We start from the raw sequence: 218,013 nt of genomic DNA, 5'->3' as shown, positions 1-218,013 counted from the left end.
GTCGGACGGCAGCGTCGCGGTCGCCGCGCCGGACATGAGCTTTCCCAACGGCACGGTGATCACGCCCGACGGCAGGACGCTGATCATCGGCGAGACGCTGGGTGCGCGGTTGACGGCGTTCGATATCGGCGAGGGCGGGGCGCTTTCAGGGCGCCGCGTCTGGGCCGAGACCGGGCCGCGCGTGCCGGACGGGATTGCGCTCGATGCCGATGGGGCCGTGTGGATCGCCAACCCCATCGCGCCCGAATGCGTGCGGATTGCCGAGGGCGGCGAGGTGCTGGAGGTTGTCTCGACCGGCGCAATGCCTTGCTATGCCTGCATGCTGGGCGGGCCGGAGGGGCGGCACTTGTTCATGCTCTGCGCGCCGAGCAGCGATGCGGAAGTGGCGAGGAGCGCGGCGAAGGGCGTGGTGCTGGTGGCCGAGGTGGACGCCTGCCGGGCTGGGAGGCCCTGACCATGGATGACAACGGGACAGCGCAAGCCATAGGAGATCGCGAGCTTGCCATTGTGCGCCGGTTCGCTGCCGCCCCGGCCGCTGTCTTCCGCGCGTTTGCCGATGCTGCACTGTTTCGGCAGTGGTGGGCACCGGAAGGTTCGGGCGTGACCCTGCAGGACTGCGCAATCGACCTGCGCACCGGGGGGGCCTATCGGCTGGTCTATGCCTTCGACGAGGATGGCACCATGGCGTTTCACGGGATCTATCCTGAGGTCGTCCCCGATGCGCGGATCGTGTGGACCAACGCCGAGGACCCCGATGGGGCCGTCACGACAGTGACCTTTGCCGCAGCGGACGGTGGAACCCTGCTGACGTTTCATGAGCGCTATCCGGGGCCGGAAGCGCGGAACGAGGCGCTGGAGACTTCGGCTGCCGCCCTGCCGGGGCAATTGGCGCAACTGGCGGCGCTGCTCTAAGGCCGCATCAGTTCGCGCACGAAGCCGATCAGGCCCGTCTGGCGGGCGCGCTTCATGCGTTCGGCGTGGAGAATTTCGCGCACCTTGGCGAAGCATTCCTCGATATCGTCGTTGACCACGACGTAGTCGTAGCCGTCCCAGTGGCTGATTTCGGCGCGGGCACGTTCCATGCGGGCGGCGATGACCTCGGCGCTGTCCGTGCCGCGACCGGTCAGGCGGCGGCGCAGTTCGTCGATGCTGGGGGGCAGGAGGAAGACGCGGACCACGTCGGTCTCAAGCTTCTGGTAGAGCTGCTGCGTGCCCTGCCAGTCGATGTCGAAGAGGAAGTCCTGCCCCTCGCGCAGGCCGGCCTTAACTTGCGCCTTGGGGGTGCCGTAGCTGTGGCCGAAGACGTGCGCCCATTCGAGGAACTGCTCGTCCTCGATCATCTGGTCGAACTGCTCCTGCGTGACGAAGTGGTAGTCCTTCCCGTCGACTTCGCCGGGGCGCATCGGGCGCGTGGTGGCGGAAACGGAGAGGCGGATCGCGGGATCGCCTTCGAGCAGCATGCGCGAGATCGTCGTCTTGCCGGCGCCCGAGGGCGAGGACAGGATGAACATGAGGCCGCGGCGGTGGAGCGCGTCGGAGGACTGGGGAGTCGGCTGGACCATGCGCGCTGTTGGCGCATGCCTGCCCTCCGGGTCAAGGGCGCTTGGCCTTTGGGCGATTCTTGCGGTGCTCGTGGAGCGTCTTGGCGAGCAATGCGCCGCCGACGACAATGGCGCCGGGAACCGAGCGCGTGGCGATGCGCGTGGCGGCGGCGGTGATCAGGCGCGTGCCGATGCCGCGCTTGGGCCTGGGTACTTTGGCGGCCTTTTCCGCCGCTTTTGCGCCCGCAGCCTTGGCGGCCGACTTCAGCACTTCGGGCGCGGCGCCGAGAATGCCGCGGTCGACGCCTTGTTTCAGCAGCCGGGAGCCCGCGCGCATGGCGATGCCGGCAAGGATCGTGCGGGTGAGCGGGCCGACCGGATCAGGCGATTCGGCAGGGACTTCTGGTGCTTCCGGAGCCTGCTTGCCGGAGGCGGTCACTTCTTGCGGCCGAAATCCACGGTGACGACGTTGGAGCCGTCATCGGAGCCCGTCGGCTCGTTGCCCTCGGGCGAATCGTTCTCCGCGTCGTGCAGCGCTTCGTCTTCCTCGGCGTCGCCCGAGGTCTGGAACTGCAGGCCGAAATCGACCGCCGGATCGACGAACGCGGTGATCGCGCTGAACGGAACCACCAGCGTGGACGGGATCTGGTTGAACGAAAGGCCGACGCTGAAGCCTTCGGGCGTGACCTTCAAATCCCAGAACTTGTTCTGGAGCACGATCGTCATCTCGTCCGGAAAGCGCTCCTTGAGGCGCGGCGGGATGGCCACGCCGGGGGCGCCGGTCTTGAACGTGATGTAGAAATGGTGCGCGCCGGGAAGCATGCCGCCCGCGCTTTCGACCTGGCCGAGCACGCGGCCGACCACCGCGCGCAGGGCTTCCTGCACGATTTCGTCGTAGGGGATCAGGCTGTCAGGTCCGTCGCTCATCACCCCCAAGGTGGCTTGGTGCACCGCGCGGGTCAAGGGGGCGTAGCGTGCAGGCAATTGATTCTGGCCGGAAGTGGCCTATAGGCCGCCCTCATGCGCACCGGATCGATCGCCCGCACCACGCACGAAACCGACATCAAGGTCGCCGTGAACCTCGATGGCACCGGGACGTTCGATGTGAACACCGGGATCGGTTTTCTCGACCACATGATCGAGCAGTTCAGCCGCCATTCGCTGATCGACGTGACCTGCCACGTGAAGGGCGACCTCCACGTCGACCAGCACCACACGACCGAAGACAGCGCCATCGCGCTGGGGCAGGCGATCGCGCAGGCACTCGGCGACAAGAAGGGCATCACCCGCTACGGTACGGCCTATTCACCGATGGACGAGGCGCTGGCCCGCGTGGCGCTGGATATTTCCGGTCGTCCGGTGCTGGTGTGGAAGGCACAGTTCACGCAGCCGCGTCTTGGCGAGATGGATACCGAGCTGTTCGAGCACTGGTTCCAGTCGATCAGCCAGGCCGCCGGGATCACGCTCCACATCGAATGCCTCTACGGCTCGAACAACCACCATATCATCGAAGGCATCTACAAGGGCTTTGCCCGGGCGATGCGCAGCGCGGTCGAGATCGATCCGCGAAAAGGCGATGCCGTGCCGAGCACCAAGGGCATCCTCGGTGGCTGAGGTGCTGGCGTTGGTGGACTATGGCGCGGGAAACCTGCGCTCGGTCGCCAATGCGCTGAAGGCGGCGGGGGCCGAGGGTGTGTCCGTGACGGCGGACCCCAATGTGGTGCGTGCGGCGGACCGGATCGTGCTGCCGGGTGTCGGTGCGTTCAAGGCCTGCATCGAGGCGCTGCGAGGCGTGCCGGGGCTGGTCGAGGCGATGCGCGAGCGGGTGCTGGTGGGCGGGGCGCCCTTCTTGGGCATTTGCGTGGGCATGCAGCTGCTCGCAGACCGGGGCATCGAATTCGGCGTGACCGAGGGGCTGGGCTGGATCGGCGGCGAAGTGCGGGCGATCGAGCCGACGGACCCGGCGATCAAGGTGCCGCACATGGGCTGGAACGATGTCGCGCCGATGCACCACAACCCGCTGATCGTGCCGGGCGAGGCCTATTTCCTGCACTCCTACCACTTCGTTCCCGAGGAAGGCGCGAGCGTGGCGGCGATGACCGACCATGGCGGCGGGCTTGTCGCGGCGGTGGGGCAGGACAACGTGCTGGGCGTGCAGTTCCATCCCGAGAAGAGCCAGGATTACGGGCTGGCCTTGCTCGCAAGATTTTTGGAGTGGAAGCCTTGATCGTATTTCCGGCCATTGATTTGAAGTGCGGGCAGGTCGTGCGGCTGGCCGAAGGCGATATGGCGCGCGCGACGGTCTATGGCGATGATCCGGCGGCGCAGGCGATGCTGTTTGCGGACGCGGGTTCGCAGTATCTCCATGTCGTCGATCTCGACGGAGCCTTTGCGGGCGAGGCGGTGAACCGCGCGGCGGTCGAGGGCATTCTCAAGGTGTTTCCGGGCCACGTGCAGCTGGGCGGGGGCATCCGCACGCCCGTTGCGGTGGATGGCTGGTTCGATCTGGGCGTGAGCCGGGTGGTGATCGGCACGGCGGCGCTGAAGGACCCGCAGTTCGTGAAGGATATGGCCAAGGCCTATCCCGGCGGGATCGTGGTGGCGGTCGATGCGCGCGACGGGATGGTCGCGACCGAGGGCTGGGCCGAGGTTTCGGACGTTTCGATTGTCGATATGGCGAAGCGGTTCGAGGATGCGGGCGTGGCCTCGATCCTGTTCACCGATGTGGGGCGCGATGGGCTGCTCAAGGGCTGCAATATCGACGCGACACTCGATCTGGCGCGCGCGACGCGGCTGCCGGTGATCGCGAGCGGCGGGGTGAAGGGTATCGACGATATCCGGATGCTCAAGATCCATGAGGCCGACGGTATCGAGGGCGTGATCACGGGCCGCGCACTGTTTGAAGGGCGGCTGGATCTGGCGGCAGCGATTGCCATGGCGGAGGCGTGATGGTGATGGCGGGCAATTTCCTGACCCGAGGTTTGGTTGGGTCCTCCGTTGCCTTAGCGATTGCAGTTTGCCCGATTTCAATTTCTGCTCAGCAGTCGTCGGCTCGGCTGCCAAAATTTGCGGACTATCCCTCAAACCTCTTTCGCGGGAAAAAGCCTCCACTCAAGCTTGATCGCGAGGACTTGCTGTTCAAAACGCGCCTGCGTGCCCTCTACAACTCCAGCCCGAACTTTGGTGGGCATTACGCGATTTCTGTTGTTGGTTGCGGAGCGGATTGCGCTTTCCTCTTGGTTGTCGATTTGGAGGCAGGTCGCCCTGTCAGTTTCGACGTGCCATCTGGAGAGGAGCTGACCTACTGCGATGAAAATCGGTTCCGTGATTCAAGGGGCGAAGCAATCGACCACGACTTCGTTTTCCGACCGGAGAGTCGGCTATTTCTGGTGAGCGGAAAAATGGCCGGAAACGAATGCGGTGTTCGCTATTTTGTCGAGAAGGGTGGCAAAATGACCTTGCTCCGTGATGTTCACCTGAAGCCCGTACAATGACCGTCCGCGTCCGTGTCATTCCCTGCCTTGATGTGCGCAATGGGCGCGTGGTGAAGGGCGTGAACTTCGTCGATCTGCGCGATGCGGGCGATCCGGTCGAGCAGGCGCGGGCCTATGACAAGGCGGGCGCGGACGAGCTGTGTTTTCTCGATATTTCAGCGAGCCACGAAGGGCGCGGCACGCTGCTCGATGTCGTGGCGCGCACCGCAGAAGTCTGCTTCATGCCGCTGACTGTGGGCGGCGGGGTGAGGAGCGCCGAGGATGCGCGCGCGCTGCTGCTCGCGGGGGCGGACAAGGTGGCGGTCAATTCCGCGGCCGTCGCGCGGCCCGAACTGGTGCGCGACATTGCCGAGCGGTTCGGCGCGCAATGCGTGGTCGGCTCGGTCGATGCGCGGCGCACCGGTCCGGGCAAGTGGGAGATTTTTACCCATGGCGGGCGCAAGGCGACCGGGATCGACGCGCTGGCCCATGCCGAGCACCTCGCCACGCTTGGCGCGGGCGAACTGCTTGTCACTTCGATGGACGGGGATGGCACGCAGGCCGGCTACGACCTTGAACTGACGCGCACGATTGCCGATGCGGTGCCGGTGCCGGTAATCGCGAGCGGGGGTGTCGGCAATCTGGACCATCTCGTCGCGGGCGTGCGCGAGGGGCATGCGAGCGCAGTGCTGGCGGCCTCGATCTTTCACTTCGGCACGCACTCGATTGCCGAGGCCCATGCGGCCCTGCGCACGGCGGGGATTCCGGCGCGCGGATAGCCCTGCCGACTGTCGGAATTTCTGACAAATGCCGCCGGAACGCTGCGGACGTTAACTAGCGAAACCTGCTTATATCCTTGATTTTTCGGTTCTTGGCACAGGCATTGCATTAACTTTTCAGTCATCTTTGCTTCCCTAGGAACCTTCGCGTGTCGCGAATGCTCTCTGCCCTTGTCGTCCTTGTCCTCACCGCCGGCCCTGCCTTTGCGCAGGCGAGCGGGGGGACGGCGATTCCGGAACCCACCGATGGCGCGCTTTTCGCGATCGGGCTGGCCGGCCTGATCATTGGCCGCCGGGTGGCGAAGCGCAAAGAGGACTGAGCGCCCGGCGCCAGGTGTCTCGACTTCGCTCGACACGAACGGATGTACTTCGCCAGGCACGAACGGATGGCGGGTGCTGCTCCGCCAAACTTGACCTTCCCAATCCAGCACGCCATGCCCGCGCGCATGGACGAAACCACCCTCCTGTCCCGCCTCGAAGCCACCATCGCCGCGCGCCGCGCCGGTGATCCGGATGCCAGCTACGTCGCGCGCCTCAACGCCAAGGGGCGCGGCAAGATGGCGCAGAAGGTGGGCGAGGAAGCGACCGAAGTGGTGATCGCCGCGCTGACCGGAAGCCCCGAGGCGCTGGTCGGCGAAGCGGCGGACCTGCTGTTCCACCTGCTTGTGCTGATGGGCGATTGCGGCGTTTCGCTCGCCCAGGTGACGGCGGAGCTGGAGCGGCGCGAGGGAACGTCCGGGATTGCCGAGAAAGCCAGCAGGAGCTCTTGAACATGGCGGTCGATGCCACGCAAGCCTATGACGACCAGAACGTCTTCGCGAAGATCCTGCGCGGAGAGATCCCGTGCCGGAAAGTCTACGAGGACGCGTGGAGCCTCGCTTTCCACGACATCAACCCGCAATCGCCGACGCACATTCTGGTGATCCCCAAGGGCGCCTATGTGAGCTGGGACGACTTTTCGGCGAAGGCCTCTGATGCCGAGATCACCGGCTTCGTGCGCGCGGTTGGCCATGTCGCGCGCGAGGCGGGGCTGGTGGCGCCGGGGTATCGGCTGCTCGCCAACACCGGCACCAACAGCCACCAGGAAGTACCGCACCTGCATGTGCACGTGTTTGCGGGCCGGCAGCTGGGGCCGTTGCTGGCGCGGGTGGACTGAAGCCGGGGCTGGGCTTCACCGTAATGGGTTAACAAATCGCAGCCTTTGATCTTGCCTCGCGAGTCGCGGCAAGGCTAGGACAGGCCGCGCATGCCTCTCCCGCTCCCCCCCTCCGGCTGTTTCGACGGCGCGCGGCACCTTTATGCGGTACGCGTATACTTTGAGGACACCGATCTTTCCGGGGTGGTCTATCACGCGAATTACCTACGCTGGTTCGAACGCGCGCGCTCGGACATGCTGCGTCTGCTGGGTATCGACCAGCGGGGCGCGCAGGAAGCGGGCGAGGGCGCGTTTGCCGTCACCGATCTGGCGCTCAAATATGCCCGCCCGGCGCGGCTTGACGACGATGTGCTGATCGAGAGCACTGTCGCCGAAGTTTCACGCGTGACGTGCAGTCTGGTCCAGAAGGCGTGGCGCGGCGAGGAACTGCTGGCCGACGGTCAGGTGCGTGTCGCTTTCGTCTCGCCGCAAGGCCGCGCGCGGCGGTTGCCGGCGCATTTCCATACCGCATTCACGGCGCTCACGGCGCCATCGCCCGAAGGGTCCGTCCATCCATGATGCTTTCCGTTCTTGCCGCTGCCGCAACAGGCATAACTGCTGGCATGCCGACCCGGCTCAACCCGGTCGCGCTGTTTCTTCATGCCGATATCGTGGTGCAGGTGGTGATGGGCGCGCTGGTGCTCGCCTCGGTGTGGGTGTGGATGATCATCGTCTCGTTCTCGCTCCGCATGGGGAGCGTCCAGCGCAAGTGCGACAAGTACGAGACCGCCTTCTGGGAAGCGCGCGATGTCGACGCCTTCCACAAGGAAAACGGCAGCAAGGACGTGCCGAGCGCGCGGGTGGTGACGGCGGCGCTGGCGGAGTGGCGGCGCTCGACCTCGGGCAAGACGATTGACCGCGAAGGCACGCGCCAGCGCCTCAACAGCGCGATGGAAAGCGTGGTGACGTCGGAGACCGACCGGCTGGCGGGCCGGCTCAATTTCCTCGCGACAGTGGGTTCGGTCGCGCCCTTTGTCGGCCTGTTCGGCACGGTGTGGGGCATCATGGACAGCTTCTTCAATATCGGCGCGCAGCAGAATTCCTCGCTCGCGGTGGTGGCGCCGGGCATTTCGGAAGCGCTCTTCGCAACCGCCATCGGCCTCTTCGCGGCTATCCCGGCAGTGATTGCCTACAACCGCTTCTCGCACCGCGTGAACCGCTTCGAGACGCGGCTGTTCCGCTTTGCCGACCGGTTTCATGCCACCTTGAGCCGCGAGCTGGAGCAGTAGGCCGTGGCGATGAACATGGCCTCGGGGGGCAGTGGCGGCCGGCGCGGACGGCGCGGACGGCGCAGCGCGGCGATGAGCGAGATCAACGTCACGCCGCTGGTCGACGTGATGCTGGTGCTGCTGATCATCTTCATGGTGACCGCACCGATGCTGACCGCGGGCGTGCCGATCGATCTGCCGGACAGCCAGGCCGAGGCGCTCAAGACCGAGCAGAAGGCGATCACCGTCAGCATGGACGGCGAGGGGCGCATCTTCCTCGACGATCAGGAACTCGCGCCGGGTGAACTCTCGGACCGCCTGACGGGCCTTGCCGTGGCAGGGCCGGACGGCAAGCTGCCGCAAGTGACGCTGCGCGCTGATCGCGGGCTTGATTATGGCCGCGTGGTGGCGGTGATGGGCGCGCTCAATGCGGCGGGGTTCAAGTCGATCTCGCTGGTCACCAACGGTTCAGTAACGGCGCCGTAGGCGGACGGGAATGAGCGCCTCTTCCTCCTCATCGGGCCTCTCGCGCGAGGAAGCGCTGGCGCTGGTCATCGCGCTCGCGGCGCATGCCGGGCTGATCGCGGCGCTGACGCTGTCGCCGCCAGGCAAGTCGATCATGTCCCCGCCCGAGCGGCTGACAGTGACCTTCGCCGACGAGACGGCGGAGACTTCGACGTCGCCCAATCCGAACGAGGAAGCCGCGCCTGAAACCGCGCCGGTGCTGGGCGAGCCTGCGCCGGAACCCGCGCCGCCGCAGCCGGTCCCGCAGATCGCGCAGCCGCAGCCGAAGCCGGTTCCGCCCCCGCCTCCACCTCAGGCCAAGCCCGCACCGCAGCCCAAACCGGCGCCGCGCCCCACGCCCGTAGCGCAGCCGCGCGTGGCTCCGGCGCCCCCGCCCAAGCCCGCCGCCAAACCGGCTGCCGTATCGCCCGCGCCGGACAATCGCCAGCGCCGCCGGCCGGACGCGCCGAGCGGGGCGAGCCAGATCGGCACCGATTTCCTCTCCGGCATCCCCACCGGCACGCGCCCCGGCGCGAAAGGCAATCCGGCCGATGCGGTGAGCGCCGAGGCCAAGGCGGCGATCCGCGTGACGATCAACCGCAAGGTGGTTCCGCCGTGGAACAGCTGCCCGCTGAGTGGTGTCGAGATCGAGAAGCTGCGCGCCAAAGTGACCTTCCAGCTAGACCGCGCCGGGAACATCACCAGCATTGCATCGCCGGTGCTTTCCGGCCAGACTCCCGCCAACTCGCCGCAAGTGGGCCGCTTCACCGAATGCGCGGTGCGCGCGATCCGGACGGCCGCTCCGTTCAACCTTCCGCCGGAATCGTACGATTTCTGGAAGACCTACACGCTCAATTTCAGGAAAGAGTAGAGCCTTGCGTAGCACTCTTGTCGCCGGCCTTTGCGCGTTCCTTGCCGTCTCGCCTGCTCTGGCGCAGCCGGTGCCGTCTCCGCAGCCCAGCGCTTCAGCGGCGGCGGTATCTGCGGACACCTCGCCGGAAGAGGATGTCGTCGGCACGATCAACAACGATGCGGCGATCGCGATTCCCGTGTTCCCGACCAACGAGATGCTGCCGACGGCGGCCGAGGGCGGGAATACCGAGGCGCTGGGCCGCAATCTGGCGCGGGTGATCTACGGCGATCTCAAGAACAACGGCTTGTTTCGCCCGGTCGGCCCCGATGCGCTGCCGGGTATCGGCTATGGCGAAGTGACCGCACCGCAGTTCCCGAACTGGCGCGCGCGTTCGGCGGAAATGCTGGTGCAGGGCTTCGTGAAGGCGGGCGCTGACGGGCGGCTGACGGTGGGCTGCTACCTCTACGACGTCGCGCTGGGCAGCGAACTGGCGCGGCAGGGCTATGTGGTCAAGCCCGAGGAATGGCGGCGCGCGGCGCACAAGTGCGCGGACATGGTCTATTCGCGGCTTTCGGGCGAAAGTCCGTTCTTCGACAGCAAGATCGCCTACATCGCTGAGACCGGGCCGAAGGGGAACCGCCGCAAGCAGCTGGCGATCATGGATTCGGACGGGGCGAACCACCGCTTCATCACCAACGGGCAGGCCACCGCGCTGACTCCGCGCTATTCGCCCGATTACTCCAAGATCGCCTACCTCAGCTTCTTGAACGGCACCCCGCGCATCTATGTCTACGATATCGGCAGCGGGCAGCAGCGATTGGTGACCGAAGGCAAGGGGCCGACGTTCGCGCCGCGCTGGTCGCCCGATGGCAAGTATATCCTCTATTCGATGGCGATTGCCGGCAACACCGACATCTACCGCGTGCCCGCGACCGGCGGGGACTCGGTGAAGCTGACGGATTCGCCGGGGATCGACGTGGGCGGCAGCTATTCGCCCGATGGCAGCAAGATCGTGTTCGAAAGCGACCGGTCCGGCAGCCAGCAGGTCTACGTGATGAACGCGGATGGGACGAACCAGAAGCGCATCAGCTTCTTCGGCGGCCGGGCGGCGACGCCCGAATGGAGCCCGCGCGGGGACCAGATCGCCTTCACGCATATCGCGGGCAACTTGCGCATCGCGGTGATGAACCCGGGCGGAGGCGACATGCGCTACCTGACCGACAGCTGGCAGGACGAAGCGCCGACGTGGTCGCCCAACGGGCGCATCGTGCAGTTCTTCCGCACCGCCAAGACCACCGGCAAGACCTCCATCTGGCAGGTGGACCTGACCGGGCGCAACGAGCGCAAGCTCAACACGCCGGTCGATGCCTCGGACCCGGCATGGGGCCCGGTATTGCCATAAACCGGTGGCAAAACTGATTGCCGATTCGCCTTGTGCAATGCACTCTGGCGCTGAATGACCAAAGGAGACAGCCTCGTGAACCGCAAGATTCTGACTGCCCTGCTGCTCACCTCCGGCCTCGCGCTGGCGGGCTGTGCCACCAAGCCCAAGGAACTGCCGCCGCAGCCGAGCGGTGCAACGACGACCACGACGACCCCGCCGCCGCCGGTAACCACGCCTTCGGGGCCGGTGCCGGGCAGCCGCGCCGATTTCATGGCTTCGGTGCTGGGCGACACGATCCTGTTCGACACCGACCGCTACAACATCGACAGCGAGGATCAGGGCATCCTGCAGAGCCAGGCGCAGTGGCTGGCACGCTATCCGGGCAAGCGCGTGACCGTGGAAGGCCACGCCGACGAGCGCGGCACGCGGGACTACAACCTCGCGCTCGGCGAGCGCCGCGCCAATGCGGCGAAGAACTATCTCGTCAGCCTCGGGATCGACGCCTCGCGCATCACCACGGTGAGCTATGGCAAGGAACGCCCCGTCGCGCTGGGTTCGGATGAAGCGAGCTGGGCCAAGAACCGCCGCGCGGTGACCGTCACGGTCGAGTAAGCGAGGACGCGGGACCGCAGGGGTGGCACGGCAGGGCAGATCGGCAGACTGGGGTTTCCCCCGGTGGCGCGGCTATGAAAGCGCGCGCGAAGCTGCCCCCGTGCGCCTGTGCGACCGGGCCGGGTGCAGCGAGAAGGGTGAGTGTCCGGCACCCAAATCGCCGAACAGCCCGGAGCGCTGGTACTTCTGCGTGGCCCATGCCGCCGAGTACAATCAGGGCTGGAACTACTTCGAAGGGCTCGACAAGGAAGAAGCCGAACTGCGCGAGAAGGCCGAGCGCGGTGAGGCTTCGGGCTATGCGCAGTCGGCCTATCAGGCCTGGGCCGGTCCCGGCGACGGCAGCCGCAGCCGCGACGAGATGCGCGCGCTGGAAGCGCTGGGGCTTGAGGTCGACGCCGACTTCGAGGCGGTGCGCAAGGCGTGGCGCAGCAAGGCCAAGGAAGTCCACCCCGATGTGCGTCCCGGGGACAAGGAAGCGGCGGCGGAGTTCCTGAAGCTGCAGACCGCCTATGAAGTGCTGCGCGCTGCGGAAGAGCGGCGCGAGTGGAAGGGATCAGACGGGGCCTGAGGCTGCCGTGATTTCCGCATCGAGCAGCGCCATCACGCGCGCTTCATCGGGGAATTTTTCCTCGACCCACTGCGCTTCGACGGTGCGAAGGATACGGGCGACTTCGGGGCCGGCGGTGATGCCGCGCGCGACGATCATGCCGCCTTTGAGGGGGAACTGCGGGATATCCCAGTCAGCAAGCGGCGCGATGTTGCCGCCGGTGATCAGCAGGCGATCAAGCGCTGCTTCGCGGCCGACTTTGTAGGCGAGCGGGCGGGCGGCTTCCTCGGGAATGGCACGCGCGGCGACCGTGGCGAGGTGCTTGCGCTGGGCGATGCTCAGGCGGAGGCGGGCGCCGATCTGCTCCACTTGCGGCGGCTCGGCGGGAAGCAGCGCGGCTAGGCGGCGCAGGGGGTCGGGCGCAATGGCGTGGGCCTGCTCGGCTGCAATCAGCAGGGGCAGCGCGGTGGGGTCCGCCTCGGGCAGGATTACTGCGAGCACGCCCAGTTCAGCCATGCGCGACACTGTGGGGGCGGGATTGGGCAGGGCGAGGAGCAGCAAGAGCTCGCTGGCGATGCGTTCGCGCGAGAGGCCCTTGAGGCCGGGGGCGAGCGCGCTGCAGGCGGCTTCGGCGGTAGCGTCGGCGGGCAGCGAGCCGAAGCGGGCCTGAAAGCGGAAATAGCGCAGGATGCGCAGGTAATCCTCGCGGATGCGCTGTTCGGCATTGCCGATGAAGCGCAGGCGGCGTGCCTCGAGGTCGTCGAGGCCGCCGAAATAGTCGTGGACGGTGAGATCGCGCGGATCGGCATAGAGCGCGTTGATCGTAAAATCGCGGCGCGCGGCATCTTCCTGCCAGCTTTGCGAGAAGGCGACGGTGGCGTGTCGGCCATCGGTGGAAACGTCGCGGCGCAAGGTGGTGATCTCGACCGGGCCGCCTGCCAGCACAGCGGTGACGGTGCCGTGAGCGAGGCCAGTGGGCACGCTGCGGATGCCAGCTGCGGCGAGGTGCTCGATCACCGCAGGCGGCTCGAGCGGAGTCGCCATGTCGATGTCCTTCACCGCGATACCCAGCAGCGTATCGCGCACCGCACCGCCGACATAGCGGACAAGGCCTTTGCCGTGAGGATCGAGCGCGGCCACCAGTGCGGCGAGGTCCTCGCGCTGGGGCCAGTCGGCAGCGGGGAGGCGCGCGTCAGCCATGCCAGCGGATCCGCTGCGCCAGATTGGCGATGATTCCGGCGGTGACCCCCCAGATGCGGTGCTCCTGCCACAGGATCTCGATGTAGCTGCCGCGCCTGCCGGACCATTCCCCGGTGTGGCGGACATGGTTTTCGGCATCGAGCACGAAACCGAGCGGCGGTTCGAACCAGCCCGCGACTTCGGCGGGGTTGGGCTGGATCGGCAGGTCCGGCGGGACCATCGCGAGGACGGGGGTGATGTCGTATCCGGTCCCGGTGCGGTACTGATCGGTCGCGCCGATCACATCGACGAGAGCAGGGTCGATGCCGAGCTCCTCGTTCGCCTCGCGCAGGGCGGCCTCGATGGGTGTTTCGCCGGGATCGAGCTTGCCGCCGGGAAACGCCGCCTGCCCGGGATGCGCGCGCATATGCGATGGGCGGTGGATGAGAAGTACGCCGGGGCCTTCGGGATGATCGGGCCGGTCCGTGACGGCGATCAGCACGGCGGCGGGGCGCAGCGGTGTATCGGGGAGCGGGCGCCAATCCTCATAGGCCGGGGGCACCGGCGCCGCGTGGCCCACGTCGAACAGCTCGGCAAGGCGCGCGCGCAAGCTCATGCGGGGAGCAGGGCGAAGCGGGCGCCCCTGCTTTCGACGGCGAGAGCTTCGGGCCCGGAAAGCGTCAGCGCGTGGTCGATCAGCTGGCCGTAGGTGCTGCGGTTGAGCCGTGCCTCGGTGCCATGGCGCACGGCGAGGTAGTAGGCCGGGACGTCGGCGGTGCCGCGCACGATCAGCGGATGATCCGGGCCGGCGAGCACCACGTCGTCGGTGTTGAGGCGGAAGGCGATGACCGGGCGGCCTGCCTCGTCGTGGCGCACTTCCATGTCGGTGGCGATGAAGGCGGCGTCCTCGACCTCGATGGAGAGGCGCTCGTAAGGCGTCATCAGCCAGTGTTGGCCAGCATCGTCGCGGGTGAGCAGGCCGGAGAAGGCGCGGACCATGGCCGGGCGCGTGATCCGGCCACCTTCGTGGAACCATGTACCGTCCGCGGCAATGCGCATGTGGCTGTCGCCCTCGCGCACCGGAGTCCAGCTGGCAAGCGGCGGCAGGCGGCGCGCGGCCACAGCTTCGGCCAGTTCGGCGAGCGAGAGTTTGGCGAGATCGGCAGGCGGTTCGTAGGGCACGCTCCGCCGATGCCAGATCAGATCAGCCGCGCCAAGGGCCGAGCATGCCCTCTGCGGGCAGGACGGCAGGATTGGCGGTCCGGCAGAGCAGGCGCGCCGGGTCCCACGGGCCGGGGAGCTTCCACCCGCCGGTGTTCGCGGCGGAGAACCCGAAGAAGCGGCCGTAGTAATCGAGATCACCGATCATCACCTGCGGCAGCGGCGCGCGCGGATCGATCGCGGTGAGGCTGGCGGTGACGAGCGCCTTGCCATAGCCCTGCCCCTGCAGGCCGGGAAGCACGGCGACCGGGCCGACCATGATCATCGGGTGCGCGCGGCCGTTCGGGTCGGTCAGCGCAACCGGCCAGCACTGGATCGTGCCCGCGATATGCTCGCCTTCATCGAGCGCGGCGAAGGACAGGCCGGGGAGCCAGTCAGTCCCTTCGCGCACCTTGTAGGCCGTGCGCGCGAAACGGTCCGTCCCGAAGGCGGCGTCGAGCACGTCCTCGATCAGCGCAGGATCGATATCGGCAAGCGGAATCAGCGTGGCCAAGGCGGACGGCTTTCGGGCAGCGGCAAGGAAGCGCGCCGATAGCGGGCGAGGGGGCCGGGGACAAGCTGCGCGTTTAGAGGATGATTTCCACGGGCGCAGGGGCGGGCGTGCTGTGCAGCTCCCAGAAGCGCTGAGCGATGGTTTCGGGTGCGAGCGGCGTGCCGGGGAGGATCTGGCCGGTGACAGTGACCGTGCCGACGCGGATCGGGCTTCCCTCCATTTCCTTGTGCAGGCTTTGGGCGAGATTGCGGATGCCGGCCTTGCCCACGGCGAGAGAGGCGGCGGGCAGCCAGCCGGTGGGATCGAGTGCAAGGCCGCCGCCGGTGAGGAGGATCGAGCCTTTTCCGCGCGCCTGCATGGCGGGCAGCACGGCCTGCGCCGCCGCCAGCGCGCCGCCGACGTTGACGCGGAAATCGGCAACCAGGGCATCCAGCGGGATCTGCGAGGGGACTGCGAGGGTGGCGCTGTAGGCGTTGTAGACCAGCACCTCGACCGGGCCGAGCTGGTCCTCCACCGCACGCACCGCTGAAGCCAGCGCGGCGAAATCTCCGGCATCGACGGTGCGCAGATCGAGCTTATGGCCCTGCTCGGCCAGTTCGGCCGCGAGGGCGGCGGACTTCTCCGGACTGCGCGCGAAACCGGCGATGACATAGCCGCCGGCGGCAAAGCGTTGCGCCAGTGCTGCGGAAAGGCCGGGACCCATGCCGATGATGAGCGCGACGGGATTGGCGGAGGACATGGCTGCGGGTTCCTATTGTGGCCACGCCCCCGACCAGGAGGCGCTCAGTGGGTTCTACGCGCCAGCAGCCTGAGCCGCGAGTTGAATTCGCCGCGATCGACGTAGCAGCCGTGGAGATGGCGGAAGCCGGTCGAGGGATCGAACGCCTCGCGCCCGTGGAGCACGCGGCGGTTGTCGAACACGATCATCTCGCCCGCCTTGAGCTTGAAAGTGAGCTGGTACGCCGGGTCGCGCGTCATCGCCATGAAGGCGCGGTAGGCCCGGTAGTAGGCGGGCATGATGTCCGCCGGCATGTCGAACGTGGCGGCGATGTGCGCGTTCCAGCGGATTTCGCTGACCTTCCCGGCGCGATCGAGCGTGATCACCGGCGCATGGGTGCGGATATCGGCATCGCGGTCGTGGAAGCGGAACGGGATGGCGACTTCGCTGAGCAGGCGGAACGCCTCCGGGTCCTTGGCGCGCAAGTCCTCGGCGAGGGCATATCCGTCCGCAAAGAGCGAGCCGCCGCCTTCCGCTTCATTGGCGAGGCAGTGGAGGAACTGGAAACCCGGCGGCACTTCCTGGTTGGGGAGGTCCGTGTGCAGCGGCAGGGTGACGGCGGTGTAGGCAAGGTTGTTGGGATCGGGCTTGCTGACGACTTCGAAGGTCATGCCGAAATTGGTCTCGCGCAGGAAACCGATCTTGCAGGCGATCTCGACACCGGCGTCGACCCGGTTGTCGAGGCCGTCGACGATCGACAGGCCAACCGCGGCAGTATCCTGCATCCACGCCCGCAGTTCGCAGTCATTTTCCAGGATGCGGTTGGCGGCATGGCGCGGCAGGCCAGTCGGAGTGAGATCGGCGCGCCACAGGCGGGGAGCAATGGCGGCGGGATCGGCGGCGCGGCGGCCCGGGCGATGCGCGGCGAGCACGTGAACCGGCATATGGCTGACGTGCCCATCGCGATAGTGCAGGATCACGGTATCGCCGGTCTGTTCCGCGAGGACGAGGACCGGCTCATCGTCGAGCGAGAGCAGATCGAGCACGCGCTCTTCGGTCTGCGGATGGAAGGCGCTGGGGCAATTGTCGCGAAGCCAGAGCGCGGGATAAACGGCGTGGCCTTCCGTTGACCATGTGGCGAGGAGGGCGTCCGGCCGCACCTCGAGAGCAGAAATCTTCATGGGAACATCCCGTCGTGTCGCAAGAGTGATCGCGGTTCGGCAGATCAGTCCTTGCGTGGCGGCGGGCGCCAGTCCTGCACTTTGCCATAGCGGAACGACGCCGGGCGCTGGCCGTGGATCAGGTCTGGGCGGAAACACGTCATCAATCGATAGAATATGGCGTATCGATTGCTTGGACAACCGTAAAACAAGGCGTGCCCGCATTGCTACCTGCGGCCTGGCGTGCCACCTCTCTCGCCGATGAATACGACGCAAGGCAGCGCGCACAGCACCGCGAGAGGGACTTTCCCCTTCCTCCCCACCCTGATCGGCATCGGCGCGGCTACCGCCGCAGCACACATCGGCAACAATTTCACGACCTATCTCGTCGGCGGCCTGATGGACAAGTTCGGCTTCACGCCGTTCGCGATGGGCGCATGGAACATGGCCGAGACCTTGAGCTATGCGGCCGCGATGTTCCTCGTCGCGCCGCGTGCGCGGCATCTCGATGCGCGGGTGCTGGCGATGCTGGCGAGCGTGGTGGTGATCGCGGCACAGGCCGGCTCGGCGCTGACGGGGGCCTATGCGCTGCTGTTTGCAGGGCGCATCGGGACGGGGCTGGGCTTTGGCCTGATGAACAGCGCGCTCAATCTGGCGGCGGGGCGGACGGGCAATCCGGCGCGGTGGATCTCGCTGGGGATCACGGTGCAGACCCTGCTTTACACCGGCATTGCCATTCTGGTGCCGCTGATCGGGCGTCAATACGGAGCGCAGGGCATGTTCTTCGGTCTGACCGGGATATCCGTGCTGTTCGGCCTTTGCGCGCTGCTCCTTCCGGGCGGCAAGGCGGATGCCGAAAGCGCGCGAATGGCCTCGGCGCCGATCGGCGCGGATGGCTTGCTGGTGCTCATGGCGATGGCGCTGTTCTCCTTCGGCAGCCTTGCGATCTGGCCGTTCATCGAGCGTACCGCGCATGCCATCGGCATTCCGGCAACCGAGTTCGGACTGTACCAGAGCGCGGCAGTGCTCGCGAGCGCGGTTGGGAATGCCGGGCTCGCGCTGGTGATCGACCGCCTGCCGCGCGCGTGGCCGCTGGCGGCGGCGCTGGGCCTTTGCGCGCTGATGTGCGGCCTTCTGACCACCGTCGGCAGCGCGCCTGCGTTCGGCGCGGCGTTCGTGGTGTTCATGGTCAGCTGGTTCCTGACCTACCCGCTGCTGATCCGCCTCGCTTATGCGCAGCCCGGCGGCGAGCGGCTGGCGGTGATGACTTCGGGCACCTGGCTGCTGGCGCAAAGCCTCGGTTCGCTGGCAGCTGGCGCGATGGCGCAGGGCCTCGGCGCCTATACGCTGATCGGGCCAGTCGGCGGGGTGATCTGCGCACTGGCGATCGTTGCGGCGATGCCGGTGGCAGTGAGGCTGGACCGCGCCTACGCTTGAGATCTGGCGCTTGAGATCTGGCGCTTGAGATCTGGCGCTTGAAATCTGGTTGCTGCCGCATTCAGTGAACTCGTCAATTTCCGGTTACCGGCAGCGCATTAGCAAGGAACGGCGGCGAACCTGCCGCGCGTGGTGGAGAACGCGCGCGGTGTGATCTGAGGTATGATCCGATGCACCGACTCTGGGACTGCCGCCCGGGTCTGCGCCGTTCTGGCGCGGCCCTGCCCCTTGCCTGCTGCGCTCTCGCGCTGGCCCTGCCCATGGCGGGAACCGCTCATGCGCAGACGGCGACCACCACCCTGCCCACATATGCCGGCAAGACGCAGGTGATCACCCTGCCGACCAACGAAGTGACGCTGACGGGCCGCATCGATGGCGTGCGTGCCAGATGGGTGGTGATCGGGACGGCGGCGGGAGTCGCGCTCACGGATCCGGCGAGCGTCGTCACTTCCGCGCGGTTCGTGGCGCCGGGGACCTACATGTTCGAACTGCAGTCGCTCAACGCCAGCGGCGCGGTGATCAGCCGGTCGACCACGCGCGTGGTAGTCGGCGCGGCGCCAGCGGCCGGCGTGTTCCGCGAGCGGCTGCTGACGCCGGCGGGCGGGATCAATGCGGCGGAGTACCGCTTCCTTGCTGCGCATATCACCGATCCGGACGTGGTCGACTACCGGCTCGGGCCGAAATATGAGCATTTCGATCATACCGGTGAAGCACCCGCGCCGACCTTGTGGGGCCCGGACATGACCAGCGGGCAGGGCCTGTGGCCTTTTGGTATCCTGCCTGCGAACAATCCGGGCGAGCCTGAAAAGTGCCTGCCGCCCAGCCAGCAGCCGCGCAGCGACGAGGAGGAACTGGCACGCGGGCTCGACGGGGCGGGCTGGCTGGTTGGCGGTCAGCAGGCATTCCTGCCCGACAATCCGCTCGATCCCGATTTCCGCTTCGGCGTCGCGAACACGCGCGGCGCGGATGGAGCCGTGTTCAACGCGCGGCGCTTCCGCAACACCGAAGGGGGCCTGTGCATGCGCATGATCGCCTCGTGGTATCCGGACTGGTGGAACCGCAACGGGATCGCGCAGCCCTACAACAGCCAGGTGCGGCGTCTGGTCGAGACCACGCGGCCCGACTTGCCGCTGGTCCCGGTCGCCATCGCGCGCGGGCGCGCCAATGCCAGCCAGATCAGCTTCGCCGCGTTCAAGGACGGCACGATCGTGCCGATGATCGTCGGCAACTCGGCGCCTGAGCTGTTCGATGCGACGCCGCTGCAACTGCCCAAGGGCATGGTGCCGACCGCGATGGCGGTGACGCCGTACAACGAGTTTCTTGTCGTTTCGGTGTGGGATACCAACACCGTATCGGGCAGGCTCGCTTTCATCGCGCTGCGTCCGCGCGAGATGGCGGTGGGATCACCCGAGCAGACGCCCAACACGCGCTGGTACTGGGGTCTGCCGGGCGCATGGACCAATCGCGGGATGAAGCTGCTGGGCATGGTGAACCTGCCTTTCGCCGCGCCGACCAGTCTCGATGTGTCCAACAACCTCGTTCTGGGCAACCCGCGGGGGTATGGTGCGAACGATGACCCGGCGCGCGGCGATCTGGCGAGGGCATCGGCACGGGCGATCTGGAGCAAGATCAATCCGATCTATCCGCCCTTCGGGGCGGACGGCATCCCCGATCCGGACTGGAGCCAGACGGCGTCGGGCGGCTATGCAGTGGTCGCCTCGCGCGCCGAGAACAGGGTGGCGTTCGTCGATATGACGCCGCTCTACCAATATTACCGCTCGATGTATCTCACCTCTCAGCGCAACTACGACCGGACCGTCGATGCCAGCACCACGGACCCGGCGAAGTGGCCCTATACCTTTGCCGTCAAACCCAGCCAGCGTCCGCGTGTGGTCTCGACGATCACGGTATCGCAGCCGACGAGTGTCAACGCGGGGCTGCAGGCGCGGGGCGCGTTCTCGGATCGCAGCACCGATATCTTCGAGCGGCTGGGGCGGCGCAGCCCGCGCGAGGCCTGGTCGAACAGCGAGCCGGAGCGCTACCTTGCGCGCAGCCGTGCGTTCGTCGCCGCGATGGATGGCACAGTGCGCATCTTCAACGTGCAGGGGCTGATGTTCCCGAAGTCGCCCGTGGGGCCGACCGTTCCGGCCGAGCCGTTGGGGACGTTCAAGGCCGGGCGCAACCCGCGCTTCGCCTTCGTCAACGGTACGTCGACGGCGGCAGGGGACGATCTTTGGCTGGTGAGCCGGGGTGACCGCCGTGTGACCTTCGCCTGGCCGACCGGCGAGGTGCAGTACAGCTTCACCGACAGCCGGCTCAAGGACCCGGTCGGCGGCGCGGTCTCGTTCAACACCGCCGGATTCGGTGGGCGCGGGCCGGGGCTCGCGGTGACCGCACCGTTCATTTCGATCACCGATTTCGGCGGCAAGGCCATCGCGACCTATGCGGTCGAGCCGCGGCGCGGGGAACTGGGCGAACTCTACCCGTTCCGCTCGCCCGCTGGGCCGGTCGATGCGCTGTTCGGCTCGATCGCGGCGTTCCCCGGCAGGCCCTTCATGATCGACATGGAGGAGATCATCTGAGCCTCACACCGAGGCGAGGTAGGCATCGAGGCGGGCAAGCAGAAGGCGCTTGTCCGCCTCCGGCAACCAGGCCGCCTCGAAGCCGTTGCGGGCGATCTGCGCGAGTTCGGCGCGGCTGAGATTGCTGCGGGTGACCGCGCGCAGCAGAACGTCGTTGATGTATTCGCTCGCCATGTATGCTGGATCGTCGGACGAGATTGTCACCTTGAGGCCCGCATCGAGCATCGCACGCACGACATCGACCGGCTGGTCAAGGCCCTTGCGCAAGGTGCCGGAGAAGGTGGGGCAGACGGTGAAATACATGTTCCGCTGTTTCGCGATGGCGACCAGTTCCGGCGACTGGACGATATTGCCGCCATGGTCGATGCGGTCGACCTTGAGGTCCACCAGCGCGGTGCGGATGTTGGTGAGCGTGCCGGGCTGATCGATATCGCAGTGCGCTGTCACGTGGAGGCCGTTGGCGCGAGCCTTGGCGAAGTGGGCGGCGAACTTTTCGGGCGGGTGCCCGGCTTCATCGGAATCGAGCCCGACGCCGACGAGATATTGCTTGAACGGCAACGCCGCATCGAGCGCAGCCATGGCGCTTTCGGCCGAGGAATCGCGCACGAAGCAAAGGATGAGCTGCGAGCGGATGCCCAGCATGGTCTCCGCCTCCCGCCGCGCGCGGGTGATGCCCATGATCACCGCTTCCATCGGCACGCCGCGCTTGAGGTGCTCCTGCGGATCGAAGAACATCTCGGTATAGATGACGTTCTGCGCCGCGGCCCTGGCGAGGTAGGCATAGGCGAGGTCGCGGAAGTCCTGCTCTTTCAGCAGGACTTTCATGCCGTCGTAGTAGATCGCGAGGAAGCTCGCGAGGTCGTGATAGTTGTAGCTCGCCTTCATCGCGGCGACGTCGGCGAAGGGCAGGCCCAGCCCGTTGCGCCTGGCGAGCGCGAACTTCATTTCCGCCTCGAGCGTGCCTTCGAGGTGCACGTGGTATTCGCTCTTGGGCAGGCCCTTGATGAATTGCACCAGCGCGGGATCGACGCCGTCTGCAGGCGCGGCGGCATAAGCCCAGCGCGGAAGCGCGGCTGCGGCGGCGAGGCCTGCCATGAGAGTGCGGCGTGTGATCATGTGGCTTGCCCCCTGTTTTTCCCTTGCCCCAAGCTTCAAGGGGCGTGCGGGCCGCGTCAATCTGGTTTTGTGCAAGGGGGTGTGCAGGAAAAGAGAAGAACCCCTCCGACCTGCCTGACGGCAGGCCACCTCCCCATTTGCACTTCGTGAAAATGGGGAGGATCTTCCTTTCCTCTCCATTTTTCCCGCAGGGACAAATGGGGAGGTGGGCCGCCGAAGGCGGGTCGGAGGGGTACTTCAGCTCTCCGCGAACACGAATGGTTCGGGCGTCTTGCGGTAATCGTCGGGCAGGATCTCGCGGCCCAGCGGCGGTTCGGCGCGCGCGGTGCAGGTGGCGCGGTTGCAGAGGCGGCAGGTGACGCCGATGGGAGTGGCCGCCGGTTGTTCTCCGCGCGCGTAGATCAGCTTGGGCGCGTGTTCGGCGGTGCAGCCGAGCGCAATCGCGCGCAGCACGGCGGGCTTGCCATGCGCGCCGCCGCCCGAGGTGACACTGCGCGCGACGCTGAAGAAACGCTCGCCGTTTGGCAGTTCGAGCCACTGGGTGAGCACTTCGCCGGGACGCCGGAAGCAATCGTGGAGCGTCCACAGCGGGCAGCCGCCACCGTGCGCGGCAAAGGGGAAGCCCGCACCGTCGAGCCGCTTGGAGACGTTGCCCGCTGCATCGACGCGGATGAAGAAGAACGGCACGCGCTCCTGCCCGGGGCGATTGAGCGTGGTGAGGCGGTGCGCGACTTGCTCGAAGCTGGCGCCAAACTGGCCTGAAAGCGCTTCGATATCGTAGGCGCGCGCCTCCACCGCGCGGGCGAAGCGATCGTAGGGCATGATGAGCGCGGCGGCGCCATAGGCGGCGAGCGCGCGGCGGACGAGCTGCGCGGCGGTCTCGCTCGAGAAGCTGGCGCCGCGCACCATGGCGGCGATCTCGCTCCGGAGTGCGGTGTAGGCGATGTGGAGCGCCATCTGCCAGCGGCGCGCCTGCGGCCCCAGCGTCTCGTCGATCAGCAACTGCTCGGCGTGGCGATCATAGCGGCGCAGCGCGTCCATCATGATCTCGGCGGGCATCAGGCGCACGCGCAGGCCTTGGCTGCGCAGGTATTCGGCAAGGCCGCCTTCCTGCAGGCCGCCGAGCTTCTCGATCTCTTCGGCCAGCGCCTCGGCCTTGCTGTCGAGCGCGGGGAAGTAGTTGCGGCGCTGGGCGACGAAGCGGCGGGCTTCGGCGAGGGGATCGGCCTCGGTGCTGGCACCGCCGCGCAAGCCTGCGAGCGCCTGCTGTTCGCGCATATAGGCGGTGTGGAGGCGCAGCATGGCCTCGGTCACGCCGGGGTAGCTGGTGGCGACGTCGGCCACTTCCAGCGCAGGCAGGTCGATCTCGGCGAAGATTGGGTCCTTCAGCACGTCGGACAGGCGGCGGGCGTAGTCGTCGCGCTCGTCGGCGGCGAGTTCGCTGACATCAAGCTTGTAGGCCTTGGCGAGTCGCAGCAGCAGATCCGCCGTCAGCGGGCGCTGGTTGCGCTCGAGCAGTGCGATGTAGCTGGGCGAGATCGCAAGGTCTTCCGCCATCACGGCTTGGGTGAGGCCGAGTTCGCGGCGCAGGCGTTTGAGGCGGGGGCCGAGGTAGAGCGGGCGCGATTCCATGAGATATCCGTCGTCTGTGCAGGCTGCACAACTTTACAAGCATATTCTGTAAAGTTTGACAACATGACCGCGCTGCGGGTTTCGTGTGTGCTTTTGCGGGTCTAGCCGGGGCTCACAAGCCTACCCCCAACAGGAAGCGAGACCCATGACCTATTCGCAGACCATCAACGAAGCCGCCAAGGCGATCGCGCCCTATGGCAAGCCCTGGGATGGGATCGACGCCGCCTCGGTGGCGCGCATGCGTCTGCAGAACCGCTTCCAGACCGGGCTCGACATCGCGCGCTACACCGCCAAGATCATGCGCGCCGACATGGCCGCCTACGATGCGGACCCGGCGAAGTACACGCAGTCGCTCGGCTGCTGGCACGGCTTCATCGGCCAGCAGAAGATGATCTCCATCAAGAAGCACTTCGGCACGACCAAGGGCCGTTATCTTTACCTCTCGGGCTGGATGGTCGCCGCGCTGCGCAGCGAGTTCGGACCGCTGCCCGACCAGTCGATGCACGAGAAGACCAGCGTTCCGGCGCTGATCGAGGAACTCTACACCTTCCTGCGCCAGGCCGATGCGCGCGAACTGGGCATGCTGTTCCGCGAGCTCGATGCCGCGAAGGCTGCGGGCGACGCGGTCGGCGTCCACCGCCTGCTGCACAAGATCGACGAGTACGAAACCCACATCGTGCCGATCATCGCCGATATCGACGCCGGGTTCGGCAATGCCGAGGCGACCTACCTGCTCGCCAAGAAGTTCATCGAGGCGGGCGCCTGCTGCATCCAGATCGAAAACCAGGTCTCGGACGAAAAGCAGTGCGGCCACCAGGACGGCAAGGTCACCGTGCCGCACGAGGACTTCCTCGCGAAGATCCGCGCTGTCCGCTACGCGTTCATGGAACTCGGCGTCGAAGACGGCGTGATCGTGGCGCGCACCGACAGCCTCGGCGCGGGTCTCACCAAGCAGATCGCCTATGTGAAGGAGCCGGGCGACCTCGGTGATCAGTACAACGCGTTCCTCGATTGCGAGGAAGTCGATGCGGGCAATCTCGGCCACGGCGACGTGCTGATCAGCCGCGACGGGAAGCTGCTGCGCCCCAAGCGCCTGCCTTCGAACCTCTACCAGTTCCGCCCCGGCACCGGTGAGGACCGCTGCGTGCTCGATTGCATCACGAGCCTGCAGAACGGCGCCGACCTGCTCTGGATCGAGACCGAGAAGCCCCACATCGGCCAGATCGGCGGCATGGTGAACCGCATCCGCGAAGTGATCCCGAACGCCAAGCTGGTCTACAACAACTCGCCCAGCTTCAACTGGACGCTGAACTTCCGCCAGCAGGTGTTCGACGCCTGGACCGCTGAAGGCCGCGACATGAGCGCCTATGACCGCGCCAAGCTGATGAGCGTGGACTACGACGGCACCGAACTGGCCGACGAGGCCGACGAGCGCATCCGCACCTTCCAGCGCGATGCGGCGCGCGAGGCGGGCATCTTCCACCACCTCATCACGCTGCCGACTTACCACACCGCTGCGCTCAGCACCGACAATCTGGCCAAGGAATACTTCGGCGAGGCGGGCATGCTGGGCTACGTCAAGAACGTCCAGCGCGCGGAAATCCGCCAGGGCATCGCCTGCGTGAAGCACCAGAACATGGCCGGCTCGGACATCGGCGACGACCACAAGGAATACTTCGCCGGCGAAGCGGCCCTGAAGGCGGGCGGCGCGCACAACACCATGAACCAGTTCGCCGCTTAAGGTTAGAGAGAGGAGCAACGACAATGGCTGAACCGACGCGGGCCCGTGCGGTCCTTTCCACCGAAGACTTCAAGCTTATCCGCGAGGCAGTGCTGCACTACCTCAAGGTGATCGAGGACCAGCCGGAATCGGTGAAGTTCTCGCACCTCTACCACCGGCTCGGGAGCGCCATGGGCCGCTGAGGCCCTCTCTGCGCCCCACACGCAACTTTCCTGGGGAGGAAAGCTGGCCCGCCGTGCGACACGATCGCGCGGCGGGCCTTTTTGCTCGCGATGAAGTTCAGCTTTGGCGGCCCCAATCCCAAGTCTCTGTCTATTGTCTATCAATTCAGTAGATATAGTGCTCCGACTCAGGAGCCACTGCCGATGAAATCCGCCCTCATCATCCGCCATGTCCCGCGCGAAGGCGTCGCGGGCTTTCGCGCGCCGATCGAGGCGGCGGGCTATGTGATCGACCGCGTGGACGTGGATGATCAGGATTTCCATGCGCTTGATCTCGTCTCGCCCGATCTGGTGGTGATGATGGGCGGGCCTATGGGGGTCTACGAGCGCGAGGCGCATCCGTGGATTTCGTGCCAGCTGAAGCTGCTGGCGCGGCGGCTCGCGGCGGATCGGCCGACGCTCGGCGTGTGCTTCGGCGCGCAGATGATCGCGGCAGCGCTGGGGGCCGAGGTCTATGCCGGGCCGGTGAAGGAAATCGGCTTCGGTCCGGTCACGATCCACGACACGGCAGGGCCGCTGCGCCATCTCGCGGACGTGCCCGTGCTGCACTGGCATGGCGATACGTTCACCCTGCCCGAGGGCGCGGAGCTGTTGGCCTCAAGTTCGCTCTATCAGCATCAGGCGTTCCGAAAGGGCCGCAATGTGCTGGCGCTGCAGTTCCATGCCGAGATGGGCGAGGACGAGCGCTTCGAGGACTGGATCGTGCAGGACTTCGACTACCTGACTGCAGCGGGTCGCTGCGCCGGCGAATTGCGTGAAGCGCATGCCGCGCATGGACCGGGCGCGGTTGCGGCGGGCCGCGCGATGATCGCGGATTGGCTGGCTGGGCTGGAGAGCTAGAGGCTCTCGCGCCACCTGCTCAGCCGCGCGACGGCGTCCTCCAGCATCGCGGGCGGCTTGCAGTGGCAGAGGCGCAGGATGGTTGTCGGTCCGCCTTCTCCCTCCCACAGCGCCGAGAGCGGGATCGAGGCCACACCGGCCTCGCGCACAGCGCGTTCGCTGAAGGTGCGATCATCGAGCGCGATGCCGCTGGCAGGGAGGTCGACGCAGGCGAACCAGGTCGCCACGCTGTCGAGCACCTTGAATCCTGCAGCCGCAAGGCCATCCATCAGCACGCGGCGCGAGGCGGCCCATTCCGCATGGAGCGTCCGCGTGATCGCCGGATCGGCAAGGCCTTCGGCGGCAGCCCATTGCAGCATCGGCGGGGTGGTGAAGGTGAGGAACTGGTGCGCTTTGCCCAGCACCGTCGCGAGTGCTGCATCGGCGACCATCCAGCCGACTTTCCACCCCGTCGCGCCGAAGATCTTGCCTGCCGAGCCGATCTTGATCGTGCGCTTCGCCATGCCCGGCTGCGCCAGCAGCGAGCGTTGCGGCCGGCCATCAAAGCGGACGGCTTCCCACACCTCGTCGCAGATCGCGACAAGATCGTGCTCGCAGGCAATCCGGGCGAGGAGCGCGAGTTCCTCCGCGCTGGCGACCGATCCGGTCGGGTTGAGCGGATCGTTCAAGATCAGCGCGCGGGTACGTGGGGTGATCGCGGCACGGATCGCGGCGTCGTCATAACCCCACGCAGGCGGGGCGAGGGGCACGAACACCGGCACCCCGCCTGCGCGGCGCACCAGCGGCGCATAGGCATCATAGGCGGGGGAGAACAGCAGCACTTCATCGCCAGTGCCGACCACGGCGAGGATCGCGGCGGCGATGGCTTCGGTGGCGCCCGAGGTGACGACGACCTGCTCACGAGTGAGATCCAGCCCCTGCTCACGCCTATAGAAGGCGGCGACCGCATCTCGCAGTTCGGGCACGCCCATGCTTGGCGGGTATTGCTGCGAGCGCGTTTCCATTGCGCGCACGGCAGCGGCGGTCAGTGCCGCGGGCGGCGGCGTATCGGGAAAGCCCTGGCCCAGATTGATCGCGCCGAGGCTGCGGGCGAGGCCCGACATATGCTCGAACACGGTGACGGGCATCTCGGCGTAGATCGGATTGAGCTGCAGGTTGGTCATCACCTTGCCACGCTAGCTGATATAAGACAAGACAGGCTGGAGTGGCCGTAAGCCGGGATTTCTCGGGACATCTCGGCACTCCGTGGGATGAAACGCCCCAAAAATCGGCGTCTTCACGGTTTGAGGCCAAAATCGCGCCGGCAACGAGACTGTCTAGAGCGATTTCGATTTAGACGATAATCGAGGCCTCTACAACGGTTCTAAGAGGGCACTGAGAGGATCCTTAGATGGTGCTCAAAAGGCCCTGAAACCGGGCGCTTCAGCTGATCCGGCAAGTTCCGCGGCGCCGACGCCCCCAAAAACACATGTGGACGCGCGTGTCGCAGTTTAATGAACCGCAAAATGCCCGGAAATCGGAGACTTTGCGAGGTCGGGGCAATCTCAGGCCACTGCGAACTGCGACAAAATTCCTGCCCGCTCATGGCACCATATGCTGGCCGCTGCCGCAGTCGACAGACCCAAGGCTGGCGGCATGATGATCGCCGTCATGCATGAACCGGCGATAGTCGACAATGCGTACCCATGTCCCCTTCATTGGGAACTGGTGATCGCCGAGCAGATTGCAGATGTACTCAGCGTATCCGAAGCGAGGTGACCCGTCGTCCTTCACGCCGATCAGCCACTGCACTGGCTCGTTCGGCTGATAGACCAGGTCGATGACCTTCTTTTCCGCTCTAATTGCTGCCTCTGCGCCTTCGACATCTGGCGCCGGCACCGATGGAGACGGGGCAACACTTTCAGCAGAGGAGGTGTCTGTTGGGCCCGTCTCTGCTGGTGCCCGCGAAGATGACTGGCCGCAGGATGCCAGCCCCAACGCGAGGCCAGAAAGCCAGAAAGGCAGAAATCTGGATCGCATCAGAGCCTCCGAACAACGGCGACGACGCGCCCTATGATGTGGAGCTCGCCGTCAACGGCGACATCGGGCGGGACGGCCGCGTTGTCGCTCAATATCTCAACCGCGCCGCTGGCGCGAGGGCGCAGGCGCTTGACCTGGGCAATATCGCCGATGGTGACCGCCCAGATGGCATCGGCAGAGCGCAGCGACGTCTGAGAGCGATCGATCAAGATCACTTCCCCGCTCCGGATCGTCGGCTCCATCGAGTCGCCATCGCCCAGCGTCCAGAAAAGCTGCTCGGGCGCGGCCCGGGTGAAGTTGCGCAGCCAAGAGCGGGAGAACACCCTCTTCTCGCTCTCCACGGGGCCGTCGAGGTAGGTCGCTCCCATGCCGAAGCGTAGATCAACCTGATCGATCTCGACCAAGTCGGCATCTAGGTCAGCATCGCGATCTGTTAGAGGCCGATCTCGCTGAAGCGAGCCCGTGCCGACCTCGTCCGGCGGAAGAGACGAATTGGGGTCTCGCAAAGACGATCCGGGCATCAGCCCATACTGGTCGACAATATCACTAGGCAGGAAGTAGCGTCCGGTCCTGCTGCCTCTGCCAGTCAAAAGCCAGGAAATTTCAACACCCAACGCGTCGGCAATAAGGACCGCTTTGTCCGCGCCAGGCGTCTTCGCGCCTTTCCCGTAGTCGCTGAGCATACTGGTTGAGATGCCGGTTGCATCACTCAGCCACTGATACGTCCGCCCGCCAAGGGCGTCGCGCAAGCGATATCCGATGCCTTCCACTAAAGTGGCTTGCATCCTCTTTTGTGGCGATATATCCCCTATAGAGGATTCATCGAACGTCGAGCGCTTAACCATGGCAACAACACGGGTTCACAAAGAAGACGTCAAAGCGGCGCTCCGCAAAAAATACGGCTCTGTGGAAGCCGCGCAGGCCGCGATGGGGTTCGCTGGCACGCAGCTTCGCGACCTCTTGAGAGGAAGAACGAGCCGCAACGTTCATGCGGCTGTGGCCAAGGAGTTGGGCATCGATCCTGCTCACCTTGTGATCACTACCGGCGTTATCCACAAAAGTGGAGACAAAAACCGTCAATCCAGTTTGCGCTCCGATCGGAGCGTAGCGGCATGAGCGGGGCGAAAGATGGCGGCAGCCTCTTCGCTGCAATCGGCAAGCTTCGCTTCGTCGAGGATCATGGCTTTGCCGATCCCGAAGGGGCGCGGATCGTTGCACGACGGCGCAAGCTAGTCTGGGACCATGCCATCCGGCAGGCGGCTCCCAGCAAATTCTTCGATGTACATATCGAGAAAGATGGACGCCCGCGGGTGCTTGCGGGCGAGCAGGCGCCGACGCTCTCGCGCTATCACCACGGTATCATCGCCCAGTGTGCGATTGAGCGTATCGCCTGCGATGACGTGAGCCATCACGAACTGATGCAGGGCCTCAAGTCGATCCTTGAGTTCGTCGAACTGGTCCTGGCTGATTTCGGCCATGATGGCGTCTCCGCTGTTGATGCTGACGGCGATGGTACCTGCGAAGCGCAGGTCCCGCATCGTTTTGATGGGGGCGCGAAATGAACAGCGCCGCCGAACAGGGCGCAGTGCTGCGCCTGCCTACTGACCAGATCGACCCCGATGGCCTTGAGCGGATCGGGTTCTTCTATCCCGCCGAAGCGGAGGCGCTGGCGGATGTGATCGCCAGCGACGGGCAGCAGGAGCCGATCATGATCGCGCCGCCGGCGCCGCGCGCAAAGGACCGGCGCTATCGCCTGGTCTATGGCCGGCACCGGCTTGCGGCCTGCGCCGCGCTGGGCGTCGAAGTGCTGGCGCGCGTGGTTTCGGGCAGCAACGACGAACTGCTGCGCATGCAGACGGCGGAGCAGATCGACCGGCGCGATATGACCGTGCTGGAGCGCGCGGCGTTCGTTGGCCGGCGCGCTGAAATTGTGCGGGAGCGGGCACTCAAGGCGGCTGGCGTCGAGAGTGACAAGGCGCTGGGCACGCTTTGGACAAATTTGTCCAAAGCGTCGAAGGTCGAACTCACGCCCGCGCAGGAGGCACTCCTCGCCAAGGCTCCCAAGTCGGAGCAAGTTGCCCCTCCGACCAGCCCGCAGCCGCCGAAAGAGGAAGTCGCTGCCGATGTCTCGGCAGTTGGCGGGCACTACGGCTGGCGCGCCGAAGTCGCCGAGGAATTTGGCCTGCACTTCAAGAAGATGGACCGTCTCCTCACCATCTATCGCGCGCTGATCAAGCCGTTCCGCGCGGAGGTCGAGGCGATCGCGCATTGCCGCATCGCCTCCAACGCCGACGCCCTGCTGCAGCTCGCCGCCAAGAACGAGCCGGTGCGGCAGGCGGCGCTCAAGTGGCTGGCGCAGAACCCCGAGGCGAAGACGGCGGAGGAAGCGCTTGTCGCGCTCGGCTTCTCGACATCCAAGGGCCTGCGCGCGGCGGATCAGCTGGAAGGCGAGAGCAAGCTGCTCACCCGCGCCACCAGCAATCTGGAGCGGCTCACGCCCTCGACCTGGATCAGCTTCGCGCCTTCGCTGGCCGGGATGATCAAGCCTTCGGCGCTGTCAGCGGTCCGTGATGCGATCGACGCGCGGATCGCCGAGATCGAGGGGAAGCGGTGATGCGCGGTGCCCCCCGCGGCTGCGCGGCGCAATCGCGCGGCGCCGGCGAGTTCCACCGCGGCCTTACGCCGAATGAACTGGCGATCATGGATCGGTGGGATGCCGGCATGCCGATCGCCAGGATCGCGCGCGAGCTGGGCAAGCCGGTCGACCGGGTGCGCAACCTGATCATCTACTACGACGGCGCCGCCGATCAGCGCACAAGCGACCGGAAAACTGCCGCCGCCAGCGCGCAACTGCTCCGCGCCATCCAGCAGGAGCGTGCGGCATGATGGGGCTCACCGAACAGCAGGCAGCGCTGCTGCGCTTCATCGCCGGTTATCAGGCCGCTCACGGCGGCGTTTCGCCGACGATGCAGGAGTGCGCGCGCGGCATCGGTTGCCGATCCAAGTCGGCCATCGTCGCCCTGCTCGACCGCATGGAAGAGCGCGGCGCGATCAGCCGCCTGCGGTACCGCGACCGCGCGATCAAGCTGCTTACGCCTGTCACAGTTCCCTCGATCAACGGAACGCCACTCTACGCAGCGCCGATGGTCGGACAGCGGGCGATGCTCTTCAGTGGGGAGCGCGTCTGATGGTCGCACTGAGCTTCAAGGCGCAGTTCGCGCCGCCAATCGTGGCCGGGATCAAGCGCCAGACGGTGCGCGCGGGCCGGAAGCGTCCGCCGCGCGCTGGCGAGCGGCTGCAGCTCTACACCGGCATGCGCACCAAGCACTGCCGCAAGATCATCCCGGACCCGATCTGCACCGAGGTCTCGCTGATCGTGATCGAGGTCGATGCCAATCATCCCGATCGGATCGCCTCGATCAATGTAGGCGGAGATTACCTACTCAATGACCGCGCGATCGAGCGCTTCGCCATTGCCGACGGTTTCACCGGGCACGGCGAGATCAGCGCGCGCCGGGCGATGGGCAACTTCTGGATGCGTCACCACGGCCCGGGCCAGTTCATCGGGCACGTTATCCGCTGGGAGCCGAACTGATGGCCCAATCCCGTTCAACATCCCTTGCCGACAAACTCCGCCACCACCGCAAGGTTATGGAACTGGCGCTCGAGCTGCGCGTCACGCCGCGCGAGGCCGAGGCCGTGCTGCAGCAGCGCGCCGCGCGCGCCCGCTGGGAAGAGGCGAACCGCCGCCTGCAGGCGCGCATGAATGCTCCGGTCATTCCCGCTTCGTTGCTCGAAGAGGGCGAGCCGCTGGCGCTCTGGTACAAGCAGGGGAGCATGGCCTGATGCGCGAGGCTCGCGAAGCGCTGGCGCGCGCGATTGACGCGCTGACCTATGACCAGATCGAGCGGTACCCGCTGCATCTGATCCTTGAAGACGACGGCTCGCTGCGGCCGGCAGGTCCGGTCCAGTCGGGCAAGGAAATCCCGCTGCTGGATCGCAGCATCGCGCACGATCTGATCCGGATCGAGAAGTCGCTTGCGGCGCAGCAGCCTACCCTGCTCAGCGCAATCGCACACTCGATCGACGAGGCCTTGCTGGCGATCGCCGAAGCCCAGCGCGTGCTGGGGGAGGCGATGCGGTGAACCTGCGGCCCGCACCTTTCGCGCTTACGCCGCGCGCCGTCGCGGCGCTGATCGGCGATGCGCCGGGAACGGGCACCGTGCCCGTTCTGCCGGTGCGCCTGGTCGACCGTCCGCGCCGCTCCGAAGATCCGCGCCTCGCGCGGGCGAATGATGATGGGGGCGCGCGTGGCTGAGACGACCGCAATCGAGTGGACAGACGCGACCATCAATTTCTGGTGGGGCTGCTCCAAGGTCAGCCTCGGCTGCGAGCATTGCTACGCCGAGGCATGGGCAAAGCGGGTCGGCGAGCAGCTCTTCGGCGTCGGTGTGCCCCGCCGGAAGGTCAAGTCTGCATGGACTGCCCTTCGGAAGCTGCACCACAATGCGCCGGCGTTCGACCAGCAGCATGGCCGTCGGCGCCGCGTCTTCCTGCAGAGCATGTCGGACCTCTTTGACAAGGAGGTTCCGGAGGAGTGGTTTGACGAGGCTTGGGGCGGCGTCACTTTCGCGCATGGGGTTGATATCCAGATCGTCACCAAGCGCGTCTCCTATGTCGAGAAGCGGCTCGATGGCCGTGAGTGGCCAAAGCATGCCGGACTGATCATCAGCGTCGTCAATCAGGACGAGGCTGACCGCGATATCCCGCGTCTGATCGATCTCAAGGCCAGGCTCGGCATTCCGTGGATCGGGCTGAGCATGGAGCCGCTGCTCGGCGCGGTCGTGCTTAGGCCCGAATGGCTCGCCGCTCTCGACTGGGTCATTGTCGGCGGGGAAAGCGGTCCTCACGCTCGCCCGATGCACCCGGATTGGGTGATCAGCCTCCGTGACCAGTGCGAGGCGGCGGGAGTCCCGTTCTTTTTCAAGCAATGGGGCGAATGGCTTCCGGTTCACGTCGACAACGACGTCCGCTGGTCCGGCATTGAGTTCCGCAAGGTTGGCAAGAAGGCAGCCGGACGCCGCCTGCACGGCCAAGAGCACAACGGATTCCCGCTGTGACAGACCGCATCGAAGCCCTGCGCCAGGCGGCGCGCGCGGAGGCCGCACAGCACTCCGACCGGGTCGCAAAGGCCATGATGATCGGCGGCGATACCCGGCCCGTACCGCACGGGCGCGCCGCAGCTGCTTACGGCGAAACGGCCTGCCCGCGCTGCGGCACGCGCAGCGGAGTCGGCTGCGCGCATCGCCCTGCAGGCGATACCTCGACGAAGCTGACGTCGTTCATCCGCAGGAGCGGCCTCGCATGACGCCCGCCCTCAACTGGCAGCCGATCGACGACGGCGCCCGCGCGGGCCGCAGCGTGCTGCTGCGCGCCGGGCAGAAGATGGCGCTGGGCCGGTGGAACGGCAAAGCCTTCGTCTACCCGGCGACCGCCGGCATGCGCGTCGATTTCGAGCCGGTGGCCTACTACGACCCTTCGAGCCGCAGCGCGGGGGCATTCCATGCCTAAGGCGCGCGCTCACCCCGGCCAGTTGGCGTTTGACCTCGACGCGCCCGCCATGGCGACCGGCCCGGCCGCGCTGGCGGGGCTTGAGGCGCGCATCTGCGCCACGGTGGGCGTGATCCTGGCGAGCTGCGGTCGCCCACGCGAAGTGATCGCAGCCGAAATGACCGTGCTGCTGGGCGACGAAGTGACCAAGGCGATGCTGGACGCCTACGCCAGCCCGGCACGCACTGAGCACAAGGTGCCGATGAGCCGCTTTTTCGGGCTGATCGCGGTGACCGCGCGGCTCGACCTGATGGACCCGCTCGTGCGCGAGATCGGCGGCTCGCTGCTCATCGGGCCGGAAGTCCACACCGCGCGGCTGGGCCATCTGCGCCAGCAGCAGCGCGCAATCCAGAATGAAATCAAGGCGCTCGAACAGACAGCGCCGCTAATCCGCGGGAGCCGGAACGGGTGAGTGCAGCCAAGATCATCTACCCGGAGCAGTTTGGCCACCAGGATGCAGAGCCGACAGGCTGGTTCACGGTGGTGGAGCTGGCCGATCTGCGCCTGCCCGGGTTGCCTGCCGACAAGCGGTCGCTGCAGCGCCGCGCGGCGGATGAGCGCTGGATGGAGCGGCGGGCGCTCGACGGCGAGCTTCTTTCGCGCAAGCGCCCTGGGCGCGGCGGGCCGGTGGAGTTCCATGTCGCGCTGCTGCCGGTAGCCGCACGGCAGGAACTGGTCCGCCGGGGCTTCTGCAGCGACGCGATGGCGGCAGCGGAAGAGGCATCCGAAACCGAGCAGCTCTGGCAGTGGTTCGGCGCGCAGCCGGACAAGGTGAAAAACGAGGCCAAGAGCCGCCTTGAGGCAGTGAGCGCGGTGCTGCTGATGACCGAAACGCTGCAGGTGGGCAAGAATGCCGCCGTGCGCGCGGTCGCGGACAAGAACGGGATCAGCCCGGCCACGCTGTGGAGCTGGATCAAGGCCGTAGGCACTGCAGATCGGAAGGACTGGCTGCCGCTGCTGGCGCCCAAGCGCAAGGGTGGCGGCAAGGTTGCCGAGATCCCGGAGGAACTGTGGCAGCTATACAAGTCGGACTGGCTGCGGCTTTCCGCGCCGCCGGCTGCAGCGAGCTATGACGTGGTGCGGCGACGTGCCAAGACGCTCGGCATCGCAGTGCCGCATATCAAGGCATTCCAGCGCCGCGTGGCGCGCGAGATCGACCCCTATGTCGTGATCCTGATGCGGCAGGGCGCCACTGCGCTGGAGCGGCATGTGCCCTCGATCCGCCGCACGGTCGACGATATCGACGTGATGGAATGGGTGAACATCGACGGCCATGTCTTCGATGTGGAAGTGGAGCATCCGGATACGGGCAAACCGATCCGCCCGACACTGGTAGGCATCCAGGACATCCGCAGCTCGAAGATCCTCGCGTGGCGCGTGGGCGTCAGCGAGAGCGTCGCCACCGTGCGGCTCGTGTTCGCCGATCTGATCCGCGACTGGGGCATCCCCAAGGACATCATCCTCGACAATGGCCGGGGCTTTGCCGCCAAGTGGCTGACAGGTGGCGCGCTGACCCGGTACCGGTTCAAGATCAAGCCCGAGGACCCGCAGGGGCTGCTGGTTGCGCTGGGCGTCAACATCCACTGGGCGACGCCGTTCCATGGGCAGTCCAAGCCGATCGAGCGCGCATGGGGAGACCTGTGCAACTACATCGCCAAGAGCGCCGAACTGGACGGCGCCTATACGGGCAACTCCCCGGTCAACAAGCCCGAGAACCGGGGCACCCGCGCGATCGACTGGGATGAGTTCTGCGCGCTGGTCGACCGCGAGATCCGTGAGCACAACGCGCGCGAGGGCCGCACCGGGCGGGATTATGCCGGGCGCAGCTTTGACCAGGTATTTGCCGAAGGGCTGGCGCGGACGATCGTCACCAAGCCGAGCCGACAGCAGCTGCGCGATGCGCTGCTGGCTGTGGAGCGCAAGCGGGGCGACGCCCAGAGCGGCGAAATCCGGCTGCTGGGCAACCGCTACTGGTCGCTCGAATGCCGTGAGATCGCCGGCAAGTATGTGACGGTGCGGTTCGATCCCGACGATCTCCACACCGAAGTCCACGTCTACAACGATAGCGGCGCCTATCTGTTCACGGCGCCGGTGCTCGAGGACCACGGGTTCAAGGATCAGGCCGGGGCAACGGTTGTCTCCAAGCGCCGCAGCCATGTCCGCAAGATGGCGCGCCAGTATGCCGAAGCGGCTGACCTGGTTGATCCGGCCGAGATCGCGCGGATCAAGTCCGGCGTGCGCGCCGCGCCCGAGCCCGAACTGCCGGCGCCGGCCGCCGTGCGCATCCATCCATCGCGCCAGAGCGTGGCCGCTGTCGCCGCGCCGGAGCCCGCGCCGCCATCCGCGCGGGCGCGCAACCGCCTTTTCGCCGCACTCGGGAAGCCGAGGCTGGTGGAATGAAAAGGTGCGCGGGGTCTGCCTGGTAAACCGGCCCCGCGCACCCGTCCCTTGAGAAGAGACAGGAGCATCTAGCATGGAAGATCAGGGCGATAAGAGCCTCTATATCGAGGAGCAACGCGACTGGCTGATCCGGTGGCGCGAGCAGACCGGCACGGCCTGGGACAAGATTGCGAAGAAGACCGGGCTGCCCAAGGGCACGATCAGCGTCTTCGCCAGTGCATCGGGCTACAACGGCAAAAAGCAGAGCAGCGAGTATCCGATTGCGCAGAAGATCGAGCGTATGCGCCATTCGATGGCGCAGCAGGCGGCGATTTCCGACGAGGTTCCGGACGTGCCGGAGTTCTTCCGCACCGAAACGAGCGACGCGCTCGAGCGGATGCTGGGCTTTGCGCAGCACGGCATGAGCGTTGCGGCAGCGCTTGAGGCCGGATGCGGCAAATCGACCGCCGCGCAGCACTATCAGCAGGTGTTTCCGAACGTGTTCTACGTGGAGCTCTGCAAGTCGGCCTCGGGCATGAACAACATGATCCGGATGCTGCTCGAAGCCATGGGCATCAAGGATGCGCCGAGCGGCACCTTCGCGATGTCGAACATGGTGCGCGAGCAGCTGCGCAAGGTGGACAAGCCGCTGATCATCTTCGACGAAGCGCAGCACCTGGGCGAGGACAGCCTTGAGGAAATCCGCAGCTGGAATGACCGTGATCATGTCGGCATCGCGTTCTTCGGCAACGTGGGCATCCTGCAGAAGCTGGCGAAGTATCCGCAGCTGTGGAGCCGGCTGGAGCTGAAGATCCAGCGGCGGCTGCCGACGATCGGCGATATCGATGCGCTGGCCGATGCGTGGCACATCGTGGACCCGGCGATCCGCAAGGAACTCCACAGCATCTGCGGGCGGCTTGGCGGCCTGCGCAACGGGACCAAGGTGCTGCGCCTGGCGCGGATGATGGCTGCGGCCGAAGGCACTCCTATGGGCATCGATCATCTGGCGGACGCATGGTCGGAACTCGACGTGCGCATGGTGGCGGCATGAGCAACTCGGTGAGGAAGGACGCAATCGGTGCGATCCACGCCGTACATGCCGCATTCTGTGCGCCCGGCGACTATGGCTACGACGATCCCAAGGGCAAAGCGCTCTCGGGTCTTTACAGCCTCTACAACAAGCTCTGCGCGATGGCGTTGATCGCCAAGCTGCCTGACGATGATCCAGACAAGACGCTGGAGCAGCGTTTGGCCGAGTGCCTTGCCGCAGCAATCGACACACCGCTCCTTCGGCTCAATGACGTCTCCAGCGGCGAAGAGGATGGGATCGCTCTCTACCTTGGCTCGTTCAAGCCGGAGATTTGCGAGTGCGCGGCGCTCCTTCTTGAGGAGGCAGGGCTGTGATCAGCACGATCCGCGAAGCGCTCGAAGCCGCGCGCGAGCTGGGCATCAATCCGGTGGCCGATTTCCTCTTCGTCGCGAACGCGGCAGTGTGGGGCACGGTGCTGGCGTTGCTGTGGGGAGGGCTGCTCTCGTGAACGCACCATCTCCGATCAATCTCTTCGTCAACCGCGAAAACACCGCGCGGGCGGTCGCCTATGTCGGGCCGAGCATCGAAGGCAGGCCCCGGCCGCGCTGGATCTCGCCGGATGTGGTGATCAACGTCGCGGCCGCGCTCTACTCGATCGAGGTCAACGAGCTGCTCTCGCGCCGGCGCAATACGCGCTTCGAGGAAGCGCGGGCGCTGGTCGTGTGGTGCCTGTGGACCATCCCCACCGAGCCGATGTCCTACGTCCAGATCGGGCGCCACATGGACGGGCGCGACCACACCGGCGTCACGAACCTGCATATCAAGGCGATCGCGCTTCGGCTTTGCGAGGGGTTCTTCGCCGACTGCTGCACCGCGATGCGGCGGTACTTCATCCTGACCAACGGAGGCGCACATGAACGCGCTTAGCCACGTGCCGGCCGTGCCGGCGAAGTTCGACCGCGTCTCGCAGCGGCGCCGCGCAATGATCGCGATGATCCATGTCGCGCGGAAGGACCTGCGGATGGTCGACGCCGACTATCGCCAAGCGCTGTTCGAACGCACCGGGCAACTGGAGACCAACAAGTGCACCGATGCCCAGCTGGGCACGATGGTGGACTGGCTCAAATCGAAGGGCTTCCGCGCGATCCCGAAGAAGAAGACGGCGCAGCATCCCATGGCCCGCAAGGCCCGCGCGATGTGGATCTCGCTCTATCAGCTCGGCGCCGTCCACAACGCCTCTGACGAGGCGCTGGAGGCCTTCGCCAAGCGCCAGATCAAGTGCGAGAAACTGGTCTGGGCGCGCCAGTCGGACGCACGGTCGCTGATCGAGGCGCTCAAGGCCATGGCCACGCGCCATGGCTGGCCGCAGCCCAACCTGCCGCCGATCCAGCTGCAGGCGTCGCTGTGCGAGGCGATCCTGGTGAAGCTGAAGGACAAGGGCATCGCGCCGGCCGACTGGTCGATCCACGATGCCCAGCACAAGCTCTGCGGGATCGAGAAGCGCGAGGCATGGACGGCGGACGACTATCAGCGTCTCGCTGAGGCACTGGGGCGGAAGCTGCGCGAGGCCGGGCCGGTGGAGGCGCGCCATGGCTAAGGTCGTTACTGCCTTTGCGGACAACAGCGGCGCCATCCACTCGGCGCCGATCGACGCCATCCTTGTCGACCTGACGGCGGTGCTCGGCAGGATCGGCGCCGAAGGTGGCCTCACCACCGGGCTTGCCCAGATCATCCTGGAGAAGCGGACCGAGATCGAAGCGATCTTTGCCGACTTCGACGCGATGACGGCCGCGACGGGGGACCGGCCATGAAGAACTTCTGTCCGAAGCCGCGCCTGACGCCTGTGGCGCTTGCGACCCGCTGCATCATGGTTGGCGCACTGCTGTTCTGGCTGAGCGTCGGCGCTGCGGTCATGTGGCTCTGCATCGGCGGGACGGCGAAGTGAACCTGCAGGTCGCCTCTCCTTCCGGTACCGGCTCGCGGGTACTGGATGATCTCGTCGACGTGATCGGCGAGGAGGCGGCCTGCAAGCTTGCCTTCCGGTTCCGGGGCCTGCGGCTCTACATCCCCAAGGATCCGGCCAGTGATCCGCGCATTGCCGAGACGATCGGCGATGAACTGGCGGTTCGGCTGTGCGATGCTCTCTACCGCACAACCATCCCCATGCCCGTGCGCGAAGTCGAGCGGCGCATGGTGCACAGCCTTGCCGCGCAGGGCATGACGCGTCAGGCCATCGCCGAGAGATTGCATATTACCGAGCGGCAGGTGTATCGCCTGCTCGAGTCCGCCGCGCCGGCCGTGCGCCGCGCCCGCCGCGCTCGCCCTGTCGACCCGCGCCAGATCGACATGTTCTGACAGCCTTGCTGTCGGTGGACATATAACGCGGCGAGCGCCCGCCACCCTATCCGGGCGGCATGCAAAGCGCTTCTCCAGCCACCAACGCCAGCCTCGACGAAATCATCGTCGTGCAGGGATACTCCGACCGCTACGCAGCTGCCGTGCGGGAACTGCTCGACATCGAGGGCGGCCACGTCAACGATCCGGTCGATCGCGGGGGCGAGACGAAATACGGCGTATCGCTCCGCTTCCTTGCCGCAGAGGGCGCCTTTGACGAGGACGGCGACGGCAAGGCCGATTTCGACCTGGACTTCGACGGCGATATCGACGGCGCCGATATCCGCGCCCTGACAGTCGGCGATGCGATCTACCTCTACCACCGGTGCTTCTGGCTGACGCTAGAGGCCGACAGCTTCCCGGCTCCGGTGGGCGAGATGCTGTTCGATCAGGCCGTCAACGGCGGCGCCCTGGCCGCCCGCAAACTGCTGCAGCGCGCGATCAACAACTGCCTGCTCCTGATGCCGGCGAGCAAGATTTCCGTCGGTCTGCTCAAGGTGGACGGCGTGATCGGGGAGAAGACGCGCAAGGCGATGCGCGAGGTCCTGCTGTTCAACAGTCTGGCCATGCCAGCGCTGGTGACGGCGTACCGCGATGCGGTGCGCGAGCGGTACCGGGCAATCGTTCGCCGCTTCCCCGCGCAGAAGCGGTTTGAGCGGGGCTGGCTTGCCCGCGCTGAAAGGCTGGGCCGCGCATGACCGAACCACTTCAGACCGTCAGCCCCGACCAGCTGGGCGAGCGCGCGCAGCCCAGTGATGACCTCTTCGCCCTGGTCTTTGCGCCGGGTGGCCCAATTCAGAAACTGGCCTTCAACAAGCTGCTGGGCAAATTGATTGCGGCTAACCTGACCAAGGCGACCAAGGCGTTGCTGGATACCGATCTGGCGCATGCGGCGGACGAGGTCGCGCTCGTTTTCAATGATCCAACGTCGTCTCTCAACGGCTGGTACCGCAAGACGGGCATAAGTGGCGCAGGCGCGTGGGAGCAGTTTGATACTCTGTCGCTTGCGGCAAAGGTCGCGGCAGAGACTGCGGCCACTGCATCAGAGGCATCTCGTGTGCGTTCGGGCAATGCATTGCCATTCCCGACCTGGGCTGCGCTGTCGGCGGCGACTGGTATGGTCTCCGGTGACCGTGCGCGCGTGAGGGCAAGCGACACTGGCACGCATACCGATCCTGTCGTGGGAGGCACCGTCAAGAACGCCGGAGACTACACTTATTCAGCTAGTCCGGCGGGGTGGCAGCGTACTGGCGATCTGGACAGTCAAACGGCAAGCGATCTTGTCGGCGCAGTTTCCGGCATCGTAGTGAATATCGAAACCGATGCCTTTGCCATGGCTGTGGTCGACAATGATGGCTTCCTCATCGAGCTACTCGGCAACGATTTCCTGCGCCAATCGCCCAACCAGACCTATCTGCTCGATCTGATCAGCCATGTGACTATCGAGACCGATGCCTTCGCATACGCCAAGGTCGACAAGGATGGCTTCCTGATCGACCTCCACGATGGCGTCGCGTGGAAGAGCATGACGGATGCCTTGGGCGCGACCACGGCAACAGATCCCACAATCTACATTCCCGCCGGCGATTACCTTGCAGCGATGGTCTATGGGCAGTCGGTTTTCCGCGGCTTCGATACGACGGCCATCAGCACCGGGACCTATTCCGGCGGCGGACTGCTGATGTTCAACGCAGGTATGGCCGGTTTCGATTACTCGGTCTCGACCAACCTCGCCTCGCTGGTCGCGGCGCGCGAGTCCGGCGTGGAAAGCGCCGGACGTGGAGTCGGCGAAGCCTTTGCCCAGTTCTTCGCGAGCGAGGCCGGCTACGCGATGACGGATGATGGGGTGAACCTCATCCTTTCGGTCGCTGCGGAAGGCGGCAAAAGCGCCTCCGAACTCTCGGACGGAGGAACCTGGTTCCCTCGGTTAAAGTCCGCGATCGACGCGATCGACACGCTCGCGCGTGCCGGTGCCAAGGTGCCCGACGTGGTGCATCTGGTCTATTGCCAAGGTGAGCAGGACATCGCCAACGGAACTGCGCCGACGCTGTGGTATTCGCAGATCGAGAACGGGATACGAAAGCCGTTCGAAGCATACTGCCAGGCGAGATTTGGCCGGAAGACGGGCGTCAAGATCATCATGACGCAGGTCGCCAGCCACCAGTACTACAACGTTGCGGACCCGGCGATCGCGCGACAGGCGCTGGCGATCTGCAACAGCGATGCGAACTATGTTCTCGCCGGGGCGATGTACCAGTACGACTACGGCGCCAACGGGGTCGGCTCGCACCTGCTTAGTGCGACTGATGTTAAGTTGGCGGGCGCGATGGCAGGGCGGGCGCTGCAACGCACGGCGCGGGGCGTCAGGCACAAGTGGATCAACCCGCTTCGTGCCTGGCAGGATGGCCCGCGCACCGTGGCGATCGAGTATGACGTTCCGGTCGGGCCTCTGGTGATCGATACGGTGAATGTCAGCGATCCCGGCCAGCGAGGTTTCAATCTGTACTCGGGCTCGACCGAAGTACCGATCTCTGCGGTATCGATCGTCGGCCTGCGCCGCCGAACGGTTTTACTCACGACGAGTAGCGACATTCCGGCGGGCGCAATTCGTGTCGACTATGCGCACAAGGGGGGTGCAAGCGGAAGTCCTGCCGGCCGCGTTACCGGCTCGCGCGGATGCCTGCGCGACAGCGATCCCGCTGTCTTTGATCCCTCGGGGATCAACAAGCCGCTCTTCAACTGGGCACCCATCCACCGCATCACTGTAGGGTAAGATCATGGCACTGTTGCAGACTTTGAAGGGCGTTACTGCACCGGCAGGTTCGCCCTATTATGGCGAGAGCTGGCCGAATATCGGCGGCAATTCTCTGTATGGTGCGTTCTTCTTCGGGAACGGCCAGAAGATGGCCGACAGCGCGCACTACGACTACAGCTTCCACAGCCGCAAGCGCACCCAGACCGGCGCACCGACGCTGGGCAGCGGCTTCGCCACGCCGGACGCGACCAACTACTACGAAACGCCATTCACTGACACCGAGCTCCTCGCGGCCGGAACGGCGAACGAGTGGACCTTCTGCGGCGTTGCGCGAGGGAACGGTGCGGCGAATGGCTCGCTGTTCTCTGCGGAGCATCCCAGCGATCTTTCGGGCTTTCGCGCGTGGATTTCCACAAGCGGATCGTTCTCTCCCCACCAGTATGACGCCGACGGTCCGACCGGCAGCGCCAATCCGATAATCGCCGGGGCGGCAAACGCCTGGACGTTCTTTGCGGTCTCCTACAGTGCGGCCCAGGTGAAGTCATACCGCAGGAGCGCCGCCACTGCGATGCTCACCGCCACGGCCACGCCTTCGCCGGCAGTGATCCTGCCCTCGGGCAAATTGTTCATGATGGGGCGGCGGACGCCGAACACCAGCGATGCGGGCGGCATCAGCATCTGCAGCGAGGCCTTTTACAACCGCGTCATGACCGCTGGCGAGATCGACACGATCTACGCCAAGGTCAAGGCGTTCCTGGCTGCGCAGGGCTACGCGTTCGCGATCTAGGAGCGGTATGTGATTTATCCCTTGTCCGCCCCGAAGTTTGCCATTGGATGGTTGCCTGCGCTTACGGTTGCGTCGGTAGCGGATCCGGCGCCGCGACTTGCCGACGCGTTCGTCGTGCCGATCGGCGGGGTATCCATCCCGCTCGCCACATGTGTGCTCGGCGCGCTCGGTGTGATCCTAGCTCGCCCTCTGGCGCGGCGACAGGAAAGTACGCTGCAGCTCCCGCTGTTCCTCGTTGTTTCGGCGATCATGCTCCTGACCGTCGAAATCTGGATCATCGACAGCCGGCCGCCGGCGCTCTTCGCCTTCGTAATTGCGATCGGGCTCGGCTTCTCGGGTTTCTCCCTCATCGAGCTCGTGGGCAGCCAGGTGCGCGAGTTTGCCGCGCGCCTCATCACGGCGCTTTCCAACAAGGACCGTACACCATGAGCGAAAGCTGGCTCGAGCTGGCCATCATCGGCTTCATCATCGCCGGCATTGCCGTCGCCATTTTCAAGGGCGGCGCGGCCAACCCGGAAACGACCGGCTCGCTCGGGCGGCAGGTGCGCGAGGTCAAGAGCAAGGTCGGCATCCTGACCGGCAAAGTCGACGAGATCGAGCGACAGGTGGTGGGCCTCGAGAGCAGCTCGGCCAAATCGTTCGACCTGCAGCGCATGGAGCGCGACGTGGCCGAGCTCAAGCGCGAGGTCGGCAATCTGCGCGAAAGCGTGGCCGCCCAGCATGCCGACATCGAGCACACGCGCCGCCAGGTCGACCGGCTCTACGACTTCATCGTTGAAAGGGGCATGAGCAAGTGAGCATCTCCCAGGACTTCGCGGCCGTGCACGATGGCCATGTCCGCCTCGCTATCCTCCGGCTGCTGGATGAGCAGCCGGGCTACTGCGCCAACGACAGCGTGCTCCATGATGCGGTCAATGCCGTGGGCCTTAGCGCCACGCGATCGCAGATCCGCGGGCATGTCGAATGGCTGCAGGAACAGCGCCTGGTGACGTACCAGGCGGCGGGCAGCGGTCTCCTCGTTGTCACCCTGTCCGAGCGCGGCAGCGACGTGGCGAAGGGCCGGTCGGTGATTGCGGGTGTGCAGCGCCCGAGCCCGAGCCGCTGAGGCGCCTACCATGGGCCTCTCACCCGCCGCTGCCAAGGCGCGCCGCAAGCGGACGCCTTCGACGATCGACCGGCTCGATCCGGAAATCCGCGAGCTGATCAGCAAGCTGCGGATCGATCAGGGCTGGACGATCGACGAGATCCGCGAGCAGCTGGTCAAGCTCGGCCAGGGCCATGTCAGCCGTTCGGCGCTCGGCCGGCATGTCCGCTCGATTGAGGATGTGAGCGCGGATCTGCGCGAGACGCGGATCTATGCCGAAGCGATCGCGAAGGAAGCGGGCGGCGCCGATCAGAGCAGGATGCTCGACCTCAATTCGCAGCTGCTGCAGGCGAACATGTTCAAGCTGATGCTGGCGGCCAAGGACGGCGAAGGCATCCAGCTGGGGCCGAAGGACGCCAAGGACTTCGCCGACGCGCTCCGCTCGATCGCGCTCACCCGCAAGACGGACATGGACCTGATCGAGAAGGCCGAGAAGCGCGCGGCGGAGAAGGCGACGAGAGAGGCGGCTGAGAAGGCAGTCAGCGCGGCGCGGACCAAGGGCCTGTCGCGCGATACCGTCGAGGCGATCCGCTACGCGGTGCTGGGGAGTGACGGGTGATGGCGCGCAAGCCTTCGCAGAAGCTCGTGCGCTTCAAGATGTCGGCGGACGGCGAAATCGTCGGCCTGCTCAAGGATCTAGCCCCGGTGGGCGAGGACGCGGTGCTTTCCAGCCTGATCGGTTGGCGCGACGGGCAGGGCAATCCGCGCCGAGCGCGCGCCACCTATGACAATGGATGGACGGTCGAGCTGTTCTTTACTCAGCCTCGCGGTGGGAAAATCAGGCTTTCGTCCTACCGGGTGAACTGGCGCGGGACGATCAAAGGCAAGGCGGCATGAGCTCGCCCAGCTGCACCGACTGCGTGCACCTGCAGGGCAAGGTCCAGTGCGGCCGCCCTGTGGCGAGCAACTGGAACCCGGCACGCAACCAGCGCCGATCGCGTGTCGCGACGTCGATCGAGATGGAGCGCACCGATCGCAAGGTGCTCGGCAGCAAGCGCGTTCGCTGCGGCACAGCCGGCATCTACTTCGAGCCGAAGGGCCCGCCGATCGGCGGCATGTCTGGCAGGTTCATCATCGACGAGGCGGCGGGCTTCGCGCGCGTTCACGATACCATCGGCGACAGTGACTGGGACGATGGGGCGTGACCAAGCTGCTCTCTCCCGTTCTGGCAGAGGTTTCGCCGGGCTATGTCCAATGGTTTTGCCCCGGTTGCCGGGAAACGCACCATATCCCGGTAGCCAGTGTTCACAACCCGGGCCAGAACTGGCGTTGGGACGGCAACCCTGATGTGCCGACTTTCGAGCCGAGCGTCCTGGTCCGCGGCGGCCACTTCGCACCGAACTGGAAACAGGGCGAGCCCTGCTGGTGCACTCCAAATCCCAGCGAAGAGGACTGGGGCTTTCGCTGCAGGCAATGCCATTGCTATGTCCGCAGCGGCAAGATCGAGTTCCTAGCTGATTGCTCGCACGAACTGGCCGGCCAGATCGTCGATATGGTGCCGCTCGCGGAGAGGGCGCAATGAAACTCTCTCCCGAAGACCAGGCGAAACGCGATGCGCTGATCCGGGCGCGCGAGATCCAGGGCGATCGCGCGGCTTCGGAAAACGCGATCATGCGCCTGCCCAAGGGAGACCTGCTGCTCGGCTACCAGCAGCGCGCGGTGAACATGCTGTTCGCCGGTACCGCGCTGCTGGTGATCGAGAAGTCCCGCCGCATCGGGCTCACGTGGGGGATGGGTGCCTACGCCGCGCTCAAGGCCGCGAGCTCGGTCGACGCCGGCGGCCAGAACGTCTGGTACATGGGCTACGACAAGGACATGACGCTCGAGTTCATCGAGGTCTGCGCCATGTGGGCCAGGGCGTTCGGCCACGTCGCCGGCGATGTCGAGGAAGAGGAAGTCCTCTACACCGACGACAACGGCAAGGAACAGGGCGTCAAGGCGTTCTCGATCCGCTTTGCATCGGGCTTCCGCATCACGGCGCTGCCCAGTGTGCCGCGTGCCCTGCGCGGCAAGCAGGGCATCGTCATCATCGACGAGGCAGCGTTCCACAAGAACGTGAACGAGGTCATCAAGTCGGCGATGGCGCTGCTGATCTGGGGCGGCCAGGTGGTGGTGATTTCCACGCATGACGGCGTGTCGAACCCGTTCAACGTGCTGCTCGACGAGATCAAGGCGGGCAAGCGCAAGGGCGATACCCTGAAGATCACCTTCAGCGACGCCATGCAGTCCGGCCTCTACGAGCGGGTCAGCCTCGTCGCAAAGACGAAGGGCAACGAGCTGCCGCCCGCAGCCGAGTGGGAAGCCGATATCCGCGCCGCCTATGGTGCGGATGCGGAAGAGGAACTCGACTGCATTCCCAAGATGGGCTCGGGCTCGCTCATCAGCCTTGAGGATATCCTTGCGGCCGAACATGCCGACTGCGGGATCCCGGAGCTTTACCAGGGCGGGCTCTGCTACATGGGCCGCGACGTGGCGCGCCGGCGCGATGGCCAGATCCAGATCGTGGGCGAGCTGCTGGGCGACGTGCTGTGGGAGCGCGACGGATACCGCGAGATCGGCCAGACATTCGCGCATCAGGACGCCTGGTTCGACGCACGCTTCCAGGATCGCCGCATGGTGCAGGCGCGGGTCGACCAGACCGGCATGGGCGAAAAGGTGGTCGAGGACCAGATCCGCAAGCACGGCGCCACCCGCGTTGTCGGCGTGCTGCTGACCGGCCCCAACCGGGTGGACCTTGCCCTTGGTCTCGCCCGGCGCTTCCAGCAGCGCAAGATCCGCACGCGCATAGACCCGGTGACGCGCGCCGACCTGATGGCGATCAAGAAGATCGGGTCGGAAGAGTCGGGCGGCATCCGCATCGTCAACGACGGCACCGTCCACGCCGACGAATTCTGGGCCTATGCCCTGATGAGCCAGGCCTGCGACATGGCGGGCGCGCTCTACGAGTATCGCGGCATCCGCGTGGGCGGCCGTTTCGAGGGCGGGCCGAAGCGCGGGCAGCCCGGCTGGGTTCACCCTGACGATATCGGCCGCGAGACGCGCGGCACCCGCTTTGGCTTTCCGGGAGCTTGGTAATGGAGTTGGAAACAGAGGTCGCGAACGCGATCGGCGCGGTGCAGCAGCTGCTCGAAAAGATCAAGGACACGCCGGGTACGAGTGCGCGTTCGCTTGCAGTCGCGCGGACCCAGTTTGAAACCGCGTTCCTCTGGGTCGCCAACGCGGCAGGCGGCGAGGGCATCTTCGATGGCAAGTAATCCGCCACCGCTGGTCGATCCCTACGGCCGCCCGCTGATCCGCGAGGCGCTTACCCGCGAGATCGCCAAACCCTCGCGCGCCTCGGTTCGCACGATCCAGTCCGGGCATCCGGCACAAGGGCTCGATCCCGGCAAGCTGGGGACGATCCTGCGCGCGGCCGAGGACGGCAACGCGATCGCGTACTTCGAGCTGGCGGAGGAAATGGAGGAGAAGGACCTCCATTATCTGTCGGTGCTGGGCACCCGCAAGCGCGCCGTTTCGCAGCTGCCGATCGAGGTGGAGCCGGCCGACGACAGTGCCCAGGCGAAGGAAGACGCCAAGCTGGTCGAGGACTGGCTCGACCGAGATCTCCTCGAAAGCGAGCTGTTCGACATCCTCGACGCCATCGGCAAGGGCGTGAGCACGGTCGAGCTGATCTGGGAAACCACTTCATCGCAGTGGACACCCAAGCTGCTCAAGTGGCGCGATCCACGCTGGTTTGAGTTCGACCGGACGGACGGCGAGACCCTGCTGCTGCGCGGCGGCGAGGAAGGCATCGGCGAGTCCACACCGCTGCCCGCAGCCAAGTTCATCACGCACTTCCACCCGGCCAAGAGCGGGCTGCCGATCCGCAGCGGCCTCGCCCGCATCGCGGCGTGGGGCTACATGTTCAAGAACTTCGCGATCAAGGACTGGGTGACCTTCCTCGAGGCGTATGGCCATCCGATCCGCATCGGGAAGTATGGCCCGAACGAGAGCGAGGAGAACAAGTCGATCCTCGAGCGGGCGCTCTACCAGCTCGGCTCGGATGCGGCGGCTGCCTTCCCGGAGACCATGTCGGTCGAGTTCGTCGATCGCAAGGCGGGCACCGCGCCCAACGATCTGTGGCGCAGCCATGCCGAGTATTTCGACCTGCAGATCAGCAAGGCTGTGCTCGGGCAGACAAACACCACCGATGCACAGGCGGGCGGGCTCGGCTCCGGCCAGGCCAACGTCCACAACGACGTGCGCGGCGATATCGAGCGGGCCGACGCCAAGCTGCTGGCAGCCACGCTGAACCGGGACCTCGTGGTGCCGCTGGTGATGCTCAACCGCGGCATGCGCGGCAAGTATCCGCGCCTCAAGATCGGCCGGCCCGATCCGGTCGACGTGGACAGCATGGTCAAGTCTGCTTCTGCGCTGGCAGAGATGGGCGTGGAGATCGACGCGGAGGAAGTGCGCGAGCGCGCCGGCCTGCCGGGGGCGAAAGCCGGCGGCAAGATCCTGATGCCTGGAACTGGGATGAAGCCCGATCCGGCACCCGCAGGAGATGCCCCGCAAACGCCCGCTGGAGCGCCTGGAGGCCCTGTCCCCGGCAAAACGGGCGCGGCTATGCTCTCAAGGCCTCTTAAACCCGCTGGCGGGGCAAGCGAGCCCGCTCTCAACAGTGCAAAATCGGGTGGGGCTGATGGCGGTGCCGGCAATGGCGAGCGCGAGCCCGACGCGATCGCACTGACCACGGAGGAAGCGCTGGGCGACTGGGAGGCCCTGATCAACCCGCTGCTCGATCCCGTGGAGACGCTGATCGGTGATTGCGGCGATCTTGGCGAGCTGCAGTCGCGCCTAGTCGACGTGCTTGGCGAGATGGATGTCGACGCCTTCGCCGCCATGCTCGCCAAGGGGCAGTTCGCCGCGCGGATTGCCGGGTTGGCCAGTCCGCAGCCGTCGGGGGAATAGGCTGGTGGGTGCGTCAAACCTTCGCCAGGCTGACTTCGATCTAGCCTTTGCGTTCGGTCGTTCGGAAGCGGCTGCTTATCGCAACGCCGCCGGCACGCTTACGGCCGCTGCAGCCGATACGCCGCGCTTCGATTATGACACGTTGCTGTCGCCGCGCGGCCTGCTGGTGAGCGCCGGCGTGGAGCTTGGCGGTGGCGATCGCGTGGAGATCGAGCCGGAAATCCTCCCGGCCGCGCTGTTCGACTTTACGACGCCGACCGCCAGCGATGCGACCGTGTTCCACTGGTTCGCGCCGACAGTTGCAAATGATGCAGACTGGCTGCCTGTTCGCCGTGCCTGGTACACCCGCAATGCAAAGGCTTGCGTCGATGCACTGGCGGCGCAGGCCGGCCATCATCTCGCGCTGGGCGTGGTCAGCGGCTTTCGGGCGAATGTGCTCGGATCAGTCCAATATCGCGGCTATGCCTGGACAATCGCCGGCGTGTTGCTCGCCGGCGAGGCCGCGATCGCTGATGCAGCTGGCAGGCCGCTGCTCACAAGCGGCGCAAGCAAGCGGGGATAGCGATGTCCGGCGCTGCCGAGCCCCTTCCGCGCCTCGATCCTGCCGAGGCGATCGCGTTCTTCCGCGCCAAGGGCTGGGAGATCGCCTTCGACTGGCGCGACGTGTGGGCGGAGGAGAATATCCGCGCATTCACGGTCGCCAAGGCGATGAGCCGGGATCTGCTCGAGGATATTCGCGGCGCCGTCGATACGGCGCTGGCGGAAGGGCAGACGCTGCAGCAGTTCGCCAAGGACCTGGCGCCCAAGCTCTTCGCCAAAGGGTGGTGGGGCAAGAAGCTGATGACCGATCCCGCGACGGGAGAGCAGAAGGTTGTCCAGCTCGGCAGTCCGGCGCGGCTGCGCACGATCTACGAAACCAACCTTCGCACGAGCTACATGGCCGGGCGCTGGCAGCGGATCGAGAAGGGCAAGGCGCTGTTCCCGTTCATCCGCTATGTCTCGGTGCTCGACGGGCGTGAGCGGCCTCAGCACCACGCCTGGCATGGCACGATCCTGCCCGTCGACGATCCCTGGTGGGACACGCACTTCCCGCCATGCGGCTGGGGCTGCCGGTGCGACGGGCAGCCGATCAACCGGCGGATCATGGAGCGGCGCAACTGGAAGAGCGAGGCACCGCCCAAATTTGTCGAGCGCAGCTACGTCAACAAGCGCACCGGCGAAGTGATCCGCGTCGAGGCCGGGATCGATCCCGGGTGGGGCTACAACGTAGGCAAGGCGCCGCTTGACGGGCTTGCGCCAGCGCCGCGCCTGGGCGGCGACATGGGCGAGCTTAATGCCGCGGCGTTCTCCGATCGCGAGTTTGCCCGGGTTAAGCCGTTCTTCGATGCGTTCGGCCTTGGCGACAAGGCGGCCGCGACGAAGGGCAAGATCTGGCAGGACGCGGCGGGCTGGCCGGCGGCGATCTCGCTGGGGCTGCTGCGCGGCCCGACCGGGCGCATGATTAAGCTCAAGGCGGGCGAGCTGCGAGCGCTCGAGGCGGCGGCCGGCGTGCTGCTTCAGCCGGACAGCATAGCGTGGGTTTGGGTCAAAGGTGAGGATGGGCGCCTGCTGCTGGTCCGGCGCTATGCCGCGGCCGGCGGCGCAGTCGATATCGGTGGCAGCTTCTGGCGCTGGCGGGCCGGCAGTACGCGCGGGCTTGCCTCGGGCAAGGCCGTGTGGACTGCGGACCAGGGCGAAATCAACGCAAAGCGCAGTCGCTACGTTCGCGATCGCAAGGGACGATTTGCGTCAACCGGTGGCGCGGGCCAGTGGTCCCGGCCTGATCGGGCGCAGGCGCTGGCTGCAATGAAGGATGCGAAGCGCGCTGGCGACGTCAAGCCGTTCAAGCGCACCCGGGTCGGCGCAGTCTCTTCAGCAGCGGCGGGCAAGGGCAAGGCCGGCGGCATCGATATTGCCGGCCGCAGCATCGTGCTCGATCACACCTTTGCCGCTCATATCATCGGGGCTCACGGCCCGGATGTCGCGGCGATTTCCGGTGAGCTGCCAATCACCGGGCGGCTGTTGATGGACAGCCACCGGCTTATGAGCCGTGCCGATACCATCGAGCGGAGCGGGATCGGGCATCGCATGATGCCGCGGCTCAAGGCAGTGGTGCCGCATCAGGGCGTGAAGCTGGCGATCATTGCCGACGTGTCGGCCGACAAGGTGATTATCGTGTCGGTCCATGAGGATCGGCCCGGCGGCAAGAAGCTGAACCGCGATGCGCAGGCCAAGCTGCGCAAAATGCTTGCCAGGGAGGCCAGGGCACGCCGGAAGGGAAAGGGCTGAGAGACCGCGTGCCTACATGCTCGATCCGAAGATGGAGCCCAAGGCCCCACGTCCGAAACGTCAGGCGGCTGGGCTTGCCTTACACCTTCGCGAAGGTCCGTTCAATCGGCTTGGCTAAACCGGCTTTCTGTGCGTAAGCACGGGGAGCGCGCCGCCTTGCTGACGTCTATGTCGGTCGGCATGTAACGGGGCCACGCGGCGCCTCGGTACAGCCGGGTTCATGACCCGGCCCGCGCATCCTTCCCTGGCAAATGAAGAGGCGGCTCTTGCTTCGATGCAGGAGCTGATCGGCGCCGACGGGAAGGTGAAGCGCGAGTTCCTCGTCCTTCCCTACGGCAATCCGTTCTACGGCCGCGATGGCCGCGGGCCGTGGATCATGCGCGACGAGGCGCATGCCGAGAAGGTGCTCAACTTCACCCGCCAGATGCTGGGCGGTGTCGACATGATGATCGACTACGATCACGCGTCGGAACTGGCGGCGCCCGAGGGCAAGGGCCGCGCCCTGGCGGCCGGCTGGGTCAGCAAGCTCGATATCCGTGAGGACGGCATTTGGGCGAGCGTCGACTGGACGCCGCAGGCCGAAGCCGAGCTCGCCGCGCGGCAGTACCGCTACATCAGCCCCTATTTCCGCGTCGACAAGGTGACCCGCGAAGTGACGCGCCTGGTCAACGCCGGCCTCACCAACACCCCGAACCTCGATCTTCCAGCGCTTGCCCACATGCGGGCCAGCGCACCTGCAGGAGAAGACCCTACCATGACCATGATTGCCCTGGCGCCGCTTGTCGCGGCGCTGGCCCTGGCAAGCTCGGCCGGCGAGACGGAAGTCCTCGCCGCGATCGGGAAGCTCAAGGCCGACCGTGATGGCAGCGAAGCTGCCCTCAATGCTGCCCGCACCGAACTCGGCCTTGGTGCCGACGCCGGCAGCGAAGCGGTCCTCGCCGCCGTGCAGGCAGTGAAAGCGGCAAAGCCGGATCCGGCGCAGTTCGTGCCCAAGGCCGGATATGACCAGCTGCAGGCGCGGCTTGCCCGTCTCGAGGAGGACCGTGTCCTCGCCTCGGTCGAGGCTGCCGTGGCCAATGGCAAGCTGCCCCCGGCGATGAAGGAGTGGGCGATCGATCTCGGCAAGAAGGACGAGGCTGCGCTCAATTCTTACCTCGCCGCCGCCGTGCCGTTCCCGGCCGGCGCTGCGATCACCGGCGAGCCGAAGCCTGAGAAGGGCAAGCTCACCGAGGACGAAAAGGCGATCTGCGCGATGATGGGGCTCACCGAGGCCGACTTCATCAAGCATCGCGACGAAGGGAACCTCTGACATGGCGGCACTTACCGATGCCCGCGTCACGCCGCGGCGCGATGCGGAAACCTTCCTTCGCGGCGTCGCTGCCACGAAGAAGATCTTCGAGGGCTCGCTGGTCTGCCTCAGTGCAACCGGCTTTGCCACGCCCGGCGCCGTCGCCACCACCCTCAAGGCTGATGGCATCGCGCTGACCACCGTCGACAACACCAGCGGCGCCGACGGCGCTGTAAGTGTCGAGGTCCGCAAGGGCACGTTTCGCTTCGCGAACAGCGCGGCGGGCGACCTCATCACCAGGGCCGAGATCGGGACCACTTGCTACGTGGTCGACGATCAGACCGTGGCGAAGACCAACGGCACCAACACCCGCAGCGCCGCCGGCATCGTTGTCGACGTCGATGCCCAGGGTGTCTGGGTCAAGATCGCCTAAGGAGGGCAGGAAGCATGAAGATCACCGGAGCAGCGCTCCAGACGCTCGGCGTCGCGTTCAACACCGCGTACTCCAACGGCGTCGACCTGGTGGCGGACACGTCCATCAGCGATATCGCGATGGAAGTGCCCAGCACCACGGGCAAGGAAGAATACGGCTGGCTGGGCGAACTGCCCGACATGCGCGAGTGGGTCGGTGACCGCGTCGTCAACCAGCTCCAGGGCTCGACCTACTCGATCGTCAACAAGGACTGGGAGCAGACCGTTGCGGTCAAGCGCAACGACATCGAGGACGACAACGTCGGCCAGTACACCACGCGCTTCCGCGCGATGGGCCGAGCCACCGCATCGCACCCGCCGAAGCTTGCCTGGGGCCTGCTCAAGAACGGTTTCAGCACCGTCTGCTACGATGGCCAGTTCTTCTTCGACACGGACCATCCGGTGCTCGATGCGACCGGCACGCCGCAGTCCGTGGCCAACTTCGTCGACGGTGCTTTCGCGCCCTGGTACCTGGTCGATACGGCGCACGAGATCTCGCCGATCATCTTCCAGAACCGCCAGCGCCCGAACTTCGTGGCGAAGGACAAACCCGACGACGAGAACGTCTTCCGCCGCAAGGAATTCCTTTACGGCGTTGACGCCCGCTACAACGTCGGCTTCGGCCTGTGGCAGCTCTGCTACGCCTCCAAGGCGGACCTGACACCGGACAACTTCGGGACGCTGTTCTCGATGATGGAAGGCCAGAAGGGCGACTATGACCGGCCGCTCGGCACGACGCCGAAGATGCTGATCGTGCCGCCGGTGCACCGCAAGAAGGCGATGCAGATCGTCAATGCCTCGCGCGACGCCGCCGGCGCCGAAAACGTGTGGCAGGGCTCGGTCGCGCTCAAGGTTGTGCCGTGGCTGGCCTGATGCCGATCGGCGGCGCGCTGCGCGTGAAGGCTTTGCAGCCTTCGCGTCGGCGCGCGGGCTTCGCCTTCTCCTCGAACCCGCGCGAGATCGCTTTCGAGGAGCTGGGCGAAGGCCTCGCCGGGTTCATTCGCCTGGTCATGATCTGCGAGGATGCGTTCCTGCAGACCGTGCTGGTGAACGGCAGCGAAGAGCTGCCGGTGGACGCCGACGTGCTCGCCGAAATGAAAGGCGTGCTCGAAGCCGAGAAGCTGCGCGTCGACCCGGCCAATCCGCCGGAAGCGATCCTCCAAATTCAGACCCCTGACGGGTCGCAATCCGAACCGACTGGCGCGGCCGCGCCTGCCGAGGACGAAAGCGAGAAGGCTTTGGGCTCAGCACGCACCGAAGCTGTCGATCCCGGAAGGGCAGACGATGCGGCCGCGGCATCGTCTGAGAATGATCGCGAACAGGCGGACGAGGCAGCAGCTGATCAGAAGGCTGCATCGGACGAAGATCATCAACCGGGGGCGACTGTTCCGGCCCCGGTCGCGGAGCCCGATACCCCCGCGAGCGAAAGCCAACCGGCCGGGGAGGAAATCGCCTCCCCGGCCGCCGAGCCCAAGCAGCGGACCAACACCAGGCGCGAAAAGGCCAAAGCCTGACCGCGCTGCCGGGCGGCGCCGCCAGGCGCGCCGCCCGGCCCCCATTCTCTACCAGCGAGGAAGCTGAGCCGTGTCCACCTTTGCCACCGTCGCAGACATGCGCGCGCGCTTCGAGGAGCCGGACCTTGTCCAGCTCACCGATGTCGCCGGCGTCGGCGCGGTGGACGAAGAGAAGGTCGAGGCGAAGCTCGCTTCGGCCGACGCGCTGATCGTCGGCTACATCGCCGCGCGCTACCGCGACGTAAGGAACTTCGCCGGCAACTCGATCCTGAAGGACGTCGCCTGTGACTATGCCTTCTCGCTGCTGTGGAAGACGGACCTCCCCAAGTGGGTCGAGGACCGCCGCAAGCTTGCGCTCGACACGCTGAGCCGGATCGCGGCCGGCAGCATCAAGCTCGACCAGGGCACCGAAGAGGCGCAGCCGCGCCCGGGCCAGATCCTGACCAGCGGGCCGGAGCGGCGCTTCACCCGCGACAGCCTGAGCGGCTACTGATGTCGGTCTCGTTCCGCGTCACGTCCGAAGGTGCTCTCGCGATCGAGCGCAAGCTCGCGGGCCTGGTCAAGGCCTTTGGCAACCTCGAGCCGCTCATGGAAGGCTTCGGCCTCTACCTTGAAAGCGCGACGATCGACCGCTTCGAGAATGAGCGCGGCCCCGATGGCCAGCGCTGGAAGCCTTCGCTGCGCGCACGGCAGCAGGGCGGCAAAACTTTGACCGATCGTGCGCAACTGCGCTCCTCGATCACGTCGCAGGCTGGCCCCGAAAGCGTCGAGGTCGGTACCAACAAGATCTACGGCGGCATCCACCAGTTCGGCGGCACCATCCGCGCGAAGAACGGCGAGTATCTGACTTTCCGCCTGCCGGGCGGTCTCGGTGTCCGCCGGGTGAAGTCGGTCACCATGCCGGCGCGGCCGTTCCTTGGCCTCTCCAGCGAGGACGAAAACGAGTTGCTCGCGCTGACTGCGGATTACACGCGGCAGCAGCTGGGAGACGGCGCATGATCGGCGCGATCGAGAACGCCATCATCGGCGCGTTGCGTGCCCGGTCAGAGGCCGGCGAGCTGGGCTACAAATACCGCCTGCTCGACACCTATCCGGACGACTTCGACCAGTACTTCGTGGACAAGAAGGGCCAGATCCGCGCGCCCGCCGCGTGGTGCACGTTTCTCGCGCTCGATGATTGCCAGGATTTCGGCGACGGCCAGGGCGTCCAGGGCATCGGCCGGTTCGCGCTTGTCCTGGCGGCGCAGAACCTGCGCAACGAGACCGCCACGCGTCACGGCGGCCCTGACGGGCAGAGCGAGCCGGGCAGCTATCAGCTGGTCGAGGATGCCCTCCGCATCCTGTCCGACAACTGGCTTGAGGACGAACCGAACGTCCGGCTGATCCGCTCGATCGCGGTAGCCGGTGTCCGCCTCGTCCAGCGCACTGAAATGATGGCGAAGAACAACCTCTCGCTGATGGCGGTCGAGCTGCGCTGCACTTTCCCGATGGGCCGCTTCAGCAGTGAAGCTGAAGGTTTCGAGCAGCTGCATATCGACTGGGATGTGCCGCCGATCGGCAACGTAATCCCGCCGCTGCCTGCCGCCCGCGCCGATGCGCGCGACGATATCGCGGTGCCGCAATGAGCGTGCGCCCTGAAGCCACCCCCATTGTCGCCCGGCTTTCAGCCGCTGGCGATGTCGTTTCCGGAAAAAGGAAAACCGCATGATCAGCTTCAACACTATCCCGGCCAGCACGCGCGTTCCCGGGCAGATGATCGAGTTCGACGCGAGCCGGGCTGTTTCGGGCATCGCGCCGATCGACAACCGCGTTCTGCTGATCGGGCAGCGCCTTGCCTCGGGTACTACTCCGGCGCTGACTGTCCGCGCGATCGCGGATGCCAGCGAGGGGATTACCCGCTTCGGCCGCGGCTCGATGCTTGCCCGCATGATCTCCGCCTATCGCAAGGTCGATCGCTACTCGAAGATCTATGCGATCGCGCTCGATGATATCGGCGGCGGCGCGGCCGCGACGGGTACGATCACGGTGACCGGCACCGCTGCGAACGCCGGCACGATCCCGCTCCTTGTCGCGGGCGTCCAGATCGATGTGCCTGTCGCGGCGGCGGCGACTGCGGCCAACGTTGCGACGGCGATCGTGGCGGCAATCACCGCCAATCCCGATCTTCCGGTAACTGCGGCGGCGGCCGCGGGTGTGGTCACCCTGACCTGCCGGCACAAGGGCACCGTCGGCAACGCGATCGACGTGCTTCAGAACTACCTTAGCCGCGCCCAGGTCCCGACCGGCATTGCGCTCGCATTTGCGGCCATGTCCGGCGGCGCAACGGATCCCGATATCGACGGCGTGTGGCCGGTGATCGGCGACGAACCCTATCGCACGATCGTCTCCGCGCTTAGCGACGCTACCACCTTCGGCAAGATCAAGGCGGAGCTGGACAGCCGGTGGGGCGCCCAGCGGATGCTGGAGAGCGTGGCCTATCTGGCGAAGAGCGGCAACACTGGGGCGCTCACCGCTTTCGGTGCCGCGCGCAACAGCGAGCTGGTGACCATCCTTGGCATCGGTGACAGCCCGACTTGGGAGCCCGAGGCGGCGGCGATCTATGCGGCTGTCTGCGGCTTCTACACCGCGATCGATCCGGCCCGACCGCTGCAGACGCTGCCGCTCACCGGATTGATCGCACCGGTCGAGGCCACGCGGTTTACCCGTGCCCAGCGCGAACTGCTGCTTGCCGACGGCATTGCCACCTACACCGTCGACAGCGGCGGGACTTGCCGCATCGAGCGCTCGATCACGACGTATCAGACCGACGCGCTCGGCATCGAAAGCGTTGCTTATCTCGACCTCGAGACGGTGACCACGCTGGCTTATTTGCGCGCGACGCTGCGCGCCCGGATCGTGAGCAAGTTCCCACGCCACAAGCTTGCGTCGGACGGCACAAAGTACGGCGTCGGGCAGGCGATCGTGACGCCCTCCGTCATTCGCATGGAGATCATCGCGCTTGCCCGCGAATGGGAAGCGGCCGGCCTTGTCGAGAACCTCGACCAGTTCATCGCCGACATCATCGTGGAGCGCGACGAGAGCGACGTGAACCGCATCAATGCACTCGTGCCGCCCGACATCGTCAACCAGTTCCGCCAGTTCGCGGCCGCGATCCAGTTCCGGCTCTGACGCCGCGCAAGCGGCCTCTGAGAGGCTTCTCATCCCACTTTCAGAAAGGCACCCACGATGTCCAATCCCAACCAGGTGGTCGGCCAGGTCAATCTCAAGATCGACGGCGCTACCTATCCCACCGATGGCACCTCGAGCATGGAAATCGGCGGCACGATGCGCGAGCCGGTCGAGGGCGACAATGATGCCAGCGCGTTCAAGGAGTCGACCAAGCCTGCCAAGTGCGAGGTCAACATCCTCTACAAGAAGGGCGTGAGCCTTTCCGCACTGCGCGCGATCGACAACGCCACCGTGATCCTGGTGACCGATACGGGAACGACATGGCTGATGCGCAACGCCTACGTCTCCGACGTGATCACGTGGAGCCAGGATGGCAAGGCCAAGGTCGTCTTCCAAGGCCCGCCGGCGGAGGAAGTGCTGTGAAGGCGCCGCTCACCTATACGCTGCAGCATCCGATCATCCTCAACACGCGCAGCACCGATGGCACCGAGCGCGAGGAGGAACTGCGCCCGGCCGGTGCAACGATCGTGCTGCGCAGGCCCAAGGGCAAGGACATGCGCGTCGTCGACCAGTTCGAGGGCCAGAACGTGGCTATCACGCTCGCCCTGATCGGCAAGCTGACCAATCTCGACGCGCAGGAAGTCGAGAACCTGGACGCGGAGGACTTGGCCGGCCTGGGGGAGCTTGTTGGCGGCTTCGTGCCGAGTTCCCGCAAAACTGGCGGGACCTCCTAGCCGATCTCGCGATCGTATTCGGCTGGCCGCCATCGGAGTTGATGGCGCTCACGGCCGACGAACTGGAAATGTGGCTCGGCCAGGCCGAGCGGATCCACGCGCTGCGCGGAGGGTGACCTATGTCTCTCAAGTTCTCGATGATGCTGGAGGCGATCGACCGGGTGACAGCCCCGGCCAAGCGCATCCAGAATTCGATGAAAGGCATCGGTCGGCATGCGAAGGAAATGGCGCGTGACGTTGGCCGGGTAGGCCGCGAGGCGGCGGAGATCACCCGGCTTGACCGGGCGTCGCGCGTGCTGGTCGGCGCGATCGGCGCGGCGGGGCGAGCGGCGAAGTACTGGGCGGGAAAAGCGGGCCTCGGCAGCTGGGGCGATGCGGCCGAGCTGGCGGGCTTCGGCATCGGGCGACTTGCGCGAGGCATTGGCGCGTTCGCAGTGGATGCTGCGCGGTGGGCCGGTGCGGCCGGCATCGGCGCCGTTACGTTCTCACTCTACGATCTGTTCAGCACAGCGGGGCAATTCGAGGCCTTCCAAACCCAGCTCAACCGGGAGTTCGGTTCGATCGCCAAGGGCAAAGCTGCGATGAACTGGATCCAGAAGTTCGCCGCCGACACGCCCTATGAGCTCGAACAGGTGACAGCGGCGTTCCTGCAACTCCGCAGCTACGGCATCGATGCAATGGACGGCTCGTTGCGCAGCGCGGGGGATGCGGCGGCGGCAATGAACAAGGACGTCGGCAGCGCGGTCGAAGCACTGGCAGATGTCATGCAGGGTGAGTTCGAGAGGCTCAAGGAGTTCGGGATCTCCGCCAGCCAGCAGGGCAAGAAGGTTCGCTTCAGCTGGACGAAGGATGGCAAGGCGATGTCGCTCGATGTCGCCAAGAACTCGCTCGCCATGAAGAAGGCGATCACCGGCATTTGGGATAGCAAATTCGGCGGCGCAATGGAGGCCCAGAGCAAGACGCTGTTTGGCATCATCTCCAACCTCAAGGACGCATGGTCCCGCTTCCTGGTGATGATCGCGGACGCCGGCATTTTTGACCTGGTAAAAGGAAAGCTTCAGCAGCTGCTCGAGTGGGTAGGCAAGATCTCCGCCAATGGGCAGTTGAAGGCTTGGGCAGAATTCATTTCGAAGAAGCTGGAAGAGGCCGTCAACTGGCTCACGAGCTTCAAGCAGTCGGACTGGGATGCGATCAAATCTGATCTTCGGGAGGTCGGTGAAGCGGCCAAGCGCATAGCTGACTTCGTACTGCTTATCGCACAAAACTGGGATCGGGTTCGCGCCGCCTCAGAGATCGCGACCGCGCTCACTCCATCCATTGGATTGACCAACAGGGTAATCGACATCGTCACCGGCAAGCCGCCCGCGCCGCCTCCCGGCCGTCCGCCATCGCCACCGGGGGGAGCCACGCCGCGCCTCACAAGGCCGTCTCCTTTGCGTCAAGGCGCGAGCGGCTATTCCGCCAGGGACTTTCAGGGCTCGGCGCCGGTCAAGGTTGGCGGCGCGGTCAAGGTCGAGCTGGTTGCTCCCGATGGCTGGGGTGTCCGCACCCGCGAGATGAAGTCCGACAATCCCAAGGTGCCGCTGCTGCTGCAGTATGGCCGCTCGATGGGGACGCCGCAATGAGCTGGCGCGAGGACTATCAGCCGGGCTCGTTCCGCGGCGTGCCGTTCCGCACGCAGTCGCACGAACGCAGTGGTGGGCGGCGCAATGCGGTGTTCGAGATGCCTGGGCGCGATGAGCCGCTGATCGAAGACCTTGGCCGTCGCGCGCGCCAGTTCGTGCTGGAATTCCACGTGATCGGCGCGGACTATCGCAGCGCGCGTGATGCGCTGATCGATGCGCTCGAGGCGCAAGGTCCGGGCCTCCTCGTCCATCCCTGGCATGGCCAGATGATGGTTGCGGTCATGGACTATCGTACCTCGGAGAGCACCGAGGATGGCGGGATGTGCTGGTTCAACGTCACCTTTGCGGAGGCGGGGATCGAAGTCGCCGCGCCCGTTGCAGTTGAAGGCGGAAAGCAGGGTGCCGCAGCAGCAGACGAGGTTGTCGCCGCGGTGCCCGAACGGCTCGCCGGTTCGTTCTCGATCGAGGATGCAGCGGCGTTTGTCGAGGACGCGTCGGCCACCCTCATCACCGGCATGGCGCAGACAACGCAGATCGCAGCCAGTCTGCAGGGCGGCGTCGGCCCTGCGCTGCGGGCATTCGAAGCCGGACTCTCGCTGTTGCCCGCGAACATGCAAGGCTTGCTGCGCGCGCCCCTGTCGCTCGGCCTTGCGATTGTTGGCCTGGTCTCGACGGTCTCGGCGCTGAGCACATCGCCGCGGCGCAAGATCGCGGCACTGACGATCATGCTCGACTGGATCCCGCAAGAGCCGGGGTCATTCGCTGCCACCCGCAACCGAGTTCGCGAAGCGGCCAACCGTGACGCCTTGCTGAACGCCTTCCGCATGACGACGGCCGCCGAGCTGGCCCGCGCCGTGAGTGCCAGCAGCTTCGCCAGCTACGAGGAAGCCGTGGGCATTCGGGACGCTGTGACAACGCGCTTCGATGTGCTCGCGATCGCGGCGGCCGATGCCGGCGATGACGACACCGCAGAGGCCTTTGACCTGCTTCGCCGAGCGGTAACCCGGGACATCGCCGTGCGCGGATCGAACCTCGCTCGCACCTATGGCGTGGTGCTTCCGCAGAGCGAACCGGCGCTGCGCCTCGCCAACCGTGTCTATGGCCGCAAGGATGTGGCCGATCGCGCGGCGGAGCTGGCGGCGCGCAATGCTGTGCTGCACCCGGGCTTCCTGCCCGTCGGCGTGGAGTTGCAGCTGCTGACCGCGGGCGACACCGCCGCCATCGAGACAGGTGCGGCATGACAGCGGCATTTGATCGTCTCGCGCGGCATGACGTGACGCTCTGGCTCGATGGGCGCGGGTGGGCGGGCTGGACGTCGATCTCCATCGAGCGCGGCATCGACACCGTCGCAGGCGGCTTTGACATCAGCTTCACGAGCAGGGTCCGCACTGGCGATCTGGCGTGGGCGGTTTCGGCCGGCATGCCGTGCCAGGTGACGTTGGGCGCGGAAACGGTGGTGACGGGTTATGTCGACGCAGTGAGCCGCTCGATCGACAGCCAGAATGTCTCGATCAATCTGCGCGGCCGCGACAAGGCAGCCGATCTGGTCGACTGCTCGGCCATCAACTCGCCCGGGATGTGGCGCGGCCAGAAGCTTGAGGCGATCGCGCGTGAAATCGCAGCGCCATTCGGTGTCGAGATTGAAGTCCAGACCGATACGGGCAAGCCCTTCACCCGCTTCGCCTTGCAGCAGGGCGAGACTGCATGGACCGCAATCGAGCGCATGGCGCGCTACCGCGGCGTGATCGCCTGGTCGACGGGCGATGGCACGATCCGCATCGGCAATCCGGACAGCGGCGAAGTCGCCGGGCAGATCATCTCCGGCGTCAACGTGCTCGCCGCAGAGAGCGACCAGGACCACAGCGCGCGGTTTTCCGACTACGTGGTGAAGGGGCAGGCATCGGGCGATGACAACCGTCATGGGCGAGCTACGGCGCAGGTGAAGGCGGAAACCCGCGACGCTGGCGTCACGCGTTACCGGCCCTTGCTGGTTGTTGCCGAAGAGCAGTCCGATACGGCCAGCCTGCGCAAGCGCGCGGCGTGGGAGGCACAGACCCGCGCCGCCAGAAGCCTGCAGCGCCGGGTCACCGTACCGGGCTGGTATGCCGGCAACTATGCTTCCGGTCCGGTCTGGCGGCCAGGCGCGCGCGCCTATGTGCGCATTCCGTGGTGCGCCGTTGACGAGACCTTGCTGATCGAGCGGGTGCGCCTGGCGCGTGATGGTGAGGGTGGAACGATCAGCGAGCTCACGCTGGTACCGCCAGAGGCATGGGCACAGCTGGCCGAGCCGGAGCCGAAGCGATGAACGCGCGCGAAGATATGCTCCGTCTGATCGCGCCAATCGCGGGTCGCGTACGGCTGATGCTGTCGCGCGCGATCGTCAATCTCGTTTCCGACGAGCCGCAGGCGCAGGAGCTGCAGATCGACCTTCTGGCCGATGAGACGCACGATGCGGTCGAGCGCCTGCAGGACTACGGCTTCACCAGCGTGCCACATGCGGGGGCAGAAGCCCTTGTTGGCTTCGTTGGGGGCCTGCGCAGCCATGGCGTTGTGATCGCTGTTGGTGACAGGCGCTATCGCCTGCGCGGCCTCGAGGCCGGCGAAGTCGCCATGCACGATGATCTCGGCAACGTGGTGAAGCTTGGGCGCAACGAGCTCACTATCGAGGGGGTGGCCAAAGTGCGGGTGATCGCGCCGATCGCAGTGATCGAGGCCGATGACGTCCGGCTCGGCGGCGACGGCGGCGCAGCCGTTGCTCGTGTCGGCGACGACGTGAACCTCACGACGGGCAAGATCATCAGCGGCAGCGCGAAGGTGACAGCGGCATGATCGACCTTGCTCTTGAATGGAACAACGACACGTCGATCGCCGACCTCGTGCTGAGCAGCGGAGCGCTGCAGACGCATTCGGGGCTTCGCTCGGCTATCCTTATCTCGCTCTTTTCGGACGCGCGCGCGGACGACACGGCGATCCTGCCCGAAGAGGGCGGCGATCGCGGCGGCTGGTGGGGTGATGACTTCGGCGGAGAGGTCAGCTCGGCCGCTGCGGATCGTGACGATAGGAACGCCATCGGCTCGCGCCTTTGGCTGCTGCGCCGATCAAAAGTCACGCAGCAGGTCCTTCGCGACGCGCGCCAGCATGTCCTGGACGCGCTGGGCTGGCTGATCCGGGACGGCATCGCCAGCGCAGTTTCCGTCGAGGTCGAGGTGCAGGGTGACCGCCTCGCGATCGCTGTCACGCTCGATCGGCCGACCGGCCCTGCGCGCGAGCGCTACGACTTCACCTGGGAGGCATCCGTATCATGACGCTGGTCCGTCCGACCCTTTCGGCGCTCATCGAGCGCGCTCGCTCCGACATAGAGTCGCGGCTCCCCGGCGCCGACAGCCGGCTGCGCCATTCGGTGCTGGACGTGCTTGCCCGGGTGCACGCCGGCGCGGCTGCCGGGCTCTACGGCTATCTGGCCAATGTTGCCGAGCAGCTGATGCCCGATACTGCGTCAAGCGACTTTCTTGTCCGTCACTGCGCTGTGTGGGGCCTCCGTCGCAAGGCAGCTGTCGCGGCGATCATTTCTGCCACTGCGACAGGGACCAACGGCGCGGTCATTCCTGCGGGCACACAAGTGGCGCGGAGCGATGGCGCGATTTACGCCGCGACGGCTGCGGCGACGATCAGCGGCGGCACTGCCGTGGTCTTGCTGCAGGCAGTGGATGCGGGGCTCGGCGGCAACGTTGCAGGCGGAACCGTCCTGACGCTTTCGGCGCCAACTCCCGGCATCAACGCGACGGTCACCGTCGTCGCGACAACGACGGCAGGGGCCGAAGAGGAGGACGACGAGGCCTTGCGCGCCCGGCTCCTGCAGCGGATCCGGACACCGCCCAAAGGCGGCACAGCGTCCGACTATGTGGGCTGGGCGCTGGAGCAGGCCGGTGTCACGCGCGCATGGTGTTACCCCGGCTGGCTGGGGGCCGGAACTGTGGGGCTGACATTCGTCATGGACGGCCGGGTCGACCCGGTTCCGCTTGCCGGCGACGTGCTGGCGGTCCAGCAGGCCCTTGATCAACTGCGGCCGGTGACCGCTGCTTTGACCGTTTTCGCGCCAGCGACGTTGCCTGTGAACTTCACTGTCGCCGCGACGCCCCCCACGCCGGCAGTAGAAGCCGCAATCACCGCCGAGTTGCAGGATTTCTTCCGGCGTGAGGCCGAGCCGGGCGGCACCATCTACCTCAGCCGGATCAATGAAGCGATCAGCCAGGCCGAGGGTGAGTTCAACCACGTCCTCAGCGCTCCGGCCGGCAACCCCACGGCAAGCCCGGGCGTATTGCCCGTGCTTGGGAGCATCACGTTTGCATGAGCGGCGAGATGATCTATCCACGTGGATCGGGCGCCTACTTCGAGCAGCTGCGCGCCCTGCTGCCGCGCGGTGCCGCTTGGATCTGCGAAGCTGGTACCACGCTTGGCAAGCTCCTGTCCGGGCTGGCGGTCGAACTGGCCCGTATCGATGCGCGCGGCATTGATCTGATCGAGGAAGCTGATCCGCGCACAGCCTATGAGCTGCTGCCGGACTGGGAGCGCGTGGCCGGGCTTCCCGACACATGCACAGGCGCGCCAGAGACAGCGCGGGAACGACAGGCAGCGCTGCATCAGAAGCTGACGTCGACGGGCGGCCAGACCATTGCGTACTTCATCGACTTGGCCGCTAAGGCGGGGTTCCTGATCGAGATCGATGAGCACCGGCCGGCAGTTGTCGGCATGGCATGCGATGCCGAACTGTACGGCGAGGCCTGGGCGTTTGCATGGACCGTGCGCGTCCTCCCGTTCAACGGAACGCAGCAAGGGGAATTGCCCGTTGCGGTCGCAGAGGCCGGCGATCCAGTCGGAATACCGCTCCGCGGCTGGGGCGCACTTGATCTGGAATGCCTGATCGGCCGCGCGCGCCCGGCTCACACCACCGTCCTGTTTGCCTACGAGGTCGAGCCAGAGCCGGCCCTGTGGTTTGATTTCACGCGATGAGAAGGATCTGACATGCACCGCATCGACACATTGGGGAACGTTGAGGGCAAGTTCGACGAGGGCAATCCCGCCACCGGACAGCGCGCCACGCGGATCTCTGCCGACTGGATGAACGACGTTCAGGAGGCGCTCTGCTACCTGATCGAGCAGCAGGGCATCACGCTCGAAAAGGGCGACGAAACCCAGCTTCGGGCAGCGGTGCTCGACCTTATTTCCGGCGTGATCGGGGCGGGCGGCGGCGCTGTTCCGACTACCCGGCAGGTCAATACGTCGGGCCTCGCCACCGGCGGTGGCGATCTGGCGGCGAACCGGACCATCAACGTGCCCAAGTCCAGCTCGGCCGAGATTACCGCCGGCTCGCTGGATACCAAGGCGATCACGCCGGCAGGCCTTGCTGCAGCGTTTGCCGGCGTTGCCGGGCTCAATGGCTATGTGCCGCTGCCCGGCGGTTGGCTGCTGCAGTGGGGCTACCTTCGCGGGGCCTACAGCGAGGGTAGCGTAGCTGTCACCTTCCCGACGACCTTCCCAACCGCCTGCTACGCTGCAATCCCGGTTGCCGTGAACCTGCCGGCGAACAACTCGTACGACGTGTGGTGCCAGGGCGTGAGCAAGTCGCCGACCGGCGCCAGCTTCTATTTCAACTTCGATGGGGACGCGACGAACTCGATCAGCGGCCTCGACTACATCGCGATCGGCAAGTGATCGCCACAAGACGGAGATTTGGACATGGGCAAATTCTGGAGTGCCGAAGCCGGCGGTTTCTACGATGAGGACATCCACGGCGCGAAGCTGATCCCAGCTCCGCAGTCCGCGCGGGAGATCAAGGCCGGGAAGCGGCCCAAGATGGTGCCCAATCCGGATTGCCTCATCCCGGCAGACGCCGTGGCGATCAGCGATCAGACGTACGGTAGGCTGATGGACGACCAGTCCGCCGGTCTCGAAATTGTCGACCTGGGCAATGGTCCGCTCGCACGAACGCGTGAGCAGGATCCGGAAACCCGGCAGACGATGCGGCAGCGGCAGCGCGATCGGCTGCTCGCCGCCAGCGACTGGACCCAGCTCGGCGACACACTGGTCGACCAGCCGGAACTGAAATCGGCCTGGGCGGCGTATCGCCAGGCGCTTCGCGATCTCGACATGGAAGGCGAAGATTGGCCAACAGCGCCCGCCAACAGCTGAGGAGATACCACGCTGCCCTCTAACGGGGGCGGCCGAGGCGGTCGCAACGCCTCGAACCGCGAGAGACAAGCTCGCACCTTGGGGCTGGCGCGCCAGCCTTCAGGCTCCCCCGGCCGTCACGGCGGAGCAGTGATAGGTGCTCACACATGAAGGAGTCGTTTAGGTGCGGCGCTTGCAACGCGCTGCTGTTCAAGGCAGATACTGGGGCACTGGCAGGCACGATCGAGATCAAGTGCCGGCGGTGCCGCCAGATCAATCAGCTGAGGCCAGTGAGCCCTCCGAGAGCGCGGGATTGAGCGCCGTCGGAGACCAGATGTGGATCTACAACCAATCAAGCCGGTAAGGCCGGTCGCACCATGGCAGGGCGGCAAGCGCGCGCTGGCAAAACGTATCTCGGAGCGGATCGAGGCTATTCCGCACACCCGCTATGTCGAGCCCTTCGTGGGCATGGGTGGGGTATTCTTCCGCCGTCGGCGTCGGCCACAGATGGAGGTAATCAACGACATCAACAGCGATGTTGTGACGCTCTTCCGCATCCTGCAGCGGCACTACCAGCAGTTCCTCGACGTGCTCAAATGGCAGGTGTGCAGCAGGGCCGAGTTCGAGCGGCTGGCACAGGTTGATCCGGAGACGCTGACCGACCTCGAACGCGCAGCGCGCTTCCTTTACCTGCAGCGTGCGGCCTTCGGCGGGAAGGTGGCCAAGCAGACCTTCGGCATCGACTTTCAGCAAGGTGCCCGGTTCGATCTGACCAAGATCGTGCCGATGCTCGAGGATGTGCATGAGCGGCTTTGCGGAGTGGTGATCGAGCGCCTGCCGTTCGCGGCCTGTATCACCCGCTATGACAGCAGGCCGGGGACACTGTTTTACCTCGATCCGCCGTACTGGGGGTGCACGGATGACTATGGCATCGGGCTGTTTTCAGAGGCCGACTTCGTGGCTCTGAGAGACCTCTTAGAGCAGTTGCAGGGGCGCTTCATCTTGTCGTTGAATGATACCCCGGAGGTTCGACGTCTCTTCGCCGGATTCGACATCGAGGAGGTCAGCCTGCATTATGGCGTGGGTGGTGGGCAGCGGCCTGCCAGAGAGCTGATCATCACCGCGCGATCTTCACCGTGAAGGGCAAAGTTGAGGATGTCGAAGAGTAATCCCGTTGAGGCAATCACCGCGTGGATGGATGCTGGAAGCGAGGAGCCAAACATCTCGTTTGTTTGCCCTCATTGTCACTCGATGACCCAGCAGGCTATGGGCTGGCTAAACTACCTTGCTATACCCAATGGTGGCATTGGTGGTGGGCGAAGCACCAAGGAGCGAGGGTTCATCTTTGCTGGCTGCCTAGTTTGTTCACGGGAGACCATCTTTTTCGGCGATCAGGTAATCTTCCCGCTCTATGTGGATGCGCCTCTTCCATCGCCAGACATGCCTGACGAGATCAGAGCTGACTTTGAGGAGGCTAGACTGATTGTTGGGCAATCCCCCCGTGGCGCTGCTGCCCTGTTGCGTCTTGCAATCCAGAAGTTTTGTCCTCTTATCGGCGCAACTCCTGGCGACATAAACGCGATGATCGGCGAGCTAGTTGCCAAGGGAAAAATCACACCAATCATTCAACGAGCTCTCGATTCGGTGAGGGTCATTGGCAACGAGGCTGTCCATCCTGGAACGATCGATTTGCGTGACGATCCGGGCATGGCTTTGGCTTTGTTTCGGTTGATCAATCTCATCGTAGAGAAGGTCATAACTGAGCCCCGGCACGTCGATGAAGTCTTTGCATCATTGCCACCAGGTAAGCTCGCGGGCATCAATCGCCGAGATCAAGACCCCGGGCGAGGCTGAATTGAGTGCTCCAGAATGTCTTGTCCGCTACTCCAGAAGCTCTTGTCGCGCTTCACTAGCGCGGTGTTTGGCCGCTGCCCACCCCCGACCCCTCCCGCAAGCGGGAGGGGGGAATTAAGCGCAGCCCTTAATGCCCCTCCCGCCTGCGGGAGGGGTTGGGGTGGGCATGCGGCAAGGCGCTGATCGATGCGAGTGCGGGAAGGCTGGCTGGGGCGGCAGGATTCGAACCTGCGGATGGCGGTACCAAAAACCGCTGCCTTACCACTTGGCGACGCCCCATCAGGGTGGCGCGCTTATAGCGGCGGGTTTGCATTGGACAAGGGGCGGATGGGGCAGATGCACCCTCTTCGTTCACACCATTCCCCACACCCGCTCTTGCTGAGCTTGTCGAAGCATTACGCGCGGCGGTCGCGTAAGGACCCTTCGAAAGGCTCAGGGTGAGCGGATGTGGGAGGATAGTGGCTTTAAAGCGTGCCTTCCGGCAGCGCGTCGAAGTCGGCCGCGCTGTGGCGTTCAAGGATGCCCTTGTTGGTGTTGACGAGGCGGCCGCGCTTGGCGCCCGGACGCGCGTCGATTTCCGCGACCCAGCGGCCGACGGCTTCGTATTCGTGCATCGAAAGGAACGTCGCCGCATCGCCGTAGGCTTCGCCGCGGTAAATGTTGCCCAGCCACGGATAGGCCGCCATGTCGGCGATCGTGTACTCGTCGCCCGCAAGGAAGCGAGTCTGCTTCAGCTGGTTGTTGGCGACGTCGAACAGCCGCTTGGTTTCCATGGAATAGCGGTCGATCGCATATTCGATCTTGAACGGCGCATAGGCATAGAAGTGCCCGAAGCCGCCGCCCATGAACGGCGCCGAGCCGACCTGCCAGAACAGCCAGGAAAGCACTTCGGCGCGCGCGGGGCCGGAAGCGGGGATGAACTGGCCGAACTTGTCGGCAAGGTGGAGCAGCATCGCGCCCGATTCGAACAGCCGAAACGGCTCGGGTCCGCTCTTGTCGAGCATCGCGGGGATCTTGGAATTGGGATTGAGATCGACGAAGCCACTGCCGAACTGGTCGCCTTCGAAGATCTTGATCAGCCAGGCATCATACTCGGCTTCCGCGATGCCCAGCTCGAGCAGCTCCTCGAGCATGATCGTGACTTTCTGACCGTTGGGCGTGCCGAGCGAATAGAGTTGGAACGGATGCTCGCCGACCGGGAGTTCCACGTCCTTCTGCGCACCGGCGGTGGGGCGGTTGACGCCCGCAAAGGCGCCTCCGTTGGCCTTGTCCCAGACCCAGACCTTGGGCGGCACGTATTCTTCGGACATATGAATCTCCTCTTGGGAATGGCGTGCCCCAAGAGTGGCGTCGCGGTGTGACGATGGCAAGGCGGACGGGGGGCGCAGATATTCTGCTGGCGCCCCACCTTTTTCTATCGCGACAGGGCTTCCAGCGCAGAGACGAGCTCGTCGAAATGGTCGATCACCGCGTCGGCGCCGAGCTCGCGGGGCGGCAGGTCGTTGAACCCGAAGCTCACGGCGACGACCGGCAGGCCCGCCGCGCGCGCTGCTCCCACGTCGAACGTCGTGTCCCCCACGAATGCAGCCCTCCCGCCGCCACAGCGCGCCACCATTTCGTGGAGCATGTCCGGCGCAGGCTTGGCGCGGCCCGGCCCCAGCGTGTTGCCCCCGATGATCGTGGCGAAGCGCGGGGTGAGGCCCATTTCGTCGAACAGGCGGCGGGCAAGGTCCTCGCGCTTGTTGGTGGCGATGGCGAGGTGGACGCCGCGCGCGGCAAGCGCGTCCAGCATGGCCTCGCCGCCGGAGAACAGTGCGGTGTGGCGGGCAATGTTCTCGGCATAGAAGCCGACCAGCACGTCTTGCAGCGCCGTCACGTCGATCCCGTCTGCGCTGCCGCCATGAGCGAGCGCCGCGCGCAGCATCTGCCCGGTGCCCCCGCCGATGAAGGTGCGGGCGAGATCGAGCGAGACGGGTTCGCGGCCGATATGGCCCAGTGCATGGTTGAGGGCATGGGCCAGGTCCGCCGCCGTGTCGAGCAAGGTGCCGTCGAGGTCGAATCCGACGATCTGGAAGGGAAAATCCGTCATGCCCCGCTCCGTGGCGGCGCATTCTGGAAACTGCAAGGAAATGCTGGCAAGGAACGCGCATGACTGATGCTCCCGCTCCGCTCGCTCTTGTCGTCCTTGCCGCCGGCAAGGGCACCCGCATGAAAAGCGACCTGCACAAGGTGCTCCACCCGATCGCCGGGCGGCCGATGTTGATGCACTTGCTGGCCAGCGCCGATGCGCTGGAACCGGCGCGCAAGGTCGTCGTGGTGGGGGCCGGGCGCGAGCAGCTCGAGAAGGCGCTGGACGGCACTGCGGACCTTGCCGTGCAGGACCCGCAGCTCGGCACCGGCCATGCCGTGCAGCAGGCCGAAGGCGCGCTGGCCGGGTTCGCAGGCGATGTGCTGATTCTCTACGGCGACGTTCCTTTCGTGCGAACCGAGACAATGCGCGCGATGCTGGAGCGGCTGCATGGTGACGATAATCCGGCGGTGGTCGTGCTGGGCTTCGAGCCCGAGGATGCACTGCAATATGGCCGCGTGATCGCCGAGAACGGCGTGGTCACGAAGATGGTCGAGCACAAGGATGCGACCGAAGCCGAGCGCGCTTGCCGTTTGTGCAATTCAGGCCTGATGGCGGTGCGCGGGAGCGAACTGTTCGCCCTGCTGGCGCGGGTCGGCAACGACAATGCGCAAGGCGAATACTACCTCACCGACATCGTCAACGTCGCGAACGGCGATGGCCGCGTCTGCGCGGTGGTGGTGACGGACGATGCCGATGAAGTGGCGGGGATCAACAGCCGCGCCGAACTCGCCGAAGCCGAAGCGCGCTGGCAGAAGAAGCGCCGGCTGCAAGCGATGGCGGACGGCGCCAGCCTCGTCGCGCCCGAGACGGTGTGGTTTGCCTGGGACACCGTGCTCGGCCGCGATGTGACCGTGGAGCAGAATGTGGTGTTCGGCCCCGGCGTGACCGTGGCGGACAACGTGGTGATCCACGCCTTCTGCCATATCGAGGGCGCGCGGCTGGAGCCGGGCGTTTCGGTAGGGCCCTTCGCGCGGCTGCGGCCGGGCGCGGTGCTGGAAGAGAAGGCGCGCGTCGGCAATTTCGTCGAAGTGAAGAACGCGGTATTGCACGCAGGCGCCAAGGCCAACCACCTCACCTACCTCGGCGATGCGGATGTGGGCGCGGGCGCGAACATCGGCGCGGGCACGATCACCTGCAATTATGACGGTTACTTCAAGTATCGCACGGTGATCGGCGAGCGTGCCTTCATCGGCTCCAACTCTGCCCTCATCGCGCCGGTGAAGATCGGCGCGGACGCGATCGTGGCGGCGGGTAGCGCCGTCAGCCGCGATGTGGCGGATGGCGAGCTCCGGCTTGTGCGCGGCGAGCAGCTGGTCAAGCCCGGCTGGGCCGACCGCTTCCACGACGCGATGAAGCGCAAGAAGGCCGAGCGGAAATGATCGAGATCGTCCCGGCCACGGAGGATCACCTCGATGGCTGGGCGGCGCTACGCCATGCGCTGTGGGACGAGCTGACCGCGGCGGAACATCGCGCCGAGGCGCAGGAACAGCTGGGCGAGCCGGAGCGCCTGCTCAATCTGGTCGCGCTCGATGGTGACAAGGTCGTCGGCTTTGCGGAAGCCGCCCTGCGGCATGACTATGTGAACGGGTGCGAGACCTCGCCCGTGGTGTTTCTGGAAGGCATTTACGTCGATGCATCGGCGCGCGGGCAGGGCCTTGCGCGGCGGCTGTGCGATGCGGTGGCAGACTGGGGCCGGGCGCACGAGTGCAGCGAATTTGCCTCCGATGCGCTGGAGGATGATGCGGATAGCCACGCATTCCACCGCGCCGCAGGATTTGCCGAGACCGAGCGCGTCGTCTATTTCCGCCGCGAACTCTGACAAGAGATTTCGATGCCGATTGCTCAGCTCAATGTCGCCCGCTTCCGCCGCCCCAAGGCGGACCCCGCCAACCAGTCTTTCATGGACGCGCTCGATCACGTGAATGCGCAGGCCGATGTGGCGGACGGGTTCATCTGGCGGCTGGTGGGTGAAGGCGATGCCAACGATGCGACCGCGATCGAGGCGGTGGCGGGGGACGCCGATTTCATCGTCAACCTCTCGGTCTGGCGCGATGTGCCTTCGCTCGAGGCCTTTGCCTATCGCCAGGCCGATCACCGCAGCGTGCTGGCGCGGCGGGGCGAGTGGTTCGAGCCGATGGAGCCTTCGCTGGCGCTGTGGGAGGTGCCGGAGGGCCACATCCCGAGCGTGGCCGAGGCGCTCGACAAGCTGGCGCAGCTGGGCCGTGACGGGCCGAGCGCGGCGGTGTTCACGTTCAAATGGTGGCGAGCAAATCGTTCGGGTTGACCGGGCATTCAAGTGCTTCGGTGTTTGCGCAGTCTGGCGATGTATTCGAGCTCGTGTTTGGCGGCATTGCTGTCTGGATCGTATTTCTGCGATTCCAGCATGTGCTTTTCGGCATCATCCAGCTTGCCAAGTTCGATTTCCGTATAGCCCATGCCGCGCAGCGCCCGCGCACGGTATTTGGGCTGGCTTTCGTCGTCAGCGTAGCTTGCTTTGTCCAGAGCTTCGGCGAACAGATCATGCGCGCGCTGCCACTGGCCAGCCATCTTGTACCACTCGGCGTATTCGTTGAGGAAATGCGCGTTGAGAGGTTCTCCCTCGTGCGCACGGCGCAGGAAGGTCTCGGCCTCAGCATTCCGGCCCATGTCAACCATGACATAGCCCTTCAGGAACAGAGCGATGCAGAAGGCTTCGTTGACCACAACGGTCTTGCCGCCGGGGGCTGAAGACTTGCCCTCGTTATGATCCGAGGCTGCGGTGAGAAGCAGCGCGAGGGTCTGCTTTTGATTTTCGCTACAGAACGTCGCGCTCCTAGCCTGCATCGATTCAAACGCTGCGATGACGGGATCGAGCAGCGGAATGACGCCTTCGAGATTGCCACGCTTTTGTTCGGCGAAGGCAGCATTGACGGCTGCCTGTGCCTGCTCTGGCGTCATGTCTGCCGCACAGGCTGTGCTTGCGCCAGCGGCAAGGCTACCGGCGGCGAGGAGAGTGCCTATACCAAACCGCAGGCCGCCGATTCGCTTCTCCGCTGGCTCTGAGATTGGAAGATGATATGGCGGAGGAGTTGGGGCGGTCAAACGCAACCTTCATCGCTGTGGCGGGTTTGTCTCAGGGCCATCAACTGTAATACTTCGCCGCAAACCGGTCGATGAAGGCGACGAGGTTGGGCGTCTGGCCGATGGCGCGGCGCACTTCGCTTTCGAACGGCGCGCGCCAGATGTTGACGAGCTGGGCATAGGCAACCGCATCGATCGTGCTGGGCGTATCGCCGAAGAACCAGTCCTGATCACCGAGGATCGCCGCAAGCGCATTGACATCGCGGCGACCGATGGCGGCGATTTCCTCTGGTTCATGGATGCCGATGCCATGGCCTTCGAGCTGCTTCTTGACGCCGCGCCGAGCGATGGGGCCAAGCACCCGGCGCAGCGGAGCGGCAACCCCGCTCAGCACGACGTCGCGGAACTGCTTCCAATTGGCATCGTTCATCCAGCGATCATGGACCATCGTCCAATAAAGGTTCTCGTCGATCAGCCGCTGGATCGCCACCGCCATGCCATGCTGGGCCGGCGTTAAGTGCGCATCGGGATCGACGCCGAACCGCGCAGCAAGATGGGCCACGATGAAGGTTGAATCGCCCAGCTTCTTCCCATCGAGCTCGATCCACGGCGCCTTGCCTTTGGGCCCGGCGAACGGGGTCGGCGCGGTGATGCTCTCGTGCGGGATGCCCGTCATCCGCAGCCAGGCATCGAGCTTGAGGCAGAACGGGCTGACCGTGGGGAGACCCCACGCGCCGGGCAGGTGATAGACCTTGAGGGTGGATGCATCGGCCATCTCGGCTCCCCTTTCCCGCATCGGCTGTACGGACTTGTTTACCTCTGCAAGATTACCGTGTGGCGAAAGGGTGGCAAGGCCTGCAATTGGCTTGACATGATATCATGATATGATATCGCGATATCACTATGACGCGTATCCTTGCCGATCTTCCGGAAGAGGACATCCAGTGGCTCGATGCCCGCGCGGCCGAGCAGGGCAAGTCTCGCGCATCGGTGCTGCGCGAAGCAGTGGCGACCTACAAGGCGCAGGCCGCGTCTTCGGGCACGGACTGGATCGATCTGGGTTTCGGTCTGTGGAAGGACCGCACCGACATCGGCGATTCTGTCGAATGGCAGCGGCGCGAGCGGGCTTCGTGGACCCGCCCCTGGGATGACGACTACGAGGCGACCAAGGCGGAGTTCCCGGACCTGTTCGATGCCGAAGATGATCGCCAGCGCGCCATCTATCTCGCCATGCGCGGCGCTCAGCCGAAACCGGAAGATGACGCCCAGTCGAAAGATGACCCTCGGTGAGCGACTATGCGTTCGATACCAATATCGTGATCGACGCGTTGCTCGGCTACGATCGTGCGCGCACCGAGCTCAAACGCGCCGCTTCGGCGGGACGACGGCTTTGGCTGAGCCGCATGGCCTGGATCGAGATCCTCTCGAAAGGCGAAGGTCAGGCCCTGCGCGAGACGGAGGCCTTCCTTGACCGGTTTGCCATCGACGAGATCGACATGGAAATTGCGTCACGGGCAGCGGCCTTGCGGCGCGAACGGCCCCGCTTGAAATCGCCCGATGCCATCATCCTTGCCACCGCGCTGACCCGCGGCCGCGTCCTCGTTACCCGCAACACCAAGGACTTCCCGGCGGAAATGCCGGGTATCCGCGTCCCCTATACTCTCTAAGCGCCCCCTTTTCTCTAAGCGAAAGCCACTCTCCCCATGTGCGGAATCATCGGAATTGTCGGCAAGGAACAAGTGGCGGACCGGCTGGTCGACGGCCTGCGCCGGATGGAATACCGCGGCTACGACAGCGCGGGTATCTGTCTGGTCGAGGACGGCCAACTGGTGCGCCGCCGCGCCGAGGGCAAACTGAACAACCTCGTGCTCGAACTGGTGCGCCATCCCGCCTCGGGCCTGATCGGCATCGCCCACACCCGCTGGGCCACCCATGGCGCGCCGACCACCAGCAACGCGCACCCCCATGCGACGGGTGAGGTCGCGCTCGTCCACAACGGGATCATCGAGAACTTCAAGCCGCTGCGCGATGCGCTGATTGCGCGGGGCCGCACATTCGAGAGCGAGACCGACACAGAAGTCGTCGCGCATCTCGTCTCCGAACAGGTCGAAGCTGGCCTCAGCCCGCAGGATGCGGTCAAGGCCGTGCTCCCCACGCTACGCGGTGCCTTCGCGCTCGCCATTGCCTTCCGCCAGCACGACGACATGCTGATCGGCGCGCGGCTCGGCTCGCCACTGGTGGTGGGTTACGGGGATGGCGAGACCTACCTCGGTTCCGACGCGCTGGCGTTGGCGCCGCTGACCCAGCGGATCACCTATCTCGAGGAAGGCGACTGGGTTGTCATCACCCGCGAGGGCGCGACGATCTATGACGTGAACAATGTGCAGGTGACCCGCCCTATTGTCGCGTCAGGCGCGACGGCGGCGGCGATCGAGAAGGGCGAATTCCGCCACTTCATGCAGAAGGAAATCTTCGAGCAGCCGACCGTGGTGGCGCAGACGCTGCGCAGCTACCTGCGCCGGATCGACCAGACCGTCGCGCTGCCGCAGATCGATTTCGACCTCTCCAGCATCAGCCGCGTGACCATCGTCGCCTGCGGAACGAGCTATTACGCCGGCATGGTCGCCAAGTACTGGTTCGAACAGTTTGCCCGGCTGCCTGTCGATATCGATGTGGCGAGCGAGTTCCGCTACCGCGATCCGGTACTCGAGCCGGGCGGCCTTGCGCTGTTCATCTCGCAGAGCGGCGAGACGGCGGACACCCTCGCCGCGCTGCGCCACTGCAAGGCCGAAGGGCAGACCATCGCGGTCGTCGTCAACGTGCCGACCAGTTCGATGGCGCGCGAGGCGGACCTGCTGCTGCCGACGCACGCCGGGCCGGAAATCGGCGTCGCCTCGACCAAGGCGTTCACCTGCCAGCTTGCCGTGCTCGCCGCGCTAGCCGCACACCTAGCGGTCAAGCGCGGGCGGCTGACGCGCGCGGAAGAGGCGGATATCGTCAACCAGCTGGCCGAGACGCCTGCCGCCCTGAATGCCGCGCTGAGCCACGACGACGAAATCGCCGCGATGGCGCACCTCATCGCCCCGGCACGTGACGTGCTCTATCTGGGCCGCGGTCCGGATTTTCCGCTTGCGCTGGAAGGTGCGCTGAAGCTCAAGGAAATCAGCTACATCCACGCCGAAGGCTATGCCTCGGGCGAAATGAAGCACGGGCCCATCGCGCTGATCGACGAGGCGGTGCCGGTGATCGTGCTCGCGCCCTCCGGCCCGCTGTTCGAAAAGACCGTGAGCAACATGCAGGAAGTGCGCGCGCGCGGCGGCAAGGTCGTGCTCATCTCCGACAAGGCGGGCATCGAGGAAGCGGGCGAGGGCTGCCTCGCCACCATCGAGATGCCCAAGGTCCACCCGCTGATCGCGCCGCTGGTCTATGCCGTGCCGGTGCAGCTCTTGGCCTACCATGTCGCGGTGGCCAAGGGGACGGACGTCGATCAGCCGCGCAATCTGGCGAAGTCGGTCACCGTCGAATGACCGCTGCGCCGGTGGAGCGCGGTTGGGCGCGCGCTCTCCTGCGCGAGGTGCCGGTCCTGCTGTTCATCGCCGCATGCTCGCTGCTGGTGCGCGGGGGGTGGATGGACAACCCCGTCGTCGACCACGACGAGCAGTTCTATTCCTATGTCGCCAAGGCCATGCTGCAGGGGCAGCTGGTCTATGTCGACATCTGGGACCGCAAGCCGCTCGGGCTGTTCCTGCTCTATGTCGCCGCGCACGGCCTGCTGGGCCCGGCGCCCTGGGCCTATCTCGTCATGGCGAACCTCTTCGCCTGCGTGGGCGCATGGCTGGCCTACCGCATCGCCGCGCTGCTGGCGGACCGGCGGACGGGCTGGGTGGCGGCGCTGCTGTACCTGCTGGCGATGACGGTGTTCGGATGCCGAGGGGCGCAGAGCGAGCTGCTGTTTGCGCCGCTGTGCCTGGGCATGATGTATCTCGCGATGGTCCGGCCGGGATCGCTCGGGGCGATGCTGCTAGCCATGCTGCTCGGCGGGCTCGCGATCCAGATCAAGTATACCGCCGCGCCCTACTGCGCGGTGTTTGCCCTGTTCGTGTTGATCGAGGACTGGCGCCGCACCCGCGCCCTGTCGCCAGTGCTGGGCCGCGCCTGCCTCTATGCGCTGGTCGGCCTCGCGCCGACGCTGGCGATTGCCGCGTGGTATGCTGCGATCGGCCATTTCGACGACTTTGTCTTCGCCAACTTCGTCTCGATCTTCCAGCGCAAGGTCAGCGTCGGGCGCTTCCATCCCAAGACGCTGACGGTGATCGCACCGTTCCTGCTGATGATCGCGGCGGGGGTCTGGGCGTGGTTCCGCCTCGGCCAGACCTATCCGCGCCGCGCCAGCCTGCTCGTGGCGGTGATGGCAGTGGGCGCACTGGCCTCGATCTACTTCCCCAGCAACGTGCTGGCCTACTACTACGCCTTCCTCGCGCCGTTCGCGGTCCTGCTCGCGGTGCCGTTCTACGATCTGCGCCAGCGCGCCGGGTGGTTCGGCGCAGGGCTGCTGACGGCGGCGCTGGTGGTGATCGGCAACTTTCCCGCCGCCATCGCCGGTGGACGAGCCGACGAGGCGCAATTTCAGGCACTGGTTCAGCGGATCAACGCGGGCGGGTCCGAGCGCACGCTCTATGTCTTTTCCGGCCCCACCGCGACCTACACCGCTACCGGCACGAACCCGAACACGAAGTATCCCTTTCCCTTCCACAGTGCCGAATACTTCGAGCAGGGATCGCTGGGCAGGCCGCAGGAGGAGATCGTCGCAGAGTTCCTCGCCCGCAAACCGATGTTCGTGCTGACCCGCTCGGACACCAGCCTCTACTACGGGTCCTACACCGCGCCGACTGTGCTGGCCGAGATGCGCACACATTACCTCGAGGCCGGGCGCTACCTGATCCTTGGCGACGGCTTGATCCTCTGGCAGCGTCGGCCCTAGCCGCCGATCGCCTTGCTGATCGAAAGCAGCAGTTCGACCGCGATCAGCGCGATGATTGCAACCTCGAGGCGCACCGCGCGCTTGTCTTGCGCGATATCGAGCAGCACTTCGGTGAAATCGCCCAGCGCGCCGAACTTGCGCTCGAGCACTTCGGCGCGCTCACCCAGTTCGTACTCAGCCTCGAGCCGGGTGTAGAGCCGGTCAAGATCGGGGTGGTCCCAGAGGAGGTCGGGCCGCTCGCCCGCTTGCGCGGTGCCCATCACACGGTGACGCGCGGCGAGCACTCCGCCGACCATGCGCATGCATTCGGGGATCGAGAGCCGCGCCTTGCCGTTGACCTGCAAGTCCGCGACCAGGGGCACACTCGAATTGAACACGTCCGAGACAAGCATTTCGTCGCGCGAGAGCATCACCGAATGCGCCAGCACGGTGGCGACAAGGAGCAGGCGCGGCTCCTCGTCATCGGCGAGGTGGATCACGCCGTCGTCGTCAACGCGCTCCTTGCCGCCGTCGGTGATAAGCACCGTGGCCGTCTCGATCTCCTGATGTTCGGCGGGTTCCTGCACATGCGCGAGGAGCGCCTTGTCGAGCGCGGGGATGCGATTGACCGTGGTGCAGAACGTGACCGCGACGCCATAACGAAACGCGAAGGTCAGCCCGGCGGCAGCGGCCAGTTCGCGCAGCACCGTATCGGCGGCGAGCCCGCGTGTGTCGATGCGGGTGCCGAGATGGCGCGCGTGGACGATCAGCGTCTCGCCCGGCGGGAGCGCGCCCAGTGCCACTTCGTCGGGCCAGCCCGGCGGTTTGGTCGTGGCAGGCTGGGCGCGGCTCCCGCTGTCAGGCATGTACAGCGCTCGTTCGCAGTGCGGCGATATGCTCCGGCCCGATCCCGCAGCACCCACCCAGGATCGAGGCGCCTGCCGCGCTCCAGGCTGCGGCAAACTTCCCATATCCTTCCGGTGTCAGGTCCGCGCGGATCGGGCTGAGCCCGGCGTTGGCTTCGTGATCGGCGGCCATCGGCGGGAAGGCATTGGCATAGACGCCGATGCGGATGGGGCTGTCCGGCCCCAATTCGTCCTTGGCGGCGCGGACGGCGGCTTCCATCACTTCCGGCTGGCTGCAGTTGAACAGCAGCGCCGCCGCGCCGAGGTCCTCTGCCGCGCGGGCCGCTGCGCGCACGGTTTCGCCGGAACGCAGGGCAGGTTCGGCGGTCGGCTTCTCGTCCTCCAGCGTGAACGACAGCCAAAGCGGCTTGCCCGAGGGCGCGGTGAGCGATGCGGCAAGGCGCGCTTCGACGAGCGACGAGAGGGTTTCGGCGAGCCAGTGATCGACATTGGACGCGAGCGCTGCGACGAGCACGTCGAGCACCGGGCGGGCGCGATCGAGATCGACGAGGTCCGGGCGGTAGGAGCCGCAGACCGGCGGCAGCGATCCTGCGACGCGGACCTTCCTTTCCGCCGAATCAGCGACTTCGCGCGCCAGCTTGCCTGCCAGTGCGGCCAGCGCGGCGCCCTGCTCGGCAAAGCGTTCCTCGCCGATGTGGAAGGGGACGACGGCGTAGGAATTGGTCGTGATCACGTCCGCCCCCGCCGCGACATAGGCGCGGTGCACGGCGCTGACGAAATGCGGTCCCTCGATCAGCGCGAGCGCTGACCATTCGGGCTGGCGAAACGGCGCTCCGCTGCGGGCCAGTTCGCGGCCGGTGCCGCCATCGAGGATGAGAAGGGGAGCGGTCATGGTCGTCGCGAACTCTCTTTGAGGGGCTTGGCATGGGGCTAGCACGGCCTCTTGCGGAGCGGCAGGGGCAAGCTGCTGCCGATGGGCAGATGGCAGCAAAAAACTTGCTCAACAATTTGCTACCGGCCGGGATAGTGCTGTTACATTTCAGAGGCTTGTGGAAAGTCCGGATTGGTGTTGTTTGTAGTGAAGATGTCCGGGCGCTTACCTTTGCGCAAGGTTTCTCCACTAAGCCGGGAGGCGTGACCCGACCGACCGATCAAACTATGCCCGCCTTGCCGCGGGAGCTGCCGGCCATGGCCGTGCTGGGCCTGTCCGATTCGGCGGAAGGTGACTGGGGGCGGCTGCGCGGACTACAGTATTCCGGCCTTGCGCGGCTCACCCGGCCGCGGCTTGCCGCACATGGTCTGGCGGCGATGCTCGTCGTTCAGGCGCTGTGGGGCGCGATCCACATTGCAGTCCTGCTCGGCTGGGCCGCGATGCTTGCCGGGGTTCTGGTCTGGGGTGCGAGTTTCGACCGTACGCTGGAAGATGCCGACCGCCGCCGGATGACCCGGCAGGAAATCCATCGCCATACCGTCTGCACCGTTGCGGCGGGGGTGGTGTGGGTGCTCCCGATCCTCGTGATGGGGCCTTTCGCGTCGCCCGAGCAGCGGCTGCTGGTCTGGTCGATCATGGCGATGCTGATGGCGGGCACCGCGCTTGCCTTCGCCGCCGTGCCGCTCGGCGCGGTGCTGTTCAATGCCATCCTCGGCGCGGCGAGCGTCGTGGTGTTCCTCGCTTTCGGCAAGGTGACGGCGGCAGGTGCTGCGGTCACTTTCGTGATCTTCCTGTGGGTCGGCAGTCTTGAAGCCGCGCGCATGTTCCTTGCGGGCAAGGTTGCCGAAGCGGGCGTTGCGGAGAAGAGCGAGGTTGTCTCGCTGCTGCTGCGCGAGTTCGAGGAAGGCGAGGCGGACTGGTTGTGGCAGACCGACTCTACCCGCCGCGTCCGCGCTGCATCCCCCCGCTTTGCCTTCGCGCTCGGAGAAGACCCTGAAGACATCGACGGCAAGCCGCTGATCCAGCTGATCGCCGGTTCCGCCTGGGAAAGCGGGCACTTCCATTCCTCGCTTCACGACCTCGCCGAACGGCTGAAGCGGCGCGAGAGCTTCTCGAACCTGCTTGTCCATGTCACGCTGCACGGCAGCAATCGCTGGTGGGAGCTCTCCGCTTCGCCGCGCTTTGACGACAACGGCAACTTCATCGGCTTCCGCGGCGTCGGTTCGGACGTGACCGAGCAGCGCGAAAGCGCCGACAAGATCGCCTATCTCGCGCGCTATGACACGCTCACGGGCCTGCCGAACCGCCTGATGCTCACCGAAACGCTGGGCGATGCCATGCGGGAGGCGGATCGCTGGCGGATGCGCTGCGGATTCATGATGATCGACCTCGACCGGTTCAAGGCGGTCAACGATACGCTGGGGCACCTTGTCGGCGACCAGCTGCTCGCGAAGGTTTCGGATCGCCTCAAGTCGCTGATGAGCGAGAACGAACTGTGCGGACGGCTGGGCGGCGACGAGTTCGCCATCGTGGTGCGCGATGCGGGTGACGGGATGCGCATCCGGGTGGTGGCGGAGGCGGTGATCACCGCGCTGTCGCAGCCCTACGAGATCGATCACCACACGCTTTTTGTCGGCGCCAGCGTCGGCTCGGCAATCGGGCCGCGCGACGGGGCGACGGTCGAGACGCTGATGCGCAATGCCGACCTCGCGCTCTACCGCGCCAAGGACGAGGGCGGCGGGCTGCACTTCGACTACGAGCCGGCGCTGCATGCCCATGCCGAGGAGCGGCGCAAGCTTGAGTTCTCGCTGCGTCATGCGCTGGAGCGCGGGGAGTTCCAGCTCGCCTACCAGCCGGTGGTCGACGCGCTGACCGAGGAGCCGGTGAGCTTCGAGGCGCTGCTGCGCTGGCACTCGGCGGACCATGGCCCGGTGAGTCCGGCCAAGTTCATCCCGCTCGCCGAGGATACCCGCCTGATCGTGCCGATCGGCGAATGGGTGCTGCGCACCGCGTGCTTCGAGGCGACCAACTGGCCTGATCCGATCAAGGTGGCGGTCAACGTTTCGGGCGAGCAGCTGCTTGATCCGAGCTTTGCCGAAGTCGTCGTCTCCGCGCTCGCGGCCAGCGGTCTGCCGCCGCACCGGCTGGAGATCGAAGTGACCGAGAGCATCTTCGTGCGCGACGGGACGGCGGCGCAGATGACGCTCGAGCGGATCATGTCGCTCGGCTGCGGCGTGGCGCTCGATGACTTCGGGACGGGCTATTCCTCGCTGGGGTACCTCCGGAAACTGCGGTTCTCGACGATCAAGGTTGATCGCAGCTTCGTGCAGGGCGCGGCGAAGGACAATCCGGAGAGCCTTGCGATCGTGCGCGCCGTCGTCGCGATGGCGGACAGCCTCGAGATGTCGACCACGGCGGAAGGCGTTGAAACCGAAGAGGAACTGGCCATGATCCGCCGCCTCGGCTGCAAGAAGATCCAGGGCTACTACTTCGGCCGCCCGATGACCGCGCGCGATGCGAGCGGGCTGTTCGACCGGATCGGCTGGCAGCGCCGGCAGGCCTGACGATCAGGCGGCGACGCCGAGGCCGGCCAGCACGCTCTCGAACAAGGCCCGGCCATCGCTGCCGCCCTGTGCGGGCTCGATCATGCGTTCGGGGTGGGGCATCATGCCGAGCACATTGCCCGCATCGTTGAGCACGCCCGCGATATCGCGCTGCGAGCCGTTGACGGGTTCGCCGTAGCGGAAAGCGACGCGGCCTTCGCCTTCGAGGCGGTCAAGCGTCTCGGCGTCGGCGAAGTAATTGCCATCGTGGTGCGCGACGGGGATCGTGATGCGCTGGCCGGCGGTGTAGCGCGCGGTGAACAGCGACTGGTTGTTCTCTACCACCAAGGGCACATCGCGGCAGACGAAGCGGATGCCGGCGTTGCGCATCAGCGCGCCGGGGAGGAGCCCCGCTTCGGTGAGGACCTGGAAGCCGTTGCACACGCCGAGCACGGTGACGCCGCGGCTGGCGGCGGCAACAACCGCCTGCATCACCGGCGAGCGCGCGGCCATGGCGCCGGAGCGCAAGTAGTCGCCGTAGGAGAAACCGCCCGGAAGGGCGATGAAATCGAGGCCGGAGGGGAGCTCGGCATCGCCGTGCCAAACGCGGTGGACCGTGCCGCCGGTGATCTGCTCGATCGCCACGGCCATGTCACGATCGCAGTTGGAGCCGGGGAAGGTGATGACAGCGGCGGTAAAACCCATGGTCAGGCGACCTTCTCGATGCGGAAGTTCTCGATCACCTGGTTGGCGAGGAGCTTGCGGCACATGTCTTCAAGCGCGGCGTCGGTCGTGCTGTCGGCCACGTCCATCTCGATCAGGCGGCCGGCGCGGACATCGTTGACGCCTCCGAAGCCGAGGCCTTCGAGCGCATGGTGGATGGCGCGGCCCTGCGGATCGAGCACGCCGTTCTTGAGGCTGACGTGGACGCGGATCTTCATGGGCGGCAGGCCTTTCCGGGCAACTTTGGGGAGAATCGCGTGCGCCTATGCTCCGGTGCGGACCGAAGCGCAAGCTGGCGGGAGGTTGACACGGTTGACACAATCCAGAGCGAAAATGGACGAGCCCGGTGCAGCGGCGAACCGGTGGGCCGATCAAGCTGCGAAAGGGCGGATCTACGGGGCATTCGGGCTCTGTAGCAGATCGCGGCGATGTAGGAAAATCGACGCCGTCCGCAGACGCTCTCGCTTTTAAATAACAGACGCGTCTGTTATTTATTCCGGCATGGCCCGAGTCACACCTCCCGATCGCCTTGACCGCGTACTTGAAGCAGCGCGTGATGCCTTTGCCGAGCGCGGCTTTGCCGCGACGCCGATGGACGACATCGCCCAGCGCGTGGGGATCAGTCGCAGCGCGCTCTACAGCCTGTTCGAAAGCAAGGAGGCGCTGTTCCGCGCGCTGGTCGAAGGGATGATCGAGCACGTGCTGCCCGAGGCGATCCCGGACCTGGGTGACTATCCGGCACCCGAAGCGCTGCGGCGGTTCATCCGCGTGGTGATGATCCGCATGGGAACCGGCAACATCGCCTTCCTGCCACGTCTGATCATCGGCGAGGGGCAGGCCTTCCCCGATCTGGTGAAGTATTATCACGATGCCGCGATCACCAAGGTGTTCGGGGCGATCGAGGCGATCATCCGCCACGGCGTGAAGCGCGGCGAGTTTGCCTGCGCGGACCCGTCGCTGGCGGCGCGCAGCGTGGCGGGGGGCATGATCCTGACCGCACTGTGGCGGATCGTATTCGTGCCGGTGGGCGCCAAGCCGATGGATATCGAGGCGATGGCGGCGAGCCATGCCGATCTGCTCATCGGCGGCCTGATGGCCAGCCCGACGAGCCGGGGAGTTTCCGCATGAGCCTGCGCCAACGCCTGCCGATCCTTGTGCTGCTGGCGGTGCTGGTCGGGGCTGCGATCTGGTACTTCACCCGGCAGACCGCGCCCGATCCGTGGCTGGGCTATGTCGAGGGCGAGGCGATTTATGTGGCAGCGCCGGTTTCGGGCACGCTGGCGAGCCGCCCGGTGGAGCGCGGCGGGCGGGTGAGCGTGGGCGCGACCTTGTTTGCGCTCGATCCGCGCACGGCGGATGCGAGCGCGGCGCAGGCGGCGGCGCAAGTCGCGGGGGCGGAAGCCTCGCTCAGCGATCTTGGCGCGGCGCGCGAGCGCAGGCCGGAAATCGATGTGGCGCGGGCGGCGGAAGCTTCGGCGCGGGCGCAGCTGGTGAAGGCGGAGGCCGATTTCCGGCGCTTTGCCGATCTGGCGGCCAAGGGCTTTGCCAGCCGCACACAGCTGGATGCCGCACGCGCGGCAAGGGACAGCGCGGCGGCCAGTGTGGCGCAGGCACAGGCGCAGCAGCGCAGCGGCGAGCTGACCGTGGGGCGGAGTGCGCAGCAGGCGGCGGCGGCCGCGCAGGTGCAGGGGGCGAAGGCGGCGCTGGCGGCGGAGGCGCGGCGGCGGCAGGAAATCGCGCCGATTTCTGCGGTGAGCGGGCAGGTGGAGCAGACCTATTTCAATCCGGGCGAATGGGTGCCTGCGAACCAGCCGGTGGTTTCGATCATTCCCGATGACAAGCGCAAGATCCGCTTCTTCGTGCCGCAGGACAGGGTGGCGGGGCTGCGGATGGGGCAGGCGGTGCGGTTCAGCTGCGATGGCTGCGGCGGGGAGCGGACGGCGACGGTGCGCTACATCGCGCCGCGCGCGGAGTATACGCCCCCGGTAATCTACAGCGAGCATGCGCGGGCCAAGCTGGTGTTCATGGTGGAGGCGATATTGCCGGTGGACAAGCCGTTGCCGTTGGGGTTGCCGGTGGCGGTGAGCAGTCGGTGAGCGGGGTTCGACCCCTCCACCACCCTTCGGGCGGTCCCCCTCCCCGTTCCGGGGAGGTTCTGGATCTTGTTATCGATGTGCGGGGGCTGACCAAGCGGTTTGGTGGGCGGACCGTGGTGGATGCGGTCAACCTGTCTGTCGCGCGGGGGCGGATTTGCGGGTTTCTGGGGCCGAACGGGTCGGGCAAGACGACGACCTTGCGGATGATCTGCGGGCTGCTGATCCCCGATGCGGGCGAAGGGACGGTGCTGGGGCAGGACCTCAGGGCGAAGCGCAGCGCGATCAAGGCGCGCGTCGGCTACATGACGCAGAAGTTCGGGCTGTTTTCCGATCTGACGATTGCCGAGAATCTGGAGTTCTTTGCGCGGGTGCATGGGCTGCCACGACGGCACGAGCGGGTGGCCGAGGCGCTGGACAAGCTGGGGCTCGCGACACGCAGCGACCAGCTGGCGGGCAAGCTTTCGGGCGGGTGGAAGCAGCGGCTGGCACTGGCCGCCTGCGTGCTGCACGATCCCGAAATCCTGTTGCTGGACGAGCCCACCGCGGGCGTCGACCCGCAGGCGCGGCGCGAGTTCTGGGACCAGATCCATGGGCTGGCGGCGGGCGGGATGACCGTGCTCGTTTCCACGCACTATATGGACGAGGCCGAGCGCTGCCATGAGATCGCCTATATCGCCTATGGCCGGATGCTGGCGCGGGGGAGCATTGCGGAAGTGATCTCGGGCTCGGGGCTGAAGGCGCTGCAGGGCGAGGGGCACCTGCCTGATGGAACGGGTGCGGACCGGCTGGCGGCGGCGATCGAGGCGCGGCCCGGGGTGGCGATGGCGGCGCCGTTCGGCACGGCGCTGCATGTCTGCGGGCCGGACATGGCGGCGCTGCATGAAGCGGTAGCGCCCTGGGCGGATACGATCACCTTCCGTGAGGCGGTGCCGAGTCTGGAGGACGTGTTCATCCATCTGATGCGCGGGGCCGAGGACAATTCGGTGGTGGTGCACGCATGAGCGCGACCCCGCTGCAGCGCATCGGCGCGATGGTGTTCAAGGAAGTGCGGCAGATGCTGCGCGACCGGGGAACGGTGGGCATGATGCTGGTCATGCCGCTGATGCAGCTGATGATCTTCGGCTATGCGATCAACAACGATCCGCGCGGGCTGCCGATGGCGATCGAGCGGGGGGACAATTCGGTGTTTGCGCGTTCGATCGATGCGGCGCTGCGGAACACGACCTATTTCAAGGTGACCGAGCTGGTCGAGACGCCGGGCGCCGGGGACCGCCTGCTGCAAGACGGCAAGGTGCAGTTCGTGGTGACGATCCCGCCGGACTTCGGGCGCGATCTGGTGCGCGGGCGGCGACCGCAATTGCTGGTGACGGCGGACGCGACCGATCCCGCCGCGACGGGGCCGGCGCTGAGCGCGATCGGCGATGCGGTGTCTACCGCGCTGGGGCATGATCTGATCGGGCCTCTGGGAGCCCCTGCGGCGGGGCCATCGCCGGTCGAGCTGGTGCTGCACCGGAGCTACAATCCGGAAGGGATCACCAGCCACAACGTCGTGCCGGGGCTGCTGGCCATCGTGCTTTCGATGACGATGGTGATGCTGACGGCCTTGTCGGTGACGCGCGAGGTGGAGCAGGGGACGATGGAGAACCTGCTGGCAACGCCGCTGCGGCCCTTCGAGGTGATGGTGGGCAAGATCGTGCCCTACCTTGGCATCGGGATCGTGCAGCTGACGGTGATCCTGCTCGCGGCGCGGTTCCTGTTCGACGTGCCGTTTGCGGGGCCGCTGCCGCTGCTGCTGGGATCGACCTTGCTGTTCATGGTGACCAGTCTGGGGCTGGGGTTCACGCTCTCCACCCTGGCGCAGAGCCAGTTGCAGGCGATGCAGATGAGCTTTTTCTACATCCTGCCTTCGGTGCTGCTGTCGGGCTTTGCCTTTCCCTATCGCGGCATGCCGGTGTGGGCGCAGACGCTGGCCGAAGTGCTGCCGACGACGCATTTCATCCGGCTGGTGCGCGGGGTGATGCTGAAGGGGTGGGGGCTGCTTGATGCGCTGCCCGAAATGGGGGTGCTGGCGGGTATGCTGGTGCTGCTGGGATCGCTGGCGGTGCGGCGGTATCAGGATACGGTGGCTTAGGCCTCAATACCCCTCCGACCCGCCTTTGGCGGGCCACCTCCCCATTTGTCCCTCCGGGAAAAATGGGGAGGACCTTGGGTCAGTCCTTCTGGGGGAGCAGGTAGGCCATTGTCAGGCTCGACGGGTTGCCGGTGAAATCGACGCTGAGGCGCGCGGTTTCGCGGGTTGACGCATTGCGGATCAGCGCGATCTCGCCGGGGGCATAGGCGTGCTTGAAGCTGGCGCCAGGGGCGACGGTGGCGATCAGCACTTCGGGCGACGAACCGTCTTTGGTGGCGAGCACGGTGACGGTGGTCTGGCCGGTGTTGCGGCCGGAGACGACCATATCGGCCTTCTGCTCGCCGCCGAGGAAGAAGGTGTCGGACGGCGGGACTTCCAGTTCGCTGTGGCCCGCCTGTGCGGCGGCAGGGATCAGCGCGAGCGCGGCGGCGGCGGTGAGTGCGAGGCGGGTGAGCATGGCGGGGTGTCCCTCCGGCGGGCTGGATGTCCGCCAAGTAAGGCTACGCTGAATCGGCGAAAGGCCTATCTTCCCTAACGGGCAGGCGCCTCAGCGCCCTCGGGGAGGACGAGCGCGACGACGGCCTGATCGGGCGCGAGGTAGCGCCTGGCGAGGGCCTGCAGGTCGGCCGCGGTCAGTGCGTCGAGGCGCTGGCGGGCCAGCTGGTATCGCGCGATGCGGTCGGGCTGGCTCTGGGCGCGGTCGACAAGGGCGAGCCAGCCGCCGTTGGTCTTGAGCAGGTTGTCGATCCGCTCGCGCATCGGGGCGCGGGCGCGGGCGAGGATATCGTCGTCGACGGGTTTGGCGGCGAGGCCAGCGATCGTGCTCTCGATGGCGCTGCGGGTGGCGGCGACATCGGCCAGATCGACCGAGGCATTGACGGTAAACGTGCCCCAGCCGCGCCAGACCCGGCTGAGCGAGGAAGCGGCGCCGGGGGAATAGGCTTTGCCCAAGGCCTCGCGCACGGTGTCGAGCACTTCGATGCCCGTGACTTCCTGCAGCAGTTCGAGGCCGATGCTGGTGACCGGGTCGCTGTCGTCGGTGGTGGGCCAGACGTAGCGGACGATGGCCTGGTTGGGCGCGCCCTTGTGGCGGATGACGGTGATGCCGCGCTTGGGGGTGAAGCTGCGCTCGCGTTCGGCGGTGTAGGGGAGGAAATCGGGCTCGCGCGGGGGGAGGGCGCCGAAGGTGCGGGCGACCATCGCGACGGCAGCTTCGGGATCGAAATCCCCGACCATGGTGAGTTCGATCGCGCCATGCGCGAGGCGGCCGCCGATATCGGCCTTGAGGCGCGCCATGGTGAGCGCCTGATAGGTTTCAGGCGCCTGGACCGTGAAGCGCGGGTCGCCGCCGGAGAGAATGCTCGGCAGCCTGTTGGCGAGCGCGGAGGACGGGGTGGCGTCGATCCGGGCGAAGAAGTTCGTCATCGTCTGATGGTAGATGACGTCCGCCGAGGTGCGCCAGCCGGGATCGGTGATCTGCGCGGCCATGAGATCGAGTTGCAACTCCAGATCGCGGCGCGTGGTGGCGGCGGCCATGGCGAAGGTATCGCCCGAGGAGGCAATGTTGGTGCCGACCGAGCGGCCGGCGAGCAGCGTCTGCAGGTCATCGAGGCTGTGCTTGCCGAGGCCGCCGGTGGGGAGCATCGCGGTCATCTCGGTGGCGGTGGGGTTGGCCTTGGTATCGAGCAACTCGCCGCCATCGATGTGGAGGCGCAGGAGCACGCGGTCCGCCTCGAGATCGGTGCGCTTGAGATTGAGGCGGACGCCGTTGGCGAAGCGTATTTCGCGCAGGCCGAGATCGGCGCGGGTCTGGTCGCTGGCCACGGCGCCGGGGGGGCCGAAATCGGTGTAGGCAAACGTACCGGAGGTGGCGCTCGTGGCGGCCTGCAGGGGCGCGGCTTGCGCTTCGTTCCAGGCGGCACGCAGGGCCTGCTCGCCGCCTTCAGGCGCGGAGCGGCCCTGGAAGCGGATCAGCGGATTGGCGAGCGGGATCGCGTCGGCGCGCAGTGCGGCGAGCACGGCGGCGGGAGTGAAGCTGGCGGCGTGGCGGTTCAGGCGTTCGAGCGATGAAGCGGGCGTGGTGGGCACCTTGTCATCGCGCAGGAGCTGGAGAACGGCGCCGACGAGCGCATCGTTGCTGCGCGTATCGGCGGAGGCGGCGGCGTTTTCGATGGCGGTGCGGGTGCCGGCGAGCTGTTCGGCCACTTCCGCCTCGGTGAAGCCCCGCGCCAGCGCCTCGCGGGTAACCCGCGCGGCGGCGAGGAGGCCCTTGCGCCAGCCTTTGTCGGCGGTGTCGATGACGAGGTTGGTGGTGCGGCCGATATGGAAGACCTCGCTGGTGCCCACGCCGGCGCCGCGGAACGGCGGATCGGGCAGGCGGCTGAGGCGCTGGAGGCGGCGGTTGATCACGCCGTAGCCGAGCTGGCGCAGCAGATTTACGCGGCGGCTTTCCTCGGTGTCGGGCTCGCGGCGCCAGCGGCCGTGGCGCGAGACGGTGACGCGTTCGGACAGCGCGGGATCGAGGTAGATATCGGTTGTACCCTGCTGGGCCAGAAGGACCTTGCCCTGATCGGGGCGCTTGGCTGGAGCGCGGGCGGGCCAATCGGCAAAGCGGGCCTTTATGGCGGCCTCGACGGCATCGGGATCATAATCGCCGATGACGATGAGGGTGCTCTTGGCGGGGACGTATTCGCGTTGCCAGAAGGCTTTCAGCGCTTCGGCCGTCGCGCCCTTCAGCGAGTCCACGGTGCCGATGGGGAGCCGGTCGCGGTAGTGCGCCTGCGGGTAGAGGAAGGCCGACTGGTCCTTGCTGTTCTCCAGCGCATAGCCCTGCCCGTCGCGCAGTTCGGAAAGGACGACGCCGCGTTCGCGCTCCACCGCATCGGGCGCAAAGGTCAGTTCGCTCGCCGTCTCGCGCATCAGCATCAGCGCGGTATCGAGCAGGCGCGGTTCGTTGCGCGGGAGGCTGAGCAGATACATCGTCTGCTCGAAGCTGGTCTGCGCATTGGTATCGGCGCCGAAGGCAAGGCCCGCGCGCTCGAGCAGCTTGACCATTTCGCCTTCGGGGACGTGGGCGCTGCCGTTGAAGGCCATGTGCTCGACGAAATGGGCAAAGCCGCGCTCATTGTCGCGTTCGTCGAGCGAGCCGGTATCGATCTGGAGGCGGACTTCGGCGGTGCCCTTGGGCGTGGCGTTGTAGCGGATAACATAGCGCATGCCATTGGGCAGACGGCCGAAACGGAAAGCGGGATCGGGGGCGAGGTCGCTTTTCTCGAAAGCCCAGACGGGGGCCGGCTTGGCCGCAGCGGGCGCGAGCGGCAGCGCGGCGAGCAGGAACAGGGCGAGCAGGCGGACGAAGGCGCGGTGGAGCATCAGACGCGGTTGTGGCGGCTTGCGGGTTAATGCGCAATGACGCTTGGCACCGGACCGGCGGGTGATAAGCTCGCGGTGGTTTGGCGAGGGGGAATGGCATGATGAAGCTGCGCGCGGGTCTGGCTCTGGGGCTTCTGCTGGCGAGCGCCGGGACCGGATGGGCGGCGCCCGCGAAGGGCCCGGTCTATGACGAGCGGCCCGCGACGATCACGCAACCGGTCATGGCGCGCGACTACGAGCGGCGCGCGGTCGATATCCCGATGCGCGACGGGGTGAAGCTGCACACCGTGATCATGATTCCCAAGGGGGCAAAAGGCGCCGCCCAGAAGCCGGCCATGCTGCTGACGCGCACGCCCTACAATGCCGAGGAGATGACCAGCCAGCATGGTTCGCCGATCATGGCGGTGGCGCTCGATGGCTATGACCATGCGCCCGATGTGGTGAGCGCGGGCGGCTATATCCGCGTGGTGCAGGATGTGAGGGGCAAGTACGGTTCCGAGGGCACGTACGTGATGAACCGGCCCTTTGTGGGCACTTCGCTCAACCCCACCAAGGTGGACCACGCGACGGATACCTATGATACCATCGACTGGCTGGTGAAGAACGTGCCCGAAAGCAACGGGCGGGTGGGGATCATCGGCATCAGCTACGATGGCTTCACCGCGCTCGCCGCGCTGGTGAACCCGCATCCGGCGCTCAAGGTGGCGGTGCCGATGAACCCGATGGTCGATGGCTGGCGCGGCGATGACTGGTTCCACAACGGCGCGTTCCGCCAGATCGGCATGAGCTACATCTGGGAGCAGGTCGCGACGCGGGGCAACGAGAACAAGTATGAAGTGGCGGAGGCCGACGCCTATGCGCACTTCATGAAATATGGCTCGGCGGGCGCGTTGGCGAGCGCGCAGGGGCTGGACCAGATCGGGTTCTGGCAGAAGATCAAGGCGCATCAGGCGTGGGACAGCTTCTGGCAGGAACAGGCGATGGACAAGGTGCTGGCCAAGGCGCCGCTGACGGTGCCGACGCTGCTGGTCCATTCGCTGTGGGATCAGGAGGACATCTATGGCGCGCCGGCGGTGTGGAAGACGCTGAAGCCGAAGGATAGCGCCGGCCTGCTGCATATGTCGATCGGGCCGTGGTATCATGGGCAGGCGATCGAGAAGGCGGATACGCTGGGCGCGCTGAAGTGGGATGCGGATACCGGCAAATGGTGGCGGATGAACGTGCTCGCGCCGTTCCTGGCGCACTATCTCTATGACAAGCCGATGGATGTGCCCGCGGTGACCGCGTTCCAGAGCGGGTCCAACCAGTGGCAGAAGCTGGGCGGCTGGCCTGCTGCGAAGTCGGAGAAGAACCTCTACCTGCTGCCGGGCGAGGGGCTGGGGTTCGAGCCTGCGGCGACGGCGGGGACGGTGGACTATGTCTCCGATCCGGCCAAGCCCGTCACCTACTACCCGCGCCCGAACCAGCAGGAAGGCTATGACGGAAACCCCTGGCCGACCTGGCTGGTGGGCGACCAGCGCGCGGTTTCGGGGCGGCCCGATGTGCTGGCCTTCGTCGGTCCGGTGCTCGACAAGCCGGTGACGATCGCGGGCGCGCCGGTGGTGCATCTCACCGCCTCGACCAGCGGGACCGACAGCGACTGGGTGGTAAAGCTGATCGACGTCTACCCCGATGCCGTGCCGGGCGACCGGGCAATGGGCGGCTACCAGCTGGCGGTGGGCATGGACATCTTCCGCGGGCGGTTCCGCGAGACCCTGGCCGAAGCGCGGCCGCTGAAGGCGAACACGCCGCTGGAATACGTGTTTGAACTGCCGCAGGCGAACCACGTGTTCCTGCCGGGGCACCGGATCATGGTGCAGGTGCAATCGAGCTGGTTCCCGCTTTACGACCGCAATCCGCAGACGTTCGTGCCTTCGATCCTGGACGCGAAGCCGGGGGATTATGTGAAGGCGGTGCAGAAAGTGAGCGTTGGGGGCGAAGGCGGGAGCTATATTGCGCTGCCGGTGGTGGAGTGAGGGGGGTACTCAAACCTCGTTCTGTAATGAACACTTCACAATAGAACGGTTGGTTGCTTATCGCAGATCTGCACCCGATGAGGTGATTTAGAACGATCTGATGTGATCCGTCTGAAGAGTTATGGGGGACTGAAATGTACCGAGACGCCGTCATTTCACCCTGCAGTCGCTATCGTTATTCCCTGACCCGTAAGTGGGGAGATGGGCCGCAAGTCCTGTTTGTAATGCTGAACCCTTCAACTGCCGATGCCACGACCGATGATCGCACAATCGGTCGGTGCATTTCCTTTGCTGATTCGTGGGGCTTTGGCTCGTTGGTTGTCGGCAACTTGTTTGCTTTCCGGACGCCGTCACCTGCCGAACTCATGTCAGCCGACGAACCGGTTGGTCCCGAGAACGATCACTGGCTGGAGAAGCTTGGCGAACAAGCTTCGCTTACCGTCGCGGCTTGGGGAAATGCAGGCAGCTACCTCGGAAGAGCGGCATTGGTGTCTCCTCGTCTGGTCAGGCCGCACTTTCTCAGGCTTACCAGTGCCGGACAGCCATCCCACCCGCTTTACGTCTCGGGCGACACGCGTCCTACGCCGTGGGAACCACAGTGACACATTACTAAAACCCCAAATCCTGAGGGTGACGCCGTTTGGGATTACGGGGATTACGGTAACACTTTGGGATTACGGTGACACTTTACTTAATCCCCAATTTCGGGCGCGGCGCTGTGTGGGCCGCTCTGGATTCCCGCCTTCGCGGGAATGACGATGGTGGGGATTGCGGAACAGACATTCTGAGCCGCTTGAGGCGGGCGCTGCGGTCAAATCGAGCGCATAGCTGAGTGATGGGATGCAAGGGCTGTGGCCCTTGCCCGCCGGAGGCGCTCTTTTACCCCTCCGTCAGCCCTGCGGGCTGCCACCTCCCCATTTGCACTTCGTGAAAATGGGGAGGACCTTGGCGGCTTACTTCTTGCCGCGGAGTTTGCGGTGGGCGCCGAGGTCGAAGACTTCGCTGGGGCCGCCGTCGTTTTCGAGCAGGCCGAGGCGGCGGGCGACTTCCTGGTAGGCTTCTTCCTCACCGCCGAGATCGCGGCGGAAGCGGTCCTTGTCGAGCTTTTCGCCGGTGACCATGTCCCACAGGCGGCAGCCATCGGGGCTGATCTCGTCGGCGAGGATGACGCGGCTGTAGTCGCCGTCCCAGATGCGGCCGAACTCGAGCTTGAAATCGACGAGGCGGATGTTGATCGCCGCGAACATGCCGACCATGAAGTCGTTCACGCGGATCGCCATCGAGGAAATGTCCTGCATCTCCTCGTTGCTGGCCCAGCCGAAGCAGGCGATGTGCTCTTCGGCGACCATCGGATCGCCCAGCGCATCGTCCTTGTAGTAGTATTCGATCAGGGTATGGGGCAGCGGCTCACCCTCGGGGATGCCGAGGCGCTTGCTGATCGAGCCGGCGGCGACATTGCGCACGACGACTTCGATCGGGATGATCTCGACCTGCCGCACGAGCTGTTCGCGCATGTTGAGGCGGCGGATGAAGTGGGTGGGGATGCCGATGTGGGCGAGGCGGGTGAACACATACTCGCTGATGCGGTTGTTGATCACGCCCTTGCCGTTGATCGTGCCGCGCTTCTGCGCGTTGAAGGCGGTGGCATCGTCCTTGAAATACTGGATGATCGTGCCGGGTTCGGGGCCTTCGTAGAGGATCTTGGCCTTGCCTTCGTAGATCTGGCGGCGACGGGACATGGGCGATTCTTTCACTAGCGCTGGGCTGAAGATAAGCGCGGCGCGTTAAATCAAAAGCCCCGGCGGGGCGGGATTTCCACCGATCGGGGAAAACCTGCGCTGGGCCGGGGCAGTTGGCGAGGCCCATAGGACAAAACGCGCGTCCACGCAAATGGACACATATGTGGCCGCTTGTTCGATAATCTTGAACAAGGAAGACAGTTTTATCCGGCTGAACCGGACCATCGGAGCGTCGTAGAAAGGCTTCACACGATGCGGCAGGCACGATTCGGTGCCCCGCGCAGCAAAGGATACATCCGATGGCAAAGGTTCTGGTGCTCTATCATTCGGCTTATGGCCATGTCGAAACGATGGCGAACGCAATCGCCGAAGGTGCGCGCGCGGCGGGCGCCGAGGTGGACGTGAAGCGCGTGCCCGAGACGGTGCCCGAGGAAGTGGCCAGGGCGCATCACTTCAAGCTGGATCAGGCCGCGCCCGTCGCGACGGTGGCGGAGTTGGAGCACTACGACGCGATCGTGGTCGGCACCGGCACGCGGTTTGGCCGGATTTCCAGCCAGATGGCGGCGTTCCTCGATCAGGCCGGCGGCCTGTGGGCGCGCGGTGCGCTGAACGGCAAGGTCGGCGCGGCGTTCGTTTCGACCGCGACCCAGCATGGCGGGCAGGAGACGACGCTGTTTTCGGTGATCACCAACCTGCTGCACTTCGGCATGACCATCGTGGGCCTCGACTATGGCCATCAGGGCCAGATGCGGCATGACGAAGTCGTCGGCGGCGCGCCTTACGGGGCGACCACGGTGGCGGGCGGCGACGGCAGCCGCCAGCCGAGCGAGACCGAACTGGAAGGCGCCCGCTACCTCGGCCAGCGTGTGGCGACGACGGCGGCGAAGCTGTTCGGGTAAGACCCCTCCACCACCCTTCGGGCGGTCCCCCTCCCCGTTCCGGGGAGGTAGTACCCCTCCGTCAGCCCTTCCTTCGACAAGCTCAGGATGAGCGAGGCTGCCACCTCCCCATTTGTCCTTGCGGAAAAATGGGGAGGACTGGCGGCGTTTTGCGTTTTTGTAATGTGGTGCATTACCGCAGCCACCGCTAGAAGCGCGACGCTGAAGGAGACCGTCCCATGAGCCGTGCTGACACCATTGCCCTGCTGACCCGCTATTACGCCGCGTTCAATGCGGGCAACTGGCAGGGGATGCTTGATTGCCTTGCCGACGATGTCGCGCATGACGTGAACCAGGGCGAGCGGGTCATCGGCAAGGACAAGTTCGCCGCGTTCCTTGGCCACATGGAGCGCTGCTACAAGGAAGAATTGAAGGACATCGTGCTGATGGCGACCGATGACGGTGCGCGCGCGGCGGCGGAGTTCGTGGTGCATGGCGCCTACCTTGCGACCGACGAGGGGCTGCCCGAGGCCGATGGCCAGACTTATGTGCTGCCGGCGGGCGCGTTTATCGCGGTGGACGGCGGCAGGATCACGCGGCTGACGATGTACTACAACCTGGCGGACTGGACCGCGCAGGTGGTCGGGTGAGCGTCACCGTCCGCCCGCTGACCGGCGTGGAAATCGGCGCGGCGCTGGATGATCTGGCTCAGCTGCGGATCACGGTCTTTGCGGCTTACCCCTATCTCTATGACGGCGATGCGGCTTACGAGGCGGAGTATCTCGCCGAATATGCGGCGGCGGCGGATGCCGTGCTGGTCGCGGCGTTTGATGGCGCGCGCATTGTCGGGGCGGCGACGGCGGCGCCGATGATTCACCAGAAGGCGGAGTTCCGCGAGCCGTTCGCCCAGCGAGGACTGGATGTGGACCGGTTGTTCTACTTCGGCGAGAGCGTGCTGCTGCCGGAGTATCGCGGGCAGCGGATCGGGCATGCGTTCTTCGATCACCGTGAGGCGCAGGCGAAGGCGTGCGGGGCGACGGCGGCGTGCTTTGCTGCGGTGATCCGGGCGGACGATCATCCAGCGAAGCCGGCGGGCTATGTGCCGCACGATGCGTTCTGGACGAAGCGCGGCTATGCGGTGGTGCCGGGGCTGGTGACGGAACTGGCGTGGAAGGAGCACGGCGAGGAGGGCGAGAGCCTGAAGGCCATGCAGTATTGGCTGAGGGAATGGTGAGCATGGGCGCGGACGCGGGCCGAAAATTGGGGACAGTCCCCGAGAAAAAAGGGGACAGTCCCCATTTTTCGGTCCGCTACACCATCGCCGCCGCGCAGTATCCGATCGAGCCGCTGGCCGATTGGGACGCCTATGAGGCCAAGCTGACGCGCTGGGTGGCGAGTGCGGCGGAAAGCGGCGCGGCGCTGGCGGTGTTTCCCGAATATGGCGGGATGGAGCTGGCGAGCCTCGAGCCTGCGACGATGGGGGATCTGGCGGGATCGCTGGCGAGCGTGGCCGCGCTGGTACCACAGGTGGATGCGCTGCATGCCGAGCTGGCCAAGCGGTTTGGCCTGCATATTCTGGCGGCGAGCCTGCCGCGCCTCGATGCCGATGGTCGCTATCGCAATGCGGCGCGGCTGTTTGCGCCCAGCGGCAAGGCGGGCACGCAGGACAAGCTGGTGATGACGCGCTTCGAGCGTGAGCAGTGGTTTGTTTCGGCGGGGGTGGATGGCCTTACGCTGTTCGAGACGGCGCTGGGCAAGCTGGCGGTGCTGATCTGCTATGACAGCGAGTTTCCGCTGCTGGCGCGCGCGGCGGTGGATGCCGGGGCCGAAGTGCTGCTGGTGCCGAGCTGCACCGACAGCCTGCATGGCTATTGGCGTGTGCGGCTGGGCGCGCAGGCGCGGGCGCTCGAAGGCCAGTGCTATGCGGTGCAATCGCCGACGGTGGGTGAGGCTGAATGGTCTCCGGCGGTGGACGTGAACCGGGGCGCGGCGGGGGTCTATGGGCCGCCGGATCGCGGGATGCCCGAGGACGGCGTGATCGCGATTGGTGCCGAGGGTGAGAGCCAGTGGGTGTTCGCCGAGATCGATCTTGGCAAGGTGGCCGAATTGCGCGCCGATGGCGGCGTGCTCAATGCGCGCGATTGGCGTGATCAGCCGGGGGCGGGACCACTGCCGGCCTTGCACGTGGTCTCTCTGCTGTAACCGATACGGCATAGCGGGTGCATTCCACCGGGAGTTTCGCCATGATGGTCCGCTTGCTGCTGGTTCTGGGACTGGTGATGACCACTGCACCGCTTGCCGCCAAACCGCTGATCTTCGCGCATCGCGGCGCTTCCGCGTGGCTGCCGGAGGAGACGCTGGCAGCCTATGAGCGGGCGATTGCGGACGGGGCGGATTTCATCGAGCCCGACCTCGTGCCGACGAAGGACGGCGTGCTGGTGGCGCGGCACGAGAGCAACATCGCCGAGACGACGGATGTGGCGAGCCACCCGGAGTTTGCCGCGCGGCGCGTGGTGAAAGTGATCGACGGGCGCGCCCAAGAGGGCTGGTTTACCGAGGACTTCACGCTGGCGGAACTGAAGACGCTGCGCGCGAAGGAGCGGCTGGGGGCTCTGCGACCGGAGAGCAAGGCGCATGATGGCCAGTTCGAGGTGGCGACCTTGGGCGAGATCGTGGCGCTCGCGGCGCGCAGCAAGCGGCGGGTGGGGCTGGTCCCGGAGCTGAAGCATCCAACGTACTTCGCGGGGCTGGGGTTCGATACGCCGGGCATGCTGGTCGCGGCGATCAAGGGCTCGGCATACCTGCGGCGCGCGCCGGTGATTGTGCAATGTTTTGAAATCGCGACCTTGAAGCGGTTGCACAAGGAACTGGCGGAGCAGCGCAATGTGGAGTTGCTGCAACTGATTCAGGGGCCGGAGGTCAGGCAGCCGGCGGATGTGGTCTTGGCGAGTGGGGTGCTGACGTTCGAGGATATGGTGACGCCTGCCGGGCTGGCCGAGATCGCGACCTATGCGCAGTGGATTTCGCCGCCGCTGCGGCGGGTGATCCCGCTGGATGCGGCGGGCCAATCCGGGCCGCCTGCCGCGCTCATCGCCGATGCGCACAAGGCTGGGCTGAAGGTCAGCGTGTTCACATTTCGCCCGGAGAACCAGTTTCTGCCGGTGAACTTGCGCGGCGGCGATGCTAATGCGCGGTGGCCGCAGGGGATGGTGGCAGATGTGCGGGCGTTCGTGGCGGCGGGGGTGGACGGGTTCTTTACCGATGATCCGGCGCTGGGGCGGGCGGCTTTGGCGCCTCACAAGGGGTGACGGCCTGCGTACCTTTCGCTAGGGCTGGCGAAATGATCACGACTGAAACCGGTTCGCGCTGATGGACGCCGCACAGCAGGTCCATGAGCAGTTTGTTGCCGCGCTGGACGCGGGGACATTGCAGCGCGGGAGCAACTTGGGACTGGCTGCGGTCGGCCTCGATCCGAAGCGCGCGGCGGCAATCCTGCATAGCCAGATGGTGAGCCGCCAGCTCGACCGGCTCTCCCGCAAATTGCAGGCGCGGGGCGAGGGCTTCTATACCATCGGTTCCTCGGGGCACGAGGGCAATGCTGCGCTCGCCGAGGCGCTGCGTGTGGATGACATTGCGTTCCTGCACTACCGCGATGCCGCGTTCCAGATCCACCGCGCCAGCCGCGTGCCGGGCGAGAACCCGATGTGGGACATGCTGCTTTCGTTCACCGCGAGCGCGGAGGACCCGATTTCGGGCGGGCGGCACAAGGTGCTGGGTTCGAAGCGGCTGGCGATTCCGCCGCAGACTTCGACGATCGCGAGCCACTTGCCCAAGGCGGTGGGGGCGGCGTTTTCCATCGGGATCGCGCGGCGGATGGGGCTGGAGGAAACGACGCTCGCCAAGGATGGCGTCGTGCTGTGCTCGTTCGGCGATGCTTCGGCCAACCATTCGACCGCGGTCGGTGCGCTGAACACGGCGGCCTGGGCGGCGTTTCAGGGGACGCCGATGCCCATCGTGTTCCTGTGCGAGGACAACGGGATCGGCATTTCGACCAAGACGCCGATGGGCTGGATCGAGGCGAACTGGTCCACGCGGGCGGGGCTGCACTACATCCAGTGCGATGGCTGCGATCTGGCCGATGCGTGGCGCGGGGCGAGCGAGGCGGTCGAATATGCGCGGCGCTATCGGAGGCCGGTGTTCCTGCACATGAAGACGGTGCGGCTCTATGGCCATGCCGGGAACGATGTGCAGGGCGTGTACCTCAGCAAGGAGGAAATCGCGGCGGACAATGCGCGCGATCCCTTGCTGGCAAGTGCAGCCTTGCTGATCGAGGAAGGCGTGATGAGCGCGGCCGATGTGCGGCGCGAGTACGACGCCATCGAGGCGCAATTGCTGCGGCAGGTGGAGCTGGCGATTCTGCGCCCGAAGCTCCCTGATGCGGCGGCGGTGATGGCGAGCATCGTGCCGCCGAAGCGCGAGGGCGTGGAGCGTCCGCTGGCGAGCGCAGAGGCGCGGGCGGCGGTGTTTGCCGATGAAGCGGCGGTGATGGAGAAGCCGCAGCATATGGCGCGGCTCATCTCGTGGGCCATGGCGGACCTGCTGCTGCAATATCCCAATGCGATCGTTTGCGGCGAGGACGTGGGGCCGAAGGGCGGGGTTTATAACGCGACGGCGCGGCTGCATGCGCGGTTCGGTTCGGCGCGGGTGATCAATACGCTTCTGGATGAGCAGGCGATTCTGGGGCTGGCGATCGGCGCAGCGCACAACGGGCTGCTGCCGATGCCGGAGATCCAGTTCCTGGCCTACGTCCATAATGCCGAGGACCAGATCCGGGGCGAGGCGGCGACTTTGTCGTTCTTCTCGAACGGGCAGTATACCAACCCGATGGTCGTGCGGATCGCCGGGCTGCCCTATCAGAAAGGGTTTGGCGGGCACTTCCACAACGACAACAGCCTTGCCGTGTTCCGCGACATTCCGGGGCTGGTCATCGCGGTGCCGTCTTGCGGGCGCGAGGCGGTGCTGATGCTGCGCGAATGCGTGCGGCTGGCGCATGAGGAGCAGCGCGTCGTGATCTTCGTGGAGCCGATTGCGCTCTACATGACGCGCGATCTCCATGCGGAAGGCGATGGGCTGTGGACATCGGTCTATGAGGCGCCGGGCCAAGCCGAGATTCGCGTCGGCGAGATCGGGGTGCATGGAGAGGGCACGGACCTTGCCATCGTCACCTATGGCAACGGGGTGTACCTTTCGCTGCAGGCGCAGAAGCTGCTGGCGGAGCAGGGCGTCAACGTGCGGGTGATCGACTTGCGCTGGATCGCGCCGCTGGCGGAGGATGCGCTGCTGGAAGCGGTGGTGCCATGCGGACGGGTGCTGGTGGTGGACGAGTGCCGCGAGACGGGTTCGCAGAGCGAGGCGCTGCTGGCGCTCTTGGCCTTGCGCGCGCCGGACAAGGCGCTCGGCGTGCTGGCGGCGACGGACAGCTTCATCCCGCTCGCACGTGCAGCGACGCATACCTTGCCGAGCCGGGACGGGATTGTCGCCAAGGCGCTGGAGATGGTGCGTGGCTAAGGAAACCGTCGTCGTCGTGTGCCCGGGGCGGGGCACGTATAACGCGCCGGAGCTGGGCTATCTGGCGCGGCATCATGCCGGATCGCCGTGGCTGGCGCATTTCGACGGGGTGCGGGGCGCGGCGGGGAAGCCGACGCTGAGCGAGCTCGACGGCGCCAAGAAGTTTGATGCGAAGCTCCATCCGCGCGGGGATGTGGCGGCGCCGCTGATCCATGCCTGTGCCTATCTGGATTTTCTCAGCCTTGATCGCGAGCGGTTCGAGGTTGTCGCGGTCACCGGCAATTCGATGGGCTGGTATACCGCGCTGGCCTGTGCGGGGGCGGTTTCGGGCGAGCATGGCTTTGCCATTGCCGATGCAATGGGGGTGAACTCGCAGAAGCATGAGCCCGGCGGGCAGGCGGTGATCGTGATGGCGGGCGAGGACTGGCGGGTCGACCCCGCGACCGAGCGCGCGGTGGAAGCAGCCTGCGCGCGAGTGGGCGTTTTGCCTTCGATCCGGCTGGGCGGGATGCTGGTGGTGGCGGGGCCGGAGCGCGCGCTCGATGCCTTGAATGCAGCGCTGCCGCCCTTGCCGCGTGCGCCGCTGCGGCTGGCTGGGCATGGGCCGTTCCACACGCCTTTGATGCAGGCGAGTGCGGATGCGGCGCGCGCGTCGCTGCCGGCGGACTGGTTCGGCGCGCCGCAGGTGCCGCTGATCGACGGGCGCGGCAAGGTGTGGCGGCAGTTCGAGACCGATGCGGCGGAGCTGTGGGACTATACTTTCGGGCACCAGATCCTGGAGGCCTATGACTTCACCGCCGCGATCACCGTGGCGCTGAGGGAGTTTGCACCGGATCGGATCGTGCTGCTGGGGCCGGGCGAAACGCTGGGCGGTGCCATCGGGCAAGCGATTGTTGCGCATCGCTGGCTGGACATTGACAGCAAATCCGTGTTTTCACGTAGGCAGGAAGAGGATCCGTTTCTCGTCGCGATGGGCCGCGAAGCCCAGCGGCGGCTTGTCGCCATCTGACCCATGAGGCCTCTCGTGAGCCAGCCGTCCGTCCTGTTCGTGTGCCTTGGCAATATCTGTCGTTCGCCGCTCGCCGAGGCCGCTTTGCGGGCCGAGGCCGTTGCTGCCGGTCTCGCGGTGACCATCGATTCGGCCGGAACCGGGGGCTGGCATGCCGGTGATCCGCCGGACCGCCGCGCGATTGCCGAGGCGGCCCGGCATGGGATCGACATTTCGGGCTATCGCGCGCGGCAGGTGCGACGCGAAGACTTCCGCCGCTTCGGCCATATCTATGCGCTCGATCAGCAGAACTTGCGCGATCTGAAGCGGATCGAGCCAAAAGGGTTCATGGGCCGCCCGCTCGCAGGGCCCAATGCGCGGCTGAGCCTGCTGATGGACCTTGTGCCGGGCCGCGAAGGGACGGCGGTGATCGATCCCTATGGCGGGAGCGAGGAGGATTTCGCGGTGACCTGGGCGGACGTGACCGCGGCGGCGCAGGCGATCGTCAGCCGGCTGCGCTGACCCGCCGCTCCGCATCGAGCAGGGCGCGCTTGCGCTCAAGCCCCCGGCGATAGCCGCCGAGGCTGCCATCGGCGCGCAAGGCGCGGTGGCAGGGGATGAGCACGGCGATCCGATTGGCGGCGCAGGCCGAAGCGGCGGCGCGGATGGCGCGCGGCTTGCCGGCGCCTTCGGCGAGTTCGCTGTAGCTGACCACGTCGCCCGGCTTCACCGACATCAGGAAGCGCCAGACGCTGATCTGGAACGCCGTGCCGCGCAAGTCGAGCGGGAGATCGGGGCGCGGGGCGGCCTGTTCGAGATGGGCGGCGAGAGCGGCCATCCAGGCATCGAGCGGGCCTTCGGCGGCTTCGCCGGCGGGGCTGAGCGCCGCCTTGGGAAACTCGGCGGCAAGCTGCGCGAGAAGAGCCTCCGCGCTTGGCCCGAACTGGACGAAGCAGACACCGCGCGGCGTGGCGGCCATCATCAAAGGGCCAAGCGTGGTATCGCGGACCGCATATGTGATCGCTTCACCGGCACCGCCCGCGCGGTAGGCGCTGGGGGTCATGCCGAGGCCGCCGTCGATGGCTTCGTATACGCGGCTGGTGGAACCGTAGCCCGCGTCGATCCCGGCCTCGAGCACGCCTTCGCCTCCGCGCAGGGCCTGTTTGAAGCGGGAGAGGCGCCGGGCCGCCTGATATTCGCGCGGGGAAACGCCGAGCGCGGCCTTGAAGGCGCGCTGGAAGTGGGTGGGGCTCATCCCGGCCTGATCGGCAAGGCGGGCGAGCGGAAGACTCTCTTCCGCATGTTGCGTGATGTAGGCGGCCATGGCCTGCATCAGCGAGGTCGCAGGTTCCTGCACGGCGGCAGGGTGGCAGCGGCGGCAGGGGCGGAACCCGGCGGCTTCGGCCTCGACGGGGCTTTCGTGGAAGCTGACGTTTGCTCGTTTGGCGAGGCGCGAGGGGCACGAGGGGCGGCAATAAACGCCGGTGGTTTTGACGCCGTAGACAAAGGTGCCGTCCGCCGCCTTGTCGCGGATGGAAACCTGATGCCAGCGGAGATCGTCGAGGGTCTGGGGCATGGTGTGGGTCATGGGGGTCTTGCCTTTCTTCGCTATCACGCGGCGCGGGCGCGGTCGACGTCGGGGCTGCGGTAGACCGCCTCCGGGATCGTCGCGAGGGTGGAGGGGCGAAGCTGCGGGCCGAGGCCGTAGAACTTCTGGAAGCTCATGATGAGGGGGCGCCACAGGTCGGGATCGACCCGGTTGGGGTCGCTCGCCATGACGATGCTTTCGTGCAGGTGGACGCGGGTGATGCGGGCCTCGAAGGTGAGGATCTTGCCGGCGAGATCATCGTCGTGGCGGGCCAGCGAATGCATTGCCTCGATCCGCGCTTCGAGCTGGACGGGGGCCTCGGCGGCGCGGGGCGGGACGACTGTCTCTGACGGGATTGGGGTCAGCCCGGCGTGGGCGAACTTGTCGGCCACGTGGCGGTAGCCGCGCGCGGCCTTGTAGTCGGGGACCGGATCGCAAGCGGTGGTGAGCGCGAGCGCATCGACATGCGCGGCCATCGCCGAGGACGGCAGGTTGATCACCACTTCGCCGTGATCGATCAGGTTGCGCGCGGTCTGCGAGGCGGCGGCAAGGCCGAGCACTGCGCGCCAGCCGAGCCAGAACACCGAGGACATCGGCGCGAGATTGGCGCTGCCGTCCGGGTTCAGCGTGCTGAGTAGCGCGACGGGGGTGCCGAAATAGAGGATAGCGGGTTCGCTGGTGACTGAACTGGGGGGCATTGGGGCGGGCATGGGGGCTTCTCCTGCTGGGCAGGATCGGATTACCCCCATGCCGCGCGCCATGCGCTCCGATGCTTGCGGTGCAATTCCCGGATTGGTCGGAAGGTGCTCTAGGCGATGGCCATCAGGCTGGCGTTGCCGCCGGCGGCGGTGGTGTTGATGGAAAGGGTAACTTCCTCGAGTAGCAGGTGCAGCGGGGTGCCGGTATGGAGCGGGACGATAGCGCCTTCGCGCTGCGCCAGCTCGTGGCTGGCCTCGGCGATGCGGGCTGCGGGGCCTTCGATCAGCATGGCGGCGAGATCGGGGATGCGCGTGAGGTTCTGAGCGGTCCATTCGACGCGGGCGGCGAGGCTGGCGGGGAAACCGGCGGGGCGGGTGGCCACGGGGCTGGGCGGGGTGATGACGGCGGTGTTGCCCGTGGCGAGCACGGCGGCGACCTGGTTCCACAGCGCTTCGACACTGGTGGCGGAGCAGGCGATCCGGCCGCGCGGGGCGAGGCGCCAGGTGTTGCGTTCGCCGACCGGGCCGGGGAGTTCGATGGTGTGGCCGAGGGGAGACGCCTTCGCGGCTCGCCATGCGGCCTGGGCGGTGGCGGCAAGGCCTTGGGCGGAAGCCCACTGGGCGAAGGTGGCGAGCGCCGAGTCCGGCTCGGCAGCGGGCAGGCTGGGCGCGGCATTGGCGGCAAAGCGCGTGAGATAGAGCGGACCGCCCGCCTTCGGACCGGTGCCGGAAAGCCCGCGTCCGCCGAAGGGCTGCACGCCGACGACCGCGCCGATCATGTTGCGGTTGACGTAGAGATTGCCCGCGTGGATGCGCTCGCACACGCGCTCCACGGTCTGGTCGATGCGGGTGTGGAGGCCGAAAGTAAGGCCGTAGCCCGAGGCGTTCACAGCCTCGATCAGGCTGTCCATCTCTTCGGCGCGGAAGCGGACGACGTGGAGGACGGGGCCGAAGATTTCGGCCTTGAGATCGCGCGGATCGGTGAGCTCGATGAGAGTGGGGGCGATAAAGGTGCCGTGGGCGGTTTCGGCGCCGAGCGGCATTGCGGTGACGGGGAACCCGGCGGCGCGCATCGCGGCGACGTGCGCGGCGATGCCGGTGCTGGCGCGCTCAGAGATGACCGGGCCGACGTCTGTCGCGAGCGCGGCGGGGTTGCCCACGGCGAGTTCGGCCATGGCGGCCTTGAGCATGGTGAGGGTGCGGTCGGCCACATCCTCCTGCAGGCAGAGCAGGCGCAGCGCCGAGCAGCGCTGGCCTGCGCTGTCGAAGGCGGAGGCGAGGACGTCGGCCACGACTTGTTCGGCGAGCGCGGAGCTGTCGACCACCATGGCGTTGAGACCGCCGGTTTCGGCGATGAGGGGGATGGGCTGGCCGTGCCGGTTCAGCCGCCCGGCGAGGGCACGCTGGATGGCATGGGCGGTCTGGGTGGAGCCGGTGAAGACGACGCCTTGCACGTCAGGCGCAGCGACGAGGGCGGCGCCGATGTCGCCGCTGCCCGGGAGGAAGTGGAGCGCGTCGGCGGGGACGCCGCTCTCATGCAGGATGCGGACGGCCTCGGCGGCGACCAGCGGCGTTTCGGGGGCGGGCTTGGCGAGGACGGGATTGCCGGCGGCCAGCGCGGCGGCGATCTGGCCGGTGAAAATGGCGAGCGGGAAGTTCCACGGGCTGATGCAGACGATCGGTCCGAGCGGCTGGGCTGTTTCCGGCAGGTCGCGGGCCTGCGCCGCGTAGTAGCGCAGGAAGTCGACCGCTTCGCGCACTTCGGCCAGCGCATTGGCGGCGCTTTTGCCGGCCTCGCGGATGAGCAGGGCGATGAGGGGAATGCGCGCGGATTCCAGCGCATCGGCGGCGCGCTCGAGCGCGGCGGCGCGGGTCTCGATGGGAGCGGCGGGCCAGCTTGAAGTGGCAGCTGCTTCGGCGGCGCGTGCGGCGTCTGCGGGGGTGGCGGGGTGGACATGGCCGACGATGTCGCGGTGGTCGGCGGGGTTGAGGACCGGCTGAGCGGGGCGGGCGGGATCGCCGGCGCGGTGGTCTTGCGCGGCGCTTTGCATGAGGGCCTGTGCGAGGGCGGCGAGCGTGGGTTCGTCGGCGAGGTCGAGGCCGTGGGCGTTGGCGCGGTCGGCGAACAGGGCCCGCGGGAGGGCAATCGCTTCATGCGGCGCGCCGGGAAGCGGCTCGGCGGCGACCACGGCGGCTGGGTCTTCGATCAGCGCGTCTACCGGGACGTCCGGATCGGCGATGCGGTTGACGAAGGAGGAGTTCGCGCCGTTTTCGAGGAGGCGGCGGACGAGGTAGGCCAGCAGCGTCTCGTGCGTGCCGACGGGGGCGTAGACGCGGCACGGGCGGGCGAGCTTTTCGGGGCCGACAACTTCCTCGTAGAGCGGTTCGCCCATGCCGTGGAGGCACTGGAACTCGTAGTCGCCGGGGGTGAAGTTCGGCCCGGCGAGATGGAGCACGCTGGCAAGGGTCTGCGCATTGTGCGTGGCGAACTGGGGGAACACGGCATCGCGCGAGGCGAGAAGCTTGCGGGCGCAGGCGACATAGGCGAGGTCGGTGTGGACCTTGCGGGTGTAGACCGGGAAATCGGCGAGGCCGGCTTCCTGCGCGCGCTTGATCTCGGCGTCCCAGTAAGCGCCCTTGACGAGGCGGACCATGATGCGGCGGCTGGTCCGGCGGGCGAGGTCGACGATCCAGTCGATCACCATGGGGCAGCGCTTCTGGTAGGCCTGGATGACGAAGCCGAGGCCCTGCCAGCCGGAGAGCGAGGGGCCGCGGGCGAGCAGCTCGAGAATTTCGAGCGAGAGTTCGAGGCGGTCGGCTTCCTCGGCGTCGATGTTGAAGCCGATGTCGTAGGACTTGGCGAGCTCGGCCAGCATGAGGACGCGCGGGGCGAGTTCGGCCATGACGCGCTGGGCCTCAGCGCGGGTATAGCGCGGGTGGAGCGCGGAAAGCTTGATCGAGATGCCGGGGCCGGCGAACACGCCGCGCCCGGCGCTGGCCTTGCCGATGGCGTGGATGGCCTGCGTGTAGGCATCGAGATAGCGGGCGGCATCTTCGGCGGTGGCGGCGGCTTCGCCCAGCATGTCGTAGCTGAAGGCGAACCCTTGCGCTTCGCGGCGGCGGGCGCGGGTGAGGGCTTCTTCGATGGTCTCGCCCATCACGAACTGTTCGCCCATCATGCGCATGGCCGTATCGACGCCGCGGCGGATGACGGGCTCACCAAGGCGGTGGACCATGCGGGTGAGTGCGTGGCCAAGGCCGGTCGCATCGACGCTGGCGGTGAGCTTGCCGGTGATGACGAGGCCCCAGGTCGCGGCGTTGACGAAGAGCGGCTTGTCCCCGCCGAGATGCGCGGCCCAGTTGCCGGTGGCGAGCTTGTCGCGGATCAGCGCGTCGCGCGTGGCGTCGTCGGGGATCCGCAACAGCGCCTCGGCGAGGCACATCAACGCGACGCCTTCGTGGCTGGAGAGCGCGAATTCCTGCACCAGCGCTTGCACGCCTCCGGGGCGGGCCTTGGCGCGCAGGGCCTCGATCAGCTGGCGCGCGGTGGCTGCGATAGCGGCGCGGTCTGCATGGGGCAGCGTGGCGGCGGCGAGGAGCGGGCGGATCGCCTCGGGCTCCGGGATGCGCGTGGCCGCCGTGATGGTGCGGCGCAGCGGGGTGTCGGGCGAGAGGCGCGGGGCGAAAGCGGGGAGGCTGGGGGCAGGGACGCTGGGCATGAAGCGAGAATACCAGATTGCGCGCAGGCGGTTTGCCTGATTTGCGTTGTCTGAAAGTATATATCGCCCTAAGTTTACCGCCGTGGCGGGCGATATGGATACTGATGCTGGCAATGGCGGTCCACTCGACCGGTTCGACCGTGCTATCCTGGATAGTCTGGTCGTCGATGGCCGCCTGCCGATCACCGAACTGGCGCAGCGCATCGGCCTTTCCAAATCGCCGACGCAGGCGCGGCTGAAGCGGCTGCTGGCGGAGGGCTATATCCGGGGCTTTCGGGCCATTCTCGACAACCGGAAGCTGGGGCTGGACCATATCGCCTTCACCGAGGTGAAGCTGTCCGACACGCGCGAGGCGGCGCTCGAGGCGTTCCGGCAGGCCGTACTGCGCATTCCCGAGATCGAGGAATGCCACATGATCGCATCGAGCTTCGATTACCTGCTCAAGGTGCGCACGGCGGATATCCGCCGCTACCGCGAAGTGCTGGGCGAGAAGATCTCGAGCCTGCCGCATGTGGCGAGCACCTCCACTTTCGTTGCGATGGAGACGGTGCGCGAGTCGCATGATTGAGGAGCGCAGGGCTCAGGAGCGTGGTTCTGCCGGGGGTTGGGCCTGCTGGCGGGCCATGCAGGCGTTGACCATTTCCAGATAGCGCGCGACCGTCTCGCGCTCGGCCTCGCTCATGTGCGCAGCGGCGGCAATCATGGCTTCGGCCACGGGCATGAGATCCAGTGCGGCGCGTTCCATGGCAATCGGTGTCAGTCCGACAAGCACGCCGCGCCGGTCAGCGGGATTGGCCCTGCGCTCGATCATGCGTTTGCCTTCAAGTCGATCGAGCAGCGCAGTGACCGAGGCGGAGGGCATCGAAAGCCGCTTGCCGAGATCGCCCGGCGAAAGCGCGCCAGCAACCTGAAGGTGTTCAAGCGCGGCGACTTCGGCGAGCCCGATCTTCATGCGCCGCCCGGCGAAAGAGGTGAAGCTGAACAGTTCGGCGGCGTGGCGCTGCCAGGCGAAGGTGAGGGCCTCAGGTTGCATAATTGCTCTCACATTTCGAGATAGTAGATATTTTGGTATTTCGGATTCCGAAAGTAACCGATAGATGGACCGACCATGAGCACGCAACCCCAGATTGCGCCGCTGATGGCTCTGGCCCTTGGCATGGCGTTTTGTCCCGCTCCGGCGCACGCCGCCGATACCACCATCGGCCTCGGGCTGGGCGTGGCCCCGCCCTATCCCGGCGCGCGCGAGGTGATCGCCGTGCCGCTGCCGTCGCTGGAGATCGCGGGCGATACGGTGACCTGGCGCACCAACAACTTCGGCCTCGAAGCGGGCTTCGACCTGGGCGGCGGCGTGAGCGCGGGACCGATCCTGCGCGTCGATCCGGGGCGCGGCTCGCTGTTTGCCGTGAAGGATGCCGTGGTGGCCCGGCTGGCGCGGGTCAAGGCCGCACCCGAGGCTGGCGGGTTTGTCGAGTTTGGCGGGCCGCTTGCCGGTTCCGTCCGCTGGCGCGGCCGGGCTTCGCTGGTGCAGGGCTTCGGTGCCGGGCACGGCGGGTTGCTGGGCGAGGCAAGCGCGGGCGTGCTGATCCCGGCGGGCCGGCGTGCGGTGCTGGCGCTCTCGGTGCAGGCAAGCTGGCAGGACCGGCGCTATGCACAGGCCTATTTCGGGGTCGATGCGGCGGGAGCGGTGCGGTCCGGCCTGCCGGTCTTCCGGGCGAATAAGGGGCTGCGCGATATCGGCGTCGGCGGGGTCTACACCCGTACCTTGTCGAAGCGCTGGTCGCTGAGCGTGCTGGGCACCTTGAGCCGCATGCAAGGCGCGGCGTCGCGATCGCCGATTGTCCGCGAGCGAGGGCGCGAATGGCAGCCGTTTGCGGGCCTCGCGCTGAGTTATCGGCTGTGAGCCCGGTCGTTCGTGGCAGCCTGCTCGGCGCGGTGCTCGCGCTCGGCGTGAACCTTGTCATCCAGCTCGCCGGGTGGGGCGAGGAGCCAGCCGGCACGGCCTATCCGGGGCCGGTGAACAGCGTGATCTATGCAATCGTGCCGTTCGTGTGGATCGGCCTGTTTGCCGCGATGGGGACGGCCCTGTTCGCCTTGCGCGCGCGGGGGATGATGCGCCCCGCGCGCGCGGTCGGCGTGCTGCTCGCCAACTGTGCGCTCTATCCGGTCTATACGCTCGGCTTCTCGTCGCGCGCGCTGGGACTTGCCGGGAACGGGTTGACGGCGGTGCTGGCGGCTTTCGCAATTGGCATGATGTTGGAGCGGGCGCCGCGTCTGGCGCCGCTGATCGTGCCGGTGATCGTCTGGGTCGCGCTTGCCTCGATCGGTCTCGTGGCGGTCATGACCGGACGGACTTTCTGAACATCAAACAGACAGGAGTTGGCGCATGATCGCGGTGACTGGGCGCTTGCGGCAGCTGGCGGTGATCGGGGCGGCAGTGCTGATGCTGGCCTGCAATCTGGGCTTTGACCCGGCACCGACCGATCTGGAAGCCGCAGGCCAGCGCGGCATGTATGCGGCCTATCCGGTCGCCTTCGCGCCGCACCCGTTCACCTTCGCGATCTGGCTTCCGATCTTTGTGGGTGCGATTGCCTTCGCGTTCTACCAGGCGTGGCCCACATGGCGCGACGATCCGCAGCTGGACCGGATCGGCAGGCGCGCTGCAGCGGGCTATCTGCTGGTAGGCGGGACGGCGTTCACGCCGCTGGGGCCGAGCAATCTCGTCGTCGCCGCAGCCTTCGTCTGCCTTGCCGGAGCCTTGCTGGCTGCGCGGCCCTTGAGCGCTGGGGCCGGGCGCTGGCTGGTGCGCGCGCCTCTCGGCCTGTTTGCCGGCTGGCTGCTGGTCGCGACCACCTTGAATGCCTGCCAGCTGGCGCAGAGCCTTGAGGTTCCGACTGGACCGCTGGCGGCGGCAGCCCTGATGATCGGGGCCTCGCTCGCGGCGATGGTGCTGGCACGTCGAAGCAACGAGCAGGCGGTGCTTGTCGCGGTGATCTGGGCGCTTGCGGGGATCACCGCCGCCAATCCCGACGCCGGGATCATCTGGGTTGCCTGGGGCACCTCGCTGCTGGTGATCACCACACTGCTTCGGGTCGAACGTGATCACAATCCTGGCCGGCAAGCGGAGCGGGAGTATGGCATCTGGGCAAAGGCTCGAAAAATGTGATCACAATTTGCATTGACGCAAGGGCAGGTGCGATCTATCCAACAGGGATGAGCGCACCTGTCTTGTCCCCGATTGCCGACCGCGTGGTCGACACGTTCTCCCCCGCTTCGCCCTATGCGGGCATGCCGACCTATTACGCGGCGAGCGCGAATCCGACGCCGCGGCGGCCGGAGCTGCTGGGCGAGGAAGTGGCCGACATCTGCGTGGTGGGCGCGGGCTTCACCGGCATGGGCGCGGCGCTGGAGCTCGCCGAGCGCGGCTACAAGGTGATCGTGGTCGAAGGCGAGCGCGTGGGCTGGGGCGCTTCGGGGCGCAATGGCGGGCAGCTCGTCAATGGCTACAGTCGGCGGATGCTGGAAGTGCGCCAGCATTACGGGCCGGAGGCGGAGAAGGCGTTCGGCGCGATGGCGCTGGAAGGCCAGGGCATCATCCGCGAGCGCGTGGCGAAGTATGGCATCGCATGCGACCTGCGCGCGGGCAACGCGATCATGGCGATGAGCAAGCCGCAGCTGAAGACGCTGGCCGAGCGCACCGAGGAATGGCACCGCCACGGGCACACGCAGATGTTCCTCGCGGAAGGCGCGGCGGCGCGCGAGCATATCAATTCGGACCGCTACATCGGCGGCATGTTCGATCCCATCGGCGGGCACATGCATTCGCTGAACTATGTGCTGGGCGAAGCGGCGGCGTTCGAAAGCCTCGGCGGGCGCATCTTCGAGCATTCGCGGGTCACGCATGTCGATCGCGGCGCCGAGCCGGTGGTGCATACGGCCAAGGGCAAGGTGCGCGCGAACAAGGTGCTGGTCTGCGGAAATGCCTATCTCGGCGATGCGGCGCCCGATCTTTCGGGGCGCATCCTGCCGGTCTCCAGCCAGGTGATCGCGACCGAAGTGCTGGGGGATGACCTGCTCGAGACGCTGTTTCCGACCAACTACTGCATCGAGGATATCCGCTATATCCCCGATTACTACCGGCGCACGGCGGACGGGCGGCTGCTCTATGGCGGCGGCACGATCTATGGCGGATTCGATCCGGCTTCGATCGAGGGCAAGATCCTGCCGCAGCTCCACCAGACCTTCCCGCAGCTGAAGGGCGTGAAGGTCGACTTCCAGTGGAGCGGCAATTTCGCGCTGACGATGACGCGTTATCCGCAGATGGGGCGCGTGTCCGACAGCGTCTATTTCTCGCAGGGTGACAGCGGGCACGGCGTGACCACGACGCAGATGCTGGGGCGCCGTCTGGCCGAAGCAATCGACGGTCAGATGACCAAATTCGACGTGTTTGCCTCGCTGCCCTATATCCCGTTCGTGGGCGGCAAGCTGTTTCGCGTGCCCTACTGCGTGCTGGGCGCGTGGTACTACGGGATGAGGGATCGCCTTGGAATCTAGGGATGAATCTTGAATCTAAAGTGAACTTTAGGTCCGATTCCGGTTCCTGATTCCTTTCAATGACTTGATTCGTGCGGCTGGCGCTGCGGTGCCGGTTCGCATGGGGCGTACCACTCCTCCTTCGTCATTCCCGCGAAGGCGGGAATCCAGGGGTTGAAGCGCGGTGCCAGCCGCTCTGGATTCCCGCCTTCGCGGGAATGACGAAGGTGGGGTTTCAGGAGAGGTGTGCGAGCGCCACGCGGACCTTGTCGATCAGACCGGGCTTCCATTCCTCGGGTGCGCCGACCACTTCGGGGCGGTCCGCGCACCAGCCGATCAGCATGAGCGTGCGCATCAGGAGGAAGAAGTCGAGCTGTTCGAGCGCGTCGTCCGGTAGCGGGCGCTGCGCGGCATAGCCAACTAGGAAGCGGCCCCGCAGCTGCGCGAAATCCGGTTCGCTGGAGGCGCTCCACAGACAGACGGCGAGGTCGAACATCGGCCAGCCCCACGCGCAATCGTCGAAATCGATGAGGCCGAGCGTGTCCCCGCTGATGAGGACGTTGGCGGGGTGGGCATCGGCGTGGATGAGGATCAGGGGATCGGTGAGCGCGGAAAAACGGATGAGGACGTGTTCGCGGGCTTGGCTCAGCAGGTTGCGCTCGTCGTCGGTCAGGCAGGGCAGGTCCCAGAAGCGGCCCCAGAACGGGCTGTCGCCGCCAAGACCTTCGGCGTCGAGGCGGTGGCGGGTGAAGCCGGCGGGCGGGATCCAGTCTGCTGTGGCGTTGTGCAGATCGGCGAGAAGTGCGCCGCTGCGTTCGAACCAAGGCCAGGTGGCGGGGCCGCGGTCGTCGCCGATCAGGTCGGCGAGCGTCTGGCCGGGGTGCCAGAGCGTCAAGCCGGCGAGGCGACTGCCTTCGGGATCGGGGGTGGGGACTTCGGCATACCACGCGCCGGTTGTGGTGCGGAGGCCGGTGGGGACAAGGAGACCGCTTGCCGCGAGGTGCGCGGTGAGCAGGCGGTCGGATTCCAGGGCGGGGAGCGCGTGGTAGCCGGGGCGGTGGAGGCGCAGAGCCCAAGTCGTGCCGTCTGGCGCGTCCGCGCGGAAGACGACGTTCTCGCTCTTGCCGATGGGGTGGGGTTCGGTTTCGGGGAGGCCGAACGCACGCAGTGCGGAGCGGGCGGCGGGGAGGTAGTCCAAGATCTCAGGCACTGGCCGTCACGCGGTCGAAGGCATCGAGGAAGGCGAGCGCATCTTCGCGCGGGAGGACGAGCGGGGGGCGGATCTTGACGCAGTTGTTGAAGGCGCCGTCGACCGAGGTGAGGAAGCCTTCGCGGCGGAGCGCGCAGACGAGCGCGAAGGCGCGGGGCGCATCGGGATTGCCGTCGGCATCGACGAATTCTGCGGCGAGGAACAGGCCCTTGCAGCGCACGTCGAGCAGGCCGGGGGTGTGGCCGAGGCGCTGCTGGAGTCCGGCCTTGAGTTCGGCGCCCACGGTGCGGGCGTGGTCGATCAGGCCCTCCTCCTCGATCACATCCAGCACGGCGAGGCCGACCGCGCCTTGCAGGGGGCTGGCGGCGAAAGTGTTGAAATAGCGGGCCTCTGCGCGGAAGGCCTCGACCACGTCGCGTTTCGCGCACGTGGCGGCAAGGGGAAGGCCCGCGCCCATCGGCTTTCCGGTGACGACAATGTCCGGCGTCAGGCCGACCTTGTCATAGCCCCACCATTGGCCGGTGCGGCCGTAGCCTGCCTGCACTTCGTCGGCGATGACGAGGCCGCCCTCGGCGCGGACGAGCGCGGCGGCCTTGGCCATGAAGCCGGGCGGAATGTCCGGCAGGCCTTCGTTGGCGAGGATGGGGCAGAGGATCAGGGCGGCGAAGCCCAGGCCGGTGGATTTAAGGTCGTCGATGGCGGCCTTGAGGCGGGCGATATAGGCGTCTGCCGATGCCTCGCCGGGGACAAGGGGGCGGAGCGTTTCGGGGAAGGGGATCGAGCGGATGGCGGGGTGGCGGGTATCGCCTGCGGGGAGGTTCGTCAGCGCGCCGACGACGGTGTTGTTGCCGTGGTAGGTGTGGTCGGTGCAGACGATCCCATGCTGGCCGGTGGCGATGCGGGCCATGCGCAGCGCGACTTCGATGGCCTCGGTGCCCGAGCAGGAGAAGACGGCGCTGTCCGTGACTCGCTGGAGCGCGGTGAGGCGTTCGGCCAGCGCTATGGCGGGTTCGCTGAGGTAGCGGCTGTGGGTGTTGAGCGTGGCCTGTTGGCGCGCCATCGCCTCGACAATGCGCGGGTGCGCGTGGCCGACGCAGGGCACGTTGTTGTACATGTCGACGTAGCGGCGGCCGTCCGCGCCGAACAAGTTTGCCCCTTGGCCCCGCACCAGATGGAGCGGCTCGTCGTAAAACAGCTTGGCGCCGCGCCCGAAGGCGCGGTCGCGCCGTTCGATAAGCGGATCAGGCGTTGCGGAGGTACCAGTCATAGTCGAGCGCGGTGACCTCGCTGAAGAACCGGTCCTGTTCGGTGCGCTTCACCGCGCAGTACATCTCGACGAAGGTATCGCCGAGGTAGTCGCGCATGATGGGGGAAGCGTGGAGCGCATCGACCGCGGCGTACCAGTTGCCGGGGACCTGATAGGGGCTGTCGGCCGCGGCCTTGTAGCCATCGCCGACGACCGCCGGGCCGGGGTCGATCTGATTCACCATGCCGTGGTGGACGCCCGCAAGCATCGCGGCGAGCGCGAGGTAGGGGTTGGCATCGGCCCCGGCGAAGCGGTGCTCGACATGGCGCGAGGCGGGCGGGCCGGCGGGGACTCGGAGGCTCACGGAGCGGTTGTTGACGCCCCAGATCGGCGCGGTCGGCGCGTAGCTGTTGGCGCGGAAGCGGCGGTAGGAATTGGCATTGGGGGCGAAGATGCCGAAGGCTTGGCTCTGCGTTTCCCTCAGGCCGCCGATGGCGTGGCGCATCGCTTGCGTGCCTTCGGGGTCTTCGCTGGCGAACACGTTCTTGCCCGCAGCGTCCGCCATGCTGAAGTGGAGGTGCATCGAGCTGCCGGCCGAGTGGCTGAACGGCTTGGCCATGAAGGTGGCGGCCATGCCCTGCACTTGCGCGACGCCCTTGGCGAGGCGCTTGTACATCTGCGCCTCGTCGCCCGCACGCAGCGCATCCGCACGGTGGTGGAGGGTGAGTTCGACCTGTCCTTGGGCATATTCGGAGATGACGGCTTCGAGCGGGATGCCCTGCACGTCGGCCTGTCGCCAGAGTTCCTTGAAGAAGGGGGCGAAATCCTGAACGTCGGTGAGGCTGAACACGTCGATCAGGTGGGGCTGCGCCGAGGAGTGCGGCGAGCGGGCGAGCTGGACTTCGCCCTTGGGGCCGCGCACCGGATCGACGAGGTAATATTCGATCTCGCACGCGACGACCGGGGTGAGGCCGAGCGGCTTGAAGCGGTCCACCACGCGGGCGAGCACGTGGCGCGGATCGAGTTCGCAGGGGGTGCCGTCCGCGTAGTACATCGATGTGATCACTTGCGCGACGTCATCGCCCAGCCACGGCGCCTTGACGAGCGTGCCGGGGACGGGGCGCAGCATGTAGTCCGGATCGCCGTTGCCCCAGACGAGGCCAGTGTCCTCGCAGTCCTGCCCGGTAATGTCCGCCACCAGCATCGAGCTCGGGAACAGGCGGCCGTTTTCGTAGATCGCCAAGAGCTCGCTCTTGCGCACACGCTTGCCGCGCGGGACGCCGGAGAGCGCGGTGAAGATCACTTCGATGAAGGCGATCTCGGGATTGGCGGCGAGGAAATCGCGGGCCTCTGCCGGGTCGGCGATCATGCTGGCGGGGGTTGTCATCGGTCTTGGCGGTCCTCGGGAACTTCATATCGGGTGGTATGGAGCAGGGCGTGGGGTGTCAATCTTGCTTGGCCTCGGCGCAAAATTGTGATCACATGGCGGCATGGCAGCAACAGGCCCACTCGCCGATGACGATGCGCGCACCTTGCACCAGCAGGTGCTGGCACGGCTGCGCGAGAATATCCTGCTCGGGCGGATCGAGCCGGGGCAGGCGCTGACGATCCGGGGGCTGGCGGCGGAGCTGGGGGTGAGCGCCATGCCGGTGCGCGAAGCCCTGCGCCAGCTGGTGGCCGAGCGCGCGCTGGAGCTGATGGACAACCGCCGCGTGCGCATCCCGCCGATGACCATCGAGCGCTTCGAGGACCTGATCGCGGCGCGGATCGTGCTGGAAGCCGAAGCCGCGGCGCGGGCCATGCCCTATGTGACGGATGCCTTGATCGCGCGGCTGGAAGCGGAGGATGTGGCGATCAACGCAGCGGTGGCGGAGCGCGACTATGACCGCTGGATCGGCGCGAACTATGCCTTTCATTCAGCGCTTTACGGGGCGGCGGGGCAATCGGCGTTCCTGCCGTTGATCGAGAGCCTGTGGCTTCAGGTGGGGCCGTTCCTGCGCCGGGCGATCCGGACCATTTCGGGGCACTATACCGTCGACCGGCACAGCGAGGCGCTGGCGGCGCTGCGGCGGCGCGATACGATGGCGCTCAGGATCGCGATCGAGGCCGATATCCGCGACGGGATTGCGCATATCGGCTCCACGCTGATCCGGAGCGAGGCGCTGGGGGCGACGGTTGTGCAAGGGACCCTTCGTCCTTCGACAAGCTCAGGATGAGCTCAGGGTGAGCGAGTTTTTGGGGAAGCACCAAGTTAACGCGGGGGACACTATGGCATGAGCGAGCAGCAGAGCCTGGCTAAGGGCGCGCTTTCGGCGCTGGAATCGACGATCATGGGGATCGCGGGGACATCGCCCGCCTTCACCGTCGCGGTGACGACAGGCACGATCTATGCCGCGATCGGGCCGCTTTCGGTCGGGAGCCTGCTCTACAGCGGCGTGATCATGCTGGGCATCATGTTCGCTTTCGCCAAGCTCAACCGGGTGATGCCCGATGCGGGCGCCGCGTTTGCGTGGGTGGGCAAGGTGTTTGGCCCGACCTGGGGGTTCTTTGCCGGGTGGGGCCTGATGGTCGCCTCGGTGGTGTTCATGGTTTCCGCCACGCTGCCCGCCGCGACCGCGACCTTGCTGCTGCTCGCGCCCGATCAGGTGGAGAACACGCCGCTCGTCACCGCCATCGCGGCCATCTGGCTCACGCTGGTGACATGGATCGTGCTGCGCGGGATCAAGCACGCCAGCACCGCGCAGGTGACGGTGACGGTGATCGAGGCGGTGATCGTGGTCGCGCTGCTGGCGGCGGCGGTCTACTGGTTCGGCAGCCATCCCGCGCATGTGCCTTCGGCGGCATGGGTCTCGCCCGCCTCGTTTACGTTCAAATCGTTTGCCGATGGGGCGATTGTCTCGGTTTTCTTCTACTGGGGCTGGGACGTGACGATGAACCTCGGCGAGGAGACCGAGCCGGAGGACGCCTCCAAGGGCGCGTTCTGGGCGATGATCAACCTCATCGTGTTCTTCGTGATCCTGATGACGGTGGTGCTGATTGCCCTCAGCGACAAGGAGATCGCCGCAGCCAATACCAACGTGCTCTATGCGATCTCGGCCAAGATCTTCCCCGCGCCGTGGAGCTATCTGGTGGTGCTGGCGACAGTGCTGAGCACGGTCGGCGCGCTGGAGACGCAGATCCTGCAGTTCAGCCGCAGCATGTATTCGATGGCGCGCGCGGATGTCCTGCCGCCCTTCTGCGCCGCCGTGCACCGTGATTGGCAGACTCCCTGGGTTGCAACGCTGGTGATCTGGGCGCTGGGGCTCGTGCTCCTGTTCGGCGCTTCTTACATGCCGTCTGTCGCCGAAATCCTGCAAAGTTCGATCGAGGCGATTGGCCTCCAGATCTGTTTCTACATGGGGCTGACCGGTTACGCCTCGGCCTGGCATTTCCGGACGTTGCTGCGGACGGACCTGCGCGAGGCATTTACCCATGTTATCATGCCGTTGATCGGCGCGCTGTTCATGACCGGGGTCGCCGTATGGGTGATCCCGACTTTCAGCCAAGCGGTTCTTGTCGTGGGGATCGGCGGTCTGTTGTCCGGCTTTCTGCCGCTGCTACTGTGGGCGGCGTGGAAGGCATGGGTGAGACGGCCTGTCGCAACCTGAGACCCCGGTCTTCGTTGCAAAATATGCCTAGACATTAACCGCATGTTCGCTCCGGACTGCTAGGCCTGCAGGCCGGAGACCGAGGTTTGAACGACGAATCCTTTACCATGCGGCCGGGGAAGCCCTTGCTCCCCGGAGCCGGCGGGGCTGGTGCCAGCTTTGCCGTGCTGCCGTGGCGCGCGTGGGGTTCGGCGGAGGCGCGCGCGGCGTGGGATGCGCTGAGTGCGCGGGCGAGCACGCCCAATCCGTTTTTCGAGACGTGGTATTTGCTGCCCGGTCTGGGGCGGTTCGATCCCTATGGGCGCGTGCAGATCGCGGCCTTGATGCAGGACGCTGCGCCGCTGGGGCTGCTGCCGCTGCAGCGGGCGCGGCGCTATGGGCGGCATCCGCTGCCGCATCTGGCGGTGTGGCTCCATGCCAATGCCTTTCTGGGGGCGCCGCTGGTGGCGGAAGGTGCGGAGGAAGCGTTCTGGGAAGCGCTGCTCGATTGGGCGGACCGCCATGCCGGTACGGCCGCGTTCCTCCATCTTGCTGCCTTGCCGCTGGATGCGGCGCTGACCGAAGCCTTGCAGGCAGTCGGCGCGCGGCAGCGGCGGCAGGTCGAGCTGGTGCACCGCGAGGAGCGCGCGATGCTGTCTTCGCCGCTGGGGCCGGCGGCCTATCTGGAGCATGCGCTGCCGGGCAAGAAGCGCAAGGAGCTGCGCCGCCAGCAGGCACGGCTGGCTGAGCAGGGCGAGCTGCGCGTTGTCCGTCGCGACGATGAGACCGGGATCGGGCTCTGGATCGAGACGTTCCTGGCGCTGGAGGCGCTGGGTTGGAAGGGCGCTGCGGGGAGCGCGCTGGCCTGCGCGGGAGAGACCGCTGGGCTGTTTCGCGAAAGCATGGCGGCGGCGGCGGCGCGCGGGTGTCTCGAGCGGTTGAGCCTCGAGCTTGATGGGCGGCCGATCGCGATGCTGGCGACCTTGATTTCGCCGCCGGGGGCGTTTTCGTACAAGACCGCGTTCGACCAGCGCTATGCGCGGTTCTCGCCGGGGGTGCTGCTGCAACTCGAGAACCTGGCGCTGCTGGAGCGGCCGGGGGTGCGCTGGGCGGACAGCTGCGCGGCGCCGGACCATCCGATGATCGATTCGCTGTGGCGCGAGCGGCGGGGGATCGGGCGTTTTTCCATTGCGATCGGCGGCGCTGCGCGGCGGGCGCTGTTCGGGCGGATCGTGTCCTACGAGCTGTCGCGCAATCCGCAGGGGCTGGGCTGAAGCGGCGGAAGTCGTGTCGGCATCCTTCGACAGGTTCAGGATGAGCGGGTGGGGGGTGTGACCCGTCGTGCAAGAGTCGAGGCGGCAGCTTTGCGTTGACGCAAACGTCAGCTTGGGCAATGCCGCCCCGCATGAGCGACGCACCCGAGAGTTCCGATCCCGCGGCATTGGTCGATGGCCTGCTGCGGCTGCTTGATGTGGCCGACGAGGGAGATGACCATTTTGCCGGGGCGCGCAAGCCCGGCGGGGTGGGCCGCGTGTTCGGCGGGCAGGTGATCGGTCAGGCGCTGGCGAGTGCCGAGCGCACGGTGCCCGAGGACCGTCCGGTCCATTCGCTCCACGCCTATTTCCTGCGCGGCGGGAACGAGGATTTCGGCATCGATTTCGAGGTCATGCGCGATCTCGATGGCGGCAGCTTTGCCAACCGGCGCGTGGTGGCGAGCCAGCAGGGCCAAGATGGCACTCCAAGGCCCATTCTCACGATGGTCGCCTCGTTCCACAAGCGTGAGCCGGGTGTGGAGCATGCGGAAGCGATGCCCCAGGTGCCCGCGCCCGAGAGCCTGCGCAGCGAGGCGGAACTGCGCGCGGAATATGCCGACAAGGTGCCCGAGCGCCTGCGCAAGCAGATGCTCACCCCGCGCCCGATCGAGCTGCGCCCGGTGGAATCGCGCCACTGGATGGGCGGCCCCCCGCGCGAGCCGTTGTCGCACACCTGGATGCGCGCGGTGGCGCCGCTGCCGGATGATCCCAAGCTGCACCGCGCGGTGCTTGCCTACGCGAGCGACATGACCCTGCTCGGCACCGCGACCCTGCCGCACGAGATCAGCTGGTCCAAGGGCAACATGATGGGCGCCAGCCTCGACCATGCGATCTGGTTCCATGACGACTTCCGCGCCGATGAATGGATGCTCTACGTGTGCGACAGCCCCTGGGCGGGGCGCGCGCGCGGGTTCAACCGGGGGCGTATCTTCACCCGCGAAGGCAAGCTGATCGCGAATGTGGCGCAGGAAGGGCTGATCCGGCCGCTTGCCAGGAAGGCCGAGGGCTGAGCTATTTCTTGCCCGCCGGGCAGTTGACGATGGCTTCGAGCAGGGTGGCTTGCACCAGCGACGAGGAGACCATCGTCAGCAGGCGGTCCGTGTTGGTCTTGTCGCCCAGCGAAAGCACGATGGCATCGAAGGCCTTGCAGCGCTGCAAGGTGGTCATCCCGGCGCCGTACTGGTTGCCGATCATCGTGAGATAGCGGTCATAGGGATCGGTGCGGCGCGAGACTTTGGTGGCGGGCTTGGCGGGGGCAGCGGGCGTGGCGGCTGCGGCGGCGGTGCCTAGCGCCGCCTTGCGCGGTTTTGCCACTGTCGCGCCGGCCATGGCAGCGGGCGAGGCAAGCGGGCGCTTGCCCGGTGCGGCTTTGGCGGCGGCCAGTTTGCCCGGTGCAGGCTTGCCGGCCGCGGGTTTGGCCTGCACCTCGGCTGCCGGTGTGCTGGCGGTCATGGCGGGCGGCGCCGCGCCGGGGGCGGGCCTGGTGTTGAGGCTGCGCAAGTAGGCGGCGACGCGGTCGTTCGCGCTGGTGAACATGGTGCGGCGCGCGGTGGTCATGCCATCGAGATGATCGGCAATGGGCACACCGACGTGGCGGCAGCGCACCGCGACACCCATCATCATTGTCTGGAATTCGACGAGGCGGGCGGCCTGCACCGTCGCCGCATCGGGACAGACCGTCTCGGCTGCCGCCAACTCTGTCGCGACCGGGGCGAGCACGAGCACCAGCGCTCCGGCCAGCCCGGCGGGGCGGGAATACCGGGGGGCGGTCACGGCTGTCTCGGGGCCTCGCACGCCCGGATCGGCACGGCCATCAGCGTGCTGAAGGCGCTGACCAGAATCGACTGGGCGGTGAAGGCAGCGGCGGCGACAGGGCTGTAGGACTGCGATTCGGCGGCTACCGCATTGATCGGGTTCGTATCGCCCCGCAGCTGGTTGGTATCGTAAAGGTCCTGCAGCTGGCGCATGTAGGCGATCGTGGCGTCGTTGTTGCGCTTCGCCGCCTCGACCGCGGCGACGTAAGCGCTGTCGTGGAACGCGTTGCGCGCTTCTGCCGAGCAGAAGCTGGATGGGAAGATCAGCGGCGGGATCGCGGCAAGCTGCGGGCGCGGCGGCAATTTGAAGTCCGGCGGCAGCAGGCCGACCGCGATGGGATGCGGATCGGTCGCCGGTGTGGAGGTGAGCGAGAGCTGCACGGCATCGGGCACCGCCACGGCTCGCCCGCCTGCTTCGATCCTGCCCGTCTCGACCCTGCCCGTCTCGACCCTGCTCGTCTCGATGAGGCGTGGCGGCGAAGCGGACGGCGTGGCCATCGGCGTCTGGCGCAATGCCAGCGAAGCCTGCGGTTCAGGCAGGGTGGAGGGGTTGAGCGGAGCGGTAGACGGGGCCGGAGTGACCGCGCCGGCAGGTACAACTTCGGCTGCGTCGACGATCGGTGCAGGCGTGACGGCGCCGAGGCGCTGGCTGTCGCCCAGTGCACCGAGCAGGCGGCGCAGGGCATCGCTGTCGCTGCTTTCCGGTTCCGGCTCCTGCGGGAGAGTTGTCACATAAGGTGCCGAATCCGGATCGGGCTTCGGAACCGAAGCGACGTTCGGCGCGGGCAGCGGTGCCGAGCGCGAGGCTCGGGAAGCGAGCTGCTGCTTGATGGGGGGCGTCGCAGAAGGTTTGGCGGCAGGTGTAGAGGCGGCCAGGTGCGGTGCGGTGACGGGTGCGGGGGGCGGCGGCACAGGTGCGGGCGGCGTTACCGCGGTGACGACGGCGGCTGGCACGATCTGCGCCTGAGCCGGAGGCGTCGGCAGGACCGGTTGCTGGGCGGGGGCCGGAACCGGCGCGGGCGTCGCCGGGGCCGCAAGCTGGCGCAATTTGGCCAGCTTGACGCGCGCGACGGTGGCAAATGTGCCGGTGGGGTACTGCGCCAGATAGGCTTCGTAGAGCGCAGGATCGCTGCCGCTTTCGACCGACTGCCAGAAGGTCAGTTCGAACTGTGAGCCGACCCCGGTGGCGGCCACGCCTTGCGCCAGTGCCGAGGTCGCGGTGGATAGTGCCAGCGCGGCACAGGCAGCAACGAACGGCATTGGCACATGCCACACCTGTGCGTGACCGCCTCCGGATGCCTTCCTGTTCACCGTGCCCCTCGGTTCGCCTGTCGCTATCCGCGATAGGTAAGTGGCCTTAACACACGAAAGTAAAGATTCGAAGTCGATATGGCCCATTGCGCGCCAGGATGCCTTCCCCATCGGGCAGGGGTTATTGAACCGGCGCCGCACAAGGGCGTAGCGGCACGGCCATCATCGCATCGAACTGGCGAACCAGCGCGGCCTGCACCGAATAGGCGCGCGCGGCCTCGGCCTGATAGGCGCGGGCTTCGGCGGCGATGGCGTTGAGCACAGCCGTGTCGCGGCCGAGCTGCCCGCGGTCATACGTCTGCTGGAGCTGGCGCAGATAGGCGACGGCGGCTTCGTTGTTGCGCGTCGCGACTTCCACCGCCGGGCGATAGGCATTGTTGTGGAATTCGTTGCGCGCATCGTTGCTGCAGAAATAGGCGGGGAGGACAACCTCGGGCACCGGGATCAGGAACGGGCGGCCCGAGGCGTAGCTGACGGCAGGCGTGACGGCAGGCGTGAGCGCTGCGGCCGGTGCCTGGAGCGGCTGCGCGGGAGCTGCGGCGACGACAGTCGGCTGCGGGGCGGGTTCGCCATTGGCGGCGCGCAATTGCGCCAGCAGGCGGGCCATCGGCGAAGGAGCGGCTTCGGCCAGAGCGACGGGGGCTGCGGCCGGGGCAGGCGTGACGACCGCGGCGGCCGGCGTTGGCGCAAGCGGGGCTTCGGCCGCAGGCATGGTCAGTACCGCAGGCGCGGGCTGTGGCGCGGGAACGGGAGCGGCGGTGGGCGCCGCAGCGGGGGCGGTGGCGGGCTGCACGGCCATTGCGCGCTGGATCACGGCGATGCGCGCGCGGGCAAGGCCGCTGAAGGTGCCATCGGGATAGCGCGCGAGATAGGCCTCGTAGCTCGCGACATCCTCGCTGCCGGTGACGGATTGCCAGAACGTGAGCTCGAACGCGGAGCCGACGCCGTTGGGCGTGGAGGACGCCGCCGGGGCGGCGGTCTGGGCGGCGACCGGCGGGGCGGTGACGGCGATCAGCGCGCTGACCAGTACCGGAGCGATCAGGCGAAAGCGGTTCATGCGCATCACGGGCTCCCCATAGGACGGGTGACGGCCCGTTCCGCGGCTCGCCATCCCTTGGCATTCTCCCTTTGACAGCAGGTTAGAAGCGAATGGTGGACGAGCGCCCAAAGCTTGCGGTTAACCCGAAAGTCACCGTGTTTCGGGGCGAATTATGCGCCGGGGTGGTAGAAATCGTAGACGGCCTGCGCGACGGCGCCGCTGACCCCGGGGGCGCGCTGCAAGTCTTCGAGGCTGGCGGCGCGCACCTTTCCGGCGGTGCCGAAGTGGAGCAGTAGCGCGCGCTTGCGCGCCGGACCGATGCCGGGCACCTCGTCGAGCGGGCTGGCGGTGATCGCGCGGCTGCGCTTGGCGCGGTGCGCGCCGATGGCGAAGCGGTGGACTTCATCGCGCAGGCGCTGGAGGTGGAACAGCACAGGAGAATTGACCGGGAGCATCTTCTCGCGCCCATCCATGAAGTGGAACACCTCGCGCCCTTCGCGCCCGTGGTGCGGCCCCTTGGCGATGCCGATGAGCGTGACGTCCTCGATGCCCATGGCCTCCAGCGTCTCGCGCGCGGCGGAAAGCTGGCCCTTGCCGCCGTCGATGAGCACGAGATCGGGCCACATCCCGGCCTCGCGGTCCGGATCGTCGTCCTGCGCTTTTGCGAAACGGCGCTGGAACACTTCGCGCATCATGCCGAAATCGTCATTGGTCTGCGCGGTCTTGATGTTCCACTTGCGATACTGGCCGGTCATGAAGCCTTCCGGCCCCGCGACGATCATCGCGCCGAGCGCATGGGCGCCCTGCACGTGGGAGTTGTCGTAGACTTCGACGCGCTGGGGCGGTTCGCCGAGTTCGAGGAATTCGGCCATTTCGCGCCAGGTGCGCGCCTTGGTGCCGCTTTCGGCCATGCGCCGCTCAAGCGCTTCGACCGCGTTGCGCTGGGCTTGTTCCATCAGGCGGCGGCGATCGCCGCGCTGGGGGACCGAGATTTCGACCTTGCCGCCCGCGGCGCCGTGGAGCGCTTCGGCGAGGAGGTCCGCCTCGGGGAGCTCGCGGTCGACGAGGATCAGGCGCGGCGGGGGCACTTCCTCGTAGAACTGGGCGAGGAAGCTGGTGAGGACCTCGGGTTCCTCCAGCCCCTCGGTATGGCCGGGGAAGAAGGCGCGGTGGCCCCAGTTCTGGCCGCCGCGGATGAAGAAGGCCTGCACGCTGATCTGGCCGCCTTTGCTGGCCATCGCGAACACGTCCGCATCCCCGACGCCTTCGGCATTCACCGCCTGACTGCCCTGGATGAAAGTAGCGGCGCGGAGGCGATCCCGCAGCATGGCGGCGCGTTCGAAGTCGAGCGCTTCGGCCGCCGCGCTCATCTGCGCCTCGATCTCCTTCTGCACCGCGCCCGATTTGCCGCCGAGGAAGTCCTTTGCCTGCCGCACAAGCTCGGCATAGTCCTCCTCGCTGATGCGATCCACGCAAGGGGCCGAACAGCGCTTGATCTGGTAAAGCAGGCAGGGCCGGTCGCGCCGCGACATGTAGCCATCGTTGCAGCTGCGCAGCAGGAACAGCTTCTGCAGCGCGTTGATCGTGGTGTTGACCGAGCCGGCGCTGGCGAAGGGGCCGTAGTAATTGCCCTTGGCGCGGCGCGCGCCGCGGTGCTTGCTGATGCGCGGGAAGGCGTGATCGGCGCGCAGGAGAATGAAGGGGAACGATTTGTCGTCGCGCAGCAGCACATTGTAGGGCGGGCGATAGCGCTTGATCAGCTGCGCCTCGAGCAGCAGCGCCTCGGCCTCGGAATTGGTCGTCACGATGGTCATCGAGCGCGTCTGGCTGACCATGCGCTTGAGCCGCTGCGGCAGGCGCTCGACTTGCGTGTAGTTGGCGACGCGGTTCTTCAGCGCGCGCGCCTTGCCGACATAGAGCACATCGCCGCGCGCATCCTGCATGCGGTAGACGCCGGGCTTGGGCTTGAGCGTGGCGACGACTTCGCGGATGGCGGCGACGCCGCGCTCGATGTCGGGCTGGTCCGAGCCGCGCACCGTATAAGTCGCCTTGTCCTCGTTGAACCGCTCCGAAGCCTTGGGCAGCAAGGGCTCGGGCACTTGCGGGCCGGAGTGGTGGTCAGGGGCAGGGGGAGGGGTGCGGCGCGCCATGGCAAGGCCGGAGATAATGCTTCGGCCCGGGCTTGGGGAGGGGCGGCGGGCAGATATCCCCGCGCGGAAATGTGGCTTCTAGGGGTATCCTGCTAGGACCATCTCAACGCTCGCATAATCTCTTCTGGCGCATGCACACGCGCATCATGAGCCCGCAGCCCTCCCAGTCGATCATCCCGATGCCGCGCATCACCGGACGCCGCGCGACCCCCCGCGTGCGGCTGTTTATTCCGGCGACGGTGCTGCTGCTGCACGGCAAGGAGAATTGCCTGCTCGATGATCTTTCGCAGGCGGGCGCGCGGGTGACGATTGCGGCCAGGCTGCCCGGTGTCGGCGCCGGCGTGGTGCTGGAAGCCGCCGGGCTCGACGTGTTCGGCACGGTAGTCTGGTCGCAAGGAGCGCGCTTCGGCATCCAGTTCGAGGAGCCGTTGCCGCTGCACGAAGTGGTCAACGTGCGCCACCACGCCGATGCGCGGGCACGGCAGGAAGCGGCGAATGTCCAGCGCCATGGGCGCAGCCCGCTGCAGGGCCGCCCGCGTCTGCGCCCGTTCTCCTGATCAGAACTGCTTGCGCAATTCGATGCTGAACACGCGGCCCTCGGGATTGAGGTAGCCGCGCTGGTAGCGCAGCGGGGTGGCGCCGGTCTGGTCGGTCACTTTCTGCACGGCATCGAACACGTTGTTCACGCCGAAGGCGACGCGGGCGCCCTTGAAGAACGGCGCGCGGCCGATGAGATTGCCCATGCGGCCGAGGTCGATGAAGCCGCGCAGATTGAACGTCGCCAGATCGCCGAAATCGAGGCGCGAGGCTCCGGGTACGCCTGAACCATCGACATGGGTGCCGCTGGCGTAAGTGCCTGAAATGCGAAGGCCGAAACCGCGATAGAAGCCGCCGCCCTCCAGCGTCGCGCTGCTGCGCGAGATGCCCGCGCCGGACAGGGCATCGCCGTTCAGCAAATCGAGCACGCGGCTGCCGGGAACGATCCGCGCGGTCTCGTCAAGCTCCTGCGTGTAGGCGAGGCTGAGGTTCCAGTGTCCGCGTCCGTCACCGCCGGGGCCGCCACGCCCGCCGCCGCCCCCACCGTTGCCGGGACGTGCCCCGCCGCCGGGCCTGCGCATGCCGGCAAAGGCGCTGCGCCGGGCATTGGGATCGGGCTTGCCGAAGGGGCCGCCGAAATTGAGGCTGGCGCGCAGGCGCGAGCCGGTTGTCTCGGCAAAGGTCACCGCGCGCTGATCGACGCTGACGATGCGGCCGGTGGCGTCGCGGGTGACGCGGCCGGGGAATGCAGCTTCGACATCGGGGGTCAGCAGCGGGAAGGCATTGGTCGTATCGAGCGAGCGATTGCGGAAGTATTCGAGCAGCAGCGCGGATTCCTTGCCGATCGGCAAGTCCCAGTTGGCCGAAAGCTTGATGTCGCGCTGGCGTTCCTTCTTGAGCGCGGGGTTGCCGCCGGTGATCACGGTGGCAAGCACGCTTTCCCCGCGCGTGAAGTCAAACAGCGCGACGCCGGTGGTGATCGTGACCGGCGCGCCGAGGTCGGCAAGGCCAGGCGCTTTCTCGCTCGCGATGTAATTGGCGGCGAAAGTCAGCTTGGGCGTGACGCCCCAGGTGATCCCCGCGCCATAGGCAGTGAGGCCGCCGAAGTCGGACACGTTGTGCACCTCGGCGTTCACGTTGAGCGAGATGTCGCCGAGCTTGCTGCCGAAGTTCTCGCGGCGGCTGGTGATCGGCAGATCGAGGCTGAAACCGGCCTGCGCATCACCGCGCCGGAGATTGGCGGGGGCGGCGAGCTGGCGTGAATCCGAGGAGCGCAGGCCATTGTAGGCAAAGCCCGCCTTGAGCGTAAGCGCGGTCTGCCCGCCGGGGAGGCGCAGCGGCGATCCGGTGACGGTGGCGAGCGTCGTTGCGGTATCGGACTTGCTGCGGGCGATGCCTTGCGGGGTGGGCAGGATCGCATCGACGGGCAATGTGCCGAAGGGCGAGAGCGAGCCCTGATCGACCAGCGTCTGCAGCCCCGAAAGATCGGCGCGGGCATCGATCGTGGTGGTCGTGTTCACATGGCTGCCGTCCGTTGTCCATGCGAGCTGCCATGCGCCGACGGGCAGGTTGAGCGAGGCGCCTGCGGAATATGTTTCCGCGACGGTGCGACTGGCGAGGGGGGCAGGGAGCAGCGTGGTACGCTGGACCAGGCTGCCGTCGGGCGCGGTGAGGACGATACTGTTGAGCCCGTTGAGGCTGCGATTGTCGTTGCGCTGGATAAGGCCGTTCAGCGTCAGCGATGCGCCGGTGCCGAGCGACTTCGCATATGTGCCGTTGAGGATGGCGCTGCGCTGATCGGCAAGGAGCGTGCGGTAGTCGCCTTGCCTCGGATCTATCAGCCCGGTCTGCGCGCCGCTGACGGCAGGCTGGACAATCCCGCGCTCGGCCTCGGTGAGCGGCGAGCGGCGTTCGAGTGTGCCGGTGAGATTGAGGCGGCTGCCCTTGTCGATGCGGGTGAGCGTCAGTTCCTCACTGAGATCGCTGAATCCGCCCGCGCCGGGGAGCTTGGCCTCGGTCTCGGTGCCGAAGCTGCGGAACTTGTCCTTGAGGATGAAGTTGACCACGCGCTGGTCGGGCCGGAAGCCGTATTTGAGCGCGACTTCCTCGGGCAGGACTTCGACGCGGCGGATCGCTTCGGGCGGAATCGAGCGGATCTCGCGGAAATTGGCGATGCGCAGGCCGTTGAGCAGGACCGACGGCGCCCCGTCGCCGCGCCCGCGTCCGGTGCCTGTCTGCGGGGCGAGCGCGGCGAGCAGCGACTGGAGCGAACTGGCGCCATAGGCCGCGATATCCTCCTCGCCGAGCGTGACGATCGGCGGCGCCGCGGTCTCGACCTGACCGCGCACGCGGGTGGCGACAACGACGATGTCACCGTCGGCATCGATGGTCCCGTTGGTGCCGCCCACCGCCACCGGCGCATCGGCCTCGGCGGGCGGGGCGGGTGCGGTTTGCGGCCCGGTCGCAGCGAGTGCGGAAGCCGGGAGCAGGGCAAGTGCCAGCGCGGCGGAGCTTTGCGGCAGGGCCATCGAACGTATCCTGTTGGCGAGTCGGGATTTCCGGCCCGGTTGCTGGTTCCAACCCCCGCGACGGTCCTAGGGCCGCCCATAAGCGCCCGACAATGACCCTTTCGTATCAATTTGTCGCAGCGCAGCAATTGCCTTCGCGCTTTTCTTTTTGCGCCGAGATCGCTATGCGCCGCGCGCAAGGGCGCTTCTGGCGCCCGCAATGCGTGCATGCACCCAAGCGAAAAAGGCAGACGACCCCGCCTATGGCGAAAGAAGAACTCCTCGAGATGCGCGGCCAGGTGGTCGAACTGCTCCCCAACGCGATGTTCCGCGTGAAGCTGGAGAACGAGCACGAGATTCTGGGCCACACCGCCGGCAAGATGCGCAAGAACCGCATCCGCGTGCTGGTGGGCGACGAGGTGCTGGTCGAGCTGACGCCTTATGACCTGACCAAGGGCCGCATCACCTACCGCTTCATGCCCGGCCGTTCGGGTCCTGGCGGTTTCTGAGCTCGCTGCGGCAGCAGTGCCGCCCGCTTCCGAACCACCCGCGCTGGTGCTGGCATCGGCCAGCCCGCGCCGCCGCGAGTTGCTGGCCCGCCTTGGCGTGACTGCGCCGCGCATTCTCGCCACCGACATCGATGAAACCCCGCTGTCCGGCGAACTGCCACGCAATCACGCGGTGCGCCTCGCTGCCGGGAAAGCGCGTGCCGCCGCTGCGCTGGAACCCGAGGCGGTGATCCTTGCGGGCGACACCGTCGTGGGTGTCGGGCGGCGCATCCTGCCCAAGGCCGAGGACGAGGCGACGGCAAGGCGGTGTCTTGCGCTGCTCTCGGGCCGCCGCCACCGCGTGTTCTCCGCCATTGCCGTGCTCTCGCCCGACGGCACGCTGCGCGAGGCGCTGAGCGAGACGATCGTGCGCTTCAAGCGGCTCGAGCCCGCCGAGATCGAGGCCTATATCGCCGGGGGCGAGTGGCACGGCAAGGCGGGCGGCTATGCCATCCAGGGCAGCGCGGAAGGCTTCTGCGCGTGGCTGGCCGGGAGCCATTCGGGCGTTGTCGGTCTGCCACTTTACGAGACGCGCCGTCTTCTGCGCGCGGCGGGGCTGGCGATTGCCTGAGTGGCTGATCGAGGCGGGGATCGGCGAAGAACGCGCGATCCTTGTCGAACAGGGCGAGATACTGGCCGCGCGCATCCTGTGGGATGAACCTTGGCGCGCGGGCGCGGTGACGGAGGCGCGCCTCGTCGGCCGCATTCCCGGCACCCGCCGCACCGTGGTGCGCCTGCCCGATGGTAGCGAGGCTTTGGGCGAGGGGTTCGATCCTGCGCTGACCGAGGGGCGCCCGGTCATGGTCCGCGTGACCCGCTCCGCGATTGCCGAGAGGGGGCGCACCAAATTGCCGCAGGTCCGTCCCGCGGCGGGTGAGGCGCTCAAGCCTGCGCCGTCGCTGCTGGAGGAGCTTGCTGCCGGGCCTTATCCGGTGCGGGACGTGCCGGTGCATGGCCGCGCCTTTGCCGAAGCCGGGTGGGACGATCTTGTCGCCGAAGCACTGACCGGCGAAGTAGCGTTCGCGGGCGGCAACCTTGTCGTCAGCCCGACCCCGGCGATGACCCTGATCGATATTGACGGCCCACCGCCGCTTCCCGCGCTGGCGCTGGCCGCGGCGCCGGCGATTGCCGCGGCGCTGCTGCGCTTCGATATCGGCGGGTCGGTGGGCATCGATTTCCCCTCGCTTGCGGACAAGGCGCAGCGCCGCGCGGTCGATGAGGCGCTGGTCGCTGCGCTGGAGGCCGCAGGCTGGCAGGGTGAGCGCACCGGGATGAATGGCTTCGGCTTCGTCCAGCTGGTTGCGCGGCTGGAGCGACCTTCGCTGGTGGCGCGCTTCGCCAGAGCGCCTGCTGCAGCAGCAGCGCGCCGCTTGCTGCGGCAGGCCGAGCGCGTGGCCGAGCCCGGCACCCTGCTGCTCACCGCGCACCCCGCCGTGCGCCGCGCGATGCTGGCGGAATGGGAAGCCGAACTCGCCCGCCGCACCGGCCGCCGTCTGCAATGGCATGAAGACGCAGCTCTTGCGCCCGCCGCCACCTTCGCGCAGGCAGTGGCCGCATGACGACCCCCGCCGCTCCCATTCGCCGCTGCCCGATCTGCCGCAAGCCGCGCAGCGCTGAATACGCCCCGTTCTGCTCCCCCCGCTGCCGCGACCGCGATCTCGTCAACTGGCTGGAGGAAGGCTACACCCTCCCCGGCCCGGTGCACGATCCCGAGGGCGATGTAGACTGAGGCAAGATGGCGCGATTTCGTCATCAAGGGGCTGGACAAGCCGCCACGCCTTCGCCATAGGCGCCCTTCCAACGCGCTGAGGCCCTATGGCGGCCTTGCGAAACGATGCCCGGGTAGCTCAGTTGGTAGAGCACGTGACTGAAAATCACGGTGTCGGCGGTTCGACTCCGTCCCCGGGCACCACTTCCGAGAGCTGAACTTTCAACAGCATCGATTGTTTGAGCAGGCTGGAAGCCCGCGCCTAGGTTGCGGCACATCGCATGATTTCGCCGGTCGGCCGTCAATACGGTCCGTCGGGCTGCAGGTCGGTCTTGCTGAGCCGCAGAGGCGAGATCGATCGACGAGAAGCGCGGTCCCGATCTCAGCGTGGCAGGGCGGCCAGTGAGGCGCGCAGGCGCGGTGCTGCGAAATCGAGGAAGGCGCGCAGCTTGAGCGGGAGGAGTGCGGGGCCGGTGTGGACGAGGTGCACCGGGATCGACCGGCCGACATAGGGCTTCAGGATTTCCACCAGCCGCCCGTCACGCAATGCAGGCGCGGCCTGGTAGGAGGTCATCCGCGCGATGCCGAGCCCCTCGCTCGCCGCCTCGACTAGCGCATCGGCGGTGTTGACGCCGAGCCGCGGGCGGATCTGCAGCGGCGTTCCTTCCGCTTCGCCGGAAAAGTTCCAGGTACGCGAGGCCTGCAGGCCCTCGAACGCTAGGCAATCGTGCGCCTCCAGCGCGGCGGGCGTTTCGGGCAGGCCGCGCTCGGCGAGGTAGCGCGGGCTGGCGACCGTGATCCAGCGGACCTCGCCCACGCGCATGCCCACCAGACCGCTGTCGGGCAGACGACCCAGCCGCGCGGCAACGTCGACATGGTTGTCGATCAGATCGACGACCGTGTCCGCCAGCACGAGCCGCACATCGACCTTGGGATAGGCGCGCAGGAATTCGAGCACGACCGGGAGGATATGGAGCTTGCCGAAGGCGATCGGCGCGGTGACGAGCAATTCGCCGAGCGGCTCGCGGTATTCGCCCGAGGCAGCGCGTTCGGCCTCGTCGAGCTCGATCAGCAGCCGCCTGGCGGTGTGGACGAAAGCTTCGCCCGCATCGGTGAGCAGCAGCTTGCGCGGGGTTCGCACCAGAAGCTGGGTGGTAAGATGCTCTTCCAGCTCGGAAATCTTCCGGCTCACGGTGGACAGCGGCATGCGCAGCGTGCGCGAGGCGGCGGACAGGCTGCCGCCATCGACAGCGGCGACGAGCGTGCGCAGGGCATCGAAACGGTCCATGGAGCCTTCCATCCGGCGGGAGCCAAGTTCCCGATCTTATCGAATACTCGGCGATAACGGAAGGGTCTAGGTCCTCTTCAGCGGCGGCGATGGCCCCGCCACACACCTGAAAAGGAACGGACGCATGACCCAGACCACCTACAAGACCGCGACCGTTGGCGGCCGCAAGATCTTCTACCGCGAGGCCGGAGACGCCGCGCTGCCGACGATCGTGTTGCTCCACGGCTTCCCCACCTCGAGCTTCATGTTCCGGAACCTGATCCCGCTGCTGGCGGACCGGTTCCACGTGATCGCCCCCGATTATGTCGGCTTCGGCCAGTCGGACGCTCCGTCCGCGACCGAGTTCGACTACACCTTCGACGACCTTACCGCGCATGTCGCGGGCCTGATCGATGCACTCGGCCTCACCTCGTACATCCTCTACATGCAGGACTTCGGCGGCCCGGTCGGCTTCCGCCTGTTCGCCCAGCGCCCCGAAGCGGTGCGCGGCTTCGTGATCCAGAACACCAATGCCTACACGGCGGGCGTGGGCGAACCGGCCGCGCAAGTGTTCCTGCCGCTGTGGGAAAACCGCAATGCGGAAACCGAAGCGGCTGCGCGCGGTTTCCTTGCCGCCGGGACGACGCAGTTCCAGTATCTGGTCGGCGCGCGCGATGAAGCCGCGATCAGCCCGGACAACTGGACCCATGACCAGGCGCTGCTCGATCGCCCGGGCACCGATGCCTACATGCTGGACCTGCTCGATGACTACAAGACGAACGTCGCCGCCTACGACAGCTGGCACGCCGCCTTCCGCGCGCACAAGCCCAAGACGCTGATCACGTGGGGCCGGGGCGATCCGTTCTTCACTCCCGCCGGTGCCGAGGCGTTCCTCGCCGATCTGCCGGACGCGAAGCTCGTCTGGCTCGATAGCGGCCACTTCGTGCTCGACGAGAATGCCGAGACCGTCGCCGCCGAGATCATCGACACCTTCGCGGCCTGAGTACCTCCAATCCGCTCAACCAACCTCACAGTTCAAGGAGTTCCATCATGATCAAGAAGACCCTGTTCCTCGCCATCGCGTTCGCCGTTGGCAGCGCCAGCCTCGCTGCCGCACAGGATGCCCCGCGCCCCGTGCACGAAGGCCCTTCGGTGAGCATCCCCGTCGACCAGATCTCTTTCTTCGGTTCGGGCGTGAAGACCGACAAGGGCGAACTGCAGGCCGGCCCGGCCTATGGCGATCTCCAGCACGGCCGTCACGGCACCTTCATCCATATGCCGGCCGGCTTCGTCAGCCCGGTCCACACCCACACCGAGGACTACTTCGCGGTGGTGATCAAGGGCGTCGGCGCCAACCAGCTGCCGGGCGGCAAGATCATCCCGCTCGCCGCCGGTTCGTACTGGTTCCAGAAAGGTGAGGAAGCCCACGTGACCCAGTGCCTCTCGAAGGAAGACTGCGTGTTCTTCATCGTTCAGCCGGGCAAGTTCGACTACGTCCCGGCCAAGTAAGGCGGCGCGGGTGGCCGGCAGTCCCATGAGGCTGCCGGCCAATCTCCCTTTTTCCCGAGACTTCTCATGACAACCATGCCCGCTTCGCGCCCCACGGCGCGCGTTGCCCTTGTTACCGGCGCCAGCCGCGGGATCGGCCGCGGCGTTGCCATTCGCCTCGCACGCGATTTCGGCACGGTCGCCATCGTGGCGCGCAGCCGGACGATGCTGGCCGAGACCGCCGCCGCGATCTGTGCCGAGGGCGCCCGCGCGATTTGCATCGCCCGCGACTTGCGCGAGCCCGATGCTCCGGCAGCCGCAGTACGCACTGTGCTGACCGAGACCGGACGGATCGATGCGCTGGTCAACGTGGCCGGCGCGGTGCCGCAGAAAGACCTTTTCGCGCTGGGCGACGCTGAATGGGACGATGGCCTGGCGCTCAAGTTCCATGCCGCGCGTCGTCTGACGCTGGCGGCGTGGGGCGCCCTCAAGGCCAGCGGCGGTTCGGTGGTGATCACCTCCGGCACGTCCGCGCTGGCGCCCAAGCCCGAGTTTGCCGCCGTCGGCGTGATCAATGCCGCGATTGCCGCGCTCGCCAAGACCTTTGCCGAGCGGGGCCTGAAGGACGGCGTGCAGGTCAACAGCCTGCTGCCCGGCGCGATCCTCACCGACCGCCGGCGCGCGATGTTTGACCGGCTGGCCGAAGTCGAGGGGCTCGAACCGGCCGATGCAGCAGCCGGGTTTGTCGCCAAGGCCGGGATCGCCCGTCTCGGCCTGCCCGAAGACATTGCCGAAGCCATTGCGTTCCTCGTCTCGCCGCCCGCGCGCTGGATCACCGGCATCGCGCTGCGCGTCGACGGGGGCGAAACGAAAGGAATCTGACCATGCGCCCTTCCGGTTACCTGACGCGGCCCGACTACCGCATCGACCTCGTCCCGCTGCCCGTCGTGGTGCAGGCGCGGACGCCCTCGCGGCTCATCGCGGCAACCCGCCATGCCGTGCGGCTGGACGAGCAGAACCACGAGCCGGTGGTCTATTTTCCGAGCGCGTCGGTCGACTTCACCGCGCTTGTCCCCATGCCGGGGCGCACCACGCATTGCCCGTACAAAGGCGACGCGCGCTACTGGGCGCTGCCTGAGGCACCCGATGTTCCTGTCGCGTGGAGCTATCCGGAGGTCTATCCCGAGGTTGCCGGGATCGCCGGGATGATCGCGTTCTACGCCGAACGGATCGCAGTAAGCCTGTAACCGGTGACCGCTGCGAAAAAGGAAAGGGGCTGCCGACGCGTGCCGGCAGCCCCTTCGCGTGTCCAGCGGCGGCCTACTTTGCGGCCAGCTGCTTGTCCTCGTTGGCGCGCTTGATGATGTACATGCGGATGGCTTCGGCATCGGCGGGTTTCAGCACTGCCTTGAACGAGACCATACCGTTCTGGTGGAGCTGGCCGCCGATCACGATGGCCTTCAGCGCGTCGGCCGAGGCGATCACGCCGGAGTGGCGCAGATCCGGGTTGAGCGCGCCGGAAATGGCGGCGTCACCGTGGCACATCGCGCAGTAGCGGCCATAGAGCTGCCCGCCATGCGTCGCCTGCGCCTGCGTGCCAGTGAACGGCGGCGGATCGAGCACCATCTGGTTCATCGGCGGCGGCTCGGGGAGCTGGCCCTTGGCGCCGAGCTTGAACACCAGCAGCCGGCTGATGTTGCGCGCCGCGCCGCCCTTCCTGGCGAGCACGCCGGTGGCAACGTCCCACACCCCGCCCCAGCCGGCGAGGATCGCGACATATTGCTCGCCGTCGATCGTGTAGGTCATCGGGGCGGCGATGATCCCGGTCTGGGCGGGGAACGACCACAGCTTCTCGCCCTTGTCGGCGGTATAGGCGACGAATTCGCCGCCCGAAGTACCCTGGAACACGAGGTTGCCCGCGGTCGACAGCACGCCGCCGTTCGACGGGCCGGTGAGCTCGATCTTCCAAGCGGGCTTGCGGTTGGCCACGTCCCACGCAACGAGCTGGCCCTTGGTCGCCGCCTTGGCGCCTTCCTGGATCTTGAGGTTGGCGGGCATCGAGACCGCGTAGCCATCCATGCCGATCTTCCAGCCGATCGAGGTGGGCTTCCAGTCCTTGGCCGCGAGATAGGGCCAGCCAGCAAGATTGGTCGGGATATAGAGATAGCCGGTCTTCGGGCTGTAGCTCTGCGGTTGCCACGAGTGCGCGCCGACCGCGCCGGGCAGGCTGACGAAGGCCTTGCCGGTCTTCTCGTACTTCGCGTCAGGATTGATGTTCGGGCGGCCGGTTTCGGGATCGAGCCCGGTCGCCCAGTTGACCGGTACCCATGGCGTGCCGGAGAGGAACTTGCCGGTCTTCACGTCGAGCACGTAGACATGGCCATTTTTGGGCGCATGCATTGCAACATGGCGCTTTTCGCCGTTGATCGTGACGTCGGCGACGGTGATCTGCTGGTCGGAATCGAAGTCCCAGCGGTCTTCCGGGGTTTCCTGATAGTGCCATGCGTACTGGCCGGTATCGGCGTTCACCGCGACGATCGAGGAGGTGTAGAGGCTGTCACCCGCGCGGCCGTTCGCCGCCGGATTCCACGGCTCGGCATTGCCCGTGCCGAACAGGACGAGGTTGGTTTCGGGGTCATAGGTGATCGAATCCCAGACGGTCCCGCCGCCGCCGAGTTCCCACCACTTGTTGCCCCAGGTCTTCGCTGCTGCCTCGTGCGCCGCCTTGTTCACGCCCTCGGCGCCGAAGCCCTTGGCCGGGTTGCCGGGCACGGTGTTGAAGCGCCAGACTTCCTTGCCCGTCTCGGTATCGTAGGCGGCGATATAGCCGCGGGCCATGTATTCGGAACCGGCGGCGCCGATCAGCACGCGGCCCTTCACGATGCGCGGCGCCCCGGTGATCGTGTAGTCGGTCTGGTTGGGCACGGTGACCTTTTCCCAGAGCACCTTGCCGGTCTTCTGGTCGAGCGCCAGCAGGCGGCCATCGAGCGCGGCAACGAACAGCTTGTCGCCATAAAGCGCGACGCCGCGGTTCACCGCATCGCAGCAGGCGCGGTAGAGCGTGGAGCGCGGCACTTTGGGATCGAAGGCCCAGAGCGGCTTGCCGGTCTTGGCGTCATAGGCCTTCACCATCGACCAGGCGGTGGTCACATAGAGCACGCCGTCATGCACCAGCGGCGTCGCTTCCTGCCCGCGCGCCGAGTCCATGTCCGCGTACCAGGCAAGGCCGAGCTGATCGACGTTGTATTCGTTGATCTGCTTGAGCGGGGAAAAGCGCTGCTCGGCATAGTCACCGCCATAGGTCAGCCATTCGGCCCCAGGCACGCCGCGCAGCATCGCTTCGGTCACCGTCGCCATCGCGCCCGGCACTGCAATAGCTCCCGCCGCCAGCGCCAGACTGGAAGCCAGCCCAAACTTTCGCACAAACGAAATGCGCATACCTCTATCCCTCTCCTAGCGGCCCGGCATTGCCCGGGTCCCTGTTTATCGACTGGTCAAGCCGCCATGCCACATTGCACCATAGGCCGCGCATCAGGGCGATGATTTATCTGGCCAATTTTCTGGCTTTTCCTGCCTTTCGCCAAGCGCCCCGGAGGCCGTGTCACGCGTCCTGCTTGCGCAGCATGCCGATGAAGGCAGCGGCAATGTCCTGCGGCGTGTAGCGACCCTTGCGGTACCACGTCTGCGACCAGTTGAGGCTGCCGAACAGCGCGACCTTGAACAGCCAGCGGTCGGTCTCGGCAGCGAGGGGCAGCGCCGCGATCAGCTTCTCGAAATGGCGCTCGTAGCGGTCGCGCTCCGCATTGAGCGTGGGGAGCATCTCCGCCGGGAACGAGCGCACGAATTCGGGATTGACGATGCGCGCGTAGTCTCCGCCGTCGAGCAGGATCGAAAGGTGCGCGGCGCAGGCAGCCTCGATGGCCTGCCATGGATCGGCGCCGGTGCTGGCGAGCGCTTGGTCGATAGCGGCCTCGAAGCGGGCAACCCCCTTGCGGTAGACCGCGATGAGCAGGTCTTCCTTGGACTTGAAGTGATAGTAGAGCGATCCCGGCAGCATGCCGACCGCGCCCGCGATGTCGCGGATCGAGGTGCCGTCGTACCCCTTGGCCGCGAACATTTCGGCTGCAGCATCGAGCAGCGCCTCGCGTCGGCTCTCGCCACCGCGTGCTTCGAGTTTGGGTGCCGTGGTCGCCATGCGGGTCAATCCTTCTGCAGGATCATGACCGAACAGGCCGCCTCGTCAAACCCCATCACGCCGCCGCCGTTCTCGGCCAAGGCAATGCGCGCGCCGCTGACCTGCCGGGGGCCGGCCTCGCCGCGCAGCTGGAGCATGAGTTCGTCGATCATTGAGAGGCCAGTCGCGCCGACCGGGTGCCCCTTGCTGACGAGGCCGCCGGAGAGGTTGATCGGGATCGAGCCGCCGAGAGACGTCGCCCCGCTTTCGACCAGCCGCCCGCCTTCGCCGATGCTGCAAAAGCCGAGCATCTCGGACTGGTAGATCTCGCAGAACGAGGTCGCGTCATGGACTTCGGCAATGTCGATATCCTGCGGAGTCACGCCGGCGGCCTCGTAGGCCTTCTGCGCGGCCAGTTGCGAGAGGCCCGGCTCATCGAGGCGGCGATACTTGCCCGCCGTCATCGTGCTCGCGGCGATGCGAACGGCGCGGACCCGGACGTCGGCGGGCTGGCGGGCGAGCCACGCGCCCGAACAGACCAGCGCAGCGGCGGCGCCATCGCCGATGGGCGCGCACATCGAGCGGGTAAGCGGCCAGCTGACCGGGCGGTCCGCCAGCACCTCCTCCACTGTCAGCGGGAAGCGGTACTGCGCCTTGGGATTGTGCACCGAAGCGTTGTGGTTCTTGGCGCAGGCCATCGCGATCTGGCGTTCGGTGGTGCCGTGGGTGCGCATGTGCCACGCGGCCTGCATGGCGTAAGTATCCATGAAGATCGTACGGCCCGGACCCGGCTCGAACGGCTTGCCGGATGCCTCGCCGGCCGCGGCGTAGTAGGCCATCCACTCCTCGGGGTCATACTGGTCTATGCCGCCGTCGAAGAGGGCCTTGGTGCGTTCGGGATGGGCCGAATTGAACGTCTTCTCGACGCCGAAGGCGATGCTGAGGTCGGTCTGGCCGCTCAGCACATCCTTCCACGCGCCGTGGAGCGCGATCGAGGCCGTGGCGCAGCCGCCTTCGACGTTGATGACGGGCACGCGTTCGGGGAACAGCCCCTCGCGCACCAGCGGGGTGAGGCAGACCTGCCCGCGGATGCTGCCTTGCCCATCGGTCCACATGCCGCAATTGCCGAACCACGCCATACCGATGTCGTTGCCATTGGCGAGGCCCGCATCGGCGAGCACGCCGAGGTAGACTTCGCGCGTCAGGTCCTTGAAGCTGCGACCCGGAAACTTGCCGAAGGCGCTGGAATAGCTGCCGACGATATAGACGTCCGTCATCCGGCGGTCTCCCAATAGGCCGCGCGCAACTCGCGCTTGAGCACTTTGCCCAGCGCATTGCGCGGGAATTCGGTGCGGAATTCAAGGTCCGCGAGACGCTGCGTCTTGGCGAGGCGGGCGTTGGCCCATTCCAGCAGCGCCGCTGCGTCCGGTTCCCCGCGCGGAATGACCAGCGCGAGCGGTGTCTCGCCCCACTTGGGGTGCGGGATGCCGATGACGGTCACGTCCTGCACCTCCGGGTGCTGGCCGATCACCGCTTCGAGGTCGGCAGGAAAGATATTGAAACCGCCCGAGAGGATCATGTCCTTCTTGCGGTCGACGATATGGAGGAAGCCTTGCTCGTCGATCATGCCGATATCGCCGCTGCGCAGGTATTCGGTTCCGTTGTCGTCGCGCCACAGGATCGCCGCGTCGAGGTCGGGCCGGTTGTGATAGCCCGCCATCATGCCGAGCCCGCGCCCGACGATCTCACCCGGCTGGCCGCGTGGCACTTCGCGGTCGTCATGGCCGATGATGCGCATGTCGAAGCCGATGACCGGGCGGCCGACGGCGGTGGGGCGGGAAGGTTTGTCGCCCGGCTTGCGCATCGTCGCGAAACCTTCGCTGAAGCCATAGAGTTCATAGACGTTGGGCGTCATGCGCTCGATCACCGCTTCGCGCGTGTCGGGCCGCAGCGAGGAACCGGCGGACAGGAGCGCCTTGAGGCTGGAAAGATCGTGCTGGCCGAGCGCCGGATCATCGAGCGTCACGATGCACTGCGTCGGCACCATGAAGGCGTGCGTCACCCGGTGTCGCTCGATCAGCGCAAGGGCGCCGGCGGGGCTGAACTGTTCCATGATCACGATGGTCGCGCCCAGCAGCAGCGGCGGGAGCACCATGAACATCGTGCCGTTGGAATAGAGCGCGGTCGTGACAAGCGTCACGCTGTCCCGCGTCATGCCGAGTTCGAGCGCGTTGGACCACGCGAAATGCATGCGCGCGCCGTGGCTCTGGACGATGCCTTTGGGCAGGCCCGTGGTGCCGGAGCTGTAGATGATGTTGAAGCGGTCGTCGGGCTGGATGCGAACGGCGGGGTCGCTGTCCGAGGCAGCGGGGAGCGTTTCCCAGCCTTCGCCTGCGAAGCCGATGGCGACCCGGCGAATATCTGCCGGAAGCGCTGCGGAATCCACCAGCGCCCGGTTGCTCGCGGAAACAAACACCGTCTTCGCGCCGCTGTCGGCCATCATCGTCGCGATCTGCGCGCCCGTCAGGAGCCCGCTGATCGGCACCATGCAGGCGCCCGCGCGGACGATGCCGAACATGACTTCCAGCATGTCCAGCGAATTGGTCATCACCAGCGCGACGGGTTCGTCGTGCCGAACGCCTAGGCCGATCAGCGCATTGGCGACGCGCGCGGTGCCTTTGTCGAACTCGCCCCAGGTCATCCGGCGCTCGCCGCAGATGGCAGCGATCCTGTCGGGCGCGAAGCGGGCGTGGGTGGCCCAAACGCTTGGCATGCCGAAGGCGGGCGCCTCGATCATCCCGTCACCATCGGCATTTCGCGCACGCCGCGCATGGTGAGCGTGTCCATGTATTCGGCGGTGTCCGACGCCAGCGCGAGGTTCGGAAAGCGCGCGAACAGGCGGGTGATCGCGATGCGGCCCTCGGCGCGGGCGAGCGGCGCACCGAGGCAGAAGTGGATGCCGTGGTTGAAGGTGAGGTGGCGGTTGGGCGTCCGCGTGATGTCGAACCGCGCCGCGTCCTCGAACACTTCGGGATCGTGGTTGGCGGCATTGACCATGGCATAGACCCGGTCGCCCTTGCGCAGCGTCTTGCCGCGCATGTCGAACGGTTCCTTGACCACGCGCACCACCGCGCCGGTCGGCCCTTCGAAGCGCAGCATTTCTTCCACCGCACCGGCGACGAGCGAAGGTTCGGCAATCAGTTTCGCCTTCTGCTCGGGGTTCTGCAGCAACGCGCGCACGCCGTTGCCGATAAGGTTGGTGGTCGTCTCGTGCCCGGCGAAGAGGAACAGGATGCACGAGCCGATCAGTTCTTCCTCGCTGATCTGGCCGGTCTGCTGCAGCATGACGAAATGCGAGATGACATCGCCGCGCGGGCGGGTCTTGCGGTCTTCGGCGGCGGCGCGGAAGTAGTCCGCCATGGCGACGATCCCTGCACGCCCGGTCTCGTACTTGTCGCCGGTGCTGGTGGCGTTGCCGAGGAACGGCTGGAGTTGCATCGACCAGTCGCGCAAGGCTTCCATGTCCTCGCGCGGGATGCCGAGCAGGTCCATGATGACGCTCGCGGGGAGGGGATGGGCGAACTCGCTGATGCACTCGAACCTACCGTCCCCGCGCGCTGCGATCCTGTCGAGCAGCCCGTCCGCCAGTTCGGCGATCCCGGCTTCGAGATCGCGCATCACGGCAGGGGTCACGACCTTGTTGAGCAGGGTGCGCAGGCGGGTGTGGTCGGGCGGATCCTTGAACACGACCCAGGTGTTCAGATAGCGGATCAGGTCCGCCAGCTTCGCGCGTTCCTCGCCCTGCTGGCTGTCGAAGAAGGGCGTGAGGCGGTCCGAGGTCACACCGCTGTTCATCTGCACGGCCTTCACATCATCATGCCGCGTCAGCACCCAGCCCTTGAGCAGCGGTGACCAGTGCACCGGGTCCTCCGCCTGCAGGCGCAGCAAGGTTTCCAGCGGGCGCTGGATGACGTCCGGATCGCGCGGATCGAAGACGAGGGCGGTTTGGGGCATGACGCGGCTGAACCTTGGCAAATTCGCGCTTTGGCTATCATCGCACCCTTGCCATAGCAAACACTTGTTTGGTAGCCTCTCGGCGAAGGCGCGACAGGTGCAGCAAGGCTGCACAAAAGAGGCAAGCGCCACGGGAGAGGATGCATGCTCAAGCTCGTTGCCTTATGGTCGGCGCCCAAGCCGGAGGACCGCGAGGCCTTCGAAACCGCCTATGCCAATGTCCACGCCCCGCTGGCGCGCGCGCTGCCGAACCTGACCAGCCTCGAGACCATCCTCGTCGCCGAAGGGCTCGAAGGCGCCGAGGCCGGGGCCTACCGCTTCGCGATCATGACCTGGCCGGACAAGGCTGCGCTCGAGCGGGACGAACAAACCCCGGAATGGCTGGCGCTGCGGGCCGATGCCGGCGGCATGATCGAGCGCTTCGGGGTAACGCTCGTCTCCTCCATCGGCCACGACGGCTGAGGGGGCGCGCCATGTCCATTCTCGTCACCGGCGGCACCAAGGGCATCGGCCTCGCCATCGCCAAGCGGTTTGCCAAGCCCGATACGGACGTGTTCCTCAATTTCCGCGCCGATCAGGCGTCGGCGGACAGCGCCAAGGCGGAAATCGAGGCGCTGGGCGCGCGCTGCCATGTGATCCAGGGCGATGTCAGCACGCCGCAGGGTGCGCAGGCGGTCGTGGCGGAAGTGGCCGCGAAGACGGACCGGCTGGACCAGCTCGTCCACTGCGCGGTGAAAGTGCTGCCGGAGCCGCTGCTGACCGTCGATCCGGTGACCTTTACCGAAGCGATCAACCTCAACGGCACCGCGCTGGTCTATCTGGTGCAGCCCGCGGCGAAGCTGTTCCGCCGGGGCAGCACGGTGTTCTTCCTGTCCAGCCGAGGCAGCCGTATGGTGATCCCGAACTATGCCGCCGTCGGCGCAGGCAAATCGCTGGCGGAAAGCCTGATCCGCTATCTGGCGCGTGAACTGGCGCCGCTCGGCGTGCGGGCCAATTGCGTCGCGCCAAGTGCCGTCGATACCGAAGCGCTGCGGCAGGTCTACGGCGAGAAGACCGACGAAATCCTCGCCGCCGCGGCCGCCGCCAGCCCGAGCGGGCGGAATGTGACGCATGATGACTACTGCAGCCTGATCGAATACCTCGCGAGCCCATCGGCGGCGATGATCCAGGGGCAGGTCGTATTTGTGACGGGCGGGGAGTATCTGGCGGCCTAAAGCAGCGAGAGCCGCAGTTCGCGCTTCAGGATCTTCCCGCTGGCATTGCGCGGCAGGGTCTCGGCGAAGACGACCTTCTTCGGGACCTTGAACGCTGAAAGGTGCTCGGCGCAGTGCGCGAGGACTGCCTCCACCTCCAGCACATGCCCGTCGCGCAGCACGATCACGGCGGTGACTGCCTCTATCCACTTCGGGTCGGGCAGGCCGATCACCGCCACTTCGCTGATCGCCGGGTGCTGGTAGAGCACTTCCTCCACCTCGCGCGAGGCGACGTTTTCGCCGCCGGTCTTGATCATGTCCTTCTTGCGGTCGACCACGGTGATGTAGCCCGCCGCGTCCGCCACGCCGAGATCGCCGCTGTGGAACCAGCCGCCGGCAAAGGCATCCGCCGTGCGCTCGGGGTCGTTCCAGTAGCCCGACAGGAGCTGGGGCGAGCGGTGGACGATCTCGCCGACTTCGCCGGGGGCCACGGGCTGCATGGCATCATCGACGATGCGGGTTTCGACATGGAGCGTCGGGCGGCCCGCTGACCCCAGCCGCGCGGCGTGTTCCTCGGGGAACAGAATCGTCGCGACGGGGGCGATTTCGGTCTGGCCATAGAGGTTCCACAGGCGCAGCTGCGGGATCCGCGCATTCATTTCGCGCAGCACTTCGACCGGCATGATCGAGGCGCCGTAATAGCCCTTCTCGAGCGCCGAGAGGTCGGCCGTCTCCATCAGCGGCGAGCGCAGCAGCGAGATCCACACCGTCGGCGGCGCGAAGAACGAAGTGGCCTTATGCTGCACCAGCAGCTGCAGCACATTGTCCGCCGCGGGCGAGCCGGTAATCACGTTGGTCGTGCCGACATGGAGCGCAGGCCCGATCATGCAATCGAGCTGGGCGCAGTGGAACAGCGGCATGGCGTGGAGCGCAACCGTGCTCGCCGTCCACTCGCAATCGATGATGCAGCTCTGGTATTCCCACAGCACCGCATTGTGCGACAGCATCGCGCCCTTGGGGCGGGATTCCGTGCCGCTGGTATAGACGATCTGGAGCAGGTCCTCGCCGCCGCGCTCTTGCGGGGCGAGGGGATCGTCCGAGAGGAGGTCGGTCCACGCAGGCAGGCCGGCAGGCGACGGCGCCCATTCGCCGGGGATGCCGTAGACATGTTCGAGCGCGTCGCTGCGGGCGGCAAGGCCGGTCTCGATCGTGGTCTCGTCGACGAACAGCACGCGCGCGCCCGAATGGTCGAGGATGTAGCGCACGTCCTCGGCATTGAGCATGAAGTTGATCGGCACGAGCACCGCATCGGCCCGTGCGATGGCGAAGCGCAGCGCGATGAAGGCGTGGCTGTTGCGTGCGAGGATGGCGATGCGGTCACCCGGCTGCATCCCCAGCTGTCGCAGCCCCGAGGCGAGCCGCTCGACCTCGCCGTGAAACTCGGCATAGCTCCACGTCACCTCGCCGCAGATGATCGCGGTCTTGGCGCCATGCCGCTCAGCCGAGCGCGTGAGCATGGCGGAAAGCGATTGCGCCCGCGCGCGGGCGATGACCGGATCAGGCTGCATGGACGAGGACATGGGGACCCTTTGAACCTTGGTATGTTGCGCAGCAAAAAGGGAGCAGCGCACGCGGCACTGCTCCCCCCTTGAAGCCCTTGCTTACTTCCACTTCACCCGGAGCGATACGCCATAGGTTGCCGGCATGCCGGTCGCCTGAGTGATGATATCGTTGTACGAGATGATGTTCTGGACGTTGAACTTGTTGAACACGTTCTTGCCCCACGCCGAGATCGAGATCCGGTCGCCGGGGAACTCGTAGCCGATCCGGGCATCGACGATGGTGTAGCCGTCGATGCGGAAGGGGAAGGTCTTGATCGAGCGGTACGGTGCCGGCGGGATCTTCAGCGAGCTGCCGCCGATATAGGCGTCGACATCCGAACGGTAGCTGGCCGAGGCGCCGACGAAGACGGTTCCGCCATTGCCCGTCGGAACGCGGTAGTCGATGTCGCCGGTGAGGCTCCATGACGGCGCGAAAGGCAGGCGGTTGCCGGCGAAGTTGTACTTCGTGCCGGCACTGCCATAGCCGTTGCCAAGGATGTTCCCGAAGACCGTGGTGGCGGTGTATTCGTCCACCTTGGTCTTGAGGTAGCTCGCCGAACCCGACAGCGTCAGCCCGGAAACCGGGCGGAGAACGATATCGGTCTCCACGCCGAAGATGTGCGACTTGGGCACGTTGTCGAGGCGCTGCAGCAGGCCGAACAGGGCGGTATCGACGGTGCCCTGGATCTGCTTGTCCTTGTAGTCCTGATAGAAGACCGCGCCCGTCCACGAGATCGTGTTGTTCATGAACTTGGCCTTGAAGCCGCCTTCATACGAGGTCACCCGCTCCTGCCGGGCAGGCGCGAACACGTCGACCGTCGCGCCCGTGATCACCGGGAAGCTGCCCGCCTTGAAGCCGCGCGAAACGTTGGCATAGAGCAGCAGGTCACTGTTCGGCTTGTAGTCGAGGCCCGCGCGCCACGAGACGTTGTTTTCCGCGAGGCGGCCGAGGTAGGGCTTGCCGTTGGTGAAATCGGGGAAGAACGAGTAGCACCTGCCCGGATTGTTGAAGCCGAGGCCGAACAGCACCGAAACGCGCTGGTCGGGCGCAGCATCGTTGTTGCACATCCGCTGGTTGTTGATCGAGTGCGTGTAGCGGATGCCGGCCTTGAAGGTGAGCTGGTCGGTGAGGTCATACTCGCCGTTGGCGAAGGCCGCGATGTTGTCCATCTTGCCCCGGCTGTCGACGGTGCTGATGTGGATCCACGCCGTACCCGCGTTCGACAGCGAGTTGTCGCCGTAGGTGATGTCCTGGATCTCGTTGACCTTGGAGTGGTTGTAATTGCCCCCCAGCGTCCAGCGGAAGCGCTGACCCGGAGATGCGGCGTTCGAGATGCGCAGTTCCTGCGAGAAGTCGTCGATCGTGCCGTCGTCGCGTGGAGCGTCGACCATCTCGAAGGGCGAACCGTCCAGGTCGAACGACATCTTCTGGCTGAGCCGGTTGTAGCCGGTGATCGAGGTGATCGCGATGCTGTCGGTCACCTGCAAGTCGGCGCGCAGAATTGCCTGGAACAGGGTGCGGTCGCCGGACGGGATGGCCGGTTCGGTCACAGACTGGAAGCCCGGGGTGTAGCCAGGTGCCGGATTGGGCGGGAACGGCAGGCCGCCGGTCAGCGGGCCGGGGATACGGGCGACCGTGGTCCAGCTGGCGGCGCGCAGGTTCTGCGGCGTGAACGGCGCGTTGAGTTCTGCGAACGAGGGCGCAGACGGGACCGACGGCACCGTCGCGATGATCTGCAGCGCCTGCGGCTCGGAGCGATCGACCGAACCGTTGAGGTTGAGCTGGAACTTCAGCTTGTCGCTGGCCTGCCATTCCGTGATCAGGCGGGCGGCAACATAATTCGTTGTCCCGTTCTTCTGCTTCGGATCGAGGAAGTTGTACTGCCAGGCGTCGCGATGCATGGCGTCGAATGAGAGGCGCATACCGACCGTTTCGCTGACCGGGCCGCTGATAAAGCCAGCACCGTGCACTTCGTTGAAGCGACCGTAATCGAGGTTGAAACCAGCCTGGAGTTCCTTGGTCGGCTTGGCCGCGACATAGTTGATCGCGCCGCCAGTCGAGTTCTGGCCGAACAGGGTGCCTTGCGGGCCCTTTAGGACTTCGACGCGCTCAAGATCATAAAGCGAGTGGCCGGCAAGCACCGGGAACGTGAGCGGGGCCTGGTCCATCGAGACGCTGACCGCCGGATAGACGCCAAGCGCGTCCGCGTTGTAGCCGATGCCGCGCAGCGTGTAGACCGGTGTGGCATGTGTGGACGGCGCGAGCGTCAGCCCCGGGACATACTTGGTTAGGTCTTCGGCCCTGTTGATGTTGCGGCGCTCGAGCAGCGAGGTGTCGAACGCGGCGATGCTGGCGCCGACCTTGCTGATGTTTTCGTTGCGCTTGTTGGCGGTAACGATGATTTCGCCGACCGGGGCCTCTTCTGCCGCGGCCTGTTCCGCGGCGGGAGCCGGGGCCGGGGCCGCGAAGGCCGGATGTGCGATGCCTGCAAGGCCGATGGCGGCCGAGGTCGCCATTAGGTTGCGCCTGATCTTGCTCATTTTTCCCTCTCCTTTGGTCTGTCGTTTTGTTGTTGTGGCTTCGGGCTGACGGGGGGCTCGTCAGCCGTTCACCAGATCTGCAAACACGCCGATCGCGCGCCGCAGGATGCGGTCGGCGGTCGGGAATGCGGCCCGCATCGTGGCAAGGCCGTGGATGAGGCCGGCCGCTTCCATGAAGTGGACCTCCATCCCGGCATCGGCCATGCGGCCGGCCATCGCGCGGCCCTGATCGCGCAAGGGGTCGAGGCCCGCGGTGAGAATCACCGCAGGCGGCAGCGCAGCCGGCAGCGGATGCAGCAGCGGCGATGCAGCGGGTCCGGCGGCGACACCATCGCCGGGCAGGTAATCCGCCGCAAAGCGCGCGAGCAGCCTCGCATCGAGGATGAAGCCTTCGCCGAACGCCTTGTACGAACCGCGATCCGGCGCGGTGCAATCGAGCCAGGGATAAACAAGCAGCTGCGCCTTGACCTTCTCGGCCCCGAGCACGGCAGCGACGTAGTACGCCAGATTGCCGCCCGCGCTGTCGCCGGCCGTGGCGAGGCCGGTGACGGGGGCTTCAAGCTCCGCCGGGCTGCCGAGCACGAACCCGGCCGCCGCGACGCAATCGTCATGGCTGGCGGGGTAGGGGTCTTCGGGACCCATGCGGTAGTCGACCGCAACGACGCGGCAGCCGGTGATCGCGGCAATCGTGCTGCAGACCGGATGATGCGTTTCGAGATCGCCGATCACCCAGCCGCCGCCGTGCATGTAAAGCACGACCGGGCCGGCCGCCGCTTCGCCGGGGAAATAGGTGCGCAGCTTGCAGGATGGGCCATCGAGATCCTTCCAGCGCACGCCTGCTTCGGGCTGCACATCGAACAGCGCGCCCATCTGCAGATAGACCGCGCGCATGTCGGTCGCGGAGAGATCGGCGAGGTGCGGGCCGCCCTGCTCGGCGATTCCGGCCAGCACCGCGGCGGTTTCCGGCAAGACAAACGGTTCTTCCATCAAAGCGCTCCTGCAACCTGGAAAGACAGATTCAGCCCGCTGCGATCATGCGCGCGGGCTCTGGCGGCGAAATGCCGCAGCATTGCTTGTTTGGGGCCGCCATGTTCCGTCCGGAATGGTCGTGCGGCAAAGATATGATAAATAACGATATCCCCCCAAAGCTTCTGCCTGTTATCGGTAAAGCTATGCCAAGGGGCGTCGACGCACCATGTCGCTGCGCGCCAAGTTATTGACGGATGTGGCCAGCGACAGGTACGCTGCCAAAAAACAAGGCAGCACTAGGGGCAGCACTAGGGGAAGAGGAGGGGATGGAGCATGGACTCCAATGCACTCTACGCGACCTTGCCGGATCTGAGCGCTCGGATCATGCGCAGCGCCCTGGCCAGCCAGACCAGGGTTGATTGGGATGATTTCTGCCGCACCAGCCATGTCCGGCCGGTGCGCCTCGACGTCGGTTGCGGCCAGTTGCTGGCGCAGGAAGAAATGCAGCTGCAAAAGTCGTTTGCGGCGTGCACGGCCAGCGCGCGCAACATCTGGTTCGATGTCGGCTTGCGCTACCGGGCGATCAAGTTCGGCGAGCTCGGCCTTGCCATGATGACGTCGCGCACGCTGGGCGAGGCGCTGCAGATCGCTTGCCGCTGTCAGGCGCTGACATATTCCCTTATCAATTATCGCTATGCCTCTGCGCCCAACGGCGCCTTTGCGCTTATCGGCACGTACGGAAAGCTTTCCGAGGAGCTGCGCGATTTCTCCCACTATCGCGATCTCGGCGCGATCCGGACACTGGTGGCCGATCTCATGGGCGGAGACTTGCCCCTGGAGCGTGTGACCATCGCCGCGCCGCCTGCGCCCGATTGGGAGCAGCAGCGCCGCCATATGCCGTGCCCCGTCCAGTTCAATGCGGAGCAGACGCAGTGGCTGTTCAAGCCGGGCGCGGCAAGCCTGCCACTGCCGATGGCGGACAGCGATCTCGTGACGCTCTACAGCTCGCGCTGTGACAGTATTCTGCGCCGCGCGCAGACCGATGGCACGATAAAGGGGCGGCTCGCTGCCCGGCTCAGCCGCAGCGACACGGATTTCCCCACAGCGGGCGAAGCCGCCCGCATGCTGGCGCTGTCCGAACGCACGCTGCACCGACGGCTGGCGGAAGAAGGCACGCGCTTTTCGGCGATGATCGACGAGGCACGCTACAGCCGCGCGCGCGAATTGCTCACGGAAGGCCACTTGGCGATCGAGCAGATCGCCGTCGCGGTCGGCTTTGCCGAGCCGTCCAGCTTCTCGCGCGCGTTCAAGCGCTGGTCGGGCATGGGTGCGCTCGAGTACCGGCGGCAGGCCCAGGCGAGGAACCAGCTTCTCGCCTGAGGCCTGCCGCCCACATTTTCAGGTAGGCTGCTTCAGCTATAAGCAAACTCCGCGCCGTCGAGATCGACCGCCGGGATATCTTCCGCCTCGCGCCAGTAGTCCTGCGTGTGGCGCCATTCGGGCTGCTCGCCGAGGCGCTTGGGCAGCTTGTCCATATCGCGCATCAGGTAGCTGGGATTGAAGTTGTCGTCCTCGATCCACGGCAGCAGCGGCTCGTTCGCCAGTGCCGGCGGGATCACGATGTTGACTTCCTTCGCGCCCTTCGCGTCCATGTGGCTCAGCATGCGGCAGACGAAATCGCCGAGCAGGTCGACGCGCAAGGTCCACGCGGCACGGAAATAGCCGAAGACCCAGACCATGTTCGGCACGCCTTCAAACATCATCCCGCGGTAGGTCGCCTTTTCCGACCAGTCGACTTCCTTGCCGTCGACCTCGAAGGTGATCCCGCCCATCATCAGCAGCTTGAAGCCGGTCGCGGCCATGACGATGTCCGCCTTGAGCTCGTCGCCCGAGCCGAGCTTGATGCCGTCCGCCGTGAAATGGTCGATTGTGTCGGTGATCGCGCTCACCTTGCCGTCGCGGATCCGCTCGAACATGTCGCCATCGGGGATGAAAGCCAGGCGCTGTTGCCAAGGCCGATAACGCGGCGTGAAGTGTGGCTCGAACTGGAAGTCGGGACCGGCATACTGGCGGATCAGTTCCTTCAGTTCCTCGAACACGAGGTCAGGCTCGGCCCGCGCGCGGTGATCGAGCATCTTGAGGTTGTGCAGATAGTCCAGGCGGACGACGCGGTGAACGGTGTCCTCGTCGACGCCGATCTCGCGCAGCTTGTCAGCCAGATCGCTGCGGTTGGGATAGCAGTAGAAGTAGGTCGGCGAGCGCTGCAGCATGGTGACGTGCTTGGCCTTGTCGGCCAGCACCGGGATCACCGTCGCGGCGGTCGCGCCCGAGCCGATGACGACGACTTCCTTGCCGGCATAGTCGACTTCGTCGTCCCACTTCATCGCGTGGATGAGCTGGCCCTTGTAGTCGCCCATGCCCGGCCATTCGGGCAGGTAGGGGTTCTGGTGGTCGTAGTAGCCCTGGCACATCCACAGGAAGTTGGCGCGGTAGGTCGGCCCGGTAGAGCCATCAGCCTTGCGGGTTTCCACGGTCCACAGCTTCTCGGAAGTCGACCACGAGCAGCGCGTGATCAGCGTGCCGAAGCGGATAGCCTTGTCGAGGTCGTTTTCAGCGAGCACGTCGCGCAGGTACTTGCGGATTTCCTCGGCGGTGGCGATCGGCGGGCCGACCCACGGCTTGAAGCGATAGCCGAAGGTGTAGAGGTCTGAATCGGAGCGGACCCCGGGGTACTTGTGCGTGTGCCAGGTGCCGCCGATATCGTCCTTGGCTTCAAGGATCGCGAAGCTCTTGTCCGGGTTCTGCGTCTTGAGGTGATAGGCGCTGCCGATGCCGGAAATGCCGGCCCCGACAATCAGGACATCGAAATCCTGCGTCGCGGCGGTGCTGTCCTGCTGCGGTCTTTCCATTACTTCGGTCACATCCTGCTCCACTCTGGCCTGCCTCGCGCCGGGGTGCGGCGCGGCATGATTGCAGCGTGGAATGTCTCCAAGGAGGCCCTGCGATGCAACGTCGCCAGCCGCCAACAAACTGGCCCGGGCTGCCATTTTAGGTCGGCACGAAAAAAGGGCCAACCTTGCGGCCAGCCCTTCGTTCAACACAGCACAGCCGAAGCTTAAAGCCCTGCGCCTGCGCGCATTTCCTCGATGAGTTCGAAGTGGAACGCCAGCATGCGGTCGTCCGGCTGCTGCGGGCCGAAGAAGTCCATTTCAGGATCGACCACTTCGGTCCGCACCCCCGCCAGCGCCTCGATCAGCGTGTGCCCGCAGAAGGGCACATAGGCTTCCGAATAGCCGCCTTCGTGCACCACCGCGAGGCGCCCGCCGCACAGCTCTTCGGCCACCTTGACCATGCGCTCGGTCATCGCGCGGTAGCTTTCCGAATGAAGCATCTGCCGCGCGAGCGGATCGGCGGCATTGGCATCAAGGCCGCTGGCGATGACGATGAGATCGGGCTGGTAACGCTGCAGCGCCGGGATCACCACCCGGTCGAGCGCCCGCAGATAAGTCTCGTGACCGCTGCCGGCCGGGAGCGGCACGTTGAGGTTGAAGCCCAGCCCTTCGCCTGCGCCGCGATCCTCGTGGCCGGTATAGCCCGGCGGGAAGCAGCGGTCCTGGTGGATCGAGATCGTCAGCACGTCGGCGCGGTCATAGAAGATGCTCTGCGTGCCGTTGCCGTGGTGCACGTCCCAATCGACCACCGCGACCTTGCCGAGCCCATGCTTCGCCTTGGCCGCATCGATGGCGATGGGGATGTTGGCAAGGAGGCAGAAGCCCATCGGCTGGTCGGCCAGGCAGTGGTGCCCGGCCGGGCGGCACAGCGCATAGGCGTTGCGCGCGCGGCCGGTGACGACCGCGTCGACCGCCTCGATGGCAAGCCCTGCGGAGAGCGTCGCGAGTTCGAAGCCGCCCTTGCTGAAGGGGGCGAACAGGCCGAGCTCGCCGCCGCCCGCATCGCTCACGCGCTTGAATTCGTCGATATAGCTGGCGGGGTGGATGCGCAGCAGATCCTCGCGCGTGGCGGGCGCGGCGCTGCGTACTTCGAGATGCTGGTCGAGCCCCGAGGCGCGCACCAGATTGAGCAGGCGGCGCTTGGAAGCGGGCGTATCGGCGCCGTAGCTGCCCGAAGGCGGCTCGACCCAGTCGCCGATGGGGAAGAACAGCGCCTGCACCCCGGTGCAGTGCCAGAAAGTACGCTCATCGGTCAGGAACAGGGTGCCGCTACTCATTGTGTTTCTCTCCCACGCTGCCACGGACCGCGCACGGCGCAGCTCCGGTCAATACCAGGGGTTACCGTCAAAGCCGGGGCAAGGCATTGGCCGCGACGGCCAATCAGTTGACCGCACAGGCCAATCAGGGCGCGAGGCGGGGAAGGGCGCTCCGGCTGGTAACCCGCGCGCCGAACAGGGCCACCATCGCCGCGAGACCGGCCTCCGCGTCGACATCCTGCCCGCAGACGAAGAGATCGACCGCGGCGACGTCATGTTCGGGCCAGGTGTGGATCGAGATATGGGATTCGGCCAGCAGCGCCACGCCGGTAACACCCAGCCCCTCGCCGAAGCCGTGGACATGGACGCTCAGGACACGCGCGCGTGCGGCGGCGGCGGCTTCGCGCAGTGCGGCTTCGATGCGGACCGGATCGTCGTAACCGGTGCCGCCTTCGAGGTCGGCGATCAGGTGCACGCTGGTGCCGGGAAGATGCGTCATGCGCCAAGGCTTTCGAAGGGATGGCCGAGGTGCGCTAGTGCCGCTTCCGCCGCCACCACGCCGCGATAATGCGCTTCCTCGAACAGCGAGAGGCCCGAGAGATCGGAATGCGCGAAGAGCAACGGTGGCTTTGCCGCGATGGCGGCGAGGCGCGCCGGATCGCTCAGGAACCCGGGGGCGGGGCTCACCATCGCATGGCCCCAGCGCCAGACGTCGATGCGCTCGATGGCGCCAGCAAGATCGGGGTTCATCGCAAGAAGGTCGTCCGCCACGATCCGCTGCCATTCGGCAAGCGGGCGCGTGGCCAAGAGCTTGCGGGACTGCGCGGGTTCCTCGCGGGAAAGCGCCATGTACCATGTGAGCACCGTCGGCCCGTCGCCCGCGCTCCCGCTCTGGTGCGTGGCGACGACATAGCCGAGGCTGTCGCTGCCGGTGGAGACGTTGTCCCACGCCAGCGCCGATCCCCGCCCGCGCGGCTGGCGGTTGACCGTGACATTGGCGACGACCCAGGGAGCATAGCGCAGCGCGCCCTTGACCGTTTCCGCAGGCGCGACGCGGGCGGCGACGAAGTGCGGCATCGCCATGATCACCGTGCGCGCGCGCCATTGGCGGCTCACCCCGGCGGCATGGTCGAACGCGGTGACGAGCGCGCCGCTATCGCCTTCGCGCACCACCGAGAACACGCTCTGGCCGGAGCGGATATGGGGCGCGACGGCCTTGCCCATCAGGCTGGCAAGGCGGCCGTTGCCTTCGGGCCAGGTCAGTTCGCGGTCCCCGTCGCCGCCAGCGGCCCAGCCGCGCCGTCCGGCGAAGTAGTGCACCCCGGCCCATGCCGAGATGCGCTCCGGCTCGGTGCCGTAATCGTCGCGGCAGCAATAGCGCAGATAGGCGCGCAGCACGGGGGAGGTGAAGCCGCGCCCATCGAGCCAGTGCGCGAAGGTCATGCCGTCGAGCGAAGTGAAGCGCGGATCGTTGCTCGAATAGGCGCGGGGGATGGCGAAGGCGGGCTTGCCGTCGGAGCCAACCCCCTGTCGGAAATCGGCCATCTCGCGGTAGAACCGGTCGCGTTGCGCGATGTCATCGGCGGTCAGGCCGCTCGCCGGATAGAGCCCTTCCTGCCAGCTGCCGCGCCACAGCAGGCGCTCCTCGAGATCCGCGCAGAGCTGGTAGGGATCATAGACCGGCGCGCCGTCCGCTTCGCCCACGATCATGCCGAAGCCCTGCAGCATGTGCCGCAGCGCGTGCGCCTCGCGGTTGGGAACCGGCAGGTAATGCGCGCCGAGCGGATAGGCGCTGACGGCATTGCGGCCCGAGCGCGCATTGCCGCCGACCGTGTCTTCCAGTTCCAGCAGCACGAAATCGCTGTAACCCGCGTCCTTGAGCCGCCATGCGGCCGCAAGCCCCGCCGCGCCGCCGCCCGCGATCACGATGGCCGCATCCTCCGCCTGCCCCTGCGGCGCCGGAAACCCGCCGTCGCGCACCCGGTGCCCGCGCTGCCAGTCGGCGCCGCCAAGCGTGCCGGGAAAGGTGGTCGGGGTGCAGCCCGGCAGCGCCAGCGCACCAGCGCCCGCCGCCGCGCCCTTGAGCACCTGCCGCCGGGTCGGCTCAGCCATCGTAGCGGCCCCATTCCTCGGCGAAGCTGCGCACCAGCGCCTGGTTGTCGAGCCGGTTCACCGGAGTCGGGCGGCGGGCCATGTCGGGCGGAAAATCGAACATCGCGCGCTCGCTCGCCTGGGTGAGAAAACGCAGGCCCGCCGGCAGGCGCACGGCATCGCCGGGGGGCTGGTGCGCGGCCATCGTGAAGCCCCATTCGCCGAAGCTCGGCACATAGGCGTGATAGCCGCGCGCCTTGAGCCCGGCCGCCTCCAGAGTGCTCGCCACCGTCCAGTACGAGCGCGGGGCGACCAGCGGCGAGGTGCTCTGCACGGTCAGCACGCCGGCGGGACCGAGCAGGCGCGCCACTTCGCGGTAGAAGCTCTCGGTATAGAGCTTGCCGAGCGAGAACTCGGTGGGATCGGGAAAGTCGATCAGGATCGCGTCATAGCGCCCGCGTGCCTGCCGCACCCAGCGGAAAGCATCGCCGTTCACCACCTGCATGCGCGGCGAACCGAGCGAACCGCCGTTGAGCCGCGCCAGCGACGGCTCGTCGCGGAACAGGTGCGTCATTTCCGGATCGAGATCGACGAGCGTGACATGGCCGACGCGCGGGTCCTTGAGCACCTCCCGCGCGGCCAGCCCGTCGCCGCCGCCGAGGATCAGCACCTCGCGCGGGTTGGCGACGCGGCCGAGCACCGGCCAGACCAGCGCTTCGTGATAGCGGTACTCGTCGCGCGTGGAGAACTGGAGGTTGCCGTTGAGATAGAGGCGCAAGTCCTCGCCGCGCCGGGTGATGACGATGCGCTGGTAGGGCGTGGAGCGCGCGTAGATCACCGGCTCGCCATAGAAGGCGACTTCGGACCAGCGCAGGATGTGGTCCGCCCCGGCGAGGCCCGCGAGAAGCGAGGCGAGCACGACAAGTGCGGCCAGCAGATCGCCTCCCACCCTCTGGCGCCCGCGCAGCACCACGAGCAGCGCGATGGCGACGCCGACATTGGCAAGCCCGAACACGAACCCGGTGCGGATCATGCCAAGGCGCGGCACCAGCACGAGTGGGAACAGCAGCGAGGCGATCAGCGCGCCGATGTAGTCATAGGTGAGGACGTTGGAGACGAGATCGCGGAAGGCGAAGCGGTAGCGCAGGATGCGGATGAGCAGCGGAATCTCGAGCCCGACAAGCACGCCTATGGCGACGACGAGGCCGTAGAGCGCGATGCGGAAATCCTCCACCACCGGGAACAGCAGGAACAGCCCGGCCGCCGACCAGCCGCCCAGCGCCGCGATCAGGATTTCCACGCGGACGAAGACGCCCATCTCGTTGCTGCGCACGTGGCGCGAGAGATAGCTGCCCACGCCCATCGCGAAGAGGTAGGTGCCGATGACGGTCGAGAACTGGGTGACGCTGTCGCCGAGGAGGTAGCTCGCGAGCGTTCCGGCCAGCAGCTCGTAGACCAGCCCGCAGGTGGCGACGACCAGCACCGAGACGAGCAGGATCACCGCCAGCGAGGCGGGTGCCCTATCCTCAGCCCCGCCAGCCGGGGCTTCCTGTTCAGCCATGCACGGCGGCGGCGATGATGTTGGAAATGCCGATGGCGACCGCACCCGCGAGCAGCGCCACCGCGACGTTCTTGCGCTCGATGATCTCGCGCCAGAGCTGGCCCGGCGTCAGCTTGTCGACCAGCACGAAGCTGACGATGAAGATGACAATGCCCAGCGCTGCGTAAAGCACCGTGGCGAGGAAGACGTCGAGGCTGATCATGGGCAGTGCTCCTGCAGGATAGAGGGGGCGGTCATTTGTGGGTGGGGCCGCGATAGGAACCGGACGACGAACTCGGGCGCTCCTCGTCGGAAAACGGCGTCCAGGCGAACCACGTGCTGATGGCCGAGGTCATCACCAGCAGCGCACACCAGGCGGTGAAAAGGAACAGGCGCTTGCTCATGTCAGCTGTCATGCCTCCACCAGAAAATCACGCCGGGCACGCTGAACAGCAGCGCGGCCATCAGCCAGAACATGCCCCACGAAAAGCCGCCGGTGCAGGAATTGAACCACAGCGCCACCGTCTCGCCCTGACCCCACGGGTTGGCCGGATCGATCGACCCCGGTGTCGGATCGCTGGGCCAGCCGTGCGCGCCTGCATCGACATAGACATCGTACGTGCCGCGCGGCACCTGCGAGATCAGCGTTTCCGCGTGATGGCTGCCCTCGCTCCACGGCCCGTCGCTGTCGGTTCCGGTGTAGAATTCGACGATCCCGTAGGCATCGATCGATTGCTGCGTCTGCCGGTTTACGAGGCTGTAGTCGAGATCGACCCAGCGATTGGTGAAGCTGTCGCTGTCCACCACGATGGTGACGAGCTGCCACGGCCGGCGCACTTCGATGGTGCCGATGCGGTGCGTGCTCGTTGCGGCCCCGACCTCGACCGTCGCCCGGCCATCCGAGCATGCGCGCGGGCCGCTCAGGAAGACCTGCACCATCAGGATCAGCACCAGCGAGGCGAGAGCGATGAGGAACATCTTGCCAAGGTCGTCCTCGGCCATGCCGGGCGCCTTGCGAAAACCCTCCGTCAGGTCAGGTCGCGGCGCGCGCGGCATGTGGCGCTGCTCGACCGTGAAGGCCTCTTCGACCCACTCGGCGGTGACCGGGATCAGCTGGGTCCACGTCACTTCATCCGCAGACGTCTCGCGCGAAAGCTGCTCGCGGCCATTGGCAAACGTCGCGCCCTGCACTTTGTCGCCGCGTGCGGTGCGCCAGTAGAACTCGCCGACGACCGTTGTGGTCTCGATCTCGGCATCGTCCTCCAGCGCGAAGGACCTGCCGCGCCATGAGACCGCGAGCCGGTCGTCCTCCGGGCGGTCGAGCAGCATCGTGCCGAACTGCCATTCGCCATCGGCGGCAACCAGCCAGCGATAGCCGGAATAGGGATTGAACAGCAGGAACTCCTGCCACAGGGCACTCCCGCTGCGGCGACGGAGCGCACCGATCACTTCCCACTCCACATCGAACAGCGTGCCGCGCGCACCGGGCGGAATCGCGAAGTTCTTCGCGGCGCGGCGATAGGCGGTTATCAGGCGGACGTCCTCGTGCGCCACATCGAGCAGCGAACCGCAGTAGCGGCAGGCGAGCGTGACCGTGTAGCCCGCCGCGCGGATCTCGATGGTACCGCCGCAGGAAGGGCAAGTGATCGCGCGCGCGGTGGTCACGCCAGTGCCCTCGGGATGCTCCAGCCTTCGATCTGGCGCAAGTTGGCGGGTTTCAGGCCCGCGAGATTGCTCCACACGCCGAGCCATGCCGTGGTGCCGTCCGCATCGCGCTGGACCGAGAGCGCATCACCCGCGGCATTGCGGAAGTCGACGTTGGTCATGGTCCAGCCGGGCAGGGTGGGGAAGGGCAGATCCCCCTCGCTGCCGAGGCAGGTGGCTTCCTTGATGTCGGTCGCGGTTAGCCACTTGCCGTCCGCCTTCACCGTGCAGTCCCGCGCCATCGGGTTGCCTTGGACGAAGTTGAAAATCGCCGGCACGCCCAGCACGCGCGGATATTCGCTGGTGAGCATGTACATGCCCATCGCCTCGCCCAGCCAGAACGCGCGGCCGTCGGCGGCGCGGAGGAACCATTCGTTCCACGATCCGTCCGTCCAGCCCCAGCGCACGCGCCCGACGACGGTGGCCGCTATGCCATCGCGGTTCACCACGGTGCCGATCTGGATCGGCGAGACATCGGCCGGCAGCACGGCCACGGTGCCGACCGCCTCCAGGCTCCCCGCCTCGCCGCGCCGCACCAGTGTCTGGCAATAGGCGCAGGTCGAGTACGGCAAGCCGGGATCGCGCACAGGCAGCGCCGCCCCGCAGGAAGGACACGTCAGGTCTGCCATCCCCCCGGACCTTGCAGCCCTAGCGGATCCGGCCGAGCAATTCGGCCTTCTTGGCGTCGAACTCGGCCTGGCTTAGCGCGCCGATGGTGACGAGCTTGTGCAGCTTCTCGATCACCGCGATGGGGTCTTCGGCAGGCGCGGCTGCAGCGCCAAGCCCCTGAGCCATCGCGCCGCCGAGCGCGGTGGCCGCTGCCATCCCGGCGCCGATCCCGGCCATGCCGCCATCGTTGCTCGCCGCGTCCCCGAGCGCTTCGGCGGCCTGAAAGCGGGTGTAATTGCCCAGATCGCCCAGCACGCGCATCGAGCTCGCCTTGTCGAGATGCGCCTGCACCTCGTCGGGCAGCGAGATGCTCTCGACATAGAACGACAGGCACGAAAGCCCCCACTGCGCGAAGGCCTTGTCGACCTCCAGCTTGATGCGGTCCGAGAGCGCCTGCTGGTTCGCCGCGAGATCAAGGAACGGCACGCCGCTGCTCCCCAGCGCAGTGGCGATGGCGGTCTGGATTGCGGCGCGCAGCTGCGGCTCGAGCGATGTGGCAGTCACGCCCGGAAGGGTGCCGAGCACGCGTGAGACGAAGGGCGCGACTTCGTTCAGCTTGAACGAATACGAGCCAAACGCGCGCAGCCGCAGCGCGCCCAGCTCCACATCGCGCACGGTGATCGGCTGCGCCGTGCCCCACTTGAGGCCCGCCTGCTCCTTGAGCGAAAAGAACACGACATCGGACTTGAATGGCGATTTGAAGCCCTTGTCCCAGTTCATCAGATTGGTGAGCAGCGGCAGATTGGCCGTATCGAGCGTGTGCAGGCCCGGTCCGAAATAGTCCGCCAGCGTGCCTTCGTTGAGGAACGCCGCGATCTGGCCTTCGCGCACCGTGAGCTGCGCACCGTGCTGGATCTCGTGATCGGCGAACGGCACGCGCCAGGCGAGATCGCCCGGCTGCTCCAGCCATTCGATGACATCGACGAACTGCTTCCTGAGAAAATCGAACATGGGCCTCGGCCTTTAAATCGGGATGCCGCAATGTACTCCGTTGTCAGCGTCCAGCAATGATACCTTACATTATCCCGGCCATAACCTGCGCTTTGCCCCGCGCCTCTGGCAAGCGATGGCGGCAATACGCGCGGGCGCAAAAAAAGCCCCTCCGGTGAGGGAGGGGCTTTTCGCAAGTTCGGAAGATCAGCGGCGGATCAGTGACCCCCCGCCAGCGCCGCGAGCAGAAGCAGCGCGACGATGTTGGTGATCTTGATCATCGGGTTCACGGCCGGGCCCGCGGTGTCCTTGTAGGGATCGCCCACGGTGTCGCCCGTCACCGCGGCCTTGTGGGCTTCGCTGCCCTTGCCGCCGTGGTGGCCGTCTTCGATATACTTCTTGGCGTTGTCCCATGCGCCGCCGCCCGAGGTCATCGAGAGCGCGACGAACAGGCCGCCGACGATCACCCCGAGCAGCAGCGCGCCGAGCGCGGCAAAGCCGTTCTCTGCGCCCGCGACCCAGGTGATCACGAAGTAGACCACGATCGGCGCGAGGACCGGAAGCAGCGAAGGAATGATCATTTCCTTGATCGCGGCCTTCGTCACGAGGTCCACCGTGCGGGCGTAGTCGGGCTTCGAGGTCCCTTCCATGATCCCCGGATTGTTGCGGAACTGGTCGCGCACGTCGACGACGACGTCGCCCGCCGCGCGGCCCACCGCCGTCATGCCCATGGCGCCGAACAGGTAGGGCAGCAGCGCGCCCAGCAGCAGGCCCACGATCACGTAGGGGTTCTCGAGGCTGAAATCGACATGGAGCGCGGGGAAGAACTCGCGCAAGTCGGTGGTGTAGGCGGCAAACAGCACGAGCGCGGCAAGGCCGGCCGAACCGATCGCGTAGCCCTTGGTGACGGCCTTGGTGGTGTTGCCCACCGCATCGAGCGCGTCGGTCTTCTCGCGGACCGAGTCGTCGAGACCCGCCATTTCGGCAATGCCGCCGGCGTTGTCGGTGACCGGGCCGTAGGCATCGAGCGCGACGACCATGCCGGCAAGTGCGAGCATGGCGGTGGCGCCGTAGGCAATGCCGAGCGGGCCGGCGAGCTTGTAGGTGATGATCATCGAGGCGACGATCGCGAGCGCGGGAAGCGCGGTGGCTTCCATCGAGATCGCGAGGCCCTGGATCACGTTGGTGCCGTGGCCGGTGACCGAGGCCTGGGCAATCGACTTCACCGGGCGGTAGTTCGTGCCGGTGTAGTACTCGGTGATCCAGATGATCAGGCCGGTCAGGACGAGGCCGACGAGACCCGCGTAGAACAGCATGCGCCCGTTGAAGCTGTAGTCGTGCCCGAAGGCCGAGTAGCTCGTGGCCGCTTCCATGTCGCCATGGAGCGCATAGCTCATGGCAAACCAGATTGCGGGGATCGAGAGCACGGCGGTGACAAGGAAGCCCTTGTACATCGCGCCCATGATGTTGTTCGTGGCTCCGAGGCGGACGAAGTAGGTGCCGATGATCGAGGTGACGATGCAGACGCCGCCGATCAGCAGCGGGATCGCCATCAGCGCATCGAGGTTGGCGGCGTTCTTCACCAGCAGCGCGGTCATGATCATGGTCGCGCCGATGGTGACGACGTAGGTCTCGAACAGATCCGCGGCCATGCCCGCGCAGTCACCCACGTTGTCGCCCACGTTGTCGGCGATCACGGCGGGGTTGCGTGGGTCGTCTTCCGGAATCCCGGCCTCGACCTTGCCGACGAGGTCGGCGCCGACGTCGGCGGCCTTGGTGAAGATGCCGCCACCCAGACGCGCGAAGATCGACACCAGCGAAGCGCCCAGCGCCAGCGCGGTGAGCGCGGTGACGACGACGCGGCTGTTGGCCGGCTCGCCCGCAATCGCGGTGAGGTAGTGGAAGAACACCGCGATCGCGAGGAGCGCGAGGCCCGCCACGAGCATGCCGGTGATCGCGCCCGCGCGGAACGCCAGCGTCAGGCCGGCCTGCAGGCCCGACTGCGCCGCAGCGGCGGTCCGCACGTTCGAACGCACCGAGACGTTCATGCCGATGAAGCCTGCAACGCCCGACAGCACCGCGCCGATGACGAAGCCGATGGCCGAAACGGTGCCGAGCGCCGCCGCGACGATCACGGCGACCACGACGCCGACAATGGCAATCGTGGTATACTGGCGCTTGAGGTAGGCCTGCGCGCCTTCCTGGATGGCGGCGGCGATTTCCTGCATGCGGGCATTGCCGGCGGGCGCACCGAGCACCTGCTGGCTGGTCACGAAGCCGTACACGACGGCCACGAGCCCGAGGATTATGGCTAGTATGGTCAAACTCACGTCAGACACCCCCTTATTTTCACCGGCATTTTCACCGGTACCCGTCGTTCGCGGGTCGGGGCGGGAGGCTAGTGCATAATTTTCGCACGGCAAGCCTTTGCGTGTGAAAATTCAGCCATGTTCGTAGCCAAGTTGGCCGGAAAGTGGTGCGCCCCCAAGAAGAAGTGCGGCAGGGCCTGCCGGAAGCACGCTGCCGATGCGGTGGGCAGGGCAGGGCGGGCTGGCATCCGGCGGAAGCGTAAACAGCAATTCGTAGTCATCACCCCAAGCCATCGCGTCCCGCGCGCGCTGCGGTGGGAGCCCGGCGGGGAAGGGGATCAGCGCAGGATCGAGCGAGACCGTGGCGCCGCTGGCCGCAGCCATGCGCGATGCATCGAGCAGAAGCCCGTCCGAAACATCCATCATCGCGGTGACGAGCGGCGCCAAGGCGCGGCCTTCGGCAAGGCGCGGGACAGGGCGGCGGTAAACAGATGTGTCGGTAGAAGTGTTACCAGCGCTGAGGGCCTCGAAACCCAGCATCGCGGCGCCGACGGGGCCGGTGATCCAAACAGAGTCGCCGGGCCTGGCGCCGCTGCGGCTCGGCACCGGCCGGCAGGTAGCGCGGCCCAGCGCGGTAAGGCCCAAGGTCTGTGCGCCCGGGTTGCTGACGGTGTCGCCGCCAAGCAGTGGCACAGCGAAGTGCGCCAGTGCCTCGCCCAGCCCTTCCGCAAAGCGGGTGTTGTCCTCGGCAAGGCTGTAGCCCAGCAGCACACCGATGGGCTCGGCGCCCTTGGCCGCAAGGTCGGACAGGTTGGTGGCGAGGAGCTTCCACGCCACGTCCGCCGGGTCTTGCCCCGCCAGCCAGTGGACGCCCTCGACCATCATGTCGTGGGTGAGGATGAGCGTCTCGCCCCCCACTTCCAGCACCGCGCAGTCGTCGACAAGGCCGCGTGCCGCCGGGTGCGAGGCAAGCCCCCGCAGCGCGGCGATGAAGGCGGCTTCGGGGGTCATTCCTGCCACTTCCTGGTCCCAGCCTCCCCCCACACCCAATTCCCGCTCATGCTGTGCCTGTCGAAGCATGCTGGCGCGGCGTATGCGGCCACACCCTTCGACAAGCTCAGGGTGAGCGGGGGTGTGGGGGAGATTGGCAGCACCCGGCCTCAGTCCCCCGTAAACACCGGCGCGCGCTTTTCGAGGATCGCGTTGACGGCTTCCTTGTGGTCTGCCGTCTCGTGCACGATCGCCTGGAACGCGGCGGAAAGCTCGAGCACGTCGCCCGCGCGGCCATGCTGTGCCTCGCGCAGCAGGCGCTTGGTCAGGCGCAGCGCGCGGGGGCTGTTGGCGGCGATTTCCTCCGCGAGGGCGATGGCCTTTTCCATAAGCTGCTCCGCCGGCACCACATCGCCGACAAGCCCGATGGACTGCGCATAGGCCGCGTCAAACGTCCGGCCGGTCAGGAACAGTTCCGCCGCCTTCGAATAGCCGATGATCTTCTGCAGCGTCCACGCGCCGCCATCGCCGGGGATGATGCCGACCTTGATGAAGCTCGCCGCCATCTTGGCACTGTCCGCCGCGACGCGCAGATCGCACACGCAGGCGAGGTCAAGGCCGAGGCCGATGGCATGGCCGTTGATCGCCGCGATCATCGGCACTTCGCAATCGAGCATCGCGCGGGTCGCGCGCTGCACGCCGCGGCGGTAGTTCGCGGCGGTCGAATCGGGCTGGTCGAGCGGGCCGATGCCCTTGCGGTCGCGGATACCCTTGATGTTGCCGCCGGTGCAGAAGGCGCGGCCCGCACCCGTCAGCACGATGGCGCTCACCGAGCGGTCGTTGGAGAGGCGGAAGAACGTGTCGACGATATTGTCGCAATCTTCCAGCGTGCCGATGGCGTTCATCGATTCAGGCCGATCCATGGTGAGGATCGCAACGCGCCCGCGGCGCTCTTCGTGCAGGAACGGGGTGGTCATCTTGGCTACTCTCCCTTTTGCCCTTCCGGACGTCTCCACTAGCAATCTTGCGATTGCGATGGCCCGCGCGCTGCCATAGGGATGCCGCCGATGCAAATATTCCCGCTCCATCCGTTTCGCCCCGAGGGCGATATTCCCGCGCTGCGCCAGCAGGTTCGTGATCTGGTTGCGCAGCATGAAAGCCGCTGGCCCATCGAGCTGCGCGCCAATTGCTGGTTCAGCTTCGACGAGGAATTCTCGAAGGCGCTAGGGCAAGCCGGCCTCCTCGGCATGACCTGGCCCAAGCAGTACGGCGGCCACGAGCGCACCCTGCTCGAACGCTATGTTGTGCTCGAAGAGCTTCTGGCCCTCGGCGCCCCCGCTGGCCTCCACTGGATCGCCGACCGCCAGACCGGCCCGCTCCTCCTGCGCTACGGCACCGAAGCGCAGCGCGAGAAGTACCTCCCCGGCATGGCGCGCGGCGAGATATATGCCTGCATCGGCCTGTCCGAACCCGGCTCAGGGTCAGACCTTGCGAGCGTGCGCACCTCCGCGAAAAAGACCAACGAGGGCTGGCGCATCAACGGCCAGAAGGTGTGGACCAGCGGTGCGCACAAGAGCCACGCCGCGCTCACCCTGCTGCGCACCGAGGAAGGCAGCGAGCGCCACACCGGCCTCTCGCAAATGATGATCGACCTCGATACGCCGGGGATCACGATCCGCCCGATCATCGATATGACGGGCACGCACCACTTCAACGAGATCTGGTTCGAAGACGTCCTCCTGCCGCACGATGCGCTCGTTGGCGTGGAAGGCAACGGTTGGAAGCAGGTCGTCGCCGAACTCGCGCTCGAACGCTCGGGGCCGGAGCGCTATCTCTCCAGCCACATGCTGCTCGTCGCGCTGATCGACGCGATGGGGCCGGAGCCCGATGCGCCCACCGCGCAGCTGATCGGCCGCCTCACCGCAGAGATGTGGACGCTCAGGCAGATGTCGATGTCGACCATCGCCAAGCTGGCGGCGGGCGAGGACCCGGTGGTCGAGGCCGCCATCGTCAAGGACCTAGGCAACGCCTACGAACAGGCGCTGCCGCGCGCGGTGCAGGCGGCGGTGGATGCGGACCTTGCGGGGAAGAGCGACCTCTCGCGCCTGCTTTCGTGGATTCTGGTGGCGAGCCCGAGCTTCTCGCTGCGCGGCGGCACGCCCGAAGTGCTGCGCGGGATCATTGCCAAGGGCCTCGGCCTGCGGTGACACCTTCGCCACACCCCGTTCGTCCCGAGCGAAGTCGAGGGACCGCTCTCCCCCGTCCGTTCGTGTCGAGCGAAGTCGAGACACCTTGCGCGGCGTGGGTCGTTCTCGGCTTCGCTCGAACAAGTCCCTCGACTTCGCTCGGGACGAACGGGGTGGGTTTGATGCATTTTTCTCCGGGACAAAAGTGATGAGCGACAACCGTACACTGCTGACCGACATGGCAGCCGGCCTGTTCGCCGATCTGGCGGGCAAGCCTTTCGATGTGGCCTGGCCGCAGGTGGCCGAGGCGGGGTTCTCCACGCTGCTGGTGCCCGAGGATGCGGGCGGCTTCGGCGGAGACTGGGGCGACGTGCTCGCCGTGCTGCGCCTTGCGGGCCTCAACGCGCTCGCTGCGCCGCTGGCCGAGCCGGTGATCGCGCATTATCTGCTGGCGAAGGCGGGGATCGCCGCGCCTGAGGGCCTGATTTCCATCGCCGCGCCCGGCAGCCGCGTGCCTTATGGCCGCCATGCCGCCGCCGTGGTCCATGTCGCGGATGGCACGCTCTCGCTCTACCACGCCGATGCCTGCGCGTTCGACGAAGGCCTTTCGCCTGCCGGTGAGCCGTGGGACGGTGTCACCTTCACCGGCGCGGCTGCCGCAACGGCGGCCTGCGACATCGACCTGCAGGCCCTCGGCGCCTTCGCCCGCGTCGCGCAGGCTTCGGGCGCGCTCGAGGCGGCTTTCACGCTCGCCATCGATCATGTGAACACCCGCGTCCAGTTCGGCCGAGCGCTGGCGAAGTTCCAGGCGGTGCAGCAGGCCATGGCGGAATTCTCCGAGGAAGCCGCCGCGGTGGACGCCTCCGCCGCCGCCTGCGCCGCCGCGCTGGATTACGGGCACGCCAGCTTCGAGATCGCCGCGGCCAAGCTGCGCATGGGGATCGCGGTCGACCGCGCCGTCCCCATCGCCCACCGCATGCACGGTGCCATCGGCTTCACCATCGAATACGCCCTCAACCACCTGACCCGCCGCCTGATGGGCTGGCGCAGCGAATTCGGCGGCGACGCCTTCTGGGCCGAACGCCTGGGCAAGCGCGTCGCCGGCCTCGGCGGCCACGGCCTGTGGCGCGAAATGGCAGCGCGCACGGACCGCCTCGTCGGCTAGGGTCCGATAAGCATCTTCCCGTCACCCCGTGCTTGACACGGGGTTTGGCTGTTCTTCCAGCGCCGCGCCCGAGAAGAACAGCCAAGGCCCGTGTCAAGCACGGGCCGACGATGCTTTATGATGTAATAGGCCTGTCAGGCCCGCTTGCGGCCAAACCCCGCCACGCGCGGCGGCATTTGCGGGCGGGCGGGTTCTTCCGCCTGCGCCTGCTGCTCCCCGCGCCGCGCCAGATAGCGGGCCATCACCGCATCGGCATCGAAGTCGCTCGGCTCGGCCTCGTCGGCCATGCCCTGCGGCACGGCGCGCCCCGCCGCCGCTTCGCCCGCCCGGTTGCGCAGCATTTCCATATGCGTCATCCGCGCCATGATCGCCGCCTTGTCGGCATTGAGCAGGTTGAACGGGATATTGATCGACGAAAGCCGGCGGCCATCGGCGGCGTGGCTGATCTGGATCGAATGCTGCCGGTTCACCGGAATGAAGCCATAGATATACTGCGTGAGCGTCTCGACCTCGATCGAGGCGACCTGCCGCCAGTCCAGCCGCCGCTGCGCGCCGATGGGATAGAGCGTGATCTGCCGCTCGTCATACTCCACCGCCCGCAAGTCGCCGAACACCCGCGCCAGCCGCCCGATCGACATCAGCGGCCCGCCGACCAGCAGAATGGCGCCCAGCACCATCCCGAACGGCCCAAAGAAAAAGCACCCCAGCCCGACCACGGGCACGAAGAACAACAACAATGCCCCGCTGAGAACAAGCCTTTCGCGGCTGTAGTAGAGTGTGGTCATGACGGTCCTCCGCCGGAAAACCTCGCATGCCATTGGTTACGATCGATTTAGCATCCGCCGCCGACATATTTTGATACGTCCGGTTTGGTGTTCTTGGGGTGGGGCTGGGCGGGCACGGGCCTTGGCACGAAATGGCGGCGCGAACGGATCGGCTGGTGGGGTGAGTTGAAATCAAGTCGTGGCGACGATCACGTGGAATCGACTTTACCAATGGCTTCTTGGTTAACTAAGGTCGAACCCATGACGCTTTCTTGACTGCCTTTTTGCAGCACCTGCTGCGGCGCGCTGTACACGTCCAATACCCAAAGCTTCTCTATATGCTGGATGGACTTCCCAAAGAAGACCATCATCAGTGTTTCTGCCGTCTGTTAGAAGTTCTGGTCGTTCCTCATAGCGAGTGAAGTCGGCATTTCTGTTGTTGCCTTCGTGATCTCGACGGCCAACTACAAATCCAACTTTATACAAAAAGTGAGCTAGTTGCAGTGGGTATCTGTACGGTGCTCCATCTAGATTTGGGATGTTGTTAGCGCCAACAAGATTTATGTAATTAACAGCAATTTGGGTAAGCAAATCACTAGTTGTGTAGCGAGCTGGACTATTTGAGAAAGTTTCAATGAGTTTCTCGAGTCCTGAATACTGATGATTATGCTCTTTGTATATATCATTAAGCCTAAGTCTGCTATAGGTTTTTTCGCTATTATTTATGTCAATTTTGTTTATGACTGAAACCCGTCTTTGGGCGGCATTCATTCCCGCGAGTCTGCAAAGTTGAGACATCCACCGCGGGCGCCCAGCCGAGAGTATATGAATCGGTCTAAACGGCGGTACGAAGCTATTGCCCCATTTCATTCTTGGTTCAAATGCTATTTCAAGAATTTTGTCTGCATCAACTTTATAATCACGAATCCCTGTTAGTTGCGGTAGTGAACCCCTGCGTTCAAGATAAGAGAAGATTTTCTTGCATAAAATAACTTTGAGTTCTGGCGCTGTCCATTGAATGTCTGATACGTATTGCTCACACTTGTCCAAATCTTCATTGCTGCGAAGCGCGCTCCATACGTCAGTGCGGACTGACACGCGAATTGAAAGCCCCTTGACCTCGCGAACAACGGCACGGCAGGCGGAAAAGAAAGTTGAAATTAGGGCGCGTTGATCGGGTGAATCAATATACGTTGAATCAATATCATCAACAAGAAGCCAGACCTGGCGCGCCGAGTTTGATTCAAGGCTTCTCCTAAGTAGTTCTTCATGATTTTTATATTCTTTAGTAATTACTTCGATTGGTATCTTGGAAGATTTAATTCGCTGTAGCAAAGAACCTACGATGTTTCTTTCTTTGAAACCTGCTACTTCAGCACTTTCGACTAGTGCCATGTTGGTGTCGGAAAATGCAAAGCCGAGCTCTGCTCCAAGTGCATAATTTATTCTTGCGCAAATAACTTTTGTCCAGTAATTTTGAAGCTGCAAGAAATTTGCATTATCTGGAGGATTCATCAGTCCTATTAGTTTTGCGCCAGTTATATTTATAATAATTGGACGGTTAATATCTTTTGACAAATCGAAAGCGAGCTTTGAGATAAGTGCGGATTTTCCCATTCCCTTTCTAGATCTTGCCACGCAAAATGGCTGGGTACGGGAGAGGAAATTAGAGAATGCGGGTTGATCGACGAAATATGAGCTCAAAACATCGGGTAGCTCATCCTCTCCGGCATCATTTCCGAAGAGTGTACCGTCTGTGAAATCTACCAAGGGCTTTTGTGCTCTTACTACGCCTGTCATTTGGTGCCTCCATTCATTGCAAAGCTTAGAGTGGGCATCAGTCTGAATCAATCTTCATGGCCATTCGCTATGGTAAATTGTGCGTTCGGCCCTGCTTTGTTGTATTTAAGGGGCCTGCGCTTGAGGGGCTGCGGTATGTTCAAATGAGGGGGTAATGGACGAATGATGGTTCGTCGTGTGCCGCCAGTAGTTCTCCACCACCATCCCTTGACCCCACCCCCTGCACCCCTTAATCGTCCGGTTAAACGAACGCATTCGGGAGTCGGAAGTCATGGCCACAGCCTATATCGTTGATGCAGTGCGCACCGCCGGCGGGCGGCGCGGGGGGCGGCTCGCGGGGGTGCACCCGGTCGATCTCGCCGCGGCGACGCTTGATGCCATTGTCCAGCGCACGGGGATCGATGGCGCGGCGGTGGACGATGTCGTCATGGGCTGCGTCTCGCAGGGCGGACAGCAGGCGGGGCAGGTGGGGCGCAATGCCGTCCTCGCCGCGCGGCATCTGCCGGATTCGGTCCCGGCCGTCACCATTGATCGGCAGTGCGGCTCCTCGCAGCAGGCGATCCAGTTTGCGGCGCAGGCGGTGATGTCGGGCGTGCAGGACATGGTGATCGCCGCCGGCGTCGAGAGCATGACGCGCGTGCCGATGGGCTCGACCGCGATCTTCCACATGAAAGAGGGCCTCGGCAACTACAAGTCGCCGCAGCTTGAAGAGAAGTATCCGGGCATCATGTTCTCGCAGTTCATGGGCGCGGAAATGATCGTGAAGAAGCACGGCTTCACCAAGGACCAGCTCGATCAGTTCGCGCTCTCCAGCCACCAGAAGGCGATTGCCGCGACTGTGGCCAATGCTTTCGCCAACGAGATCGTGCCGATCGCCATCGAGACGGCGGACGGCCCGGCCACGCACACCGTCGACGAAGGCATCCGCTTCGATGCGAGCCTGGAATCGATCGCGGGCGTCAAGCTGCTCTCGCCCGAGGGCCTGCTGACGGCGGCCAGCTCCAGCCAGATCTGCGACGGCGCGAGCGCGGCGCTGATCGTTTCCGAAGCGGCGCTCAAGGCCCACGGCCTCACCCCGCTGGCGCGCATCCACACGCTGACGGTGACGGCGGGCGATCCGGTGATCATGCTCGAGGAACCGCTCTTCGCGACCGACAAGGCGCTCAAGCGCGCGGGCCTGAAGATCGACGATATCGACCTCTACGAAGTGAACGAGGCCTTCGCCTCGGTGCCGCTCGCCTGGCTGAAGCACACCGGTGCGGACCCGGAGAAGCTCAACGTCAACGGCGGCGCGATCGCGCTCGGTCACCCGCTTGGCGCTTCGGGCACCAAGCTGATGGCGACGCTGCTCAATGCGCTGAAGGCGCGCGGGGGCAAGTATGGCCTGCAGACGATGTGCGAAGGCGGCGGTGTCGCCAACGTGACGATTGTCGAGATGATGTGATTGCAGGTGCTCGTTTCCCTCACCCCGTTCGCCCCGAGCGAAGTCGAGGGGTGGTTCGAGCGTAGCCGAGAACCTGCGGCGTGTGAGGCCTCGGCTTCGCTCGGCCTTGGTCCCTCGACTTCGCTCGGGACGAACGGGTTTGGTGTGGTTGATTTTTGCGATTTCAGGAGAGAAATGCCATGAAGCTTGATAGTTCGATTTCCGCCGTCGTCACCGGTGGCGCCTCGGGTCTCGGTGCCGCCACCGCGCGGGCGCTGGCCGCCAAGGGCGTGAAGGTCGCCATCTTCGATCTGCAGAAGGAAAAGGGCGAAGCGCTCGCGGCCGAGATCGGCGGCGTGTTCTGCGAAGTGAACGTGACCTCGGACGAGAGCGTGGACGCCGGCTTTGCCAAGGCGCGCGCGGCCATCGGGCAGGAGCGCATCCTCGTCAACTGCGCGGGCACCGGCAATGCGATCAAGACCGCCAGCCGCAGCAAGGAAGACGGCTCGATCAAGCACTTCCCGCTGGAGGCCTTCAACTGGCTGATCCAGATCAACCTCGTCGGCACCTTCCGCTGCATCGCCAAGTCCGCCGCGGGCATGATGACGCTCGATCCGGTCGACGAGTTCGGCGAGCGCGGCGCGATCGTCAACACGGCGTCGGTCGCGGCCGAGGATGGCCAGATCGGGCAGGCGGCGTACTCGGCTTCGAAGGGCGGCGTTGTCGGCATGACGCTCCCCATCGCGCGCGACCTGATGAGCGAGGGTATCCGCGTCAACACGATCCTGCCGGGCATCTTCGATACCCCGCTGCTCGCCGGCGCGCCGCAGAACGTGCGCGATGCGCTGTCGGCCTCGGTGCCGTTCCCCAAGCGCCTCGGCGTTCCGGCGGAATACGCGCAGCTGGCGCTGACGATGATCGAGTGCGGCTACTTCAACGGCGAGGACGTGCGCCTCGACGGTGCGATCCGCATGGCGCCGCGGTAAGTTGGAGGGAAAAATAGGGACAGTCCCCGAGAAAAAGGGGGACAGTCCCTATTTTTGGAGAGGAAGAGCCAAATGGCCGATTATTCGCAGATCCAGCTCGATGTGGCTGACGGCGTTGCGACGCTGACGCTCAATCGTCCGCACAAGATGAACGCGTTCACGCGCACGATGATGGACGAGATGGTCTCCGCGTTCGACGAGACCGACGCCGACGACAGCGTCAAGGCGGTGATCGTGACCGGCGCGGGCGACAGGGCCTTCTGCGCGGGCGCGGACCTGACGCCCGACAACGGGGCGCGGCCCTTCTCCGATCCGACCGAAGTGGCGGACCTCTCCGACACCCGCGTGCGCGACAGCGGCGGCATGCTGACCTTGCGCATGTTCAATTCGCAAAAGCCGGTGATCGGCGCGATCAACGGCGCGGCGGTGGGCATCGGCGCAACGATGCAGCTGCCGATGGATATCCGCCTCGCCAGCACCTCGGCGCGCTTCGGCTTCGTGTTCGCGCGGCGCGGGATCGTGCCCGAGGCGGCCTCGAGCTGGTTCCTCCCGCGCCTCGTCGGCATGAGCACCGCGCTCGAATGGTGCATGACGGGCCGCGTGTTCGGCGCGGAGGAAGCGCACGCGGCGGGCCTCGTCCGTTCGCTCCACGCGCCGGAAGACCTGCTGCCCGCCGCCCATGCGCTGGCGCGCGAGATTGCCGACAACACCAGCGCTGTTTCCGTTGCGATGACGCGCGCGATGCTGTGGCGCAATTCGGCGACGCCGCATCCGATGCATGCGCACCGCGTCGACAGCCGCGCGATCTATCAGCTTTCGCGCGGGGCCGATGCGAAAGAAGGTGTGGCCAGCTTTCTGGAAAAGCGCGCTCCGGCCTACCCGGGCCGCGTTTCTTCCGATATGCCGGGGTTTTACCCGCGGTGGGAAGAACCGGTCTGGGAATGAAAGAGCAGACGAACGTGGCAAGTGCGGGGGAAACCGGCGGGGAGCAGGCCGGCGCAAGGGAACTGCTTCTGGAAACCGCCTCGCAGATCATGCGCGAGGGGGATCAGGTCGATATCTCGCTGTCCGAGCTGTCGCTGCGCTCGGGGCTCAATTCCGCGCTCGTGAAATACTACTTCGGCAACAAGGCCGGGATGCTGGGCGAACTGCTCGACCGCGACATGGTGGCGATCATCAAGTCTGTCGAAGCGCTGCTGGCCAAGGATCACATGAGCCCGGAGGCCAAGCTCAGGCAGCACATCGCCCGCTGCGTCGATACCTATTTCGCGTTCCCCTATCTCAACCGCCTCCTGATGCGGCTGGTGCGCGACAGCGATCCGTCCGAAGCGAAACGGATTGCCGACAAGTACCTCATGCCGCTCAACAAGGCCTATGACCGGCTCATCAGCGACGGGGTGAAGGCCGGCGTGTTCCGTCCGATCGATCCGCAGCTGTTCTATTTCACCGTGACGGGCGCGGCGGACCGGTTCTTCTCGGCGCGGCTCGTGCTGCGGCACTGCTTCGATCAGGACACGCTGACCGAGGAACTGCGCGACCGCTACCGCGAGCATACGGTCGATTTCATCATGGCGGGTATTCTGGCGCGGTGACCCGGGCGGTGGCAGGCGGAGTCATCTTTGCTTGCGCGGCGCGGCGGCTGGCCTAGAAACAGGGTTATGTCTGACGCGCAAACCCGCCCCGAGAACACCAGACTGTCTGATTTCATACCCTACCGCCTTGCGATCACGTCGAACGCGGTCAGCAGCCTGATTTCAGGCGAGTATCACAGCGAGTTCGGCCTCAAGATCCCCGAGTGGCGGATCATGGCGGTGCTCGGCGATGCCGGACCGCTGACGCAGCGCGATCTTGTCCGCGCGACTCTGATGGACAAGGTGGCGGTCAACCGCGCCTGCAAGATGCTCGGCGAACGCGGCCTCGTCGCGCGCACACCCAACGATGCGGACGGGCGCTCGCACCACTTGTGGCTGACCGATGAGGGCCGCGCGATGTACGACCGCATCTGGCCCAACGCGTTCTCGACCTACGAGAAGATCTTTGCCGCGCTTTCGGCCACCGAAACGGCGAAGCTGAGGGCGCTGCTCGACAAGCTGTTCAACGCGGTGCGCACCATCGAAGGGGAGAGCCCATGAAACTGGCAAGCCTGCCGCAGCGGCGCGACGGCCGCCTTATCGTCGTGTCTGATGATCTCGCGTGGTACGCCGATGCCGATCACATCGTGCCGACCCTGCAGGGCCTGCTCGACGAGTGGGACCGCTACGCGCCCTATCTCGAAGCGCTGTCGATAGAGCTGGAACACGGCGCGATCCCGAGGAAGCGATTCCACGAGCGCGAGGCGGCGGCGCCCTTGCCGCGCGCGTTCCAGTGGGCGGACGGCAGCGCCTACGTCAATCACGTCGAACTCGTGCGCAAGGCGCGGGGGGCGGAACTGCCGGCGAGCTTCTGGACCGATCCGCTGATGTACCAGGGCGGCAGCGACGATCTGCGCGGTGCGCGCGATCCGATCGCGCTCGCGGACGAAAGCTGGGGCTGCGATCTCGAAGCCGAGGTCGTGGTGGTGACGGGGGATGTGCCGCAGGGCGTCTCCGCGCAGGCGGCGCTTGGCCACATCCGGCTGGTCGGGCTCGTCAACGATGTCTCGCTCAGGGGGCTGATCCCGGACGAGCTCGCCAAGGGCTTCGGCTTTGTCCAGTCGAAGCCCGCCAGCCATTTCTCGCCTGTGTTCGCGACGCCGGACAGCCTCGGCGCCGCGTGGTCAGGCGGCAAGCTGCATCTGCCGCTGCATATCGACGTCAATGGACGGCCGTTCGGGCGGCTGGCGACGGGCGAGGACATGACCTTCGATTTCGGCCAGCTGATCGCGCATCTTGCCAGGACTCGGCGCATCGGCGCGGGTTCGATCATCGGTTCCGGCACGGTCTCGAACCGCGATGCCGATGGGAAGGGCGATTACACCGCGGGCCGCCCGGTGCGCGAGGGCGGGCGCGGTTATGCGTGCATCGCCGAACAGCGCATGGTCGAGACGATCCGCAGCGGGGCGGCGGTCACGCCGTTCCTGAAGCACGGCGATACGGTGCGGATCGCCGCCAAGGATGCCAAGGGTCACGCCGTGTTCGGCGCAATCGAGCAGACGGTGGTCAAGGCTTAGGGAAGAACCCCTCCGTCAGCCCTGCGGGCTGCCACCTCCCCATTTGTCCCGGCGGGAAAAATGGAGAGGGCCTTTCTCCCTCCCCATTTTTGCGAAGCACAAATGGGGAGGTGGCCCGCCGCAGGCGGGTCGGAGGGGTATTTCTACCCCCCCATTTCGCCTTTACGTCTTCCGGTTGAGGAAGTTGTCGCTGATCGAGCAGGCCGCCGGGCCAAGGATCACGACGAACAGCGTCGGCAGGATGAACAGGATGAGCGGGATCGTCATGATCGCGGGCAGGCGCGCGGCCTTTTCCTCGGCGCGCATCATCCGCTCGTTGCGGAATTCGGCTGAGAGCACGCGCAGCGCCGAAGCGAGCGGCGTACCATAACGCTCGGTCTGGATCATGGTGGTCACCACGCCCTTCACCGATTCGAGGTTCACGCGGTAGGCGAGGTTCTCGAACGCCATGCGCCGTTCGGTGAGGAACGAAAGCTCGATGGCCGTGAGCGCGAATTCGTCGCCCAGTTCGGGATAGGCGCGGCCGAGTTCACGCGCGACGCGGGCGAACGCGGCGTCGACGGTGAGACCGGCTTCGGCGCAGATCACGAGGAGGTCGAGCGCATCGGGCAGACCCTTGCGGATCTCCTTGGTGCGCTTGTTCATCATGTTCGTGATCCACAGGTCCGGGCCCTTGTAGCCCAGGATCACCATGCCCGCGAACAGGCCGAACTTCTTGAACGCCGACCACAGCGGGAAGTAGTTCACCCCGTAGATCAGCACGCCGAAGAACAGGCCCAGCACGATCGGCCCGATCATGCGGGCGAGCACCACCGCGACCGCCCATTCCTTCTTGCGGATGCCGGCCTGCGCGAGGCGCTGCTGGATGTCCTTGAGCTGGCTGTCCTGCAGGACCTTCAGCGATTCAAGGAAGGTCTTGATATTGTCGGTCGTCTCGTTGCGGCGGACGATGCTCTGGCGCTTCTTCGCGTTGACCGTGACGATGCCGGCCTTGAGCTGGTCGCGCCGCTCGTTGAGCGCCTTGACCCGCTTGGCCATCGGATCGCGCACGGTGATGGCGGCGTAGATCGCCAGCAGCATGGCGGCGGCGGCGATCCCCATGAGGATCGAGCCGACGTAGATGACATCGACGCCGAGGAGCGTGGGGCCGTGCGGGGGAGGGGTGACTGCCATGGTTGCTCTCAGATCTCGAAGTTGACCATCTGCTTCATGATGAAGGCGCCGATGCCCAGCCAGATGAGGCCGCCGATGCCAGCGATGATGAGCCGCTCGTCCACGAAGAATTGCCCGAGGTAGCGCGGGTTGATCGAATAGATCAGCGCGAACACGATGAACGGGAGCGAGCCGACGATATAGGCCGAAGCCTTGGATTCAGAGCTCATCGCCGCGATCTTGAGCTTCATCTGTGCGCGCTTGCGCAGCACGTCGGCAAGGTTCGCCAGCGTTTCGGCGAGGTTGCCGCCCGTCTCGCGCTGGATCGCCAGCGTGATGCAGAAGAAGCTGAACTCGGCCATGTCGAGCCGGTTGGCGGTTTCCTGGAGCGATTCCTCCATGGTCCGGCCCACCTTGATGCGGTCTGTGACGAGCTTGAATTCCTCGCCGACCGGGCCGGGCAATTCATGCGCAACGACAGTCAAGGTCTCGGTGATCGGCAGGCCCGAGCGCAGGCCGCGCACGAGCAGCTCGAGCGCATCCGGAAACTTCGCGACGAAGCCTTTCTTGCGCTTGTTGATCGCGCGCCCGACCATCCAGTGCGGGATGCCCGCGCCGACCAGCACGCCGACGCCAAGGCCCAGCAGCGGCGCACCGGTCCTGAGGAACACGAGCAGCGCAACGCCGACGGCGAGGCCGAGCGAGGCATAGACATACTGGGTGAGCGTCCAGCCCTTGCCGGTCTGGTGCAGGCGCAGCGCCAGCGCTTCGAGGCGCGAGCCCGAGCCCGCCTTCTTGAACGTGGTCGGCTTGCGGTTGGCGACAGCCTTGCGGTACTGCGCCTCGACTTTGTCCACCGCGCTTTCCGAATGGCGGAAGCGCACGGTCTGCAGGCGGCGCGATGCTTCGCGGCTGGCCGAGGGACCGCTCAGCGCCAGCGCCATCAGCACGAGAACCAGCGCAGCGCCGAGGCCAAGGATCACGAGTTGCATCATGTTCATTGCCGGGTCCTGCCAGTTCTTTCAGTACGTGCGAGACCGGCGCGCGGGTCCCGGATGGGGGCCATGCGCCGGCTGCGGATCATGCGGGGGTGCCGGCCTTGGCCTTGCCGGACGGGAGGATCTTCTTGAAATCGAACTTGCCGAGCAGCGAGGTCTTGCCTGCCGCCGCGTCGCCGCCCTTGTCCGCGGCCTTGTCCTTCGCCTTGCCCTTGCCCTTCACCTCGACGACTTCGCCATCGGTGCCGGTGGCGATGATCGCGGTGCCCAGATCGCGCATCGCCGCGCCCGCCTTGCTGGCGCGATTGGCGGCCACGAAGGTCTGGCCCAGCTTGGCCGCATTGGCCGCCGCCTTGATGTCATAGGGCACGACGTAGTTGATCTTGCGCTCGATCGAGGCTTCGAAGTCGGACCGGCTGATCTCGCCGATGCCGGAGTGGACCTTGTTGGCCACCACGATCGTCTCGGCATGCTTGGCGTTGGACTTGAGCCACGACAGCAGGCGGATCGCATCGCGCGCACCGGCGAGGGTGAGCTCGGTGACCACGACCACCACGTTCACGTCCGCCAGCAGATGCGGGAAGTTGATCAGCATGTTGCGCGGCAGATCGATCATCGTCATTTCGAACGCGTGGCGGAATTCCTCCTCCAGCTGGACGAAGGCGCTGCCGTCGGTCATCAGCGGGGCGCTGATCGGCGCTTCGGCCGAAAGGATCGCGAGGTTGTCGTTGGCGCGGATCATCGCGCGTTCGATGAACAGCCCGTCGATGCGGCTCGGATTGTCGATCGCGTCGGTGAGGCCGCGGCCCGGCTCGAGATCGAGCGTGAGCGCGCCAGTGCCGAAGTGCACGTCGAGATCGAGCAGCGCGGTCGGCATGCGGTGGTCGCTGCTGAACAGCCACGCCAGCGAAGTCGCGATGGTCGAGGCGCCGACGCCGCCGCGCGTGCCGACCACGGCGGTCGAGACGTGGCGCTGGGTCGCCCCGCCGTCAGCCGACTTGGGCGCGGCAAAAATCGCCTGCGCCTGCACCAGCGCATCGCGCACCTGGCCCGGCGTGAGCGGCTTCAGCAGGTAGTCCTGGATGCCCGATGCGAGCAGGTCGCGGTAGAGGCGCACGTCGTTGACCTGGCCGACCGCGATCACCACGGTGCCGGGTTCGCAGACCTCGGCCAGCGCGTTGATATCGCTCAGCGGGTCGCCGCTTTCCGAAAGGTCGACCATCAGGATCGCCGGGCTCGCCGCGATCGAGAGCGACTGGATCGCATTGCGCAGGCCGCCCTTGTTGCACTTTTCGGGCTGCCAGCCCATGTCGACCGTGACCGGACGCAGCACGTCGAGCGCGGCATCGTCGCACATGAAGGCCGCGAACATGTCGCGGTTGGCGGTTTTCCAGGTCGCGCTCATCGATCAGTTACCCCCGGACTTGCTGGAAATGACCTTCAGGCCCTGCGCACCCGTGGGCGGCGTCTCGCGCCAGGTCTGGATGGCTTTCGTATTGCTCTGGACCAGCGTGGTGCTCATGCCCTTGGTGCCGCGCACAAGGTCTTCCTTGTTGGCGACCATCGCGGCCATGTTGCCGTTGATCGCGCAGCCATAGTTCGACGAGGTGGCGCTGCTGTTCTTGTTGTCGACCTTGGTCGCCCAGTCCGGGCAGCCGGGGACATAGGCCTCGGTGCGCGAGACGACGACGCGGGCCGTGCCCGGCGCGATGGCGCCTTCGGTCACCGGGGCAACCGCAGCGAGGAGAATGCCGAAGCGGCCGGCCACCTTTTCGACCGAGTCGCGGGTCTGGTCGGAATCGACTGGATCGTCGAGCGAGATGCGGTCGCCATAGCCGAGGTCGAGCGCATCCAGCCAGCCGGCAAGGCGGCGCTGTTCGGACACGGCGAGGCCGCCGCCGGGCAGCGTCGAGACATCGAACACGAAGCTGCTGCGCTGGACGACCGGCTGGTGCACGCTCTCAAGGCTGCGGTTCAGTTCGGCCGAGGGCGCGTTGCACGCCGCCAGCGGCAGGCTCAGCATGCCTGCAAGGAGAAGGACCCGGGCAGTACCCTGGATGCGGGGCATAGGGATGGACATGGCTTGGCCCTTTCTCACTTGAGATTGAAGCCGGGCGCGACATCGGCGCTGGCCTGGCGATTGCGGGTGGAACGGCTGCTCTTGGGCGGCGCGGCGGCCGGTGCGACAGGCGCGGCAGGCAAGGCTGCATCGATGCTTGGCGCATCGCCGGCCGGGGCGTCGAGCGCACTGACCTTGGGACCGTTCGACTGGACCGTGCCGGACTTTTCGGTCGGCTTGGGGCGGTCGCCGCCGGTCACGCCGTCGGATTCGAGATGGCCGAGCACCTGCTGGAGCGCCGTGGCCGACTTGAAACCGTCGGTCGGCAGCTTGATCTCGCTCGCGTCGACCGGGTTCACCAGATAGGGGGTCACGATGATGACCAGTTCGGTCTCGCCCTTCTGGAACGAGGTCGAGCGGAACAGCGAACCGAGGATCGGGAGGTCACCCGCGCCGGGCATCTTGGTGATCGTGTCCTGCGCGTTGTTGCGCAGCAGGCCGGCGATCATGAAGCTCTGGCCCGAGCCAAGTTCGATCGTCGTTTCGGCGCTGCGCACGGTGAGCGCGGAGACGCGGAAGCTGTTGCTGATGATCGCGCCGTCGGACGAAAGTTCGGAGACTTCCGGCCGCACGCGCAGCGAAATCCGGCCATTGGAGAGAACCGTGGGCGTATAGGCAAGGCTGATGCCATACTTCTTGAATTCGATCGCGGTGTTGCCGAGGCCGGTCGAGATCGGGATCGGGTATTCGCCGCCCGCGAGGAAGTTGGCCGTCTCACCCGAAAGCGCGGTGAGGTTCGGCTCGGCAAGACTGGTGACAAGGCCGATCGTCTCGCCCAGATCGAGCGCCGAAAGCACGTTGAGACCGAACAGCTTGCCCATCACGGCGAGCGTCGACTGCCCCTGCAGCGGGGTGACGTTGGTGCCGGGCCGTGTGACGACGCCCCGTGGATTTGCGGCTGTGATCGCGGTCTCATCAAAGGTCTGACCCGTCACGCTGGAACCGATGCCCAGCGGCAGATTGGGATCGGTCGTGAAGGTCGACGCCGGACCGCGGCCGGTGTTGAGGCCCCATTTCGTGATCTTGCCGCTGCCATCGATCGTCGTGATGTTCGAGCCGATCTGGCGCACCAGCGAGCGGTTCACTTCGGCGAACTTCACGTGGAGGTTGACCTGCAGCGGGGTCGCCATCTTGAGGCGGCTGATCACCGTCGTCTTCGTGTCGACGAATGCCTTGACCAGGCGCTCGGCCTCGGCGGCATCCTCGGGCGCAGCGATCGTGCCGGTGAGCAGCACGGTGTTGTTCATCGTCGAGGTGACGATGCGCGCTTCGGGCATCGCCAGCTTCAGCATCTGGTCGATGCTGTCGATGTTGGTGCCGACGCGGACATTGGCCGACCACACCACATCGCCGTTCGAATTGCTGGCATAGACGGTGGTCTCGCCGCCAGACTTGCCGAACACGTAGAGCTGGTTGGTGGACTTCACCTGCACGTCGGCCACCTGGTCGTTGGCGACGAACACGTCGGTCATCTTGCCGGGCAGCGTCACGAGCTGGCCGCGGCCGATCGAGATCGCGATGCTGCGGGCCGGGCTGGTCACCGACTGGGCCGCGACCGGCGCGGGGGCCGCGGCCAGCGCCAGCGGAACCGCGAGTGCAGCGAGCGGGAGCAGCTTGGATGCGATACGGGCCTTCATGGTCATGCCTTTCGCGGGCGGAATCTGGGCCTTGAGGGGAGCGGTCGTGTTCATCTCACTTCGCTCCCACTTTGACTTCGGTGGTGTCGCGACCACGGGTCACACGGACCACCGGACCGGGGAAGAACATGGCGCGGGCGGCATCCGTCATCGAACCGCCGGTGCCGGGCATCGGCATGGGCCGCTGACCAAAGGAGGAGATCGCCTTGGCCACCGCCTGCGCGGCGGCAGCCGGATCGGTCACCTTCTTCGGCTGGAAGCGCGAGACATCGCCGCCGGAGACATAGCTGTTGCCATCGGCCTCGATCGGCTTGGTGACCGCCTGCTTGAGGATGCGCTCCTCTTCGGCCTTGCTGGCGCCCGCGGGGATCTTGATCTGACCGCTGGCGAGCGCCTGTTCGAGTTCGCTCGTGTTGTCGGCCAGCGAACGCAGCGAGAGCGAAATCGTGCCGATGGTCTGCGCCACCGCGATCTTCTCGGCGATCTTGGGCGTGGCTTCGACCGTGACGGTGCTGTAGGTGCGCACGCGGGTCTTGCCCTCGATCTGCTCCTGCTCGGTCGACTGGTCGGTGGCGAGCACGCGCAGGTTCTTGAGGATCGTCTCGGCGGTCTTGAGCGTCTGGCCCACGCCCTTCACCGACTGGGTGAGCACGAGGTCGATGTGGTCACCGGGGAAGACAAAGCCCGCAACGGCGGTACGCGCGCTCACCGGAATGGTGACCGCGCGCATGCCCGGCCCGAGTGCGGCGGCAAGGAAGCCGCGGTCGCCGGGAGCCACGAGGCTGCCCTGCGTCACCGGTTCGCCCGCCGTGATCGGATGGCGTACGACCGTGCCGAGCAGCTTCGACATGTCGGTCTTGTCTTCGGTGAAGTAGACGTCCTGGACAAGGTCCTTCGGCCAGGGCTGATAGCCCATGGCGTCGGCCGTGATGATCGTGCCGGCGGGAAGCGCGCGGTTGGCGACGAGCACCTTGGCGCCCATCTGCACCTTCGCGGCGGCCGCTGCTTGCGGCGATGCGGCGCCCGCAAACATGCTTCTGGCAGCAAAGGCCGTACCGATCGCCACGATCAGCGCCCCCACCAGCAGCAACAGCTTCTTCCTGTCCATGGCTTCAATCCTGCCGTTAGTTCTGCCCGCCTGTTTCGGGCAAAATGGTTAAGATAGCGTCAGCCCGCCAAAGGAGCGTGAACTGCGGTCCAATCGGTTGTCGTGATGATCCAGAGCCCGGCGGTCGCGATGGCGATGCCGTAGGGAATCTTGAGCTTGTCCTTCTGGCGCCGGGCGATGTGCCACATGCCCATCGTGATCGTCAGCACGCCGCCTGCGAGCGCCATGATGACCAGCAGCTTGAGGAACAGCAGCGCGGGCATCCACAGTGCCAGTGCGGTGAGCAGCTTCACGTCGCCGCCACCCATCGCCTTCAGCGCGAAAAGGCCGGCCAGCGCGAAGAAAGTAACCACGGCGAGCCCCAGCTGCAGCGCGACACCCGGCCAAAGCGGGAGGGCGGACGCCCACCAGAACAGCGGTGCGCCCAGCGCGATCGCGGCGTTCAGCCAGTTGTCGATCTGGCGGCGGCGGATATCGGTGATCGCGGCAATCGTCAGCGCGATTGCCAAGGCCCCGACCAGTCCGTAAACGATGTGAGTTCCCTGCATGAGTGGTCTCATACGGGACAATCACTTACCAAACGGTAACCAAACGGGCGCCGCAATTCCGCGCATTTGCGGACGCGTTCAAGGTATCGTGACAGGAGTTGTGGCGTGAACGCAGGCTTGGCAAGTGGCGATACGCGGCGATCGATTCCCGCCTCGGCGCGCGAGTGGCGCTGGGCGCTGCCCGATGGCCACGAGATCCGCCGCATCGCCATTGATCCGCCCGCCGGAGTGCGCCCGCGCGGCTCCATCCTGTTCATGCCCGGACGCGCCGATTTCTACGAGAAGTATCTGGAATCATTGGTGGAATGGGCCAATGCCGGATGGCATGTCAGCGCCGCCGACTGGCGCGGGCAGGGCGCTTCGGGCCGCATGACCGCAAACCCCATCGTGGGCCATATCGCCGACTTCTCGATCTGGATTGCCGATCTTGGCGCGCTGTGGGCAGACTGGGTGCGAACGACGCCCGGACCGCACGTTCTGGCCGGGCATTCGATGGGCGGGCACCTCGTGCTGCGCGGCGTGGCGGAAGGCGCGGCCAGTCCCGATGCGGTCGTGCTCAGCGCCCCGATGCTCGGATTCGTCACCGCGATTCCGCAGTTTGTTCAGCATGTTTATGGAAAGCTGATGTGCCTGATCGGTAACCCCGAACGCATGGCCTGGGAATCGAGCGAGAAGCCCGGTTCGGCAAGCGACGAGCGCATGACCCTCCTCACCCACGATCTGGAACGCTATTCGGATGAGCTGTGGTGGCGCGCCGCGCGGCCCGAACTGGACATTGGCCCCGCCAGCTGGCGCTGGGTCGAGCGCGCCGCCGCCTCGATCGAGAGCCTGCGCGCGCCCGGCGTGCTCGAAGCGGTGGTTCCACCGGTGCTGCTGCTCGCCGCGAGGAGGGATGCGCTGGTTTCGTGGCCCGCCATCGAGCGGGCCGCCGAGCGCCTGCCGCGCGGCGAACTCGTCGCATGGGGCCCCGAGGCGCGCCACGAACTGCTGCGCGAAGCCGATCCCGTGCGCCGACAGGTCATGGCCGCGATCACCAGCTTCCTCGACCGCGCCGTCCCGGCCAGGGCGGGGTAATCACGGGTGAGTGCTCTCGAAACGTTCGACGTCGCCATTGTCGGCGCAGGGATGGCGGGCTCCAGCCTCGCCGCCGAATGCGCCCCCCACGCCCGCGTTCTGCTGATCGAGGCCGAGGATACCCCCGGCTACCACACCACCGGCCGCTCCGCCGCGTTCTGGCATGAGACTATCGGCGGGCCGAAGATCTATCCGCTCACCGCAGCATCGGGCGACTGGCTGGCGGAGCACGGCTTCCTCAGCCCGCGCGGCGGCCTCCACATCGGGCGCGAGGACCACCGCGCCAAGGCCGAAGCCTTCGTCGCGGAATTCCTCGAGGCCGGCGCGCGGATCGAGCTGATCGGGCGCGAGCGGCTCGAGCAGATCGTGCCCGGGCTGCGCCCCGAATGGATCATCGGCGCATGGGAACCCGAATGCGCGGACATCGACGTCGCCGCGATGCACCAGCACTACCTCGCCGCCGCGCGCAGGATCGGCAGCGTTCTCAGGGTTCGCGCGCGGCTCGACAGCGCGGAGCGCAGCGGCGGCGAGTGGACGCTCTCATGGAACGGCGCCGCCGGACCGGGCAGCGCACGCGCCGCCTTGCTGGTCAATGCCGCAGGGGCCTGGGCCGATCCGGTAGCGCAGCTGGCCGGTGCCGCACCCTTGGGCATCCAGCCGATGCGGCGCTCGATGGTGCAGCTGCGCATCGATCCCCCGCCGCCTGCAACGCTGCCGCTGACCCTCAGCTTCGACGAGGATTTCTATTTCCGCCCCCAAGGCGACCGGCTCTGGCTCTCCCCGCACGACGAGACACCCGACGTGCCCCGCGATGCCGCGCCGGAAGAACTCGATATCGCCATGGCAATCGACCGGATGGAGCAGGCGGTCGACTGGAACATCCGCGCGCTGGAGCGCCGCTGGGCGGGCCTGCGCAGCTTCTCGCCCGATCGCCTGCCGGTCTACGGCTTCGATCCCGCGCGCGAAGGCCTGTTCTGGTTTGCCGGGCAGGGCGGCTTCGGCATCCAGACCGCACCCGCCGCCGCCCGCCTCGGCGCGCAGCTGCTGCTCGGCCTCCCGCGCGATGCGATGACCGCATCGATCGCTGCGGAGATCTACGCGCCCGCCCGGTTTCGCGCTTAGCGGCGCAATTCGGACTCCCAACAAGGTCACCGCGTGGTAAAGAGCGTTTAGGTAGATTTACCAGGGAGGGTTAATCCGATGGCGCACCGTTTCGAGATCCGGAAGAACAAGGCGGGCGAGTTCGTCGCCTATTTCTGCCACAATGCCGAGACGATTTTCTGGACCGAAGGCTACAAGTCGAAGGCCAGCGCGAAGAACGCCATCGAGTCGGTGCTCAAGAACGGCCCCGGCGCCGAAGTGGTCGACACCACCACCGACGATTGATCGACGCGGCCTCTGATCGCAGGGTCAGGCCGCGATCGCCGCGTCGCTTGCGAGCTTGTCCACACGCTCGTTTTCGGGGTGGCCGTCGTGGCCTTTCACCCACACCCATTCAATCTTGTGCGGGCGGGCCGCGGCCAGCAGCGCGCGCCACAAGTCCTCGTTCTTGACCGGCTTGTTATCGGCCGTCTTCCAGCCCTTCTTCTGCCAGCCGAACACCCATTTGGTGATTCCGTCGAGCACGTAGCGGCTGTCGGTATGGAGCGTGACCTGGCAGGGTGCCTTCAGCGCCTCCAGCCCCTTGATCGCGGCCATCAGTTCCATGCGGTTGTTGGTCGTCTCGCGCTCGCTGCCCGAAAGTTCCTTCTCCGCCTCGCCCATCCGCAGCAGTGCGCCCCAGCCGCCCTTGCCGGGATTGCCCTTGCACGCGCCGTCGGTGAAGATCTGCACATGCTTCATGCGAAGACCTGCGGGTTGGCCTTGTAGAAGCCCAGCCGCCGCGCCGGACCCATCGGGTCCTTCGGCGTCACGAGCGCATCCGCCGGCGTGTTCAGCCAGTCCCACGCGCGGCTCATCGCAAAGCGCATCGCCGCGCCTTGCCCCAGCAGCGGCAGCGCGGCGCGTTCTTCCGCCGAAAGCGGGCGCACGCTTTCATAGCCCTCGATCAAAGCCTGCGAGACATCGGGCTGGAACGCATCGTTCTTGTCGAAGCACCACGCGACATGAGTCACGGCAAGATCGTAGGCAATCAGGTCGTTGCAGGCGAAGTAGAAGTCGATCAGGCCGGTGACCTTGTCGCCCAGCATCAGCACATTGTCCGGAAACAAGTCGGCATGGATCACGCCGGCGGGCAGGTCTGCGGGCCAGCTTGCCGCAAGGCGCGGCAGCTCGCTGGCGACAATTTCCGCTAGTTCGGGATTGATCCGCGCCAGCCCCTCCGGCCCGCACGCCGCCGCCAGCCGCTGCCATTCCGCCACGCCCATGCCATTGGCGCGGCTGGCCGGAAAATCCGCCGCCGCCAGATGCAGCCGCGCCAGCTCGGCCCCCACCGCGCGCGCCTGCCCGGCCGTCGGCGTACTCACCGAAACCCCCGGCAGATACTCGATCAGCGCCAGTGCCTTGTCCCCGTTCGGGCCGTACTCGCTGACGAAGAGATTGCCCTCGCGGTCATGGATCGTGCGCGGCACCGGGCAGCCCTTGGCGGCCAGATGATCGAGCAGCGAGAGGAAGTAGGGCAGGTCCTCCAGCTCGATGCGAAATTCGTACATCGTCAGGATGAACCGCGCGCTCGCGCCATCCTTGCCCGTGGTTTCGAGCAACCAGTTGCTGTTGGATACGCCCTCGGCAATGCCCTTCGCGGAAACCAGCGTGCCCACGTCGAAACGCGCGATCAGCGCGGACATCTCCTCCGCGCCGAGGTGGGTGTAGACGGCCATGATTCCCGGCTTACTCGGTAAGCTGGCGGGGCAGCTTGAACACCATCTTCTCGACCGTGGTTGTCACGGTCTCTTCCTCCACCGCGCGCCATTCGCGCAAGCGGTCGATCACTTCACGCACCAACACTTCGGGCGCGGAGGCCCCGGCGGTGAGGCCCAGCGTCTCGACGCCCTCAAGCCATGCGGGATCAATCTCGCTGCTGCGCTGGATCAGCCGGGCCTTGGTGCCCTCGCGCTCGGCCACTTCGACGAGGCGGAGCGAATTGGAGCTGTTCGGCGCACCGATCACCAGCAGCAGGTCGCAGCGCTCGGCAATCGCCTTGACCGCGGCCTGCCGGTTGGACGTCGCGTAGCAGATATCCTCTGCTCGCGGGCCACTGATCTCTGGGAACCGCGCGCGCAAGGCCGCCACGATCTCGCGCGTGTCGTCGACCGAAAGCGTCGTCTGGGTAAGGAATGCGAGCGGAGTGCCCTCCGGAAAGGCGAGCGCAGCCACGTCTTCCAGCGTCTCGACCAGCGTGATCGCGCCGTCCGGCACCTGGCCCATCGTGCCGATCACTTCCGGATGGCCCTTGTGGCCCACGAACAGGATATGCCGCCCGGCCTCGACATGACGTTCGGCCTGGCGGTGCACCTTGCTCACCAGCGGGCAAGTCGCATCGAGCCAGTCGAGCCCGCGCTCGGTGGCGGTCGCAGGGATCGTCTTGGGCACGCCATGGGCGGAAAACACCACCGGCGAGCCATCGGGCACTTCATCGAGCTCCTCGACGAAGATCGCGCCCTTTTCCTTGAGGCCATCGACCACATAGCGGTTGTGCACGATCTCGTGCCGCACGAACACCGGCTGGCCATAGCGGTCCAGCGCGCGCTCGACGATCTCGATCGCGCGGTCGACCCCGGCGCAGAAGCCGCGCGGGGCGGCGATCAGCAGCTTGAGCGGGGCAAGCGCTGCGGTGGGGGCATCGGGCGAAGCGGAAACGGTGGTGGTCATCGCAAGCGACCTTAGCAGGCGGGCGGCCTCTCGCAAACCCGCCAAGAAGGCACCATGACCGGGGATGCAGCATTGCACCAAGGGGGCACGGTGGCTAGAGGATGCGCTTCAAGTTGCCCAAGGATGCCTGAATGACCTCGTCCGCCTTCCGCCCAGCCACGTTCCGGCGCCTTGCTCCGCTGGCTGCGCTCGCCCTCGCGGGCATGCTCGGCGCCTGCAAGGGCGGCGGCGGCGAGCTGGTGGTGGACGACAGTGTCGGCGTCACGGCGCTGCGCAGCCCGTGCCCGCTGGTCGAGATCCCGGAAATGACCGGCGACATCACGCTGTTCTCCGCGCCCGGCCGCAGCGATGCTGGTGCGATCGACGTCACCGCCGCGATCACCAATCTGCGCGGCACCTGCGACGACAGCAAGGGCGCGACCCAGCTCGACACCGCAGTCACCTTCGACGTTCTCGCCCGCCGTACCGACACGCGCGGCGCGCGCCGGGTGACGCTGCCCTACTTCTCCGCCGTGATGCGCGGCGGCAATGTCGTGATCGCCAAGCGCCTCGGCACGATCACGCTCGATTTCGCCGATGGTCAGGAACGCGCGCAGGCCGTGGGCCGCGCGGGTTCGGTCGTGGACCGCAACGAGGCGACGCTGCCTGCCAATGTGCGCAAGCTCCTCACCAAGAAGCGCAAGCCCGGCCAGGCCGACGCCGCGACCGATCCGCTCGCGCTGCCCGAAGTCCGCGCCGCGCTCGCCAAGGCGAGCTTCGAGCAGTTGGTCGGCTTCCAGCTGACCGACGATCAACTGAAGTACAACGCCACGCGTTGATTGCGGGCCTATCCCGCTTCGGCTAACGGCGCGGGCATGACTGAGACCGCAAACGCTTCCGCTCTCCCCCTGTTCGCCGATTTCGCCGGCGTGATTGACCGCGCGCTCGATGCGCTCGTCGCCGCCGGATCGCTGCCGGAGGGGTTGGCGCGAAGCGGCGTGACCTGCGAGCCGCCGCGCGAGGCAAGCCACGGCGATATCTCCACCAACGCGGCGATGGTGCTCGCCAAGCCTGCCGGCACCAACCCGCGCGCACTCGCCGCGCTGCTGGTGGAGGAACTCGCCAAGGAACCCCGCGTCGCCTCCGCCGAGATCGCCGGGCCGGGCTTCATCAACCTGCGGCTGGCCGGCAGCGCGTGGCTGAACGAACTGCACCTGATCGCCACCAAGGCGGGCGATTATGGCCGCTCCGCGATGGGCGGTGGGTCCATGGTCAACGTCGAATACGTCTCGGCCAACCCCACTGGCCCGATGCACATGGGCCACTGCCGCGGCGCCGTGGTCGGCGATGCCCTCGCCAGCCTGCTCGAATTTGCCGGGCACCGCGTGACGCGCGAGTATTATGTCAACGACGCCGGCGCGCAGGTCGATGTGCTCGCCCGCTCGGTCCACATGCGGTATCGCGAGGCGCTGGGCGAGGCGATCACCATCCCCGAAGGGCTCTATCCGGGCGACTACCTCGTGCCGGTCGGGCAGGCGCTCGCCGCCGAGTTCGGCAACCAGTACGCCGCCGCGCCCGAAGCTGACTGGCTCGTCCTCTTCCGCACCCGCGCCGTCGCCGCGATGATGGACATGATCCGCGACGACCTCGCCACGCTCGGCATCCACCACGATCTCTTCTCGTCCGAAGCCGAACTGCAGGCCTCGGGCAAGGTCGACGCCGCGGAAAGCTGGCTGCGCGCGCATGATCTGGTCTATGATGGCGAGCTCGAAGCCCCCAAGGGCAAGACGCCCGAGGATTGGGAACCGGTCGCGCTCCCGCTCTTCCGCTCGACGAAGTTCGGCGACGATCAGGACCGCCCGATCAAGAAGTCGAACGGCGCATGGACCTATTTCGGCGCGGACCTCGCCTACCATTTCCAGAAGGCACAGGCCGCCGATGCGCTCGTCGATATCTGGGGCGCGGACCATGCCGGCACGGTCAAGCGGATCAAGGCCGCCGTCGCCGCGCTGACCAGTGCGGACAGCGGCACGCCGAAGCCCTTCGAGGTCAAGCTCGTCCAGATGGTCCAGCTGATGAAGGGCGGCCAGCCGTTCAAGATGTCGAAGCGCGCGGGCAATTTCGTCACGCTCGCAGATGTCGTCGAGATGGTCGGCAAGGACGTGGTGCGCTTCACCATGCTCACCCGCAAGCCCGATGCGCAGATGGATTTCGACTTCGACAAGGTGGTCGAAGCCTCGAAGGACAACCCGGTGTTCTACGTGCAGTACGCGCACGCCCGCATCCGCTCGACCTTGCGCAAGGCGGCGGCGGAAGGCTTTGCGCCCTCGGCAGACCATGTCGCCCTGCTGGGCGAGGAAGAACTCGGCCTGATCAAGCTCGCCGCGCAGTTCCCGCGGATTGTCGAGGCGGCCGCCGCCGCGCGCGAGCCGCACCGCGTGGCCTTCTTCCTCTACGACCTCGCTGCGGGCTTCCATGCCTATTGGAACGTCGGGAATGACCGCCCGGACAAGCGCTTCATTGTGGCACAGGATGCAGCGCTGACATCGGCGCGTCTTTTCCTCGGCCTTCAAATCGGGCAAGTGGTAAAGAACGGGCTGGCCATACTAGGGGTGGAGGCCGCCGAGGAGCTTTGACGCGATGGTTACCGGCGCAGGGGACGAGAACGAGGGCCAGCTTCAGGGCTGGGGCGAGACGGCGGAGCACGCGGCGCACGAGGCGCATGATGCGATGTTCGAAAGCGCGCCGGATGATCGTCTCGCGCTCGGTGACGAGGAACGTCTGCCCTGGCTTGAAAGCGCCGACGATGTCGATTTCGATGACGCGGAGCCTGACAACAGCCGGATGATCGGTTTCGGTGTGCTGGCGGTGCTGCTGCTGGCCGCGCTCGTCGGCGGCATCTACTGGTTTACCCACCGCGGCGGCCCCGCTGCTTCGGCCGACGGCAGCCTGATCGAGGCGAGCAAGGAGCCTTACAAGATCGCGCCCAAGGATCCGGGCGGCAAGACCTTCCAGGGCACCGGCGATGCCAGCTTCAAGGTCAGCGAGGGCGAGAAGCCCGTCGCCACCCTTGCCGGCAGCAATGCGCCCGCGCCCGTACCGGCGCCCGCCCCCAAGCCGTCCGCTTCCGCTCCGGCACCAGCCGCACCCACCTCGGGTGTGGGCGTGCAAGTCGGCGCCTTCTCGACCGCCGCTTCCGCCGAAGCCGGCTGGTCGAAGCTGGTCACCGCGCACGATGCGCTCAATGGCCTCTCTCACCGCGTGATCGAGGGCAAGGCTGACATGGCCACCGTGTTCCGTCTTCAGGCCGTCGCGGGCGATCTGTCCGCCGCCAACGCGCTCTGCGCGAAGCTGCAGGCCGGCGGGCTCAAGTGCCAGGTCAAGCGCTGATCTAAGCACCCCTCCGTCTCGCTTCGCGAGCCACCTCCCCATTTGTGCTTCGCAAAAATGGATAGGATCAAGAAGGTCCTCCCCATTTTCGTCGCAGGCGCAAATGGGGAGGTGGCAGCCCGCAGGGCTGACGGAGGGGTTCTTCCCCCTTTTCCCCACCATCCACACCCCCAAGCCTTGCGCGCAAGCGGGCTTTGCGCAAACCCTTGCCCATGCTCCCGGCGATCTTCGGCCTCTCGGGCCTCACTCTCAGCGATGACGAGCGCGCCTTCTTCCGCGATTGTGATCCGGCGGGCTACATCCTGTTCGGCCGCAATGTCGAAAGCCGCACGCAGCTGCGCGCGCTGACAGATGAACTGCGCGCGCTCCACGGGCGGGAGCGCACCTTCATCTGCATCGATCAGGAAGGCGGCCGCGTCGCGCGGATGAAGCCGCCGGTCTGGGCGGCCTATCCCCCCGGCGCGGCATTCGACAAGCTCTACGACATCGCCCCGATCAGCGCGATCGAAGCCGCGCGCGCCCATGCCGAGGCGCTGGGGCTCGATCTCGCCGAGGCCGGGATCAGCGTCGATTGCCTGCCGCTGCTCGATGTCCGGCAGGAAGGTGCGCACGACGTGATCGGCGACCGCGCGCTCGGCCACGAGCCGCTGCGCGTGGCCGCGCTGGGCCGCGCCATGCTCGAAGGATTGGGCCGGGCAGGCGTTGCAGGCGTTATCAAGCACATGCCCGGCCATGGCCGCGCGGGGGTGGACAGCCACAAGGAACTGCCCACCGTCACCGCCAGCGATGCCGAGCTTGAAACTGATATCGCGCCCTTCCGCAGCCTGAAGGACAGCCTTATCGGCATGACCGGCCACGTGCGCTACACGGCGTGGGATGCGGACAACCCGGCAACGCTCTCTGCCACCGTGATCCGCGATGTGATCCGCACCCGCATCGGCTTCGATGGCCTGCTGCTGACCGACGATCTCGACATGCAGGCGCTCGGCGGTGCCGTGCCAGACCGGGCCGCGCGCGCGCTGGCGGCGGGCTGCGATATCGCGCTCAACTGCTGGGCGAAGATGGACGACATGGTCGGCATTGCCAAGGCGCTCGCGCCGATGTCCGAAGCCACTGCCGCCCGGCTCGACCGCGCGCTCGCCGCGACCGGCGATTTCAGCGCCCCGGTGGACTACGCCCGTCAGGCCGAACGCACCGCCACGCGCGACCGGCTGCTGGCCCTCGCGGCATGATGGAAGAAGCCGCCCTCGCGCCGCTCGAAGCGGACGATTGGGACGAGGCAGCGCTCGATGTGCCCCCCGAAGCGCGCGCCGACGAGACGGACACGCTGACTCTCGCCATCGACGGCTGGGAAGGCCCGCTCCATCTCCTGCTCGATCTCGCGCGGCGGCAGAAGGTCGATCTCAGGAAGATCTCGATCCTCGCGCTGGTCGATCAGTACCTCGAATTCGTCGAGCGTGCGGGGGCGCAGCGGCTGGAACTCGCGGCGGACTACCTCGTCATGGCCGCGTGGCTGGCGTGGCTGAAATCGCTGCTCCTGCTCCCGCGCGATCCCGAAGTGCAGCCGAGCCCTGAGGAACTGGCGCTCCGTCTGCAGCTGCGCCTCCAGCGTCTCGGCGCGATGCGCGAGGCCGGCGCCCGTCTCATGGCGCGCGACCGCCTGGGCCGCGATGTGTTCCTGCGCGGCGCAGCGGAGGGACTGCGCATTGACCGGCAAGTGCGCTGGCACTGCGATCTCTTTACGCTGATGCAAGCCTATGGGCACGTCCAGCACCGCAATCGCCCGGTGGTCCACATGGTCCGCGCGCGCCCGGTGATGACGCTCGAGGCCGCCATCGCCCGCGTCGAGGCGCTGCTCGGCGTCGCCATCGACTGGACCGCGCTCACCAGCTTCCTGCCCCAGCACGAACCGGACGCCGACCCGCGCCTCGCCCGCTCGGCGCTCGCCTCCAGCTTCGTCGCCGCACTCGAACTTGCCAAGCAAGGCAAGGTCGAACTCGCGCAGGAAGCCACGTTCGCGCCGCTCATGCTGCGCCGGTGCGTTCAATGACTTTGGCGATGAACGAGGTCGAACGCGCGGTCGAGGCGGCGCTGTTCGCCGCCGAAGCGCCGATGACCGCCGAGGAGATTTCACGCCATCTCGGCGGCGCAGACCTCGGCGATGCGCTCGAAACCCTCGCCGCGCACTATGCCGGGCGCGGGGTGGAACTCGTCCAGCGCGGCGACCGCTGGCATTTCCAGACCGCGCCCGATCTCGCCCACTTGCTCCGCCGTGAGCGCGAAGACGTGCGCCGCCTCTCGCGCGCCGCCACCGAAGCGCTTGCCATCATCGCCTATCACGAACCCGTCAGCCGCGCCGAGATCGAGGCGATCCGCGGCGTGCAGACCGCCAAGGGCACCTTGGACGTGTTGATGGAGGCGGGCTGGATCAAGGTTGCAGGCCGCCGCGAAGGGCCGGGCCGCCCGACGATCTACGCGACAACGCCCGCATTCCTCGCCCATTTCGGCCTCGAATCGCGGCGGGATCTGCCGGGAATCGAGGAATTGCGCGCCGCCGGGCTGCTCGATCCGGTCGAGGCGGTGTTCGCCGGCCAAATGGACGATGAGGCCGATAGTGCATCCGAGCTTGACGAATCTGCGTGAGGTTGCTGGCAGTTTCGCCAAACATGTCCTATCTGAAGGGGCATAAAGGAGAATTCCCATGGGCGGTCTGTCCCTTCCGCATCTGATCATTCTGGCGCTGGTGGTCCTCATCCTGTTCGGTCGCGGCCGGATTTCCGAGATGATGGGCGATTTCGGCAAGGGTATCAAAAGCTTCAAGCAGGGCATGAGCGAGGGCACCGATACGCCGCTCGTCCAGCCCCCGGCGCAGATCCCGCCGCAGCCCGTCGCCCCCGCGCAGCCTGCCCAGCAGGCTGAGCAGACCGGCTCCGGCCCCGCTGCCTGACCTTCTGACACCTCAGGCCTGATCCGATGTTCGGCATTGCGCCAGACGAGATGCTGCTCGTCGTGATCGTGGCGATCATCGTCATCGGTCCCAAGGACTTGCCGCTCGCGCTGCGCACCGCAGGCCGCTGGATCGGCAAGATCCGCCGCGTGTCCGGGCACTTCCGCGCCGGCATCGAAACCATGATCCGCGAGGCGGAAATGGAGGAGATGGAGCGCAAGTGGAAGGAACAGAACGCGGCGATCATGGCCGCACATCCGACGCCTGACCCCGCCGCAGGCCAGACCGTCGAAGCCGCGACCGACCAGAACGATCCGCCGCCCCTGATGACCCCGCTGCCCGCACCGATCGATCCCGAGGTCGCCGCCGTCGCACCCACGGAGCCGGTGGGCGAAATGCTTCCCATCTCGCAGCGGCCCGAGCGAGCGCGCGGCCCGGCGGAGGGCGCGGCATGATGGTCAGCGATATCGACGAGACGCAGGCCCCGCTGCTCGACCACTTGCTCGAGCTGCGCACTCGCCTCTTGCGCTGCGTCTACGCGCTCGCGATTGCTTTCCTCGGCTGCTTCTACTTCGCCAACCAGATCCTCGCCATTCTGGTGCAGCCGCTCGCCCATGCCTTCCCGGCGGGGCAGGGCAAGCTGATCTACACCAAGCTCTATTCGGCCTTCTTCGTCGATCTCAAGGTCTCACTGTTCGCCGCCTTTCTGGTCAGCTTCCCGATCATCGCCAACCAGCTCTGGGCCTTCATCGCGCCCGGGCTCTACGCGCGCGAGAAGAAGGCGTTCCTGCCCTTCCTCATTGCAACGCCGATCCTGTTCACGATGGGCGCGAGCCTCGCCTACTTCGTGGTGATGCCCACCGCCTTCCGCTGGTTCATCGGCTTCCAGGGCGACAAGGGCGGGCTGCAACTCGAAGCGCTGCCGGGCATCGAGGAGTACCTCAATCTCGTCATGCAGTTCATCTTCGCGTTCGGCATCAGCTTCCTGCTGCCGGTCCTGCTGATGCTGCTCAACCGCGCCGGCATTGTCACCCGCGCGCAGCTCGTGGCGGCGCGGCGCTATGTCATCGTCGGCATCACCGCCCTCGCCGCCGTGATCACGCCGCCCGACGTGCTCAGCCAGCTGATGCTCGCGATCCCGCTGATGATCCTGTTCGAAGGCACGCTCGTCGTGATGCGCTTTGCCGAAAAGAAGGACGCCGAGGAAAAGGCGAAGGCCGAAGCGATCGGGGCCTGATCCGCTATCAGGTTCCCAAACTTTCCGCTGCTGACCGCATGGCGGCGGCGATTTCTTCTGCCAGAACGGGATCGTTCACCGCTCGGGCCATCGCCGTGCCGCCCGAAAGCAGGGCCAGCATGGCGATGGCCGATGCGCGTGCGGCCGGTTCTGCACTGTCCGCCAGCGCGCTGATCGCCTGTTCGAGCCCGGCTGTGTAATCCTCGCGCGTCTGTCTATCCGAGCGGACGACATCGCTCGTCAGGCTCTGCAGCGCGCAGCTTTCGGTAATGTCGCAGCTCACGCGCTCGGTCGTGTAGAAATCGATAAAGCGCGAGCGCCAATTGTCGCCTTCGCCGCGGAACCGTCGGATGCCCGCCGCAAGATCGCCGATGCCCGCGCGCACCGCCTGCCGGAATGCCTCCGCCTTCGATCCGAAATAGGCATAGAAGGCGCCCGAGGTCAGCCCGGCCTGCTTGGCGAGGCCGTCTACTCCCACGCCGCCATAACCCCCGCTGCGAAAGCCCCTCCCGGCGGCCGCCAGCAGCCGTTCGTGCGCATCGGAAGTCGATCCCTTGGGGCGGGCCATAGCATCATGCCTCTCAGAAAATAGCGATCGTTATTTTTTCGCCTTGACGAAATAGCGATCGTTACATAAATGGAAAATCACGGTCGTTATATAACGGTCGTGGCGCAAATCACAAGGCCTCGGAGTCCGCCGAAGCCTGCGTCCTTCACCGTCCGAGGAGACCCTACATGTCCAAGGCATTCATCTACACCGAACTCCAGCTCTCCGTGCCCTTTGCCGAAACGCCCTGGCGCGCGCTCAACGAAAAGATTCTCCAGCAGCCCGGCTTCCGCAACAAGACTTGGCTCGCCGGGCTGCGCAACCAGTCGGTCGGCGGCTTCTATGAATTCGACAGCGTGGCCAATGCCAAGCGCTTCGTCACCGATTACTTCCCCGGCGAGGCGCGCGTGTTCGATGCCGCGCAAACCACTCGCGTGTTTGACGGCTCGGTCGTCGAAGAGGCCAGCCGCTACCTCAATTCGCTGCACTTCGGCGGCGAGCTTGGCGCCGAGCCGGGTGCTTTCGTCTATACCGAAGTGCAGATTTCCGCCCCCTTCGCGCAGGCGCCGTGGGCTGCGATGAATCCCATCCTCAAGGCCCAGCCCGGCCTGCTCCACAAGACCTGGCTCTCGGGCGTCCACACCCAGTCGGTCGGCGGCTTCTATGCCTTCGACACGATCGAAAACGCGACGCGGTTTGCCGTCGACTACTTCCCGACCGAGGCGAAGCAGCTCGATGTCGCCTACACGACCCGGCTGTTCGATGCCGCGCCGGTGAAGGACGCCAGCCGCCTGCTCCACTCGCCCTTCTTCCGCTGACCCATGGCCAGGCCGCCTGCTGCAACGGGCGGCCTGCCGCAACCGGGAGTGCCGATGATGGCCCGGCCCCGTCTCCTTCATACCATGCTCCGCGTCGGCAATCTCGACCGCGCGCTCGATTTCTATGTCGGCATGCTGGGGATGACCCTGCTGCGCCGGCAGGACTTCCTCGAAGGCCGCTTTACGCTCGCCTTCGTCGGCTTCGCGCCGGAACAGACCGGTGCGGTGATCGAATTGACCCACAATTGGGACATCACGCGCTACGAGCCGGGCACCGCCTATGGCCATATCGCCATCGGCGTGCCCGATATCCGCGCATTCACCGTCGAGGCCGCAGCGCGCGGCGCCCGGGTGGTGCGCGCGCCCGGCCCGCTGCAAGGCGATCCCGGCGAAACGATCGCCTTCCTCGCCGATCCCGATGGCTACCGCATCGAACTGATCGAACGTCCGGAAAGCTGGCTCGGCTGAGCGATCAGCGCTTCACCGGCTCCGCGCCCGCCGCGCCGCCTTCGGGCTTTGCCGCATCCCACACCTTGCCGCCGCCGACCCAGGTTTCGAGCACCTTGGTCTTGCGGATCGCTTCGGGTGTCGCGGTCATCGGATCGGTATCGACGAAGATGAAATCGGCGCGCTCGCCCGGAGCCAGACGGCCGAAGCGCTTCTCGGCAAAGCCCGCATAGGCGGCGTCGGCGGTATAGCCCGCCAGCGCCGTCTCGCGGCTCACGCGCTCCTGCGCCTGCCAGCCGCCCGCGGGCTGGCCGTTCTCGTCGATCCGGCTGATCGCGGCGGCGATGCCGGTCCAGGGATCGGGCAATTCGACCGGCGTGTCCGAGCCAAACGCCAGCACCGCACCATGCGCCTTGGCCGAAGCCCAGGCATAGGCGCCCGAAAGCCGCTCCGGCCCGAGCCGCGCCTCGGCCATCAGGCGGTCCGAGGTCTGGTGCACCGGCTGCATCGAAGCAATCAGCCCGACCGACTTTGCCACTCGCTCGGCAATCGGCCAATCGGCGGGATCGATCACTTGCGCATGCTCGATCCGCCAGCGCCGGTCGCCCTTGTAGGTGGCGGAAAGGTCCTCCATCGCGCCCAGCAGCACCGCGTTGGCCTCGTCGCCGATGGCGTGGACGGCGATCTGGTACTGGTCCATCGCCGCGCGGCTCATCAGGTTGCCGAGCTGGGTCTGCGTCAGCCGCGGCAGCCCCCGCGTATCGGGCTTGTCGTGATAGGGCGCCTTGAGCCACGCCCCGCGCGAACCCAGCGCGCCGTCCATGTAGAGCTTCACGCCACCCAGCCGCAGCCGGTCGGCATAGAGCCAGGGGGAGGGGCCGGGGCCGCCGATCTGGATCGTGCCGTCGATCCCGGCGCCATAGGCCATGATCCGCACGTAGAGCGTGTTGGCATCGCCCGCGCGGCGGAAGGTTTGCCAGTCGGCCATTTCGGTGCCCATGTCGGCCACCGCGGTCAGGCCGCGTCGGTAGAAATCGCGCTGGGCGAGGGCAAAGGCCGCGTCATAGTCGCGCGGCGTCGGCGGCGGGACCTTGGCGGCGACAATGTTCGAGGCGTTATCGACCAGCACGCCCGCCGGGCTGCCGTCGGCCAGCCGGATGATCTCGCCGCCCGAAGGCGCCTGCGTCGCCGCCGTCACCCCGCCTGCCTTCAAGGCCGCGCTGTTGCCCCACCCGGCATGGCCATCCGCGCGTTCCAGCCACACGGGCCGGTCGGCCACCACGCTGTCGAGCTCGGCGGCCGTCGGGAACCGCCCCAGCTTCCAGCGCTCCTGGTTCCACCCGCGCCCGATCAGCCACGGCCGGTCCGGATGCGCCTTGGCATAGGCGGCGATCTTCTCGAGCGCTTCGGCAAGGCTGTTCGTTTCCGAAAGATCGAGCGTCAACGCGGCAAAGCCGGTGCTCATCACGTGGACATGCGCGTCGATCAGGCCGGGCAGCAGCAGGCGACCCTTGCCGTCGATGCGGTACTGAAACCCCTTCTTCGGCGTCTTCTCGCCGTCGCGGATCAGCGTCTTGATCACCCCGGCATCATCGAACACCAGGGCCTTGAACCGCTCGACATGGCCGTCCGCGCCGATGGTCTGGCCCTGCACATTGTCGACGAGGGTGTCGGCATGGGCGGCACTGCCAAGCGCAATGGCGAGCGCTGCGAGGCCCACCCCCAACCCCTCCCGCAAGCGGGAGGGGAGCCCGTTTCGCTTGCTTCTACCTTCCCGCTTGCGGCACGCAGTTCCCTTCGTACCCCCCTCCCGCTTGCGGGAGGGGTCGGGGGTGGGCAGCGGCAAGCGCAAAGCTCGCATCACCCGTTCCCCCGCCGCGGCAGCCTGCGGATCAGCGCGCTCGTATCCTGCCGACCGCCGCCCAGCGCCTGCACGTCGGCGTAGAACTGGTCGATCAGCGCCGTGGTCGGCACGCTTGCTCCCACGCTGCGCGCTTCCTCGATGGCGAGCCCGAGGTCCTTGCGCATCCAGTCGACCGCAAAGCCGAAGTCGAATTCGTCCTTCGCCATCGTGTGCCAGCGGTTGTCCATCTGCCACGATTGCGCCGCGCCGCCCGAGATCGCCTCGAACACCTTGTCGAGATCGAGCCGCGCCGCCTGCGCAAAGCGGATCGCCTCGGACAAGCCCGCGATGGCGCCCGCGATGCACATCTGGTTGGCCATCTTCGCGGTCTGTCCGGCGCCCGGCTTGCCGACATGCGTCACCCGCTTGGCATAGGCCGCCAGCACGGGACGCGCCGCATCGACCGCCTTCTCGCTGCCGCCGCACATGATCGAAAGCGTGCCCGCTTCCGCGCCCGATTGCCCGCCGGTTACCGGCGCATCGACGCAGAGCAGTTCCTTGTCGCGCCCCTCGACCGCGATCTGGCGGGCAATCCGCGCCGAAACGGTGGTATGGTCGATGAACAGCGCGCCCCGGCGCAAGGTGCTGAAAACGCCGGTGGGGCTCAGCACGACATCCGACAAGTCGTCATCGTTCCCGACGCAGGTGATCACCACATCCGCGCCCTCGGCAGCTTCTGCCGGGCTGGAGGCGACGCGCGCGGCAAGGCCCGGATGCGCGGCTTGCCACGCTTCCGCGCGCGCCGGCGTGCGATTGTAGATGGTCAGCGTGTGGCCTGCGGTGCCGAGATGGCGGGCCATGGCCCCGCCCATCACGCCAAGGCCGAGGAACGAGACATTGAGCGGAGTGGTGGTTGCGTCGGTCATGGCAGCGGGTTCTAACCGCTTTGCCGCGCGCCGCCAGCCCCCTTCGCGTACCGGCGGATGCAATTGTACTTGGCGGCAAGGGGCGGTCGGTCTAGCTCCGACATCATGCTGCACCGCAAAAGATACGTCGGCTTTGCCGAGATTGCCTTCTGGGTCTGTCTGGCCTCCGCGCTCACGCTGGCGCTGCTGCCGCCCCCGCCGCATTTCCGCGAATTCGGAGACAAGGCGCAGCACATGCTCGCCTTCGGCACGCTGGCGTTCCTCGGCACCTTCGCGTTTCCGGCTTTCCCGAAGACACGGCTTGCCGAGCGGCTCTCGTTCCTCGGTGCGTTGGTAGAAGTGCTGCAGTCGATCCCTTCGCTGCACCGCGACTGCGACATTCAGGACTGGATCGCCGATACGATCGCGATCGTTGCCGTCCTGGCACTGCTCCACGCAATGAATCTGCCTCGCCGCGCCCGCCAGGCGGAACGAAGGTTCCCTTGAGGGCAGGTTTAGACTAGGGGCCTTGGCCCATGAGCACTGCCCCGACTTCGGCCACAACCGCCGCTCCGCTGCTGACCCTCGACGATGTGCGCGCCGCTGCCGCGCGGATCGCCGGGCAGGTCGTGCGCACGCCCACGCTCCACAGCAAGACGCTCAGCGAGATTACCGGCGCGGAAATCTGGCTCAAGTTCGAAAACCTGCAGTTCACCGCCGCCTACAAGGAACGCGGCGCATTGAACGCGCTGCTCCAGCTGTCGGAAGAGCAGCGCTCGAAAGGCGTGATCGCGGCTTCGGCAGGCAACCACGCGCAGGGCCTCTCCTACCACGGCACGCGGCTCGGCATGCCCGTCACCATCGTGATGCCGCGCACGACGCCGACGGTGAAGATCATGCAGACCGAAAGCGTCGGCGGCAATGTCGTGCTCGAAGGCGAGACTTTCGACGAAGCCTATGCCTACGCGCGCCAGCTCGAAGCCGAGCGCGGCTTGACCTTCGTCCACCCCTTCGATGATCCGCATGTCGCCGCCGGGCAGGGCACCGTCGCGCTCGAAATGCTGGAGGACGTGCCCGAACTCGAGACACTCGTCGTCCCCATCGGCGGCGGCGGGCTGTTCTCCGGCATGGGCACCGCCGCGCGCGGATTGAAGCCCTCGATCGGCCTCGTAGGCGTTCAGGCCACGCTGTTCCCGTCGATGTACGCCAGGCTCAAGGGCCTCGAACTGCCCTGCGGCGGCGATACCATCGCCGAAGGCATCGCGGTCAAGGAGCCGGGCACCTTCACCTCCGCCGTGCTCAGGAAGATCGCGGACGACATCGTGCTTGTCGGCGAACCGGCGCTCGAAACCGCCGTCGCCGTGCTGCTCCAGATCGAGAAGACCGTGGTCGAAGGCGCCGGCGCTGCCGGCCTTGCTGCGGTGATGACCCACCGCAAGCGTTTTGCCGGCCGCAAGATCGGCCTTGTCCTGTGCGGCGGCAACATCGACACGCGCCTCCTCGCCAACGTGCTGCTGCGCGATCTCGCCCGCTCGGGCCGCCTCGCGCGCCTGCGCCTCACGCTGCAGGACCGCCCCGGCGCGCTGTTCAAGGTGGTGGAGGACTTCAACCGCCACCAGGTCAACATCCTCGAAGTCTGGCACAACCGCATCTTCACCTCGCTCCCCGCCAAGGGGCTTACCGCCGAGATCGAATGCGAAGCGCGCGACCGCGAGCAGATCGACCTCCTCGTCGCGGGCCTGCGCGCCAAGGGCTACGATGTGCAGCAGGTCGAGCTCGGTTAAGCCTGTTTCGTCAGATTTCAGGGCGGGCGCATCCCGTTTCGGTACGCCCGCCCGCCTGTCCACAACACCTCGGCCGATTCCTTGCCGATTAACTACCTTTGGTGGTTAATCGCTCTTTCACCAATCGCCCGGCTGAGGCATGTTGCCCTCGTCAGCGCTGCCGGATGGGCCGGCGGCGTGACGAGAGGATACCGCCCAGGCCGTGACCGCGCCCGTCCGCTTCCCCCGCTTCTTCGTGACCAGCCCGAGCGCCTGCCCCTATCTGCCGGGCAAGACGGAGCGCAAGGTGTTCACCGAGCTGAAGGGGCCGAATGCCGACGAGCTCAACGATGCGCTTGGCCGCATCGGGTTCCGCCGCAGCCAGACGGTCGCTTATCGCCCCAGCTGCATCGATTGCTCGGCCTGCATTTCGGTCCGCGTCGTGGCGAACGAATTCGTCCCCTCGGCCACCCAGCGCAAGAATTTGAAGCGCAACGGCGATCTCGTCGTCACCGCGTGCAAGCCGTGGTCCACTCCGGAACAATTCGAGCTGCTCCAGCGTTATCTCGCTGCCCGCCATCCCGGTGGCGGGATGGCCTCGATGGACGAGATGGACTTCGCCGACATGGTCGAGCACACGCCCGTCAGCACCTTCGTGATCGAGTATCGCGAGCCGGGTGTGGACGGGAAGCCCGGCAAGCTCGTCGGCGCCTGCCTGACCGACCGTCAGGGTGATGGTCTGTCGATGATCTACAGCTTCTACGAACCCGATGATGCGAAGCGGCGGGGGCTTGGCAATTTCATCATTCTGGACCACATCCTGCATGCCGCCCGGATTGGTCTACCCTACGTCTATCTCGGGTATTGGGTCGAAGGTTCGGCGCGCATGCAGTACAAGGTGCGGTACCGGCCCCTCGAACGTCTGGGCCGTGAAGGATGGGAACGCTTTGACCCCGATGAGCAGGCCCGCGCGATCGACCGCGCTGCGACCGCAAGGGGTGCAGATCGGCGAATCGCGGACGACAGCGGGAAGGACGGGCTCATGGATGGCCTCGCCGCAGCCGCCGCGCACACGCAGTACCGCCCCGTCTGATGTCCTGCGGGCGCTGCTGCCGGCTGTCCTGCTTGCCATCCTGCCGCAATCCTCGCACGCCCAGACGCGTGATGCGGATCAGGCGCTCGAAGACCTGATCCCCGATTCCGCGCTCGATGATCCCAAGGCCTGGGCGAACCAGACCGACGCCGCCAAAGTCCCCGTGCCCGATCCCAGCACGCTGCTTTCGCCCGATGCGATTGAGCCGCTGACGGGCATTCCCGCGATCACGCTGGCCTGGCCGGACGCGTCCGAGCTTCCGCCGATCGCCCCGCTCACCCCCGATCCCGATATCGGCGAGGCGGCCGAGCAGGCCAAGGCGGCGGGGCAGGCGCTGGCGAGTGACGCTGATCCCGGCAGCGGGCGCGGCATCGGCCAGATCCCCGGCGCCAGCCTGCTCCCGATCACCCCGCAGCTCGTGCTCGCCTTCCCTCCGGACGAGGCCGCGCTGCCCGAACGCGAGGCCGTGACCCAGCGCTTCGGTGCGCTTGCCGCGCTGCGCAAGTTCGGCAACGAGGAAGACAACCTCGCCCAGCTGACCCGCCGCGCCCGGCAGGATACCGAACTGCTGCAGCAGGTCTTGCGCGTCTATGGCTACTACGACGCCGAAGTCTTCCAGAGCACCACCGGTTATGCCGCGCCGGTCGAGGGTGGCGGTCCGGCACCGGCGATCGATCTCAAGAAAGTCGGCGTCCGCTTCGATATCCGCCCCGGGCCGCGCTACACCTTCTCGCGCATCAGCCTCGGCGATATCGCCTTGCAGCGCGATGCTCCGGCGCTCACCCGCGCCTTCGCGCTTTCGCCCGGCGATCCGGTCAACAGCGACCGCATCGTCGCAGAGCGCGACCACCTGATTACTTCGCTGGGCGAGGGCGGGCATGCCTTCGCCAAGGTGGGCGAGCCGGACCTCTCGATCGACCATGCCGACCGCACCGGCGATCTCACCATCCCCGTTACCAGCGGCGGTCAGTATGTGATGGGTGAGGTCCACAGTTCGCTCCCCGATTACCTCTCCTCCCGCCACCTCTCGCGCATCGCCCGCTTCCGCCCCGGCGATCCCTACCGCCGTTCGCGCATGGACGACCTCAGGCAGGCCATCCTCGCGACCGGTCTCGTCTCCGCCGTCACCGTCACCCCGCGCGAAGTCACCCCGGCGGCAGAGGCGCAGCCCGGTGTCGCCGACGTCGATGTCACGCTGTCCAAGGCGCCGCAGCGCACCATTGCAGGCCTGATCGGCTATTCGAGCGGCGAGGGCGTGCGCGTCGAGGCAAGCTGGGAAAACCGCAACTTCTTCCCGCCCGAAGGCCTTGTCCGCTTCCGCGGCGTGGTCGGCACGCGCGAACAGCTGCTCGGCGCGACCTATCGCCGCAACAACTTCCTCGGCCGCGATCAGGTGTTCACCGCCGATCTCTATGCCCAGACCCGCCGCACTGACGCCTATCAGGCGCGCACGCTCTCGTTTTCGGCCACCTACGAAAAGCAGACGACGCTGATCTTCCAGAAGGCCTTTGTCTGGTCGGCGGGCTTCGAACTCCTCGCCACCAGCGAACTGCCCGCCGCGCCCGGCTCCACCCGCACGACCTATTTCATCGGCGCGCTGCCCCTGCGCGGGGCCTATGATGGCAGCAACGATCTGCTCGATCCCAAGCGCGGCGTGCGCGTCTCGCTGCGGCTGAGCCCGGAAATCTCGATCCAGAACGGCTTGCGGTCGAGCTACGTGCGCGCCCAGCTTGATGCGAGCGCCTACCAGCCGATCACCAGCCGCATCGTGCTGGCCGAGCGCGTGCGGCTCGGCACGATCCCCGGCGTCAACGTCAATTCCATCGCGCCGTCGCGGCGGTTCTACGCGGGCGGCGGCGCCTCCGTGCGCGGCTTCACCTATCAGGGGGTCGGCCCGCGCGATGCGCTCGGCAATCCCAGCGGCGGGCGCAGCCTGTCGGAGTTCTCGCTCGAGGCCCGCGTCCAGACCGGGCTGATGGGCGGCGCGGTCAGCCTGGTGCCCTTCGTCGATGCCGGCACCGTGGGCACCACCGCTTCGCCCACGGTCAACGGCCTCAAGGTCGGTGCGGGCATCGGCCTGCGCTACCAGACCAGCTTCGGCCCGATCCGCCTCGACCTCGGCACCCCGCTCAACCCCTCCAAGGGGGACAGCCGCATCGGCGTCTACGTGTCGCTGGGGCAGGCCTTCTGATGGCCGAGGGGGCGCCTGCCGAAACGCCGCCGCCGCCGCGCAAGGGCGCCTTGCGTCGCGTACTGGGCTGGGGGCGCGGGCTGGTTCTCGCGGCGCTGCTCTTTGCAGTGGCCATCGCCGGTTCGGTCATCGTGCTCGACAGCTCGCTCGGCCACCGCTTCGTGGCAGACCGCATCGCCGCCATCGTCCCCGGCTCGGGCCTCAGGATCCGCATCGGCCGGATCGACGGCACCCTCTTCGGCGACATGAGCCTGCACGAAGTCGTCCTCAGCGATCCCGAAGGCCGCTTCATGGTCGTGCCCGAAGCCTCGCTCGATTGGCGGCCCATGGCCTGGTTCGGGCTCGATCCGCGCTCCGGCCTGTTCAAGGGCCTCGACATCCGCTCGCTGATCCTCAAGCGCGGCACCCTCCTGCGCGCGCCGCGTCTGAGGCCCGGCGATCCCAACCAGCCGATCCTCCCCGATTTCGACATCCGCATCGGCAAGCTCGCGGCGGAGAACCTGATCGTCGACCGCTCGATCATGGGCGAGCGGCGGCGGATCGACTTTTCCGCCCGCACCGATATCCGCCGCGGCCGCGCGCTCATCAGCCTCGGCGGGCGGCTTGGCGGGCGGGACCGCCTGCGCCTCCGGCTCGACAGCGAGCCTGATCGCAACACGTTCGCGCTCGATTTCATCTACAACGCCCCGAAGGATGGCCTCCTCGCCGCGCTCACCGGCGTGAAGCGCGACATCGCCGCGCGCGCGGGCGGGAAGGGCACCTTCCAGGAATGGCACGGCTGGGCCGCCGCCACCGACGCCGCGCGCAAGCTGGCCGCCTTCCAGCTCGAAAACCACACCGGGCGCTACACGCTCGCCGGGCAGATCTTCCCCGGCGACATGCTTGGCCCGGCCCTGCGGCGTGCGAGTGGCGACAGGATCTCCCTCGTTGCCGATGGCACCGCTGCCAATGGCGCCCTGCGCGGCAAGGTCTTCGCTGGCGCAGCAGCGCTGCGGGCGACGGCGGCGGGCGGTGTCGATCTGATCAACGACCGCGCCGAGGCGGTGAAGGTCCGCGCCGTGCTCGCCCGTCCGGACCTGCTGCTCGCGGGCACCGGCACCGAACTGCAGGGCGCGCAGCTCGATGCCACCGTCGATGGCCGCTTCACCGCGCTCGCGATCATCCACGATCTGCGCGCCGCCCGCCTCAAGAGCGGTCCGGTCCTCGCCGAAGGCTTGCGCACCGCCGGGACCGCCTACTGGGACGGCAAGCGCCTGCGCCTCCCCCTCGCGCTCACCGCGCAGCGCCTCAAGACCGGCCAGGCCATGGTCGATCCCCGCCTGCCCGGCGCGCGGCTCACCGGCGACCTTGTGCTGGCAGGCAGCAAGCTCACCTCCGACCGGCTCGACCTCACCGCCAAGGGCGCTTCCGCCCGGCTGGCGCTCGATGGCGATCTTGCCCGCAGCCGCTTCGCGCTCACCGGCCCGGTCACCGCCCGCGGCATCGCGCTGCCCGATCTCGGGCTGGCCGATGGCGAGGCGCGCATCCAGCTCACCGTCGGCGGCGGACAGAGCTGGCTGCTCACCGCCGACGGCGCCGGCCGCCTCGCGCGCATCGACAACGCCACGCTCGCCAACCTCACCGGCGGAAATGTCCGCGCACGCGGCGCGATCACCGTGGGCGGCACCCAGCCGCTGCTGATCCGGCGCGGCGAGCTCACCTCCACCAAGCTCACCATGGCGCTGGGGAGCTGGACGCAGGCGAACGGCATTACCACGCTGGCCGGGCAGGGCCGCCATGTCGAATACGGCCCATTCACCTTCGATGCCGCGCTCGCCAAGGACGGCCCACGCGCCACGCTCGTCCTCGCCAATCCGCTCCCTGCCGCCAGCCTCAAGGATGTCCACCTCGCGCTCGCTCCGGAAGGCGATGGCTTCCGCATTGAAACCAAAGGCGATTCCCGCCTCGGCCCATTCAGCGGCAGTGTCATGCTCACCGCCCCCAAAGATGGCCCGGTCAAGCTCGGGATCGAGCGCTTCACCGTCTACCAGACCGAAATCATCGGCAGCGTCGCCATCGCCAGGGAAGGCGCCACCGGCAGTCTCACGCTCGCAGGCGGCGGCGTGAAGGGCACGGTCGATTTCGCTCCAGAGGGCGCCGGACAAGCGCTCAAAGCCGTGATCACCGCGCGCGGCGCCCGCTTCGGCGGCGATAGTCCCATCGCCGTCGGCAATGCCGAGATCACCGCCGATGGCCGGATCGAGGGCGGCGACACCACGCTCACCGCTTCGCTCAAGGCCGAGGGCATCAGCGCGGGCAAGCTCTTCATTGGCCGCCTCGCCGCAGACGCCGCGCTCGTCAACGGCTCGGGCAGCGTCACCGCCTCGCTCAGCGGGCGGCGCGGCACCAGCTTTGCCTTGCAGGGCACCGCCGCCTTCTCGCCCGACAGGATCATCGCCTTCGTCGCGGGCGACTATGCCGGCCGCGCCATTTCCATGCCGCGCCGTGCGGTGCTCGAGCGCGAGCCGGACGAGGCGGGCGAGGGGCAGGCCGCAGGCTGGCGCCTCCAGCCCACGCAGGTCGATTTCGGACGCGGCAGCATTATCGCCAGCGGCCATGTCCTTGGCGGCGCGACCAAGCTGCAGATCCTCCTCTCGCGCATGCCGCTCTCGGTGCTCGATATCGTGCTGCCCGATCTTGGCCTCGGCGGGCTGGCTTCGGGCGTGATCGACTACGAGAACGACCACCTCGGCGCCCCCGCCGGACATGCCGCCGTCGAGATAAAGGGCCTTACCCGCTCGGGGCTGGTCCTGACGTCAAGGCCACTCGATATCGCACTCGTTGCCGCGCTCGATCCTGCCGCGCTGCAAGTCCGCGCCGTCGCCCGCGAAGGCGCTGCCATGCGCGGGCGGGTGCAGGCGCTTGTTTCCGATCTGCCGCGCGGCGGCACCATGCTCGAACGCCTGCGCGGCGGCAGCCTCCAGGCGCAGCTGCGCTACAGCGGCCCCGCCGAAGCACTGTGGCGCCTCGCCGCGATCGAAGTGATCGACCTCACCGGCCCGCTCGGCGCGGCGGCGAGCGTCAGCGGCTCGCTCGATCACCCGGTGATCACCGGAGCCGTCGCCACGCGCGCGCTGCGCGTGCAGTCGAACCTCACCGGCTCGGACGTGCGCGATGTCGAAGCGCTCGGCAGCTTCGCCGATGCCCGCCTCAGCCTCGCGCATTTCAGCGGCACCACGCCGGGCGGCGGCATGGTCAGCGGCAGCGGCGTGGTCGATCTTTCCAACGCCGCCAGTCGCGGCGTCGGGCTCGATCTCAGGCTCGCGGCCACCAATGCCCAGTTGATCAACCGCGACGACATGGGCGCCACCGTCACCGGCCCGCTGCGCCTCCTCTCGGATGGCATCGGCGGCACGATCGCGGGCCGCGTCCACATCGACCGCGCGCGCTGGACCTTGGGCCGCGCCAACGTGATCGAGCAGCTGCCCACGATCCGGACGCGCGAGACCAACCTGCGCGCCGATATCGCTCCGCCGCGCACGCCCTACACCCCGTGGAAATACCTGATCGACGCCGCCGGGGCCGATCGCATCGACGTGCGCGGTCTAGGCCTCGAAAGCGAATGGGGCGCCGATATCCGCCTGCGCGGCGATACCGCCAATCCGCAGATCTTCGGCAGCGCCGATCTGGTGCGCGGCGGCTATGAATTCGCCGGACGGCGCTTCGACTTGACGCGCGGGCGCATCCGCTTTGTCGGCGAAGTCCCGGTCGATCCCCGCCTCGATATCGTGGCCGAAGGCGATGCCAACGGGGTGAGCGCCAAGATCGCGATCAGCGGCTCTGCCTTGAAACCCCAGATCACTTTCAGCTCGGTCCCCGCTTTGCCGGAGGAAGAACTGCTCTCGCGCATGCTGTTCGGCAGCTCGATCACCCAGATTTCCGCGCCCGAGGCGGTGCAGCTCGCCTCTGCCCTGGCCGCCTTCCGCGGCGGCGGCGGGCTCGATCCGATCAACAAGGTCAGGAACGCCATCGGGCTTGACCGGCTGCGCATCATCAGCGCCGATGCCTCGGTCGGACGCAGCACTTCGATCGCGGTGGGCAAGTATCTGGGGCGGCGCGTCTTCGTCGAACTGATCACCGACGGGCGCGGCTACAGCGCCACTTCGGCCGAGTTCCGCATCACCCGCTGGCTGGTGCTGCTGGGCACCGTGTCCACCATCGGCGACGAGAGCCTCAACCTGAAAGCCTCAAAGGACTACTGACACTATTTGCCCTCCGGAACGGGTCGATTGTCTTGATCCGGTCACAGCAATGCAGTGAAAGGGGGCCCGTGAGGACCGCCACAGAACGCCTGCTCATCTGCGACCTGACCCAGAGCTATGCGCCGCATGGCGGCGGTGGCATCGGCATCTATCTGCGCCAGAAGCGTGAGCATATTCTGGAGCAGACCGGCCACCGCCTGCTCCAGATCGTGCCCGGCCCCGAAGACCGCGTGATCGAGCAGGGGCGCCATATCTGGGTCGAGATCGGCGCCGATCATGTGCGCGGCAGCCCCAACTACCGCTTCATCCTGCGCACCAGCGCGGTTCGCAAAGTGCTCGAGCAGTACCGCCCGGACGTGATCGAATCGCAGTGCCCGTGGATCCTGCCGTGGACCGCGATCGGCCACCGCCGCGCCTTTCCGGAAACCGCTTTGGTGGCGGGCTACCACACCGATTTTCCCAACACGCACGTCTACCGCGTCGGCTCGCAGCTGTTCGGCGATTTCGTCGGGCGCGGGCTGCGCCAGCTTGTCGCGGGCTACGCGCATATCACCTATCGCGAGTTCGACCGCGTCTATGCGCTCGATCAGGCCATGGTCGATGTGCTCGAAGGCTACCGGCTGTCGCACGTCGATGTGCTCTCGCTCGGCGTGGACGGCCAGACGTTCCATCCCGCGCGGCGCGATCCCGGTCTGCGCCGCGAGCTGGGCCTGCCGGAAACCGGCCCGCTGCTGATATACGCCGGGCGGATCGACAATGAGAAGCGCGCCGACCGGTTGATCACGATGTTCCGTGCGCTGCCCGCCTCACTCGGGGCCTCGCTCGTCATGCTGGGCGATGGCAAGCTGCGCGAGACCCTGATGGAAGCGGCGCAGGGCCTGCCGGTGGCCTTCCCGGGTTATGTCGGGGATCGCGGGGAAATCGCCCGCATGCTGGCCTCCGCCGATATCTACGTCTCGTGCATGGCCGATGAGACGTTCGGCCTGTCGGTGCTCGAAGCGCAGGCGAGCGGGTTGCCGGTGGTCGGTTTTGCTTCAGGCGCGATGGTGCAGCGCGTGCCGCCCGCGCTCGGCAAGCTTGTCACGCTCGATGATACGGCGGCGATGGCGCAGGCCGTGGTCGATGTCTGGCAGGGGGATCGCGCCGGGATGGGCCAGCGCGCGCGTGAGCATGTGACGACGCGGTTCTCATGGAAGCAGACTTTCGAGACCCTGCTCGGCGAAGTCTACCCGCACGCCCTCGCCAAATCGGCCGCGCGCATGGCGGCGCTCAGGGGTGTGCGGTGGCGCGGCGATGATCGCACATGCGCCGCCCGCCAATACCGGACCTGAAGCAAGTCGGCCCCGCGCCGCCGAAGCAGCGCGGGGCCTTTCCTTATCAGGCGCCGGCGATGGTCTTCACTTCCATGAAGTCCTTCAGGCCATAGACGCCGCCTTCGCGGCCATTGCCCGATTGCTTGTAGCCGCCGAAGGCACCGCCCTTGACGCCGCCCCACTGGTTCACCGCGACGAGGCCAGCACGCAGGCGGCCGACAATGCCCTTGGCCTGCTCGACATCGCCGGTGACGACCGCCGAGAGCCCGTAAGCAGTGCGGTTGGCCAGCTCGATGCCGTCCTCGATGCCGTCATAAGTGGTGATCGTGGCGACCGGGCCGAAGGTCTCTTCCTTGAAGATCGTCATGTCCGGCGTCACGTCCGAAAACACCGTCGGGCGCACGTAGTAGCCGCGGTTGACGTTGTCCGGCAGACCCGGGCCGCCTTGAAGCAGCGAGGCGCCTTCCTCGATCGAGGTGTCGATCAGCGACTGGATCTTGGTCCACTGCGCCTTGTTGACCACCGGGCCGATATGCGCGCCGTCTTCTTCGGGGCTGCCGACCTTCACCGCCGCGAAGTAGTTCTTCACGAAGGTCTCGGCCTCTTCCTTGCGCGACTTGGGCACGAGGATGCGGGTCGGCGCGATGCAGCTCTGGCCGGTGTTGGCGACAATGCCCTGCAGCGTGCCGGGCAGCGTCGCGGCAAAGTCGGCATCTTCCAGCACGAGGTTGGGAGACTTCCCGCCGAGTTCCTGATGCACGCGCTTGACGGTGTCGGCCGCGTTCTTGGCGATCTGGATGCCCGCGCGGGTCGAACCGGTGAAGCTCACCATCTCCACATCGGGGTGCACCGTCAGCGCCACGCCGACGCCCGGGCCATCGCCGTTGACGAGGTTGAACACGCCCGCCGGCACGCCGGCCGCATGCATCACCTCCGCCATGATCACCGCGTTCGAGGGGCATTCTTCCGAAGGCTTGAGCACCACCGTGTTGCCCGCGGCGATACACGGCGCGATCTTGGCGCAGATCTGGTTGAGCGGCCAGTTCCACGGCGTGATCGCCGCGACGACGCCGATCGGCTCGTGCACGAAGCGCGCATTGGCGCCCGGGACCGGGGCTTCCCATTCGAAGCCTTCCAGCGCCTCGAGCGTGCCTAGGATATAGCCGATGCCCGCGCCGACCTGTGCGGTACCCGCAAAGCCGATGGGCGCGCCCATTTCCTCGCTGATCACCCTGGCGAAATCGGGAATGCGCTTCTTGTATTCGGCCAGGATGCGCTCGAGCAGCGCCTTGCGCTCTTCCACCGGGGTCGCGGCAAAGGCAGGGAAGGCGGCCTTGGCGGCAGCGACGGCCTTGTCGACATCGGCCTGGCTGCCCAGCGTGATGACTGCGCAGGCCTCTTCGGTGGCGGGATTGATCACTTCGTGGCGCTTGCCGCCTTCGCTGTCGACCCAGGCGCCGTTGATGTAGTGCTGCAGATGCTCGCGCATCGGTATTCTCCCGAGGTTATGGTGTTCCGGAAAGTGGGGTTGCGGCGGACGATGACAAGTCCGGTCTGCGATTGCAACGCATTTGGCATCGCGTGGCAGCCGGAGACAAGGATTGGCCGGAAAGGCCATGCTAACCCTTTGGATAGGCCGGTTCTGCGCCAAAATCGAGGCATCGAACCTGCATTGCGTAAGCGGCGCTAACTGTTTCTTTCCATCCTGCCTCTATGCCCGATCCAATGGGCATGGACACCATCAGCCGCGGAACCGCCATGCGTCCGTCGGTGCGCAATCTGCGCACGGGCTGGATCGCGCTCGCCACGTTCCTCGCGCTGATTGCCCTCTCCGCGCTGCTGGTCGCAGTGTTCTCCCGCTCGACCCGCATCGCCGATGAACTGGCGCGCGAGGACGAGCGCGTGCTGGTCACCCGCTATCTCGATCAGCTCGGCAGCCAGATCGTCGCCGCGCAGAAAGTGCAGCTCACCTGGGACGACGCCATGCGCAATGCGGTGCTGGCGGACAACGAGACCTGGGCCAACCACTTCCTCGGCGATTTCGTGTGGAACAACCTCGAAACCGACGCGATGTTCCTCGTCAAGCCGGATGGGACGCTGGTCCACGGCTGGGCGCAGGGGCGGCCGACGGGTGATGCCGGTTATCAGGAAGTGCGCTGGCACGTCGAGGAACTGATCGGCAATGCCAAGCGCAATGTTCCGCTCGGCGGGCGCATCGCGGGCATGAAGAAGCTGGCCGATGTGGAGTGGCCCATGGCCGCCTCGGGCCAGCCGCTCAACCGCTGGGCGGCGACCGCCGTCTTGCGCAATGGTCGCCCGGCCTTCCTGACCGTCGTTTCGATCGTGCCCGACAACGACTACAGCCTGCTGCGGCGCGAACCGAACTACGTCGCCACGCTGCGCTATCTCGATGGCTCGATTCTGGCCAAGATGGGCTCCGACCTGGTGCTGCGTGATCTTAGCTTCAAGACCGACGAGGCTTTCATCGGCGCGGCCAACGCCGTCCCGCTGACCACCGCGTTCGGCGATCACGTCGGCTGGATCACGTGGACTGCAAAGGTCCCCGGCCCCAAGATCGTCCAGCGCACCGCCCCCGTGCTCGCCACGTTCATCCTGTTCTTCCTCGGCGTCGTCGCGGGCGGCGCGGTGATCGTGCGGCGCATGCGGATGACCGCCAACGAACTCAAGGCAAGCGAAGCGCAGGCCCAGCACAACGCGCTGCACGATGCGATGACCGGCCTGCCCAACCGCGTCTACTACATGCAGCGCCTGCGCACCCTGCTCACCGAATTCATCGAGGGCGAGGCGCAGGGCAATCTCTACGTCGCCTATATCGACATCGACGGGTTCAAGCTCGTCAACGACACGATGGGCCATCACGTCGGCGATGAACTCGTCCGCCAGGTCGCCCACCGCCTGCGCTCATCTCTCCCGCGCGATGCCTTCATCGCCCGCTTCGGCGGCGACGAATTCGTCCTGCTCCACGCCGGCACCGATGGCGCCCGCGCGGCGGACCGGCTCGGCAGCAAGATCATCTCGCTGATGCGCCGGCCTTTCATCATCTCGGGCAATACGCTCGAAGTCTCGGTTTCCTGCGGGATCAGCTGGGGCCCCGAACAGAGCGGGGACCCTGGCGAGCTGCTCCGCCGCGCCGATATCGCGCTCTACCGCGCCAAGCAGCGCGGCCGCGGCCGCTACCGCCGCTTCACGCCCGACATGGACGCCAGCGTCAAGCTGCGGCGCGAGATGGAAATGGAACTGCGCCTCGCGATCACCCGCGGCGAGCTTTCGGTCGCCTACCAGCCGGTGGTCGAAACCGGCACCGGCACCATTAGCGGCTTTGAGGCGCTGCTGCGCTGGAATCATCCCGAACGCGGCGAGATCCGGCCTGACCTCTTCGTTCCCATCGCCGAACAGGGGGGCCTGATGATCCCGCTCGGCACCTGGGTCCTGCGCCACGTCTTCACCGAATGCCGCAGCTGGCCCGATTGCGACATCTCGGTCAACCTCTCGCCGCTGCAGATCATGGCGGGCGATTTCCTGCCGATGCTGGCGAGCCTGCTCGAAGAGACCGGCATGGACCCGCAGCGCCTCGTGTTCGAGGTGACCGAAGGCGTCATGCTCGATCGCAGCGCCCACGTGATCAGCGTGCTGCGCGAGCTCAACCGCATGGGCATCCGCGTCGCGCTCGACGATTTCGGGATCGGCTATTCCTCGCTGTCGTACTTGCGCTCGTTCCAGTTCGACCGGATCAAGATCGACCGCTCGTTCGTCTCCAACATCGAGCGCGACCGCGATGCGCACTCGATCCTCTGCGCGATCGTGACGCTGGGCAAGACGCTGCGGATGAAGGTCGTTGCCGAAGGCGTCGAGACCGAAGTGCAGCGCCTGCTGGTCCAGGCCGCGGGCTGCGAGCTGGTGCAGGGCTATCTGTTCTGGGCCGCCATCCCCGCCGAAGAAGCGCGCGCCCTGCTGGCCGAGCGCGACGCCGAAGCCATCGTCCGCCGCGCGTCCTAAGGCTTGTCCGGCAGGACCTGCATGTCGGACGCCTGCCATGCGGGCGCGACGCTCACCGTGAACTCCAGCCGCGTATCGGCGTCGATGCGGTGCGGCACGCCGGGCGGCAGCAGCACGACCGATCCTTGCGCCACATCCTGCACCTTGCCGCCGATGGTCACACGGCCCTTGCCCATGCTGACCACCATCACCTCGGTCCCCTCGCGCGTCACCGTCAGCGGGATCGCCGCGCCCTTCTGCAAGGTGAAGCGCGCGACGCTGATCGCGTCCGAGTGCTGCGACGAGGTGCGACCGACCAGTTCCTCCACCGCCACCGGCGGCACCAGCGCCGCCTTGGTTCCGGCTCCGGCAGGGCGATGCGCGGATTCATCGCGGGTCAGCTCGGTGATCGCTTGCGCAAACTTGGGATAGAGCTTCACCAGCTCGTCGCGGTAGCCGGGTTCGTAGTCGGCATATTCAAACCCCGGCGAAAGCGTGTTGGCGCCGAAGCTATAGGCCACCTTCGGATCCCCGATCGGCCGTGCGCCCATCCAGGTGCCGCGCGGCACCATGATCTGCGGCTCCTCGCCCTTGAGCACATCACTGCCCCAGATCTTCACTTCGCCGCGCCCGTCGGGATAAAGCAGCAGGATCTGCGCCGGGCTGCCGCCATAGAAGTGCCACAGCTCGTCGGTCGCCAGTTTGTGCATCGCGGAAAAATCGCTGCGGGTGAACACCGCATAGATCGCCGTATAGGCCCAGCGCTTGCCCGTGTAGCGCTCCGCCAGCGCGCCTTCGATCACGTCGTCGCTCTTGAACGTCTGCAGGAACCACGGCCCTTCGTGGGGGATGTTCTGCATGTGATAGTGATCGATGATCGCCTTTGCCGCAGGCGGCATCGGCGCGTCGGCAGCAGGCTCGGCACAGGCGGGAAGGGCGCACAGCAGCACGGCTGCGGCAAGAAGCGGTCTGATCATGGGACGGCGTGTTGGCAAATCGGCAGGCGCTTGCCTACCCGAAAAGCAGTCAGCCCGCGTTGGTGCCGGTCTCGGCGCTCGCCGTCACCGTGCGCGGATAGATAAAGCCCTTGGCCGCGCTCGGACGCAGGCCCAGTGAGCGGGTCGGCGCGTACCACACGCGCACTTCGCTCCAGTCACCGGCGGCAGAAACGTCCACCGCCATCACGCCGCGCTCGACCATCCCGGGGCGCGACCAGTTGGCGTGATCGATCAGGATATGGCGGTCATCGACAACCTTGTGGACCACCGCGACGTGGCCATAAGGCATCGAGCGCGTGCCGGTAAACGCCAGCACCGCACCGACCTTCGGCGCATGGCCGCGCTCATAGCGGCCTTCCGCATTGCCCCACCAATCGCGCGCATTGCCGCTGATCTGCACCTCGGAAACCTGCCGCGCATAGGTCACGCACTGGAGCCGGGCCTGCGCCGCAGTCGGCAGCGCGAAAAGCGACAGAAGGGCGATGCATGCGGCGATTATGGTCTTGTGCATGTGCAGCATCACTAAGGATCGCTGGCGATTCGAGGAGTCCGCGAGGCATCCGTTCATCGGGCAGCAATCTCGCTTCATCCCGAGTCGAAGCGGGCCTGTGGAAAAGGTTACAGCGGCGGCGAAAAAAGACGTCGCTGGCGGGACAGGGACCTTCCTTCTCGGTCTCCTCCCCTCCCGCTTGCGGGAGGGGCCGGGGGTGGGCCAGCAGCGCCGACCAACCAATCTCACACCTCGTCACCCCGGACTTGATCCGGGGTCCCGCTTCTCGCGGCATCCACCGCGCTTGCAGGCAAACAGCGGGCCCCCTGATCAAGGCACTCCTGGAGCGCAGCTGAATAGCCCGGAGAGACAAAAAGCATTTATAATCATAATCTTAGTCATTACCGCGAAGGCGGGAATCCAGAGCGACAAACGCAGCGCCAGCACCCCTGGATTCCCGCCTGCGCGGGAATGACGAAGCAAGGGACCTCCACCCTTGACAAAACGAACCATATAGGTTATACGCCCCGCCCAGATCGGGAGCAGGCTAGGCCGGCCTCGCCCTCGCTCCTTTGGCGTCTTGTCCACCGGGCAAACGCCAACGCGACCGGTGCGGGCTGCGGGTTCAAGGTGGGGCGGTACCCCCAAAGTCCTTGGCCAGGCAATCTACCGCGCCAGCACGCAGATCATGGCTCCCATCGGCTTCGTCCCGGTGCGAGCAAAGACCGGCACGCATGCGAGCCGCTACCCCGGTCCCGGGCCATGATCGACACAAATGGCTGCGCCGGACCTCTTCTGCCCATCCGGCCACTCGCACCTGCGCGGAACACGACGCCCTCCCCGCAGCGCCAGTGCAGGCGCCGCACCGGTCGCGCGATCACCCCCTACTGCCCGAACACCGCACTGCCGCGCCGTCAAATCCAACAGCCGCTTGCACACATTTCCCTGACCCGTCGTCACCGAGGACTTGATCCGGGGGCCCGCTTCTTGCCGCACCCACTGCGCACGCCATCCAAAGCGGGACCCCGGGTCAAGCCCGGGGTGACGAAGGCCTTTGATGTCAGCTGTGGCGATTGCGGCTGCTTGCGCCACATTCATCCCCTTCGTCATTGCGAGCATAGCGACGCAATTCACAGCCACGCAAAGCCGCCCTGGATTGCTTCGCTACGCTCGCAATGATGAGGCGAGCTTTGCGCTTCATGCACATTGCAAGCTGGGAAAGCGCTGGGCCGAGTGGGTAAAGTCGAACGACAGTTTTCGCCCACTTGCGGACATTCGCGGTCGTGTGCCATGCGGGCCGCATGACCACTTCCGGCATCAGCTTCGCAGGCTACACGTTTGCCACCGATAAGGGTTGTTTCACTTGCAAGCACGTCAAGGATGGAGCGCCGGTCCTTCTTTTCGTTCACGAGGCGGATGGCGACTTACAATTCATGTGTGGTGACGCAGATCACGATTTTGAGACGCAATGCATTTTCTTGCACGCATCTCACGTTTTGGACTGGCAACCAGACTTACTGTCGTTGCCCATTGTCGACTTTGGACACATGGCCGAGCGAGCGGACGCGAAGTCAGCGTGGGTTGTTTCACCCGCGCCTGAATATGATTAGGTCAGCTTTCCACCCACAACCCGCCGCAAACTTCCGGGATGCAAGGGCAATGGCCCTTGCCCGCCGCAGGCACCCTCGCTCCCCTACGCCAAAAGAAAAAGGCGCCCGGTTTCCCGGACGCCCCTTTCTGATCCAGCGCTGAAAGATCAGGCGCTGTAGTACATGTCGAACTCGACCGCCGAGGGCGTGGTTTCCCAGCGCATCACTTCGGGCCACTTGAGTTCGATATAGGCTTCGATCTGGTCCTTGGTGAACACGCCGCCCTGCAGCAGGAAGTCGTGGTCAGCCTCGAGCGCGTTCAGCGCCTCGCGCAGCGAACCGCAGACGGTCGGCACTTCGGCGAGTTCGGCCGGCGGCAGATCGTAGAGGTTCTTGTCCATGGCTTCGCCCGGGTGGATCTT

233 protein-coding genes and 2 tRNA genes (2 of these 235 running past the window's edge) are annotated in these 218,013 nt (G+C 66.5%); 156 read left to right on the top strand and 79 right to left on the bottom strand.

All coding sequences use genetic code 11. The features are described 5' to 3' along the window. Both NDB2M1_RS04605 and NDB2M1_RS04600 read left to right on the top strand, forming a co-directional pair. On the top strand, positions 1-454 hold the 3' portion of the coding sequence (locus NDB2M1_RS04605; protein ID WP_072379890.1) for an SMP-30/gluconolactonase/LRE family protein. It extends 428 nt beyond the left edge of the window; only the last 454 of its 882 coding nucleotides appear in the window; its start codon lies beyond the left edge, outside the window; it ends in the stop codon at positions 452-454. Between the two features lie 2 nt (positions 455-456). Next, positions 457-912, top strand: a complete 456-nt coding sequence (locus NDB2M1_RS04600; RefSeq protein WP_072379888.1) for an SRPBCC domain-containing protein — start codon at positions 457-459, stop codon at positions 910-912. Here NDB2M1_RS04600 and gmk read toward each other — a convergent pair. The 3 genes from gmk to NDB2M1_RS04585 are packed head-to-tail and all read right to left on the bottom strand — an operon-like array spanning position 909 to position 2,468. Next, positions 909-1,562 carry a guanylate kinase gene (gene gmk / locus NDB2M1_RS04595; protein WP_072379886.1) on the bottom strand — a complete coding sequence of 218 codons (654 nt, stop codon included), beginning with the start codon at positions 1,560-1,562 and terminating at the stop codon, positions 909-911. The two genes, NDB2M1_RS04600 and gmk, sit on opposite strands and share 4 nt — an antisense overlap. Before the next feature lie 31 nt (positions 1,563-1,593). Next, positions 1,594-1,980 (bottom strand): hypothetical protein, encoded by a 387-nt coding sequence (locus tag NDB2M1_RS04590; protein WP_072379884.1) that lies wholly within the window; start codon positions 1,978-1,980, stop codon positions 1,594-1,596. Continuing rightward, a complete protein-coding gene (locus tag NDB2M1_RS04585) occupies positions 1,977-2,468 on the bottom strand; it encodes an SspB family protein (protein ID WP_072379882.1) in 492 nt (163 codons plus the stop codon). The genes NDB2M1_RS04590 and NDB2M1_RS04585 overlap by 4 nt, the downstream gene beginning before the upstream one ends. A gap of 93 nt (positions 2,469-2,561) precedes the next feature. Here NDB2M1_RS04585 and hisB point away from each other — a divergent pair, with 93 nt between their 5' ends. The 15 genes from hisB (at position 2,562) to NDB2M1_RS04515 (ending at position 12,117) form a co-directional block, all read left to right on the top strand. Beyond that, on the top strand, positions 2,562-3,155 hold the full coding sequence (gene hisB / locus NDB2M1_RS04580) for an imidazoleglycerol-phosphate dehydratase HisB (protein WP_072379880.1): 594 nt from the start codon (positions 2,562-2,564) through the stop codon (positions 3,153-3,155). Further along, entirely contained in the window at positions 3,148-3,768 is a 621-nt protein-coding gene (hisH, locus tag NDB2M1_RS04575) for an imidazole glycerol phosphate synthase subunit HisH (protein ID WP_083554648.1), read from the top strand. Before hisB ends, hisH begins: the two co-directional genes overlap by 8 nt. Continuing rightward, on the top strand, positions 3,765-4,490 hold the full coding sequence (hisA, locus tag NDB2M1_RS04570) for a 1-(5-phosphoribosyl)-5-[(5-phosphoribosylamino)methylideneamino]imidazole-4-carboxamide isomerase (protein ID WP_072380143.1): 726 nt from the start codon (positions 3,765-3,767) through the stop codon (positions 4,488-4,490). Before hisH ends, hisA begins: the two co-directional genes overlap by 4 nt. Next, entirely contained in the window at positions 4,490-5,035 is a 546-nt protein-coding gene (locus NDB2M1_RS04565) for a hypothetical protein (RefSeq protein ID WP_072379876.1), read from the top strand. The genes hisA and NDB2M1_RS04565 overlap by 1 nt, the downstream gene beginning before the upstream one ends. Continuing rightward, a complete protein-coding gene (gene hisF, locus NDB2M1_RS04560) occupies positions 5,032-5,793 on the top strand; it encodes an imidazole glycerol phosphate synthase subunit HisF (protein WP_072379873.1) in 762 nt (253 codons plus the stop codon). The genes NDB2M1_RS04565 and hisF overlap by 4 nt, the downstream gene beginning before the upstream one ends. 158 nt (positions 5,794-5,951) lie before the next feature. Then, on the top strand, positions 5,952-6,113 hold the full coding sequence (locus NDB2M1_RS21935) for a PEP-CTERM sorting domain-containing protein (protein WP_304437611.1): 162 nt from the start codon (positions 5,952-5,954) through the stop codon (positions 6,111-6,113). A 126-nt stretch (positions 6,114-6,239) separates the two neighbouring features. Then, positions 6,240-6,563, top strand: coding sequence for a phosphoribosyl-ATP diphosphatase (locus NDB2M1_RS04555; protein WP_072380141.1), 324 nt, complete (start codon positions 6,240-6,242; stop codon positions 6,561-6,563). Between the two features lie 2 nt (positions 6,564-6,565). After that, on the top strand, positions 6,566-6,949 hold the full coding sequence (locus NDB2M1_RS04550; RefSeq protein ID WP_054120690.1) for a histidine triad nucleotide-binding protein: 384 nt from the start codon (positions 6,566-6,568) through the stop codon (positions 6,947-6,949). A gap of 90 nt (positions 6,950-7,039) precedes the next feature. Further along, a complete protein-coding gene (locus NDB2M1_RS04545; RefSeq protein WP_054120691.1) occupies positions 7,040-7,507 on the top strand; it encodes a YbgC/FadM family acyl-CoA thioesterase in 468 nt (155 codons plus the stop codon). Then, the gene (gene tolQ / locus NDB2M1_RS04540) at positions 7,504-8,217 is read left to right on the top strand and encodes a protein TolQ (protein WP_054120692.1); all 714 of its coding nucleotides are present in this window, start codon (positions 7,504-7,506) and stop codon (positions 8,215-8,217) included. Before NDB2M1_RS04545 ends, tolQ begins: the two co-directional genes overlap by 4 nt. Positions 8,218-8,220: 3 nt before the next feature. Further along, positions 8,221-8,682: a protein TolR gene (gene tolR / locus NDB2M1_RS04535; RefSeq protein WP_054120693.1), complete on the top strand. Its 462-nt coding sequence runs from the start codon at positions 8,221-8,223 to the stop codon at positions 8,680-8,682. A 10-nt stretch (positions 8,683-8,692) separates the two neighbouring features. Then, positions 8,693-9,571, top strand: a complete 879-nt coding sequence (locus NDB2M1_RS04530; protein WP_072379871.1) for a hypothetical protein — start codon at positions 8,693-8,695, stop codon at positions 9,569-9,571. Positions 9,572-9,575: 4 nt separating this feature from the next. Next, a complete protein-coding gene (gene tolB / locus NDB2M1_RS04525) occupies positions 9,576-10,955 on the top strand; it encodes a Tol-Pal system beta propeller repeat protein TolB (protein ID WP_083554647.1) in 1,380 nt (459 codons plus the stop codon). A 54-nt stretch (positions 10,956-11,009) separates the two neighbouring features. Next, positions 11,010-11,549, top strand: a complete 540-nt coding sequence (gene pal / locus NDB2M1_RS04520; RefSeq protein ID WP_054120696.1) for a peptidoglycan-associated lipoprotein Pal — start codon at positions 11,010-11,012, stop codon at positions 11,547-11,549. A 22-nt stretch (positions 11,550-11,571) separates the two neighbouring features. After that, entirely contained in the window at positions 11,572-12,117 is a 546-nt protein-coding gene (locus tag NDB2M1_RS04515; RefSeq protein WP_072379869.1) for a J domain-containing protein, read from the top strand. On the opposite strand, the gene NDB2M1_RS04510 is transcribed toward NDB2M1_RS04515, so the two are convergent. From NDB2M1_RS04510 to NDB2M1_RS04485, 6 genes are all read right to left on the bottom strand, one after another. After that, complete coding sequence (locus NDB2M1_RS04510; protein WP_072379867.1) at positions 12,103-13,296, bottom strand: CCA tRNA nucleotidyltransferase; 1,194 nt, start codon at positions 13,294-13,296, stop codon at positions 12,103-12,105. The genes NDB2M1_RS04515 and NDB2M1_RS04510 overlap by 15 nt on opposite strands. Next, complete coding sequence (locus NDB2M1_RS04505) at positions 13,289-13,891, bottom strand: NUDIX hydrolase (protein ID WP_054120699.1); 603 nt, start codon at positions 13,889-13,891, stop codon at positions 13,289-13,291. Before NDB2M1_RS04505 ends, NDB2M1_RS04510 begins: the two co-directional genes overlap by 8 nt. Next, a complete protein-coding gene (locus NDB2M1_RS04500; protein WP_072379865.1) occupies positions 13,888-14,457 on the bottom strand; it encodes a DUF1285 domain-containing protein in 570 nt (189 codons plus the stop codon). Before NDB2M1_RS04500 ends, NDB2M1_RS04505 begins: the two co-directional genes overlap by 4 nt. Positions 14,458-14,479: 22 nt before the next feature. Beyond that, positions 14,480-14,989 (bottom strand): GNAT family N-acetyltransferase, encoded by a 510-nt coding sequence (locus tag NDB2M1_RS04495; RefSeq protein ID WP_072379862.1) that lies wholly within the window; start codon positions 14,987-14,989, stop codon positions 14,480-14,482. A 73-nt stretch (positions 14,990-15,062) separates the two neighbouring features. Next, positions 15,063-15,728, bottom strand: coding sequence for an SDR family NAD(P)-dependent oxidoreductase (locus tag NDB2M1_RS04490; RefSeq protein WP_072379860.1), 666 nt, complete (start codon positions 15,726-15,728; stop codon positions 15,063-15,065). 44 nt (positions 15,729-15,772) lie between these two features. Beyond that, entirely contained in the window at positions 15,773-16,888 is a 1,116-nt protein-coding gene (locus tag NDB2M1_RS04485) for a TauD/TfdA family dioxygenase (RefSeq protein WP_072379858.1), read from the bottom strand. Positions 16,889-17,128: 240 nt separating this feature from the next. Here NDB2M1_RS04485 and NDB2M1_RS04480 point away from each other — a divergent pair, with 240 nt between their 5' ends. Beyond that, entirely contained in the window at positions 17,129-18,304 is a 1,176-nt protein-coding gene (locus NDB2M1_RS04480) for an MFS transporter (RefSeq protein ID WP_072379856.1), read from the top strand. A 260-nt stretch (positions 18,305-18,564) separates the two neighbouring features. Then, complete coding sequence (locus NDB2M1_RS04475; RefSeq protein WP_072379854.1) at positions 18,565-20,886, top strand: hypothetical protein; 2,322 nt, start codon at positions 18,565-18,567, stop codon at positions 20,884-20,886. Between the two features lie 3 nt (positions 20,887-20,889). Here the strand turns inward: NDB2M1_RS04475 and add are convergent, their stop codons facing one another. Next, a complete protein-coding gene (gene add / locus NDB2M1_RS04470; protein WP_253185758.1) occupies positions 20,890-22,002 on the bottom strand; it encodes an adenosine deaminase in 1,113 nt (370 codons plus the stop codon). Positions 22,003-22,239: 237 nt separating this feature from the next. Continuing rightward, positions 22,240-23,634, bottom strand: a complete 1,395-nt coding sequence (locus NDB2M1_RS04465; RefSeq protein WP_072379852.1) for a helix-turn-helix domain-containing protein — start codon at positions 23,632-23,634, stop codon at positions 22,240-22,242. Between the two features lie 145 nt (positions 23,635-23,779). Here NDB2M1_RS04465 and NDB2M1_RS04460 point away from each other — a divergent pair, with 145 nt between their 5' ends. The 3 genes from NDB2M1_RS04460 to NDB2M1_RS04455 all read left to right on the top strand — a co-directional run bounded on the left by NDB2M1_RS04460 (position 23,780) and on the right by NDB2M1_RS04455 (position 26,436). Then, positions 23,780-25,375 carry an isocitrate lyase gene (locus NDB2M1_RS04460; protein WP_072379850.1) on the top strand — a complete coding sequence of 532 codons (1,596 nt, stop codon included), beginning with the start codon at positions 23,780-23,782 and terminating at the stop codon, positions 25,373-25,375. A 23-nt stretch (positions 25,376-25,398) separates the two neighbouring features. After that, a complete protein-coding gene (locus NDB2M1_RS22585; protein ID WP_169793754.1) occupies positions 25,399-25,557 on the top strand; it encodes a hypothetical protein in 159 nt (52 codons plus the stop codon). A gap of 183 nt (positions 25,558-25,740) precedes the next feature. Then, positions 25,741-26,436 carry a glutamine amidotransferase gene (locus tag NDB2M1_RS04455; protein ID WP_054120711.1) on the top strand — a complete coding sequence of 232 codons (696 nt, stop codon included), beginning with the start codon at positions 25,741-25,743 and terminating at the stop codon, positions 26,434-26,436. On the opposite strand, the gene NDB2M1_RS04450 is transcribed toward NDB2M1_RS04455, so the two are convergent. The 3 genes from NDB2M1_RS04450 to NDB2M1_RS21700 form a co-directional block, all read right to left on the bottom strand. After that, positions 26,433-27,599, bottom strand: coding sequence for an aminotransferase (locus NDB2M1_RS04450; protein ID WP_072379848.1), 1,167 nt, complete (start codon positions 27,597-27,599; stop codon positions 26,433-26,435). The two genes, NDB2M1_RS04455 and NDB2M1_RS04450, sit on opposite strands and share 4 nt — an antisense overlap. A gap of 418 nt (positions 27,600-28,017) precedes the next feature. Beyond that, positions 28,018-28,314 carry a hypothetical protein gene (locus NDB2M1_RS04445; protein ID WP_072379845.1) on the bottom strand — a complete coding sequence of 99 codons (297 nt, stop codon included), beginning with the start codon at positions 28,312-28,314 and terminating at the stop codon, positions 28,018-28,020. A 140-nt stretch (positions 28,315-28,454) separates the two neighbouring features. Next, entirely contained in the window at positions 28,455-29,300 is an 846-nt protein-coding gene (locus NDB2M1_RS21700) for an XRE family transcriptional regulator (RefSeq protein ID WP_083554645.1), read from the bottom strand. On the opposite strand from NDB2M1_RS21700, the gene NDB2M1_RS04430 reads away from it, so the two are divergent. The 60 genes from NDB2M1_RS04430 (at position 29,299) to NDB2M1_RS04150 (ending at position 68,654) form a co-directional block, all read left to right on the top strand. Then, positions 29,299-29,571, top strand: coding sequence for a helix-turn-helix domain-containing protein (locus NDB2M1_RS04430; protein ID WP_072379843.1), 273 nt, complete (start codon positions 29,299-29,301; stop codon positions 29,569-29,571). The genes NDB2M1_RS21700 and NDB2M1_RS04430 overlap by 2 nt on opposite strands. Next, a complete protein-coding gene (locus NDB2M1_RS04425) occupies positions 29,568-30,017 on the top strand; it encodes a hypothetical protein (RefSeq protein WP_072379841.1) in 450 nt (149 codons plus the stop codon). Before NDB2M1_RS04430 ends, NDB2M1_RS04425 begins: the two co-directional genes overlap by 4 nt. Further along, entirely contained in the window at positions 30,014-31,069 is a 1,056-nt protein-coding gene (locus tag NDB2M1_RS04420; RefSeq protein ID WP_072379839.1) for a ParB N-terminal domain-containing protein, read from the top strand. Before NDB2M1_RS04425 ends, NDB2M1_RS04420 begins: the two co-directional genes overlap by 4 nt. Beyond that, entirely contained in the window at positions 31,069-31,341 is a 273-nt protein-coding gene (locus NDB2M1_RS04415) for a hypothetical protein (protein WP_072379837.1), read from the top strand. The genes NDB2M1_RS04420 and NDB2M1_RS04415 overlap by 1 nt, the downstream gene beginning before the upstream one ends. Continuing rightward, positions 31,338-31,643, top strand: a complete 306-nt coding sequence (locus NDB2M1_RS04410) for a LexA family protein (RefSeq protein WP_072379835.1) — start codon at positions 31,338-31,340, stop codon at positions 31,641-31,643. The genes NDB2M1_RS04415 and NDB2M1_RS04410 overlap by 4 nt, the downstream gene beginning before the upstream one ends. After that, a complete protein-coding gene (locus tag NDB2M1_RS04405) occupies positions 31,643-32,050 on the top strand; it encodes an ASCH domain-containing protein (protein WP_072379833.1) in 408 nt (135 codons plus the stop codon). The genes NDB2M1_RS04410 and NDB2M1_RS04405 overlap by 1 nt, the downstream gene beginning before the upstream one ends. Further along, positions 32,050-32,301, top strand: a complete 252-nt coding sequence (locus tag NDB2M1_RS04400; protein ID WP_143146609.1) for a hypothetical protein — start codon at positions 32,050-32,052, stop codon at positions 32,299-32,301. Before NDB2M1_RS04405 ends, NDB2M1_RS04400 begins: the two co-directional genes overlap by 1 nt. After that, complete coding sequence (locus NDB2M1_RS04395) at positions 32,301-32,600, top strand: hypothetical protein (RefSeq protein ID WP_072379829.1); 300 nt, start codon at positions 32,301-32,303, stop codon at positions 32,598-32,600. The genes NDB2M1_RS04400 and NDB2M1_RS04395 overlap by 1 nt, the downstream gene beginning before the upstream one ends. Further along, the gene (locus NDB2M1_RS22580) at positions 32,597-32,773 is read left to right on the top strand and encodes a hypothetical protein (RefSeq protein ID WP_171955317.1); all 177 of its coding nucleotides are present in this window, start codon (positions 32,597-32,599) and stop codon (positions 32,771-32,773) included. The genes NDB2M1_RS04395 and NDB2M1_RS22580 overlap by 4 nt, the downstream gene beginning before the upstream one ends. After that, on the top strand, positions 32,766-33,575 hold the full coding sequence (locus NDB2M1_RS04390; RefSeq protein ID WP_072380133.1) for a DUF5131 family protein: 810 nt from the start codon (positions 32,766-32,768) through the stop codon (positions 33,573-33,575). Before NDB2M1_RS22580 ends, NDB2M1_RS04390 begins: the two co-directional genes overlap by 8 nt. Next, positions 33,572-33,823 carry a hypothetical protein gene (locus NDB2M1_RS04385; protein ID WP_072379827.1) on the top strand — a complete coding sequence of 84 codons (252 nt, stop codon included), beginning with the start codon at positions 33,572-33,574 and terminating at the stop codon, positions 33,821-33,823. The genes NDB2M1_RS04390 and NDB2M1_RS04385 overlap by 4 nt, the downstream gene beginning before the upstream one ends. After that, the gene (locus tag NDB2M1_RS04380) at positions 33,820-34,026 is read left to right on the top strand and encodes a hypothetical protein (RefSeq protein ID WP_072379825.1); all 207 of its coding nucleotides are present in this window, start codon (positions 33,820-33,822) and stop codon (positions 34,024-34,026) included. The genes NDB2M1_RS04385 and NDB2M1_RS04380 overlap by 4 nt, the downstream gene beginning before the upstream one ends. Further along, entirely contained in the window at positions 34,019-34,477 is a 459-nt protein-coding gene (locus NDB2M1_RS04375) for a hypothetical protein (RefSeq protein WP_143146608.1), read from the top strand. The genes NDB2M1_RS04380 and NDB2M1_RS04375 overlap by 8 nt, the downstream gene beginning before the upstream one ends. Further along, complete coding sequence (locus tag NDB2M1_RS04370; protein ID WP_072379821.1) at positions 34,474-36,465, top strand: transposase domain-containing protein; 1,992 nt, start codon at positions 34,474-34,476, stop codon at positions 36,463-36,465. Before NDB2M1_RS04375 ends, NDB2M1_RS04370 begins: the two co-directional genes overlap by 4 nt. A gap of 73 nt (positions 36,466-36,538) precedes the next feature. Further along, positions 36,539-37,495 (top strand): AAA family ATPase, encoded by a 957-nt coding sequence (locus NDB2M1_RS04365; protein WP_072379819.1) that lies wholly within the window; start codon positions 36,539-36,541, stop codon positions 37,493-37,495. Between the two features lie 8 nt (positions 37,496-37,503). Further along, a complete protein-coding gene (locus NDB2M1_RS22575) occupies positions 37,504-37,848 on the top strand; it encodes a hypothetical protein (protein ID WP_171955316.1) in 345 nt (114 codons plus the stop codon). Next, positions 37,845-37,982, top strand: a complete 138-nt coding sequence (locus NDB2M1_RS22570) for a hypothetical protein (protein WP_171955315.1) — start codon at positions 37,845-37,847, stop codon at positions 37,980-37,982. Before NDB2M1_RS22575 ends, NDB2M1_RS22570 begins: the two co-directional genes overlap by 4 nt. After that, complete coding sequence (locus NDB2M1_RS22565; protein WP_072379815.1) at positions 37,979-38,401, top strand: helix-turn-helix domain-containing protein; 423 nt, start codon at positions 37,979-37,981, stop codon at positions 38,399-38,401. The genes NDB2M1_RS22570 and NDB2M1_RS22565 overlap by 4 nt, the downstream gene beginning before the upstream one ends. After that, entirely contained in the window at positions 38,388-39,071 is a 684-nt protein-coding gene (locus NDB2M1_RS04350) for a regulatory protein GemA (protein WP_072379813.1), read from the top strand. Before NDB2M1_RS22565 ends, NDB2M1_RS04350 begins: the two co-directional genes overlap by 14 nt. Next, positions 39,064-39,285 (top strand): hypothetical protein, encoded by a 222-nt coding sequence (locus NDB2M1_RS04345; protein WP_072379810.1) that lies wholly within the window; start codon positions 39,064-39,066, stop codon positions 39,283-39,285. The genes NDB2M1_RS04350 and NDB2M1_RS04345 overlap by 8 nt, the downstream gene beginning before the upstream one ends. Then, positions 39,282-39,419 carry a hypothetical protein gene (locus NDB2M1_RS22560; protein WP_171955314.1) on the top strand — a complete coding sequence of 46 codons (138 nt, stop codon included), beginning with the start codon at positions 39,282-39,284 and terminating at the stop codon, positions 39,417-39,419. Before NDB2M1_RS04345 ends, NDB2M1_RS22560 begins: the two co-directional genes overlap by 4 nt. Next, positions 39,416-39,829: a helix-turn-helix domain-containing protein gene (locus tag NDB2M1_RS04340; RefSeq protein ID WP_072379808.1), complete on the top strand. Its 414-nt coding sequence runs from the start codon at positions 39,416-39,418 to the stop codon at positions 39,827-39,829. The genes NDB2M1_RS22560 and NDB2M1_RS04340 overlap by 4 nt, the downstream gene beginning before the upstream one ends. Positions 39,830-39,888: 59 nt before the next feature. Further along, the gene (locus NDB2M1_RS04335; RefSeq protein ID WP_072379806.1) at positions 39,889-40,566 is read left to right on the top strand and encodes a glycoside hydrolase family 108 protein; all 678 of its coding nucleotides are present in this window, start codon (positions 39,889-39,891) and stop codon (positions 40,564-40,566) included. Next, positions 40,563-42,641 carry a hypothetical protein gene (locus tag NDB2M1_RS04330; protein ID WP_072379805.1) on the top strand — a complete coding sequence of 693 codons (2,079 nt, stop codon included), beginning with the start codon at positions 40,563-40,565 and terminating at the stop codon, positions 42,639-42,641. The genes NDB2M1_RS04335 and NDB2M1_RS04330 overlap by 4 nt, the downstream gene beginning before the upstream one ends. Positions 42,642-42,645: 4 nt before the next feature. Beyond that, positions 42,646-43,410, top strand: a complete 765-nt coding sequence (locus NDB2M1_RS04325) for a hypothetical protein (RefSeq protein WP_072379803.1) — start codon at positions 42,646-42,648, stop codon at positions 43,408-43,410. 51 nt (positions 43,411-43,461) lie between these two features. After that, positions 43,462-43,839: a hypothetical protein gene (locus tag NDB2M1_RS04320; RefSeq protein ID WP_072379801.1), complete on the top strand. Its 378-nt coding sequence runs from the start codon at positions 43,462-43,464 to the stop codon at positions 43,837-43,839. Next, complete coding sequence (locus NDB2M1_RS04315; RefSeq protein ID WP_072379799.1) at positions 43,836-44,207, top strand: hypothetical protein; 372 nt, start codon at positions 43,836-43,838, stop codon at positions 44,205-44,207. Before NDB2M1_RS04320 ends, NDB2M1_RS04315 begins: the two co-directional genes overlap by 4 nt. Then, a complete protein-coding gene (locus NDB2M1_RS04310) occupies positions 44,204-44,515 on the top strand; it encodes a VpaChn25_0724 family phage protein (protein WP_216233938.1) in 312 nt (103 codons plus the stop codon). The genes NDB2M1_RS04315 and NDB2M1_RS04310 overlap by 4 nt, the downstream gene beginning before the upstream one ends. A gap of 10 nt (positions 44,516-44,525) precedes the next feature. Further along, positions 44,526-45,113 (top strand): phage protein Gp27 family protein, encoded by a 588-nt coding sequence (locus NDB2M1_RS04305; RefSeq protein ID WP_072379797.1) that lies wholly within the window; start codon positions 44,526-44,528, stop codon positions 45,111-45,113. Further along, positions 45,113-45,391 (top strand): hypothetical protein, encoded by a 279-nt coding sequence (locus NDB2M1_RS04300; protein WP_072379795.1) that lies wholly within the window; start codon positions 45,113-45,115, stop codon positions 45,389-45,391. The genes NDB2M1_RS04305 and NDB2M1_RS04300 overlap by 1 nt, the downstream gene beginning before the upstream one ends. After that, positions 45,388-45,699 carry a hypothetical protein gene (locus NDB2M1_RS04295; protein ID WP_072379793.1) on the top strand — a complete coding sequence of 104 codons (312 nt, stop codon included), beginning with the start codon at positions 45,388-45,390 and terminating at the stop codon, positions 45,697-45,699. Before NDB2M1_RS04300 ends, NDB2M1_RS04295 begins: the two co-directional genes overlap by 4 nt. After that, positions 45,696-46,076, top strand: coding sequence for a ubiquitination-like system serine protease family protein (locus NDB2M1_RS04290; RefSeq protein WP_072379790.1), 381 nt, complete (start codon positions 45,696-45,698; stop codon positions 46,074-46,076). Before NDB2M1_RS04295 ends, NDB2M1_RS04290 begins: the two co-directional genes overlap by 4 nt. After that, positions 46,073-47,629 carry a terminase large subunit domain-containing protein gene (locus NDB2M1_RS04285; protein WP_072379788.1) on the top strand — a complete coding sequence of 519 codons (1,557 nt, stop codon included), beginning with the start codon at positions 46,073-46,075 and terminating at the stop codon, positions 47,627-47,629. Before NDB2M1_RS04290 ends, NDB2M1_RS04285 begins: the two co-directional genes overlap by 4 nt. Then, positions 47,629-47,808 (top strand): hypothetical protein, encoded by a 180-nt coding sequence (locus tag NDB2M1_RS04280; RefSeq protein WP_072379786.1) that lies wholly within the window; start codon positions 47,629-47,631, stop codon positions 47,806-47,808. Before NDB2M1_RS04285 ends, NDB2M1_RS04280 begins: the two co-directional genes overlap by 1 nt. Continuing rightward, positions 47,798-49,504 (top strand): DUF935 domain-containing protein, encoded by a 1,707-nt coding sequence (locus tag NDB2M1_RS04275; RefSeq protein WP_072379784.1) that lies wholly within the window; start codon positions 47,798-47,800, stop codon positions 49,502-49,504. Before NDB2M1_RS04280 ends, NDB2M1_RS04275 begins: the two co-directional genes overlap by 11 nt. Positions 49,505-49,508: 4 nt before the next feature. Then, the gene (locus NDB2M1_RS04270) at positions 49,509-50,066 is read left to right on the top strand and encodes a hypothetical protein (RefSeq protein ID WP_072379782.1); all 558 of its coding nucleotides are present in this window, start codon (positions 49,509-49,511) and stop codon (positions 50,064-50,066) included. 2 nt (positions 50,067-50,068) lie between these two features. Next, positions 50,069-51,832: a phage head morphogenesis protein gene (locus NDB2M1_RS04265; RefSeq protein ID WP_072379780.1), complete on the top strand. Its 1,764-nt coding sequence runs from the start codon at positions 50,069-50,071 to the stop codon at positions 51,830-51,832. A gap of 274 nt (positions 51,833-52,106) precedes the next feature. Beyond that, positions 52,107-53,141 (top strand): phage protease, encoded by a 1,035-nt coding sequence (locus tag NDB2M1_RS04260; RefSeq protein ID WP_072379778.1) that lies wholly within the window; start codon positions 52,107-52,109, stop codon positions 53,139-53,141. A 1-nt stretch (position 53,142) separates the two neighbouring features. Next, a complete protein-coding gene (locus tag NDB2M1_RS04255) occupies positions 53,143-53,553 on the top strand; it encodes a hypothetical protein (protein WP_072379776.1) in 411 nt (136 codons plus the stop codon). 14 nt (positions 53,554-53,567) lie between these two features. Beyond that, positions 53,568-54,464: a Mu-like prophage major head subunit gpT family protein gene (locus NDB2M1_RS04250; protein ID WP_072379774.1), complete on the top strand. Its 897-nt coding sequence runs from the start codon at positions 53,568-53,570 to the stop codon at positions 54,462-54,464. Then, positions 54,452-55,105, top strand: coding sequence for a hypothetical protein (locus NDB2M1_RS04245; protein WP_072379771.1), 654 nt, complete (start codon positions 54,452-54,454; stop codon positions 55,103-55,105). The genes NDB2M1_RS04250 and NDB2M1_RS04245 overlap by 13 nt, the downstream gene beginning before the upstream one ends. A gap of 70 nt (positions 55,106-55,175) precedes the next feature. Further along, positions 55,176-55,598, top strand: coding sequence for a gp436 family protein (locus NDB2M1_RS04240; RefSeq protein ID WP_072379769.1), 423 nt, complete (start codon positions 55,176-55,178; stop codon positions 55,596-55,598). After that, positions 55,598-56,104 (top strand): phage virion morphogenesis protein, encoded by a 507-nt coding sequence (locus NDB2M1_RS04235; protein WP_083554642.1) that lies wholly within the window; start codon positions 55,598-55,600, stop codon positions 56,102-56,104. The genes NDB2M1_RS04240 and NDB2M1_RS04235 overlap by 1 nt, the downstream gene beginning before the upstream one ends. Further along, positions 56,101-56,730 (top strand): phage protein Gp37, encoded by a 630-nt coding sequence (locus tag NDB2M1_RS04230; protein ID WP_072379767.1) that lies wholly within the window; start codon positions 56,101-56,103, stop codon positions 56,728-56,730. Before NDB2M1_RS04235 ends, NDB2M1_RS04230 begins: the two co-directional genes overlap by 4 nt. A 79-nt stretch (positions 56,731-56,809) precedes the next feature. Continuing rightward, entirely contained in the window at positions 56,810-58,273 is a 1,464-nt protein-coding gene (locus NDB2M1_RS04225; RefSeq protein WP_072379765.1) for a phage tail sheath subtilisin-like domain-containing protein, read from the top strand. Between the two features lie 57 nt (positions 58,274-58,330). Further along, on the top strand, positions 58,331-58,696 hold the full coding sequence (locus tag NDB2M1_RS04220) for a phage tail tube protein (protein ID WP_072379764.1): 366 nt from the start codon (positions 58,331-58,333) through the stop codon (positions 58,694-58,696). Then, the gene (locus NDB2M1_RS04215) at positions 58,693-59,007 is read left to right on the top strand and encodes a phage tail assembly protein (RefSeq protein WP_072379762.1); all 315 of its coding nucleotides are present in this window, start codon (positions 58,693-58,695) and stop codon (positions 59,005-59,007) included. Before NDB2M1_RS04220 ends, NDB2M1_RS04215 begins: the two co-directional genes overlap by 4 nt. Positions 59,008-59,045: 38 nt before the next feature. Next, entirely contained in the window at positions 59,046-59,123 is a 78-nt protein-coding gene (locus NDB2M1_RS23395; protein ID WP_371328183.1) for a hypothetical protein, read from the top strand. 21 nt (positions 59,124-59,144) lie between these two features. Beyond that, the gene (locus NDB2M1_RS04205) at positions 59,145-60,632 is read left to right on the top strand and encodes a tape measure protein (RefSeq protein ID WP_143146607.1); all 1,488 of its coding nucleotides are present in this window, start codon (positions 59,145-59,147) and stop codon (positions 60,630-60,632) included. Further along, positions 60,629-61,873, top strand: coding sequence for a DNA circularization protein (locus NDB2M1_RS04200; protein WP_072379758.1), 1,245 nt, complete (start codon positions 60,629-60,631; stop codon positions 61,871-61,873). Before NDB2M1_RS04205 ends, NDB2M1_RS04200 begins: the two co-directional genes overlap by 4 nt. Next, positions 61,870-62,937 carry a phage baseplate assembly protein gene (locus NDB2M1_RS04195; protein ID WP_072379756.1) on the top strand — a complete coding sequence of 356 codons (1,068 nt, stop codon included), beginning with the start codon at positions 61,870-61,872 and terminating at the stop codon, positions 62,935-62,937. The genes NDB2M1_RS04200 and NDB2M1_RS04195 overlap by 4 nt, the downstream gene beginning before the upstream one ends. Next, complete coding sequence (locus NDB2M1_RS04190) at positions 62,934-63,461, top strand: phage baseplate assembly protein V (protein WP_072379754.1); 528 nt, start codon at positions 62,934-62,936, stop codon at positions 63,459-63,461. The genes NDB2M1_RS04195 and NDB2M1_RS04190 overlap by 4 nt, the downstream gene beginning before the upstream one ends. Next, positions 63,458-63,937 (top strand): phage GP46 family protein, encoded by a 480-nt coding sequence (locus NDB2M1_RS04185; RefSeq protein WP_072379752.1) that lies wholly within the window; start codon positions 63,458-63,460, stop codon positions 63,935-63,937. The genes NDB2M1_RS04190 and NDB2M1_RS04185 overlap by 4 nt, the downstream gene beginning before the upstream one ends. After that, the gene (locus NDB2M1_RS04180) at positions 63,934-64,983 is read left to right on the top strand and encodes a baseplate J/gp47 family protein (RefSeq protein ID WP_072379750.1); all 1,050 of its coding nucleotides are present in this window, start codon (positions 63,934-63,936) and stop codon (positions 64,981-64,983) included. The genes NDB2M1_RS04185 and NDB2M1_RS04180 overlap by 4 nt, the downstream gene beginning before the upstream one ends. After that, complete coding sequence (locus tag NDB2M1_RS04175; RefSeq protein WP_083554639.1) at positions 64,980-65,642, top strand: YmfQ family protein; 663 nt, start codon at positions 64,980-64,982, stop codon at positions 65,640-65,642. The genes NDB2M1_RS04180 and NDB2M1_RS04175 overlap by 4 nt, the downstream gene beginning before the upstream one ends. Before the next feature lie 12 nt (positions 65,643-65,654). Next, positions 65,655-66,344: a gp53-like domain-containing protein gene (locus tag NDB2M1_RS04170; RefSeq protein WP_072379748.1), complete on the top strand. Its 690-nt coding sequence runs from the start codon at positions 65,655-65,657 to the stop codon at positions 66,342-66,344. A 24-nt stretch (positions 66,345-66,368) separates the two neighbouring features. Next, on the top strand, positions 66,369-66,821 hold the full coding sequence (locus tag NDB2M1_RS04165; protein WP_216233936.1) for a phage tail assembly chaperone: 453 nt from the start codon (positions 66,369-66,371) through the stop codon (positions 66,819-66,821). 146 nt (positions 66,822-66,967) lie between these two features. Next, on the top strand, positions 66,968-67,117 hold the full coding sequence (locus NDB2M1_RS23390) for a Com family DNA-binding transcriptional regulator (protein ID WP_083554638.1): 150 nt from the start codon (positions 66,968-66,970) through the stop codon (positions 67,115-67,117). A 19-nt stretch (positions 67,118-67,136) separates the two neighbouring features. Then, positions 67,137-67,940: a DNA adenine methylase gene (locus tag NDB2M1_RS04155; RefSeq protein ID WP_072379746.1), complete on the top strand. Its 804-nt coding sequence runs from the start codon at positions 67,137-67,139 to the stop codon at positions 67,938-67,940. A gap of 111 nt (positions 67,941-68,051) precedes the next feature. Continuing rightward, a complete protein-coding gene (locus NDB2M1_RS04150; protein ID WP_171955313.1) occupies positions 68,052-68,654 on the top strand; it encodes a DUF4145 domain-containing protein in 603 nt (200 codons plus the stop codon). A gap of 204 nt (positions 68,655-68,858) precedes the next feature. Here the strand turns inward: NDB2M1_RS04150 and NDB2M1_RS04145 are convergent. The 3 genes from NDB2M1_RS04145 to NDB2M1_RS04135 all read right to left on the bottom strand — a co-directional run bounded on the left by NDB2M1_RS04145 (position 68,859) and on the right by NDB2M1_RS04135 (position 70,743). Then, positions 68,859-68,933 (bottom strand) — tRNA-Gln (locus NDB2M1_RS04145). Between the two features lie 185 nt (positions 68,934-69,118). After that, positions 69,119-69,964, bottom strand: a complete 846-nt coding sequence (gene yghU, locus NDB2M1_RS04140; RefSeq protein ID WP_072379744.1) for a glutathione-dependent disulfide-bond oxidoreductase — start codon at positions 69,962-69,964, stop codon at positions 69,119-69,121. A 104-nt stretch (positions 69,965-70,068) separates the two neighbouring features. Continuing rightward, positions 70,069-70,743, bottom strand: coding sequence for an HAD-IA family hydrolase (locus tag NDB2M1_RS04135; RefSeq protein WP_072379742.1), 675 nt, complete (start codon positions 70,741-70,743; stop codon positions 70,069-70,071). Positions 70,744-70,802: 59 nt separating this feature from the next. Between NDB2M1_RS04135 and glmU the strand changes: the two genes are divergently transcribed. Genes glmU through NDB2M1_RS04120 form a run of 3 tightly spaced genes read left to right on the top strand, consistent with a single transcriptional unit; the run spans position 70,803 to position 73,069 of the window. Then, positions 70,803-72,164 carry a bifunctional UDP-N-acetylglucosamine diphosphorylase/glucosamine-1-phosphate N-acetyltransferase GlmU gene (glmU, locus tag NDB2M1_RS04130; RefSeq protein WP_072379740.1) on the top strand — a complete coding sequence of 454 codons (1,362 nt, stop codon included), beginning with the start codon at positions 70,803-70,805 and terminating at the stop codon, positions 72,162-72,164. Then, positions 72,161-72,604, top strand: coding sequence for an aminoglycoside 6'-N-acetyltransferase (gene aac(6'), locus NDB2M1_RS04125; protein ID WP_072379737.1), 444 nt, complete (start codon positions 72,161-72,163; stop codon positions 72,602-72,604). Before glmU ends, aac(6') begins: the two co-directional genes overlap by 4 nt. Before the next feature lie 12 nt (positions 72,605-72,616). Next, the gene (locus NDB2M1_RS04120; protein WP_072379735.1) at positions 72,617-73,069 is read left to right on the top strand and encodes a DUF3291 domain-containing protein; all 453 of its coding nucleotides are present in this window, start codon (positions 72,617-72,619) and stop codon (positions 73,067-73,069) included. An 8-nt stretch (positions 73,070-73,077) separates the two neighbouring features. Here the strand turns inward: NDB2M1_RS04120 and NDB2M1_RS04115 are convergent, their stop codons facing one another. Next, entirely contained in the window at positions 73,078-73,722 is a 645-nt protein-coding gene (locus NDB2M1_RS04115; RefSeq protein WP_054120717.1) for a tetratricopeptide repeat protein, read from the bottom strand. 184 nt (positions 73,723-73,906) lie between these two features. Continuing rightward, entirely contained in the window at positions 73,907-74,620 is a 714-nt protein-coding gene (locus NDB2M1_RS04110; protein WP_072379733.1) for a glutathione S-transferase family protein, read from the bottom strand. 128 nt (positions 74,621-74,748) lie between these two features. Between NDB2M1_RS04110 and NDB2M1_RS04105 the strand changes: the two genes are divergently transcribed. From NDB2M1_RS04105 to NDB2M1_RS04090, 4 genes are read left to right on the top strand one after another with little or no spacing between them, the layout of a single operon-like run. Continuing rightward, positions 74,749-75,135 (top strand): ribbon-helix-helix protein, CopG family, encoded by a 387-nt coding sequence (locus NDB2M1_RS04105; RefSeq protein WP_072379731.1) that lies wholly within the window; start codon positions 74,749-74,751, stop codon positions 75,133-75,135. Continuing rightward, on the top strand, positions 75,132-75,512 hold the full coding sequence (locus NDB2M1_RS04100) for a type II toxin-antitoxin system VapC family toxin (protein ID WP_072379729.1): 381 nt from the start codon (positions 75,132-75,134) through the stop codon (positions 75,510-75,512). The genes NDB2M1_RS04105 and NDB2M1_RS04100 overlap by 4 nt, the downstream gene beginning before the upstream one ends. Positions 75,513-75,548: 36 nt before the next feature. Beyond that, complete coding sequence (gene glmS / locus NDB2M1_RS04095) at positions 75,549-77,372, top strand: glutamine--fructose-6-phosphate transaminase (isomerizing) (RefSeq protein ID WP_072379727.1); 1,824 nt, start codon at positions 75,549-75,551, stop codon at positions 77,370-77,372. Beyond that, the gene (locus NDB2M1_RS04090; protein ID WP_072379725.1) at positions 77,369-78,826 is read left to right on the top strand and encodes an ArnT family glycosyltransferase; all 1,458 of its coding nucleotides are present in this window, start codon (positions 77,369-77,371) and stop codon (positions 78,824-78,826) included. The genes glmS and NDB2M1_RS04090 overlap by 4 nt, the downstream gene beginning before the upstream one ends. On the opposite strand, the gene NDB2M1_RS04085 is transcribed toward NDB2M1_RS04090, so the two are convergent. Further along, on the bottom strand, positions 78,823-79,671 hold the full coding sequence (locus NDB2M1_RS04085) for an RMD1 family protein (RefSeq protein WP_072379722.1): 849 nt from the start codon (positions 79,669-79,671) through the stop codon (positions 78,823-78,825). The genes NDB2M1_RS04090 and NDB2M1_RS04085 overlap by 4 nt on opposite strands. Continuing rightward, positions 79,664-80,563, bottom strand: coding sequence for a homocysteine S-methyltransferase family protein (locus NDB2M1_RS04080; protein WP_072379720.1), 900 nt, complete (start codon positions 80,561-80,563; stop codon positions 79,664-79,666). The genes NDB2M1_RS04085 and NDB2M1_RS04080 overlap by 8 nt, the downstream gene beginning before the upstream one ends. 296 nt (positions 80,564-80,859) lie before the next feature. Here NDB2M1_RS04080 and NDB2M1_RS04075 point away from each other — a divergent pair, with 296 nt between their 5' ends. Next, positions 80,860-83,166: a putative bifunctional diguanylate cyclase/phosphodiesterase gene (locus tag NDB2M1_RS04075; protein WP_083554634.1), complete on the top strand. Its 2,307-nt coding sequence runs from the start codon at positions 80,860-80,862 to the stop codon at positions 83,164-83,166. A gap of 3 nt (positions 83,167-83,169) precedes the next feature. Here NDB2M1_RS04075 and purQ read toward each other — a convergent pair whose 3' ends face one another. Together purQ and purS are read right to left on the bottom strand one after the other, a co-directional pair. After that, positions 83,170-83,850, bottom strand: a complete 681-nt coding sequence (gene purQ, locus NDB2M1_RS04070; RefSeq protein WP_072379716.1) for a phosphoribosylformylglycinamidine synthase subunit PurQ — start codon at positions 83,848-83,850, stop codon at positions 83,170-83,172. A 2-nt stretch (positions 83,851-83,852) separates the two neighbouring features. Further along, entirely contained in the window at positions 83,853-84,086 is a 234-nt protein-coding gene (purS, locus tag NDB2M1_RS04065; protein WP_072379714.1) for a phosphoribosylformylglycinamidine synthase subunit PurS, read from the bottom strand. Positions 84,087-84,369: 283 nt separating this feature from the next. On the opposite strand from purS, the gene NDB2M1_RS04060 reads away from it, so the two are divergent. The 4 genes from NDB2M1_RS04060 to NDB2M1_RS04045 all read left to right on the top strand — a co-directional run bounded on the left by NDB2M1_RS04060 (position 84,370) and on the right by NDB2M1_RS04045 (position 88,095). Next, positions 84,370-84,996 (top strand): TetR/AcrR family transcriptional regulator, encoded by a 627-nt coding sequence (locus NDB2M1_RS04060; protein ID WP_072379712.1) that lies wholly within the window; start codon positions 84,370-84,372, stop codon positions 84,994-84,996. Beyond that, the gene (locus NDB2M1_RS04055; protein WP_072379710.1) at positions 84,993-85,964 is read left to right on the top strand and encodes an HlyD family secretion protein; all 972 of its coding nucleotides are present in this window, start codon (positions 84,993-84,995) and stop codon (positions 85,962-85,964) included. The genes NDB2M1_RS04060 and NDB2M1_RS04055 overlap by 4 nt, the downstream gene beginning before the upstream one ends. A gap of 77 nt (positions 85,965-86,041) precedes the next feature. After that, positions 86,042-86,965 carry an ABC transporter ATP-binding protein gene (locus tag NDB2M1_RS04050; protein WP_253185756.1) on the top strand — a complete coding sequence of 308 codons (924 nt, stop codon included), beginning with the start codon at positions 86,042-86,044 and terminating at the stop codon, positions 86,963-86,965. Continuing rightward, complete coding sequence (locus tag NDB2M1_RS04045; RefSeq protein WP_072379707.1) at positions 86,962-88,095, top strand: ABC transporter permease; 1,134 nt, start codon at positions 86,962-86,964, stop codon at positions 88,093-88,095. Before NDB2M1_RS04050 ends, NDB2M1_RS04045 begins: the two co-directional genes overlap by 4 nt. 79 nt (positions 88,096-88,174) lie before the next feature. Here the strand turns inward: NDB2M1_RS04045 and NDB2M1_RS04040 are convergent, their stop codons facing one another. Both NDB2M1_RS04040 and NDB2M1_RS04035 read right to left on the bottom strand, forming a co-directional pair. Then, positions 88,175-88,552 carry a hypothetical protein gene (locus NDB2M1_RS04040; RefSeq protein WP_072379705.1) on the bottom strand — a complete coding sequence of 126 codons (378 nt, stop codon included), beginning with the start codon at positions 88,550-88,552 and terminating at the stop codon, positions 88,175-88,177. Positions 88,553-88,626: 74 nt separating this feature from the next. Then, positions 88,627-91,467 carry a M16 family metallopeptidase gene (locus tag NDB2M1_RS04035; RefSeq protein WP_072379703.1) on the bottom strand — a complete coding sequence of 947 codons (2,841 nt, stop codon included), beginning with the start codon at positions 91,465-91,467 and terminating at the stop codon, positions 88,627-88,629. Between the two features lie 98 nt (positions 91,468-91,565). On the opposite strand from NDB2M1_RS04035, the gene NDB2M1_RS04030 reads away from it, so the two are divergent. Both NDB2M1_RS04030 and NDB2M1_RS23385 read left to right on the top strand, forming a co-directional pair. Then, the gene (locus NDB2M1_RS04030) at positions 91,566-93,482 is read left to right on the top strand and encodes a CocE/NonD family hydrolase (RefSeq protein WP_216233932.1); all 1,917 of its coding nucleotides are present in this window, start codon (positions 91,566-91,568) and stop codon (positions 93,480-93,482) included. 134 nt (positions 93,483-93,616) lie between these two features. Continuing rightward, positions 93,617-94,084 (top strand): DUF1643 domain-containing protein, encoded by a 468-nt coding sequence (locus NDB2M1_RS23385; protein ID WP_072379701.1) that lies wholly within the window; start codon positions 93,617-93,619, stop codon positions 94,082-94,084. 351 nt (positions 94,085-94,435) lie between these two features. On the opposite strand, the gene purC is transcribed toward NDB2M1_RS23385, so the two are convergent. Beyond that, complete coding sequence (purC, locus tag NDB2M1_RS04020; RefSeq protein WP_054120732.1) at positions 94,436-95,221, bottom strand: phosphoribosylaminoimidazolesuccinocarboxamide synthase; 786 nt, start codon at positions 95,219-95,221, stop codon at positions 94,436-94,438. A gap of 299 nt (positions 95,222-95,520) precedes the next feature. Here purC and wrbA point away from each other — a divergent pair, with 299 nt between their 5' ends. From wrbA to NDB2M1_RS03980, 8 genes are all read left to right on the top strand, one after another. Further along, the gene (gene wrbA / locus NDB2M1_RS04015) at positions 95,521-96,120 is read left to right on the top strand and encodes an NAD(P)H:quinone oxidoreductase (RefSeq protein ID WP_072379698.1); all 600 of its coding nucleotides are present in this window, start codon (positions 95,521-95,523) and stop codon (positions 96,118-96,120) included. Between the two features lie 218 nt (positions 96,121-96,338). After that, positions 96,339-96,749, top strand: coding sequence for a ketosteroid isomerase-related protein (locus tag NDB2M1_RS04010; RefSeq protein ID WP_054120734.1), 411 nt, complete (start codon positions 96,339-96,341; stop codon positions 96,747-96,749). Next, positions 96,746-97,333: a GNAT family N-acetyltransferase gene (locus tag NDB2M1_RS04005; protein ID WP_083554633.1), complete on the top strand. Its 588-nt coding sequence runs from the start codon at positions 96,746-96,748 to the stop codon at positions 97,331-97,333. The genes NDB2M1_RS04010 and NDB2M1_RS04005 overlap by 4 nt, the downstream gene beginning before the upstream one ends. Positions 97,334-97,335: 2 nt before the next feature. Continuing rightward, complete coding sequence (locus tag NDB2M1_RS04000; RefSeq protein ID WP_083554632.1) at positions 97,336-98,301, top strand: carbon-nitrogen hydrolase family protein; 966 nt, start codon at positions 97,336-97,338, stop codon at positions 98,299-98,301. Positions 98,302-98,342: 41 nt separating this feature from the next. After that, positions 98,343-99,407 (top strand): glycerophosphodiester phosphodiesterase family protein, encoded by a 1,065-nt coding sequence (locus tag NDB2M1_RS03995; RefSeq protein WP_143146606.1) that lies wholly within the window; start codon positions 98,343-98,345, stop codon positions 99,405-99,407. Between the two features lie 61 nt (positions 99,408-99,468). Then, positions 99,469-101,667, top strand: coding sequence for a dehydrogenase E1 component subunit alpha/beta (locus NDB2M1_RS03990; protein WP_072379693.1), 2,199 nt, complete (start codon positions 99,469-99,471; stop codon positions 101,665-101,667). After that, the gene (locus tag NDB2M1_RS03985; protein ID WP_072379691.1) at positions 101,660-102,676 is read left to right on the top strand and encodes an ACP S-malonyltransferase; all 1,017 of its coding nucleotides are present in this window, start codon (positions 101,660-101,662) and stop codon (positions 102,674-102,676) included. The genes NDB2M1_RS03990 and NDB2M1_RS03985 overlap by 8 nt, the downstream gene beginning before the upstream one ends. A 3-nt stretch (positions 102,677-102,679) precedes the next feature. Then, positions 102,680-103,177, top strand: a complete 498-nt coding sequence (locus tag NDB2M1_RS03980; protein WP_054120739.1) for a low molecular weight protein-tyrosine-phosphatase — start codon at positions 102,680-102,682, stop codon at positions 103,175-103,177. Here the strand turns inward: NDB2M1_RS03980 and ada are convergent. From ada to putA, 3 genes are all read right to left on the bottom strand, one after another. Next, positions 103,161-104,243 carry a bifunctional DNA-binding transcriptional regulator/O6-methylguanine-DNA methyltransferase Ada gene (ada, locus tag NDB2M1_RS03975; RefSeq protein WP_253185755.1) on the bottom strand — a complete coding sequence of 361 codons (1,083 nt, stop codon included), beginning with the start codon at positions 104,241-104,243 and terminating at the stop codon, positions 103,161-103,163. The genes NDB2M1_RS03980 and ada overlap by 17 nt on opposite strands. 23 nt (positions 104,244-104,266) lie before the next feature. Beyond that, a complete protein-coding gene (locus NDB2M1_RS03970; RefSeq protein ID WP_253185754.1) occupies positions 104,267-104,953 on the bottom strand; it encodes a flavin reductase family protein in 687 nt (228 codons plus the stop codon). Positions 104,954-105,051: 98 nt separating this feature from the next. Then, positions 105,052-108,660: a bifunctional proline dehydrogenase/L-glutamate gamma-semialdehyde dehydrogenase PutA gene (gene putA, locus NDB2M1_RS03965; RefSeq protein ID WP_072379687.1), complete on the bottom strand. Its 3,609-nt coding sequence runs from the start codon at positions 108,658-108,660 to the stop codon at positions 105,052-105,054. Positions 108,661-108,754: 94 nt separating this feature from the next. On the opposite strand from putA, the gene NDB2M1_RS03960 reads away from it, so the two are divergent. Next, a complete protein-coding gene (locus NDB2M1_RS03960; RefSeq protein ID WP_072380111.1) occupies positions 108,755-109,228 on the top strand; it encodes an Lrp/AsnC family transcriptional regulator in 474 nt (157 codons plus the stop codon). A gap of 12 nt (positions 109,229-109,240) precedes the next feature. On the opposite strand, the gene NDB2M1_RS03955 is transcribed toward NDB2M1_RS03960, so the two are convergent. Further along, the gene (locus NDB2M1_RS03955; protein WP_072379685.1) at positions 109,241-109,693 is read right to left on the bottom strand and encodes a MarR family winged helix-turn-helix transcriptional regulator; all 453 of its coding nucleotides are present in this window, start codon (positions 109,691-109,693) and stop codon (positions 109,241-109,243) included. 75 nt (positions 109,694-109,768) lie between these two features. Here NDB2M1_RS03955 and NDB2M1_RS03950 point away from each other — a divergent pair, with 75 nt between their 5' ends. From NDB2M1_RS03950 to NDB2M1_RS03935, 4 genes are read left to right on the top strand one after another with little or no spacing between them, the layout of a single operon-like run. Beyond that, positions 109,769-110,560 carry a MipA/OmpV family protein gene (locus tag NDB2M1_RS03950; protein ID WP_072379683.1) on the top strand — a complete coding sequence of 264 codons (792 nt, stop codon included), beginning with the start codon at positions 109,769-109,771 and terminating at the stop codon, positions 110,558-110,560. Continuing rightward, positions 110,557-111,018, top strand: coding sequence for a tryptophan-rich sensory protein (locus tag NDB2M1_RS03945; protein WP_054120745.1), 462 nt, complete (start codon positions 110,557-110,559; stop codon positions 111,016-111,018). Before NDB2M1_RS03950 ends, NDB2M1_RS03945 begins: the two co-directional genes overlap by 4 nt. 25 nt (positions 111,019-111,043) lie before the next feature. Further along, positions 111,044-111,823 carry a hypothetical protein gene (locus tag NDB2M1_RS03940; protein WP_072379681.1) on the top strand — a complete coding sequence of 260 codons (780 nt, stop codon included), beginning with the start codon at positions 111,044-111,046 and terminating at the stop codon, positions 111,821-111,823. 47 nt (positions 111,824-111,870) lie between these two features. After that, a complete protein-coding gene (locus tag NDB2M1_RS03935) occupies positions 111,871-113,211 on the top strand; it encodes an NAD(P)/FAD-dependent oxidoreductase (protein WP_083554631.1) in 1,341 nt (446 codons plus the stop codon). Positions 113,212-113,425: 214 nt separating this feature from the next. Here NDB2M1_RS03935 and NDB2M1_RS03930 read toward each other — a convergent pair whose 3' ends face one another. Genes NDB2M1_RS03930 through NDB2M1_RS03920 form a run of 3 tightly spaced genes read right to left on the bottom strand, consistent with a single transcriptional unit; the run spans position 113,426 to position 117,033 of the window. Next, positions 113,426-114,400 carry a phosphotransferase enzyme family protein gene (locus NDB2M1_RS03930; protein ID WP_072379679.1) on the bottom strand — a complete coding sequence of 325 codons (975 nt, stop codon included), beginning with the start codon at positions 114,398-114,400 and terminating at the stop codon, positions 113,426-113,428. Then, positions 114,393-115,667 (bottom strand): aspartate aminotransferase family protein, encoded by a 1,275-nt coding sequence (locus NDB2M1_RS03925; protein WP_072379677.1) that lies wholly within the window; start codon positions 115,665-115,667, stop codon positions 114,393-114,395. Before NDB2M1_RS03925 ends, NDB2M1_RS03930 begins: the two co-directional genes overlap by 8 nt. Then, positions 115,642-117,033: a glutamine synthetase family protein gene (locus NDB2M1_RS03920; RefSeq protein ID WP_072379675.1), complete on the bottom strand. Its 1,392-nt coding sequence runs from the start codon at positions 117,031-117,033 to the stop codon at positions 115,642-115,644. Before NDB2M1_RS03920 ends, NDB2M1_RS03925 begins: the two co-directional genes overlap by 26 nt. A 103-nt stretch (positions 117,034-117,136) precedes the next feature. Between NDB2M1_RS03920 and NDB2M1_RS03915 the strand changes: the two genes are divergently transcribed. The 4 genes from NDB2M1_RS03915 to NDB2M1_RS03900 all read left to right on the top strand — a co-directional run bounded on the left by NDB2M1_RS03915 (position 117,137) and on the right by NDB2M1_RS03900 (position 121,595). Beyond that, positions 117,137-117,862 (top strand): GntR family transcriptional regulator, encoded by a 726-nt coding sequence (locus NDB2M1_RS03915; protein ID WP_072379673.1) that lies wholly within the window; start codon positions 117,137-117,139, stop codon positions 117,860-117,862. 57 nt (positions 117,863-117,919) lie between these two features. Beyond that, a complete protein-coding gene (locus tag NDB2M1_RS03910; protein WP_072379671.1) occupies positions 117,920-119,293 on the top strand; it encodes an APC family permease in 1,374 nt (457 codons plus the stop codon). Between the two features lie 86 nt (positions 119,294-119,379). Further along, the gene (locus NDB2M1_RS03905) at positions 119,380-120,546 is read left to right on the top strand and encodes a GNAT family N-acetyltransferase (RefSeq protein ID WP_253185753.1); all 1,167 of its coding nucleotides are present in this window, start codon (positions 119,380-119,382) and stop codon (positions 120,544-120,546) included. A 131-nt stretch (positions 120,547-120,677) separates the two neighbouring features. Next, positions 120,678-121,595, top strand: coding sequence for an acyl-CoA thioesterase (locus tag NDB2M1_RS03900; protein ID WP_054120768.1), 918 nt, complete (start codon positions 120,678-120,680; stop codon positions 121,593-121,595). A 1-nt stretch (position 121,596) separates the two neighbouring features. Here NDB2M1_RS03900 and NDB2M1_RS03895 read toward each other — a convergent pair whose 3' ends face one another. From NDB2M1_RS03895 to uvrC, 4 genes are all read right to left on the bottom strand, one after another. Then, entirely contained in the window at positions 121,597-122,358 is a 762-nt protein-coding gene (locus NDB2M1_RS03895) for a hypothetical protein (protein WP_143146604.1), read from the bottom strand. Next, on the bottom strand, positions 122,355-123,659 hold the full coding sequence (locus NDB2M1_RS03890) for a hypothetical protein (RefSeq protein WP_072379665.1): 1,305 nt from the start codon (positions 123,657-123,659) through the stop codon (positions 122,355-122,357). The genes NDB2M1_RS03895 and NDB2M1_RS03890 overlap by 4 nt, the downstream gene beginning before the upstream one ends. A gap of 172 nt (positions 123,660-123,831) precedes the next feature. Next, on the bottom strand, positions 123,832-124,767 hold the full coding sequence (locus tag NDB2M1_RS03885; protein ID WP_072379663.1) for a hypothetical protein: 936 nt from the start codon (positions 124,765-124,767) through the stop codon (positions 123,832-123,834). A gap of 152 nt (positions 124,768-124,919) precedes the next feature. Continuing rightward, on the bottom strand, positions 124,920-126,899 hold the full coding sequence (uvrC, locus tag NDB2M1_RS03880; RefSeq protein WP_171955312.1) for an excinuclease ABC subunit UvrC: 1,980 nt from the start codon (positions 126,897-126,899) through the stop codon (positions 124,920-124,922). Between the two features lie 146 nt (positions 126,900-127,045). On the opposite strand from uvrC, the gene NDB2M1_RS03875 reads away from it, so the two are divergent. Next, the gene (locus tag NDB2M1_RS03875; RefSeq protein WP_171955311.1) at positions 127,046-127,456 is read left to right on the top strand and encodes a PilZ domain-containing protein; all 411 of its coding nucleotides are present in this window, start codon (positions 127,046-127,048) and stop codon (positions 127,454-127,456) included. On the opposite strand, the gene NDB2M1_RS03870 is transcribed toward NDB2M1_RS03875, so the two are convergent. After that, complete coding sequence (locus tag NDB2M1_RS03870) at positions 127,457-129,964, bottom strand: porin family protein (RefSeq protein ID WP_072379657.1); 2,508 nt, start codon at positions 129,962-129,964, stop codon at positions 127,457-127,459. Positions 129,965-130,206: 242 nt separating this feature from the next. On the opposite strand from NDB2M1_RS03870, the gene infA reads away from it, so the two are divergent. The 5 genes from infA to NDB2M1_RS03845 all read left to right on the top strand — a co-directional run bounded on the left by infA (position 130,207) and on the right by NDB2M1_RS03845 (position 132,403). Further along, positions 130,207-130,452 (top strand): translation initiation factor IF-1, encoded by a 246-nt coding sequence (gene infA / locus NDB2M1_RS03865; protein WP_054120758.1) that lies wholly within the window; start codon positions 130,207-130,209, stop codon positions 130,450-130,452. Positions 130,453-130,468: 16 nt separating this feature from the next. Continuing rightward, the gene (locus tag NDB2M1_RS03860; protein WP_072379655.1) at positions 130,469-131,062 is read left to right on the top strand and encodes a Maf family protein; all 594 of its coding nucleotides are present in this window, start codon (positions 130,469-130,471) and stop codon (positions 131,060-131,062) included. Beyond that, positions 131,055-132,050 (top strand): ribonuclease E/G, encoded by a 996-nt coding sequence (locus NDB2M1_RS03855; protein ID WP_072379653.1) that lies wholly within the window; start codon positions 131,055-131,057, stop codon positions 132,048-132,050. Before NDB2M1_RS03860 ends, NDB2M1_RS03855 begins: the two co-directional genes overlap by 8 nt. Then, the gene (locus NDB2M1_RS03850) at positions 132,047-132,220 is read left to right on the top strand and encodes a DNA gyrase inhibitor YacG (protein WP_072379651.1); all 174 of its coding nucleotides are present in this window, start codon (positions 132,047-132,049) and stop codon (positions 132,218-132,220) included. The genes NDB2M1_RS03855 and NDB2M1_RS03850 overlap by 4 nt, the downstream gene beginning before the upstream one ends. A 107-nt stretch (positions 132,221-132,327) precedes the next feature. Further along, a tRNA-Phe gene (locus tag NDB2M1_RS03845) sits at positions 132,328-132,403 on the top strand. A 178-nt stretch (positions 132,404-132,581) separates the two neighbouring features. On the opposite strand, the gene NDB2M1_RS03840 is transcribed toward NDB2M1_RS03845, so the two are convergent. Further along, positions 132,582-133,487, bottom strand: coding sequence for a LysR substrate-binding domain-containing protein (locus NDB2M1_RS03840; protein WP_072380107.1), 906 nt, complete (start codon positions 133,485-133,487; stop codon positions 132,582-132,584). A gap of 124 nt (positions 133,488-133,611) precedes the next feature. On the opposite strand from NDB2M1_RS03840, the gene NDB2M1_RS03835 reads away from it, so the two are divergent. The 4 genes from NDB2M1_RS03835 (at position 133,612) to NDB2M1_RS03820 (ending at position 136,201) form a co-directional block, all read left to right on the top strand. Further along, positions 133,612-134,469, top strand: coding sequence for an alpha/beta fold hydrolase (locus tag NDB2M1_RS03835; protein WP_072379649.1), 858 nt, complete (start codon positions 133,612-133,614; stop codon positions 134,467-134,469). Positions 134,470-134,516: 47 nt separating this feature from the next. After that, a complete protein-coding gene (locus tag NDB2M1_RS03830) occupies positions 134,517-134,975 on the top strand; it encodes a DUF4437 domain-containing protein (RefSeq protein WP_072379647.1) in 459 nt (152 codons plus the stop codon). A gap of 66 nt (positions 134,976-135,041) precedes the next feature. Further along, on the top strand, positions 135,042-135,836 hold the full coding sequence (locus tag NDB2M1_RS03825; protein ID WP_253185752.1) for an SDR family oxidoreductase: 795 nt from the start codon (positions 135,042-135,044) through the stop codon (positions 135,834-135,836). A 2-nt stretch (positions 135,837-135,838) separates the two neighbouring features. Then, positions 135,839-136,201, top strand: coding sequence for a DUF427 domain-containing protein (locus NDB2M1_RS03820; RefSeq protein WP_072379645.1), 363 nt, complete (start codon positions 135,839-135,841; stop codon positions 136,199-136,201). Between the two features lie 73 nt (positions 136,202-136,274). On the opposite strand, the gene NDB2M1_RS03815 is transcribed toward NDB2M1_RS03820, so the two are convergent. The 5 genes from NDB2M1_RS03815 to NDB2M1_RS03795 form a co-directional block, all read right to left on the bottom strand. Continuing rightward, positions 136,275-138,392, bottom strand: a complete 2,118-nt coding sequence (locus NDB2M1_RS03815) for a PQQ-dependent dehydrogenase, methanol/ethanol family (RefSeq protein ID WP_072379643.1) — start codon at positions 138,390-138,392, stop codon at positions 136,275-136,277. A gap of 163 nt (positions 138,393-138,555) precedes the next feature. Continuing rightward, positions 138,556-139,149, bottom strand: a complete 594-nt coding sequence (locus NDB2M1_RS03810) for a TetR/AcrR family transcriptional regulator (RefSeq protein ID WP_072379641.1) — start codon at positions 139,147-139,149, stop codon at positions 138,556-138,558. Positions 139,150-139,154: 5 nt separating this feature from the next. Then, entirely contained in the window at positions 139,155-140,405 is a 1,251-nt protein-coding gene (locus tag NDB2M1_RS03805; RefSeq protein ID WP_072379639.1) for a thiolase family protein, read from the bottom strand. Further along, positions 140,402-141,925 (bottom strand): class I adenylate-forming enzyme family protein, encoded by a 1,524-nt coding sequence (locus NDB2M1_RS03800; protein ID WP_072379637.1) that lies wholly within the window; start codon positions 141,923-141,925, stop codon positions 140,402-140,404. The genes NDB2M1_RS03805 and NDB2M1_RS03800 overlap by 4 nt, the downstream gene beginning before the upstream one ends. After that, positions 141,922-143,142, bottom strand: coding sequence for a cytochrome P450 (locus tag NDB2M1_RS03795; RefSeq protein WP_072379635.1), 1,221 nt, complete (start codon positions 143,140-143,142; stop codon positions 141,922-141,924). The genes NDB2M1_RS03800 and NDB2M1_RS03795 overlap by 4 nt, the downstream gene beginning before the upstream one ends. Positions 143,143-143,286: 144 nt before the next feature. Here NDB2M1_RS03795 and NDB2M1_RS03790 point away from each other — a divergent pair, with 144 nt between their 5' ends. Both NDB2M1_RS03790 and NDB2M1_RS03785 read left to right on the top strand, forming a co-directional pair. Next, the gene (locus tag NDB2M1_RS03790) at positions 143,287-143,604 is read left to right on the top strand and encodes an EthD family reductase (protein ID WP_072379633.1); all 318 of its coding nucleotides are present in this window, start codon (positions 143,287-143,289) and stop codon (positions 143,602-143,604) included. An 11-nt stretch (positions 143,605-143,615) separates the two neighbouring features. Then, positions 143,616-144,356: an SDR family oxidoreductase gene (locus tag NDB2M1_RS03785; RefSeq protein WP_072379631.1), complete on the top strand. Its 741-nt coding sequence runs from the start codon at positions 143,616-143,618 to the stop codon at positions 144,354-144,356. On the opposite strand, the gene NDB2M1_RS03780 is transcribed toward NDB2M1_RS03785, so the two are convergent. From NDB2M1_RS03780 to NDB2M1_RS03770, 3 genes are all read right to left on the bottom strand, one after another. Next, positions 144,353-145,915: a fatty acyl-CoA synthetase gene (locus tag NDB2M1_RS03780; RefSeq protein ID WP_143146602.1), complete on the bottom strand. Its 1,563-nt coding sequence runs from the start codon at positions 145,913-145,915 to the stop codon at positions 144,353-144,355. The genes NDB2M1_RS03785 and NDB2M1_RS03780 overlap by 4 nt on opposite strands. Positions 145,916-145,996: 81 nt before the next feature. Continuing rightward, entirely contained in the window at positions 145,997-148,477 is a 2,481-nt protein-coding gene (locus NDB2M1_RS03775; protein WP_072379626.1) for a TonB-dependent receptor, read from the bottom strand. Positions 148,478-148,537: 60 nt separating this feature from the next. Continuing rightward, a complete protein-coding gene (locus tag NDB2M1_RS03770) occupies positions 148,538-149,464 on the bottom strand; it encodes an alpha/beta hydrolase (RefSeq protein ID WP_072379623.1) in 927 nt (308 codons plus the stop codon). 315 nt (positions 149,465-149,779) lie between these two features. On the opposite strand from NDB2M1_RS03770, the gene NDB2M1_RS03765 reads away from it, so the two are divergent. Beyond that, entirely contained in the window at positions 149,780-150,826 is a 1,047-nt protein-coding gene (locus NDB2M1_RS03765; protein ID WP_072379621.1) for an AraC family transcriptional regulator, read from the top strand. A gap of 32 nt (positions 150,827-150,858) precedes the next feature. Here the strand turns inward: NDB2M1_RS03765 and NDB2M1_RS03760 are convergent, their stop codons facing one another. The 13 genes from NDB2M1_RS03760 to NDB2M1_RS03705 all read right to left on the bottom strand — a co-directional run bounded on the left by NDB2M1_RS03760 (position 150,859) and on the right by NDB2M1_RS03705 (position 164,863). After that, positions 150,859-152,367: a flavin-containing monooxygenase gene (locus NDB2M1_RS03760; protein WP_253185751.1), complete on the bottom strand. Its 1,509-nt coding sequence runs from the start codon at positions 152,365-152,367 to the stop codon at positions 150,859-150,861. A gap of 194 nt (positions 152,368-152,561) precedes the next feature. Beyond that, positions 152,562-153,674, bottom strand: coding sequence for a class II histone deacetylase (locus NDB2M1_RS03755; protein WP_072379617.1), 1,113 nt, complete (start codon positions 153,672-153,674; stop codon positions 152,562-152,564). Positions 153,675-153,798: 124 nt separating this feature from the next. Next, on the bottom strand, positions 153,799-154,152 hold the full coding sequence (gene speD, locus NDB2M1_RS03750; RefSeq protein ID WP_072379615.1) for an adenosylmethionine decarboxylase: 354 nt from the start codon (positions 154,150-154,152) through the stop codon (positions 153,799-153,801). Beyond that, complete coding sequence (locus NDB2M1_RS03745; protein WP_072379613.1) at positions 154,149-155,765, bottom strand: NAD(P)-binding protein; 1,617 nt, start codon at positions 155,763-155,765, stop codon at positions 154,149-154,151. The genes speD and NDB2M1_RS03745 overlap by 4 nt, the downstream gene beginning before the upstream one ends. Then, positions 155,758-157,305, bottom strand: a complete 1,548-nt coding sequence (locus NDB2M1_RS03740; protein WP_072379611.1) for a polyamine aminopropyltransferase — start codon at positions 157,303-157,305, stop codon at positions 155,758-155,760. Before NDB2M1_RS03740 ends, NDB2M1_RS03745 begins: the two co-directional genes overlap by 8 nt. After that, positions 157,298-157,507, bottom strand: a complete 210-nt coding sequence (locus tag NDB2M1_RS03735) for a DUF350 domain-containing protein (RefSeq protein ID WP_054122382.1) — start codon at positions 157,505-157,507, stop codon at positions 157,298-157,300. The genes NDB2M1_RS03740 and NDB2M1_RS03735 overlap by 8 nt, the downstream gene beginning before the upstream one ends. Before the next feature lie 31 nt (positions 157,508-157,538). After that, positions 157,539-157,688 carry a hypothetical protein gene (locus NDB2M1_RS22555; RefSeq protein ID WP_171955310.1) on the bottom strand — a complete coding sequence of 50 codons (150 nt, stop codon included), beginning with the start codon at positions 157,686-157,688 and terminating at the stop codon, positions 157,539-157,541. A 1-nt stretch (position 157,689) separates the two neighbouring features. Further along, a complete protein-coding gene (locus NDB2M1_RS03730; RefSeq protein ID WP_072379609.1) occupies positions 157,690-158,949 on the bottom strand; it encodes a DUF4178 domain-containing protein in 1,260 nt (419 codons plus the stop codon). Beyond that, complete coding sequence (locus NDB2M1_RS03725) at positions 158,946-159,617, bottom strand: DUF4178 domain-containing protein (protein ID WP_072379606.1); 672 nt, start codon at positions 159,615-159,617, stop codon at positions 158,946-158,948. The genes NDB2M1_RS03730 and NDB2M1_RS03725 overlap by 4 nt, the downstream gene beginning before the upstream one ends. Before the next feature lie 19 nt (positions 159,618-159,636). Beyond that, positions 159,637-160,608 (bottom strand): SPFH domain-containing protein, encoded by a 972-nt coding sequence (locus NDB2M1_RS03720; protein WP_072379605.1) that lies wholly within the window; start codon positions 160,606-160,608, stop codon positions 159,637-159,639. 197 nt (positions 160,609-160,805) lie between these two features. Further along, the gene (locus tag NDB2M1_RS03715) at positions 160,806-162,917 is read right to left on the bottom strand and encodes a sodium-translocating pyrophosphatase (RefSeq protein WP_072379604.1); all 2,112 of its coding nucleotides are present in this window, start codon (positions 162,915-162,917) and stop codon (positions 160,806-160,808) included. A gap of 111 nt (positions 162,918-163,028) precedes the next feature. Continuing rightward, positions 163,029-163,907: a thiamine-phosphate kinase gene (thiL, locus tag NDB2M1_RS03710; RefSeq protein ID WP_072379603.1), complete on the bottom strand. Its 879-nt coding sequence runs from the start codon at positions 163,905-163,907 to the stop codon at positions 163,029-163,031. A gap of 149 nt (positions 163,908-164,056) precedes the next feature. Then, complete coding sequence (locus NDB2M1_RS03705; RefSeq protein ID WP_072379602.1) at positions 164,057-164,863, bottom strand: crotonase/enoyl-CoA hydratase family protein; 807 nt, start codon at positions 164,861-164,863, stop codon at positions 164,057-164,059. A gap of 90 nt (positions 164,864-164,953) precedes the next feature. On the opposite strand from NDB2M1_RS03705, the gene NDB2M1_RS03700 reads away from it, so the two are divergent. Both NDB2M1_RS03700 and NDB2M1_RS03695 read left to right on the top strand, forming a co-directional pair. After that, positions 164,954-166,093 carry an acyl-CoA dehydrogenase family protein gene (locus NDB2M1_RS03700; protein WP_072380101.1) on the top strand — a complete coding sequence of 380 codons (1,140 nt, stop codon included), beginning with the start codon at positions 164,954-164,956 and terminating at the stop codon, positions 166,091-166,093. Between the two features lie 187 nt (positions 166,094-166,280). Further along, positions 166,281-167,237, top strand: a complete 957-nt coding sequence (locus tag NDB2M1_RS03695) for an acyl-CoA dehydrogenase family protein (protein WP_072379600.1) — start codon at positions 166,281-166,283, stop codon at positions 167,235-167,237. A gap of 134 nt (positions 167,238-167,371) precedes the next feature. Here the strand turns inward: NDB2M1_RS03695 and NDB2M1_RS03690 are convergent, their stop codons facing one another. Both NDB2M1_RS03690 and NDB2M1_RS21930 read right to left on the bottom strand, forming a co-directional pair. Further along, the gene (locus NDB2M1_RS03690) at positions 167,372-168,022 is read right to left on the bottom strand and encodes a hypothetical protein (RefSeq protein ID WP_072379598.1); all 651 of its coding nucleotides are present in this window, start codon (positions 168,020-168,022) and stop codon (positions 167,372-167,374) included. Between the two features lie 222 nt (positions 168,023-168,244). Next, complete coding sequence (locus NDB2M1_RS21930) at positions 168,245-169,801, bottom strand: P-loop ATPase, Sll1717 family (RefSeq protein WP_143146601.1); 1,557 nt, start codon at positions 169,799-169,801, stop codon at positions 168,245-168,247. Positions 169,802-170,072: 271 nt separating this feature from the next. Between NDB2M1_RS21930 and NDB2M1_RS03685 the strand changes: the two genes are divergently transcribed. The 6 genes from NDB2M1_RS03685 (at position 170,073) to NDB2M1_RS03660 (ending at position 175,358) form a co-directional block, all read left to right on the top strand. Then, on the top strand, positions 170,073-171,245 hold the full coding sequence (locus NDB2M1_RS03685) for an acetyl-CoA C-acetyltransferase (RefSeq protein WP_072379596.1): 1,173 nt from the start codon (positions 170,073-170,075) through the stop codon (positions 171,243-171,245). 179 nt (positions 171,246-171,424) lie between these two features. Continuing rightward, the gene (locus tag NDB2M1_RS03680) at positions 171,425-172,210 is read left to right on the top strand and encodes an SDR family NAD(P)-dependent oxidoreductase (RefSeq protein WP_072379594.1); all 786 of its coding nucleotides are present in this window, start codon (positions 171,425-171,427) and stop codon (positions 172,208-172,210) included. Positions 172,211-172,282: 72 nt separating this feature from the next. After that, positions 172,283-173,155, top strand: a complete 873-nt coding sequence (locus tag NDB2M1_RS03675) for a crotonase/enoyl-CoA hydratase family protein (RefSeq protein WP_072379592.1) — start codon at positions 172,283-172,285, stop codon at positions 173,153-173,155. Then, positions 173,152-173,802: a TetR family transcriptional regulator gene (locus tag NDB2M1_RS03670; RefSeq protein ID WP_054122075.1), complete on the top strand. Its 651-nt coding sequence runs from the start codon at positions 173,152-173,154 to the stop codon at positions 173,800-173,802. The genes NDB2M1_RS03675 and NDB2M1_RS03670 overlap by 4 nt, the downstream gene beginning before the upstream one ends. 66 nt (positions 173,803-173,868) lie before the next feature. Next, entirely contained in the window at positions 173,869-174,342 is a 474-nt protein-coding gene (locus NDB2M1_RS03665) for a MarR family winged helix-turn-helix transcriptional regulator (RefSeq protein ID WP_072379589.1), read from the top strand. Then, positions 174,339-175,358 (top strand): fumarylacetoacetate hydrolase family protein, encoded by a 1,020-nt coding sequence (locus NDB2M1_RS03660; RefSeq protein ID WP_054122073.1) that lies wholly within the window; start codon positions 174,339-174,341, stop codon positions 175,356-175,358. The genes NDB2M1_RS03665 and NDB2M1_RS03660 overlap by 4 nt, the downstream gene beginning before the upstream one ends. 162 nt (positions 175,359-175,520) lie before the next feature. On the opposite strand, the gene NDB2M1_RS03655 is transcribed toward NDB2M1_RS03660, so the two are convergent. From NDB2M1_RS03655 to NDB2M1_RS03625, 7 genes are all read right to left on the bottom strand, one after another. Continuing rightward, positions 175,521-176,531: a type II secretion system F family protein gene (locus NDB2M1_RS03655; protein ID WP_072379587.1), complete on the bottom strand. Its 1,011-nt coding sequence runs from the start codon at positions 176,529-176,531 to the stop codon at positions 175,521-175,523. An 8-nt stretch (positions 176,532-176,539) separates the two neighbouring features. Continuing rightward, on the bottom strand, positions 176,540-177,511 hold the full coding sequence (locus tag NDB2M1_RS03650; protein WP_072379585.1) for a type II secretion system F family protein: 972 nt from the start codon (positions 177,509-177,511) through the stop codon (positions 176,540-176,542). Between the two features lie 79 nt (positions 177,512-177,590). After that, positions 177,591-178,913 (bottom strand): pilus assembly protein CpaE, encoded by a 1,323-nt coding sequence (locus NDB2M1_RS03645; RefSeq protein ID WP_072379583.1) that lies wholly within the window; start codon positions 178,911-178,913, stop codon positions 177,591-177,593. A 3-nt stretch (positions 178,914-178,916) separates the two neighbouring features. Beyond that, positions 178,917-179,588: a CpaD family pilus assembly protein gene (locus NDB2M1_RS03640; protein WP_072379581.1), complete on the bottom strand. Its 672-nt coding sequence runs from the start codon at positions 179,586-179,588 to the stop codon at positions 178,917-178,919. 14 nt (positions 179,589-179,602) lie between these two features. Further along, positions 179,603-181,318 (bottom strand): type II and III secretion system protein family protein, encoded by a 1,716-nt coding sequence (locus NDB2M1_RS03635; protein ID WP_072379578.1) that lies wholly within the window; start codon positions 181,316-181,318, stop codon positions 179,603-179,605. A gap of 1 nt (position 181,319) precedes the next feature. Further along, positions 181,320-182,372, bottom strand: coding sequence for a Flp pilus assembly protein CpaB (gene cpaB / locus NDB2M1_RS03630; protein ID WP_054123834.1), 1,053 nt, complete (start codon positions 182,370-182,372; stop codon positions 181,320-181,322). A gap of 59 nt (positions 182,373-182,431) precedes the next feature. Further along, positions 182,432-182,920 (bottom strand): A24 family peptidase, encoded by a 489-nt coding sequence (locus NDB2M1_RS03625; protein WP_054123835.1) that lies wholly within the window; start codon positions 182,918-182,920, stop codon positions 182,432-182,434. Between the two features lie 105 nt (positions 182,921-183,025). Between NDB2M1_RS03625 and NDB2M1_RS03620 the strand changes: the two genes are divergently transcribed. From NDB2M1_RS03620 to NDB2M1_RS03610, 3 genes are all read left to right on the top strand, one after another. Beyond that, on the top strand, positions 183,026-183,994 hold the full coding sequence (locus tag NDB2M1_RS03620) for an alpha/beta hydrolase (protein WP_072379576.1): 969 nt from the start codon (positions 183,026-183,028) through the stop codon (positions 183,992-183,994). A 6-nt stretch (positions 183,995-184,000) separates the two neighbouring features. Then, complete coding sequence (locus tag NDB2M1_RS03615; RefSeq protein WP_072379574.1) at positions 184,001-185,116, top strand: NAD(P)/FAD-dependent oxidoreductase; 1,116 nt, start codon at positions 184,001-184,003, stop codon at positions 185,114-185,116. Positions 185,117-185,194: 78 nt separating this feature from the next. Further along, positions 185,195-185,380, top strand: coding sequence for a YegP family protein (locus tag NDB2M1_RS03610; protein WP_054123838.1), 186 nt, complete (start codon positions 185,195-185,197; stop codon positions 185,378-185,380). 24 nt (positions 185,381-185,404) lie between these two features. Here the strand turns inward: NDB2M1_RS03610 and rnhA are convergent, their stop codons facing one another. Genes rnhA through ispH form a run of 3 tightly spaced genes read right to left on the bottom strand, consistent with a single transcriptional unit; the run spans position 185,405 to position 187,804 of the window. Then, a complete protein-coding gene (rnhA, locus tag NDB2M1_RS03605) occupies positions 185,405-185,836 on the bottom strand; it encodes a ribonuclease HI (RefSeq protein ID WP_054123839.1) in 432 nt (143 codons plus the stop codon). Then, a complete protein-coding gene (gene thrB, locus NDB2M1_RS03600; protein ID WP_072379571.1) occupies positions 185,833-186,813 on the bottom strand; it encodes a homoserine kinase in 981 nt (326 codons plus the stop codon). Before thrB ends, rnhA begins: the two co-directional genes overlap by 4 nt. A 10-nt stretch (positions 186,814-186,823) precedes the next feature. Continuing rightward, entirely contained in the window at positions 186,824-187,804 is a 981-nt protein-coding gene (gene ispH, locus NDB2M1_RS03595) for a 4-hydroxy-3-methylbut-2-enyl diphosphate reductase (RefSeq protein WP_072379569.1), read from the bottom strand. A gap of 131 nt (positions 187,805-187,935) precedes the next feature. Between ispH and NDB2M1_RS03590 the strand changes: the two genes are divergently transcribed. The 9 genes from NDB2M1_RS03590 to tatC all read left to right on the top strand — a co-directional run bounded on the left by NDB2M1_RS03590 (position 187,936) and on the right by tatC (position 195,357). Then, positions 187,936-188,622, top strand: coding sequence for a hypothetical protein (locus tag NDB2M1_RS03590; protein ID WP_072379567.1), 687 nt, complete (start codon positions 187,936-187,938; stop codon positions 188,620-188,622). A 36-nt stretch (positions 188,623-188,658) separates the two neighbouring features. After that, a complete protein-coding gene (gene argS / locus NDB2M1_RS03585; RefSeq protein ID WP_072379565.1) occupies positions 188,659-190,419 on the top strand; it encodes an arginine--tRNA ligase in 1,761 nt (586 codons plus the stop codon). Between the two features lie 4 nt (positions 190,420-190,423). Beyond that, a complete protein-coding gene (locus NDB2M1_RS03580) occupies positions 190,424-191,173 on the top strand; it encodes an SPOR domain-containing protein (RefSeq protein WP_072379563.1) in 750 nt (249 codons plus the stop codon). 212 nt (positions 191,174-191,385) lie between these two features. Beyond that, on the top strand, positions 191,386-192,405 hold the full coding sequence (nagZ, locus tag NDB2M1_RS03575; RefSeq protein WP_072379561.1) for a beta-N-acetylhexosaminidase: 1,020 nt from the start codon (positions 191,386-191,388) through the stop codon (positions 192,403-192,405). After that, positions 192,402-193,223 carry a segregation and condensation protein A gene (locus NDB2M1_RS03570; RefSeq protein ID WP_072379558.1) on the top strand — a complete coding sequence of 274 codons (822 nt, stop codon included), beginning with the start codon at positions 192,402-192,404 and terminating at the stop codon, positions 193,221-193,223. The genes nagZ and NDB2M1_RS03570 overlap by 4 nt, the downstream gene beginning before the upstream one ends. Before the next feature lie 8 nt (positions 193,224-193,231). After that, on the top strand, positions 193,232-193,816 hold the full coding sequence (gene scpB / locus NDB2M1_RS03565) for an SMC-Scp complex subunit ScpB (RefSeq protein ID WP_072380099.1): 585 nt from the start codon (positions 193,232-193,234) through the stop codon (positions 193,814-193,816). A 58-nt stretch (positions 193,817-193,874) separates the two neighbouring features. Further along, positions 193,875-194,120: a twin-arginine translocase TatA/TatE family subunit gene (gene tatA, locus NDB2M1_RS03560; RefSeq protein WP_072379556.1), complete on the top strand. Its 246-nt coding sequence runs from the start codon at positions 193,875-193,877 to the stop codon at positions 194,118-194,120. 26 nt (positions 194,121-194,146) lie between these two features. Further along, positions 194,147-194,575: a Sec-independent protein translocase protein TatB gene (gene tatB / locus NDB2M1_RS03555; protein ID WP_072379554.1), complete on the top strand. Its 429-nt coding sequence runs from the start codon at positions 194,147-194,149 to the stop codon at positions 194,573-194,575. After that, positions 194,575-195,357: a twin-arginine translocase subunit TatC gene (gene tatC, locus NDB2M1_RS03550; protein ID WP_072379551.1), complete on the top strand. Its 783-nt coding sequence runs from the start codon at positions 194,575-194,577 to the stop codon at positions 195,355-195,357. Before tatB ends, tatC begins: the two co-directional genes overlap by 1 nt. Positions 195,358-195,364: 7 nt before the next feature. Here tatC and NDB2M1_RS03545 read toward each other — a convergent pair whose 3' ends face one another. After that, positions 195,365-195,925, bottom strand: coding sequence for a TetR/AcrR family transcriptional regulator (locus tag NDB2M1_RS03545; RefSeq protein WP_072379549.1), 561 nt, complete (start codon positions 195,923-195,925; stop codon positions 195,365-195,367). Positions 195,926-196,092: 167 nt separating this feature from the next. On the opposite strand from NDB2M1_RS03545, the gene NDB2M1_RS03540 reads away from it, so the two are divergent. Both NDB2M1_RS03540 and gloA read left to right on the top strand, forming a co-directional pair. Next, the gene (locus tag NDB2M1_RS03540; RefSeq protein ID WP_072379547.1) at positions 196,093-196,722 is read left to right on the top strand and encodes a hypothetical protein; all 630 of its coding nucleotides are present in this window, start codon (positions 196,093-196,095) and stop codon (positions 196,720-196,722) included. Between the two features lie 57 nt (positions 196,723-196,779). Continuing rightward, the gene (gene gloA, locus NDB2M1_RS03535; RefSeq protein ID WP_072380097.1) at positions 196,780-197,190 is read left to right on the top strand and encodes a lactoylglutathione lyase; all 411 of its coding nucleotides are present in this window, start codon (positions 196,780-196,782) and stop codon (positions 197,188-197,190) included. Between the two features lie 4 nt (positions 197,191-197,194). Here the strand turns inward: gloA and NDB2M1_RS03530 are convergent, their stop codons facing one another. Both NDB2M1_RS03530 and NDB2M1_RS03525 read right to left on the bottom strand, forming a co-directional pair. After that, positions 197,195-198,889, bottom strand: a complete 1,695-nt coding sequence (locus tag NDB2M1_RS03530; protein WP_253185750.1) for an amidohydrolase — start codon at positions 198,887-198,889, stop codon at positions 197,195-197,197. Between the two features lie 140 nt (positions 198,890-199,029). Beyond that, the gene (locus tag NDB2M1_RS03525) at positions 199,030-199,938 is read right to left on the bottom strand and encodes an NAD(P)-dependent oxidoreductase (RefSeq protein WP_072379543.1); all 909 of its coding nucleotides are present in this window, start codon (positions 199,936-199,938) and stop codon (positions 199,030-199,032) included. 105 nt (positions 199,939-200,043) lie between these two features. Between NDB2M1_RS03525 and NDB2M1_RS03520 the strand changes: the two genes are divergently transcribed. The 6 genes from NDB2M1_RS03520 (at position 200,044) to NDB2M1_RS03495 (ending at position 210,536) form a co-directional block, all read left to right on the top strand. Continuing rightward, the gene (locus tag NDB2M1_RS03520; RefSeq protein ID WP_072379541.1) at positions 200,044-200,424 is read left to right on the top strand and encodes a VanZ family protein; all 381 of its coding nucleotides are present in this window, start codon (positions 200,044-200,046) and stop codon (positions 200,422-200,424) included. A 29-nt stretch (positions 200,425-200,453) separates the two neighbouring features. After that, on the top strand, positions 200,454-201,701 hold the full coding sequence (locus NDB2M1_RS03515) for a threonine ammonia-lyase (protein ID WP_054120413.1): 1,248 nt from the start codon (positions 200,454-200,456) through the stop codon (positions 201,699-201,701). Positions 201,702-201,903: 202 nt separating this feature from the next. After that, positions 201,904-202,773 (top strand): arginyltransferase, encoded by an 870-nt coding sequence (locus tag NDB2M1_RS03510; RefSeq protein ID WP_072379539.1) that lies wholly within the window; start codon positions 201,904-201,906, stop codon positions 202,771-202,773. Then, entirely contained in the window at positions 202,727-204,964 is a 2,238-nt protein-coding gene (locus NDB2M1_RS03505; protein WP_083554627.1) for an autotransporter assembly complex protein TamA, read from the top strand. The genes NDB2M1_RS03510 and NDB2M1_RS03505 overlap by 47 nt, the downstream gene beginning before the upstream one ends. Next, positions 204,964-209,205, top strand: coding sequence for a translocation/assembly module TamB domain-containing protein (locus NDB2M1_RS03500; protein WP_072379537.1), 4,242 nt, complete (start codon positions 204,964-204,966; stop codon positions 209,203-209,205). The genes NDB2M1_RS03505 and NDB2M1_RS03500 overlap by 1 nt, the downstream gene beginning before the upstream one ends. A gap of 68 nt (positions 209,206-209,273) precedes the next feature. Further along, positions 209,274-210,536 carry a glycosyltransferase gene (locus tag NDB2M1_RS03495; RefSeq protein WP_083554626.1) on the top strand — a complete coding sequence of 421 codons (1,263 nt, stop codon included), beginning with the start codon at positions 209,274-209,276 and terminating at the stop codon, positions 210,534-210,536. A 46-nt stretch (positions 210,537-210,582) separates the two neighbouring features. Here the strand turns inward: NDB2M1_RS03495 and NDB2M1_RS03490 are convergent, their stop codons facing one another. After that, on the bottom strand, positions 210,583-212,007 hold the full coding sequence (locus NDB2M1_RS03490) for an aldehyde dehydrogenase family protein (protein WP_072379534.1): 1,425 nt from the start codon (positions 212,005-212,007) through the stop codon (positions 210,583-210,585). A 242-nt stretch (positions 212,008-212,249) separates the two neighbouring features. On the opposite strand from NDB2M1_RS03490, the gene NDB2M1_RS03485 reads away from it, so the two are divergent. Continuing rightward, on the top strand, positions 212,250-214,535 hold the full coding sequence (locus NDB2M1_RS03485; protein ID WP_253185749.1) for a putative bifunctional diguanylate cyclase/phosphodiesterase: 2,286 nt from the start codon (positions 212,250-212,252) through the stop codon (positions 214,533-214,535). Here NDB2M1_RS03485 and NDB2M1_RS03480 read toward each other — a convergent pair. Beyond that, positions 214,532-215,491 (bottom strand): cupin domain-containing protein, encoded by a 960-nt coding sequence (locus tag NDB2M1_RS03480; protein WP_072379530.1) that lies wholly within the window; start codon positions 215,489-215,491, stop codon positions 214,532-214,534. The two genes, NDB2M1_RS03485 and NDB2M1_RS03480, sit on opposite strands and share 4 nt — an antisense overlap. Positions 215,492-215,540: 49 nt before the next feature. After that, positions 215,541-216,023, bottom strand: a complete 483-nt coding sequence (locus NDB2M1_RS03475) for a CHAP domain-containing protein (RefSeq protein ID WP_143146600.1) — start codon at positions 216,021-216,023, stop codon at positions 215,541-215,543. Positions 216,024-217,303: 1,280 nt separating this feature from the next. On the opposite strand from NDB2M1_RS03475, the gene NDB2M1_RS03470 reads away from it, so the two are divergent. Beyond that, a complete protein-coding gene (locus tag NDB2M1_RS03470) occupies positions 217,304-217,612 on the top strand; it encodes a hypothetical protein (protein ID WP_072379529.1) in 309 nt (102 codons plus the stop codon). 146 nt (positions 217,613-217,758) lie between these two features. On the opposite strand, the gene glnA is transcribed toward NDB2M1_RS03470, so the two are convergent. Continuing rightward, positions 217,759-218,013, bottom strand: partial view of a type I glutamate--ammonia ligase gene (glnA, locus tag NDB2M1_RS03465; protein ID WP_072379527.1) — the final stretch only. The gene runs 1,155 nt beyond the window's last position; the window shows 255 of its 1,410 coding nt (coding positions 1,156-1,410); its start codon lies off the right edge, out of view — the gene reads right to left on this strand; the stop codon is at positions 217,759-217,761.

This window comes from Novosphingobium sp. NDB2Meth1 (assembly GCF_900117425.1).
Classification (GTDB): domain Bacteria; phylum Pseudomonadota; class Alphaproteobacteria; order Sphingomonadales; family Sphingomonadaceae; genus Novosphingobium.
This window is presented reverse-complemented; position numbering and strand designations above follow the sequence as displayed.

Excerpts from the sequence above, each read along its gene's own strand:
- NDB2M1_RS04550 (WP_054120690.1), top strand. The coding sequence starts at position 6,566 with ATGGCGGTCGATGCCACGCAAGCCTATGACGACCAGAACGTCTTCGCG.
- NDB2M1_RS04345 (WP_072379810.1), top strand. The coding sequence starts at position 39,064 with ATGGCTAAGGTCGTTACTGCCTTTGCGGACAACAGCGGCGCCATCCAC.
- NDB2M1_RS03950 (WP_072379683.1), top strand. The coding sequence starts at position 109,769 with ATGAGCACGCAACCCCAGATTGCGCCGCTGATGGCTCTGGCCCTTGGC.
- NDB2M1_RS03900 (WP_054120768.1), top strand. The coding sequence starts at position 120,678 with ATGAGCGACGCACCCGAGAGTTCCGATCCCGCGGCATTGGTCGATGGC.
- ispH (WP_072379569.1), bottom strand. The coding sequence starts at position 187,804 with ATGACCACCACCGTTTCCGCTTCGCCCGATGCCCCCACCGCAGCGCTT.
- NDB2M1_RS03635 (WP_072379578.1), bottom strand. The coding sequence starts at position 181,318 with ATGAACACGACCGCTCCCCTCAAGGCCCAGATTCCGCCCGCGAAAGGC.
- gloA (WP_072380097.1), top strand. The coding sequence starts at position 196,780 with ATGGCCCGGCCCCGTCTCCTTCATACCATGCTCCGCGTCGGCAATCTC.
- NDB2M1_RS21930 (WP_143146601.1), bottom strand. The coding sequence starts at position 169,801 with ATGACAGGCGTAGTAAGAGCACAAAAGCCCTTGGTAGATTTCACAGAC.
- NDB2M1_RS03545 (WP_072379549.1), bottom strand. The coding sequence starts at position 195,925 with ATGGCCCGCCCCAAGGGATCGACTTCCGATGCGCACGAACGGCTGCTG.
- NDB2M1_RS03470 (WP_072379529.1), top strand. The coding sequence starts at position 217,304 with ATGACCACTTCCGGCATCAGCTTCGCAGGCTACACGTTTGCCACCGAT.
- NDB2M1_RS03645 (WP_072379583.1), bottom strand. The coding sequence starts at position 178,913 with ATGAGCGCGACCTGGAAAACCGCCAACCGCGACATGTTCGCGGCCTTC.
- NDB2M1_RS04205 (WP_143146607.1), top strand. The coding sequence starts at position 59,145 with ATGATGCTGGAGGCGATCGACCGGGTGACAGCCCCGGCCAAGCGCATC.
- NDB2M1_RS04380 (WP_072379825.1), top strand. The coding sequence starts at position 33,820 with ATGACGCCCGCCCTCAACTGGCAGCCGATCGACGACGGCGCCCGCGCG.
- NDB2M1_RS04030 (WP_216233932.1), top strand. The coding sequence starts at position 91,566 with ATGATGAAGCTGCGCGCGGGTCTGGCTCTGGGGCTTCTGCTGGCGAGC.
- NDB2M1_RS04425 (WP_072379841.1), top strand. The coding sequence starts at position 29,568 with ATGAGCGGGGCGAAAGATGGCGGCAGCCTCTTCGCTGCAATCGGCAAG.
- NDB2M1_RS04530 (WP_072379871.1), top strand. The coding sequence starts at position 8,693 with ATGAGCGCCTCTTCCTCCTCATCGGGCCTCTCGCGCGAGGAAGCGCTG.
- NDB2M1_RS03690 (WP_072379598.1), bottom strand. The coding sequence starts at position 168,022 with ATGACCACACTCTACTACAGCCGCGAAAGGCTTGTTCTCAGCGGGGCA.
- NDB2M1_RS03925 (WP_072379677.1), bottom strand. The coding sequence starts at position 115,667 with ATGACTGGTACCTCCGCAACGCCTGATCCGCTTATCGAACGGCGCGAC.
- NDB2M1_RS03685 (WP_072379596.1), top strand. The coding sequence starts at position 170,073 with ATGGCCACAGCCTATATCGTTGATGCAGTGCGCACCGCCGGCGGGCGG.
- tatB (WP_072379554.1), top strand. The coding sequence starts at position 194,147 with ATGTTCGGCATTGCGCCAGACGAGATGCTGCTCGTCGTGATCGTGGCG.
- NDB2M1_RS04275 (WP_072379784.1), top strand. The coding sequence starts at position 47,798 with ATGGCAAGTAATCCGCCACCGCTGGTCGATCCCTACGGCCGCCCGCTG.
- tatC (WP_072379551.1), top strand. The coding sequence starts at position 194,575 with ATGGTCAGCGATATCGACGAGACGCAGGCCCCGCTGCTCGACCACTTG.
- NDB2M1_RS04230 (WP_072379767.1), top strand. The coding sequence starts at position 56,101 with ATGATCGGCGCGATCGAGAACGCCATCATCGGCGCGTTGCGTGCCCGG.
- NDB2M1_RS04250 (WP_072379774.1), top strand. The coding sequence starts at position 53,568 with ATGAAGATCACCGGAGCAGCGCTCCAGACGCTCGGCGTCGCGTTCAAC.
- tolQ (WP_054120692.1), top strand. The coding sequence starts at position 7,504 with ATGATGCTTTCCGTTCTTGCCGCTGCCGCAACAGGCATAACTGCTGGC.
- NDB2M1_RS03490 (WP_072379534.1), bottom strand. The coding sequence starts at position 212,007 with ATGCGCGAGCATCTGCAGCACTACATCAACGGCGCCTGGGTCGACAGC.
- NDB2M1_RS03570 (WP_072379558.1), top strand. The coding sequence starts at position 192,402 with ATGATGGAAGAAGCCGCCCTCGCGCCGCTCGAAGCGGACGATTGGGAC.
- hisB (WP_072379880.1), top strand. The coding sequence starts at position 2,562 with ATGCGCACCGGATCGATCGCCCGCACCACGCACGAAACCGACATCAAG.
- NDB2M1_RS03735 (WP_054122382.1), bottom strand. The coding sequence starts at position 157,507 with ATGATCAGCCTCGACGTCTTCCTCGCCACGGTGCTTTACGCAGCGCTG.
- NDB2M1_RS04460 (WP_072379850.1), top strand. The coding sequence starts at position 23,780 with ATGACCTATTCGCAGACCATCAACGAAGCCGCCAAGGCGATCGCGCCC.
- NDB2M1_RS04565 (WP_072379876.1), top strand. The coding sequence starts at position 4,490 with ATGGTGATGGCGGGCAATTTCCTGACCCGAGGTTTGGTTGGGTCCTCC.
- NDB2M1_RS03790 (WP_072379633.1), top strand. The coding sequence starts at position 143,287 with ATGCTCAAGCTCGTTGCCTTATGGTCGGCGCCCAAGCCGGAGGACCGC.
- NDB2M1_RS04585 (WP_072379882.1), bottom strand. The coding sequence starts at position 2,468 with ATGAGCGACGGACCTGACAGCCTGATCCCCTACGACGAAATCGTGCAG.
- NDB2M1_RS04200 (WP_072379758.1), top strand. The coding sequence starts at position 60,629 with ATGAGCTGGCGCGAGGACTATCAGCCGGGCTCGTTCCGCGGCGTGCCG.
- NDB2M1_RS23385 (WP_072379701.1), top strand. The coding sequence starts at position 93,617 with ATGTACCGAGACGCCGTCATTTCACCCTGCAGTCGCTATCGTTATTCC.
- purC (WP_054120732.1), bottom strand. The coding sequence starts at position 95,221 with ATGTCCCGTCGCCGCCAGATCTACGAAGGCAAGGCCAAGATCCTCTAC.
- NDB2M1_RS04165 (WP_216233936.1), top strand. The coding sequence starts at position 66,369 with ATGGGCAAATTCTGGAGTGCCGAAGCCGGCGGTTTCTACGATGAGGAC.
- NDB2M1_RS03705 (WP_072379602.1), bottom strand. The coding sequence starts at position 164,863 with ATGACCACCCCGTTCCTGCACGAAGAGCGCCGCGGGCGCGTTGCGATC.
- rnhA (WP_054123839.1), bottom strand. The coding sequence starts at position 185,836 with ATGAAGCATGTGCAGATCTTCACCGACGGCGCGTGCAAGGGCAATCCC.
- NDB2M1_RS03650 (WP_072379585.1), bottom strand. The coding sequence starts at position 177,511 with ATGAACATGATGCAACTCGTGATCCTTGGCCTCGGCGCTGCGCTGGTT.
- NDB2M1_RS04010 (WP_054120734.1), top strand. The coding sequence starts at position 96,339 with ATGAGCCGTGCTGACACCATTGCCCTGCTGACCCGCTATTACGCCGCG.
- NDB2M1_RS03515 (WP_054120413.1), top strand. The coding sequence starts at position 200,454 with ATGAGCACTGCCCCGACTTCGGCCACAACCGCCGCTCCGCTGCTGACC.
- NDB2M1_RS04505 (WP_054120699.1), bottom strand. The coding sequence starts at position 13,891 with ATGAGCTTGCGCGCGCGCCTTGCCGAGCTGTTCGACGTGGGCCACGCG.
- NDB2M1_RS03955 (WP_072379685.1), bottom strand. The coding sequence starts at position 109,693 with ATGCAACCTGAGGCCCTCACCTTCGCCTGGCAGCGCCACGCCGCCGAA.
- NDB2M1_RS03915 (WP_072379673.1), top strand. The coding sequence starts at position 117,137 with ATGGCAGCAACAGGCCCACTCGCCGATGACGATGCGCGCACCTTGCAC.
- NDB2M1_RS03770 (WP_072379623.1), bottom strand. The coding sequence starts at position 149,464 with ATGGAAGAACCGTTTGTCTTGCCGGAAACCGCCGCGGTGCTGGCCGGA.
- NDB2M1_RS04405 (WP_072379833.1), top strand. The coding sequence starts at position 31,643 with ATGGTCGCACTGAGCTTCAAGGCGCAGTTCGCGCCGCCAATCGTGGCC.
- NDB2M1_RS03670 (WP_054122075.1), top strand. The coding sequence starts at position 173,152 with ATGAAAGAGCAGACGAACGTGGCAAGTGCGGGGGAAACCGGCGGGGAG.
- NDB2M1_RS04300 (WP_072379795.1), top strand. The coding sequence starts at position 45,113 with ATGGCGCGCAAGCCTTCGCAGAAGCTCGTGCGCTTCAAGATGTCGGCG.
- NDB2M1_RS03890 (WP_072379665.1), bottom strand. The coding sequence starts at position 123,659 with ATGCCGTTCGTTGCTGCCTGTGCCGCGCTGGCACTATCCACCGCGACC.
- ada (WP_253185755.1), bottom strand. The coding sequence starts at position 104,243 with ATGACCCACACCATGCCCCAGACCCTCGACGATCTCCGCTGGCATCAG.
- NDB2M1_RS03820 (WP_072379645.1), top strand. The coding sequence starts at position 135,839 with ATGCGCCCTTCCGGTTACCTGACGCGGCCCGACTACCGCATCGACCTC.
- tatA (WP_072379556.1), top strand. The coding sequence starts at position 193,875 with ATGGGCGGTCTGTCCCTTCCGCATCTGATCATTCTGGCGCTGGTGGTC.
- NDB2M1_RS21935 (WP_304437611.1), top strand. The coding sequence starts at position 5,952 with ATGCTCTCTGCCCTTGTCGTCCTTGTCCTCACCGCCGGCCCTGCCTTT.
- NDB2M1_RS04035 (WP_072379703.1), bottom strand. The coding sequence starts at position 91,467 with ATGCTCCACCGCGCCTTCGTCCGCCTGCTCGCCCTGTTCCTGCTCGCC.
- hisF (WP_072379873.1), top strand. The coding sequence starts at position 5,032 with ATGACCGTCCGCGTCCGTGTCATTCCCTGCCTTGATGTGCGCAATGGG.
- NDB2M1_RS22560 (WP_171955314.1), top strand. The coding sequence starts at position 39,282 with ATGAAGAACTTCTGTCCGAAGCCGCGCCTGACGCCTGTGGCGCTTGCG.
- NDB2M1_RS03740 (WP_072379611.1), bottom strand. The coding sequence starts at position 157,305 with ATGGCTGAACAGGAAGCCCCGGCTGGCGGGGCTGAGGATAGGGCACCC.
- argS (WP_072379565.1), top strand. The coding sequence starts at position 188,659 with ATGACTGAGACCGCAAACGCTTCCGCTCTCCCCCTGTTCGCCGATTTC.
- NDB2M1_RS04170 (WP_072379748.1), top strand. The coding sequence starts at position 65,655 with ATGCACCGCATCGACACATTGGGGAACGTTGAGGGCAAGTTCGACGAG.
- NDB2M1_RS04480 (WP_072379856.1), top strand. The coding sequence starts at position 17,129 with ATGAATACGACGCAAGGCAGCGCGCACAGCACCGCGAGAGGGACTTTC.
- NDB2M1_RS03870 (WP_072379657.1), bottom strand. The coding sequence starts at position 129,964 with ATGGCCCTGCCGCAAAGCTCCGCCGCGCTGGCACTTGCCCTGCTCCCG.
- NDB2M1_RS03970 (WP_253185754.1), bottom strand. The coding sequence starts at position 104,953 with ATGCCCGCCCCAATGCCCCCCAGTTCAGTCACCAGCGAACCCGCTATC.
- NDB2M1_RS04040 (WP_072379705.1), bottom strand. The coding sequence starts at position 88,552 with ATGCTCACCCGCCTCGCACTCACCGCCGCCGCCGCGCTCGCGCTGATC.
- NDB2M1_RS04090 (WP_072379725.1), top strand. The coding sequence starts at position 77,369 with ATGACCGCTGCGCCGGTGGAGCGCGGTTGGGCGCGCGCTCTCCTGCGC.
- NDB2M1_RS03990 (WP_072379693.1), top strand. The coding sequence starts at position 99,469 with ATGGACGCCGCACAGCAGGTCCATGAGCAGTTTGTTGCCGCGCTGGAC.
- NDB2M1_RS21700 (WP_083554645.1), bottom strand. The coding sequence starts at position 29,300 with ATGGTTAAGCGCTCGACGTTCGATGAATCCTCTATAGGGGATATATCG.
- NDB2M1_RS04180 (WP_072379750.1), top strand. The coding sequence starts at position 63,934 with ATGACGCTGGTCCGTCCGACCCTTTCGGCGCTCATCGAGCGCGCTCGC.
- scpB (WP_072380099.1), top strand. The coding sequence starts at position 193,232 with ATGAACGAGGTCGAACGCGCGGTCGAGGCGGCGCTGTTCGCCGCCGAA.
- NDB2M1_RS03960 (WP_072380111.1), top strand. The coding sequence starts at position 108,755 with ATGGATACTGATGCTGGCAATGGCGGTCCACTCGACCGGTTCGACCGT.
- NDB2M1_RS04365 (WP_072379819.1), top strand. The coding sequence starts at position 36,539 with ATGGAAGATCAGGGCGATAAGAGCCTCTATATCGAGGAGCAACGCGAC.
- NDB2M1_RS03850 (WP_072379651.1), top strand. The coding sequence starts at position 132,047 with ATGACGACCCCCGCCGCTCCCATTCGCCGCTGCCCGATCTGCCGCAAG.
- NDB2M1_RS03755 (WP_072379617.1), bottom strand. The coding sequence starts at position 153,674 with ATGAGTAGCGGCACCCTGTTCCTGACCGATGAGCGTACTTTCTGGCAC.
- speD (WP_072379615.1), bottom strand. The coding sequence starts at position 154,152 with ATGACGCATCTTCCCGGCACCAGCGTGCACCTGATCGCCGACCTCGAA.
- NDB2M1_RS04220 (WP_072379764.1), top strand. The coding sequence starts at position 58,331 with ATGTCCAATCCCAACCAGGTGGTCGGCCAGGTCAATCTCAAGATCGAC.
- yghU (WP_072379744.1), bottom strand. The coding sequence starts at position 69,964 with ATGTCCGAAGAATACGTGCCGCCCAAGGTCTGGGTCTGGGACAAGGCC.
- NDB2M1_RS04510 (WP_072379867.1), bottom strand. The coding sequence starts at position 13,296 with ATGGCTGACGCGCGCCTCCCCGCTGCCGACTGGCCCCAGCGCGAGGAC.
- NDB2M1_RS03935 (WP_083554631.1), top strand. The coding sequence starts at position 111,871 with ATGAGCGCACCTGTCTTGTCCCCGATTGCCGACCGCGTGGTCGACACG.
- NDB2M1_RS04085 (WP_072379722.1), bottom strand. The coding sequence starts at position 79,671 with ATGCCTGACAGCGGGAGCCGCGCCCAGCCTGCCACGACCAAACCGCCG.
- NDB2M1_RS03920 (WP_072379675.1), bottom strand. The coding sequence starts at position 117,033 with ATGACAACCCCCGCCAGCATGATCGCCGACCCGGCAGAGGCCCGCGAT.
- NDB2M1_RS03835 (WP_072379649.1), top strand. The coding sequence starts at position 133,612 with ATGACCCAGACCACCTACAAGACCGCGACCGTTGGCGGCCGCAAGATC.
- NDB2M1_RS04120 (WP_072379735.1), top strand. The coding sequence starts at position 72,617 with ATGCCGATTGCTCAGCTCAATGTCGCCCGCTTCCGCCGCCCCAAGGCG.
- NDB2M1_RS04450 (WP_072379848.1), bottom strand. The coding sequence starts at position 27,599 with ATGACCAACCTGCAGCTCAATCCGATCTACGCCGAGATGCCCGTCACC.
- NDB2M1_RS04350 (WP_072379813.1), top strand. The coding sequence starts at position 38,388 with ATGAACGCGCTTAGCCACGTGCCGGCCGTGCCGGCGAAGTTCGACCGC.
- NDB2M1_RS04475 (WP_072379854.1), top strand. The coding sequence starts at position 18,565 with ATGGCGGGAACCGCTCATGCGCAGACGGCGACCACCACCCTGCCCACA.
- NDB2M1_RS04375 (WP_143146608.1), top strand. The coding sequence starts at position 34,019 with ATGCCTAAGGCGCGCGCTCACCCCGGCCAGTTGGCGTTTGACCTCGAC.
- glmS (WP_072379727.1), top strand. The coding sequence starts at position 75,549 with ATGTGCGGAATCATCGGAATTGTCGGCAAGGAACAAGTGGCGGACCGG.
- NDB2M1_RS04045 (WP_072379707.1), top strand. The coding sequence starts at position 86,962 with ATGAGCGCGACCCCGCTGCAGCGCATCGGCGCGATGGTGTTCAAGGAA.
- NDB2M1_RS04420 (WP_072379839.1), top strand. The coding sequence starts at position 30,014 with ATGAACAGCGCCGCCGAACAGGGCGCAGTGCTGCGCCTGCCTACTGAC.
- NDB2M1_RS03475 (WP_143146600.1), bottom strand. The coding sequence starts at position 216,023 with ATGCACAAGACCATAATCGCCGCATGCATCGCCCTTCTGTCGCTTTTC.
- NDB2M1_RS03700 (WP_072380101.1), top strand. The coding sequence starts at position 164,954 with ATGCAAATATTCCCGCTCCATCCGTTTCGCCCCGAGGGCGATATTCCC.
- NDB2M1_RS03910 (WP_072379671.1), top strand. The coding sequence starts at position 117,920 with ATGAGCGAGCAGCAGAGCCTGGCTAAGGGCGCGCTTTCGGCGCTGGAA.
- NDB2M1_RS22555 (WP_171955310.1), bottom strand. The coding sequence starts at position 157,688 with ATGAGCAAGCGCCTGTTCCTTTTCACCGCCTGGTGTGCGCTGCTGGTG.
- NDB2M1_RS03940 (WP_072379681.1), top strand. The coding sequence starts at position 111,044 with ATGATCGCGGTGACTGGGCGCTTGCGGCAGCTGGCGGTGATCGGGGCG.
- NDB2M1_RS03810 (WP_072379641.1), bottom strand. The coding sequence starts at position 139,149 with ATGGCGACCACGGCACCCAAACTCGAAGCACGCGGTGGCGAGAGCCGA.
- NDB2M1_RS04115 (WP_054120717.1), bottom strand. The coding sequence starts at position 73,722 with ATGACGCCAGAGCAGGCACAGGCAGCCGTCAATGCTGCCTTCGCCGAA.
- NDB2M1_RS03675 (WP_072379592.1), top strand. The coding sequence starts at position 172,283 with ATGGCCGATTATTCGCAGATCCAGCTCGATGTGGCTGACGGCGTTGCG.
- NDB2M1_RS04265 (WP_072379780.1), top strand. The coding sequence starts at position 50,069 with ATGTCCGGCGCTGCCGAGCCCCTTCCGCGCCTCGATCCTGCCGAGGCG.
- NDB2M1_RS03520 (WP_072379541.1), top strand. The coding sequence starts at position 200,044 with ATGCTGCACCGCAAAAGATACGTCGGCTTTGCCGAGATTGCCTTCTGG.
- NDB2M1_RS04260 (WP_072379778.1), top strand. The coding sequence starts at position 52,107 with ATGCAGGAGCTGATCGGCGCCGACGGGAAGGTGAAGCGCGAGTTCCTC.
- NDB2M1_RS03640 (WP_072379581.1), bottom strand. The coding sequence starts at position 179,588 with ATGTCCATCCCTATGCCCCGCATCCAGGGTACTGCCCGGGTCCTTCTC.
- NDB2M1_RS03800 (WP_072379637.1), bottom strand. The coding sequence starts at position 141,925 with ATGATCGAGGCGCCCGCCTTCGGCATGCCAAGCGTTTGGGCCACCCAC.
- NDB2M1_RS04000 (WP_083554632.1), top strand. The coding sequence starts at position 97,336 with ATGGGCGCGGACGCGGGCCGAAAATTGGGGACAGTCCCCGAGAAAAAA.
- NDB2M1_RS03825 (WP_253185752.1), top strand. The coding sequence starts at position 135,042 with ATGACAACCATGCCCGCTTCGCGCCCCACGGCGCGCGTTGCCCTTGTT.
- NDB2M1_RS04430 (WP_072379843.1), top strand. The coding sequence starts at position 29,299 with ATGGCAACAACACGGGTTCACAAAGAAGACGTCAAAGCGGCGCTCCGC.
- NDB2M1_RS04395 (WP_072379829.1), top strand. The coding sequence starts at position 32,301 with ATGCGCGAGGCTCGCGAAGCGCTGGCGCGCGCGATTGACGCGCTGACC.
- NDB2M1_RS04295 (WP_072379793.1), top strand. The coding sequence starts at position 45,388 with ATGAGCTCGCCCAGCTGCACCGACTGCGTGCACCTGCAGGGCAAGGTC.
- glmU (WP_072379740.1), top strand. The coding sequence starts at position 70,803 with ATGACTGATGCTCCCGCTCCGCTCGCTCTTGTCGTCCTTGCCGCCGGC.
- NDB2M1_RS03885 (WP_072379663.1), bottom strand. The coding sequence starts at position 124,767 with ATGAACCGCTTTCGCCTGATCGCTCCGGTACTGGTCAGCGCGCTGATC.
- uvrC (WP_171955312.1), bottom strand. The coding sequence starts at position 126,899 with ATGGCGCGCCGCACCCCTCCCCCTGCCCCTGACCACCACTCCGGCCCG.
- NDB2M1_RS04400 (WP_143146609.1), top strand. The coding sequence starts at position 32,050 with ATGGCCCAATCCCGTTCAACATCCCTTGCCGACAAACTCCGCCACCAC.
- NDB2M1_RS04195 (WP_072379756.1), top strand. The coding sequence starts at position 61,870 with ATGACAGCGGCATTTGATCGTCTCGCGCGGCATGACGTGACGCTCTGG.
- purQ (WP_072379716.1), bottom strand. The coding sequence starts at position 83,850 with ATGGGTTTTACCGCCGCTGTCATCACCTTCCCCGGCTCCAACTGCGAT.
- NDB2M1_RS03795 (WP_072379635.1), bottom strand. The coding sequence starts at position 143,142 with ATGCCCCAAACCGCCCTCGTCTTCGATCCGCGCGATCCGGACGTCATC.
- NDB2M1_RS03875 (WP_171955311.1), top strand. The coding sequence starts at position 127,046 with ATGAGCCCGCAGCCCTCCCAGTCGATCATCCCGATGCCGCGCATCACC.
- add (WP_253185758.1), bottom strand. The coding sequence starts at position 22,002 with ATGATCACACGCCGCACTCTCATGGCAGGCCTCGCCGCCGCAGCCGCG.
- NDB2M1_RS22585 (WP_169793754.1), top strand. The coding sequence starts at position 25,399 with ATGGCTGAACCGACGCGGGCCCGTGCGGTCCTTTCCACCGAAGACTTC.
- NDB2M1_RS04555 (WP_072380141.1), top strand. The coding sequence starts at position 6,240 with ATGGACGAAACCACCCTCCTGTCCCGCCTCGAAGCCACCATCGCCGCG.
- NDB2M1_RS03840 (WP_072380107.1), bottom strand. The coding sequence starts at position 133,487 with ATGGACCGTTTCGATGCCCTGCGCACGCTCGTCGCCGCTGTCGATGGC.
- NDB2M1_RS03660 (WP_054122073.1), top strand. The coding sequence starts at position 174,339 with ATGAAACTGGCAAGCCTGCCGCAGCGGCGCGACGGCCGCCTTATCGTC.
- NDB2M1_RS03655 (WP_072379587.1), bottom strand. The coding sequence starts at position 176,531 with ATGGCAGTCACCCCTCCCCCGCACGGCCCCACGCTCCTCGGCGTCGAT.
- NDB2M1_RS04235 (WP_083554642.1), top strand. The coding sequence starts at position 55,598 with ATGTCGGTCTCGTTCCGCGTCACGTCCGAAGGTGCTCTCGCGATCGAG.
- NDB2M1_RS04490 (WP_072379860.1), bottom strand. The coding sequence starts at position 15,728 with ATGTCCTCCGCCAATCCCGTCGCGCTCATCATCGGCATGGGTCCCGGC.
- NDB2M1_RS04225 (WP_072379765.1), top strand. The coding sequence starts at position 56,810 with ATGATCAGCTTCAACACTATCCCGGCCAGCACGCGCGTTCCCGGGCAG.
- NDB2M1_RS04255 (WP_072379776.1), top strand. The coding sequence starts at position 53,143 with ATGGCGGCACTTACCGATGCCCGCGTCACGCCGCGGCGCGATGCGGAA.
- NDB2M1_RS04110 (WP_072379733.1), bottom strand. The coding sequence starts at position 74,620 with ATGGCCGATGCATCCACCCTCAAGGTCTATCACCTGCCCGGCGCGTGG.
- NDB2M1_RS04280 (WP_072379786.1), top strand. The coding sequence starts at position 47,629 with ATGGAGTTGGAAACAGAGGTCGCGAACGCGATCGGCGCGGTGCAGCAG.
- NDB2M1_RS04330 (WP_072379805.1), top strand. The coding sequence starts at position 40,563 with ATGACCGAACCACTTCAGACCGTCAGCCCCGACCAGCTGGGCGAGCGC.
- NDB2M1_RS03485 (WP_253185749.1), top strand. The coding sequence starts at position 212,250 with ATGGACACCATCAGCCGCGGAACCGCCATGCGTCCGTCGGTGCGCAAT.
- NDB2M1_RS04305 (WP_072379797.1), top strand. The coding sequence starts at position 44,526 with ATGGGCCTCTCACCCGCCGCTGCCAAGGCGCGCCGCAAGCGGACGCCT.
- NDB2M1_RS04325 (WP_072379803.1), top strand. The coding sequence starts at position 42,646 with ATGGCACTGTTGCAGACTTTGAAGGGCGTTACTGCACCGGCAGGTTCG.
- NDB2M1_RS04415 (WP_072379837.1), top strand. The coding sequence starts at position 31,069 with ATGCGCGGTGCCCCCCGCGGCTGCGCGGCGCAATCGCGCGGCGCCGGC.
- NDB2M1_RS04455 (WP_054120711.1), top strand. The coding sequence starts at position 25,741 with ATGAAATCCGCCCTCATCATCCGCCATGTCCCGCGCGAAGGCGTCGCG.
- NDB2M1_RS04150 (WP_171955313.1), top strand. The coding sequence starts at position 68,052 with ATGACCCAGCAGGCTATGGGCTGGCTAAACTACCTTGCTATACCCAAT.
- NDB2M1_RS04600 (WP_072379888.1), top strand. The coding sequence starts at position 457 with ATGGATGACAACGGGACAGCGCAAGCCATAGGAGATCGCGAGCTTGCC.
- NDB2M1_RS03805 (WP_072379639.1), bottom strand. The coding sequence starts at position 140,405 with ATGACGGACGTCTATATCGTCGGCAGCTATTCCAGCGCCTTCGGCAAG.
- pal (WP_054120696.1), top strand. The coding sequence starts at position 11,010 with ATGACCAAAGGAGACAGCCTCGTGAACCGCAAGATTCTGACTGCCCTG.
- NDB2M1_RS23390 (WP_083554638.1), top strand. The coding sequence starts at position 66,968 with ATGAAGGAGTCGTTTAGGTGCGGCGCTTGCAACGCGCTGCTGTTCAAG.
- NDB2M1_RS03720 (WP_072379605.1), bottom strand. The coding sequence starts at position 160,608 with ATGTTCGATTTTCTCAGGAAGCAGTTCGTCGATGTCATCGAATGGCTG.
- NDB2M1_RS04055 (WP_072379710.1), top strand. The coding sequence starts at position 84,993 with ATGAGCCTGCGCCAACGCCTGCCGATCCTTGTGCTGCTGGCGGTGCTG.
- NDB2M1_RS04545 (WP_054120691.1), top strand. The coding sequence starts at position 7,040 with ATGCCTCTCCCGCTCCCCCCCTCCGGCTGTTTCGACGGCGCGCGGCAC.
- NDB2M1_RS04060 (WP_072379712.1), top strand. The coding sequence starts at position 84,370 with ATGGCCCGAGTCACACCTCCCGATCGCCTTGACCGCGTACTTGAAGCA.
- wrbA (WP_072379698.1), top strand. The coding sequence starts at position 95,521 with ATGGCAAAGGTTCTGGTGCTCTATCATTCGGCTTATGGCCATGTCGAA.
- NDB2M1_RS03590 (WP_072379567.1), top strand. The coding sequence starts at position 187,936 with ATGACCTCGTCCGCCTTCCGCCCAGCCACGTTCCGGCGCCTTGCTCCG.
- thrB (WP_072379571.1), bottom strand. The coding sequence starts at position 186,813 with ATGGCCGTCTACACCCACCTCGGCGCGGAGGAGATGTCCGCGCTGATC.
- purS (WP_072379714.1), bottom strand. The coding sequence starts at position 84,086 with ATGAAGATCCGCGTCCACGTCAGCCTCAAGAACGGCGTGCTCGATCCG.
- NDB2M1_RS03680 (WP_072379594.1), top strand. The coding sequence starts at position 171,425 with ATGAAGCTTGATAGTTCGATTTCCGCCGTCGTCACCGGTGGCGCCTCG.
- NDB2M1_RS04485 (WP_072379858.1), bottom strand. The coding sequence starts at position 16,888 with ATGAAGATTTCTGCTCTCGAGGTGCGGCCGGACGCCCTCCTCGCCACA.
- NDB2M1_RS03580 (WP_072379563.1), top strand. The coding sequence starts at position 190,424 with ATGGTTACCGGCGCAGGGGACGAGAACGAGGGCCAGCTTCAGGGCTGG.
- thiL (WP_072379603.1), bottom strand. The coding sequence starts at position 163,907 with ATGACCCCCGAAGCCGCCTTCATCGCCGCGCTGCGGGGGCTTGCCTCG.
- NDB2M1_RS03665 (WP_072379589.1), top strand. The coding sequence starts at position 173,869 with ATGTCTGACGCGCAAACCCGCCCCGAGAACACCAGACTGTCTGATTTC.
- NDB2M1_RS03775 (WP_072379626.1), bottom strand. The coding sequence starts at position 148,477 with ATGAGCAAGATCAGGCGCAACCTAATGGCGACCTCGGCCGCCATCGGC.
- NDB2M1_RS04335 (WP_072379806.1), top strand. The coding sequence starts at position 39,889 with ATGCAAAGCGCTTCTCCAGCCACCAACGCCAGCCTCGACGAAATCATC.
- NDB2M1_RS04410 (WP_072379835.1), top strand. The coding sequence starts at position 31,338 with ATGATGGGGCTCACCGAACAGCAGGCAGCGCTGCTGCGCTTCATCGCC.
- gmk (WP_072379886.1), bottom strand. The coding sequence starts at position 1,562 with ATGGTCCAGCCGACTCCCCAGTCCTCCGACGCGCTCCACCGCCGCGGC.
- NDB2M1_RS04315 (WP_072379799.1), top strand. The coding sequence starts at position 43,836 with ATGAGCGAAAGCTGGCTCGAGCTGGCCATCATCGGCTTCATCATCGCC.
- NDB2M1_RS03830 (WP_072379647.1), top strand. The coding sequence starts at position 134,517 with ATGATCAAGAAGACCCTGTTCCTCGCCATCGCGTTCGCCGTTGGCAGC.
- NDB2M1_RS03725 (WP_072379606.1), bottom strand. The coding sequence starts at position 159,617 with ATGGCAGACCTGACGTGTCCTTCCTGCGGGGCGGCGCTGCCTGTGCGC.
- NDB2M1_RS03540 (WP_072379547.1), top strand. The coding sequence starts at position 196,093 with ATGTCCAAGGCATTCATCTACACCGAACTCCAGCTCTCCGTGCCCTTT.
- NDB2M1_RS03785 (WP_072379631.1), top strand. The coding sequence starts at position 143,616 with ATGTCCATTCTCGTCACCGGCGGCACCAAGGGCATCGGCCTCGCCATC.
- NDB2M1_RS04190 (WP_072379754.1), top strand. The coding sequence starts at position 62,934 with ATGAACGCGCGCGAAGATATGCTCCGTCTGATCGCGCCAATCGCGGGT.
- NDB2M1_RS04105 (WP_072379731.1), top strand. The coding sequence starts at position 74,749 with ATGACGCGTATCCTTGCCGATCTTCCGGAAGAGGACATCCAGTGGCTC.
- cpaB (WP_054123834.1), bottom strand. The coding sequence starts at position 182,372 with ATGGACAGGAAGAAGCTGTTGCTGCTGGTGGGGGCGCTGATCGTGGCG.
- NDB2M1_RS04135 (WP_072379742.1), bottom strand. The coding sequence starts at position 70,743 with ATGACGGATTTTCCCTTCCAGATCGTCGGATTCGACCTCGACGGCACC.
- NDB2M1_RS03745 (WP_072379613.1), bottom strand. The coding sequence starts at position 155,765 with ATGGCTGAGCCGACCCGGCGGCAGGTGCTCAAGGGCGCGGCGGCGGGC.
- NDB2M1_RS03765 (WP_072379621.1), top strand. The coding sequence starts at position 149,780 with ATGGACTCCAATGCACTCTACGCGACCTTGCCGGATCTGAGCGCTCGG.
- nagZ (WP_072379561.1), top strand. The coding sequence starts at position 191,386 with ATGCTCCCGGCGATCTTCGGCCTCTCGGGCCTCACTCTCAGCGATGAC.
- NDB2M1_RS03780 (WP_143146602.1), bottom strand. The coding sequence starts at position 145,915 with ATGTCCTCGTCCATGCAGCCTGATCCGGTCATCGCCCGCGCGCGGGCG.
- NDB2M1_RS03980 (WP_054120739.1), top strand. The coding sequence starts at position 102,680 with ATGAGGCCTCTCGTGAGCCAGCCGTCCGTCCTGTTCGTGTGCCTTGGC.
- NDB2M1_RS03500 (WP_072379537.1), top strand. The coding sequence starts at position 204,964 with ATGGCCGAGGGGGCGCCTGCCGAAACGCCGCCGCCGCCGCGCAAGGGC.
- NDB2M1_RS03695 (WP_072379600.1), top strand. The coding sequence starts at position 166,281 with ATGAGCGACAACCGTACACTGCTGACCGACATGGCAGCCGGCCTGTTC.
- NDB2M1_RS03815 (WP_072379643.1), bottom strand. The coding sequence starts at position 138,392 with ATGCGCATTTCGTTTGTGCGAAAGTTTGGGCTGGCTTCCAGTCTGGCG.
- NDB2M1_RS03625 (WP_054123835.1), bottom strand. The coding sequence starts at position 182,920 with ATGCAGGGAACTCACATCGTTTACGGACTGGTCGGGGCCTTGGCAATC.
- NDB2M1_RS04175 (WP_083554639.1), top strand. The coding sequence starts at position 64,980 with ATGAGCGGCGAGATGATCTATCCACGTGGATCGGGCGCCTACTTCGAG.
- NDB2M1_RS03480 (WP_072379530.1), bottom strand. The coding sequence starts at position 215,491 with ATGATCAGACCGCTTCTTGCCGCAGCCGTGCTGCTGTGCGCCCTTCCC.
- NDB2M1_RS03610 (WP_054123838.1), top strand. The coding sequence starts at position 185,195 with ATGGCGCACCGTTTCGAGATCCGGAAGAACAAGGCGGGCGAGTTCGTC.
- NDB2M1_RS04080 (WP_072379720.1), bottom strand. The coding sequence starts at position 80,563 with ATGACCGCTCCCCTTCTCATCCTCGATGGCGGCACCGGCCGCGAACTG.
- NDB2M1_RS04185 (WP_072379752.1), top strand. The coding sequence starts at position 63,458 with ATGATCGACCTTGCTCTTGAATGGAACAACGACACGTCGATCGCCGAC.
- NDB2M1_RS03995 (WP_143146606.1), top strand. The coding sequence starts at position 98,343 with ATGATGGTCCGCTTGCTGCTGGTTCTGGGACTGGTGATGACCACTGCA.
- NDB2M1_RS03525 (WP_072379543.1), bottom strand. The coding sequence starts at position 199,938 with ATGACCGACGCAACCACCACTCCGCTCAATGTCTCGTTCCTCGGCCTT.
- infA (WP_054120758.1), top strand. The coding sequence starts at position 130,207 with ATGGCGAAAGAAGAACTCCTCGAGATGCGCGGCCAGGTGGTCGAACTG.
- NDB2M1_RS04465 (WP_072379852.1), bottom strand. The coding sequence starts at position 23,634 with ATGGAATCGCGCCCGCTCTACCTCGGCCCCCGCCTCAAACGCCTGCGC.
- NDB2M1_RS04285 (WP_072379788.1), top strand. The coding sequence starts at position 46,073 with ATGAAACTCTCTCCCGAAGACCAGGCGAAACGCGATGCGCTGATCCGG.
- putA (WP_072379687.1), bottom strand. The coding sequence starts at position 108,660 with ATGCCCAGCGTCCCTGCCCCCAGCCTCCCCGCTTTCGCCCCGCGCCTC.
- NDB2M1_RS03505 (WP_083554627.1), top strand. The coding sequence starts at position 202,727 with ATGGCCTCGCCGCAGCCGCCGCGCACACGCAGTACCGCCCCGTCTGAT.
- NDB2M1_RS04075 (WP_083554634.1), top strand. The coding sequence starts at position 80,860 with ATGGCCGTGCTGGGCCTGTCCGATTCGGCGGAAGGTGACTGGGGGCGG.